Origin of the sequence: Nocardioides humilatus (assembly GCF_008373755.1) — a bacterium.
Lineage (GTDB): Bacteria > Actinomycetota > Actinomycetes > Propionibacteriales > Nocardioidaceae > Nocardioides > Nocardioides humilatus.
Genome location: NZ_VUJV01000003.1, coordinates 55998 through 286683, shown reverse-complemented (window position 1 = coordinate 286683; position 230686 = coordinate 55998). Strand labels below are relative to the sequence as shown.

205 protein-coding genes, 2 tRNA genes and 2 pseudogenes (2 of these 209 only partly in view) are annotated in these 230686 nt (G+C 70.6%); 140 read left to right on the top strand and 69 right to left on the bottom strand.

The genetic code is table 11. The features are described 5' to 3' along the window. The 3 genes from F0U44_RS09215 to F0U44_RS09205 all read right to left on the bottom strand — a co-directional run. Positions 1-1407: the 5' portion of an MFS transporter gene (locus tag F0U44_RS09215; RefSeq protein WP_149728007.1), read on the bottom strand. It extends 273 nt beyond the left edge of the window; only the first 1407 of its 1680 coding nucleotides appear in the window; the start codon lies at positions 1405-1407; its stop codon lies beyond the left edge, outside the window. A gap of 31 nt (positions 1408-1438) precedes the next feature. Continuing rightward, the gene (locus tag F0U44_RS09210; protein WP_149728006.1) at positions 1439-2044 is read right to left on the bottom strand and encodes a TetR/AcrR family transcriptional regulator; all 606 of its coding nucleotides are present in this window, start codon (positions 2042-2044) and stop codon (positions 1439-1441) included. A 79-nt stretch (positions 2045-2123) separates the two neighbouring features. Beyond that, a complete protein-coding gene (locus tag F0U44_RS09205) occupies positions 2124-2747 on the bottom strand; it encodes an alpha/beta hydrolase (RefSeq protein WP_188113403.1) in 624 nt (207 codons plus the stop codon). An 83-nt stretch (positions 2748-2830) separates the two neighbouring features. Here F0U44_RS09205 and ligA point away from each other — a divergent pair, with 83 nt between their 5' ends. The 3 genes from ligA (at position 2831) to F0U44_RS09190 (ending at position 7597) form a co-directional block, all read left to right on the top strand. Next, positions 2831-4951, top strand: coding sequence for an NAD-dependent DNA ligase LigA (ligA, locus tag F0U44_RS09200; RefSeq protein ID WP_438616484.1), 2121 nt, complete (start codon positions 2831-2833; stop codon positions 4949-4951). A gap of 94 nt (positions 4952-5045) precedes the next feature. After that, complete coding sequence (locus F0U44_RS09195; protein WP_149728003.1) at positions 5046-6098, top strand: right-handed parallel beta-helix repeat-containing protein; 1053 nt, start codon at positions 5046-5048, stop codon at positions 6096-6098. Positions 6099-6109: 11 nt separating this feature from the next. Continuing rightward, positions 6110-7597: an Ig-like domain-containing protein gene (locus F0U44_RS09190; RefSeq protein WP_149728002.1), complete on the top strand. Its 1488-nt coding sequence runs from the start codon at positions 6110-6112 to the stop codon at positions 7595-7597. Positions 7598-7616: 19 nt separating this feature from the next. On the opposite strand, the gene F0U44_RS09185 is transcribed toward F0U44_RS09190, so the two are convergent. From F0U44_RS09185 to F0U44_RS09170, 4 genes are all read right to left on the bottom strand, one after another. Then, a complete protein-coding gene (locus F0U44_RS09185) occupies positions 7617-8810 on the bottom strand; it encodes a PASTA domain-containing protein (protein WP_149728001.1) in 1194 nt (397 codons plus the stop codon). A 1-nt stretch (position 8811) separates the two neighbouring features. Beyond that, positions 8812-9312, bottom strand: coding sequence for a SigE family RNA polymerase sigma factor (locus F0U44_RS09180; RefSeq protein WP_149728000.1), 501 nt, complete (start codon positions 9310-9312; stop codon positions 8812-8814). A 67-nt stretch (positions 9313-9379) separates the two neighbouring features. Continuing rightward, the gene (locus F0U44_RS09175; RefSeq protein WP_149727999.1) at positions 9380-10630 is read right to left on the bottom strand and encodes an RNA polymerase sigma factor; all 1251 of its coding nucleotides are present in this window, start codon (positions 10628-10630) and stop codon (positions 9380-9382) included. An 18-nt stretch (positions 10631-10648) separates the two neighbouring features. Next, complete coding sequence (locus tag F0U44_RS09170) at positions 10649-11005, bottom strand: YciI family protein (RefSeq protein WP_149727998.1); 357 nt, start codon at positions 11003-11005, stop codon at positions 10649-10651. Positions 11006-11109: 104 nt separating this feature from the next. Between F0U44_RS09170 and F0U44_RS09165 the strand changes: the two genes are divergently transcribed. Then, complete coding sequence (locus F0U44_RS09165) at positions 11110-12138, top strand: prolyl oligopeptidase family serine peptidase (RefSeq protein WP_223163633.1); 1029 nt, start codon at positions 11110-11112, stop codon at positions 12136-12138. A gap of 58 nt (positions 12139-12196) precedes the next feature. Further along, a complete protein-coding gene (locus F0U44_RS09160) occupies positions 12197-12874 on the top strand; it encodes a hypothetical protein (protein ID WP_149727997.1) in 678 nt (225 codons plus the stop codon). Between the two features lie 25 nt (positions 12875-12899). Here the strand turns inward: F0U44_RS09160 and F0U44_RS09155 are convergent, their stop codons facing one another. The 3 genes from F0U44_RS09155 to F0U44_RS09145 all read right to left on the bottom strand — a co-directional run bounded on the left by F0U44_RS09155 (position 12900) and on the right by F0U44_RS09145 (position 15723). Further along, positions 12900-13868, bottom strand: coding sequence for an esterase/lipase family protein (locus F0U44_RS09155; RefSeq protein WP_149727996.1), 969 nt, complete (start codon positions 13866-13868; stop codon positions 12900-12902). A 132-nt stretch (positions 13869-14000) separates the two neighbouring features. Further along, positions 14001-15218: a YncE family protein gene (locus F0U44_RS09150; RefSeq protein ID WP_149727995.1), complete on the bottom strand. Its 1218-nt coding sequence runs from the start codon at positions 15216-15218 to the stop codon at positions 14001-14003. Continuing rightward, positions 15211-15723 (bottom strand): SigE family RNA polymerase sigma factor, encoded by a 513-nt coding sequence (locus F0U44_RS09145; RefSeq protein WP_149727994.1) that lies wholly within the window; start codon positions 15721-15723, stop codon positions 15211-15213. Before F0U44_RS09145 ends, F0U44_RS09150 begins: the two co-directional genes overlap by 8 nt. Before the next feature lie 80 nt (positions 15724-15803). Between F0U44_RS09145 and F0U44_RS09140 the strand changes: the two genes are divergently transcribed. The 10 genes from F0U44_RS09140 to F0U44_RS09095 all read left to right on the top strand — a co-directional run bounded on the left by F0U44_RS09140 (position 15804) and on the right by F0U44_RS09095 (position 26689). After that, positions 15804-16367 (top strand): VOC family protein, encoded by a 564-nt coding sequence (locus F0U44_RS09140; RefSeq protein WP_149727993.1) that lies wholly within the window; start codon positions 15804-15806, stop codon positions 16365-16367. A 55-nt stretch (positions 16368-16422) separates the two neighbouring features. Then, a complete protein-coding gene (gatC, locus tag F0U44_RS09135) occupies positions 16423-16722 on the top strand; it encodes an Asp-tRNA(Asn)/Glu-tRNA(Gln) amidotransferase subunit GatC (protein ID WP_149727992.1) in 300 nt (99 codons plus the stop codon). Further along, positions 16719-18251, top strand: coding sequence for an Asp-tRNA(Asn)/Glu-tRNA(Gln) amidotransferase subunit GatA (gene gatA / locus F0U44_RS09130; protein ID WP_149727991.1), 1533 nt, complete (start codon positions 16719-16721; stop codon positions 18249-18251). Before gatC ends, gatA begins: the two co-directional genes overlap by 4 nt. Continuing rightward, entirely contained in the window at positions 18248-19741 is a 1494-nt protein-coding gene (gene gatB / locus F0U44_RS09125; RefSeq protein ID WP_149727990.1) for an Asp-tRNA(Asn)/Glu-tRNA(Gln) amidotransferase subunit GatB, read from the top strand. Before gatA ends, gatB begins: the two co-directional genes overlap by 4 nt. Positions 19742-19956: 215 nt before the next feature. After that, positions 19957-21309, top strand: a complete 1353-nt coding sequence (locus tag F0U44_RS09120; RefSeq protein WP_149727989.1) for a prenyltransferase/squalene oxidase repeat-containing protein — start codon at positions 19957-19959, stop codon at positions 21307-21309. 9 nt (positions 21310-21318) lie between these two features. Next, the gene (locus F0U44_RS09115) at positions 21319-22203 is read left to right on the top strand and encodes a hypothetical protein (protein ID WP_149727988.1); all 885 of its coding nucleotides are present in this window, start codon (positions 21319-21321) and stop codon (positions 22201-22203) included. Then, positions 22200-23309: an energy-coupling factor transporter transmembrane component T gene (locus tag F0U44_RS09110; protein ID WP_149727987.1), complete on the top strand. Its 1110-nt coding sequence runs from the start codon at positions 22200-22202 to the stop codon at positions 23307-23309. Before F0U44_RS09115 ends, F0U44_RS09110 begins: the two co-directional genes overlap by 4 nt. Next, positions 23309-24961: an ABC transporter ATP-binding protein gene (locus F0U44_RS09105; RefSeq protein WP_149727986.1), complete on the top strand. Its 1653-nt coding sequence runs from the start codon at positions 23309-23311 to the stop codon at positions 24959-24961. The genes F0U44_RS09110 and F0U44_RS09105 overlap by 1 nt, the downstream gene beginning before the upstream one ends. Then, positions 24958-25770 carry an ECF transporter S component gene (locus F0U44_RS09100; protein ID WP_438616483.1) on the top strand — a complete coding sequence of 271 codons (813 nt, stop codon included), beginning with the start codon at positions 24958-24960 and terminating at the stop codon, positions 25768-25770. The genes F0U44_RS09105 and F0U44_RS09100 overlap by 4 nt, the downstream gene beginning before the upstream one ends. Before the next feature lie 10 nt (positions 25771-25780). Further along, entirely contained in the window at positions 25781-26689 is a 909-nt protein-coding gene (locus tag F0U44_RS09095; RefSeq protein WP_149727985.1) for a metallophosphoesterase, read from the top strand. Here the strand turns inward: F0U44_RS09095 and F0U44_RS09090 are convergent. From F0U44_RS09090 to F0U44_RS09075, 4 genes are all read right to left on the bottom strand, one after another. Continuing rightward, positions 26686-27807 (bottom strand): PQQ-dependent sugar dehydrogenase, encoded by a 1122-nt coding sequence (locus F0U44_RS09090; RefSeq protein WP_149727984.1) that lies wholly within the window; start codon positions 27805-27807, stop codon positions 26686-26688. The two genes, F0U44_RS09095 and F0U44_RS09090, sit on opposite strands and share 4 nt — an antisense overlap. A gap of 41 nt (positions 27808-27848) precedes the next feature. Continuing rightward, positions 27849-28778 carry an alpha/beta fold hydrolase gene (locus F0U44_RS09085; RefSeq protein WP_149727983.1) on the bottom strand — a complete coding sequence of 310 codons (930 nt, stop codon included), beginning with the start codon at positions 28776-28778 and terminating at the stop codon, positions 27849-27851. Positions 28779-28803: 25 nt separating this feature from the next. Continuing rightward, entirely contained in the window at positions 28804-29019 is a 216-nt protein-coding gene (locus tag F0U44_RS09080) for a hypothetical protein (protein WP_149727982.1), read from the bottom strand. Between the two features lie 150 nt (positions 29020-29169). Further along, a complete protein-coding gene (locus F0U44_RS09075) occupies positions 29170-30027 on the bottom strand; it encodes an EamA family transporter (protein ID WP_223163632.1) in 858 nt (285 codons plus the stop codon). A gap of 111 nt (positions 30028-30138) precedes the next feature. On the opposite strand from F0U44_RS09075, the gene F0U44_RS09070 reads away from it, so the two are divergent. Together F0U44_RS09070 and F0U44_RS09065 are read left to right on the top strand one after the other, a co-directional pair. Next, on the top strand, positions 30139-31230 hold the full coding sequence (locus F0U44_RS09070; protein ID WP_149727980.1) for a WD40/YVTN/BNR-like repeat-containing protein: 1092 nt from the start codon (positions 30139-30141) through the stop codon (positions 31228-31230). A gap of 1 nt (position 31231) precedes the next feature. Further along, on the top strand, positions 31232-31690 hold the full coding sequence (locus F0U44_RS09065; RefSeq protein ID WP_149727979.1) for an SRPBCC family protein: 459 nt from the start codon (positions 31232-31234) through the stop codon (positions 31688-31690). A gap of 9 nt (positions 31691-31699) precedes the next feature. On the opposite strand, the gene F0U44_RS09060 is transcribed toward F0U44_RS09065, so the two are convergent. Further along, positions 31700-32797, bottom strand: a complete 1098-nt coding sequence (locus F0U44_RS09060; RefSeq protein WP_149727978.1) for a calcium-binding protein — start codon at positions 32795-32797, stop codon at positions 31700-31702. Between the two features lie 220 nt (positions 32798-33017). Next, positions 33018-34943, bottom strand: a complete 1926-nt coding sequence (locus F0U44_RS09055) for a hypothetical protein (RefSeq protein ID WP_149727977.1) — start codon at positions 34941-34943, stop codon at positions 33018-33020. A gap of 169 nt (positions 34944-35112) precedes the next feature. Here F0U44_RS09055 and F0U44_RS09050 point away from each other — a divergent pair, with 169 nt between their 5' ends. Continuing rightward, on the top strand, positions 35113-37959 hold the full coding sequence (locus F0U44_RS09050; RefSeq protein WP_149727976.1) for an ATP-binding protein: 2847 nt from the start codon (positions 35113-35115) through the stop codon (positions 37957-37959). Here F0U44_RS09050 and F0U44_RS09045 read toward each other — a convergent pair. Beyond that, positions 37942-38253 carry a hypothetical protein gene (locus F0U44_RS09045; RefSeq protein WP_149727975.1) on the bottom strand — a complete coding sequence of 104 codons (312 nt, stop codon included), beginning with the start codon at positions 38251-38253 and terminating at the stop codon, positions 37942-37944. The two genes, F0U44_RS09050 and F0U44_RS09045, sit on opposite strands and share 18 nt — an antisense overlap. Positions 38254-38399: 146 nt before the next feature. On the opposite strand from F0U44_RS09045, the gene ilvD reads away from it, so the two are divergent. After that, positions 38400-40082, top strand: coding sequence for a dihydroxy-acid dehydratase (ilvD, locus tag F0U44_RS09040; protein WP_149727974.1), 1683 nt, complete (start codon positions 38400-38402; stop codon positions 40080-40082). Positions 40083-40088: 6 nt separating this feature from the next. On the opposite strand, the gene F0U44_RS09035 is transcribed toward ilvD, so the two are convergent. From F0U44_RS09035 to F0U44_RS09025, 3 genes and pseudogenes are all read right to left on the bottom strand, one after another. Then, positions 40089-40742: a hypothetical protein gene (locus tag F0U44_RS09035; protein ID WP_149727973.1), complete on the bottom strand. Its 654-nt coding sequence runs from the start codon at positions 40740-40742 to the stop codon at positions 40089-40091. Between the two features lie 38 nt (positions 40743-40780). Continuing rightward, the gene (locus F0U44_RS09030) at positions 40781-41497 is read right to left on the bottom strand and encodes a hypothetical protein (protein WP_149727972.1); all 717 of its coding nucleotides are present in this window, start codon (positions 41495-41497) and stop codon (positions 40781-40783) included. Beyond that, a pseudogene (locus tag F0U44_RS09025) lies at positions 41484-41972 on the bottom strand (RNA polymerase sigma factor); the annotation flags it as partial. The pseudogene F0U44_RS09025 and the gene F0U44_RS09030, both read right to left, overlap by 14 nt. A 148-nt stretch (positions 41973-42120) precedes the next feature. Between F0U44_RS09025 and F0U44_RS23535 the strand changes: the two are divergent. Further along, positions 42121-43095 (top strand): pyridoxamine 5'-phosphate oxidase family protein, encoded by a 975-nt coding sequence (locus F0U44_RS23535; RefSeq protein WP_246160400.1) that lies wholly within the window; start codon positions 42121-42123, stop codon positions 43093-43095. A 9-nt stretch (positions 43096-43104) separates the two neighbouring features. Here the strand turns inward: F0U44_RS23535 and F0U44_RS09015 are convergent, their stop codons facing one another. After that, positions 43105-44166, bottom strand: a complete 1062-nt coding sequence (locus tag F0U44_RS09015; RefSeq protein WP_149727970.1) for a 5'/3'-nucleotidase SurE — start codon at positions 44164-44166, stop codon at positions 43105-43107. Between the two features lie 95 nt (positions 44167-44261). Between F0U44_RS09015 and F0U44_RS09010 the strand changes: the two genes are divergently transcribed. Next, a complete protein-coding gene (locus tag F0U44_RS09010; protein WP_149727969.1) occupies positions 44262-45152 on the top strand; it encodes a LysR family transcriptional regulator in 891 nt (296 codons plus the stop codon). After that, positions 45140-45847, top strand: a complete 708-nt coding sequence (locus F0U44_RS09005) for a GNAT family N-acetyltransferase (RefSeq protein ID WP_149727968.1) — start codon at positions 45140-45142, stop codon at positions 45845-45847. The genes F0U44_RS09010 and F0U44_RS09005 overlap by 13 nt, the downstream gene beginning before the upstream one ends. On the opposite strand, the gene F0U44_RS09000 is transcribed toward F0U44_RS09005, so the two are convergent. Beyond that, positions 45831-47855, bottom strand: a complete 2025-nt coding sequence (locus F0U44_RS09000; RefSeq protein WP_149727967.1) for an amino acid adenylation domain-containing protein — start codon at positions 47853-47855, stop codon at positions 45831-45833. The two genes, F0U44_RS09005 and F0U44_RS09000, sit on opposite strands and share 17 nt — an antisense overlap. Positions 47856-47913: 58 nt before the next feature. Here F0U44_RS09000 and F0U44_RS08995 point away from each other — a divergent pair, with 58 nt between their 5' ends. From F0U44_RS08995 to F0U44_RS08960, 8 genes are all read left to right on the top strand, one after another. Then, the gene (locus tag F0U44_RS08995) at positions 47914-48813 is read left to right on the top strand and encodes a CHAD domain-containing protein (RefSeq protein ID WP_149727966.1); all 900 of its coding nucleotides are present in this window, start codon (positions 47914-47916) and stop codon (positions 48811-48813) included. Beyond that, a complete protein-coding gene (locus F0U44_RS08990; protein WP_149727965.1) occupies positions 48789-49214 on the top strand; it encodes a VOC family protein in 426 nt (141 codons plus the stop codon). Before F0U44_RS08995 ends, F0U44_RS08990 begins: the two co-directional genes overlap by 25 nt. A 25-nt stretch (positions 49215-49239) precedes the next feature. Then, positions 49240-50193 carry a helix-turn-helix transcriptional regulator gene (locus F0U44_RS08985; protein WP_149727964.1) on the top strand — a complete coding sequence of 318 codons (954 nt, stop codon included), beginning with the start codon at positions 49240-49242 and terminating at the stop codon, positions 50191-50193. 171 nt (positions 50194-50364) lie between these two features. After that, positions 50365-52590 (top strand): M4 family metallopeptidase, encoded by a 2226-nt coding sequence (locus F0U44_RS08980; protein WP_149727963.1) that lies wholly within the window; start codon positions 50365-50367, stop codon positions 52588-52590. Between the two features lie 297 nt (positions 52591-52887). Beyond that, on the top strand, positions 52888-54654 hold the full coding sequence (locus F0U44_RS08975) for an acetolactate synthase large subunit (RefSeq protein WP_149727962.1): 1767 nt from the start codon (positions 52888-52890) through the stop codon (positions 54652-54654). After that, positions 54654-55193: an acetolactate synthase small subunit gene (gene ilvN, locus F0U44_RS08970; protein ID WP_149727961.1), complete on the top strand. Its 540-nt coding sequence runs from the start codon at positions 54654-54656 to the stop codon at positions 55191-55193. Before F0U44_RS08975 ends, ilvN begins: the two co-directional genes overlap by 1 nt. A 78-nt stretch (positions 55194-55271) precedes the next feature. Beyond that, positions 55272-56297 (top strand): ketol-acid reductoisomerase, encoded by a 1026-nt coding sequence (gene ilvC, locus F0U44_RS08965; RefSeq protein ID WP_149727960.1) that lies wholly within the window; start codon positions 55272-55274, stop codon positions 56295-56297. Positions 56298-56397: 100 nt separating this feature from the next. Beyond that, positions 56398-56880 carry a nuclear transport factor 2 family protein gene (locus F0U44_RS08960; protein ID WP_149727959.1) on the top strand — a complete coding sequence of 161 codons (483 nt, stop codon included), beginning with the start codon at positions 56398-56400 and terminating at the stop codon, positions 56878-56880. 325 nt (positions 56881-57205) lie between these two features. On the opposite strand, the gene F0U44_RS08955 is transcribed toward F0U44_RS08960, so the two are convergent. Both F0U44_RS08955 and F0U44_RS08950 read right to left on the bottom strand, forming a co-directional pair. Beyond that, positions 57206-58024, bottom strand: coding sequence for an ABC-2 transporter permease (locus tag F0U44_RS08955; RefSeq protein ID WP_149727958.1), 819 nt, complete (start codon positions 58022-58024; stop codon positions 57206-57208). After that, positions 58021-58935, bottom strand: a complete 915-nt coding sequence (locus F0U44_RS08950; RefSeq protein ID WP_188113402.1) for an ABC transporter ATP-binding protein — start codon at positions 58933-58935, stop codon at positions 58021-58023. Before F0U44_RS08950 ends, F0U44_RS08955 begins: the two co-directional genes overlap by 4 nt. Before the next feature lie 193 nt (positions 58936-59128). Between F0U44_RS08950 and F0U44_RS08945 the strand changes: the two genes are divergently transcribed. From F0U44_RS08945 to F0U44_RS08925, 5 genes are all read left to right on the top strand, one after another. Further along, positions 59129-63610, top strand: a complete 4482-nt coding sequence (locus F0U44_RS08945; protein WP_149727956.1) for an nSTAND1 domain-containing NTPase — start codon at positions 59129-59131, stop codon at positions 63608-63610. Between the two features lie 77 nt (positions 63611-63687). Further along, positions 63688-64437: a hypothetical protein gene (locus F0U44_RS08940; protein ID WP_149727955.1), complete on the top strand. Its 750-nt coding sequence runs from the start codon at positions 63688-63690 to the stop codon at positions 64435-64437. A 77-nt stretch (positions 64438-64514) separates the two neighbouring features. Then, the gene (locus tag F0U44_RS08935; protein WP_149727954.1) at positions 64515-65231 is read left to right on the top strand and encodes a DsbA family oxidoreductase; all 717 of its coding nucleotides are present in this window, start codon (positions 64515-64517) and stop codon (positions 65229-65231) included. Positions 65232-65336: 105 nt separating this feature from the next. Then, entirely contained in the window at positions 65337-65771 is a 435-nt protein-coding gene (locus F0U44_RS08930; RefSeq protein ID WP_149727953.1) for a hypothetical protein, read from the top strand. A gap of 93 nt (positions 65772-65864) precedes the next feature. Beyond that, positions 65865-67583, top strand: a complete 1719-nt coding sequence (locus F0U44_RS08925) for a hypothetical protein (protein WP_149727952.1) — start codon at positions 65865-65867, stop codon at positions 67581-67583. Here F0U44_RS08925 and F0U44_RS08920 read toward each other — a convergent pair. The 5 genes from F0U44_RS08920 to F0U44_RS08900 are packed head-to-tail and all read right to left on the bottom strand — an operon-like array spanning position 67549 to position 71478. Continuing rightward, positions 67549-68130 carry a hypothetical protein gene (locus F0U44_RS08920; protein ID WP_149727951.1) on the bottom strand — a complete coding sequence of 194 codons (582 nt, stop codon included), beginning with the start codon at positions 68128-68130 and terminating at the stop codon, positions 67549-67551. The genes F0U44_RS08925 and F0U44_RS08920 overlap by 35 nt on opposite strands. Continuing rightward, positions 68127-69410 (bottom strand): DUF58 domain-containing protein, encoded by a 1284-nt coding sequence (locus F0U44_RS08915; RefSeq protein ID WP_149727950.1) that lies wholly within the window; start codon positions 69408-69410, stop codon positions 68127-68129. The genes F0U44_RS08920 and F0U44_RS08915 overlap by 4 nt, the downstream gene beginning before the upstream one ends. Before the next feature lie 3 nt (positions 69411-69413). Then, the gene (locus F0U44_RS08910) at positions 69414-70385 is read right to left on the bottom strand and encodes an AAA family ATPase (RefSeq protein WP_149727949.1); all 972 of its coding nucleotides are present in this window, start codon (positions 70383-70385) and stop codon (positions 69414-69416) included. Continuing rightward, complete coding sequence (locus tag F0U44_RS08905; protein WP_149727948.1) at positions 70382-70741, bottom strand: hypothetical protein; 360 nt, start codon at positions 70739-70741, stop codon at positions 70382-70384. Before F0U44_RS08905 ends, F0U44_RS08910 begins: the two co-directional genes overlap by 4 nt. After that, positions 70738-71478: a DUF4129 domain-containing protein gene (locus F0U44_RS08900; RefSeq protein ID WP_149727947.1), complete on the bottom strand. Its 741-nt coding sequence runs from the start codon at positions 71476-71478 to the stop codon at positions 70738-70740. The genes F0U44_RS08905 and F0U44_RS08900 overlap by 4 nt, the downstream gene beginning before the upstream one ends. A 76-nt stretch (positions 71479-71554) precedes the next feature. Here F0U44_RS08900 and efeO point away from each other — a divergent pair, with 76 nt between their 5' ends. The 3 genes from efeO to serA all read left to right on the top strand — a co-directional run bounded on the left by efeO (position 71555) and on the right by serA (position 75498). Then, complete coding sequence (efeO, locus tag F0U44_RS08895; RefSeq protein WP_223163631.1) at positions 71555-72481, top strand: iron uptake system protein EfeO; 927 nt, start codon at positions 71555-71557, stop codon at positions 72479-72481. After that, complete coding sequence (gene efeB, locus F0U44_RS08890) at positions 72478-73776, top strand: iron uptake transporter deferrochelatase/peroxidase subunit (protein WP_149727945.1); 1299 nt, start codon at positions 72478-72480, stop codon at positions 73774-73776. The genes efeO and efeB overlap by 4 nt, the downstream gene beginning before the upstream one ends. Before the next feature lie 132 nt (positions 73777-73908). Next, the gene (gene serA, locus F0U44_RS08885) at positions 73909-75498 is read left to right on the top strand and encodes a phosphoglycerate dehydrogenase (RefSeq protein WP_149727944.1); all 1590 of its coding nucleotides are present in this window, start codon (positions 73909-73911) and stop codon (positions 75496-75498) included. A 17-nt stretch (positions 75499-75515) separates the two neighbouring features. Here serA and F0U44_RS08880 read toward each other — a convergent pair whose 3' ends face one another. After that, the gene (locus tag F0U44_RS08880; protein WP_149727943.1) at positions 75516-77954 is read right to left on the bottom strand and encodes a hypothetical protein; all 2439 of its coding nucleotides are present in this window, start codon (positions 77952-77954) and stop codon (positions 75516-75518) included. Between the two features lie 108 nt (positions 77955-78062). Continuing rightward, entirely contained in the window at positions 78063-79508 is a 1446-nt protein-coding gene (gene yczR / locus F0U44_RS08875; protein ID WP_149727942.1) for a MocR-like transcription factor YczR, read from the bottom strand. Between the two features lie 70 nt (positions 79509-79578). On the opposite strand from yczR, the gene yczE reads away from it, so the two are divergent. Together yczE and F0U44_RS22980 are read left to right on the top strand one after the other, a co-directional pair. Continuing rightward, positions 79579-80280 (top strand): membrane protein YczE, encoded by a 702-nt coding sequence (yczE, locus tag F0U44_RS08870; RefSeq protein WP_149727941.1) that lies wholly within the window; start codon positions 79579-79581, stop codon positions 80278-80280. After that, entirely contained in the window at positions 80277-80426 is a 150-nt protein-coding gene (locus F0U44_RS22980; protein WP_188113401.1) for a hypothetical protein, read from the top strand. Before yczE ends, F0U44_RS22980 begins: the two co-directional genes overlap by 4 nt. Here the strand turns inward: F0U44_RS22980 and F0U44_RS08865 are convergent. Next, positions 80423-84370, bottom strand: a complete 3948-nt coding sequence (locus tag F0U44_RS08865; protein ID WP_149727940.1) for a right-handed parallel beta-helix repeat-containing protein — start codon at positions 84368-84370, stop codon at positions 80423-80425. The genes F0U44_RS22980 and F0U44_RS08865 overlap by 4 nt on opposite strands. A 105-nt stretch (positions 84371-84475) precedes the next feature. Here F0U44_RS08865 and F0U44_RS08860 point away from each other — a divergent pair, with 105 nt between their 5' ends. From F0U44_RS08860 to F0U44_RS08815, 10 genes are read left to right on the top strand one after another with little or no spacing between them, the layout of a single operon-like run. Next, positions 84476-85708: a toxic anion resistance protein gene (locus F0U44_RS08860; protein ID WP_149727939.1), complete on the top strand. Its 1233-nt coding sequence runs from the start codon at positions 84476-84478 to the stop codon at positions 85706-85708. 15 nt (positions 85709-85723) lie between these two features. Continuing rightward, on the top strand, positions 85724-86245 hold the full coding sequence (locus tag F0U44_RS08855) for a hypothetical protein (protein WP_149727938.1): 522 nt from the start codon (positions 85724-85726) through the stop codon (positions 86243-86245). After that, entirely contained in the window at positions 86242-87954 is a 1713-nt protein-coding gene (locus tag F0U44_RS08850; protein WP_246160398.1) for an AAA family ATPase, read from the top strand. Before F0U44_RS08855 ends, F0U44_RS08850 begins: the two co-directional genes overlap by 4 nt. Continuing rightward, a complete protein-coding gene (locus F0U44_RS08845; protein WP_149727937.1) occupies positions 87951-89252 on the top strand; it encodes a GlnX family signal transduction membrane protein in 1302 nt (433 codons plus the stop codon). Before F0U44_RS08850 ends, F0U44_RS08845 begins: the two co-directional genes overlap by 4 nt. Continuing rightward, positions 89249-90277 (top strand): glutamate ABC transporter substrate-binding protein, encoded by a 1029-nt coding sequence (locus F0U44_RS08840; RefSeq protein WP_149727936.1) that lies wholly within the window; start codon positions 89249-89251, stop codon positions 90275-90277. The genes F0U44_RS08845 and F0U44_RS08840 overlap by 4 nt, the downstream gene beginning before the upstream one ends. Further along, positions 90277-91386 carry a hypothetical protein gene (locus F0U44_RS08835; protein ID WP_149727935.1) on the top strand — a complete coding sequence of 370 codons (1110 nt, stop codon included), beginning with the start codon at positions 90277-90279 and terminating at the stop codon, positions 91384-91386. Before F0U44_RS08840 ends, F0U44_RS08835 begins: the two co-directional genes overlap by 1 nt. Next, on the top strand, positions 91383-93773 hold the full coding sequence (locus F0U44_RS08830) for a serine/threonine-protein kinase (RefSeq protein ID WP_149727934.1): 2391 nt from the start codon (positions 91383-91385) through the stop codon (positions 93771-93773). Before F0U44_RS08835 ends, F0U44_RS08830 begins: the two co-directional genes overlap by 4 nt. Then, on the top strand, positions 93770-95029 hold the full coding sequence (locus tag F0U44_RS08825) for a PP2C family protein-serine/threonine phosphatase (protein WP_149727933.1): 1260 nt from the start codon (positions 93770-93772) through the stop codon (positions 95027-95029). The genes F0U44_RS08830 and F0U44_RS08825 overlap by 4 nt, the downstream gene beginning before the upstream one ends. Beyond that, positions 95029-96315, top strand: coding sequence for a vWA domain-containing protein (locus F0U44_RS08820; protein WP_149727932.1), 1287 nt, complete (start codon positions 95029-95031; stop codon positions 96313-96315). Before F0U44_RS08825 ends, F0U44_RS08820 begins: the two co-directional genes overlap by 1 nt. Positions 96316-96317: 2 nt before the next feature. After that, positions 96318-97091, top strand: a complete 774-nt coding sequence (locus F0U44_RS08815; protein WP_246160396.1) for an FHA domain-containing protein — start codon at positions 96318-96320, stop codon at positions 97089-97091. On the opposite strand, the gene F0U44_RS08810 is transcribed toward F0U44_RS08815, so the two are convergent. From F0U44_RS08810 to F0U44_RS08800, 3 genes are read right to left on the bottom strand one after another with little or no spacing between them, the layout of a single operon-like run. After that, positions 97088-97828, bottom strand: a complete 741-nt coding sequence (locus F0U44_RS08810) for a sialate O-acetylesterase (RefSeq protein WP_149727930.1) — start codon at positions 97826-97828, stop codon at positions 97088-97090. The two genes, F0U44_RS08815 and F0U44_RS08810, sit on opposite strands and share 4 nt — an antisense overlap. Then, positions 97821-98657, bottom strand: coding sequence for a class I SAM-dependent methyltransferase (locus F0U44_RS08805; protein WP_149727929.1), 837 nt, complete (start codon positions 98655-98657; stop codon positions 97821-97823). The genes F0U44_RS08810 and F0U44_RS08805 overlap by 8 nt, the downstream gene beginning before the upstream one ends. Positions 98658-98679: 22 nt before the next feature. Further along, entirely contained in the window at positions 98680-99249 is a 570-nt protein-coding gene (locus F0U44_RS08800) for an O-methyltransferase (RefSeq protein ID WP_149727928.1), read from the bottom strand. Positions 99250-99489: 240 nt separating this feature from the next. On the opposite strand from F0U44_RS08800, the gene F0U44_RS22975 reads away from it, so the two are divergent. From F0U44_RS22975 to F0U44_RS08785, 4 genes are read left to right on the top strand one after another with little or no spacing between them, the layout of a single operon-like run. After that, positions 99490-99660, top strand: coding sequence for a hypothetical protein (locus tag F0U44_RS22975; RefSeq protein ID WP_188113400.1), 171 nt, complete (start codon positions 99490-99492; stop codon positions 99658-99660). A gap of 11 nt (positions 99661-99671) precedes the next feature. Next, complete coding sequence (locus tag F0U44_RS08795) at positions 99672-100778, top strand: 3-isopropylmalate dehydrogenase (RefSeq protein WP_149727927.1); 1107 nt, start codon at positions 99672-99674, stop codon at positions 100776-100778. 46 nt (positions 100779-100824) lie between these two features. Further along, positions 100825-101904, top strand: coding sequence for a branched-chain amino acid aminotransferase (locus F0U44_RS08790; RefSeq protein ID WP_149727926.1), 1080 nt, complete (start codon positions 100825-100827; stop codon positions 101902-101904). 58 nt (positions 101905-101962) lie between these two features. Then, the gene (locus F0U44_RS08785; RefSeq protein WP_149727925.1) at positions 101963-102997 is read left to right on the top strand and encodes a calcium-binding protein; all 1035 of its coding nucleotides are present in this window, start codon (positions 101963-101965) and stop codon (positions 102995-102997) included. Here F0U44_RS08785 and F0U44_RS08780 read toward each other — a convergent pair. Next, positions 102994-103782 (bottom strand): FkbM family methyltransferase, encoded by a 789-nt coding sequence (locus tag F0U44_RS08780; RefSeq protein ID WP_188113399.1) that lies wholly within the window; start codon positions 103780-103782, stop codon positions 102994-102996. The two genes, F0U44_RS08785 and F0U44_RS08780, sit on opposite strands and share 4 nt — an antisense overlap. 119 nt (positions 103783-103901) lie before the next feature. On the opposite strand from F0U44_RS08780, the gene F0U44_RS08775 reads away from it, so the two are divergent. Continuing rightward, positions 103902-105536 carry a serine/threonine-protein kinase gene (locus F0U44_RS08775; protein ID WP_149727923.1) on the top strand — a complete coding sequence of 545 codons (1635 nt, stop codon included), beginning with the start codon at positions 103902-103904 and terminating at the stop codon, positions 105534-105536. On the opposite strand, the gene F0U44_RS08770 is transcribed toward F0U44_RS08775, so the two are convergent. Next, positions 105496-105837, bottom strand: coding sequence for a hypothetical protein (locus F0U44_RS08770; protein WP_188113398.1), 342 nt, complete (start codon positions 105835-105837; stop codon positions 105496-105498). The two genes, F0U44_RS08775 and F0U44_RS08770, sit on opposite strands and share 41 nt — an antisense overlap. 171 nt (positions 105838-106008) lie before the next feature. On the opposite strand from F0U44_RS08770, the gene cimA reads away from it, so the two are divergent. Beyond that, positions 106009-107625, top strand: coding sequence for a citramalate synthase (gene cimA, locus F0U44_RS08765; protein WP_149727922.1), 1617 nt, complete (start codon positions 106009-106011; stop codon positions 107623-107625). Positions 107626-107652: 27 nt separating this feature from the next. Here the strand turns inward: cimA and F0U44_RS08760 are convergent, their stop codons facing one another. Then, positions 107653-108243, bottom strand: a complete 591-nt coding sequence (locus tag F0U44_RS08760; RefSeq protein WP_149727921.1) for a TetR/AcrR family transcriptional regulator — start codon at positions 108241-108243, stop codon at positions 107653-107655. 95 nt (positions 108244-108338) lie between these two features. Between F0U44_RS08760 and F0U44_RS08755 the strand changes: the two genes are divergently transcribed. The 3 genes from F0U44_RS08755 to F0U44_RS08745 are packed head-to-tail and all read left to right on the top strand — an operon-like array spanning position 108339 to position 111020. Then, a complete protein-coding gene (locus F0U44_RS08755; protein ID WP_149727920.1) occupies positions 108339-108890 on the top strand; it encodes an NADPH-dependent FMN reductase in 552 nt (183 codons plus the stop codon). 17 nt (positions 108891-108907) lie between these two features. Then, complete coding sequence (locus tag F0U44_RS08750) at positions 108908-110341, top strand: amidase (RefSeq protein WP_149727919.1); 1434 nt, start codon at positions 108908-108910, stop codon at positions 110339-110341. Between the two features lie 31 nt (positions 110342-110372). Next, positions 110373-111020 carry a LuxR C-terminal-related transcriptional regulator gene (locus F0U44_RS08745; RefSeq protein WP_149727918.1) on the top strand — a complete coding sequence of 216 codons (648 nt, stop codon included), beginning with the start codon at positions 110373-110375 and terminating at the stop codon, positions 111018-111020. 142 nt (positions 111021-111162) lie between these two features. On the opposite strand, the gene bioD is transcribed toward F0U44_RS08745, so the two are convergent. Genes bioD through bioB form a run of 4 tightly spaced genes read right to left on the bottom strand, consistent with a single transcriptional unit; the run spans position 111163 to position 115454 of the window. Further along, on the bottom strand, positions 111163-111843 hold the full coding sequence (bioD, locus tag F0U44_RS08740) for a dethiobiotin synthase (protein ID WP_149727917.1): 681 nt from the start codon (positions 111841-111843) through the stop codon (positions 111163-111165). Then, positions 111840-112964 carry an 8-amino-7-oxononanoate synthase gene (locus F0U44_RS08735; protein WP_149727916.1) on the bottom strand — a complete coding sequence of 375 codons (1125 nt, stop codon included), beginning with the start codon at positions 112962-112964 and terminating at the stop codon, positions 111840-111842. The genes bioD and F0U44_RS08735 overlap by 4 nt, the downstream gene beginning before the upstream one ends. Further along, the gene (locus F0U44_RS08730; protein ID WP_149727915.1) at positions 112961-114253 is read right to left on the bottom strand and encodes an adenosylmethionine--8-amino-7-oxononanoate transaminase; all 1293 of its coding nucleotides are present in this window, start codon (positions 114251-114253) and stop codon (positions 112961-112963) included. The genes F0U44_RS08735 and F0U44_RS08730 overlap by 4 nt, the downstream gene beginning before the upstream one ends. Before the next feature lies 1 nt (position 114254). After that, positions 114255-115454: a biotin synthase BioB gene (bioB, locus tag F0U44_RS08725; protein WP_149727914.1), complete on the bottom strand. Its 1200-nt coding sequence runs from the start codon at positions 115452-115454 to the stop codon at positions 114255-114257. Between the two features lie 57 nt (positions 115455-115511). Between bioB and F0U44_RS08720 the strand changes: the two genes are divergently transcribed. Further along, on the top strand, positions 115512-116069 hold the full coding sequence (locus F0U44_RS08720; RefSeq protein ID WP_246160392.1) for a TetR family transcriptional regulator: 558 nt from the start codon (positions 115512-115514) through the stop codon (positions 116067-116069). Between the two features lie 13 nt (positions 116070-116082). Next, complete coding sequence (gene zwf / locus F0U44_RS08715; protein WP_149728978.1) at positions 116083-117522, top strand: glucose-6-phosphate dehydrogenase; 1440 nt, start codon at positions 116083-116085, stop codon at positions 117520-117522. On the opposite strand, the gene F0U44_RS08710 is transcribed toward zwf, so the two are convergent. Next, positions 117519-119018, bottom strand: coding sequence for a flavin-containing monooxygenase (locus tag F0U44_RS08710; protein ID WP_149727913.1), 1500 nt, complete (start codon positions 119016-119018; stop codon positions 117519-117521). The two genes, zwf and F0U44_RS08710, sit on opposite strands and share 4 nt — an antisense overlap. 206 nt (positions 119019-119224) lie before the next feature. Here F0U44_RS08710 and F0U44_RS08705 point away from each other — a divergent pair, with 206 nt between their 5' ends. From F0U44_RS08705 to F0U44_RS08680, 6 genes are all read left to right on the top strand, one after another. After that, positions 119225-120220 (top strand): methionine ABC transporter ATP-binding protein, encoded by a 996-nt coding sequence (locus F0U44_RS08705; protein WP_149727912.1) that lies wholly within the window; start codon positions 119225-119227, stop codon positions 120218-120220. Beyond that, positions 120217-120888: a methionine ABC transporter permease gene (locus F0U44_RS08700; RefSeq protein ID WP_223163630.1), complete on the top strand. Its 672-nt coding sequence runs from the start codon at positions 120217-120219 to the stop codon at positions 120886-120888. Before F0U44_RS08705 ends, F0U44_RS08700 begins: the two co-directional genes overlap by 4 nt. 21 nt (positions 120889-120909) lie before the next feature. Next, positions 120910-121860 (top strand): MetQ/NlpA family ABC transporter substrate-binding protein, encoded by a 951-nt coding sequence (locus F0U44_RS08695; RefSeq protein ID WP_149727911.1) that lies wholly within the window; start codon positions 120910-120912, stop codon positions 121858-121860. A 14-nt stretch (positions 121861-121874) separates the two neighbouring features. Further along, entirely contained in the window at positions 121875-123095 is a 1221-nt protein-coding gene (locus F0U44_RS08690; RefSeq protein ID WP_149727910.1) for an acyl-CoA dehydrogenase family protein, read from the top strand. An 11-nt stretch (positions 123096-123106) separates the two neighbouring features. Beyond that, the gene (locus tag F0U44_RS08685) at positions 123107-123745 is read left to right on the top strand and encodes an AmiS/UreI family transporter (RefSeq protein WP_149727909.1); all 639 of its coding nucleotides are present in this window, start codon (positions 123107-123109) and stop codon (positions 123743-123745) included. 92 nt (positions 123746-123837) lie between these two features. Then, a complete protein-coding gene (locus F0U44_RS08680) occupies positions 123838-127020 on the top strand; it encodes an ATP-binding protein (protein ID WP_149727908.1) in 3183 nt (1060 codons plus the stop codon). Between the two features lie 140 nt (positions 127021-127160). Here the strand turns inward: F0U44_RS08680 and F0U44_RS08675 are convergent, their stop codons facing one another. Next, positions 127161-128039, bottom strand: coding sequence for a 3-methyladenine DNA glycosylase (locus F0U44_RS08675; protein WP_149727907.1), 879 nt, complete (start codon positions 128037-128039; stop codon positions 127161-127163). 104 nt (positions 128040-128143) lie between these two features. Between F0U44_RS08675 and F0U44_RS08670 the strand changes: the two genes are divergently transcribed. The 7 genes from F0U44_RS08670 (at position 128144) to F0U44_RS08640 (ending at position 135879) form a co-directional block, all read left to right on the top strand. Further along, positions 128144-130498, top strand: coding sequence for a CARDB domain-containing protein (locus tag F0U44_RS08670; RefSeq protein WP_149727906.1), 2355 nt, complete (start codon positions 128144-128146; stop codon positions 130496-130498). A gap of 61 nt (positions 130499-130559) precedes the next feature. After that, complete coding sequence (locus F0U44_RS08665) at positions 130560-131369, top strand: fumarylacetoacetate hydrolase family protein (RefSeq protein WP_149727905.1); 810 nt, start codon at positions 130560-130562, stop codon at positions 131367-131369. Positions 131370-131461: 92 nt separating this feature from the next. Then, the gene (gltX, locus tag F0U44_RS08660; RefSeq protein ID WP_149728976.1) at positions 131462-132904 is read left to right on the top strand and encodes a glutamate--tRNA ligase; all 1443 of its coding nucleotides are present in this window, start codon (positions 131462-131464) and stop codon (positions 132902-132904) included. Continuing rightward, positions 132891-133805: a CPBP family intramembrane glutamic endopeptidase gene (locus F0U44_RS08655; RefSeq protein WP_149727904.1), complete on the top strand. Its 915-nt coding sequence runs from the start codon at positions 132891-132893 to the stop codon at positions 133803-133805. The genes gltX and F0U44_RS08655 overlap by 14 nt, the downstream gene beginning before the upstream one ends. A 56-nt stretch (positions 133806-133861) precedes the next feature. After that, positions 133862-133933: transfer RNA gene (locus F0U44_RS08650), tRNA-Gln, on the top strand. 105 nt (positions 133934-134038) lie between these two features. Beyond that, positions 134039-134111 (top strand) — tRNA-Glu (locus F0U44_RS08645). Positions 134112-134199: 88 nt separating this feature from the next. After that, positions 134200-135879, top strand: a complete 1680-nt coding sequence (locus tag F0U44_RS08640; RefSeq protein ID WP_149727903.1) for an alpha/beta fold hydrolase — start codon at positions 134200-134202, stop codon at positions 135877-135879. On the opposite strand, the gene F0U44_RS08635 is transcribed toward F0U44_RS08640, so the two are convergent. Next, on the bottom strand, positions 135803-137038 hold the full coding sequence (locus F0U44_RS08635; RefSeq protein WP_149727902.1) for an alpha/beta fold hydrolase: 1236 nt from the start codon (positions 137036-137038) through the stop codon (positions 135803-135805). The genes F0U44_RS08640 and F0U44_RS08635 overlap by 77 nt on opposite strands. A 101-nt stretch (positions 137039-137139) precedes the next feature. Here F0U44_RS08635 and F0U44_RS08630 point away from each other — a divergent pair, with 101 nt between their 5' ends. After that, entirely contained in the window at positions 137140-139392 is a 2253-nt protein-coding gene (locus F0U44_RS08630; protein ID WP_223163629.1) for an ATP-binding cassette domain-containing protein, read from the top strand. Between the two features lies 1 nt (position 139393). On the opposite strand, the gene F0U44_RS08625 is transcribed toward F0U44_RS08630, so the two are convergent. After that, positions 139394-139933: a hypothetical protein gene (locus F0U44_RS08625; RefSeq protein WP_149727901.1), complete on the bottom strand. Its 540-nt coding sequence runs from the start codon at positions 139931-139933 to the stop codon at positions 139394-139396. Positions 139934-140072: 139 nt separating this feature from the next. On the opposite strand from F0U44_RS08625, the gene F0U44_RS08620 reads away from it, so the two are divergent. Together F0U44_RS08620 and F0U44_RS08615 are read left to right on the top strand one after the other, a co-directional pair. Continuing rightward, positions 140073-141566, top strand: a complete 1494-nt coding sequence (locus tag F0U44_RS08620; RefSeq protein WP_281292627.1) for an AlkA N-terminal domain-containing protein — start codon at positions 140073-140075, stop codon at positions 141564-141566. Next, the gene (locus F0U44_RS08615) at positions 141563-142048 is read left to right on the top strand and encodes a methylated-DNA--[protein]-cysteine S-methyltransferase (RefSeq protein WP_149727900.1); all 486 of its coding nucleotides are present in this window, start codon (positions 141563-141565) and stop codon (positions 142046-142048) included. Before F0U44_RS08620 ends, F0U44_RS08615 begins: the two co-directional genes overlap by 4 nt. 77 nt (positions 142049-142125) lie before the next feature. On the opposite strand, the gene F0U44_RS08610 is transcribed toward F0U44_RS08615, so the two are convergent. Next, positions 142126-142617, bottom strand: coding sequence for a hypothetical protein (locus F0U44_RS08610; protein ID WP_149727899.1), 492 nt, complete (start codon positions 142615-142617; stop codon positions 142126-142128). Between the two features lie 113 nt (positions 142618-142730). Then, positions 142731-143453, bottom strand: coding sequence for an IclR family transcriptional regulator (locus F0U44_RS08605; RefSeq protein ID WP_109696101.1), 723 nt, complete (start codon positions 143451-143453; stop codon positions 142731-142733). Positions 143454-143585: 132 nt separating this feature from the next. On the opposite strand from F0U44_RS08605, the gene leuC reads away from it, so the two are divergent. After that, entirely contained in the window at positions 143586-144998 is a 1413-nt protein-coding gene (leuC, locus tag F0U44_RS08600; RefSeq protein ID WP_149727898.1) for a 3-isopropylmalate dehydratase large subunit, read from the top strand. A gap of 3 nt (positions 144999-145001) precedes the next feature. Next, on the top strand, positions 145002-145595 hold the full coding sequence (gene leuD, locus F0U44_RS08595; RefSeq protein WP_149727897.1) for a 3-isopropylmalate dehydratase small subunit: 594 nt from the start codon (positions 145002-145004) through the stop codon (positions 145593-145595). Between the two features lie 8 nt (positions 145596-145603). On the opposite strand, the gene F0U44_RS08590 is transcribed toward leuD, so the two are convergent. From F0U44_RS08590 to sfnG, 5 genes are read right to left on the bottom strand one after another with little or no spacing between them, the layout of a single operon-like run. Next, complete coding sequence (locus tag F0U44_RS08590; protein ID WP_149727896.1) at positions 145604-146122, bottom strand: flavin reductase family protein; 519 nt, start codon at positions 146120-146122, stop codon at positions 145604-145606. Further along, positions 146119-146646, bottom strand: coding sequence for an NADPH-dependent FMN reductase (locus tag F0U44_RS08585; RefSeq protein WP_149727895.1), 528 nt, complete (start codon positions 146644-146646; stop codon positions 146119-146121). Before F0U44_RS08585 ends, F0U44_RS08590 begins: the two co-directional genes overlap by 4 nt. Then, entirely contained in the window at positions 146643-147809 is a 1167-nt protein-coding gene (locus F0U44_RS08580) for an LLM class flavin-dependent oxidoreductase (protein ID WP_149727894.1), read from the bottom strand. The genes F0U44_RS08585 and F0U44_RS08580 overlap by 4 nt, the downstream gene beginning before the upstream one ends. Before the next feature lie 8 nt (positions 147810-147817). Further along, a complete protein-coding gene (locus F0U44_RS08575) occupies positions 147818-149086 on the bottom strand; it encodes an SfnB family sulfur acquisition oxidoreductase (RefSeq protein WP_149727893.1) in 1269 nt (422 codons plus the stop codon). Beyond that, on the bottom strand, positions 149083-150210 hold the full coding sequence (sfnG, locus tag F0U44_RS08570; protein ID WP_149727892.1) for a dimethylsulfone monooxygenase SfnG: 1128 nt from the start codon (positions 150208-150210) through the stop codon (positions 149083-149085). The genes F0U44_RS08575 and sfnG overlap by 4 nt, the downstream gene beginning before the upstream one ends. Positions 150211-150359: 149 nt before the next feature. On the opposite strand from sfnG, the gene F0U44_RS08565 reads away from it, so the two are divergent. After that, a complete protein-coding gene (locus F0U44_RS08565) occupies positions 150360-151274 on the top strand; it encodes a LysR family transcriptional regulator (protein ID WP_149727891.1) in 915 nt (304 codons plus the stop codon). Positions 151275-151304: 30 nt separating this feature from the next. Here the strand turns inward: F0U44_RS08565 and F0U44_RS08560 are convergent, their stop codons facing one another. Next, complete coding sequence (locus F0U44_RS08560) at positions 151305-152954, bottom strand: TolB-like translocation protein (protein ID WP_149727890.1); 1650 nt, start codon at positions 152952-152954, stop codon at positions 151305-151307. A gap of 80 nt (positions 152955-153034) precedes the next feature. Between F0U44_RS08560 and F0U44_RS08555 the strand changes: the two genes are divergently transcribed. Next, positions 153035-154960 carry an LTA synthase family protein gene (locus F0U44_RS08555; protein ID WP_188113397.1) on the top strand — a complete coding sequence of 642 codons (1926 nt, stop codon included), beginning with the start codon at positions 153035-153037 and terminating at the stop codon, positions 154958-154960. A 217-nt stretch (positions 154961-155177) separates the two neighbouring features. Further along, a complete protein-coding gene (locus F0U44_RS08550) occupies positions 155178-155804 on the top strand; it encodes an HU family DNA-binding protein (RefSeq protein ID WP_149727888.1) in 627 nt (208 codons plus the stop codon). Between the two features lie 28 nt (positions 155805-155832). Here the strand turns inward: F0U44_RS08550 and cofC are convergent, their stop codons facing one another. Further along, positions 155833-156483, bottom strand: coding sequence for a 2-phospho-L-lactate guanylyltransferase (cofC, locus tag F0U44_RS08545; protein WP_149727887.1), 651 nt, complete (start codon positions 156481-156483; stop codon positions 155833-155835). Between the two features lie 63 nt (positions 156484-156546). On the opposite strand from cofC, the gene F0U44_RS08540 reads away from it, so the two are divergent. The 3 genes from F0U44_RS08540 to F0U44_RS08530 are packed head-to-tail and all read left to right on the top strand — an operon-like array spanning position 156547 to position 159672. Beyond that, the gene (locus tag F0U44_RS08540; RefSeq protein WP_149727886.1) at positions 156547-157299 is read left to right on the top strand and encodes a lysophospholipid acyltransferase family protein; all 753 of its coding nucleotides are present in this window, start codon (positions 156547-156549) and stop codon (positions 157297-157299) included. Further along, positions 157296-158297, top strand: coding sequence for an NAD(P)H-dependent glycerol-3-phosphate dehydrogenase (locus F0U44_RS08535; RefSeq protein WP_149727885.1), 1002 nt, complete (start codon positions 157296-157298; stop codon positions 158295-158297). Before F0U44_RS08540 ends, F0U44_RS08535 begins: the two co-directional genes overlap by 4 nt. Positions 158298-158340: 43 nt before the next feature. After that, on the top strand, positions 158341-159672 hold the full coding sequence (locus F0U44_RS08530) for an adenylate/guanylate cyclase domain-containing protein (protein WP_149727884.1): 1332 nt from the start codon (positions 158341-158343) through the stop codon (positions 159670-159672). Positions 159673-159681: 9 nt separating this feature from the next. Here the strand turns inward: F0U44_RS08530 and F0U44_RS08525 are convergent, their stop codons facing one another. Beyond that, positions 159682-160785: a trans-sulfuration enzyme family protein gene (locus F0U44_RS08525; RefSeq protein WP_149727883.1), complete on the bottom strand. Its 1104-nt coding sequence runs from the start codon at positions 160783-160785 to the stop codon at positions 159682-159684. A gap of 24 nt (positions 160786-160809) precedes the next feature. On the opposite strand from F0U44_RS08525, the gene F0U44_RS08520 reads away from it, so the two are divergent. Beyond that, positions 160810-161934, top strand: coding sequence for a D-alanine--D-alanine ligase family protein (locus F0U44_RS08520; protein WP_149727882.1), 1125 nt, complete (start codon positions 160810-160812; stop codon positions 161932-161934). A gap of 10 nt (positions 161935-161944) precedes the next feature. On the opposite strand, the gene F0U44_RS08515 is transcribed toward F0U44_RS08520, so the two are convergent. Both F0U44_RS08515 and F0U44_RS08510 read right to left on the bottom strand, forming a co-directional pair. Next, positions 161945-162412 carry a DUF3515 family protein gene (locus F0U44_RS08515; RefSeq protein WP_188113396.1) on the bottom strand — a complete coding sequence of 156 codons (468 nt, stop codon included), beginning with the start codon at positions 162410-162412 and terminating at the stop codon, positions 161945-161947. A gap of 2 nt (positions 162413-162414) precedes the next feature. Then, positions 162415-162651 carry an Lrp/AsnC family transcriptional regulator gene (locus F0U44_RS08510; protein WP_118923769.1) on the bottom strand — a complete coding sequence of 79 codons (237 nt, stop codon included), beginning with the start codon at positions 162649-162651 and terminating at the stop codon, positions 162415-162417. Positions 162652-162780: 129 nt separating this feature from the next. Between F0U44_RS08510 and F0U44_RS08505 the strand changes: the two genes are divergently transcribed. Next, positions 162781-163761: a thiamine-phosphate kinase gene (locus F0U44_RS08505; RefSeq protein WP_149727881.1), complete on the top strand. Its 981-nt coding sequence runs from the start codon at positions 162781-162783 to the stop codon at positions 163759-163761. A gap of 62 nt (positions 163762-163823) precedes the next feature. On the opposite strand, the gene rpmB is transcribed toward F0U44_RS08505, so the two are convergent. After that, entirely contained in the window at positions 163824-164009 is a 186-nt protein-coding gene (gene rpmB, locus F0U44_RS08500; RefSeq protein WP_149727880.1) for a 50S ribosomal protein L28, read from the bottom strand. Between the two features lie 124 nt (positions 164010-164133). Here rpmB and F0U44_RS08495 point away from each other — a divergent pair, with 124 nt between their 5' ends. The 14 genes from F0U44_RS08495 (at position 164134) to F0U44_RS08430 (ending at position 182290) form a co-directional block, all read left to right on the top strand. Further along, entirely contained in the window at positions 164134-165786 is a 1653-nt protein-coding gene (locus tag F0U44_RS08495) for a DAK2 domain-containing protein (RefSeq protein ID WP_149727879.1), read from the top strand. 22 nt (positions 165787-165808) lie between these two features. After that, positions 165809-168040, top strand: a complete 2232-nt coding sequence (locus tag F0U44_RS08490) for an ATP-dependent DNA helicase RecG (RefSeq protein ID WP_149727878.1) — start codon at positions 165809-165811, stop codon at positions 168038-168040. Then, positions 168037-168633 carry a 16S rRNA (guanine(966)-N(2))-methyltransferase RsmD gene (gene rsmD / locus F0U44_RS08485; protein ID WP_149727877.1) on the top strand — a complete coding sequence of 199 codons (597 nt, stop codon included), beginning with the start codon at positions 168037-168039 and terminating at the stop codon, positions 168631-168633. Before F0U44_RS08490 ends, rsmD begins: the two co-directional genes overlap by 4 nt. A gap of 4 nt (positions 168634-168637) precedes the next feature. Beyond that, the gene (coaD, locus tag F0U44_RS08480; RefSeq protein WP_149727876.1) at positions 168638-169141 is read left to right on the top strand and encodes a pantetheine-phosphate adenylyltransferase; all 504 of its coding nucleotides are present in this window, start codon (positions 168638-168640) and stop codon (positions 169139-169141) included. Between the two features lie 100 nt (positions 169142-169241). Further along, complete coding sequence (locus F0U44_RS08475; protein ID WP_149727875.1) at positions 169242-169802, top strand: YceD family protein; 561 nt, start codon at positions 169242-169244, stop codon at positions 169800-169802. A 16-nt stretch (positions 169803-169818) separates the two neighbouring features. Further along, complete coding sequence (gene rpmF / locus F0U44_RS08470) at positions 169819-170004, top strand: 50S ribosomal protein L32 (protein ID WP_149727874.1); 186 nt, start codon at positions 169819-169821, stop codon at positions 170002-170004. Next, entirely contained in the window at positions 169946-170737 is a 792-nt protein-coding gene (gene rnc, locus F0U44_RS08465; RefSeq protein WP_438616482.1) for a ribonuclease III, read from the top strand. Before rpmF ends, rnc begins: the two co-directional genes overlap by 59 nt. A 22-nt stretch (positions 170738-170759) precedes the next feature. Beyond that, positions 170760-171608 (top strand): bifunctional DNA-formamidopyrimidine glycosylase/DNA-(apurinic or apyrimidinic site) lyase, encoded by an 849-nt coding sequence (mutM, locus tag F0U44_RS08460; RefSeq protein WP_149727873.1) that lies wholly within the window; start codon positions 170760-170762, stop codon positions 171606-171608. Between the two features lie 86 nt (positions 171609-171694). Next, the gene (locus F0U44_RS08455) at positions 171695-175414 is read left to right on the top strand and encodes a S8 family peptidase (RefSeq protein WP_149727872.1); all 3720 of its coding nucleotides are present in this window, start codon (positions 171695-171697) and stop codon (positions 175412-175414) included. A 92-nt stretch (positions 175415-175506) separates the two neighbouring features. Then, the gene (locus F0U44_RS08450) at positions 175507-176484 is read left to right on the top strand and encodes a response regulator transcription factor (RefSeq protein WP_149727871.1); all 978 of its coding nucleotides are present in this window, start codon (positions 175507-175509) and stop codon (positions 176482-176484) included. Positions 176485-176577: 93 nt separating this feature from the next. Continuing rightward, positions 176578-176772 carry a hypothetical protein gene (locus tag F0U44_RS08445; RefSeq protein WP_149727870.1) on the top strand — a complete coding sequence of 65 codons (195 nt, stop codon included), beginning with the start codon at positions 176578-176580 and terminating at the stop codon, positions 176770-176772. Positions 176773-176850: 78 nt separating this feature from the next. Further along, positions 176851-178110: an MFS transporter gene (locus F0U44_RS08440; RefSeq protein ID WP_149727869.1), complete on the top strand. Its 1260-nt coding sequence runs from the start codon at positions 176851-176853 to the stop codon at positions 178108-178110. Positions 178111-178247: 137 nt separating this feature from the next. Further along, positions 178248-181838 carry a chromosome segregation protein SMC gene (gene smc / locus F0U44_RS08435; RefSeq protein ID WP_149727868.1) on the top strand — a complete coding sequence of 1197 codons (3591 nt, stop codon included), beginning with the start codon at positions 178248-178250 and terminating at the stop codon, positions 181836-181838. Beyond that, a complete protein-coding gene (locus F0U44_RS08430) occupies positions 181838-182290 on the top strand; it encodes an acyl-CoA thioesterase (protein ID WP_149727867.1) in 453 nt (150 codons plus the stop codon). Before smc ends, F0U44_RS08430 begins: the two co-directional genes overlap by 1 nt. Here the strand turns inward: F0U44_RS08430 and F0U44_RS08425 are convergent. Genes F0U44_RS08425 through F0U44_RS08405 form a run of 5 tightly spaced genes read right to left on the bottom strand, consistent with a single transcriptional unit; the run spans position 182284 to position 187341 of the window. Further along, complete coding sequence (locus tag F0U44_RS08425) at positions 182284-182997, bottom strand: sulfotransferase family protein (protein WP_149727866.1); 714 nt, start codon at positions 182995-182997, stop codon at positions 182284-182286. The two genes, F0U44_RS08430 and F0U44_RS08425, sit on opposite strands and share 7 nt — an antisense overlap. Beyond that, positions 182990-184117: a hypothetical protein gene (locus F0U44_RS08420; protein ID WP_149727865.1), complete on the bottom strand. Its 1128-nt coding sequence runs from the start codon at positions 184115-184117 to the stop codon at positions 182990-182992. Before F0U44_RS08420 ends, F0U44_RS08425 begins: the two co-directional genes overlap by 8 nt. Continuing rightward, positions 184114-185175, bottom strand: coding sequence for a hypothetical protein (locus F0U44_RS08415; protein ID WP_149727864.1), 1062 nt, complete (start codon positions 185173-185175; stop codon positions 184114-184116). Before F0U44_RS08415 ends, F0U44_RS08420 begins: the two co-directional genes overlap by 4 nt. A 26-nt stretch (positions 185176-185201) precedes the next feature. After that, positions 185202-186266, bottom strand: coding sequence for a hypothetical protein (locus tag F0U44_RS08410; protein WP_149727863.1), 1065 nt, complete (start codon positions 186264-186266; stop codon positions 185202-185204). Further along, the gene (locus tag F0U44_RS08405; protein WP_149727862.1) at positions 186259-187341 is read right to left on the bottom strand and encodes a hypothetical protein; all 1083 of its coding nucleotides are present in this window, start codon (positions 187339-187341) and stop codon (positions 186259-186261) included. The genes F0U44_RS08410 and F0U44_RS08405 overlap by 8 nt, the downstream gene beginning before the upstream one ends. 154 nt (positions 187342-187495) lie before the next feature. Here F0U44_RS08405 and F0U44_RS08400 point away from each other — a divergent pair, with 154 nt between their 5' ends. The 8 genes from F0U44_RS08400 (at position 187496) to F0U44_RS22965 (ending at position 196701) form a co-directional block, all read left to right on the top strand. Then, positions 187496-189127 (top strand): hypothetical protein, encoded by a 1632-nt coding sequence (locus F0U44_RS08400; RefSeq protein WP_149727861.1) that lies wholly within the window; start codon positions 187496-187498, stop codon positions 189125-189127. Positions 189128-189189: 62 nt separating this feature from the next. Continuing rightward, on the top strand, positions 189190-190260 hold the full coding sequence (locus F0U44_RS08395) for a hypothetical protein (RefSeq protein WP_149727860.1): 1071 nt from the start codon (positions 189190-189192) through the stop codon (positions 190258-190260). Beyond that, positions 190248-191006 (top strand): Stf0 family sulfotransferase, encoded by a 759-nt coding sequence (locus F0U44_RS08390; protein ID WP_149727859.1) that lies wholly within the window; start codon positions 190248-190250, stop codon positions 191004-191006. Before F0U44_RS08395 ends, F0U44_RS08390 begins: the two co-directional genes overlap by 13 nt. 135 nt (positions 191007-191141) lie before the next feature. Further along, positions 191142-192080 (top strand): NAD-dependent epimerase/dehydratase family protein, encoded by a 939-nt coding sequence (locus tag F0U44_RS08385; RefSeq protein ID WP_149727858.1) that lies wholly within the window; start codon positions 191142-191144, stop codon positions 192078-192080. Beyond that, positions 192077-193363, top strand: coding sequence for a hypothetical protein (locus F0U44_RS22970; protein WP_188113395.1), 1287 nt, complete (start codon positions 192077-192079; stop codon positions 193361-193363). The genes F0U44_RS08385 and F0U44_RS22970 overlap by 4 nt, the downstream gene beginning before the upstream one ends. Beyond that, positions 193356-194132, top strand: a complete 777-nt coding sequence (locus F0U44_RS08380) for a glycosyltransferase family 2 protein (protein WP_188113394.1) — start codon at positions 193356-193358, stop codon at positions 194130-194132. The genes F0U44_RS22970 and F0U44_RS08380 overlap by 8 nt, the downstream gene beginning before the upstream one ends. Continuing rightward, complete coding sequence (locus F0U44_RS08375) at positions 194129-196051, top strand: glycosyltransferase family 4 protein (RefSeq protein WP_149727856.1); 1923 nt, start codon at positions 194129-194131, stop codon at positions 196049-196051. Before F0U44_RS08380 ends, F0U44_RS08375 begins: the two co-directional genes overlap by 4 nt. Next, on the top strand, positions 196048-196701 hold the full coding sequence (locus F0U44_RS22965) for a glycosyltransferase family A protein (protein WP_188113393.1): 654 nt from the start codon (positions 196048-196050) through the stop codon (positions 196699-196701). Before F0U44_RS08375 ends, F0U44_RS22965 begins: the two co-directional genes overlap by 4 nt. 7 nt (positions 196702-196708) lie before the next feature. Here F0U44_RS22965 and F0U44_RS08370 read toward each other — a convergent pair whose 3' ends face one another. Then, on the bottom strand, positions 196709-198730 hold the full coding sequence (locus tag F0U44_RS08370) for a phosphoadenylyl-sulfate reductase (RefSeq protein ID WP_149727855.1): 2022 nt from the start codon (positions 198728-198730) through the stop codon (positions 196709-196711). A gap of 138 nt (positions 198731-198868) precedes the next feature. Between F0U44_RS08370 and F0U44_RS08365 the strand changes: the two genes are divergently transcribed. The 7 genes from F0U44_RS08365 to F0U44_RS08335 all read left to right on the top strand — a co-directional run bounded on the left by F0U44_RS08365 (position 198869) and on the right by F0U44_RS08335 (position 206560). Beyond that, positions 198869-200284: a hypothetical protein gene (locus F0U44_RS08365; RefSeq protein ID WP_149727854.1), complete on the top strand. Its 1416-nt coding sequence runs from the start codon at positions 198869-198871 to the stop codon at positions 200282-200284. Beyond that, on the top strand, positions 200277-201023 hold the full coding sequence (locus F0U44_RS08360; protein WP_149727853.1) for a glycosyltransferase family A protein: 747 nt from the start codon (positions 200277-200279) through the stop codon (positions 201021-201023). Before F0U44_RS08365 ends, F0U44_RS08360 begins: the two co-directional genes overlap by 8 nt. Positions 201024-201075: 52 nt before the next feature. Next, positions 201076-201264: a hypothetical protein gene (locus F0U44_RS08355; protein ID WP_149727852.1), complete on the top strand. Its 189-nt coding sequence runs from the start codon at positions 201076-201078 to the stop codon at positions 201262-201264. Positions 201265-201289: 25 nt separating this feature from the next. Continuing rightward, positions 201290-202402, top strand: coding sequence for a signal recognition particle-docking protein FtsY (gene ftsY, locus F0U44_RS08350; RefSeq protein ID WP_149727851.1), 1113 nt, complete (start codon positions 201290-201292; stop codon positions 202400-202402). A gap of 158 nt (positions 202403-202560) precedes the next feature. After that, positions 202561-203874, top strand: coding sequence for an ammonium transporter (locus F0U44_RS08345; protein ID WP_246160390.1), 1314 nt, complete (start codon positions 202561-202563; stop codon positions 203872-203874). Further along, the gene (locus F0U44_RS08340; protein WP_118923683.1) at positions 203871-204209 is read left to right on the top strand and encodes a P-II family nitrogen regulator; all 339 of its coding nucleotides are present in this window, start codon (positions 203871-203873) and stop codon (positions 204207-204209) included. Before F0U44_RS08345 ends, F0U44_RS08340 begins: the two co-directional genes overlap by 4 nt. A 113-nt stretch (positions 204210-204322) precedes the next feature. After that, complete coding sequence (locus F0U44_RS08335) at positions 204323-206560, top strand: [protein-PII] uridylyltransferase (RefSeq protein ID WP_149727850.1); 2238 nt, start codon at positions 204323-204325, stop codon at positions 206558-206560. Here F0U44_RS08335 and F0U44_RS08330 read toward each other — a convergent pair. Continuing rightward, positions 206532-206822 (bottom strand): hypothetical protein, encoded by a 291-nt coding sequence (locus tag F0U44_RS08330; protein WP_149727849.1) that lies wholly within the window; start codon positions 206820-206822, stop codon positions 206532-206534. The two genes, F0U44_RS08335 and F0U44_RS08330, sit on opposite strands and share 29 nt — an antisense overlap. Positions 206823-206921: 99 nt before the next feature. On the opposite strand from F0U44_RS08330, the gene ffh reads away from it, so the two are divergent. The 5 genes from ffh to F0U44_RS08305 all read left to right on the top strand — a co-directional run bounded on the left by ffh (position 206922) and on the right by F0U44_RS08305 (position 212449). Further along, positions 206922-208517: a signal recognition particle protein gene (gene ffh / locus F0U44_RS08325; RefSeq protein WP_149727848.1), complete on the top strand. Its 1596-nt coding sequence runs from the start codon at positions 206922-206924 to the stop codon at positions 208515-208517. Between the two features lie 80 nt (positions 208518-208597). Then, positions 208598-209932, top strand: a complete 1335-nt coding sequence (locus F0U44_RS08320) for a calcium-binding protein (protein ID WP_149727847.1) — start codon at positions 208598-208600, stop codon at positions 209930-209932. Positions 209933-209941: 9 nt separating this feature from the next. Next, positions 209942-210310, top strand: coding sequence for an NYN domain-containing protein (locus tag F0U44_RS08315; RefSeq protein ID WP_149727846.1), 369 nt, complete (start codon positions 209942-209944; stop codon positions 210308-210310). A 5-nt stretch (positions 210311-210315) separates the two neighbouring features. Beyond that, positions 210316-211368: a serine hydrolase domain-containing protein gene (locus F0U44_RS08310; protein WP_149727845.1), complete on the top strand. Its 1053-nt coding sequence runs from the start codon at positions 210316-210318 to the stop codon at positions 211366-211368. Between the two features lies 1 nt (position 211369). After that, entirely contained in the window at positions 211370-212449 is a 1080-nt protein-coding gene (locus F0U44_RS08305; protein WP_149727844.1) for an amidohydrolase family protein, read from the top strand. A 13-nt stretch (positions 212450-212462) separates the two neighbouring features. Here the strand turns inward: F0U44_RS08305 and F0U44_RS08300 are convergent, their stop codons facing one another. Then, the gene (locus tag F0U44_RS08300) at positions 212463-212747 is read right to left on the bottom strand and encodes a hypothetical protein (protein ID WP_149727843.1); all 285 of its coding nucleotides are present in this window, start codon (positions 212745-212747) and stop codon (positions 212463-212465) included. Between the two features lie 106 nt (positions 212748-212853). Continuing rightward, positions 212854-213786 carry a VanW family protein gene (locus F0U44_RS08295; protein WP_246160388.1) on the bottom strand — a complete coding sequence of 311 codons (933 nt, stop codon included), beginning with the start codon at positions 213784-213786 and terminating at the stop codon, positions 212854-212856. A 183-nt stretch (positions 213787-213969) separates the two neighbouring features. Here F0U44_RS08295 and rpsP point away from each other — a divergent pair, with 183 nt between their 5' ends. The 8 genes and pseudogenes from rpsP to F0U44_RS08260 all read left to right on the top strand — a co-directional run bounded on the left by rpsP (position 213970) and on the right by F0U44_RS08260 (position 219476). Beyond that, complete coding sequence (gene rpsP / locus F0U44_RS08290) at positions 213970-214509, top strand: 30S ribosomal protein S16 (protein ID WP_149727842.1); 540 nt, start codon at positions 213970-213972, stop codon at positions 214507-214509. Between the two features lie 4 nt (positions 214510-214513). Then, positions 214514-214762: an RNA-binding protein gene (locus F0U44_RS08285; RefSeq protein ID WP_149727841.1), complete on the top strand. Its 249-nt coding sequence runs from the start codon at positions 214514-214516 to the stop codon at positions 214760-214762. 4 nt (positions 214763-214766) lie between these two features. Beyond that, on the top strand, positions 214767-215309 hold the full coding sequence (rimM, locus tag F0U44_RS08280; protein WP_223163626.1) for a ribosome maturation factor RimM: 543 nt from the start codon (positions 214767-214769) through the stop codon (positions 215307-215309). An 11-nt stretch (positions 215310-215320) separates the two neighbouring features. Next, positions 215321-216001, top strand: a pseudogene (trmD, locus tag F0U44_RS23530) (tRNA (guanosine(37)-N1)-methyltransferase TrmD); the annotation flags it as partial. 69 nt (positions 216002-216070) lie between these two features. Beyond that, the gene (locus F0U44_RS23525) at positions 216071-216496 is read left to right on the top strand and encodes a GNAT family N-acetyltransferase (protein ID WP_246160471.1); all 426 of its coding nucleotides are present in this window, start codon (positions 216071-216073) and stop codon (positions 216494-216496) included. Between the two features lie 158 nt (positions 216497-216654). Beyond that, on the top strand, positions 216655-217914 hold the full coding sequence (locus F0U44_RS08270) for an ammonium transporter (protein WP_149727840.1): 1260 nt from the start codon (positions 216655-216657) through the stop codon (positions 217912-217914). Positions 217915-218043: 129 nt separating this feature from the next. Next, the gene (locus F0U44_RS08265) at positions 218044-219048 is read left to right on the top strand and encodes a TolB family protein (RefSeq protein ID WP_149727839.1); all 1005 of its coding nucleotides are present in this window, start codon (positions 218044-218046) and stop codon (positions 219046-219048) included. Between the two features lie 92 nt (positions 219049-219140). Continuing rightward, the gene (locus F0U44_RS08260) at positions 219141-219476 is read left to right on the top strand and encodes a YciI family protein (protein ID WP_149727838.1); all 336 of its coding nucleotides are present in this window, start codon (positions 219141-219143) and stop codon (positions 219474-219476) included. A gap of 15 nt (positions 219477-219491) precedes the next feature. Here F0U44_RS08260 and F0U44_RS08255 read toward each other — a convergent pair whose 3' ends face one another. Then, positions 219492-220706 (bottom strand): Fic family protein, encoded by a 1215-nt coding sequence (locus tag F0U44_RS08255; protein ID WP_149727837.1) that lies wholly within the window; start codon positions 220704-220706, stop codon positions 219492-219494. A gap of 112 nt (positions 220707-220818) precedes the next feature. Here F0U44_RS08255 and F0U44_RS08250 point away from each other — a divergent pair, with 112 nt between their 5' ends. The 11 genes from F0U44_RS08250 to dprA all read left to right on the top strand — a co-directional run. After that, positions 220819-221775, top strand: coding sequence for a hypothetical protein (locus tag F0U44_RS08250; protein ID WP_149727836.1), 957 nt, complete (start codon positions 220819-220821; stop codon positions 221773-221775). A 177-nt stretch (positions 221776-221952) separates the two neighbouring features. Next, positions 221953-222315, top strand: coding sequence for a 50S ribosomal protein L19 (rplS, locus tag F0U44_RS08245; protein ID WP_149727835.1), 363 nt, complete (start codon positions 221953-221955; stop codon positions 222313-222315). Between the two features lie 99 nt (positions 222316-222414). After that, positions 222415-223158 (top strand): signal peptidase I, encoded by a 744-nt coding sequence (gene lepB, locus F0U44_RS08240; protein WP_246160386.1) that lies wholly within the window; start codon positions 222415-222417, stop codon positions 223156-223158. Between the two features lie 13 nt (positions 223159-223171). After that, a complete protein-coding gene (locus F0U44_RS08235; protein WP_149727834.1) occupies positions 223172-223852 on the top strand; it encodes a ribonuclease HII in 681 nt (226 codons plus the stop codon). Next, complete coding sequence (locus F0U44_RS08230) at positions 223849-224157, top strand: DUF2469 domain-containing protein (protein WP_149727833.1); 309 nt, start codon at positions 223849-223851, stop codon at positions 224155-224157. The genes F0U44_RS08235 and F0U44_RS08230 overlap by 4 nt, the downstream gene beginning before the upstream one ends. A 247-nt stretch (positions 224158-224404) precedes the next feature. Then, on the top strand, positions 224405-226105 hold the full coding sequence (locus F0U44_RS08225) for a Tad domain-containing protein (RefSeq protein WP_188113392.1): 1701 nt from the start codon (positions 224405-224407) through the stop codon (positions 226103-226105). A gap of 184 nt (positions 226106-226289) precedes the next feature. Continuing rightward, positions 226290-226787 carry a TadE family protein gene (locus F0U44_RS08220; RefSeq protein ID WP_149727831.1) on the top strand — a complete coding sequence of 166 codons (498 nt, stop codon included), beginning with the start codon at positions 226290-226292 and terminating at the stop codon, positions 226785-226787. Next, positions 226784-228580, top strand: coding sequence for a Tad domain-containing protein (locus F0U44_RS08215; RefSeq protein ID WP_149727830.1), 1797 nt, complete (start codon positions 226784-226786; stop codon positions 228578-228580). The genes F0U44_RS08220 and F0U44_RS08215 overlap by 4 nt, the downstream gene beginning before the upstream one ends. Positions 228581-228689: 109 nt before the next feature. Then, a complete protein-coding gene (locus F0U44_RS08210; RefSeq protein WP_149727829.1) occupies positions 228690-229064 on the top strand; it encodes a YraN family protein in 375 nt (124 codons plus the stop codon). Then, positions 229064-230671 carry a YifB family Mg chelatase-like AAA ATPase gene (locus tag F0U44_RS08205; protein ID WP_149727828.1) on the top strand — a complete coding sequence of 536 codons (1608 nt, stop codon included), beginning with the start codon at positions 229064-229066 and terminating at the stop codon, positions 230669-230671. Before F0U44_RS08210 ends, F0U44_RS08205 begins: the two co-directional genes overlap by 1 nt. Continuing rightward, positions 230668-230686, top strand: partial view of a DNA-processing protein DprA gene (dprA, locus tag F0U44_RS08200; protein ID WP_149727827.1) — the 5' portion only. The gene runs 1121 nt beyond the window's last position; only the first 19 of its 1140 coding nucleotides appear in the window; it begins with the start codon at positions 230668-230670; the stop codon falls past the right edge of the window. The genes F0U44_RS08205 and dprA overlap by 4 nt, the downstream gene beginning before the upstream one ends.

The window sequence follows — 230686 nt, the reverse complement described above, 5'->3', positions numbered from 1 at the left end:
CAGAGCGAACGTGCTGAGCGTCGCGACGCCGAGGGCGCCACCGACCTGCTGCATCGTGTTGAGCACGCCCGAGCCGATGCCGGAGTCCTCAGCAGCGATGTGGTGCATCGCGGTCTGCATCATCGGGACGAAGACCAGGCCCATGCCGATCGACATCAGGACCACGAACGGGAAGATGTGGGCCCAGTAGTTGATGTCGGCGCCGATCGGGTTGCCGGTCGCCACTGCGTTGAGCACGTCGGACGCCGAGTTGTTGACGTGGATCCGCGAGAACATGAACAGCGAGATCGCGGCGAACAGGGTGCCGGTGCCGGCGAGGAAGCGCGGGTCGATGCGGCCCACCAGGTTGGACGACACGGCGGCGCCGATCACGATGCCGAAGGAGAACGGCAGGAACGCGAAGCCCGCGTGGAGCGCGCTGTAGCCCATGATCTGCTGGATGAACTGGCTGAGGTAGAAGAACATCGCCATCATCGCGGCCGGGGCGATCGCCATCGCGATGAAGCTGGTGGCCCGGGTGCGGTTCTGGAAGATCCGCAGCGGAAGCAGCGGGTGCTCGACTCGCGACTCGATGGTGATGAACGCAGCGACCAGTGCGACGCCGACCGCCAGCGAGGTGAGCGTCTGCCAGTTGCCCCAGCCGTAGGCCTCCTCGCCGGCACGGGAGAGGCCGAAGACGAGCGCCAGCAGGCCGAGCGTGCCGGTGATCGCACCGGGGACGTCGAGCTCACCGCGGTGGGTCTCCGACTCCTTGAGCACCCGCGGTGCCATGGCGGCGCCGAACAGCCCGATGGGGGTGTTGATCAAGAAGGTGAGCCGCCAGCCGTCGATGTCGAGGCCGAAGACGGAGTTGAGGTCGGTGAGGTAGCCACCGAGGATCAGGCCGATCGCGGCGCCGACGCCGGACATGGTGGCGTAGGCAGCCATCGCGCGGCTGCGCTGCGGGCCCGCCGGGAAGGTCGTGGTGATCAGCGCCAGCGCGGCAGGTGCGGCGAGCGCGGCGCCGACTCCCTGGAGCGCCCGGGAGCCGAGCAGCATCGCCTCATTGGTCGCGAAACCGCCGAGCAGGGACGCGACGGCGAAGGTCACCAGACCCATCGTGAAGAGGCGGCGGCGGCCGTAGAGGTCACCCAGACGGCCGCCGAGCAGCAACAGGCCGCCGAACGCCAGGGCGTAGCCGGTGACGATCCAGGTCAGGTTGGCCTGGGAGATCGCCAGGTCGGTGCCGATGTAGGGCAGCGCGATGTTGGCGATGGTGCTGTCGAGCACCACCATCAACTGGGCGGTGAGGATGAGGGCGAGGGCGAGACCGGCGCGCGGCACGGCCTTGTTGGCAGCGCTCGGCTGCTCCGTCGACGGGTCCGGGGAGATCGTCCCCGCGGCGTCGAGGGATTCGGTGTTGGTCATCTCTTGGGTTCCTTGATGGGTGGGGTCGGGATCAGCCGAGGGTGACGGCCGGAAGGATCAGCTGGTCGACCACCTTGGCGATCAGCTCGGGGGTGGGCGGGTCGCCCAGGAGGAAGGCGCGGTGCAGGACGATGCCCGGGAGGGCCGCCGCGATCAGGTCGAGGTCGAGGTCGCCACGGATCTCGCCGCGCTCCTGTGCGCGCCGGAACATCGCAGCCGACATCGCCTTCTTGGGGCCGATGAAGTCCTGGCGGAACCGCTCGGCGAACTCCTCGTCACGGCCGATCGCGGTGATGACGCTGCCCAGGATCGCGAGCTGACGCCCGTCGGTCAGGCCGCCCATGCCGCAGAAGGCGCCGAGCAGGTCGTCGCGCAGGTTGCCGGTGTCGGGGAAGTCGTGGTGCTCCTTCTGCGAGGTCAGCGCGTCGATGACGAGCTGGGCCTTGCTGTTCCACCGGCGGTAGAGCGTCGCCTTCGACGCCTTGGCTCGCGTCGCGACCGCGTCCATCGTGAGCCGGTCGTAGCCGACCTCGGCCAAGATGTCGATCGTCGAGTCGAGGATCTCCTGCTCCCGCTCGCCCTCGACGCGGGGGCGCGTCGGCGCCTCTTCGGTCTGAGCTGAGGGGGTGGGGGACATCGAGCACCTCGCAAATGGAACGGAACGGTTTCGTTTCAACAGAGAGTACGGAACGGTTTCGTTTCATGCAAGTCTTTTGTTAGTCGAGTTCCAGCATCTGCAGCGCGCGCGAGGCCGCCAGGTCGTTCCAGGCGGTCACATCGCGCAGCAGGTAGTGGCCGACCGGGCCCCGGTCGACGAACTCCGTCGTCCGCGCGACCTGCTCGCAGCGGCGTACGAACTCCTGGGAGGCGGCGTAGGAGGTGATCCGGTCCCGTCGACCGTGAGCGACGACGAGGTCCTTCTCCTTCAGCCCGCTCACCGGCTCGCCGGGCGGAAACCACGGCGCCAGGGCGACCAGGCCGCGCACCAAGGAGTCATCGGCGATCCGCGCTCCCGTGCGGGCGCCCATCGAGTGGCCGACGAGGGCGATCGGCACGTCGGCGTACTGCTTCATCTGGGTGAGCGCCCACCGGGCGTCGGGGACGGGCGCGGGGTCATCGAGGTTGTTCCAGCCGCGCTGGCCGTAGCGGAGCAGCCAGACGTCAATGCCCTCTGAGCCGATGCGCGCGGCCAGTGCGCGCTGCAGTGCCGCGGCGCGCCGCCACGAGAGGTTGCCGCGGTGCACGGGAGAGGCCGACCTCTGCGTGCCTCCGTGCAGCACGAGTACGGCGGCCCGGGTCGGCCCGCCGTTGTCGATCCTGTCGATGCTGGGTCGTCCCACTTCCCACCTGCCTTCCTCGTGTCGTTCGTAGCGCAACGCCGGTCGGATGGGTCGTCGCGGAGCTGTCGGTGGGGGACGGCAAGATGTCCTCCATGAGCGACTCGGTGACCCCGCCCGACCCGAGCGTGGCCAGCCCCACCGACACAGCCCGCGACGAGCACCGGCGACTGGCCGAGGAGATCGAGGACGCGCGCTGGCGCTACTACGTGCTCGACGACCCGACGCTGTCCGACGCCGACTTCGATGTCCGACTGCGACGGCTCGAGGCGATCGAGGAGGAGTTCCCCGAGCTCCGTACGCCGGACAGCCCGACCCAGAAAGTCGGGGGAGCGGTCTCGACCGACTTCACCGCGGTCGACCACCTCCAGCGGATGGAGAGCCTCGACAACGCCTTCTCCTTCGACGAGCTCGAGGCGTGGCACGCGCGCATCGCGCGCGACGGTGCCGGTGACGCGGCGATGCTCTGCGAGCTGAAGGTCGACGGTCTCGCGATCAACCTGCTCTACGAGAAGGGTCGACTGGTCCGCGCGCTGACCCGCGGAGACGGTCGCACGGGCGAGGACGTCACCCCCAACGTCCGCACGATCACGTCGATCCCCGATCAGCTGACCGGCACCGACGGCTACCCCGTGCCCGACCTGATCGAGGTGCGCGGCGAGGTGTTCCTCTCGGTCGCCGCGTTCGACCGGCTCAACGCCTCCCTGGTCGAGGCGGGCAAGCCGATGTTCGCCAACCCGCGCAACTCCGCCGCGGGCTCGCTGCGGCAGAAGGACCCGCGGGTCACCGCGAGCCGTGACCTCGGCATGGTCTGCCACGGCATCGGTGCCCGCGAGGGTTTCGAGCCGGTCGCCCAGTCCGATGCCTACCAGGCCCTGCGCGCGTGGGGGCTGCCGACGAGCGAGCGGGTGCGAGTGCTGGCGACGTTGGCCGAGGTCAAGGAGTTCGTGGCCCGCTACGGCGAGCACCGCCACGACGTCACTGAGCACGACATCGACGGCGTGGTCATCAAGGTCGACGACGTCGCGCTGCAGCGCCGTCTCGGCTCCACGAGCCGGGCGCCGCGGTGGGCGATCGCCTACAAGTACCCACCTGAAGAGGTCAACACCAAGCTCCTCGAGATCCGGGTCAACACCGGCCGCACCGGGCGCGTGACGCCGTACGGCGTCATGGAGCCCACCAAGGTCGCCGGGTCGACCGTGGAGCGCGCCACCCTGCACAACGGCTACGAGGTCAAGCGCAAGGACGTCCGTCCGGGCGACACGATCATCTTGCGCAAGGCGGGTGACGTGATCCCCGAGATCCTCGGTCCGGTGCTCGCGCTGCGACCCGAGGGCCTGCCCGAGTGGGAGATGCCCACTGAGTGCCCCAGTTGCGGCACCACGCTGGTCGAGCAGAAGGAGGGCGACAAGGACCTCCGCTGCCCCAACCACCGCTCGTGCCGCGCGCAGGTGCTCGAGCGGGTCTACCACGTCGCCAGCCGGGGTGCCTTCGACATCGAGGGGCTCGGCTCGGAGGCCGCCTACGCGTTGGTCGAAGGCGGCGTCGTCGACAACGAGGGCGATGTCTTCGACCTCGACGAGGCCAAGCTCCTGCGCACCGCGCTCTTCACCCGCGCGCCCAAGAAGGGCGAGGAGGGGCTCCAACTGAGCGCCAACGGCATCGGCTTGTTGGCCAACCTCCAGACGCGCAAGGCGGTCCCGCTCTGGCGGGTGCTCGTGGCGCTCTCGATCCGCCACGTCGGACCCACCGCCGCCCGCGCGCTGGCGACCGAGTTCGGCTCCATGAAGGCGATCCGCGCGGCGACCGAGGAGCAGCTCGCCGCGGCCGAGGGCGTCGGGCCGACCATCGCCGAGGCGGTCATCGAGTGGTTCACCGAGGACTGGCACGTCGAGATCGTCGACAAGTGGACGGCCGCCGGGGTGCAGATGGCCGACGAGCGCGACGAGTCCGTCGCCCGCACCCTCGAGGGCCTCACTATCGTCGTCACCGGCTCGCTCGACGGCTTCAGCCGCGACTCGGCCAAGGAGGCGATCATCAGTCGCGGCGGGAAGGCCGCCGGCTCGGTCTCCAAGAACACCGACTACGTGGTCATCGGCGCCAACGCCGGCTCCAAGGCCGACAAGGCCGAGCAGCTCGGGCTCCCGATCCTCGATGAGGACGGCTTCACGGCGTTGCTGGCGGGCGGGCCCGCCGCGGTCAGCTGACCTAAAGAAAACTTTTCGGCGTTCTGCTGCGGCGGCCCGTTGTCCCCGACTTACAGTGCCTGCACTGGGGGTTCTCGGCCAACAGGAGTTCCCGATGCGCAGTTCGATCATGGGGCGGCTGTCCGTCGCCATAGTCATCGCGACCGCCGTTCTCGTAGGTCCGCTCGCTCCCACGCCGCCCGCGAAGGCCGCGGTCACCGTGGTCTACGTGGTGCCCGGTGGTGCGGGCACCCAGGACGGGTCGAGCTGGGCGAACGCCAAGGACCTGTTGCCCGCGGCATTTTATGCGGTCGCCGGCCAGCAGCTGTGGGTGAAGGCCGGCACCTACAAGCCGTACATCCTCGCTGGAGGGATCCGCTACTTCAACCTGTGGGGCGGTGTCGAGATCTACGGGGGCTTCGACGGCACGGAGACCGATCTGTCGCAGCGCAACTGGCTGGCCAACCCGACCATCCTCGACGGGAACATCGGGGACCCAGGAGTCGACACCGATAACGCGAGCCATGTCGTGGAGACCTACAACGCCAACGGCAGCGTCCTCGACGGGTTCACCATCAAGAACGGTTACGCCAACTCAGGAGGCCTGTCCTACAACTACGGCGCTGGGATGTACCTCGACGGCGGGAACCCGCAGCTCTCCCACCTCGTGATCACACAGAACACGGCTCACTACGGCGGCGGCATGTACGTGCTGAACGGCACCCCGACCCTCACCGACGTCACCATCTCCAACAACTTCGCCGCCGAGCAGGGTGGTGGGATGTGGGCCCACCACGCCGTCCTCGACGGCGTAGAGGTCACCGATAACGTCGCAAGCTGGCAAGGCGGCGGGATCTACTCCCTGTCGACCCTGGCCATTGACAGCTCCACCATCACCGGCAACGAGGCCGATGGGGCCGGGCCGATTGACTTCGGTGAGGGTGGCGGCGGCGGGCTGTACGTCCTCGGCGACCTCGACCTGCGGAACAGCGGAGTCTCCGGCAACACCGCCGGAGGCTACGGGGGCGGTATCTACCTCAGAGACGGTTCCAACACCCATCAGATGAACATCGCCAACGTGTTCGTCACCGGCAACGTCGCCCAGAACGGCCCCCACTGGTCGGTATCGGTGGCGGGATTGTCGCCAGGATCGGTAGTCCGCATCTGACCGACGTCGTCGTGTCCGGCAACACAGCCTCCAGCCAGGCCGGCGGGGTGTTCAACAGCTCCATCGCGACGCTCGTCAACCTGACCGTGTCCGGCAACTCCGCACCGGACACGGGTGGCCTCAAGAGCGTGGGGCTCCATCCGACCATCCGCAACAGCATCCTGTGGGCCAACGGGGTGTCCTACTCGGGGCCTGCAGGCGCGTCGGACACGCAGCACAGCATCGTGCAGGGTGGGTTGCCGGGCGTGGGGAACCTGGATGTGGATCCGAAGTTCGTGACGCCAGTGCCGCCGGCTCCGTCGCAGGGCGGAGAACTATCGCTTGATTCGGGTTCGCCGGCGATCAACGCGGGTGACAACGCGAGCGTGCCGGCGGGTGTGACGACGGACGCCAGGGGGTTCCCTCGGATCAACGGGGGCACCGTGGACATGGGGGCGCTGGAGCGGGCCGGAGACGTGGTGGCGCCGACGGTGGTGGCGATGACGCCGAGCGCTGGTGCGGCGATCACCACGACGTTCACGGCGACGTTCTCCGAGCCGGTGGTCGGGGTGTCGGCGAGCACGTTCACAGTGAGCGCGGGTGCGACGCTGGTGGCGGGCACGGTGACCAAGACCGCGACGACGGCGACGTTCACCCCGAAGGTGCCGCTGGTTCCCGGCGAGCGGTACACCGCTCGGCTGTTGGCCGGGATCACCGATCCTGCGGGCAACCCGGTCGCGCCGACCTCCTGGGTGCGGCGGACCTCGACGGTGGTGGATGACAAGTCGCCGGCTCTGATCGATACCTGGGACCGTGACGCCAACGCGGCGGCGTCGGGTGGCTTCTACTCGGCGGCGAACAAGGCCGGCTACAAGCTGGTGCTGCCGTTCACCGGCACCAGCGTGGTCGTGAAGGGCACGCGGATGCCGAACGGTGGCTACGCGACCGTGTTCGTCGACGGGGTCAGCGCGGGGACGGCGAACTTCTACGCGGCCACGACGCAGTGGCAGGTGTCGGTCTTCACCAAGACCGGCCTGGCAGGCGGTGCGCACACTCTCGAGGTTCGGGTCACTGGCACGAAACCGGCCGCCTCGACGGGGACCTGGGTCAACGTCGATGCGTTCCAGGCCGGTGCCATGACGTTCGAGGAGAACAGCGTGAAGGTGCGCGGCTACTTCGCCCGGGTCGCCACGGCCGGTACCTATGGTGGGTCGCTGGACATCGGGTGGCACGCCACCACTGGTGACACGAGTACCCGGCCGTCGTACAAGGTGATCTGCCGCGGCACCGATCTGAGGATCTACGGCACGAAGACGCCGACCTCGGGCAAGGTGACGGTCTACGTCGACGGTGTCGCGAAGGCGACCGTCGACCTGCATGGCGCCGCGATCGTCCACAAGCAGCTGCTCTTCGATTCGGCGCCTCTGCCCGATGCTCAACACTCCGTCCGGATCGACGTCCTCGGCACACCGACCGGCGCCAGCTCCGACGTCGGGTTCGACTACCTCATCTGCCCATGACCTGAAGCGCTGGCCTTGGTCAGCAGGTCTCGGTCCCTGTCATCGCCCAGGCGCCCTCGACCAACTCCTCCACGCGCATGATGAGGACCGTACGGCCATCGGCGTCCTGTGCCGAGACACTGGCCAGGCCGTCGTCCCATGCGTCGAGGAGGGTGAGGTCCGCGATCCCGAGGTGCCGCCACAGCGGCGCGTCGGGCACGCCTTCGACCGCGGCCATGGGGTCGGACGGCCAGTCCTGCTCGCGGGCCTCCTTCGGCGACCGGGGAGCGATGACGTCGATCGTGCCGCTCGAACGCTGGTAGGGGTTGTCGCACGTCAGCTGGTCGAGTGGGTAGGGATCTGGACCGTCGCCCCAACCGACGACGAAGATCGTGACGGGCGTGCCCGCTGCGACCACCCGTCCCGCCGGAGGATCGGTCCACACGGCCAGATCGCACAGGCCGGCGTCGTGACACCCGTCCTCGACGGTGGGCTCCAGACCGAGCGCCTGCATCGCCGCGACGGCGTCCTCGACGTCGCTGCGGTGCCAGCTCTTGACCAAGGGGACCGCCGCCTGGCTATCGGGCAGCACGGTGAGGGACTGCCGGACGGCGACCAGATCCTGTTGCTCTGCCTCGGTGCCGTGGATCGTGATCCGGAAGTAGGCGCCGAGGTCCGGGACGGAGATGTCGAGTGAGCAGGTCATCACCCTCGGCTGGGCGCAGAGCTCGCTGTCGACCACCACGTCGTAGCCGTCGACCTGTCCGTCCACCGCCTCGTGGTCGCTGGGGATTGCCAGTGGGTGGTCACTGATCAGAAGTGACGACGCGGGCAGCGCAAGGCTGCAGTGACGGCCCTCGGTGCTCAGGAAGTAGACCGCGGGGACAGCCGGTCGGCACGGTTCGGCCTGGAGGTCCTTCCAGCCGGACGGCACCGCGACGACCACACGCCCGGTCCCCGCCCACCGCATCCCCGGCGGCGGTTCCAACGTGCTGTCGGCCGGCGGTGGCACCGGGTCGTCCGCTCGGTCGCCGTCGCTGCTCAAGACCTGGTGACCCACAGCAACGCCCCCGACGATCAGGGCGACGGCGAGAGCGGTGCCGGAGAGCATGCGCCGCCTCCGACGTCGTACGGCGACCGCGCCAGCGGCGCGCAGTTCGGCAAGGGCCGGGGTGGCGACAGGCGTGTCGAGGAAACGCTCGATGACGTCGGGCAGGACGCGGGGCTCGGTCATGTCAGGCTCCTTCGACCGGGTCGGACAACTGGGGGTGGGTGGCGAGACGGGCGAGGGCCCGGGAGAGGCGGCTCTTGACCGTGCCGGGGGCGATGCCGAGCACGGCGGCCGTCTGGGCCTCGCTGAGATGCGCGAAGTAGCGCAGCACCACGACCGCCCGCTGGCCGTCGTCGAGATCGGCGAGGGCGCGCCGTACGGCGTCGGCGAGGTCCGCATCCACCGTCGCGTCGCCGGCGGCAGGGCGATCCGGCAGGGCGTCGGTCGGCACCTCGCCCCACCACTGCCGACGGCGGCTGTCGCGGAAGCAGTTGAGGAGGATCCGGTAGACGTACGCGTCCCGATCACGTGCTTTGCGTACCTTCCGCCAAGCGAGGTAGCAGCGCAGCAAGGTGGTCTGGGCGAGGTCGCGTGCCTCCTCCGGATCGCAACCCAACCCGACTGCTGAGCGGACGAGGGCAGGCCACCGCGCGAGCACGTAGTCGTCGTACTCCGCGTCGTCCAATGCACACCTCCGAAGGGCCCCTCATCCTGACCGACGAGATGGCGGGGCGGTCGGGTTCCCGAGGCTTCTACGAGCCGTCGGTGAGTGGGTGCTTGCGGAGCCGGGTCTGGATGAGGCGGCGCTCGGCGTCGTTGGTGGTGAGCTCGAGCGCCCGCGTGTCGGCGGCCGCGGCGTCGTCGTCGCGGCCGAGCATCCGGAGCAGCTCGGCCCGCGTCGCGTGCCAGAGGTGGTAGCCGGCCAGCTCGTCGGCCAGCCGATCGATGTCGCGCAGCGCGATCTCGGTCTGCTCCGGGCCGAACTGGGCGAGGGCGATCGCGCCGTTGAGACGTACGACGGGCGAGGCGTCCTCGCGGATCAGGAAGCCGTAGAGCGTGACGATCTGGAGCCAGTCGGTGTCGGCCCACGACGCCGCCTCGGCATGACACATCGCGATCGCCGCCTGGAGCTGGAGCCGGCCGGGGGAGTGCAGTGAGGCGGCCCGGGCGAGGTGCTCCCCGGCCTGCTTGAAAGCACTCGCGTCCCACAGCGACCGGTCCTGGTCGCGGAGCAGCACGAGGTCGCCGGTCGGGGTGAAGCGCGCGGCGGCGCGCCCGTGCTGGATGCGGAGCAGAGCGGCCAGCCCCCACGCCTCCGCCTGGTCGGGGAGGCTGCGCGCGACGACCTCGGCCAGCCAGACGGCGTCGGCACCGAGGTCGCGGTCGTGGGTGCTGCCGGTCGAGGCGACGAAGGCCTCGTTGTAAGCGAGGTAGATGACAGCCAGCACATCGGTCAGCCTCGCGTCGAGGTCGTGGATCTCCTCGGGCACCTTGAGCTCGATGCCGGTGGCGACGATCTTCCGCTTGGCCCGCACGATCCGTTGCGCGAGCGTCTGCTCGTTGACTAGGAAGGCGCGGGCGATCTGCGGCGTGGTGAGACCGATGACGGCGCGGAGAGTCAGGGCGAGGCGGGCTTCGGGCGCGAGGGCAGGGTGGCAGCAGGCGAAGAGCAGGGGGAGCCGGTCGTCGGGATCGATGGCGGCGACTTCGTCAGCCCCGGGAGCGACATCGTCACTGCCGGCGGCGAGGCGTTCCGCCGTACGAGCGCGGCGTCCGGAGGACCTGAGCAGGTCCAGCGCGTTGCGTTGGGCAGCGGTCGTGAGCCAGGCGGCCGGATTGCGCGGCTCCCCGTCGCGCCGCCAGGCCACCAGCGCCTCGGCGACCGCGCCCTGCACCGCCTCCTCGGCGACGTCGAAGTCGCCGAAGCGGCGGTACAGGGCGGTGACCAGCCGGCCCGACTCCTCGCGGATCGTCGCGGCCAGCAGACCGTCGCTGGTGGTCATGGGGCGGTCATCGAGTGGTCACTCGAACTGGCTGTAGTCCTCGACCATCGGCCGGATCTCGACCGCGACGCCGGGGAACTCCAGGTGCGGCCAGGTCTTGGCGAGCGCGATCGCGGCGTCCATGTCAGGCACGTCGATCACGCTGAAGCCGCCGACGACCTCCTTGGCCTCGTTGAACGGTCCGTCGACGACCACGCCGCCGTGCTTGACCGTCGTCGCGGTGTCGATCGGCTGGAGCTCGGCGCCGGAGTCGGTGATGACGGCGCCGTTCTCCTGGAAACAGGCGTAGATCTTTCCGTAGACGGCCTGGGCGTCCTCCTCGCTCACGCTGGCGAGCTGGGCGGGGTCGCTGGTGAACATCAGCACGTACTTCATCTCGAGTCCTTTCGGTGGGGTGGATCCTTCACCCCTCCGTCGCCGCTCGACCAGTGAAATCGACAGCCTCCGGGAAAATTCTTTGCGACCTGCAGACTGGGGGCGTGAAGCGGTTCGTCTCGGCGGTGGTGGCTGCCTGCATCCTGAGCGGCTGCACGCAGCCCGGGTCCGAGCCGTCGGAGGCCAGTCCCAACCCGTCGCCGGCGCCGACCGAGGCGACGTCGGGGACGCCGTCCGGCTCGTCGGTGGCGCCCGTCGAGGAACCCGACGCGGTCTCCCTGCCCGCCCTCTTCGACAAGGACTACGACGGCAGCCGGCTGCGCATCGGCAAGCTCGTCGAGCGCACGCCGACCCAGCGCCAGTACGACGTCACCTACCGCGGCGACGGACTCACCATCTCCGGGCGGATCGCGATACCGGAGGGGGAGGGGCCGTTCCCCGCGGTCGTGCTCGCGCACGGCTACATCGATCCCGACGACTACGTGATCGGTCAGGGGATGACCCGCGAGCGCACGTGGTTCGCCGACCACGGCTATGTCGCCCTGCACGTCGACTACCGCAACTACGGGAGCTCTGACAGCGAGGGCATCCCCGGCGCCGACCTGAGCATCGGCTACACGACCGACGTGATCAACGCGGTGCTCGCTCTGCGTGCCTGGGACGGACCGGTCGACGACGACCGGGTCGCGCTCGCCGGGCGGTCGCTGGGCGGGGGCGTGGTGCTCAACGCCCTCGTCGCGGTCCCCGGCCTCACGGACGCGGCTGTGGTCTGGGCGCCGGTCAGCTCCGACGTCTCCGACATCTACCGGCACTTCCTGTCCGGGCCGGAACGCGCGGACCTGCGTGCCGGGATCGACATGATCTACGGCTCCCCCCGCGACAACCCGGAATTCTGGAGGGGCGTCAGCTCGCGCACCTACGTCGACCGGATCACCGAGCCGCTGCTGATCAACCACGGCACCGCCGACGAGACCTGCCCGATCGCCTGGAGCCGCGAGACCGTCCGCGCGCTGCGCGCTGCCGGGAAGGACGTCACCCTCGCCGTCTATCCCGGCGAGGGTCACGACTTCATCGACTCCTTCGAGGAGTCGATGAAGCGGAGCGGAAGATTCGTGGAGGACCAATTGCGCTGAACGCCTTTACTTTCCGTCCCGCCGTGTGATGGTGGCGAGCAACCAAGGGAGTAGGCGCATGCTCATCAACACGATCGGTCGGCATCTGGCCGGCAACGCGATTGGTTACCTGGCGCTGGTGGTGGCCACCAGCGGCACCGCCTATGCCGCCGCGACGATCGGCAGCGCGGAGGTGATCGACAACTCGCTGCGCAGCATCGACATCAGCGACGAGACGACCCTGAACGGCGGGCTGAGTGGGATCGACATCCGCACCAACACGCTGACGGGCGCCGACATCCAGGAGGGCACCCTCGCGAAGGTGCCGAACGCCGACCTGCTCGACGGACTCGACAGCAGCGGCTTCGTCGCAGGTCCGGGCGCTTTCGACATGGGCGCGTTGGCGCTGCCGTCACCCAGCACCTACTGGTACCCGGTCCTCGAGACGGCCGACCCTGCCGTGACCGTCGGTTACGAATGCCCGGGGGACCTTGCGCAGAACGGCCGCATCGTCTTCGAGAACAACATGGACCAGGCGATCAACGTCTTCGTCGACAACGGATCGGAGAACGCCGGCTATCAGCAGATGTCCGCCAACGGGGAAGTGTGGAACCACCTCGCGGCGCCCGCTGGCGAACACCTCGTCTTCCACGTGCAGGTCGGGGGCCCCAAGTTTGTGGCGATCGAGGTCTTCTCCGTTCACCGCGTGGCGACGAACGACTGCCACATCCAGGTCACGGCCACCGTCCACCGCTGAGCCTCGTCGGTAGGGCCGCTCGGGGTCAGCTCGTCGCGCGGCGCATCCAGCGCCGGAGCGGAGGTTCGCTGGTGACGGGATCTCCGCTGCGCAGCGCGATCTGAGGTGCTTCCAGGAGGAACCCCGGCACGTCGACTCCGCGGAAGAAGAGCCGCGAGCAGGTCGCGGGATCGACCCGGCGGACCCTTGCCGGACCGCGGTGGTCGAGCGCGTCGAGGACCAAGGCGTGCATGACGGCGTCGCCGGCCATCAAGACGTGGTCCATCGGCACGGGCATGTGGCGGCCCGGGCACACATCCTGGATCTGCACGCTGTGCGCCCCGGGCTGCTGGTTGGCCGCCGGCTGAGGAGTGACGGTCGCGTCGGCGTCCGTGCCGATCGTGGAGTACGACGGTCCGACGGGCAGCTCCCGCCGGGCGAGATGCTCGAGGAGGTTCGAGCCGCTGGCCATCTGCTGGAACGACGGCACGCAGCCGACGCCCGACGCGCACTCAGCCGTGATCGCGTCGGAGCCGGAGTCGTAGACGCCGGCGATGCCGACGAAGTCCTCGATCCCGGCGGCCAGACGCGGCCACACCCGCAGCGCGAACAGCGGCAGGAAGGCGCCCTGGCTGTGGCCAACCACCGAGATCTTCCGTCCGGCACGGTGCTCGACGCGACGGATCGCGAAGGCGACGTACTGCACGTTGGTCTGCACGTCGCCGTAGGCGTAGTCGGGGACGTCGACGGTGCACACCGCGTGGCCGCGAGCGAGCAACGACTGGCGGTAGCCGACGCCCCAGTTCTCCTCAGCGGTGACTCCCGTGCCGTGGACGAGGAGCACCGGGATCCGTTGCGACGTCCTGACGTGTCCGTCGCACTGCACGGCGGCGGCGAGGTCATCGGCCGGGACGTCATACGGCGGCCTGACCTCAGCCGACGCGGAAGGGACTGCCAGGGCGACCGCGGCGGTCGCGAGGGCGAGGAGGCGGGGGAGCGCGCCGGGGTGGTGCATGGAGGACCTCTCGGAGGGAGCCCTCGCAAGGTAGAGGTCGACCGAAGTGTAGGTCAATAGACCGGGTCAATTGTCCTGATACGTGGGCCCCGCCCGAGAAGGCGGGGCCCACGTATCAGCGGTACGGCTGGGTCAGGACTCGTAGGCGCGTCCGGCCAGTCGCAGCTCGGGCGAGTTGTCGGTGACTGATGTCGAGCTCACCCACTCGCACTGGTCGGGGTGGTCGTAGCAGTTGTCGTAGTAGTCCGGGCCGCAGTTGAGGTCGGCGCACGCCGGCTCGCTGAAGGTCTCGGTGACCGGGCCCGGGTCCGGCAGGGTCGGCTTCGCGTACGGCGCCGTCGTGCACGCGCCGGTGGCAGGGTTGCAGGTCGTCACGTCGGACTTCCCAACCTTGAACACCTGGCCGTCGGCCGTCCAACCCCAGTCGTAAGGCTGGCCCTCGAGCGCGGTCGATGATCCGCTCGCGACGTCGTAGACCTTGGACTTCCCGGACTCCTCGTCGACGAGCTGGGCATAGCGGCCGTCGGGGGAGAGGTCGAAGTAGCCAGCGCCATCGACGCTGAGCAGCTCCTCGCCGCTCGCCGTGTCGATCACGGTCGGCGCGCCGTCGACCGTGACGGCAGCATGGCCGCCCGCGATCTCCCAGACGCTGCTCTGGTCCCACGGCTCGACCGAGCCGTCGCGCCAGTCGACCGCGAAGGCACCGCCGTCGTAGCCGTTCTGGATGTAGACCGTGTCGCCGTCGATCGAAAGCGGGAACCAGTTGTCCTTGGTCGGGCCGACGGTGATGCGCGCAGCTTCCTGATCGGCCACAGCGTCGTAGACCACGACCTGGAGCTGGCCGTCGACCGCCTCGCCGTAGGCGACGTAAGGCTGGCCCGGGTCGCTCGCGTGCACGGTCTCCTCGGTGACCAGCCCGAGCCGGTTCACCGCGCCGCCGGGGGTGATCAGCGAGAACCGCTGCTCGCCGCCGCCGTCGCTCCAGGCGTTGTCGCCGGCCCGCACGACGACGCCTGCGGAGGTGAAGAAGAGCGACTTCACGGCCTTGTCCTCGACGGAAGCGCTGTGGCCTGGCCCGTCGTAGAAGACCTGGTTGCCGTAGGCGAACACCGCGTTGGTGCTCGGAGGGGTGGAGGCCGGGTCAGGTGCGGCGGTCGAGCCGTCGCTGCCGGACAGGGCGGCGACGCCGCCGCCGATGACCAGGACGGCCGCGACACTGCACGCGCCGATCACCATCCGGTTGCGACGGCGAAGGCCACGGCCTTGGCGGAGCACAGCGGCCGGGGCGGGAGGAGGTACGTCGAGCCCGTCGGCCTCGCCGGCAAGCAGTTGGGAGAGTCGCTCAGTCATGGTTGGCTCCTGTGGGGATCACGCTGTCGCCGAGCAGGGCGCGGAGCTTGGACAGCGCTTCGGAAGTCTGGGATTTCACGGTGCCCTCGGTGATGCCGAGGGCGTGGGCCACCTGCGCGACGCTGAGGTCCTCGTAGTAACGAAGCACGACCACCGCGCGCTGTCGCGGCGGCAACGTGCCGAGCGCGTCGATCACGGTCCGGCGATCGCTGAGGTCGGTCTCGTGCATGCCCTCGGGGAGCACCTCGGTCGGGCGCTCGTTGCGCCAGCCCTTCTTGCGGAACCACGACGCCGCGGTGTTGACGAGCGTCGTCCGCGCGTAGCCGGGGGCGGCATCGACGTTCTGCACCTTGCGCCAGTTGGCGTAGGTCTTCGCCAGGGCCGTCTGCACGAGGTCCTCCGCGTCGGCGCGGTCGCCGAGCATCAAGTAGGCCGTGCGATAGAGGCTCGCCCAGCAGGCGTGCACCAGCTCGGCGAACTCCTCGTCGGTCGGTGGTCGACTCATCCACTCACCCTTCCTTGTTGGTCACCATGACAGATGTCGTGAGCGGGCCGATCGGTTGGGCGTGTGCCTACGCTGGCGGCGTGTATCTGGAGAACATCGTGTTCGACGCGGTCGACCCGCAGACGTTCGGCCGCTCGTGGGAGGCCACTCTCGGCACGGAGACGCTCACTGACCAGTACGAGGGCTACGAGACCCGGCTGGCGATCCCGGACGGTCCGGTCCTCGATCTGTGCTTCCAACGTGTGCCCGAGGAGCCGGTCGAGCCGGAACGCCTGCACCTTGAGGTCCGAGGACCCGACCTCGTGGCGATTCGCCTCGCCGCCGCCGACCCCGACCGCGACCGAGCCTTCTGGCAGTGGCTGACGGGCTGGGTGGCGACCGAAGACTCGCAGATCCGGGGTCTCCAGCACCCGTCCGGCAACGGTCCCGTGCTCGAGCTGGTCCCCGAAGACCAGCCGAAGGGGGCGGCCAAGAACCGGATCCACCTCGACCTGCGGCTCGAGGCAGGGGACGACGCAGACGAGGTCGCACGCGGGATCGCCGACCACGGCGGCCAGGAGCTCCACTTCGACTGGGGCGACCTGCCGTGGCGCCACTTCGCCGATCCGTCGGGCAACGAGTTCTGCGTGTTGAGGGCGCCCTGATCACGCGGGCCGTCCGATTCGGGTGCGGCCTCGTGCGCTCCCTAGACTGACCCCCATGCCCGAGATCTCCCGCGACGAGGTGGCCCACCTGGCCGATCTCGCCCGGATCGACCTCGATGACGCCGAGCTGGACCATCTGGCCCCCCAGCTCAACGTGATCCTCGAGTCGGTCGCCTCCATCCGTGGGGTTGCCGGTGACGACGTCCCTCCGACGTCCCACCCGATTCCCCTCACCAACGTCTTCCGCGACGACGTCCCGGCGCCGTGCCTGACGGCCGAGCAGGCCCTGTCGGGCGCTCCGGCGAGCGAGGACCAGCGCTTCAGCGTGCCGCGGATCCTGGGGGACGAGCAGTGAGCTGGATCAAGAAGACGGCCGCCGAGCTGGCCGACGCCCTCGCCGCTGGCGAGGTGACCTCCGTCGAGCTCACCCAGGCGCACCTCGACCGCATCGCTGCGGTCGACGGCGATGCGACCGCGGGAGTCCACGCGTTCCTGCACGTCGACGCTGAGGGCGCGCTCGCCGCAGCCGAGGCGTCCGACAAGCGCCGCGCCGCCGGCGCGCCGCTGCACCACCTCGACGGCGTGCCGATCGCCGTCAAGGACGTGCTGGCCACCCAGGGTCTGCCCACGACCTGTGGCTCGAAGATCCTCGAGGGCTGGATCCCGCCCTACGACGCCACCGTCGTGCGCAAGATCAAGGCTGCCGGTCTGCCGATCCTCGGCAAGACCAACATGGACGAGTTCGCGATGGGCTCCTCCACCGAGCACAGCGCCTACGGCCCGACCCGCAACCCGTGGGACCAGACCCGGATCCCGGGTGGTTCCGGTGGTGGGTCGGCTGCGGCCGTCGCCGCGTTCGAGGCGCCGCTCGCGATCGGCACCGACACCGGTGGCTCGATCCGCCAGCCCGGCGCGGTGACCGGCACGGTCGGCGTCAAGCCGACCTATGGCGCGGTATCGCGCTACGGCCTGGTCGCGCTGGCCAACAGCCTCGACCAGGCGGGCCCCGTCACGCGCACCGTCCTGGACTCCGCGCTCCTGCAGGAGCTGATCGGCGGCCACGACCCGCTCGACTCGACCTCGGTCGACCAGCCGCTGCCGTCGCTCGTCGACGCCGCTCGCGCCGGTGCGACCGGCGACCTGACCGGCGTCCGGATCGGTGTCATCTCCGAGCTCTCGGGAGACGGCTGGCAGCCCGGCGTCATGGCGCGCTTCCAGGAGTCGGTCGACGTGCTGGTCAAGGCCGGCGCCGAGGTCGTCGAGGTCTCGTGCCCCAACTTCGTGCACGCGCTCGCGGCCTACTACCTGATCCTGCCGGCGGAGTGCTCCTCCAACCTCGCCAAGTTCGACGCCATGCGTTACGGCCTGCGAGTGACGCCTGAGGGCAACCCCAGTTCCGAAGAGGTCATGAAGGCCAGCCGCGACGCCGGCTTCGGCGACGAGGTCAAGCGCCGCATCATCATCGGCACCTACGCCCTGTCGAGCGGCTACTACGACGCCTACTACGGCCAGGCCCAGAAGGTGCGCACGCTGATCAGTCGCGACTTCGAGGCAGCGTTCGAGAGCGTCGACGTACTCGTCTCGCCGACTGCTCCGACCACGGCGTTCGCGCTGGGGGAGAAGCTCGACGACCCGATCGCGATGTACCTCAACGACCTCGCGACCATCCCCGCCAACCTCGCGGGCGTGCCGGGCATCTCGGTGCCGGCTGGTCTCGCCGACGAGGACGGGCTGCCGGTCGGCTTCCAGATCCTCGCCCCGGCCCTGGCCGACGACCGCTGCTACCGCGTCGGTGCGGCGCTCGAGGCGCTGCTCACCGCCGAGTGGGGCGGGCCCCTGCTCGACAAGGCTCCGGCCGTGCCCGAGAACGGAACGATCCGATGAGCGAAACCTTGATCCCGTTCGACGACGTGCTGGCGTCCTACGACCCGGCGCTGGGCCTCGAGGTCCACGTCGAGCTCAACACCGTCACGAAGATGTTCTGCGGCTGCCCGACGGAGTTCGGCGCCGCGCCCAACACCCAGGTGTGCCCGACTTGCCTGGGCCTGCCCGGCGCGATGCCGGTCGTCAATGGCAAGGCCGTCGAGTCGGCCATCCGGATCGGGCTGGCGCTCAACTGCGAGATCGCCGAGTGGTGCCGCTTCGCGCGGAAGAACTACTTCTACCCGGACATGCCGAAGAACTTCCAGACGTCGCAGTACGACGAGCCCATCTGCTTCGAGGGCTACATGGACGTCGAGGTCGATGGCGAGACGTTCCGGGTCGAGATCGAGCGCGCCCACATGGAGGAGGACACCGGCAAGTCCACCCACATCGGTGGCGCGACCGGCCGGATCCACGGTGCCGACTACTCGCTGGTCGACTACAACCGCGCCGGCATCCCCCTGATCGAGATCGTCACCAAGCCGATCGTCGGTGCCGGTGCGAAGGCTCCGGACGTCGCGCGGGCCTACGTCGGCCAGTTGCGCGACCTGATCCTGGCCCTCGGCGTCTCCGACGCGCGGATGGAGCAGGGCTCGATCCGCGCCGACGTCAACCTGTCGCTCTCACCGAAGGGCTCCGGGGTGCTCGGCACCCGCACGGAGACCAAGAACGTCAACTCGCTGCGCTCGGTCGAGCGGGCGGTGCGTTACGAGATGTCGCGGCACGCCGCGGTGCTCGGCGCGGGGGAGTCGATCCTCCAGGAGACGCGGCACTGGCACGAGGACACCGGCGTCACCACGTCGGGCCGCGAGAAGTCCGACGCGGAGGACTACCGCTATTTCCCCGAGCCCGACCTCGTCCCGGTGGCGCCGTCGCGGGAGTGGGTCGAGGAGTTGCGCGCGACGCTGCCCGAGAACCCGACCGCCAAGAAGACGCGACTGCAGGCTGAATACGGCTTCTCCGACCTGGAGATGCGTGACGTGTGGGCCGCCGGTGCGCTGCCGCTGATCGAGGCCACCGTTGCCGAGGGCACCGCGCCCCAGTCGGCCCGTAAGTGGTGGCTCGCCGAGCTGTTGCGCCGCGCCAACGACGCCGGTGTCGAGCTGGCTGATGTCGGTGTCACGCCGGCCCAGGTCGCGGCGGTGCAGGCGCTGGTCGACGCGAAGACGATCAACGACAAGCTCGCGCGCCAGGTCTTCGACGGCCTGCTCGCGGGTGAGGGCACCCCCGAGGAGATCATCGCGGCCCGCGGGCTGGCCATGGTCTCCGACGACGGCCCGCTGATCGCGGCGATCGACGAGGCGCTGGCCGCCCAGCCCGACATCGCCGACAAGATCCGCGGCGGCAACCAGGCCGCGGCCGGCGCGATCATCGGTGCGGTCATGAAGGCCACCCGCGGTCAGGCCGACGCGGGTCGGGTGCGTGAGCTGATCCTGGAGAAGCTCAGCTAGGCTGCGGGAGATCAATCCAATACGCCCGAGGCGGGGGAAGCCGGTCAGATTCCGGCGCTGACCCGCAACCGTGGGCCGCACTCCTGCGTTCGGACAGGAGTACGGCGAGCCGGAGCACCTGTCGCGGAGCGTCCTGACGTGCACGCTGTCGCGGAGAGCAGTGGGTCGGGCCGTCTGACGGTTCCCACCCCCTTGCTGCAGCGGGAAGGAACACGATGTTCAGCTCCACGCTTCGCCGGATCGGCGCAGCCGCGCTCGGCGGCTCGCTGCTCGCGGCAGGTCTGGCCGCCCCGGCCCAGGCCCACGACGAGACCGACAAGACGGCCCAGGCGGTCGGCGCCGGATGGCTCAACGGCCGGCTCGACGACGGCCTGCTGCACGCGGCCTACGCGGACTTCACGACCGGCGACCCGGTTCCCTACGTCGACTACGGCGGCACTGTCGAGGCGGCCTACGCGCTCGACGCCGTCGGTCGCACCCGGCTGCTCTCGCGCATCGCCGACGCACTCGAGGGCTCGGCCAACTCCTACATCACCGGCGCCGACTTCGGTGGGCCCGGCGACTACTACGCCGGACCGACCGGCAAGCTGCTCGCCTTCGCCAGCGACCTCGCCGGCGACGCCGACCCGACCACGTTCGGCGGCATCGACCTGGTCGACCGGATGGAGTCAATGGTCACCGAGAGCGGTCGGATCTCCGACGTCGACGCGGTTCCGCAGTACTGCGGCCCGCTCGAGGCGCCGGTTGCCTGCGACTACGCCAACGTGTTCGGCCAGATCTGGGCGGCGCGAGGCCTCCTCGCCGTCGACTCTCCGAAGGCAGCGGCCGCCGTCGACTTCCTGGTCTCGCAGCAGTGCAGCGACGGCCACTTCCCGACGTACTTCGACGCGTGCAACCCGGCCGGACCCGACGCCACCGCGTTCGTCGTGATCCTGCTTCACGACTTCGCCGCGGGCGACCCCGCCCTCAACACGGCGATCAACAAGGCGACCGGCTGGCTCGCCGACTGGCAGACCGATGGCGGCGGCCTCGCCGACGACAACGGCATCGTCAACGCCAACAGCACCGGTCTCGGCGGCTGGGCCTTCGGGATCGAGGGTCGCGAGCGCGCTGCTCGCAAGGCGGCTGTCTGGCTGCGCAAGCTGCAGGTGCCCGGCCGCTCCTGCGACCACGGCCTCGCCCACGAGCGCGGCGCGGTCGCCTACGACAAGGCCGCCTTCAAGGCCGGTCGCGCTGACGGCATCGGCGCGCTCGTCGCCGGGCAGTGGCAGACCGTCGAGGCGCAGGCGCTGCCGGCGCTGTCGCACGCGCCTGCAACCCATGTCGCGCTGGCGGTCGACGCCCCCGAGCACGTCTCCGTCGGGTCGAAGGTCCGGGTGAAGGTCGACGGCCTGGCGCCGGGCGAGCGTGCCTGTGTCGGCATCGGCCGCAAGACGGTCGCAGCCGTCGGTGGCGCCGAGGGCGACCCCGTCTACGTCCGCATCACCGTGCGCAAGCCCAAGGGCGAGCGCGAGGTCAAGGTGCTGACGGCCAACGACACGGCCTCCGACACGATCGTCGCGGGCTGACGCGTGGGGGTGCGCAGGATCCTCGATCCGGTGGCGGCGACCATGCTGGTCGCGGCCGCCGGGTTCCTCGCCACCCCCGCGGCCCCGGCCGCTGCGGCCCCAGCGGCCGCGATCGCTGCCTGTCCGGGCGACAACGGGGTCACCGTGATCGTCGACTACAACGAGATCGGTGGCCCGACCCGCGCCGGCTGTGACCCCAACGGCGGCGGCGAGTCCGCGGCCGCGGTGTTTCCCGCTGCGGGCTTCGCGCTGGAATACGAACCCCGTCAGCCGGGCTACGTCTGCCGCGTGACCGGCCTGCCGACCGACCGGCCGTGCCTGGCCAACGACTCCTTCTGGAGCCTGTGGTGGTCCGACGGCGAGAGCGGCCGGTGGGTCTTCTCCAACCAGGGCGTCGGCGGCCTGGAGGTGCCCGACGGCGGCTACCTCGCGTTCTCCTGGCACGAGGGCTCGGGGCGTGCACAGGCGCCCGACGTGATCCCGACGCCGCACGAGGCGACCGAGTCGCCGTCCCAGCAGCCGTCGCACACCAACAGCGGTAGCCCGGGCGGGCACAGCAGCAGCGGCAACGGCGGCACGTCGAGCTCGACGACCACGACGGCACCGACCTCCGAGGCCACCTCGTCCGCGGCCACGACGCCGACCTCCGACCCGACCAAGTCGGACAGGGAGAAGACCGAGTCGTCGAAGGCGACCCCGACCGGCAGCAGCACGGTCCCCGGCGCTGCGGAAATCACGGCCGGCCCACCCGGAGAGCGGCCGACCGAGTCAGCGGCCAACGACGGGGGATCGCTCCCGACGTGGATCGGTCTGGGCCTCGCGGCCGTCGCGCTCGGCGCCGCAGGCCTGGTCGTCCTCCTCCGTCGACGCGAGCGGAGCGGTCCGCCGGCATGAGGCTGGCGCGGGACCTCCACCCCGTCGCCTGGTGGTGCTGGGCGGTCGGCCTCGCCGTCGGCGCTTCGTGCACGACCAACCCGCTCCTCCTCGGTCTCCTTCTTGCCATCGCGACGCTCACGGTCTTCGCGTGCCGGGGCGACCAGCCTTGGTCGCGGTCCTTCCGGCTCTACCTGTGGCTCGGCCTGATCGTGCTGGTGGTCCGCGTCGCCTTCCGCATCCTGGTCGGCGGCAACGATGCCGGCGACGTACTGCTGTCGCTCCCCGAGATCCCGCTGCCCGACTGGGCGGCTGGCATCAGCCTGATCGGTCCCTTCAGCCGGCAAGAGCTCCTCGCCGCGCTCTACGAAGGGCTGCGGCTCGCGACCCTGCTCATCGCCGTCGGCGCGGCCAATGCGTTGGCCAACCCCAAGCGCCTGATGCGGTCGTTGCCGCCCGCGCTCTACGAGATCGGTACGGCGATGGTCGTGGCGATCACCGTCATCCCGCAGTTGGCCGACAGCGCCCGCCGGGTGCGCGCGGCCCAGCAGCTGCGCGGCGGCGAGCGCGGCCGGGTCCGCGGGCTGCGCCGTCTCCTGGTCCCGATCCTCGAGGACGCCTTCGAACGGTCGCTCGCGTTGGCCGCGGGGATGGACGCTCGCGGCTACGGCCGCAGCGGCGCCGCGACTGCATCGCAGCGCCGCAGCACCGGCGGCCTGATGATCCTGGGCCTGGCCGGCATCTGCGTCGGCGTCTACGCCTTCCTCGACTCCTCCGCCCCGCGACTGCTGGCGTGGCCGATGCTCGCCGTCGGCGTCGCTGCGGCGCTCGGTGGTTTCGTGCTCGCCGGCCGCCGGGTCGAGCGCACGCGGTACCGACCCGAGCGCTGGCGCCTCCCCGAGGTGGTGATCGCGCTCTCGGGCGTCGCGGTCGGCGCGGGGCTGTGGGCGGTGCAGCGCTGGGAGCCGCTCGTCGCCTACCCGAGCGTGAACGTCTCCCCGACCATCAGCATCGGTGCGCTCGCCGCGATCCTCGTCGGCCTGGTGCCCGTCTTCGTCGCGCCGCCGCCGCTCACCGTGCTGAACCGGTTGGCTCCGGGTGCCGCACCGGATCAGGTGGCTGCCTGATGTTCGAGCTGCGCGACGTCACGTTCACCTATGGCACCTCCAGGGTCGGACCTGTCCTCGACCATGTCGACCTCGCCGTCGACCACGGCGAGCTGGTGCTGCTGGCGGGTCCTACGGGCGTCGGGAAGTCCACCCTGCTCGGTGTGATGGCGGGCCTGGTGCCGGCGTTCACGGGCGGCACGTTGACCGGCGACCTGGTCATCGACGGGGCGAGCGTGCTCGAGCTCCCCGCGCGGGAGCGCGCGCACGTCGTCGGCTACGTCGGCCAGAACCCGCCGGCGTGGTTCGTCACCGACACGGTCGAGGAGGAGCTCGCCTTCGGCATGGAACAGCTCGGGCTCGCCGCCCCGACGATGCGTCGCCGGGTCGAGGAGACCCTCGACCTGCTCGGCATCGCCGACCTGCGTCACCGCGACCTCCGCACCCTCTCGGGCGGCCAGCAACAACGGGTCGCGATCGGCTCGGTGCTCTCGACCCATCCCCGACTGCTCGTACTCGATGAACCGACCTCCGCGCTCGACCCGACCGCGGCCGAGGACGTGCTCGCCACGCTCACCCGCCTGGTCCACGACCTCGGCGTCTCCGTCCTCGTCGCCGAGCACCGGCTCGAGCGGGTCGTGCCGTTCGCCGACCGTCTCTGCCTGCTCGGCCCTGGTGGCCAGGTCACCGTCGGGGATCCGGCCGAGCTGCTCATCGAAGCGCCCATCGCGCCCCCGATCGTCGAGCTCGGTCGGCTCGCCGGCTGGTCGCCGCTCCCGCTGACCGTGCGGGACGCGCGCCGGCGGTCGGGAGCCTTGGTTTCGAGGCTCGCTGCGCTCGCACCTCAACCAGCGGAACCGGTGGTTGAGGTGCGAGGAGCGCTAGCGACGAGCCTCGAAACCCCGGTCGACGTACGACGGCTGACGGTCGCGCACGGATCGACCCCGGCCCTCCGCGACGTCGACCTGACACTCGAGCGCGGCACGGTGACGGCGCTGATGGGGCGCAACGGAGCGGGGAAGTCGACGCTGCTGTGGGCGCTCCAGGGTCGCCATGCGGCCATGCGCGGCACGGTGCGGGTGGCGGGCGACGACCCGCACCAGCTCAAGCCGGACGCCCGGCGCCGCCGGACGGGGCTGGTGCCGCAGAGCCCGGCCGACCTCCTCTACCTCGAGACCGTGGCGCAGGAGTGCTCCGCGGCGGACGTGACCGCCAACGCCCCCGCCGGCACCTGCAAGGGACTTCTCGAACGGCTGACCCCCGGCATCAGCGATGGCGGCCACCCACGCGACCTCTCCGAGGGGCAGCGGCTCGCGCTCGCGGTCGCGATCGTCCTGACGGCCGGTCCTCCGGTGCTGCTGCTCGACGAGCCGACGCGGGGCCTCGACTACCCGGGCAAGCACGCGCTGGCCGAGGTGCTGCGTGACCTCGCTGCCGAGGGGCGCGCGATCCTCGTCGCGACCCACGACGTGGAGTTCGTGGCCCAGGTGGCCGACGCGATCGTGGTGCTGGCCGAGGGCGAGGTGGTGTCGCTCGGACCGGTGCGCGAGGTGATCGCTGAGTCCCCGGCCTTCGCGCCGCAGGTGACCAAGATCCTCGGACCCGACTGGCTGCGCGTCGACGAGGTCGCTGCGGCTCTCGCGGCAGCGGGGACGGCAGAGGTGACCCCGTGAGCTCGGTGGAGGTGGGCGGGCAGGTCGCCGTACCCCTGCGACTGCGGTCGGCGGTCGTCTTGGCCCTCGCCTCGCTGATCGGCCTGATGATGCTGGCCTGGCCGCTGATCCTCGACGCCAACCCGGACCAGCGGGTCGACCCGCCGTTCGTCTTCATCGGCCTGCTGCCGGTGATCTTGGCCGTGGTGCTGGCCGAGATCAGCGAGGGCGGCATGGACGCGCGCGTGCTCGCGATCCTCGGGGTGCTGAGCGCGGTCAACGCGGTACTACGCGGTGTGAGCGCCGGTACGGCGGGCCTCGAGCTGGTCTTCTTCCTGCTCATCCTCGGCGGCCGGGTCTTCGGGCCGGGCTTCGGCTTCGTGTTGGGCTGCACCTCGCTCTTCGCGTCAGCGCTGATGACCGCTGGCGTCGGTCCCTGGCTGCCCTTCCAGATGCTCGTGGCCGGCTGGGTCGGGATGTTCGCCGGCCTGCTGCCGCGCCGCGTCACCGGTCGCCGCGAGATCGCGATGCTCATCGGCTACGGCATCCTCGCCGCCTACGCCTACGGGCTGCTCATGAACCTGTGGGGCTGGCCGTTCATCCTCGGCGTCGAGGTGCCCGGCCAGGACTCCACCGAGCTGTCCTACGCGCCGGGGGCGCCGCTGCTCGAGAACCTGCACCGGTTCGTCCTCTACACGCTGCTGACGTCCACCGGCGGCTGGGACACCGGTCGCGCCATCACCAACGCGCTCGCGATCGGGCTCCTGGGCCCGGCCGTCCTCACGACCCTGCGGCGCGCGGCGCGGCGAGCGAGGGTGGAGCGGCGCTAGCGTCTGGCGTGTGCAGTACGGCCAGTACCCCGCCCCCCGATTCACTGTCGCCCACCTCAGCGACGTCCACCTGCTCGCCCGTGGCGCCAAGCAGTACGGCGTCGTGGAGCCGGAGAGCGGTCTCGTCCTCGCTCTCGACCGGTTGAGGCGGCTCGACCCGGTCCCGCAGGCGCTGGTCTTCACCGGCGACCTCGCCGACAAGGGCGAGCCCGAGGCCTACGCCCGCCTCCGCGCCCTGGTCGAGCCGGCTGCCGCGGCGCTGGGCGCGCAGGTCGTGTGGGTGATGGGCAACCACGACGAGCGGGCGCCCTACGCCCGCGGCCTCTTCGACTCCGACGACGACGGACCGCAGGACCGGGTCTACGACCTCGGTGGACTCCGGATCGTGGCGCTCGACACCACCGTCCCGAACTATCACCACGGCGAGCTCGCCGACGATCAGCTCGACTGGTTGCGCGACGTGCTCAGCACGCCGGCAGAGCACGGCACGATCCTCGCGATGCACCACCCACCGATCCCGTTGCCGACCATCGAGGTGGGCGCGATCCTCGAGCTGCTCGAGCAGGACCGGCTCGCAGCGGTGGTCGAGGGCAGCGACGTACGCCAGATCCTCGGCGGCCATTTCCACTACACGTCCTACTCGACCTTCGCCGGCGTCCCGGTCTCGGTCGCGTCAGCGAGCTGCTACACCACCGACCCGGCGCCGGTCGACCGGCTGATCTCCGGTGTCGACGGCCACCAGGCGTTCAACACCGTGCACGTCTACGACGACCGCATCGTGCATACGGTGGTGCCGCTCGCCGAGGCTCCCGAGATCAGCGGTCAGCCCGAAGAGATGCGCGCCGCGGTGGACGCGCTCTCGCCGGAAGAGCGACGCGACATCCTCAGCCGCAAGGACTCCGACTTCAACCGGCCCTAGGGCTCGACGATGAGGATCCGGTCGTCCCCGTCGACCGGCTCGCCCCGACCGTCGAGATTGCTGGTCGTGAGCCACAACCGGCCGTCGGGCGCGACCGCGACGGTGCGGAGTCGGCCGAAGTCACCCTCGAAGTACGCCGTCGGCTCACTCGCACTCGCCCCGTCCACCGGGATCCGCCACAGCCGCTCCCCGCGCAGGGCGGCCATCCAGAGCTCGCCGTCAAGGTAGGCCAGCCCTGACGGGGACGCCTGGTCGGTCGGCCACGTGAGCTGCGGATCGTGGTAGCTCGGGTCGCCGCCGACCCCTTCGATCACCGGCCAGCCGTAGTCGTCGCCGGCCTCGATCAGGTTGAGCTCGTCGAAGGTGTCGGAGCCGAACTCGCTGGCCCACAGCCGTCCGTCGCCGTCGAAGGCGAGGCCCTGCACGTTGCGGTGGCCCCACGACCACACCTCGTCGTCGAACGGGTTGCCCGGTGCCGGGTCGCCGTCGGGGGTGATCCGCAGGATCTTGCCGGCGTAGCCGTCGCGGTCGCGGGCGAGCTGGTCCTCGCCGGTCTCGCCGGTCGTCACGTAGAGGTAGCCGTCGGGGCCGAACTCGAGGCGGCCGCCGTCGTGGATGTAGCCGTTGGGGATCCCGGTGAGGATCGGCTCGGTCGGACCGAGCTCGTCGCCCTCCAGGGTCGCTCGCACGACCTGGTTGTCGTCGGAGGTGCAGACGTAGAAGTAGAGGAGGTGGTCGGTCTCGAAGTCGGGGGAGACGGCGACGCCGAGCAGCCCTGCTTCGCCCTGGGCCGCGGTCTCGGGCACGCGGCCGACCTCGACGACCTCGCCGCCCTCGCCGCTGTCGGCGGGCGGGGTGATCGCGAGGACACGGGCGGTGTCCCGCTCGGTGACGATCGCCCGGCCGTCGGGCAGGAAGTCGAGTCCCCACGGCACCGCCAGGCCCGTCGCGACCGTGTCCACGACCGCGGGCTCGGCGCCCGGCGTCGAGCTGGAGGTCGCGGTCGGCATCGCGGCGGACCCCGACGGCATGCTGGTCGACGAGGGGGCGTCGTCACCGCAGCCGGAAAGCAGCGCGGTCGTGGCGAGGAGGGCGGCGGTCGCGCTGTGGGCGATCATGCCGCCCAAACTACCCAAGCGAACTGCTCAGCCAGGACCACTCAGGCGGCGGCCCGGACCCCGACCTTCTCGAGGAACTCCAGCAGCAGTTCGTGCACGACCTCCGGCTGCTCGAGCGGGAGGAAGTGCGAGGCCCGCAGCTCGACGTAGTCGGCTTCCTGCATCCGGGCGGCCGCAGAGAACATGTCGCGCGCACCCGCGAGGACGTCCCACTTCGCTGCGACGAAGCGGGCCGGCACCTCGATCCCGCTCAACGAGACCCGGGCGTGCTTGGAGGTGCCGAGCGCGATGTGGGCGTACCACTCGACCGGGGTGCTGATGAACTCCTCGATGGCGAACGCCGTGAGCTCAGGGTCGGCGACGGGGAGCATGAAGCCGCTGTGGGAGAGGAGGGCGACGGCCTTCGGGCCGATCGGGAGCCGGGTCGTGATCGGACTGACGGCCCAGCCGGTCAGCTTGGCGACGCGGCACGCGTTGATGGTGATCAACCGCGCGACCTGGTGGGGCAGCCGCAGCGGCGCGAGCATCGTCCGGAACGTGTCGCCCGGCACGCCCGCGACGGCGAAGAGGCCGGCGACGCGCTCGGGGTGGCGCACGGCGAGCTCGAACATCGTGTTGACGCCCATCGACCAGCCCATGAGGACCGCCCGGTCGATGCCGAAGTGGTCCATGACCGAGAGCCCGTCCTCGACGAAGTGCTCGATCTCGACGTGGCTGCGGTCGGCCGGTCGCTCCGAGCCGCTCACCCCGCGGTGGTTCCAGGAGACGACGCGGACGCCGCAACCCGGGTCGAGCAGGGCCGGCCACATGTAGGCGTTGGTGCCGAGGCCGTTGCAGAGCACGACGGTCGGCCCGTCGATCAGTCCCTCGGGGTCGTTGGTCCACGCGCGGACGTGGGTCCCGTCGTCGGACATGATGTCGTGGAACGACACCAGTTCGGTCTCGGCGGCGGCGTGGGCGGAGATGGGCATGCTGGGATTGTGCCCGAGCCGCGGGTCAGGCGTGCAGAGACACCCCTGGTTCGGTGGCGGGCGTCACGTCCGGCTCGGCGTGACGGGATGCTCTTTCGGCGAGGTACGACGCCACGTCCTCGCGCTCGGCACGTCTGCGTGCGCAGTCAGTCAGGGCGACCATCGCGTTGCGACGGGCCTGCTGCTGGGACGAGACGGGCCACTCCGAGATGGTCTGTCCGATGCGGACGAGCTGGCTCATGGGGGTCATGGCATTGCTCCGGGGGTGTTGGGGGGGTAAGGCCCAAAGTAGTCCCGATGGACTACCGAAGCATCAGCGGAGCGTGACACTTCGGTTAAAACATGCTGAGTGGAAGGTGCCGGTTCGAGGGGCACCACCCCGCCGCGCGCCTCAACCAGCGGCCGGCGGCAGGTCGGCGGCGGTGCTCGACCGGGTAGCGCCCCCGCTCGCGACCACCACGCACGCGATGGCGAGCCATTGGATCGCGCTGAGGTGCTCGCCGACCACGAGGAGGCCGGCGAGTGCGGCCGCGGCCGGTTCGAGGCTCATCAGCATCCCGAAAAGCGCCGGACGCAGCTGCCGCAGCGCGACAAGCTCGCAGCTGTAGGGGATCACGGAGCAGAGCAGCCCGACGGCTGCGCCGAGCAGCAGGATCCGGGTCTCGGTGAGAGGCGCCCGGTCGGTGAGCGCCAGTCCCGGCGTGAGCAGAAGAGCGCCGATGACGCTCGCGACGGCCAGGCCGTCGAGGCCCTCCCAGCGTCGGCCCGTGTGGGCGCTGAGGAGGATGTAGCCGGCCCAGCAGGCGCCGGCGAGGAGGGCGAAGAGCACGCCCACCAGGTCGAGGTCGACGCGCTCCACGCCGAGCAGCAGCACGCCGACGGCGGTCAGCCCGACCCACGCCAGGTCGCGGGCTCGGCGGGAGCCGAGCACCGCGACCATGAGCGGTCCCGTGAACTCGATCGTGACGGCGATGCCGATCGGGATCCGGCTGAACGACTGGTAGAACGCCCAGTTCATCAGGCCGAGCGACAGACCGAAGCCGAGCACGACCAGCCAGTCGTCCCGGCTCCGGCCGCGCAGGCGCGGCCGGGCGATCGCGAGGAGCAGGAGAGCGCTGGACGTCAGGCGGAGCCACACGAGTCCGGTCGGCGTGACGTCGTCGAAGAGGTTCTTGGCGAACCCGGCGCCGAACTGCACCGATGCGATGCCGATCAGGACGAGTCCGATCGCCGTGGTCCTCGTCGACATCCTCGGTGACATTGGTGTGTCGGAGGCCGATGACATCGTGGGCGTCACCGGGTCAATCTAGGAGACAGCCGCGCGCAGGCGCCGCAGCAGGCAACGGGATCGGAGACGTACATGGGCACCATCTTGATGGTCGGCACCCGCAAGGGGCTCTGGGTCGGTCGGTCCGACGACCGCCGCGAGGACTGGTCGTGGAGCGGCCCGCACCACGACATGGAGGAGGTCTACTCCTGCCTCGTCGACACCCGGGGCGCCACCCCGCGGCTGTTCGCCGGTGCCTCGTCGAGCTGGCTCGGCCCCCAGATCCGATGGTCGGACGACCTGGGGGAGACCTGGCACGAGACACCGGGAGGGGGCATCAAGTTCCCCGAGGGCGCTGGGGCGACCGTCGAGCGGATCTGGCAGATCGTCCCGGGGGCCGGTGAGGGCGTGCTCCACGCCGGCACCGAGCCCGGCGCCGTGTGGACGTCCCGCGACGGAGGGCTGACGTTCGCCCTCGAAGAAGGGCTGTGGAACCACCCGCAGCGACCGGAGTGGGGCGAGGGTTTCGGCGGCCAGGCGTTCCACACGGTCCTCCCACACCCCACCGACCCCGACTCGATCACCGCGGCGATCTCGACCGGCGGGGTCTACCAGACCACCGACGGCGGCGGCTCGTGGACCGCACGCAACCAGGGCATCCGAGCCGACTTCCTCCCCGAGGACCAGCGCTACCCCGAGTTCGGGCAGTGCGTGCACAAGGTCACCCGCCACCCCGATCGCCCCGAACGGCTCTACCTGCAGAACCACGGCGGGGTCTACCGCTCCGATGACGAGGGCGGCTCGTGGACCTCGATCGGTGACGACCTGCCGAGCGACTTCGGCTTCCCGATCGTCGTGCACCCGCACCGGCCCGACACGATCTACGTCTTCCCGCTGGCCGGTGGCGCCGAGGGCCGCTACCCACCGGCGGGCCAGGCCCGGGTGTGGCGCTCCGACGATGCCGGTGAGTCCTGGACGGCCAACGGTGAGGGACTCCCTGAGGCGTTCTACGTCGGCGTGATGCGCGACGCCATGTGTGCCGACGGGCGCGATCCCGCTGGCATCTACTTCGGCGCGCGCAACGGCTCGGTGTGGGCGTCTACCGATGACGGCACGACCTGGCGCGAGGTGGTCAGCAACCTGCCCGACGTGATGTCGGTCAAGGCCGGCAGTTGGGAGGGCTGAGGTGGGTGCCTACGAGGTCGCCAAGTCGGTCTACGTCGACGCGCCACCGGCCCAGGTGCGCGCCCACCTCGTCGACTTCCGGCAGTGGCGCGACTGGTCGCCGTGGGAGGACCTCGACCCCGATCTGAAGCGCGATTACTCCGGTCCGACCTCGGGGGTCGGCGCGTCCTACGCGTGGTCCGGCAACAAGAAGGCCGGCGTGGGGTCGATGGAGATCACCCACGCCGAGGACCAGCGCGTCGACCTGATGCTGCACTTCGAGAAGCCCTTCCCCGCGGAGAACGAGGTGTCCTTCGAGCTGCTCCCCGTCGACGGCGGCACCCAGGTGACCTGGTCCATGCGGGGCGTGACCAAGGGCCTCTTCGCCGTGATCACCAAGGTCGTGCCGATGGACAAGTTCGTCGGAAAGGACTTCGAGAAGGGCCTCGCGTCCCTGAAGTCGGTGGCCGAGGCGGGCTGACCGACCAGTTCAACGTGCCGTGGCCGGCGTACTCGACTCCGGCGTTTCCTCGCAGCCGACGATCTCGTTCACGCCACCGCCCCCGTCGCAGGTGTCCACGCCGCCCCGTCCATCGAGCAGGTCGGGGCCTCGACCGCCGGCGAGGGCGTTGGGTCCGTCGTCGCCGAGCAGGACGTCACCCTCGTCGGTCCCGATCAGTCCTTCGATGCCGACCAAGTGGTCGATCCCCGCAGCGCGCGTGTCCTGAGGACCACGGAGCGCCAGGTCCACGGTGGCTCCCAGGCCGGTCCACGAGGTGTACCGCACCTCGTCGAACCCATCGCCACCCACCAGCACCTCGTCACCCTCAGCCGACCGCAAGAGGTCGTTGCCAGCCCCGCCATAGACCTGGTCGCCCGGGTGTCCGAGCCAGTCGCACGAGGAGAGGACGTCGTTCCCAGGCCCGCCCCCGGCCACATCGACACCAGTCCCACCGCAGAGGACGTCGTCGCCGGGCCCGCCGAACACCCGGTCCGTCCCTCCACCCGCATGCACGTTGTCGTCTCCGCGGCCACCCCACAACTCGTTGGCCCCGCCTCGCCCGACATCTCCACCGGCGAAGATGCTGTCGTCACCGCCACGACCTTGAAGATCGTTGTCTTCGGAGTTGAACACGTGGAGGTAGTTGTCCGAGGCATCGCCGACAAGGCGGTTGGCGAAGTTGTCCGAACCGATGATTCCTTCGACCTCATGGAGGGTATCCGCCCCCCAACCGGTGTCCTGTGGACCCCGGAGACGCAGGTCTACCTCGACCGGGGCGACCGCGAACTCGAAGCTCGCGACATCCTTCCCAGGCCCTCCGAGATACAGGTCGTCTCCGGCCCCGGCCGACAGGAAGTCATCGCCGGGCCCGCCGATGAGGACGTCGTCGCCAAGTCCACCGTTGATCCCGTCGCCACCGAGGCCCCCGCACACCACATCGTCGCCCGGGCCGGTGGCGATCGAGTCGTTGGCCACGGTTCCGAGCACGACGTCGGACTCGGAACGGAGCGGGTCGGGTGCGTCAGGGTCGTTGAGATCGACCGTGACGACCTGCCCGCCGCACTTCTTCGGCTCGCTCGATCTCACCGGTGAGGATGTGGCTGCCACTGGGCACGCTGCGAGGAGTAGTCCGGCAGCGAGAGAGGCGGTCGCGACGCGGGAGCGCATGCGGTCAGCGTCTCTCAGATACTCCTCAATCGCAGGCGAACAAGCACGACGCTACGCCTCGCCGCCCGGGTGCTCGACGTACGACGCAGCCGTGCGACCGGCCCCCACAGGGCCGGCCGCACGGGTCCCGAGCTGCGCCCTACTTGGCGACCACCAGGCCGTCGATGCTGACGAGCTTGCCGTCGGCGCTGGTGACCTGGATCTTGAGGGTGCCGGTCTTGACCGTGCCGTAGGAGGCGAGGTCGATGACCTTCTTCTTGCCGGCGCCCTTGAGGCTGAAGGTGCCGAGCACCTCGCCGCCGAAGGTCACCTTCACCGAGCCGCTGTTCTCGCTCTTGCGGACGACCAGGGCCAGTCGCTTGGCCTTGACGCCGGTCCGGGTGAGGGTCCGGCCGTGCTTGGTCGTGGTCAGCAGGGTGTTGCGGAAGTTGCCGGTCTGCACGGTCTCGTTCCAGCCGTCACCGACCAGGGCGCGGTCGTCGAGCGGGATGGTCGTGCACTGCTTGTCGGTGGTGGTGGAGTTGCCGGCGCTGTCGGTCGGGCGGACCTGCAGGCAGTACGTCGTACCGAGCATCCACGGCACAGCGGCCTCGGATCCGTTGACGTCGTTGACGATCACGTAGGGGTTGCCGTGGCTGGCCTCGTTCCACTTAGCCGTGGTCGTGTAGACGTCGCTGCTGGGGATGCCCGAGAGGCTGTCCGACATGTCCCAGCTGATCCCGAACGTCGTCATCGGCAGCGGCGGGTTGACCAGCATGTTGATGGGCAGGGCGTCCATCGTGATGACGGGGCCGACGGCGTCGAGGAACCGTCCGGTGGCGTTGCTGGGCTTGAAGGCGACCGACACGGCGTTGCCTGCCGCATCGACATCGACACTGTGCCCGGGGGAGAAGCCGCTGGCGGTCGACGAGGAGACCCACGGCTGCACGCTGCCGGTGCGGTACTGCGTGGTGACGTAGCCGGCGGTGTAGTACTGGATGACCTTCAGGCCGCTGTCCGCGATGCGCGCGGTCGGCGTCGTGAAGTCGACGTTGGCGCCGAGGAGCAGCTGCGACGGGGCCGGGTCGGCCTGGTCGGCCGCGGTCGCGTAGCGGATCCGGGCGAGGCCATTCTGCTTCGCGACCCAGGTGAAGAGCGCGGAGCCGGTGGCGTTGATGTCGACGCTCACCTCGTAGACGTACTCGTCCAGGGGCGAGATGGAGTCGGCGTTCTCGACCGTGCCGTTGGGCAGGATCCGGCTGGACTCGGCGACGTAGAAGCCGTTCTTGACGACGGCGAAGACGACCTGGCCCTGGCCGTTGTCGCTGAGCGCCACGTCGGGGTAGGCGGCGACGTCACCGGAGTTGTGGGTGCTGTTGCCGAGGTTCCACACGCCGGCGGCGCTGCGTCGAGCCACGCTCACCACGTCGGTCACCAGCCCGGTGTAGGTGTAGGCCAGCAGCGCCTCACCCTTCTGGTTCACGTCGAGGGAGGGGTTCCACGAGTCAGAGGCGGAGATCATCTTCGGCGTGCCCGGGTTGGCACCCTCGGCGGCCTCGGTCACGACGAGCTGGTTGTCGATGTCGTCGTCGACGTCGTCGATCGTGGCGGCGACGATGACCTTGCGGCCGCCGGTGATGCCGAGCTCGGGGTTGCCGACGACGTCGGCGCCGTTGCCGGGGGTGAGGTACTGGAGGCCACCGAAGGTGGTCGGGCCGGTCTGGCGGCTGGTGACGAAGCGGGTGTCACCTGAGATCTCCTCCTTCCAGCCGACGACCACGTCGCCGCTGTTGTTGGCGGCGATCGCGAGCCCGCTGGCGTTGACGGGCACGCGGACCTGCGCATAGCCGCTCCAGACCCCGTCGACCGCGGTGGTGGCGAGCACCCCGCCGTTGACGATCGCGGCGGCGACGGCGTCGCCGTCACCGGTCGAGATGACCTCGACCTCGCTCACCGTGCCGGCGGGGAAGGGGAGTGCGGTGGAGGCCTTCCAGGCGACGCCGTGGGTGGGGGCTGCCGGAAGTCCGATCGAGAAGGCGCTCGCGCCGAGGATGGCGGCGGTGGCACCGAGGATCTGCTTGCGCATGGGACTGCCTTTCGTGGTGGACCGAGCTGGGGGGTGTGGCCCGTTGGTGGAGTGCCTCAACAGTCGTCGGTGACGGGGGTGCCCCACATCCGCATGCACTACGCAACCAACTCCGCCGACTACGTAGTCATCGCGAGCCAGCTCGGTGGTCGCCCTCTACGATCAGCGCGTGCGTTGTCCGGTCTTGGTGTCCCGGGCCGCCGAGATGGCGCAGCTCCGGGATGCCCTCCTCCAGCCAGCAGCCGGTCACGGCGGCGTCTGGGTGCTGCGCGGAGAGGCCGGCGTGGGCAAGTCCCGGCTGGCTGCGACGGTGGTCGCCGAGGCGGAGCAGGCCGGTATGGCCGTGCTCGCCGGTCGAGCGGTCCGCTCGTCCGCGCCGATGCCGATGCGCCCGCTCGGCGAGGCGCTGCTGGCCTGGCTGCGGACCGGCTCGGTGCCGGACGACAGGCGTTTGGCGCCGTACCTCCCCGCCCTGGGGCGGCTCGCCCCGCAGTTCGGCACCGCACCTGACGACGGCGGCTCCTCGGTCATGCTGGTCGGGGAGGCGCTCCTGCGCCTGGCCGCCGCGATCGGTGGCCCCGGCGTGCTGCTGCTGATCGAGGACCTGCACTGGGCCGACCCGGAGACGCTCGGAGTCCTCGAGTACGTCGCCGACAACGTCCGCGACGTACCGCTGGACGTCGTCGCGACCACCCGCCCCCACGACGCGCCGACGGTGGCCGAGCTGCTCGACGCGCTGCACACCCGTGGCGCGGCCCGGGTGCTCGCGCTCGAACCGCTCGACACCGGCGAGGTCGGCGAGATGCTCGGCGCCTGCCTCGACCAGGCCGCCCCTGATGAGCTGACGGACTGGGTGTTGCGCTTCTCGGCGGGGTTCCCGCTCCTGGTCGAGGAGGTGCTGGCCGACCTGCAGTCCTCGGGCGCGCTCGTCAACGAGGACGGGAGCTGGCGCCTTGGGGCCGAGCTGTCGGCGACCGTGCCGCCGTCGTTCGCACGGTCGGTGGAGTCCCGCCTCAGCGCCGTGACCCCCGTGGCGCGAGAGGTCATGGAGGCGGCAGCCCTGCTCGGGACCGAGTTCGACTGGCAGGTCGTGGGCACCGCCCTCGCGCTCGACGACCGCGCCGTCGCCTCCGCGATCCGCGACCTGCGCGAGCAGCGCCTGGTCGTGCCCGCGGGCGACGGCTTCGCCATCCGGCACGCCCTGACGCGCGAGGCCGTCCTCTCCACGGTCTTGCCGCCCGACCGCCGGCGGTTGGCCGGCGCGCTCGCGGCGGCGGTCGATGCGGGCGGCGGGGACGGCGAGGGAGACGCGCAGGCCCTGGCCGAGCTGTTCGAGACCGCGGGCGACGACCAGCGAGCAGCAGAGCACTGGCTCGCGGCAGCGCGCAGCGCGACCGTCCGCGGCGCGCTCACCAGCGCCCAGGAGGCGCTGGCGAAGGGCGCTGCTCTCGCAGAGCGCGGTGGTGACCTCGACATCGAGATCCGCGAGGCCGAGCTCGAGGTGCACGCGCTCGCGGGCGACATCCCTCGCGCGATCGCCACGGCCGACGCCCTGATCGAGGACCTCCAGGACCGGACCGACGCGGAGGAGCGGCTCGGGCGGCTCCGGCTCCGGCTGGCGCGCGCCCTGCTCGCGGGTGGACGCTGGGACGAGGCCGAGGAGGCCCTCGCTCTGGCGGCGGGCGACCCCGCGCTGCACCACGTCCTCTCCGCGCGACTCGCGCTGGGCCGCGAGGACGAGCGAGCAGCCGAGGAGCGGGCGCGGGCGGCGCTCGCTGAGGTCGGCTCCGACCGGCCCGAGGTCGCGTGCGAGGCGTGGGAGATCATCGGCCGCGCCGCGCGCGGCGTCGACGTGATCGAGTCCGAGGAGGCCTTCGAGGAGGGCTTCCGCCTCGCCGACCGGAGCGGCCTCGTGCTGTGGCGGTGCCGGCTGCTCGCGCTCCTCGGGTCCCTCGACATCATCCGGCGGCGGCCGACCGGCGACCGGCTCGTGGCGGCCCGCACGGCTGCCCTGTCAGCGGGCGCGATCGCGACCGCGGCCCGCGTCGAGCTCGACCTCAACATGCTGCGGACCCGCTACTTCGAGCTCGACGACGCGATGGCCGCGATCGAGAACGCCGTCGAGATGATGGGCCGGCTCCGGCTCCCCGACCTCTCGGTCGCCTACATGGTCCGCGCGCTGACGCACGGCCTCCAGGGCGACGACGACGCGATGGCCGCCGATCTCGCGCGCGCCCACGAGGTGCCCCACGACCCCGCGATGCTGGCGGTCGGCATCCCCGGCCACGTGCTCGGACCGGTCGCGCTCACGCGCGGTCGCTACGACGAGGCCCTCGACCACTGGGCGTCGGCCGTCGCCGCTGCGGAGCACTTCCGCTCGCTCCCGTTCTCCACCCGCGGGCTCTGGGCGCTGCTCGACACCGTCCTGGACCGCTCGGGCGACGGGGGAGCGGCCGCACGGGAAGCGATCCGCAACGGACCGCAGGCCAACGCTCCCTACAACCACTTCGTGCTGCGCTGCGCCGACGCGATCGTGCTCGGGCGCACGGGGGAGAAGGAACAGGCCGCGCAGGTCTTCGCCGACGCCGAGTGGCCCTTCGGAGGTCGCGAGCCGTGGATGGAGCTCCACGCCCGAGCGCTGGTCGCCCGAGCGGCTGCCGCCGACGGCTGGGGTGCGCCGGACCAGTGGTTCCGGCAGGCGCTGGACGGGTTCGTCGACTACGGCCAGACCGAGGCCGCCTCCGCGTGCCGGGTCGCCATGCGCGAGGCGGGCATCGCCGTACCCCGGCGTGCCGTCGGGAGCGACCGGGTCCCTGCGCACCTGCAGGCCCTCGGCGTCACCGCCCGTGAGTACGACGTCATGGAGCTCGTCGTCGAAGGACTCGCCAACAAGGCCATCGCCGACCGGCTGTTCCTGTCGGTCCGCACGGTCGAGACCCACGTCGCCCGGCTGCTCCAGCGCACCGGTGCCAACGACCGCGGGGAGCTCGGGGCCCACCTATCCCTCGAGGCGTAACCCGGGCCGCGGGGCGAGGCCGAGGTCGTCGACGATCTCGACCCGGCCGACGTTCCAGCTGCGGTCGGTGTTGGAGGGCAGGGCGAGGGTCGCCTGGGCGACGTCGGAGGCCTGGGGGCGGTCCTCGAACTCGACCGTGATCGTGCAGTGCTGCCGGTCGTCGGCCAGGAACCAGTGGCTGGTGAGGTAGCCGGTCTGCTGGCGCATCCAGGGCGCCATCTCGCCTCTCAGCAGCCTGACCACCTCGTCCGCGCGCACGGGGTCGAGATCGAGGCTGATGAGAAGTGTGGTCACGGTCGCGTCCCCCCGCTGTCTTGGAAAGTGTTCTGGTGGTGCACTCAAAGACTGGTTGCCAGGGGAGCGCCGTACATCCGTGGTCGCTACGTATCTAAGTGCGGGACCGGGCAGGGTGGCTCGGAGGCGGCCATTACGCTCGAGCCATGACCGAAGCCCCCGACATCAAGCCCCGCTCGCGCGACGTCACGGACGGCCTCGAGAGGGCCGCCGCCCGAGGCATGCTCCGCGCGGTAGGCATGGGTGACGACGACTTCGCCAAGTCCCAGATCGGCGTCGCGTCGAGCTGGAACGAGATCACGCCCTGCAACCTGTCGCTCGACCGGCTCGCGAAGGCCGTCAAGAACGGCGTGCACGCCGCCGGTGGCTACCCCCTCGAGTTCGGCACCATCTCCGTCTCCGACGGCATCTCGATGGGCCACGAGGGCATGCACTTCTCGCTCGTGTCGCGCGAGGTCATCGCCGACTCCGTCGAGGTCGTGATGATGGCCGAGCGGCTCGACGGCTCGGTGCTGCTCGCGGGCTGCGACAAGTCGCTGCCCGGCATGTTGATGGCGGCCGCGCGGCTCGACCTGGCCTCGGTCTTCCTCTACGCCGGCTCGATCATGCCCGGCAACGTCGACGGCAAGGACGTGACGATCATCGACGCGTTCGAGGCGGTCGGCGCCTGCCTGGCGGGCAAGATCACCCGCGAGGAGGTCGACAAGATCGAGCGGGCCATCTGCCCCGGCGAGGGCGCCTGCGGCGGCATGTACACCGCCAACACGATGGCCTCCATCGGCGAGGCCCTCGGCATGTCTCTGCCCGGTTCGGCCGCCCCGCCGGCCGTCGACCGCCGCCGCGACGGCTTCGCACACAAGTCGGGCGAGGCCGTCGTCGAACTGCTGCGCCGCGGCATCACCGCGCGCCAGATCATGACCAAGGAGGCGTTCGAGAACGCCATCGCCGTCACGATGGCCCTCGGCGGCTCGACCAACGCCGTGCTCCACCTGCTCGCCATCGCGCGCGAGGCCGAGGTCGACCTCACCCTCGACGACTTCAACCGGGTCGGCGACAAGGTCCCGCACCTCGGCGACCTCAAGCCCTTCGGCCGCTTCGTCATGAACGACGTCGACAAGATCGGCGGCATTCCCGTCGTCATGAAGGCGCTCCTCGACGCCGGCCTCCTGCACGGGGACTGCCTCACCGTGACCGGCAAGACGATGGCGGAAAACCTCGCCGACATCGCCCCGCCCGACGTCGACGGCGAGATCATCCGCGCGCTCGACAAGCCGATCCACAAGACCGGTGGCCTGACCATCCTGCGCGGCACGCTCGCCCCGGAGGGTGCGGTCGTGAAGAGCGCCGGCTTCGACGAGTCCGTCTTCACCGGCACCGCCCGGGTGTTCGACGGCGAGCGGGCTGCGCTCGACGCCCTCGCCGAGGGTGCGATCAAGCCCCGCGACGTCGTCGTCATCCGCTACGAGGGCCCCAAGGGCGGTCCCGGCATGCGCGAGATGCTGGCCATCACCGGCGCGATCAAGGGCGCGGGCCTGGGCAAGGACGTCCTGCTCGTGACCGACGGTCGTTTCTCCGGTGGCACGACCGGCCTCTGCGTCGGCCACATCGCCCCCGAGGCGGTCGACGCCGGCCCGATCGCGTTCGTCCGTGACGGTGACCCGATCACCCTCGACGTCGCCAACCGCACCCTCGAGCTCGGTGTCGAGCCCGAGGAGCTGGAGCGCCGCCAGGTGGGCTGGGAGCCCAACCCGCCGAAGTACACCCGCGGGGTCCTCGGCAAGTACGCCAAGACGGTGCAGTCGGCCGCGGTCGGCGCCGTCACCGGCTGACCCACCTCAGGCCTGGCGCCGCCTCCACAGCACGACGCCGCCCACGCCCAGCACGGCCAGCAGTCCGAGGCCGGCGGGCAGGGCGACGTCGTACGACGACCCGTCGTCGGCCTCCGCCGCCTCGGCGGCGACCGGGGTGGGCTCGGGCGCGACCGTCGCGAGCGCCGGCTCCTGGGCCGTTTCCTGGGCCGATTCCTGGGCCGGAGCGAGGTCGACGGGCTCCGCTGCCGCGCCGAGCGCGACGAACTGGTCGGTGAGGCCGGGCGCCGAGGACCAGCCGTCGGCGACCGGGTGGCCGAAGAGCTCCTGGTCAGGGAGGAAGTGGACCCACGCGCCGCCCTCGGCGAACGGGTAGGCGTGCTGGACGATCGGGCCCTCACCCATGTCCCACGTCAGCACGTACTGGGCGCCGAGATCCTCCTCGGCAACGTCCGGCGCCGACGCGGGTCGGTTGGTTCCGTAGAGGTCGTAGACGCGGGACGCCTCACCCAGCGTCTGGAGGTCCACCTGGCCGGCGGACCGGGTGAACGACAAGGTCGTGTGGACGCCTGGCCCCGCCACGGCGACCTCGACGGGACCTTTGGCGGTGGCGGGCGGAGCCGGCACAGCGAGCAGGATCAGGAGTACGGCGACGCAGGCCGATCGCACGAGGGTCTTCATGCACCGACTACCCCGCTCGGCCCCGGTCGGTTCCCGCGTCACCGCACGGAGCGTGCGATCCGAAGCGCTCCGGCGACGTCGAGCCGCTCGCCCTCGAGCCGGAACGTCACCCCGGCGCCGGCGTCCCACACCAGGGTGCGGCCGGCCAGCCGAGCGGTCGCCGTGAGCTCTCGGCCGTCGGCGTCCACGTAGGTGAGGTCGTGCGGGCCGCCGAACCACCAGCCGGGCGCACCACCGACCCGGACCTGTTCGACCTCGAGCACGCCGACCTGCTTCTCGAAGACCGGGCCGAGGTGACCCGCGAACTGGTCGAGCAGGATCCGGCCCTCCTGCCAGGACATGGTGACGACGCGGCCGCCGTCGACGACGAGCACCTGGTCGGGCGGGCCGAGGCGATCGGGGACGCCGAGCCGGAAGCCGACCTTTCGCTGCGCTTCGGCGAGCGTGGTCTCGCGGGGGTCGGGCAGGGGAGCGAGGGGTTCCTCGGGCGCGTCCGGCGTCTCCGAGGACACCTCGACGCCGGGCACGCCCAAGACGTCGAGGAGGTCGGCGGCGAAGGCCCGCACCTGCGGGGAGAGGAACGACGCCGCGAGGAGAGCAGCCAGTCCGGTGGCGACGAGTGCGCGCACGCGCTGCGGGCTTGGGCGGGAGGTGGCGCGCTGCTCGTCGATCCGGGCGAGTACCTGCTCGGTCAGGTCTTCGGCGACATCGGGCGCGATGCGCTCGGCGAGGGACGCCAGGTCATGCTCGATCATGGGTCTCCTCCAGGTCGGTCAGCACCGTGCGAAGGCGGGCGAGGGCCCGGGACGCCCGGGACTTGGCGGTGCCGGCCGGGATGCCGAGCGCGGTCGCCGTCTCGGACTCGCTCAGTCCCAGCAGCCACCGGCAGACGACGACGTCGCGCTCCGGTCGCCGGAGGGTGGCGAGCGCGTCGGCCAGCCGCCGCTGGCGCTCCGCGGCGACGACGTCGAGGAGCGGGTCGGGGCCGTCGCGCAGATCGAGCGCTCGCAGGGCAAGAGCGTCGCGACGACCGCGACCGCGCACCGTGTTGCGGGTCTGGTTGGCTACGATGCGCACGAGCCAGGGTCGGAAGGGAGCGCCGTCGCGGAAGCGGTCGAGCGCCTGCCAGGCCTTCACGAACGCCTCCTGCACCACGTCGTCAGCGTCGGGACCGGCCCCGAACCACGCCGCCGCCCGGGTCGCGGCAGCACCGTGCCGGGCGACCAGGTGCGCGAAGGCGTCCCGGTCACCTGCCCTTGCTCGTCGTACGGCCTCGTCGTCGTCCGTCGCTGGCTCCGGTCTCGCGGTGTGTGGTCATTACACCGCGGACGGCGGATCGGTTCCCGGTGCGACGACCGCGTCGCACTACCCTTCGGGCATGGGCAAGGTGCATGCGGCGATCGAGGGTCGGCTGCGCGAGTTCATCGAGGCGCAGCACGTGTTCTTCATCGCGACCGCGCCGCTCGCGGGCGACGGCCACGTCAACCTGTCGCCGCGCGGCATCCCGGGCACGTTCGCGGTCCTCGACGAGCGGACCTTCGCCTGGCTCGACGGCACGGGCAGCGGCAGCGAGACGATCGCCCACCTGCGGGAGAACGGCCGGATCACGGTGATGTTCTGCGCCTTCGACGGCGCGCCCAACATCGTCCGGCTGCACGGCACCGGCCGCGTGGTCACGGTCTACGACGACGACTACGCCGCGCTGGCCGACCGCTTCACTGAGCTGCCCGGTGCCCGGGCCGTCGTGGTGGTCGACGTCGATCGGATCTCCGACTCGTGCGGCTGGGGTGTGCCGCTGATGGCCTACGAGGGCGACCGCGACCTGCTCCAGCCCTACTTCGAGCGCAAGGGCGTCGAGGGCTCGGCCGACTATCGGCGCCGCAAGAACCGCTCCAGCCTCGACGGCCTGCCCGCCTTCGACGACGACCCGCTCGACGAGTGGTCGACGCTCGAGGGGCTCGGCGCGATCCGTGAACGGCTCGCCGCCCAGATCGATGGCTGGGAATTCCCGGCCGGCTACTGCCTGGCACTCGATGGTGAGTTCACCCAGGCCAACGCTCCCGGTGGCGTCCACAAGCTGCCGGCCGTCGTACTCGGCACGGTGCTCAAGCACGACGGCACCACGGCGACCCTCGAGGTCAGCCGCCAGCAGCTCGACGAGGCGATCACCACGCTCGCGCCCGCCGAGGCCTGCACCACGATCGACCACCCCAACCTCGCGGCGTGGCGGTCGATCGCGGCACAGCTCGACGCACCGGGCGGCGCCGACGGTGTCGTCACTGCCGTCTTCGTACGGTCGATCGACGATCCGGTCAGCTCCGACGTCGACGCCGCCCTGCGTGCGGCCTGGTGACCTGACTGGTCAGCGCAGGCGGTAGAGCACCTGGTTGACCTTGATGCCGGCCTGCTTCAGCGACCAGTCGCCGTCGAGTCGGCTGACCGAGATCTTGTCCGCAGCGAGTGCCGTGGTGTCTGCCTTGTCGCGGGTCTCGGTCGCGGGGGCACCGGCGCTGAGCTGGTAGGTGCCACCCGTCGCCGGCACGTCGCCGGCGTAGGTCAGGCCGAGGTCGCTGGACGTGCCCGCGACGGTCGCCACGGGTCCGCCGACGGCGCCACCATCAGCGACGAACGGGTGGTTGACGTTGAGCACAAGTCCGTCCTCCAGGGCGTTGGAGGCGACCAGCTGCCCGAGCAGGCGTACGGCGAACGCGGCGGTGTCGGCGAAGGGCGTCAGCGGGATCTGGGACAGCGACCGCGGCACCTCCGCGCTGAAGGCGAGGGCGGGGACGCCGTACTCGTGCGCGGTGACGACCGCGCCGACCGTGCCGGAGTGGTTGAGCGTGCTGCCGACGTTCTGGCCGAAGTTGGTGCCCGACAGGACGACGTCGGGACCGCCGCTCCAGTAGTTGGCGGCGAAGCGGCTCAGCGCCACGTGGACAGCGTCGGACGGCGAGGCCGACGGCGACGTCGACGTGCACGGGGCCGCGCCTTGGCAGACGCCGAAGACGGCACCGGCGCTGGGGGCGCTGGAGCAGTCTCCGACGTAGGCCGCCGGGGCGGTCACCGCCTGCACGGTCAGCGGCACCGGGGCGAAGCCGGGCGTCGTCATCCGGGCGCCGGCGCCGCTCTGCTGCGACCACGGCGCGACGGTGAGCACGTCGGCGCCGGCCGCGCAGAGGGCCTTGCGGAGCTCGTAGAGGCCCTTGCCGTCGGTGCCGAACGAGCTGTCGAGGCCGCGGGCACTGTCGTCGTTGGTGAGCAGGACCTTCAGGCCGCTGATCGAGGGCTGGGGAGCGGCCGCGGCGACGTCGGCCACGGGACCGGCGAGCGCCGTCGGGGCGGCGGCCGCGAAGGCTGCGGTGAGCAGGCCGGCGGCCAGGAGGCCGCGGGCAAGACGCGGACGGGGAGCGCGGTTCGGTGTCATGGTTCTCCTCGGGAGGGGGTGTGTCGCGTCCCACACTCGGGCTCCGGGGCGAGGCAGATCCAAGACCTGTTCGGCATGACCAACCATCGAGGCGCATGAACATCCAGCAGCTGACCTACCTGGTCGAGACCGCGGAGACGGGCAGCATGACGGCTGCGGCCGCGCAGCTCTACGTCGCTCAACCCGCCCTCAGCCGGGCCGTCCGCGCACTCGAGCGGGAGCTCGGCGTGACCGTCTTCGCACGGTCGGCGCGAGGCGTCAGGGTCACGTCGGAGGGCGAGGTCGTCGTGGCGAAGGCGCGGCGCGTGCTGCGCAGCCTCGCCGTACTGCAGCAGGCCGGGGACGGGACGACGCCGGCGGCGCCGTTCACCATCGCCGCGTCGCCGACGCTCCAGGCCGCGGTCGCGATCCCGATCCTGCGCGCGCTCGACGACCACGGACTCTCCACCTCCTCGCGGCTGCTCGGCACGGGTGGTGCGGCCACGGTCCACGAGCTGGTCCGCAGCGGCCGCGCCGACCTCGGGATCTGCGACCAGACCATCGAGACCGACCTCGCCGTCATCCCGGTCGGCCGGGTCGAGGTCCGCTTCGTGTCGCCGGCCGCGGTCGACCTGCCCGACCCGGTCCCGCTCGCCGACCTGGCCGGGGTACCGCTCGTGCTCCCGACCCTGGGCAGTGACCGGCGCGCAGCGCTCGACGCGTTCTTCGCGGCGCTCGGCATCGAACCCGTCGTGGCCGTCGAGAGCGACGAGCGCAGCGTCTGGATGGAGGCCGTGCTCCACGGGCTCGCGTCGTGCCTGTGGCACAGCCTCGACGGTCGTTGGTTGCCGCCGGGTGCGGTCACGGTCCGAAGCCTCGAACCGGCGCTCTGGCAGGAGGTCTCGGTCGTCCACCGTCCCGGCACCGCCGCGGACGACCCGCGGCTCGAGGTGGTGCGGAGGTTCGCCGAGCTCGTCGCCGTACGCTCGTCGTCGTGCCCGAGCTGAACGCCTTCGACCAGCAGGTCGGCGACCTCGTCCCCGGGTGGGAGTCGCGTCCGGCGCCGGAGCCGGTGGCCCTCGAGGGGAGCTACGTCCGGGTGGTGCCGCTCTCCTCCGCCCACTACTCCGACCTCTTCGCCGCCCTCTGCGGCGCCGAGGACGACCCGCTGTGGACCTACCGGCCGATCGCGAAGCCGACGTCGCTCGCGACGCTGTGGATGCATCTCGCCGAGCTGGTCGACTCACCCGTCGACCTGACGTTCGCCCTGGTCCCGACCGAGGGGGAGCGGGCCGGGAAGGCGAGCGGCATTGCGTCGTACATGCGGATCGAGCCGCGCACCGGGCAGGTCGAGGTCGCCGGGGTGCTCTTCGCGCGGGTGCTCCAGCAGACCCGCGCGGCCACCGAAGCCATCCACCTGCTGATGCGGCATGCGTTCGACGACCTCGGCTACCGCCGGTTCGAGTGGAAGTGCGACAGCCTCAACGAGCCGTCCCGTCGGGCCGCCGCGCGCCTCGGCTTCGTCTACGAGGGCCGCTTCCGCAATCACATGGTCACCCAGGGACGCAGCCGCGACACCGACTGGTTCTCCGTCACCGACAGCGAGTGGCCCGAGGTCGCCGCCGCGCACGCGGCATGGCTGGATCCGGCCAACTTCGACGCCGACGGGCGGCAGCTCACTTCGCTCAGACGGGTGCGCTGACCCGGTCCGCCGCGGCGGCGACCAGCTCGCGCGCGGTGCGGATCCGGCGGAAGTAGGTCGCGCGGCTCAGGAACGTCGTGCGCATGACCTGGTCGTGGGTGGCCGCGGGCTCGAGGTAGCGCTGCTCCAGCAGACGGGCGAGATCGGGCTGGTCGTGGAGGGCCGCCAGCATCGCGCGCCGCACCCAGGTGCGGACCCGGTCGGCCGCGTGCCCGATGTCGTGGCCGAGGGGCGCGCAGGGGAGTCCGGCGAGGCACGCGTCGTCGTGGAAGTCGTCGAGCGCGGCGAGCACCAGGTCGCCCTGGGTGCGCGGCTCGGGCAGGTCGATCCCGTGCTCGGCGGCGATGCTGCGGAAGACCAGGCCCACCAGGCCGCACGGTCCGACGTCGGCGAACCAGGTGCGGACCTCCTCGCCGCCCACGGTGCGCCGCAGCTCGGGCACCTCGACGTAGCCGCAGTCGGTCATGATCGCGCGGTCGCCGTCGGACCACCCGAACTCGTTGACCAGGTCGAAGCGGGGGTTCGGCACCCGGCAGCGGCGCAGCGCGAGGCCGTTGCGGAGCGGGACGACGTTGGGGTCCTCCTCGGCAGCCCCGGGCGCGAGCAGCTGGAACGGGCTGAGCACCACGCGGTCGGCGATGCCCTGCTCCTCGGCCCAGGCGAGGAGCGGTGCGATCAGCTCGGCGCGCGCGTCGTCGGTGCGCACCAGTGCGGCCGCCTCGCTCAGCGGCATCGCGAGCGCCACCGCCAGCAGCCGGCCGTCGGTGTGGCGGACCACCTGGGCGGGGGAGCGCCAGGACTCGGCGGTGGGTGGCTGCAACCAGGGGCGTACGGCGTCGGCAAGGCCGCTGGGCAGCCAGCGCCCGATCTGGTCGGCCTCGTTGGGGCGCACGTCGTCGCCGTACAGGGTCGCCGTCGGCGCCGGGGCCATGCCGGCCCGCAGGCGGGGGTCCTCGCTCAGCCCGGCGAGCTGGTGGAGCGCCCGGGTGTCGCCCGCGCGAGCGCGGTCGCGCAGGTGTGACGCGATCCGCAGCACCAGACCCGGCACCTGCATGCCGTCGTGGCGCACCCGCTCGGCGACCGCATGAGCGACCAGCGGGTGGAGGGTGAGGCCGGAGCCGCTCCGCTCCACGAACGAGTACGACGCCAGTGTGGCCAGGAGGCTCTGCCCATCGCGCTCGGGGAGGACGTCGGTGAGCAGGGCCTCGTCGACCCAGCCGGCGACGGCCGCCACCTCGAGGAGCTCGCCGTCGAGCTGGTCGAGCGCGAGGCCGGACACCTGGCCCACCAGGTCGCCCGCGGTCGCCGCGAGGACCGCGCCACCGGGCTCGATCGCAGCGGCTCCGTGCTCCACCCACGCGGCTGCGCCGAGCACCAGCGCGAGCGGGAGCCCGCAGGCCCAGGCGGTGATGACCGCGCAGGCCTCGGGGTCGGTCACGCCGTGCCGGCGCAGGACCTCCTCGGACACCTCGGTGTCGAGCGCGGGCATCCGGAGCGACGCGACGAGCGGGGTCAGCTCGGTCGGCACCCAGCCCTCGGGGTGGGTCGGAGCAGCGGTGACGACCCGGGTCGAGCCGGGCAGGGATGCCAGCACCCGGCCGAGCGCCTGGGCGCGCGCGCCGAGGTGGCCCAGCTCGTCGATGAGGATCAACAGCTCGCGGTCGGGCAGGTCTCCCAGCAGGTCGGTGAGCCGCACCCCGGCAGCGGTCATGTGCCGGCCGTCGAGCGCGACGACGTGGTAGCCGAGCCGCTCTCCGCGGCGCGCGGCCTCGCGCAGCGCGGCGCTCTTGCCCGAACCGCCGGACCCGCTCAGCAGGAGCAGTCGGGAGTCGCCCACGTCGTCGAGGAGCTGGTCGAGGCGCCGGTCGAGCGCATCCGGACACACGTAGCGCCGCTCGTCGACGGTGCCGGCAAGGGTCGCCAGGTCCGCGGCCTGGTCCGAGGAACCGGCCGTGCGACGGTGCGCGAGGTGCTGCAAGGAGCCCACGGGGCCCAGCGTGGCGGACACGTCTTTGAGTTTTCTTCGAGTCGGCCGATTCGAAACCATCCCGTGGGAGGGTTTAACTATGAGCCGGCCGGAGTCGACCGCTGGCGAGATGCTCGCCGAGGTCGTCCGCGACCTCGTCGCGCGGCTGGATGCGAAGGTCCCCGCTGCGCTCGCGGACGAGCCGGACGGGGTCCATCAGCTGCGCACCGCGGTCCGTCGGTTGCGCAACGTGCTGGCCGCTTTCGCGCCCCATCTCGAGCCCCGGTCGGTCGGTCCGCTCCGCGCCGGGCTGGCCGACTACGGCGAGCGCCTGGGGCGGGCGCGAGACCTGGAGGTGCGCGCGGACTGGTGCGCGAAGGTGGCCGAGGAGGTAGGTCTCGGCGATGCGCTGACCGCGGCGATGGTGACCCCGCTGCGTGCCGACCACGACGTCGCCCACGCGGACCTGGTGGCGTGGGCGCGGTCGCCCGAGGCCGGCGCGCTGCACGCGTCGCTCCTCGGCTGGGCCAACGATCCGACCCTCGCCGCGCGCGGCAGCGCTCAGCCAGCCTCGGTCGTGGCTCGGGAGGTGCTCGCCGCGCAGGTGGAGCGGGTGCTCGCCCACGCCGACGGCTACGAGTCCGACGAGGAAGCCGCGCACTCGCTGCGCAGGGCCGGCCGCCGGCTGCGGCACACCTCCGACGCCCTGACCACCCCGCCGGCCGCGGTGCTGGGGGAGGACGCGGTCACGGCGGGCGAGCTCGGCGCGCGCATCCAGGCGCTGCTGGGCGATCATCGCGACGCGCTGCTGCTGGCCGACCACGTGCGCCGGTCGGTCGGCGACGCCCAGGCTCGGTCGTCGTACGCCCCGCTCGTCGAGGCGGCCGAGCGCATCGCCGCCGAGGCGATCGACGCGGTGCCGGCCGTGCTCGCCGAGCTCGCGGCGCTGTCGGAAGGCCGTGGCAAGGTGGCGGGATGGACCAGCGGATCAGCTTCGTGACGCTCGCCGTGGCCGACATCGACGCCACGCGGAGGTTCTACGTCGACGGGTTGGGCTGGCGTCCCGAGCTCGACGTGCCGGGCGAGGTGATCATGTTCAAGGCCGGCGAGCACCTGGTGCTGTCGCTGTGGGACCGCGCGCACTTCGCCGAGGAGGTCGGTGAGCCGACGATGCCGTCGCCGAGTGCCATAGCGCCGATCACGATCGCCCACAACCTCGCCACCAAGGAAGCCGTCGACGCCGTGCTGTCCACCGCGCGGAGAGCCGGCGCCGACCCCGTCCACGACGCGGTCGAGCGCGACTGGGGCGGCTACACCGGCTACTTCGGCGACCCCGACGGCTATCGCTGGGAGATCGCCTACAACCCGGGTGACATCGGACAGCTGGTCCTACCCGACTGAGGCCCCGCGGGTGCACAATCCCGGTGTGACGATCTCGGGTCCGTGCATCCCACCGACCGCAGAAGTGGTCTACCGCCTCTTGGTCCGCAACGGACCGATGACGCCGGAGGAGCTCGGCGCCGCGGGCGCCGAGGGCGACGTCAAGGCGTCGGTCCAGGCGCTCGAGGAGGTCGCGCTCGTCGACTGGCTCGACGGCAAGGCCGTGCCGCGCCCGCCGTTCCCCGCCCTGGAGGCGATCGCCGCGCGGCGAGCCCGAGAAGCGGCCGAGGCGCGTGACCTCGCTGAGTCGCTGTCCGACCTGTGGAGCGAGCACGCGCGCAGGGAGTCCTACCTGGAGTTCCTCGAGACCGAGGACGCCTGCCAGGAGGCGCAGAAGGTGTTGCTCGATGGTGCGGTCGACGAAGTCTGCGCGCTGAGCATCGGCCCGGTCGGCGATGCGGCTTCGCGGCCGACGCCGACCGTCGTGCCGGGCTTCTTCGAGTCGATCGGACGCGGGGTCCGCTACCGGGTCGTCTACGGCGTCTCGGTGCTGCGGGAGCCGCTGGCCCTCGCCGCGGCCCGCACCTGCATGGAGGCGGGGGAGCAGGCGAGGGTCTGTCCCGACGTACCGGTCAACCTGACGATCGCGGACCGCAAGCTCGCGCTCGTGTCGGTGCCCGGCGGGTCGCAGCGGCGGCGCGACGTGATCGTCGTACGTCCCTCGGGCCTGCTCGACGTCCTCGTGTCGATCTTCGAGTCCCACTGGCGGATCGGGACGCCCCTCAGGACCGATCCCGGCTCGCTCGCGGGGGAGCCGGACGAGGGCTGGCGCGACCTGCTGAGCCTTCTGGCAGCGGGGCTGACCGACGACGCGATCGCCCGCGAGCTCGGGGTGAGCGAGCGCACCGTCGGGCGTCGGGTCGCCCGGCTCGAGGAGATCCTCGGCGCGGCGAGCCGCTTCCAGCTCGGCCTCCAGGCCGCTCGCCACGGCTGGCTCTGACCCCGGGCGAGGGTTCCCGCCCGGCGCGGCCAGTTCTGGACAGTGTCCGGATCCGGCCAGCGCAGCTGATTGACCCGCTTCCTCCGGCGCGACCAGCATCGCTGTTGCTCTCCGATCTCGGGAGCCGATGGCGGCAACGGTGCCGTCATCCACAAATAGGGAGCCCCACACATGAGCCGTCCTGTCCTTGGTGGCCTGGTCGCCGCCGTACTAGCCGCATCAGCAACAGTCGGAGGCCTGCAACCCAGTGCCGACGCTGTTGCTGACAGCGCACCCTCGGTCTTCAGCGCGAAGCCGCACCGCAACCCCGCCCAGGAGCGAGCGCACCAGCTCGACCAGGCGCGGGCGCAGGCCGACGCGGTCCGCACCTCGCTCGGTCTGTCCTCGGAGCAGACGCTGGTCGTCAAGGACGTCGTGCGCGACCCGAGCGGCGCCACGCACGTGCGCTACGACCGCACCTTCCGCGGGCTGCCCGTCATCGGCGGCGACCTGGTCGTCCACTTCAGCCCGGCGGGCAAGCGGGTGGGTGCGACCTGGAACGCCGACAAGTCCATCTCCGTCCGGTCGCTGCAGCCGTCGGTCTCGCGCTCGACGGCCGGCAAGAAGGCCGCGACGGACTTCCGCCAGCAAGAGGCCACGAAGTCCGACCAGAGCAGCCGTCTCGTCGTCTTCTCCGACGGCTCGCGTCAGGTGCTCGCCTACGACGTGCTGACCGAGGGCGTCCGCGACGACAAGGTGCCGTCGCGGCTGCACACGATCATCGACGCGCGCAGCGGCAAGGTGCTCTCCTCCTTCGACGAGATCCAAACCGGCGACGGCCACGGCATCTACGTCGGCGACGTCACGATCGGCACCCAGGCGCACACCGGCGGTGGCTACGAGATCCGCGACAGCCACGGCAACTACGCCACCGACGTGCACAACCAGGGTGACCCCAACACGGGGCAGGGCCCGGCGGGCGACATCTTCGTCGACTCCGACAACGTGTGGGGCAACGGCAGCTACACCGACCGGGCGTCGGCCGCGGTCGACGCGCAGTACGGCGCCGAGAAGACCTACGACTACTACAACACCGTGCTCGGCCGCGCCGGCATCTGGAACAACGGCACCGGCGCCCGCTCGCGCGTCCATTTCGCCAACGCGATGCAGAACGCGTTCTGGGACGGCACCCAGATGTCCTACGGCGACGGGGCGGGCAACGCCGCGCCGTTGACCGAGCTCGACGTGGCCGGTCACGAGATGTCGCACGGCGTCACGGAGAACACCGCCGGACTGGTCTACAGCGGTGACGCCGGCGGTCTCAACGAGGCGACCTCCGACATCTTCGGCACGGCCGTGGAGTTCTACGCCAACAACTCCGCCGACGTGCCCGACTACCTGATCGGCGAAGAGATCGACCTCCGCGGCAACGGCACGCCGCTGCGCTACATGGACAAGCCGTCGAAGGACGGCGCGTCACGCGACTGCTGGTCCTCGACCCTCGGCAACCTCGACCCGCACTACTCCTCGGGCCCGCTGAACCACTGGTTCTACCTGGCCTCGGAGGGTTCGGGCGCCAAGACGATCAACGGTGTCTCCTACAACAGCCCGACCTGCAACAGCTCGACGGTCACGGGCGTCGGTCGCGCCAAGGTCGAGAAGATCTGGTACCGCGCCCTGTCGGTCTACCTGACCTCCAACAGCAACTACGCGGCGGCGCGCAACGCTGCGATCAAGGCGGCCAACGACCTCTACGCGAGCGACCCGACGGTCTGCCAGGGCATCGCTGCTGCCTTCAGCGCGATCTCGGTCGCGGCCGGCACGGCGACGTGCTCGGGTGGTCAGACGGGCAGCCCGACGGTCACCAACCCCGGCAACAAGACGGCGACTGTCGGGACTGCCATCTCCAACGTGACGCTGAGCGCCACGGGTGGCACCTCGCCCTACACCTGGACCGCCACGGGCCTGCCCGCCGGCCTCACGGTGAGCAGCGGCGGGGTCATCTCCGGTACGCCGACCACGGCCGGGACCTCCTCGGTCACGGTGACCGCCAAGGACGCTGCCAACAAGACCGGTAGCGCGACCTTCACCTGGACGGTCAACCCGGCCGGTGGCGGGGGCGGCTGCTCGGGCGTCCTCAACTACAGCGGCACGCTGGCCTCGGGCGCCTCCACCACGTTGTCGACCTTCTCCGACTCCGACGGGGGCGTCCTCAAGGTCTGCCTCGACGGGCCGACCGGTGCCGACTTCGACGTCTACCTGCAGAAGCAGGGGGTGTTCGGCTGGTCGACCGTCGCGCAGGGCATCAGCTCGTCGCCGGACGAGTCCTTCACCTACAACAACACGGCCGGCACCTTCCGGCTCAAGGTGACGGCCTACTCGGGATCGGGCAGCTTCACCGCCTCGGTCTCGGAGTGATCTGACGCAGTGATCTAGAGACGTGCGGGGTGGTCGGCGCTCGGGCCGACCACCCCGCACGGGCGTTCCGGCGGACCCGCCAAACGTGAGACGCCGATCCCGCCATTTGGGACGGGTGGCAGGCTGGGTGCGCGGCACTCGGTGTGACGGCGTACTCTGTGCGCATGCGCAAGGACCTCATTCTCGTACGCACCGGGCGCGCCGGCTGATTCAGCGCTGCGCGTCCACCCCTCGTTGCCTCGCAACAGAGGGGTTTTTTGTTGAGTACGGGATCAAGAGAGCTAAGGAACGAGTCGGATGAGCGAGCAGCAGCAGGGCGGGGCCACCGTCACCGGAGCAGAGAGCCTGGTGAAGTCCCTGGAAGCAGCGGGTGTCACTGACATCTTCGGCATCCCCGGCGGCGCGATCCTGCCCGCCTACGACCCACTGATGGACAGCCCCATCCGCCACATCCTGGTGCGCCACGAGCAGGGTGCCGGCCACGCGGCGCAGGGCTACGCCGCGGCGTCGGGCCGGGTCGGCGTCTGCATGGCGACGTCCGGGCCGGGAGCGACCAACCTGGTGACGCCGATCGCCGACGCCCACATGGACTCGGTGCCGATGGTGGCCGTGACCGGGCAGGTGCCCGCCGCGGCGATCGGCAGCGACGCTTTCCAAGAGGCCGACATCCGCGGCATCACGATGCCGATCACCAAGCACAACTTCCTGGTCACCGACCCCGCCGAGATCCCGCGCACCATCGCCGAGGCGTTCCACCTGGCCTCGACCGGTCGTCCCGGTCCGGTGCTCGTCGACGTCGCCAAGTCGGCGCTGCAGGCGATGACGACCTTCACCTGGCCGACCGAGATCCACCTGCCCGGCTACCGCCCGGTGACCCGCCCGCACGCCAAGCAGATCCGCGAGGCGGCCCGGCTGATCCTCGACGCCCGCCGGCCGGTCCTCTACGTCGGCGGCGGCACCATCCGCTCCGGCGCGTCCAAGGAGCTGCTGACCATCGCGGAGCTGACCGGAATGCCGGTCGTCACCACGCTCATGGCCCGCGGCGCGTTCCCCGACAGCCACCCGCAGCACCTCGGCATGCCCGGCATGCACGGCACGGTGGCCGCGGTCGCCGGCCTGCAGAAGAGCGACCTGATCATCAGCCTCGGCGCGCGTTTCGACGACCGGGTGACCGGCCTGCTCGACTCGTTCGCTCCCGGCGCCAAGGTGATCCACGCCGACATCGACCCGGCCGAGATCGGCAAGAACCGCCACGCCGACGTCCCGATCGTGGGCGACGTCCGTGAGGTCCTGATCGACCTCATCACGACGCTGCGCACCGAGGCCGACGCCGGCAACACCGGTGACTACGAGGCCTGGGTGCAGTTCCTCGCCGGGGTCAAGGCGAAGTACCCGGTCGGCTACGACAAGCCGGCCGACGGTGGCCTCGCTCCGCAGTATGTCCTCGAGCGGCTGGGTGCGATGGCTCCCGACGCCATCTACACCGCGGGCGTCGGCCAGCACCAGATGTGGGCCGCGCACTACGTGAAGTACGAGCGCCCCAACACCTGGATCAACTCCGGCGGTCTCGGCACCATGGGCTTCGCCGTGCCGGCCGCGATGGGCGCGAAGGTCGCCATGCCCGACTCGGTCGTGTGGGCGGTCGACGGAGACGGCTGTTTCCAGATGACCAACCAGGAGCTGGCCACCTGCGCGATCAACAACATCCCGATCAAGGTCGCGATCATCAACAACGAGTCGCTCGGCATGGTGCGGCAGTGGCAGACGCTGTTCTACAACTCGCGCTATTCGAATACGGACCTGCACACGGGCCCTGAGGTGCGGATCCCGGACTTCGTGAAGCTCGCCGACGCCTACGGCTGCGTGGGTCTGGCGTGCGAGAGCCCCGACGACGTCGACGCGACGATCGCCAAGGCGATGGAGATCAACGACGTCCCGGTCGTGGTCGACTTCCGGGTCCACCGTGACGCGATGGTGTGGCCGATGGTCGCCGCCGGCACGAGCAACGACGACATCAAGTACGCGCGGGACCTGGCTCCCCAGTTCGACGAGGACGAGCTCTGATGGCCCACCACACCCTGTCGGTTCTCGTCGAGAACAAGCCCGGCGTCCTCGCGCGCATCGCGGCGCTCTTCAGCCGCCGCGGCTTCAACATCGAGTCGCTCGCGGTCGGACCGACCGAGCACGACGAGATCTCGCGGATGACCATCGTCGTCAACGTCGACGACAGCCCGCTCGAGCAGGTGACCAAGCAGCTCAACAAGCTGGTCGAGGTCATCAAGATCGTCGAGCTCGACTCGACCGCGGCCGTCCAGCGTGAGCTGGTCCTGGTCAAGGTCGGCGCCACCCCCGAGACCCGCGGCCAGGTCCTCGACGCCGTCGAGCTCTTCCGCGCCAAGGTCGTCGACGTCACCACCGATGCCGTGACCATCCAGGCGATCGGCAACGCCGGCAAGATCGCCGACTTCCTGCGGGTCGTGGAGCCTTTCGGCATCCGCGAGCTCGTGCAGTCCGGTGTCATCGCCATCGGCCGCGGACCGCGGTCGATCTCCGAGCGCGGCAAGCCTGTCGCCGTACCTGTGCCGCCTGCGGCCAACGCCTGAACAACGTCAACAGCAACAGAGGTTTCGAGGCTCGCTTCGCTCGCACCTCAACCACCGATAACTAAGGAGAAGCCCCCAGTGGCTGAGATCTACTACGACGACGACGCCGACCTCTCGCTCATCCAGGGCAAGAACGTGGCCGTCATCGGCTACGGCAGCCAGGGCCACGCCCACGCGCTGAACCTCCGCGACTCCGGTGTCGACGTCCGCGTCGGCCTGCGCCCCGGCTCGGCGAGCATCGCCAAGGCCGAGGACCAGGGCCTCAAGGTGCTGCCGGTCGCCGAGGCGGTCGAGGAGGCCGACGTCATCGTCATCCTCGCGCCCGACCAGTACCAGCGCACCATCTACGCCGAGGAGATCGCGCCGCACATCGCCGCGGGCGACACCCTCGTCTTCGGCCACGGCTTCAACATCCGCTTCGGCTACATCAAGGCGCCCGAGGGCGTCGACGTGATCATGGTCGCCCCGAAGGCGCCGGGCCACACGGTGCGTCGTGAGTACGTCGCCGGTCGCGGCATCCCGGACATCATCGCGGTCGAGCAGGACGCCTCCGGCTCCGCGTGGGACCTCGCCAAGTCCTACGCCAAGGCCATCGGTGGCACGCGTGCGGGCGTCATCAAGACGACCTTCACCGAGGAGACCGAGACCGACCTGTTCGGCGAGCAGGCCGTCCTCTGCGGCGGTGTCTCCCACCTGGTCCAGGCGGGCTTCGAGGTCCTCTCCGAGGCCGGCTACCAGCCGGAGATCGCCTACTTCGAGGTGCTCCACGAGCTCAAGCTCATCGTCGACCTGATGTGGGAGGGCGGCATCGCCAAGCAGCGCTGGTCGGTCTCCGACACCGCTGAGTACGGCGACTACGTCTCCGGCCCGCGGGTCATCGACGCCAACGTGAAGGCCTCGATGCAGGCCGTCCTGGCCGACATCCAGAGCGGTGCGTTCGCCGAGCGCTTCATCGCCGACCAGGACAACGGTGGCGCCGAGTTCCTCAAGCTCCGCGAGGAGGAGGCGGCTCACTCGATCGAGGCGACCGGCAAGGCGCTGCGCTCGCACTTCGCGTGGAAGCAGCAGGACGCCGACTACACCGAGGGCTCTGCCGCGCGCTGACCCCTCGCCCCGCTAACGTCATACGGCTCGCACCTTCCGAGGTGCGAGCCGTATGACGTTGTCGCCCGATTGGCCTAGAACCTGTTCTAGTATTCGGGTCATGGACCTTGTGGCGATCGAAGAGATCAAGCGGCTCAAGCACCGTTACTTCCGCACCCTCGACCTGAAGATGTGGGACGAGTTCGGTGACTGCCTCGCCGAGGACATCGACGCGAAGTACGGCACCCAGGCGATGAAGGAGCCGCTGCACTTCGACTCCCGTGCAGCGGTGGTCGACTACATGTCGGCGAACCTGGGGCCGGGCATCATCACGACCCACATCGCCAACCACCCGGAGATCGACGTCGACGGCGAGGCCGCGACGGGCTCGTGGGCCTTCGAGGACACCGTGATCGTTCCGGACTTCAAGGTCGTCGTGCGGGGGAGTGGCTACTACGAGGAGCGCTATCGCCGTGATGGCGACGGTCGCTGGCGGATCGCCGCGACGCACTACCAGCGCATCTACGAGGCGGTGACCTCGCTCGACGACACGCCGAGCTTCAAGCTCATCGCCAACCGCTGGGATCCCAGCCTGGCGCACTGACGCGCCAGGCGGTGGCGGCGATCAGCCGGCCAGTTGCCCCCACAGAGCAGCCGCCCCGACGCCGATGCCGGACCAGAACGCGAGGAGCAGCACGAAGATCGTGGCCCAGGCGGTGACGACGTCCGCCTGCCAACCAAGCGACGTGGGTCGGCTAGGCGCAAAGGGAGCGGTCGCGATCACTGGTTTCCTCGATTCGTGTCGACTCTTCAGCTGAGTTACCCCCAATCTGCCCGGGGATAACCCTTCTGCACATCAAGCGGTGATCCACACCGCCTAGTCCTTTCGGACCAGACGGTGTGGAACCTGAGGGATTACTTGACAGGGATTACTTGACCTCGGATCGCATGACCAGACGCAAGCCCACCAGCAGGGGCAGCAGGATCCAGATCACGGCCGTCACACCGAGCTGCGTCCACTCCTGGCCGGTCAGCGTCGAGTCGAACAGCAGGAAGCGGGTTCCGTTGACGTCGAACCATGCGTTGTTGTCGAGCCACCACTGCTGGGCCGACGCGAGCGCCTCGGAGATCCCCGGCAGGACGAGCGCCCAGACGAAGTAGCCGACGATCCCGGCGGGGGAACTGCGGAACAGGAGGCCGAGGGCGAAACCGAACAGCATGCCCATCTCGTTGGCGAGCACGATCTGGCTGAACTGCCAGACAGGGATGTCCCAGACCGCGGCGTTGCCGGTGATCGCGGAGGTGACCAGGTTGCCGAGTGCGCCGACGCCGAGGGCGATGACCATCGAGACCGCGCCGATCGCGAGCGTGTTCACGAGCTTGGCGCCGATGACGCGCCCACGGCTCGGTACGAGGGTGAACGTCGTCAGCGCGGTGCGCTGGCTCCACTCACTGGTCACCGCCAGCACGCCGACGATGGGCAGGATGATCGACATCGGGCTGCCGACCGCAGCGGCGAACGAGTCGAACGTCAGGTCCTCGCGGTCGCTGAGCAGCACGGTGAGCACGGTCGCGACGGCCGACGTGATCACGATGCTCGCCATCAGCCAGAACCCTGACCGGGTGTCGAACATCTTGCGCAGCTCGACGCCCAGGATCCGGGTGAACGGGATCGGCGCGGGGATCGCGCGAGCGGGACGCTGGGTCGCGGGAGCGACGGGGGCAGGGGTGATGGTCGCGGTGCTCATGCTGCTGTTCCTTCGGTGTGGACGTGGGCGTCGCGCTGACTCTCGGCGGTGAGCTCGAGGAACATCTCCTCCAGGCCCGCGCCGTCGGCGGTCCGGAGCTCGGTGAGGGCGATACCGGCCGCGAAGGCGGTCCGGCCGACGGTCGGGAGGTCGGCGTCGGCGAAGACGGCGCCGTCAGCGACCGAGGTGACGATGCCGGCGACTTCGAGGGCGCGGGCGAGGGTGGCGGCGTCAGCCGCGCGGGCCAGCGTGCCGGTCGACGCGAGCAGCTCCTGCTTGGTGCCGCCGGCCACGATCCGGCCGTTGCCGATGACGATGATGTCGTCGGCGATGACCTCTATCTCGTGGAGCAGATGGCTCGAGAGCAGCACGGTGCCGCCCTGGTCGGCGAACTCGCGGAGCAGGTCGCGCATCCAGCGGATGCCGGCCGGGTCGAGACCGTTGGCCGGCTCGTCGAGGATCAGCACCTCGGGGTCGCCGAGGAGCGCGGTCGCGATGCCGAGCCGCTGGCGCATGCCGAGGGAGTAGTTGCGGACCCGGCGGCCCGACTCCTCCTCGGTCAGGCTGACACGCTGGAGCATGTCCGCGACGCGGCCCTTCGGCAGGCCCATCGTGCGCGCGGCGATGGTCAGGATCTCTCGACCGGTGCGGCCGGCGTGCTGCGCGGAGGCGTCGAGCAGGACACCCACCTCGCGGCCCGGGTTGGGGAGCGCGGCGAACGGGCGACCCAGCACGTGCACGTGGCCCGAGGTCGGCTCGGTGAGCCCGACCATGACCCGCATGGTGGTGGACTTGCCGGCGCCGTTGGGGCCCAGGAAGCCGGTGACCCGGCCCGGCTGCGCGGTGAACGACACCTCGTCGACGGCGGTGAAGGCGCCGTACCTCTTGGTCAGGGAATCGATCGTGATCATGGCCGTCAGCCTTCCGTCTCACCCCGTGCGTGCGCGTCGGGCAGACCCCCGGAAGCACCCCTGACCCGACCCTGAGCCGGCTCGGGGGAGGCCTGAGCGCCGGGTCAGGGTCGGTGCGACCGGGTAGCGACCGTCTCGCGACCACGCCGCGCCAACGTGGTGATCCCGAATCAGCGCGAAACAGGAGTCATCGATGGTCGTCCAGCCCTATGTTGACCGCGTGGAGTTCCAGGTGCTGGGGCCTCTCCGCGTGCTCACCCCGGAAGGCCCGGTCGAGATCCGTGGTGCCAAGGAGCGCCTGCTCCTCGGTCACCTGATCGCTCGCGCGGGCAAGGTCGTCGCGTCGTCCGAGCTCGTCGATGGCCTGTGGGGAGACGATCCGCCGCGGACGGCGGCCAAGTCCCTCCAGACCTACGTGCTGCGATTGCGCAACGCCTTGGAGCCGGACCGGGCCGGCGAGCCATCCCTCCTCGTCACGGAGGGACAGGGCTATCGGTTGGCGATCCATTCCGTCCAGGTCGACGCCGACCGCTTCACGCGGTTGCTCGCTGCGGCCCGTGACGGCAGTGCGCACGAGCGGCTGGAGCGGCTGGGCGAGGCGCTCGGGCTGTGGCGCGGGACCGCCTACGCCGACCTCGCTGCTGACCCGGTGCTGGCCGGGGAGAGCACGCGTCTCGAGGCGCTGCGATGGAGCGCGGTCGAGGACAAGCTCGACCTGGAGCTGCGGGCCGGCTTGATCGGTACGGCGGTCGCCGACCTGGAGCGGTGGGTGCTCGAGGCTCCTGAGCGGGAGCGGCTGTGGGCGCTGCTCATGCACGGCCTGTTCCTCCAGGGACGCCAAGCCGACGCGCTGGCGGCCTACGAGCGGGCGCGCCAGTGGCTCGCCGAGGAGATCGGGGTCGACCCGAGCGCCGAGCTGCGTCAGATGCACGCGCGGGTGCTCGCGCAGGACCCCGCGCTGGCCCCGCGGGATCGGGCTGCGGCGACGGCGGCGGTGAGCGCTGCCGTCGACGAGGCTGACCGGTCGCGCACGGATCTTCGCGACGCCCAGACGCGGATCGCCACCGGCATCCTCGACCTGCGCCAAGCAGCCTCCGCGGTGCCGCCGCCGGCGGACCGGTCGCCGTGGCCTGGTCTCAACGCCTACGACGTGGACGACGGGCCGTGGTTCGCCGGCCGAGAACGACTGGTCGCGGAGCTGCTCGCCCGCACGGCGGGGACGCGCTGTCTCGCGGTCGTCGGCGCCTCGGGTAGCGGCAAGTCCTCGGCGGTCCGCGCCGGGCTGGTGGCCGGTCTGGCGGACGGCCAACTGCCGGGAAGCGCGGCCTGGGAGACGGTGGTGCTGCGACCCGGGCAGCACCCGATGCGCGAGCTGACCCGGCACTTCCTCAGTCGCCAGCGCGCCGAGCTGGGCGCCGTCCTCGAGCGCCTCGTCCGCGCACCCGAAGGCACGTCGGACCGCACGATCCTCGTCATCGACCAGTGTGAGGAGGTCTGGACGGCGTGCACCGATGAGGGTGAGCGCGGGACCTTCCTCGACACGCTCGGTGCGCTGGCGGTGGACCCTGACAACGGCATCACGCTCGTGCTCGTGATCCGCGCCGACTACCTCGCCGACCTTGCCGATGCCCGGCCGCTCGCCGCGCTCGTCGAGAACGACACGGTGCTGGTCGGAGCGCCCTCGGTCGACGACGTACGCCGTGCCGTCACGTTGCCCGCGGCTCGGGCAGGCATGACCTTCGACGACGGCCTGGTCGACGCGATCGTTGCCGACGCGGGCGCCGAGCCGGGGCTCCTGCCCTTGCTGTCGACCGCCCTCGCGCAGCTCTGGGAAGAGCGACAGGGCCACCACCTCACGCTCGAGTCCTACGTCCGGTTGGGCGGGCTCGACAGCGCGATCCGGCACCTCGCCGAGACTGCGTACGGCGACCTGGAGCCCACGGCTCAGGAGACCATGCGCGCCGTGCTGCTGCGGCTGGCCGGCCCCGGGGACGCGGACGTGGCGACCCGGCGTCGGGCGTCGGTCGCCGAGCTCGTGAGCCTGCCGCACGCGGAGGTCCCTGCGGTCCTGGATCGGCTCACCGGAGCTCGGCTCGTCACCCGGGACGGTGACGTTGTCGAGGTCGCCCACGAGGCGCTGTTCCGGGAGTGGCCGCGGCTGCGCGACTGGCTCCGTGAGGACGCGGACGGGCGCGCGCTGCGCGTGCGGCTCGCAACGGCTGCGGCTGAGTGGGAGTCGGAGGGTCGGGAGGTGGCGCTGCTGTGGACCGGCAGCCGCCTGGCGGCCGCGGCGGAGATTGCCGATGACGACCTCGAGAGCCTCACTGGTTTGGAGCGCGAGTTCCTCGCCGCGGGCCGGGCCGAGGCGGATGCGGCGCGGATCGCTGCTGAGGAGCGCGCCCGGTCGAAGGCGCGCCAGAATCGTCGCCTCCGCGTGCTGCTGGTCGGCGTCCTGGTGCTTCTCGTGCTCGCCGTCGCGGCGGGTGCAATCGCTCTGAACGCCCGGGATCGCGCCGAGGAGTCGGCGCGCGAGGCCAGCGACGCGGCGGTCGCGGCCGACGCGAAGCGGCTCGCGGCGAGTGCACTGAGCATCGAGTATCCCGATCTCGCGCTGCTGGCCGCCGTCGAGGCGACATCCCTCGAGCAGAGCCCCGAGACCTACGGCGCGTTGCTCACTTTGCTGTCGCGTCAGCCCGAAGTGATCACGCGCTACCGGATCGAGGACCGGTTCCTGCGCAACGCCGCAACCCCGAACGGCCGCGTGGTCGTGCTCAGCGACAACGTCGGCGTCCTGCGCGGACTCGACGGCTCGACCGGCAAGCTGCTCTGGGAGCGCGAAGACCTTGCCGCCGACATCGGGCACGTGGCGATGAGCCCGGACGGGTCCGTGCTCGCTGCGACCTTGTGGGCCGAGCATTCACGTGTCGAGGGCTTCGACCCGGTCACCGGTGACACGCTCTGGCAGCTCCCGTTGGCGCGGGCGCAACGACTCGCGGGTCGGGGCGCGGCGCCGTACCTGTGGAGCTATCTCAGCTGGACCGCCGACCGCCGGCTGGTCTTCGCTTCCGACACCCACCTGTTCGTCGCCGACGTCGACGGCCGTCTGCTCCACGCGGTGCCGTGGGGGCGTCCGATGCGCGAGGTCCCGACGATGTACGTCTGGCCCGACGGCAAGGTCAGCGTGGGCACCGACGACTTCCGCAGCGGGTTCGTCATCGGCCCGGTCACGGGCGGCACCCACGGCAGGACCACCCGGATCGACGGCATCGTCGCCTCGGTCTCACCCGATGGTCGTCGCGCCGTGCTCGGGACGGACACGCCAGAAGGACCGCAGGTCGAGCTGGTTTCAGCCCGCGACTTCACCCCGCTCTCGGGCACCATCGCGCTTGATGCGGGTGTCCTCCTCGATGTCGACTTCTCGCCGGACGGGCGCCGCGTGGCCGTGGCGACCGATGACGAGGACGTGGTGATCCTGGACGGCCGCACCGGTGGCCGGTCCGGGGTGCTGAGCGGCCACAGCGGGAGCGTCCTCAACCTCGCTTGGGCCGGTCCTGGTCACTCCATGCTGTGGACGGCGGGGCGCGATGGAACTGCCGTCGAGTTCGACGTGACCGGTCAGGGCCGCGTGATCCGGACGCAGCCCTCGCCCGATGCCCCGGTCGCCGGCGAGTCCGCAGGGGGTGTGTCGGTGTGGTCGAACTTCGATCCCTACGCCGTCAACCGGGCGTTCCTGAAGACGGCGATCGGTCGGAGCAGGGCGCTCCCGCTCGACGGCCTGGAGGCCTGCCCCTGCCAGGTGACGAGCACCGAGCTGACCCCTGACGGACGGATGGCGCTCGGGGGATACGCATCCTTCCCGCCCGGGGAGCCGCCGCGGGCGGACCTCGGACAGGTCGTCGTCTGGGACACCTCGACCTCGGATGTCGTCGAGGTCGTCCGCACCCCAGCGCCGGTCACCGCGCTCGCGGTCCGACGTGACGGGACGAGCGCTGTCGTCGTGACGGTCGACGGCTGGACGGTCCTGGACCTGACCTCGTTCGAGCTGGGCGATTGGACGGCCTTGGCGCCGATCGACCCGTTCGCGGTCACCGAGGCGACCGCCCGGGCAGAGATTGCTCCTGACGGCACCCGAGCCGCGCTCCTGCGCGACAACGAGGTCCTCCTGGTCGATCTCGCGACGGGGGACGAGCTCGCGTCCCGGTCGCTCGGGGAGGGGGACGACCTGGCGCTCTCCGCAGCCTGGGCCGCCGACTCCTCGACGCTGATCAGCGGATCGCTCTCAGGACGTGTCCATGTGCTCGACGGTTCGTCACTCGAGCCGGTCCGGCCCACTCGCCTCGTCACCGGCGGCTTCGTGATCGACATCGAGGTCAGTGACGACGGCTCGGTGGCTGCGACGATGGGCACCGACGGCGACGTGCTCCTCTGGGACGCCCATGAGTGGGCGCCGTACGGCCTGCCGGTCCTCGACCACGGCGAGTGGGGTTACCTCAGCTTCGAGGGAGACCGCCTCCGCGTCGACCACCAGGAGGGCACCCGCTCCTCAGTGTCGATCGACCCCGCGGAGTGGGTCGAGGCGGCGTGCCAGGCCGCCAACCGCGACCTGACCGAGGAGGAATTCGCGATCCTTCTCGCCGGGGTGGATTACCACCCCACCTGCAGCGCGCGCGACTGAGCGCGACCGGCTCGCGACCAGGTCGCGACCGGTGTGTCGGAGCGTTGGCGGCATCCCATCCCGCCTAAGGAGCTCCCATGAAGAAGAAGCAGCTCACCAAGAGCCGGTCCAGCCTGATCGGTGCAGCCCTGCTCGGTCTGGCCTCGATGCCCGGGACAGCCACCGCCATCGTCCCGGCCGGCACGCAGGAGGCGTCCGGTGCCATTTCGGTCCCTGCCTGCTCCGCACCGCTGATCGACGACTTCTCGGTGGGTACCTACCGTTCGCCCGACCTGGTCGTCGGCACCGACGCGGCGTCCCAGGCCGCCCCCGTGCTGGGAGGACGTCGGACGACGGACTTCACCTCGGGCTTGCGCAACCCCTACGCGATGCCTGCCACCTTGGTGATCCCGGGCGACGGCAAGGCGCCGTTGGTCGCCTCGACCGGCTACCAGGGCAACTCCCGACTTCGGCTTTGGTACGGGTTCGACAAGAATCGTCAACTGGTCCCGCTCAACGCCAACCTGTCCTGCTTCGACCGGTTCCGCGTGCGGATCGCCGGGAGTGACCAGTCCCTGAACATCGTGGTGCAGGTCAAGTCGGGCAGTGCGGTCTCGGTCTACCAGTCGGGCACCAACACCGTGGGCGCGATGCCGGCCGGAGGCACGATCGACTTCAAGCTCTCGACGTTCACCAACGACGACCTGGGTGCTCCGCCGGTCGACTGGAAGGACATCGACCGGATCCTGTTGCAGGTCCAGCCCACGGTGCAGGTGGGCATCGCCCCCTTCGGGTCGATCGACTACGCCATCGCGCGCTTCGACCTCGCTCGCCCGGCCGCCTCGTGACGGCCGCCTCATGACAGCCGCCTCCTGAGCCGCGACGGGTGGGGAACAGATGAGGTTCCCCGCCCGTTGCGCTTCTCGTGCGTATCGACATCTGGTCCGACGTGGTCTGCCCGTGGTGCTCCGTCGGTAAGAAGCGTCTGGAGCGAGCCCTGGCCGACTTCCCCCACCGCGACGAGGTCGAGGTGGTCTACCACTCGTTCCTCCTCGACCCGAGCGCGCCGACCGAGCCGTTCGAGACCGCGCAGCAGATGCTCGCGCGGAAATACGGGCTGTCGCTCGAGGAGGCGGCCGAGAAGCAGAGTGGCGTGATCGCCGTCGCTGCGGAGCTGGGCATGGACTGGAGCCGCCACCACGACTCGCCCCACGTCGACACCGTCGACGCCCACCGGCTGCTGCACCTGGCGCTCGAGGAGGGCAGCCAGGGACAGCAGGGGGTCCTCAAGGACGCATTGCTCCACGCCTACTTCGGCGAGGCGGCCAACCTCGCCTCGCACGACGTCCTGCGGGCCGTCGCCGTCGGCGCTGGCCTGGACGTTGGCCGGGTCGACGAGGTGCTCGCGAGCGAGGACTACGCCGACGCCGTACTCGCAGACATCGCGCAGGCACGCGCGTTCGGCGCCACCGGTGTGCCGTTCTTCGTCGTCGACAACCGCTACGGCGTCTCGGGCGCCCAGCCCTCCGAGGTCTTCGGCCAGCTGCTCGACCAGGTGTGGACCGAGACGCATCCGGTGCTCGCGACGGTCCCCGGCGCCACCGAAGCGGAGGCCTGCGGACCGGACGGCTGCCCGATCTGAGGCAGGCAACTGGCGGGGTTGCGGTGTTCACCCACGGACCGAGGACGCGCCACGTACTGTCGCCGTAGCCGGCCACCAGGGCCGGCCTTCTCGGAAGCGGTGCACGTGAACAAGCTCACCCGTACGGCGGTGGGCGCTCTCGCGGTCGCCGCCGTGATCGCCCCTGTCAGTGCTTCGGCAACGTCTGCCCGCCCGGCAGGTGCCGCCAAGCATTGGACCACCATCGAGACCGCGCTCATGGCCAAGCAGCAGGCCTGCAAGGTCTCGGCCAACGACGGCACGGCCTGGAAGATCTTCAACCGATTGGACGCCCGCCGGGTCGACCGCGGTCGGGTCGCGTCGTACCTGACGGCGGTTCGCAACGGTGAAGAGGTGCCCTCGCGCAGCTGGAGCAGCGGCTGGGTCCAGCACGGCCATCTGTCCGACGTGGGCACCTTCCGGGTGCCGAAGAACGGGCCCTGGACGCTCACCATGGCGCTCTACGGCGACGACGCCGGGACCGGCGGGGAGCTCACGGCCGCGGACATCGGCCGCTGCTGAACTCTTCTCGGCTCGCGTGCGACCGCTCTGCGACCCGACTGCGACCGCGCTCCTCGATGGTGGGGATGACCCCCCACCATCGAGGAGCAAGCCATGAACGAACAGGACACCGACAACCGATCCGTTTGCTGGAGGAGCGCTCGCCACGCGAGGCTCGGCCTGGCCTGTGCAGCACTGCTGGCGACCCTCGTCCCGACGACGAGCTCGCCGCCCGCAGTGGCGGCCGACGCCGCATCCCTGACAGCGACTGAGCGCTGCTCCGCCGGCGAGACGCCGGATGTGACCCAGACAGTCTTCGTGAGTGGCACGTCCGGACAGGCTTTCTACCCGCGGGCAGTGAATCCCGACAACGCGATCTTCCCCGGTGACGTGGTCAGCATCGAGGTCTCCGGCCAGCTGCGCTACAACTCCAAGAGCTGGACGGGCCCGGAGGGGACCGGGATGCCCGACGCCAACGGCGTCCGGCCCTATGCCGCGACCGCGACCTGGGACCGGCTACCCGGAGGCCCGGTCGGACCGCCGTTGGCGGCGGTCGACCTCGGCGGGTGCACTTCAGGCCCCACGAAGGTGGGCGTGCGGCTGCGTTACGGCATCAACGAGAAGCTCCTCAGCGACAACGCCGGCGGCTACACCGTCACGACGCGGGTCTGGCGGGCACCGGGTCGGTTGATCATCGACCGCACGGAGGTGACCCAGGGCGTGCAGGACCGGTTGGCCCACGTCGCGTTGGTGGCGGGCAAGCGCACCTTCGTGCGCGTCTTCCTCCGCCACCAGTACGACGGCTCGACCTCCATGGCGGGTGTCACCGGCACGCTGCGGGTGACCGGAGTCGCCGACGTCGCGCGCCCGCTCGTGAACTCTCAGATCACCAGCCTCACCAACGGCGGCGACCCCCGGCGACTGTCCAACAGCCTGCTGTTCGCGGTGCCGACGGCGGCGCTCGCGGAGGGCACACGAGAGGCGGTCGTCACCGTCACCCCGCCCGCGGGCAGGGGCGGCGGCTGGTCGGTCGCCCAGCACTTCTCCGTGACATTCGGGCCGACGACGAGCCTGCCCGTCATCGGTCTGCGCTACAGCTATCACAACGTGCCGGCTGAGCTGACGGCTGCACGCTCGGCGTCCGAGCCCGGGCTGCGCGTGCAGCCGGGTCGTTGGCAGGCTGCGAACGTCGCGCTGTGGGGCCCGATGGGAGCCTTCGCCGAGAACGTGCTCCCGTTCGCCCGGCTCTCGGTCACCGACGACGCGCCCAGCAGCGCGTGGGGCACCCGGTCCTTCGACTGCGAAGCCGCGCAGCGTCCCGATGACGGGCTCCGTTATTGCGACGGCTACCAGGACGCGATCGCCTGGGCGAAGCGAGTCGCTGACCAGGAATGTCCCGACGGTGGTTGTCTGGTGGTGCTCATGCAGCCGGAGGTGAGCGACGGCGGGACCGGCTACTGCCACTGCACCTCCTACCGTCAAGGCACGCCGCGCGGCAACAGCGTGATCAACCTCCAGTGGGAGCGGATGCTCGCCAACCAGGGCCGGACGCTCGCCCACGAGATCGGCCACTACTACGGCGTCGTGCACACCTGGGACGACCCGCACTTCCACTTCAGCAAGTTCGCCACGATCGGGGACATCGTCGGCCTGCGTTACGCCAACCTCCAGGGCGGAATTGAGCTCCAGCCCGAGCGGCGGCTGGACGGCACGTCGACGTACGACCTGATGACCTATCAGCCCCAGCAGTGGCTGTCGGTCTACAACTACTGCCGGATCATGCACGAGGTGAAGGGTCTCAACCCGGTGTGCGCTCCGGGCTGGGAGCAGTAGGCGGAGAGGTCGACCGGGATCGGACGGCGAGCCAGGGGAGTGCGCCGACGATCGCCAGGGTGCCGCCGACGATGAGCGTCGGCGGCTCCCCCCACTCCTCGGCGACCTCGACGACGAGCGCGATCGCAGCCGTCACCAGGAGTACGACGGCGCAGCGGACTGCCAGGCGCGCGACGACCGCGGTCGTCGGGGCGCACCCCGGCGGTCCGGCAGCGGCGTGAGCCAGGGCGACGTGGAAGACCAGGCCGCACGCCGCGACGAGCAGGGCCCACCCGGTGCCGGCCTGGTCGGTGGCGAGCAGCCACCACGCCACCAGCCCGCCGAGGGTGACCAGCCCTGCGCCGGAGTCGGGCACCTCGGCCGAGACCGCGGCCATCGCGGCCAGGATCGCTGAGGGCCACCACGCTGCGCCCGGCGCGATCCTGTGGAGAGCAGCGAGCGCGACCAGCACCGGCAGGACCGTGAGCAGCCGCACCACGATCCCGGGCACGGTGAGGGTGAGGAGCCGGGTGCCGTCGCGGTCCTCGACGAGGAAGGCCGTCGTCATCGCGCCACCAGCCGCGGTGTAGCCCGCCGTCGGGCGAGGTCGCGCAGCACCTGGTCGAGGCTGTGCGCGCCCGACCACGGCACGACCGGGATGCCGAGGGAGGCGAGCTGGGTCGTCTCGACGCGACGCTGCAGCATCCGGATCCGCCACGCGAGAGCCTCGGGCGTCTCGCCGCTCTCGTCCTCCATGCCTGGCGGCAGCGTGTCGATCACGACGACGTCGATGCCTGCCCGGTTGAGGATGGCCACCTGCTGTGTCGCTGCCGGGTCGATGAGCGGCGACAGCATCAGCGCCAGCGTGCCGGAGCCGAGTCCCTGGCGCGCGGCCAGCGCGTCCTCGCCGCGCGCGGTGCCGGGCTCGATGAGGCAGAGCGTGTCGAGGATGCGCCGCAGCTGGAGCTGTCCGGTCGATGCGGGCGCCATCGTCACGCCCCAGGCACCGAAGACCCGCAGGCCGACCCGGTCACCGCGATGAAGGAAGTGCTCGGCGAGGACGGCAGCGGCGCGCACGGCGAGGTCCATGCTCGACGGCTCGCCGTCGATGCCGGTGCTCTCGCCTACGTCGTTGACGGCGTCGATCAGCACGACGACGTGGGCGTCCTCGTCGGCGTAGGTGGCCGTCACGTGGAGGCGCCCGGTGCGCGCCGAGACCGGCCAGTGGATCCGTCGCAGGCGATCGCCGAGACCGAACGGGCGCACCTTCGCGAACTCCGCGCCTTCGCCCGGGCGCGATGCGCGCTCCATCCCGACCAGGCCGCGCGGGTGCGGCGCCGGTCCGCTCGCGTCGAGCGGCGCGGTCACGGGCAGCACGGTCATCCGCATGCCGGGGAGGGAGAGCGGTCCGAAGCGCCAGGAGTACCAGCCGTCGTACACGGCGACTGCGGGGTCGCCCAGCTTGCGCCGTCCCCAGCGCAGCGGTCGCAGCGCGATCAGCGCCTCGGCGCCGCCGGCGCCGTCGTCGGCGACGAGCAACCCCTCGGCGGGCTCGACCTCGAGGAGCCGCTGGCCGGGGTGGACGACGGCTACGACGCCACCGGGCGGTAGGCCAGAAACGGTCGCCTCCCAGGCCACCTCCTCACCCTCGTTGACGGTGAGAGCGGTGGCCGGGGTTGTGGCTTCCGGCGTGGTCTGCGGCCGCTGCGCCGACCACAACGCCACCAGCACCAGCGGGGCAGCGATGATCACCGCGTCGGGCCGCCCGGCGACGACACCGGCGACCAGCGTGGCCAGCCCGACGATCGCCACCCGGAGGTGGGCGTACGTCGGCCGCCACTCCTGCATCGGTCAGACCCGGTCGCGGGCGGTCGGTGCGGGCACCTGGCCGAGGACCGTCTCGACCACGGTCCGGCCCGAGATGTCGGTCATCCAGAGCTCGGGGCGGATGGTGATCCGGTGGGCCAGGGCAGGCACGGCGACGGCCTTGACGTCCTCGGGCACGACGTAGTCACGACCGTCGATGACGGCGTAGCCGCGCGCGACGAGCATCAGCGCCAGACCGCCGCGCGGGGAGGAGCCGACGAGCGTGTGCTGGTGGCGACGGGTGGCGGCGGCCAGCGCCACGCAGTAGCGACCGATGTCGGGATCGACCGTCACGCTCTCCACCGCAGCCTGGATCGCGAGCAGCTCCTCGCGGCTCACGACCTGGGCGAGCGTCTGCTCCTCGCGCTGCCGCTCGAGCCGGCGCCGGAGCACCTCCCACTCCTCGGCGGCGTCGGGGTAGCCGAAGCCGACCCGCAGCAGGAACCGGTCGAGCTGGGCCTCGGGGAGCGGGTAGGTGCCCTCGTACTCGACCGGGTTGGCCGTCGCCAGCACGAGGAACGGCGGGTCGAGGACGAACGTCTCGCCCTCGACGGTCACCTGGCGCTCCTGCATGGCCTCGAGGAGTGCGGCCTGGGTCTTCGGGGGCGTTCGGTTGATCTCGTCGGCGAGGAGGAGGCCCGTGAAGAGCGGGCCCGGGCGGAACTCGAACTTCGCCTGGCCCTGGTCGTAGATGAAGGAGCCGGTCAGGTCGGCCGGCAGCAGGTCGGGGGTGAACTGCGCGCGCCGGAAGTCCAACCCCAGGGTCTGCGCGAAGGACCGGGCAGCCAGGGTCTTGCCGAGTCCGGGGAAGTCCTCGAGCAGGACGTGTCCGCCGGCCAGCACGGCGGCCAGCACCAAGGTGAGTGCGTCGCGCTTGCCGACCACGGCCCGCTCGATCTCGTCGAGGACGGCGCGCGCCTTCCTCGAGGCGTCGGCCACTCCCAGCTCTTGTGTCACAGGTCCTCGATCCTCCTCAGTGCGGTGGCCAGGTCGCGTCGGTAGCGCTCGGCGGAGCCCAACGGGGGATCCACGACGAAAGCGGCAGCGGCGGGGTCGAGCCGGGTCTCGGCCAGGACCGGCATCGCGAGCAGGTGCGCGGTGACCTCACGGACGACCGCGTGCGCCGCTGTCGGGTCGTCGGCGGCCAGCAGCCGTTCGAGGTGGTTGATCTGCTGGTCGTGGGCCCGGTTCTCCCGCAGGTGGAGCGGCGCCTCCTCGGGCCAGGTCGCGCTCACGACCGTGCGGCTGACGTAGGCCGCGTAGAGCGAGACCGCCACCGCGGCGAGCACCACCGCCGCCCAGACCGCGGTCATCGGGCGCCCGTCCGCAGACTTGCCAGGAGTCGGCGCAGGCAGTCGGCGGCCTCCGCGCGGTGGTCTTCGGTGACCGGGTGCGTCGAGAAGCGTGCCTCGCGGTAGAGGGCGGCCAGACGCCGGATGGCCCCCTCCTCGGCCGCGCCGTCGAGCCGGTACGACGCCACGACCCGTGCCACCAGCTCGGTCGGTGTCTCCTCGGGCCGGTGCGCGAAGTGCTCGCCCTCGACGGCCTGCTCGAGGCGCACCCAGGCCGCGACGATCGCATTGCGCGGGGATCCCTCACCGAGCATGCGTGCGCTCTCGTCGAGCGCCTCGGACAGCCCTGCTTCCTCGTCCTCCGGCGGCGGCTCGGCTTCGGGGAGGGGCGTACGGCGTGATCCGATCCGGCGGGAGAGCTGGCGTCGCCGCCGTACGAGGCGGAGCCGGGCGAAGACCAGGAGCGCCACCGCGAAGATCACGGCGGCCGGCACGAGGAGCAGTGCGCTGATCGGCGGTGCCCAGGGCAGCCAGCGGTCGTCCCCGCCGTCGTCGCTCCGGGGCTGTTCCTGCTGCTGTGTCTCGTCGGCCCGGTCGGCGTCGTCCTGCTCCGCCGCGGCCGACGGGTCGACCCGGTCCTCGCTCGCGGTCCAGCGGGCCCCGTCGAAGGTCGTGGCGACGAGCGCGCAGAGAACGAGCACCAGCGCACCCATCGTGAGCGCGCCGTGCGAGGCGGGACGGGGGGAGGGAGGCCCCATGGGCAAACGGTAGTCCTGTGTGCCCACGCTGCGACCCGACTTAGGTAAGGCTAAGCATACGTGCAACGATGCCGCGGTGTTCGTCGAAGAAGGGACCACCCACGTGTTGCGCCTCTCGTTGTCCGTCGCCGCCGTCGCCCTGGCAGCCCTCGCCCTGACCGCCTGCGGTGACGACGGCACGTCGTCCGGCGACGACAAGTCGTCCGATGGCGGCACCTCCGCCCCGGTCAGCGCTGCCGACGCGAAGCTGATCGAGAAGGCGCAGGACGCCTACGCGTCCTACGTCTCCGACGAGTCCACGCTGCTGCTCGAGCAGACCGGCGAGTTCGTCGAGCTCTACAAGGACGGCAAGGACGACGCGGCGCGCGCCCTCTATCCCGTCGCCCGCTCGCACTGGGAGCGCATCGAGCCCGTGGCCGAGAGCTTCGGCGACCTCGACCCGCTGATGGACGCCCGCGAGGCCGACGTCGACTTCGCCGCCGGCGAGGAGTGGACCGGCTGGCACGTCATCGAGAAGGACCTGTGGCCCGCGCGGGCCGAGAAGTACAAGTCCCTCACCACTGAGGAGCGCGGGTTCTACGGCGACGACCTGCTCGCCAACACCGAGGAGCTCGACGCCCAGATCCAGGCCGGTCTCGACTTCCCGATCTCGCTGATCGCCGACGGCTCCCGTGGTCTGCTCGAGGAGGTCGCCACGGGCAAGGTGACCGGCGAGGAGGAGTACTGGTCGCGCACCGACCTCTGGGACTTCCAAGCCAACGTCGACGGCGCCAAGGTTGCCTTCGACGGCGTCAAGCCGCTGCTCGAGGCCGATGACCCGGAGCTCGCCGCCGAGCTCGAGGAGCGGTTCGCCGACCTCCAGGCGCTGCTCGACCTGCACCGCTCGGGCGACGGCTTTGTCACCTACGACCAGCTCTCGGCCGACGACGTGCGCGACCTGGCTGCTGCCGTGGACGCGCTGTCCGAGCCGCTGTCGCAGCTGACCGCCGCTGTCACCTCATGACCTCGGGCACGACCCCGAGCGCCACCCCGAGCAGGGCCAAGGTCTCCCGTCGCGGGCTGATCGGGGGCGGCGCGGCGGCGGCGGGCGTCGCGGGCGCCTTCGCCGCGGGCAGGTGGGCCACTCCTGAGGAGCACGCGGTCACGGCGGTGCACGCGTCGTCGTACCCCTTCTGCGGCGAGCAGCAGGCCGGCATCGTGACGCCGGTCCAGGACCGGCTGCACTTCGTCGCCCTCGACGTCACCACCGACGACCGCGACGAGCTGATCGACCTGTTGCGTCGCTGGACCGACGCCGCCGCGCGGATGACGCGCGGCGCGTCCGCCGGTCCGGTCGGGCCGGTCGAGGGATCGGCGCTGCTGCCGCCGGACGACACCGGTGAGGCGATCGGGCTGTCGGCCAGCGGGCTGACGATCACCTTCGGCTTCGGACCCGGCGTCTTCCTCGACGCCGACGGCAACGATCGCTTCGGCCTCGCCGATCGGCGCCCGGCAGCGCTCGAGCCGCTGCCGCACTTCGCGGCCGACGCCCTCGACCCCCGCCGGACCGGGGGAGACCTCTGCATCCAGGCGTGCGCCGACGACCCCCAGGTGGCGGTCCACGCGATCCGCAACCTGGTCCGCATCGGCTTCGGCACGACGGCGGTGCGCTGGTCGCAGCTCGGCTTCGGCCGCACGTCCACCACCTCCAACGCGCAGACGACGCCGCGCAACCTCTTCGGCTTCAAGGACGGCACGCACAACGTCAAGCTCGAGGAGACCGCCGACCTGGCCGACCACGTGTGGGTGGGCGCCGGCGACGACGCGGCCGCCGACTGGTTGGTCGGCGGCTCCTACCTGGTGACCCGCCGGATCAACATGACGATCGAGGTCTGGGACCGCCAGCCGCTGGGCGACCAGGAGCTGTTCGTCGGCCGGACGAAGGACTCGGGTGCGCCGCTGACCGGTGGCGGCGAGTTCACCAAGCCCGACTTCGCGCAGCAGGTGGGCGACCAGCCCGTCATCCCTGTCGATGCCCACGTGCGGGTGGTCCACCCCGACCAGCACGGCGGCATCCGGATGCTGCGTCGCGGCTACAACTTCGTCGACGGCAGCAACGACATCGGCGGGCTCGAGGCGGGGCTGTTCTTCATCGGCTACGTGCGCGACCCGCGCACCCACTTCATCCCCATCCAGCGGGCGATGGCGGCCCAGGACGCGCTCATGGAATACCTCAAGTTCACCGGTCAGGCGCTCTTCGCGGTGCCCCCGGGAGTGCGCGAGGGGGAGTACGTCGGACAGGCCCTCTTCGCCTCCTGAATTGCCCCGTATCACGTGGTGATCGGGGCCTGACACAAGTTCGTAACAGGTGCTGGCGTCGGGTACCGTGAACGTCGGCACAGTGTCGTGCACCCCTCTTTTCTGCACGATCCTCAGCGAAGGACATCTGCTGTGACTGACCGCCCCGTCGTTCTCATCGCCGAAGAGCTCAGCCCCGCCACCGTCGAGGCTCTGGGCCCGGACTTCGAGATCCGCAACTGCGACGGTGCCGACCGCGCCGAGCTGCTGGCAGCGATCGTCGATGTCGACGCGATCCTGGTGCGCTCCGCGACCAAGGTCGACGCTGAGGCGCTCGCCGCCGCCAAGCGGCTGAAGGTCGTCGCGCGGGCCGGGGTCGGCCTCGACAACGTCGACGTGAAGGCGGCCACGCAGGCCGGCGTGATGGTCGTCAACGCCCCGACCTCCAACATCACCTCGGCTGCTGAGCTCGCGGTCGCGCTCATGCTCGCTGCCGCTCGCAACGTCTCGCCCGCTCACGCGGCGCTGAAGAACGGCGAGTGGAAGCGGTCGAAGTTCGGCGGCATCGAGCTCTTCGAGAAGACCGTCGGCATCGTCGGTCTCGGCCGGATCGGTGTGCTCGTCGCGCAGCGGCTCGCTGCCTTCGGCATGACCGTCATCGCCTACGACCCCTACGTGCAGGCCGGCAAGGCCGCGCAGATGGGCGTGCGGCTCGTCGACCTCGACACCCTGCTGGCCGAGTCCGACTTCATGTCGGTCCACCTGCCGAAGACCCCCGAGACCGCGGGCCTCATCGGCGCCGACCAGCTCGCGAAGGCCAAGTCCTCGCTCGTGCTCGTCAACGCCGCGCGCGGTGGCATCGTCGATGAGGACGCCCTCTACGACGCACTGAAGACCGGCCGCATCGCTGCGGCCGGCCTCGACGTGTTCGCCAAGGAGCCGTGCACCGACAGCCCGCTCTTCGAGCTCGAGAACGTCGTCGCGACGCCCCACCTGGGCGCCTCGACCGAGGAGGCCCAGGAGAAGGCCGGCATCGCCGTCGCGAAGTCGGTGCGCCTGGCCCTCGCCGGTGAGCTCGTCCCCGACGCGGTCAACGTCCAGGGCGGCGTGATCGCCGAGGACGTGCGTCCCGGCATCCCGCTCACCGAGAAGCTCGGTCAGGTCTTCACCGGCGTCGCCGGTGAGCTCGCCCAGCAGCTCGATGTTGAGGTCCGCGGCGAGATCGCCGACCACGACGTGAAGGTGCTCGAGCTCGCCGCCCTCAAGGGCGTCTTCAGCACCGTCGTCGAGGACCAGGTGTCCTACGTCAACGCGCCGCTCCTCGCGGCCGAGCGGGGCGTCGCCGTACGCCTCCTCACCGACCCGGAGAGCGCCGACCACCGCAACCTGATCACGATCCGCGGCACCCTCGCCGACGGTTCGCAGGTCTCGGTCAGCGGCACCCTGGTGGGCATTCACCAGCGCGAGCGCCTGGTGGAGGTCAACGGCTACGACATCGACATCGAGCCGACCAACCACATCGCGTTCTTCACCTACGACGACCGCCCCGGCATGGTCGGCACCGTCGGCCAGATCCTCGGCGCGGCCAACGTCAACATCGCCGGCATGCAGGTCAGCCGTGACGCCAAGGGCGGTCAGGCGCTGGTCGCCCTGTCGGTCGACTCCGCGATCCCGGCCGAGACCCTCAGCGAGATCGAGAGCGCCATCTCGGCCACCTCGATCCGCGCCGTCGACATCGTCTGACCCCGGCTGGGGCCCTGCTAGGGCACCGAGATCAGGATGTCACCGGGGTCGAAGACCGCGGTGTCGGTGGCGGTGCCGCCGTTGATGGTGTCGTTGCCCTTGACGCCGTCTCGGGAGTCGAGGTGGTCGGTTCCGTTGCTGCCGAAGAGCATGTCGGCCCCGGTGCCACCGGTGATCTGGTCAGCGCCGCCACCGCCGTTGATGGTGTCGGCGCCGGCCATGCCCCAGAAGATCTCTGCGTAGGGTCCGCCGACCAGCTGGTCGTCGGCGGAGCCGCCGAAGGCTTCCTCCACGCCGACGATCCGGTCGAACTCACCGGGGGCCCCTGAGGTGGGGTCGCCGTTGAGCCGGATGGCGACCGACGTCGTCCGCGAGCTGTAGCGGATGGTGTCGTGACCGGCGTTGCCGTTGACGGCGTCGGCGCCGCTGGTGGTCGGTTCTTCGGTGATGGTGTCGTTGTCAGCGCCGCCGAGGACGTTGTCGTTGTCTGCGCCGCCGCGCAGCGCGTCGTCGCCTGGACCGCCATCGACGGTGTCGTTGCCGGGGCCGCCGTTGAGGCTGTCGACTCCGGCGTCGCCGCGCAGCGCGTCGTTGCCGCCGCCTCCGTTGAGGGTGTCGTTGCCGCCGCGGCCGACGAATCGATTGTTCCCGGCGTTGCCATTGATGGTGTCGTCAGCGTTGGTGCCAGTGACCTCTTCGACGGTGGCGGTGACCTTGTCGCCTTCACCGGGTGCGCCGTCGTCGGCCAGTGCATCAAGGGTGACCGTGACACCGACGGGCCGCGCGGCGTAGGAGAGGTTGTCTTGGCCGTTGCCACCGTCGAGCACGTCCCCGGGATCGGCGCTGGCCCCCTGGACGAAGGCGTCGTTGCCCCTGCTGCCGAGGACGGTGTCGGCTCCGGCGCCGTCGTAGATCAGGTCGTCACCACCGAGGCCGCAGATGACGTCATTGCCGCCAGCGCCCTTGATCTCGTCGTCACCCGCGGAACCGACGATCACGTCGGCGCCGGAGGTGCCGTCGATACGGCCGCGTCCGGTGATCGTGGCGGGCTGACCGTCGCAGCTGGGCGGAGTGCCGATCTCGGCGGCGAAGGTGAGCTTCACGGTGTCGAGCGACGCCACGTAGGCGTCGATCTCGGGCTGCGTCAGACCCTCACCGGCCAGCGCCTCCGCTACTTGTTCCCGCGCGGTCGAGAGGTCGACGTCGAGGTGATAGGTGTCCAACGTCATCGTGGCGGTTCCCAGAGAGACGCCCCACCACACGGAACCGGGGTTGCCGTCGCCGATCTTCACCAACACGTGGGCTGACCCCTCCGGGAAGTACCGCGGCTCGGGGTCGGACCGAGCGGGGGTCACCTCGAGCGCGACCGGCTCGGCCGAGGTGAGCGCCTCCTCACTCTCCAGCACCAGGTCGGTGATCTCCTGTGCGTGGATCGCTGCGTCGTAGGTCAGCGACCCGAACGGCCCGGCGAGGGTGGGATCGGCCAGTCCCGACGAGGTGGCGCCGTCGATCGTCACCGACACCTGGGCCTGGGGAGTGTCGTCCACTCCGTCCGCGTGGATCCGGATCTTGCGGGCGATCTGATCGGAGGTGAGGGCAAGACTGGTTCGGCCGAAGATCGTCCCGTCGGGGGCGACGAAGAGGTACGTCGGGAAGCCCCCCCCGGCGCCGACCGCGAACAGCGCGGCGCGGTAGAGGCTGCCCGTACGCGAACCGTTCGAGTGAAGAACGGGGTCGTCGGTGCGGGCGACGTTGGTCCGCCAGTTCGAGGCATCCACGGCGGTGGTGGCGCGGCCGGACAGGTCTTGGCTCAGCACGCGCACGACCCGGGCGGGGATGCCCTCCTCGGCGAGCTGGTCCTCGGCGTCGTCCTCGTCCTGAGCGACCGCCCGGCAGGGCGCACAGTCGACCGCACACACGTTGAGCACGAGGTAGCCGGAACCGTCCAGGTAGTCGTCGACCGCCACCGGCGCCCCGGTCTGGTCATGGCCACTGATGGAGGCGAGGTGCTCGCCGACCCGGAAGCCCGGAGGACGGTTGATGACCCCGAAGAACGCTGTGTCCGGGGTGCCGACCGACGCCTTGACCGACCAGAACCCCGGGGTGCTGCCGGCGGTCACGTTGAAGCTGGCCTTCCCTGCGGCGTTGGTCGTCACCGTCGGGCTCGACACCGTGCCCGTCGCACCGTTGAACTCTGACGGGATCACGGTGAGCGAGACCTCGACGCCCGGTGCCGGCTGGTGCGCCTCGTCCAGCACGCGCAGGCTGAGCGCCGTCGCTATCGGTTGGCCGAGGGCCGCCTCGACGCCTGCCGGTCCGATGGGGTCGACCTCCGTCGGCACGGTGGCAACGGAGACCACAGGTCCCTCGGCGCGCGCGGGATCGGCCGGGACCGCAATGACGAGGACGCTCGCCAGCGCCATCGGGGCAACGCGAAGGGCAAGCCGACGGAGCATGGTGAACCTCGTTGGTCGGAGGCGGGTCCCGATCGCGCCGAGCCGGTGCACCCTGCCCCGACGGTAGAGGCGGGTTTCGAGGAGGCGCAACCGTCATTCGGGTGATCTTCAGGCGACCAGCACGCCGCCTGGGCGCTCGCGTCCGGGCGGGGTGCTCGTTCCGGCACGGACCGTTGCCCACGCGGCGGCCACCCGGCGGACCGCCTCCTCCAACTGTGGGGCGGGCACGGTGAAGGGGAAGCGGAGGTAGCGGTCGAGGCCGCCCTCGGGAGCGAAGGACGGGCCGGGCGCCATCAGGACGCCCCGGCCCTCGACCTCGTCGACGAGCGCCGTCGCGCCCACCGCGGGGAGCCGGCACCACAGCGCCATGCCACCGCTGGGGGTGCGGAAGGTCCAGTCGGGCAGCTCGGCGCGCATCGCGGCGACCAGGGCGTCGCGCTGGAGGCGCAGCCGGTCGCGGTGCGCGGTGAGGACCGCGTCGAAGTCACCGGTCAGCAGCTTGGTGAGCACCAGTTGCTCGAAGACGGGGGCGCCGAGGTCCAGACCGATCCGGGCGCGGGTCAGCTGGTCGACCAGGCCGCGGGGAGCGCGGATCCAGCCGAGCCGCAGGCCGCCCCAGACGCTCTTGCTGGCGCTGCCGACGGTGATCGTGTCGGGGGAGAAGGACGCGAACGGCCGCTGCGCTGGACCACCGTCGAGGCGCAGCGTGTGGTGCGCCTCGTCGACGACTGCGGTCGCGCCGTGCCGCTTGAGCATTGCCGCGTAGGTAGCGCGGTCGGCGTCGGACATCACCAGGCCGGTCGGGTTGTGGTGGTCGGGCATGACATGGACCAGGCGCGGCTTGCGCTTGGCCAGCACGCCGTCGACCGACTCGAGGTCCCAGCCCTCCGGGTCGAGGGGGATCGTCACCAGTCGGCCGCCGCCGACGCACAGCGCCTGCACGGCGTTGGGGTAGGTCGGCGACTCCATCAGCACTCGCTCGCGGGGGCCCGCCAGCGCGCTGCCCACGACGGCGGTCGCGGCGAGGGCGCCGGCGGTGACGATGATCTGGTCGGATGAGGTCGGGAGGCCGCGGTCGTCGTACGACGCCGCGATCGCCTCCTGCAGGTCGGGCATCCCGGCCGGGTAGTAGCCGTGGCCGCCGAGGTGGGCCGGTAGGTCGGCGGCGGCCTCCGCGTAGGCCGCGGCGATGCCGGGGGGAGCGGTCGCGGCCGCGCACACCAGGTCGATGACGCCGGGCGTCACGTCGGTGGGCCACAGGGCGCGGTCGTAGGCGCGCGTCGGTCCGCCGGGCAGGCGGGTGAAGGTGCCCGAGCCGTGCCGGGCCTCGGCGAACCCGCTCTCCCGCAGTACGGCGTAGGCGCGGGTCACCGTGGTGCGCGACACCTCGAGCGCCGTGGTCAGGTCGCGCTCGCTCGGCAGCCGGGTGCCATAGCCGATGCGTCCGTCGCCGATCAGCTCGCGTAGCGCGTCGGCCAGGCCGACGTAGGCGGGGGACCGGTGGAAGTCGCCGGCGAGGGTGGCCACGCGACTGGCGGAAATGGACTGCGGCATGCAGTCCAGTAGATCACAAGTGGCTATTTCATTCCAGGCCACTAGTAAGGATCATTGAGGCATGACGGCAATGACTGCATCCACCGGTGCTCCGGCCCCCGCGCTCGTCGACCTGGGCCCGCTCGCCCAGCTCCGCGCCGGCCGGCTCGGCCGACGGCTCCCGCAGCTGGTCGTCGGCCTGGTGCTCTACGGCGTCAGCCTCGCGTTGATGGTGCGCGGCGCCATCGGCCTCGCCCCGTGGGACGTGCTGCACTCGGGCCTGATCCGCCACGTGCCGATCACGCTGGGCCAGGCCGTCGTGCTGATGAGCTTCGTGGTGCTCCTGCTCTGGATCCCGCTCCGCGAGCAGCCCGGCATCGGCACCATCGCCAACGCGCTCCTCGTCGGCTTCTCCGCCGACGCGACCCTCGCCCTCCTCGACGCACCCGATGTCCTCGCGGCACGGGTGGCACTGATGGTCGGCGGCGTCGTGCTCTGCGGCCTCGCCTCGGGCCTCTACATAGGCGCTCAGCTCGGCCGCGGTCCTCGTGACGGCCTCATGACCGGGCTGGCTCGACGTACGGGCCTCTCGATCCGCCTGGTCCGTACGGCGCTCGAGGTCGTCGTCGTGCTCGTCGGCCTCACGCTCGGCGGCGTGCTCGGCCTCGGCACCGTCGTCTACGCACTCGCCATCGGCCCGCTCACCCAGGTCTTCCTGCCCCTGTTCCTCGTCCCCATCAAGGTCGACAATGGAGTCGACACCACTGCCCCCGTAGGAGGTGGCTCGTCATGATCGGACTGCTCACCCTGCTCCTGGTCGTCGGCGTCATCGGCGTGGTCAGCACCGTGCGCGAACTCCGCCTGGACCGGCCGCGCGAGATACCGCAGTCCCACGCGGTCGACCGCGATTCGCGGCGACCTGCCGATCTGCTCGGCTAGCTGCGGACGCGGACGAAGGTCTCGACCCGACTGGCTCGGTAGCGGTCGTCGCCACCGAAGCGGACGACGACCTCCCACCGGCCGCGGGACAGACGCGGCAACCGCATCGTCGCGGTCCCGTCAACCAGCGCCGCCTCCACGGTCCGCACCCGGTCGCCCCGCGTCAGACGCACGGTGGCCGCCCCCTCGGGTGTCGCCAGTCCGGCGGCGACGTCGACGGTGACCGACACGCGTCCCCGCCGGTCGACGAGCGGAGGACGGAGGACCGTGAGCGATACCCGGTCGACGACCCCGCGGCCCACGATGGCCACGCGGTCGAGCTGGCCGGCCGCCACGGTGGGGCTGCCGCCGTACTCAACGACGAGCGCGGCCGCACCGGGCTGGAGCTCGCCTGGAGCAACGTCGAACGTCGCGGATCCGTCGCCGTCGAGGGTCGCGGTGTCGAGGGTCCGCGCTCCCTCGTGGAGGCTGACCTGGCCGCTCGCGGCGGCGCCGTCCCCGGTCACGACCACCTCGATCGAGGCCGACCGGTCGTAGCGGAGTCGGGGGACGGTCAGCGCGAAGGTGGGGTCGGCCAGGTCCGGCCCAAGGTCGTCGATCGGGGTGGCGGGGCCGTTCTCATAGGCGCCCGCATCGACCGACGTGCCGTTGACGGGGCGCCCGAGGGCGAGCTGGTGCGGGACGTACTGGTAGGCCAGCGCGTGCCGCGACGGCACCACCCTCGGAGCGGTGGCGCCGACGTCGACCAGCGGTGAGCCGTCCACGGGGCGGAAGTCGGAGCCGGCGAGGTCGGTGAACCCGAGGTTCGAGGCCGTGATGCGGCTCGACCAGCCGGTGATCGATCCTGTGTGCGTGTCGCTGCGCCACTGCACCATCGCCGGACCCATCACGTTGGCGCCGAGGTGGTGGACCCCGCTGCCACGCTCGAGCGAGAGCTCCAACGGAGTGGCCCCGGGCGTCGCTGGGCCGGCGGAGAAGACGTTGCCCCAGATCTCTGCAGTCTCGTCCGGCGTGGTGATGTCGAAGACCGACGCGTTGTACTGCTCGCTCTGGTCGAAGCGGTAGACGACGGTGTTGTTGAAGAAGTAGAGCGTGCCTTTGCGGTAGGTGTCCTCCAGGCCGGAGTCACCGCCGTAGTGGATGGCGTAGGCCGCGTCGCCATGGGTCAGGTCGACCACGTTGCCGTAGACCCAGGTCTCTCGATAGGCGGGCAGGTCCCCGAAGATCGGGAAGCTGTCCTGGGCCTCGACCAGGTCCATCGCGCGGAAGCCGCCCTCGATCGTGTTGAACCGCACGACAGTGCCGGTCGACCGGTCCTTGAGCGCCCCGCCGAGCGCGCCCGCCCTCGTGTCGCCGTAGTGGTTGAACTGGTAGACCACGTCCTCGGCCTCGATGTAGGAGTGGTGCTCGCGGTCGCGCCCGACGACGCTGTTGCCGAGGAACGCATTGCCGTCGACGAGCACGTGCCGCGAGACGCTGGCCTCCTCGTCACCGGACGCGACGAACAGCCCGTTGGCGTTGCCGCGGATGACGGTGTCGCGGACCGTGACCCACTCGCCGCGCTCGACGAAGATCCCGGCAACGTTGTCGGGATAGGTGCGCGTCACCCCGGCCCAGTCGGTGAACGTGTTGCCGGGATAGCCGCCCGTCACCTCCAGCCCGTCGATGACGACGTACTTCGGCTTGGTGCCCCACGGGGTGTTGTCCGGGGCGGCCAGGGTGATCACCCCGCGCAGCTGGGTGCCCTCGAAGTCCGAACGCATGCCCGGCCGGGTCGTGGCGCTCTTGCCGTCGATGACCGGCCGGTTGCCCTCACCGTCGCGGACGCCGCAGACCGTGATCGGCTCGGACGCGGTGCCCTGCCCGACGACCAGGATCTTCTCCTTGTACGGCGCCGGCCGGGCGTGGATCCGCACCCGGTCGCCGGGCCCGAGGTCGAGCCAGGGCACCGCGCCGATGGTCGTCCACGCGCGGCCCGGGCCGACGTCGTACGTCGTGCCGGTGGCCGGGGTGTCGCAGCTGCCGTCCCACACGTCGGCGGCCGGGGGTGGCAGGCCGGGGATCGGGTCGTCGGCCCGCACGCGCATCCGGGCGCTCGCGCGCACCCGGAACCGGACGACGGGCGCGCTCGTCGCCAGGTAGGCGCTGTCCCCGAGGTAGCGGGAGGCCGCGCGCCAGCGTCCGACCGACAGGCGCGGGAGGGTCACGGTGACGGCGCCACCGTCGAGGGTGCCGACCACCTGCCTGCGGGTGCCGTCGCGCTTGATGAGGCGGACCCGGACGTCGCCGGTCGCCGCGGGCAGCCCGTCGGCGACCTCGACCACGACGGTCGCGCGGCCGGTGCGGCTCGGCTTCGGCACCCTTCCGATCGAGGTCGTGACCGACTCCGGAGCGATGGGGACGGGCGGTTCGTCGTCGCTGGTGGTCGCCTCGTCGGTGCCGCCATAGGCGCCGGCGTTGCGCCGTCCGCCGTTCGGCACCGGCTCGGCCGCGACCGTGGAGGCCGGGTCGGCGGCGTCGATCGCCGGGCTCGACGACATCAGGTGGAAGTCGCCGCCGGCCGGGGCGACGAATCCGGGTGCTCCCGTGATGACGCCGACGCCACGGGTGACCGCGCCGGTGCTCGGCCCGACCAGGCTGTAGGTGATGGTCGTGTTGGACGCCGGCGGCGTGGTCTGGCAGTTGTTGCACTGCCACACCTGGGTGGCGCCGCCGTTGCCGGTCACGATGCTGTTGCGCAGGTCGAGGCGCGACCCTCCCTCAGCGAGGATCCCGGCGCCGTTCGCGCCGTCGGGGCAGCCATTGGCGCTGATGGTGACGTTCTCGACGAGAGCCGTCGAGCCGAAGTCCGAGCCGCCGTCGAGGTAGAGCACCCCGTCGTTGTTGCAGACGTTGCCGTGGAAGAGGTCGCCGACGATCTCGGCGTGGGCGGCCTCGTCGACGAAGAAGGCGCTGCCGTGGCTCGGAGACTCGTTGCCGACCCACCGGTTCGCCTCGAGCAGCACCGTGGGTTTCGTCGCCGTGTCGTTGCCGGTGAAGATGCCGCCGCCGCCCCAGCCGTAGCCGGCCTGGTCGCCCACGGTGTTGCCGCGGACCAGGTTCTGCCGGAGCACGCTGTCATCGCCGGAGAGGAACAGCGCACCGCCGTGGTCGCCGCCGGCCGCGTTGTCCTCGATCAGGTTGTGCTCGAGCAGCACCGGCACTGACGCGAAGAGGGCCGCCGCCATCACGGCGCGGTTGTCGCGGATGATGTTGTCAGCGATCGTCGCGCTGCTGTCGCCGCCCCAGCTCCCGACCGCGATCGCGCCGCCGAAGACGCAGCGGTCGCAGTCGTTGAAGTCCTGGCCGTCGTCGTTGCCCTCGAACAGGTTGTGGGTGATCGTCACGTCGCCCGTGCTGTCCTGGTGGTCGACGTAGAGCCCGGACCCGTAGCCGCGGCCGAACTCGTCGAGCGGTGCCTCGCCACCGGTGATCCGGAACCCGTCGATCACGGAGTCCCCGGGGCGGATCCAGGTCAGGGTGGTGCCCGCGAGACCGCCGTTGATCGTGGTCACCCGGGTCGCCGGGTCCCGGCTGCCGAAGCCCGGTGCGAACCCGCCGAGCAGGACGAGCTCCTTGGAGTCGACGACGACCCGCTCGGCGTAGGTCCCTCCTTGGACCTGGATCGTGTCGCCGTCGACCGCCACGTTGACGGCGGCCTGGATCGTGGCGAAGGAGCCGGTCGGGCCGACGCATCGCACGGTCGCGCCACAAGCCTTGCGGGCCGGGCCGCCGGTGAGGGTCGGTCGCCAGTCGAGATCCGGCGGCACCAGGACCGTGGTCGCGGCCTCGGCCGCCGGGGCGAACGCCGTCGCCAGGGCGACGGTCGAGCCGGGGAGGAGCAGCAGCAGGGCGAGCGCAAACATCCTGCGTGACGGGCGGCGGCCCACGGTCGTGGAAGGCATGGACTGACGCTACGGATCCGGCCCCGCTTGCGGGCCGGGTTGGTCATCTTTGCCCCAGGGGAATCCCTGAGTGTGGAGCGTGGAATTGGTGGATAGTCTCCACTCATGACCACCGATGGTTCCCAGGCTCCCGCCCCCGAGCCGAGCCCACTCGCCCCGCCGGAGCCCGTCCTCACCCTGACCGCGCCCGAGGCGCCTGCACCGGTCACCGAGACGGCGGCGCCGAAGATGGCCCCGCAGGTCTCCGCCGAGATGGTGCCCGAGCTCGACTCCAAGGTCGACACCTTCCTGACCGCGCTCACCAGCGAGAAGGTCGGCAGCCCCGGCTTCGCCGCCCAGGCGGAGAACGTCCGGACGATGGGCGACGCCGACATCAGGCGCGCGGCCGAGACGTCCAACCGGATGCTCGACAAGCCGGTCAACGCGTTGAAGGAGGGGGGCATCTCGCAGGGTTCCAACGTCGGCAAGACGCTCCTCGAGCTGCGGCGGACCATCGAGGACCTGGACCCTGGCCAGGCGGCGGGTGCCAAGAAGTGGTGGGACAAGCTGCCCTTCAACGACAAGATCGAGGACTACTTCCGCAAGTACCAGTCCTCGCAGAGCCAGCTCAACGGGATCCTGCACCACCTCCGCAGCGGTCAGGACGAGCTGACGAAGGACAACGTCGCGCTCAACCTCGAGAAGACCAACCTCTGGTCGGTCATGGGGCGGCTCAACCAATACATCTACGTCTCCGAGAAGCTCGACGCCAAGCTGTCGGCGAAGATCGCGGAGATGGAGCTGACCGACCCCGAGGGCGCGAAGACGCTGAGCCAGGACGTGCTGTTCTACGTGCGGCAGAAGCACCAGGACCTGCTCACGCAGCTCGCGGTATCGATCCAGGCCTACCTCGCGATCGACATCATCATCAAGAACAACATCGAGCTCATCAAGGGCGTCGACCGGGCCACCACGACCACCATCTCCGCGCTGCGGACCGCGGTCATCGTCGCCCAGGCGCTGAGCAACCAGAAGCTGGTGCTCGACCAGATCACCGCGCTCAACACCACGACGTCCAACCTGATCCAGAAGACCTCGGAGATGTTGAAGGACAACTCCGCCAAGATCCAGGAGCAGGCCGCGTCGTCGACGATCGGCATCGAGCAGCTGCAGGCGGCTTTCGCCAACATCTACGCGACGATGGACTCGATCGACGAGTTCAAGTCGAAGGCGCTCGACACCATGTCGACCACCATCGGCGTGCTCGAGACCGAGGTCCAGAAGTCGAAGTCCTACCTCGACCGGGTGCAGCAGCACGACCAGCGCAACGCCGCCGGCACACTCGACATCACGGGCTGACGGGTCGGGAGACGAGTGGGACTCGGGTCGTGGTTCCGCAAGGCCCGCGGCAAGGAGGGTGACGGCGGAGAGACGTACGTCGCCCCGCCGCCGCCGACCGACAAGGACATCCTCGTTGCGCTCAACCGCGTCAACGCGATGCTCCAGGAGGGCAACGCGCCGCCGGTCGTCATCTCGCGGGTCGTGCGGATCGCGCGCACTATCGCGCAGACGCTGCCGCGCCTGGCGGACCTCGGGATCGGCAGCTACGACGGCTACTCGTTGATGGCGACTGCGACCGAGTACCTCCCCGAGGCGGTCGGTGGCTACCTCCGTCTCCCGCGCGAGTGGGCCGACACCCGACCCGTCGACGGCAACAAGACCTCGTTGATGGTGCTCATCGAGCAGCTCGAGCTGCTCGGGGTCACGATGGACAAGATCTTCGACGCCGCCAACCGCGCCGACGCCCAGGCGTTGATCGCGCATGGCAAGTTCCTCGAAGCCAAGTTCGGCCACTCCTCGACCGGTGGCCCCGACCTCAACCTGGGGACGCCATGACCGACTCCCTGTCGTCCGCGCTCGACGCACTGGTGGCCGCTGCCCGCGGCGCCGGCGTGGACGAGGCCAGTGCCCGCGCCGAGGGCGAGGCGCTCGCCGCGACCGTCGCCGAGCGATCCAAGGGCGCGTTCCTCGACTGGGGCAAGGAGACCGGTCGGGCTGGGGGAGCCGAGGAGTTCTTCCTCGCCGCCAAGCAGGGCAACCGTTTCCGCGGTGGCCCTACGCCGCTGCTCCACCAGCTGCTGCTGGAGAAGTCCGAGCAGGCGGCCGACTACGCCGGTGCCCTGAGCGACGTGGCGATGGCCGCGCAGGGGCTGGGGGAGTCCGGACCCGATGCACGCGGTGCCGCCGCGACCATCCTGGCTGCCCAGTCCGGCAGCCCCTCGCCCGCGATGCGACCCGGCGGAGGCAGCTCCTTCGACCTGCCGCCCGTGCGTCAGCCGGTGCCCGGTGTGGGTGACGAGCTGCTCGACCAGGTGAAGCGGATGGGCGAGCAGGTGAAGAGCCAGCTCGAAGCCATGGGGGGCGTGGTGCCGACCCTGCCGGGTCTCGATACGCCCGGAGGCGACGGCGATGACCCTTCCGCTGGTGGAGGCGGCGACCCTTCGGATGGTCGAGTAGGCGAGCGAGGAACGAGCGAGCCGTATCGAGACCCCGCAACGGGCGCGCAGACGGCGACCCAGGAGCCCGAGAAGCCGGCCGTCGAGGAGCCCAAGCCCGAGGAACCGACCAAGTCGGTCGAGGAGCTGCTCGCCGAGCTCGACGCCCTCATCGGCCTGAAGAACGTCAAGGACGAGATCCACCGCCAGGCCGCCGTACTGCGGGTGGAGGGGCTGCGCAAGAAGGCCGGCCTCGACAGCCCGACGATCACCCGGCACCTGGTCTTCAACGGCAACCCGGGCACCGGCAAGACGACGGTTGCCCGCCTGGTGGCGGGCATCTACCGCGCGCTCGGTCTGCTCTCGAAGGGGCAGCTCGTCGAGTGCGACCGCTCCGAGCTGGTGGCCGGTTACCTCGGCCAGACCGCGCAGAAGACCGCCGACGTCGTGAAGTCGGCCGAGGGCGGAGTCCTCTTCATCGACGAGGCCTACTCGCTGTCGGGCGACCAGTACGGCAAGGAAGCCATCGACACCCTCGTCAAGGAGATGGAGGACAAGCGCAACGACCTCGTCGTGATCGTCGCGGGCTACCCGCTGCCGATGGCCGTCTTCATCTCGGAGAACCCGGGCCTCGAGAGCCGCTTCCGCACGGTGATCGACTTCGCCGACTACAGCGACGACGAGCTGGTCGCGATCTTCAGCCAGCAGGCTGCCGCGGCCGACTACGACGCCGGCGACGCAGTCGTCGAGCGGCTGCGGGCGATCCTGGGCGACGTGCCGCGCGGGCCGTCCTTCGGCAACGGCCGCTACGTCCGCAACGTCCTCGAGGCCGCGATCGGCCAGCACGCGTGGCGGTTGCGCGACATCGCGGAGCCGACCCTCGAGCAGCTGCGGTCCTTGGAGCCCGACGACCTGGTTGCACCCGATGACGCCGACCCCGAGCCTGCGGTCGCCGAGGACGGCACCTTGGTGCCACCGGCCGGTGCGGAACCACCGCAGGTGGTTGACGCGTTGGAGCCAGAGGCACCCGCGGCGCCCGAGGCCCCCGAGGCATCGCCGCTCGAGACCGACGACGCCACCGCTGAGGCGAAGCACGAGGAGACCCCATGACGCAGTCCGCCGCCGCGCCCCCGCCGCCGGCCGCCCAGCAGGCGCCCGCGCCTGCGGACGCGCAGAAGTCCCAGCGGTTCTGGCCCGCGCCGACCGGCAAGCCCGTGCGGGCGGGGATCCAGGACACCCCCAGCCTGCTCAACCGACTCCAGATCATCGGCATGGCCGCCGTGCTGCTCTTCGGTCTCGCCAGCGGGCTCGTGCAGTTCTTGTCCTACCAGTCCGACGGGCGGGCTGCCGACGACACCGAGCAGCTGGTGCGGGTCCAAGACATCCAGTCCTCCCTTCTCAGCGCCGACGCGCTGGCGACCAACGTGTTCCTGGTCGGCGGAGGCGGCGATCCCGATCGTGAGGCCGCCTTCAGGGCTGCGATCGAGGACGTCTTGAAGCAGATCGCCGCAGCGGCCGATGCCCAGCCGGCCGACAAGAACGCACTCGAGGCCCTCGTGGTCGAGATCAACGACTACACGACCTCGGTAGCAGCGGCGCAGGTCTACAACCGCCAGCAGTTCCCGGTCGGTGCCGAATACCTGAGTGGGGCCAGCGCGTCGTTGCGGTTGGATGCACTCCCCATCCTGAATAACCTGGTCGATGCCAACACGGACCGCGCCCAGGACTCGCTCGCGGGTCAGCACCCGTTCTACCTGCTTCTCATCGGCCTGCTGGCTCTCGGCGTCCTGGTCTGGATGAGCATGGTGCTCGCTCGACGGTTCCGTCGCTACGTCAACGTGGGAGTGGCCGTCGCAGCCGCGATCGTCCTCGTCACGACGTTGGTCGCATCGATCGCCGCCTGGCGCGGCGACAACCAGAACGACGACCTGCACGACCACGAACTCCAGGCGGCCGTCGACCAAGCAGCGGCGCGCACGGCCGGCAACGACGCCAAGGCGTTGGAGAGCCTGCGCCTGATCAAGCGCGGTTCTGGCTCGACCGTCGAACCACAGTGGGAGGCTGACGCCAAGGTCGTTGAGGACAACGCGACCGGCAGCGCTCTCGACTCATGGAACGCCTACGCCGACGGCCACCGGCAGATCGTCGCCTACGACGACAAGGACCTGTGGTTCAAGGCGCGAGGGATCGCCATCGACCGTGCGGACAACAAGCCGACCGCGTTCTTCGACGCTTTCGACGCCACGACCCAGAAGCTGGCTGAGAAGAACGGGAAGACGACGAGCGACGAGCTCCGGGCAGGACGGACGGTCGCTCTCCTCGGGAGCTTGTTGACGCTGTTGCTTGGCCTCGTCTCGTCGGTCGCCGTCGCCCGAGGTATCAGCGCTCGACGGAAGGAATACGCATGACCAGCCGAAAGCTCGGTGCGGTCGTTGCCGTGGTCGCGTTGCTCCTCGCTGGTTGCGGGGGTTACGACGACACGCCTCTCCCGAAGCCGGACGCCGCGACATCCTCGTCGTCCACGCCCGTGGAGTGCTCCTCGGATCTTTCGCCGCTGATCTCCTACGACCCGGGCACCGGTGAGCCGACTGGACCGAAGGTCGAGGAGATCCGCGCTGCCCAGGTGCTCAAGGTCGGGGTGTCGGCCGACACCTACCTCATGGCGTCGCGCAACCCCGCGAGCAACAAGATCGAGGGCTTCGACATCGAGTTCGTCCGTGCCATCGGGGCAGCGCTGTTCGACAACGACGGCAACGGCCAGCCGTTCGAGGTCGGCAAGAACATCCAGTTCGTCGTTATCAACGCCGCGGAGCGGATCCCTGCCCTCCAGGACGGGCGCGTCGACCTGGTCGTCCGCAACTTCACGATCAACTGCGAGCGCTGGGACCAGATCGCGTTCTCGGCCGAGTACTACCACGCGTCCCAGAAGGTGCTGGTGCGTTCCGAGTTGGCCCCGACCTACACGGGCGTCGACGCCCTGGCGGGCAAGAAGGTCTGCGCGCCGACCGGCTCGACCAGCATCGGCAACCTGCAGGACGTGCAGCCCGACGCGATCATCGTGCCGGCGGCCAACCACACCGGTTGCCTGATCAAGCTGCAACGAGGCGAGGTCGACGCGATCACCGGCGACGACACCGTCTTGGCGGGTCTGGCCGCGCAGGATCCCTACGCCGTCGTGCCGCCGCCGTGCGACGAGGTGCCGGTCGCGCCCTGCCAGGACCCGCTGACCGACGAGCCCTACGGCATCGGTGCCAACTCGGGCGACAAGGACCTGGTCCGCTTCGTCAACTACGTCGTCAAGCAGATGGAGGACGACGGCGACTGGGACCGCGCCTACAGCAGGTGGTTGAAGGGTCCGCTCGGCAAGTGCGAGTCGGACTGTGAGCCCGGCGACCAAGGCATCCCGCCTGCCCAGATCTTCGGTCGGGTCTGATGACCCCAGCCCCTGACGCCCCCGGCAAGCTCGGCGAGGCCATCGACCCGGCGCAGATCCAGCGCTACGTGGTCGACCTCGACGGGTGGATCCGTGCGCGCCAGGACGAGCTCGGCGACCTCGACCACGCCGCGATCGCGGCGGGTCGGGGGCAGGAGCTCGCGGGTGACATGTCGCTCCTGATGGCGCTGTGGAAGGCGATCCACGACCGCTACCAGCTGGTCTTCGCGACGTGGGACGGCGGTCGGGTGCTCCAGCAGGAGCGCGAGCGGATCTCGGCGTTGATCTGGGGTCGGCTCGACGGTGCCACCGACATGCCGGGCGGCCTGGCGGTGTCGCTGCCCGAGGCGTGCCGGCTCAACGACGCCATGACGGGGCAGCTCCGGACCAAGCTCGCCCTCGCGCCCGACGCGAGCGCCCAGGCGGCGCGGGTGCGTGACCTGCGCGCGCAGCTGGAGCGGATCCGCGACCAGGTCGGGCTCGAGCCGAGCAACACCCAGGAGGCGGCGGCCCGCACGCTGGCCGGGCTGATGCTGCGTCTCGACTCGGTCACCGAACGGTTGGAGCGTGGCGCCGACGTCGGCGGGCTGCTCGGTCCGATCGAGATGGAGGCGACCACCTTCGAGCGCGACCTGATCGTCGGCAACGCACGACGCCGCGACGCTCGGTCCAAGGTACTCTCCGCGCGCGAGCTCCGCGCTGACCTGGAAGCACGCGAGCAGGCGCTGCAGAAGCTCGCCGACACGTGTGTGGCGACGGTTGACACGGCACCGCGCTTCGCCGTACCGGATGTGGACGCGCTCGGTCCGGTGCCGGTGACGCCCGACGAGATCGAGGGTTACCTCGCCAAGCTCGACCGGGTGTCGCAGGCGCTGGAGTTCGCCCAGCACAAGTACGCCGACGCGCTCGCCGAGCACGCTGACCTCGTCGCGCTGCTCGACGCCTATGTCGCCAAGGCGCAGGCCGAGGGCGTCGCCGGAAGCGCGGATCTCGTCGAGAGCGAGAAGCAGGCGCGCGCCGTACTGGCCCGGCGCCCGGCACCCATCTCCGTCGCCCAGCAGCTCGTGGCGACCTACCAGACCTGGCTTCAGAAGGAGATCGCCCGATGACCACAGGTACTGCGTGCACCCAGCCCGGCTGCGGCGGCACGATCACCGACGGCTACTGCGACGTCTGCGGCATGGCCGGCGACGCCGCGGCGGCCTCGGTGCCGAGCGGCATCCCTACCGCCACGGTCGACGCGCCGGCTACCGGCATCGCACCGCCGCCGCCGGTCGCCAACGGCACCGCGTGCACCCAGCCGGGCTGCGGAGGCAAGATCCTCGACGGCTACTGCGACGTGTGCGGCTCGGCCGCCGATGCCCCGGCCGCGAGCGCGCCCGACGCGTCGCCGATGTCGTCGCACCACGAGGGCTCGGTCGCGACCTCCTCGAGCCGGGTCGGGTCGGCAGCGATCGGCTCGAAGCGAGCCGGCTCGGGCTCGGGTGCCACTCGTCGCACGCGCGCGGGGTCGCAGCGCATGCGCGCAGCTCGTCTCGGTGCGGGTCTGACGGTCGTCCCGCCTGCGCCTCCGGTCGATGCGGCGAAGGCGATCATGGCCAACCCGCAGGTGCCCGAGGAGAAGCGGTCCTGCTCCAAGTGCGGCAACAAGGTCGGGCGGAGCATCGACGGGAAGCCCGGTCGTAGCGAGGGCTTCTGCCCCAACTGCGGCCAGGAGTTCTCCTTCACCCCCAAGCTGCACCAGGGCGACCTGGTGGCCGGGCAGTACGAGGTCGCGGGCGCGCTCGCCCACGGTGGCCTCGGGTGGATCTACCTGGCTCGCGACCGCAACGTCTCCAACCGGTGGGTCGTGCTCAAGGGCCTGCTCAACTCCGGTGACCCCGACGCGCTCGCGGCCGCGATCGCCGAGCAGCAGTTCCTCGCGCAGGTCGAGCACCCGGCGATCGTCGAGATCTACAACTTCGTCACCCACGAGGGTGCCGGCTACATCGTCATGGAGTACGTCGGCGGCAAGTCGCTCAAGGAGATCCTCAAGGATCGGATGCGCGCCAACGGCGGCGCCTACAACCCGATGCCGGTCGACCAGGCGCTGGCCTACATCCTCGAGCTTCTGCCGGCCTTCCAGTACCTCCACGACCTCGGCCTGGTCTACTGCGACTTCAAGCCCGACAACATGATCCAGGTCGGCGACGCGATGAAGCTGATCGACATGGGCGGTGTCCGCCGCATCGACGACCAGGAGTCGGCGATCTACGGCACGGTCGGCTATCAGGCGCCCGAGGTGGCCCAGGTGGGGCCGTCGGTGGCATCGGACATCTACACGATCGGACGCACGCTCGTCGTGCTGACGATGGAGTTCCGGGGTTACCAGGGGACCTACCTGCACAGCCTGCCGCCGGTCGACTCGACCCCGCTCTTCCAGCAGTACGACTCGCTCTACCACCTGATCAACAAGTGCTGCGCGCCCGACGCGGCCGACCGGTTCGCATCCGTCGACGAGCTGCGCACGCAGATGCTCGGCGTGCTGCGCGAGATCGTCGCGCGCACCCGGCAGGGCACCGCCCAGACCTCGGCCGCCTCGGTGCTCTTCGAGGCCCCCGCGACGGCGCGCCCGATCACCGAGTGGAGCCAGCTGCCCAAGCTGCGCGAGGACACGACCGACCCGCAGTACGGCTGGCTGTCGACGATCGGCGCCGAGGACCCGCGCCGGCGGATCAAGGACCTCGACGCGGCGCCCGAGGACACCGCCGAGGTCTGGCTGGCCCGGTGCAAGGCGGCGCTGGAGATGAAGGAGTCGGCGGCCACCAAGAGCTATGCCGGCAACCTGCTCGCCGCGGACCCCTGGGAGTGGCGCGCGCTGTGGATGGAGGGGCTCGCCGCCGTACAGCAGGAGGACTGGGAGACGGCGAAGGCGTCGTTCAACGCGGTCTACCAGCAGGTCCCCGGCGAGCTGGCGCCCAAGCTGGCGCTGGCCTTCGCGTGCGAGGAGGGAGGTCAGCCCGAGGTCGCCGAGGGGCTCTACCAGACCTGCGCGAGCACCGACGCGAGCTACGTCTCGCCGGCTGCCTTCGGCATGGCGCGGGTACGTCGCGATCGGCAGGACACCGCAGGCGCGGTGGCGGCCCTCGACCTGGTGCCGACCACCAGCCGCGGCTACACCGAGAGCCGCCAGCAGCGGGCCGAGGTCCTGCTCGCCGGGAGCGCGCAGGACCTGACGGTGCTCGACCAGGCGTTGCGCACGATCGAGGGCTCCTCGGTCGACCCGCAGACCCGGCAGCTCTACACGGTGCGGATCCTCAAGGAGGCGCTGCCGGTCGTCGCGAAGAACCCGCCGCGCAAGGGCGTCAGCATCGGGTCGGTGCAGGCGTCGGAGATCGACGTACGCCGGGGCCTGGAGTCTGCGCTGCGCATGCTCGCCCGCGAGACCAATGACCTCGACGAGCGCGTCGACCTGGTCAACCAAGCCAACGCCGTGCGCAACTGGAGCCTGACATGACCGAGCAGACGAGCCCCGCGACCACGCCCTGTCCTTCCTGTGGCGCGGCGCTGGCGGCGGGAGCCCGCTTCTGCGAGTCCTGCGGCGCGCAGATCGGCGACGCATCGGCGCCGACCCCACCGACGATGGTGCCGTCCGACGACGCCTCCGACCCGCTGGGCGATGCACCGATCAGCGCCCCGACGCGGCGGCCGGCCGATGCGCTTCCCGACCCGCTGCCCGACCCGGGGCGCCGGCCGTGCGGCAACTGCGGGGGAGAGGTCGGCCCGGACCTCTACTGCCTGCAGTGCGGCACGAAGGCGCCGAGCGAGCGCGACCACTTCCGCGAGGCGCCGTCGAGCTGGGTCGCAGGCGTGTGCGACAAAGGTCCCAAGAAGAGCCGCAACGAGGACGCGATGGCGCTGCTGTCGAGCGAGCAGCCGGGGCAACGCGCGGTCCTCGTCGTCCTGGACGGCGTCTCCAACCTGGTCGACTCAGACGTCGCCTCGCTCGCGGGGGCACGTGCGGCCCGCGAGGTGCTGCGAACCCCCCTGCCCGCAGGGATGGGAACCCCTCAGAGCAGAGACGCCGCGGTGACGAAGGTGATGACCGCTGCGGCTGCTGCGGCCAACGCCGCGATCGTCGCGATCACCGACCCCGACGAACCGAACCCCGCGTCGGCGACCTTCACCGTCGCCGTGCTCGAGGGCACCCGGGTGAGTACCGCCCAGCTCGGCGACTCCCGCGCCTACTGGTTCCCGGACGGCGGCCCCGGTGTCCAGCTCACGGTCGACGACTCCGTCGCTCAGCAGCAGATCGCCGCCGGCGTCGCCAAGGAGGTCGCCGAGACCGGGGAGTTCGCGCACGCCATCACGAAGTGGCTCGGACGCGACGCCCAGGACATCGTCCCGTCCGTCGCATTCCTCGACATCGCCGGCCCGGGCTGGCTGCTGGCGTGCTCCGACGGCCTGTGGAACTACGCGTCCGAGCCGGCAGCCCTGGCGGCCCAGATCGCGGCTGCCCAGGCGGCGGGCGGGCCGGTCGGCCCGGAGGAGATGGCCGTCCACCTGGTTGGCTTCGCCTCCGCCGCCGGCGGCCACGACAACATCACGGCGTCCTTGGCGCGGGTGGGTCCGTTGCCCGCCGTACCGCCGCCGCCTCCGCCGGCACCGTCCGCCGAGGCACCCCTCACCCCACCGCCTCCGCCGCCGGTGCAGAATGCCGGAGAGCCCACCGCACCGACTGAGTCACCAGCAGGAGAGGGAGCGCCCAACTGATGGCCGAGTTCACCACCGGGGTCTACCAGAACGAGTTCCTGCCCGACGGCGGGACCGACGTCAACGCGATCGTCACGATCACCTGCCAGGGCGCCGGTATGGCCGGCCAGTCCGGGTCCGGCGCTGCTGGCGAGATCATCATCGTCGACACCTCCGGCTCGATGGGACCGGCGACGATGGCGGCCGCCAAGGACGCAGCCAAGGCGGCGCTCGCCGAGATCGTCGACGGCACCTGGTTCGCCGTCATCGCCGGTGCCGACCGGGCGATGCTCGCCTTCCCGCCGGTGACGAGCGGACCCGCCCTCGTGGAGATGAGCGAGGAGACGCGGGCGCAGGCGGTCGCGGCGGTCGACCGGTTCGTCGGAAGCGGTGGCACCGCGATCTCGACGTGGCTCGACCTCGCTGGCCAGATCTTCGCCTCGGTCCCGCAGATCACCCAGCGGCACGCGCTGCTCCTCACCGACGGCGAGAACCGCGAGCGCCCCGGTCGACTCGACGAGGCGATCAACCGCGCGACCGGCTACTTCCAGTGCGACTGCCGCGGTGTCGGCACCGACTGGCAGGTCGCGGAGATCCGCCGCATCGCGCAGGCCCTGCTCGGGACGGTCGACATCATCCCGGGGCCCGACCAGATGCGTGCCCAGTTCGAGGAGATCATGCGCGCCTCGATGGCGCGCGGTGTCGCCGACGCCAAGCTGCGGATCTGGACGCCGCAGGGGGCCCAGGTCCTCTTCGTCCGCCAGGTCGCGCCGACGCTGGAGGACCTCACCGACCGCGGTGTCCAGGTCAACCCGCTCACCCGCGACTTCCCGACCGGGGCGTGGGCCGACGAGTCGCGCGACTACCACGTGGGAGTCCGGGTCGCTGCCAAGGCGATCGGCCAGGAGCAGCTCGCCGCGCGCGTGCAGCTCGCGCTCGGTGACGACGTCGTGACCCAGGGTCTGGTGAAGGCCACGTGGTCCAACGACTCCGAGCTGACCGCCAAGATCGACAAGCAGGTCGCCCACTACACCGGCCAGACCGAGCTCGCCGCGGCGATCCAGGAGGGTCTCGCTGCCAAGGCCGCCGGCGACGACGCCACCGCGACGACCAAGCTCGGCCGTGCCGTCCAGCTCGCCGCCGAGACCGGCAACGAGGAGGCGACGGCCAAGCTGAAGAAGGTCGTCGACGTCGACAACGAGGCCGAGGGCACCGTGCGGCTCAAGCGCGCGGTCGAGAAGGCTGATGAGATGGCTCTCGACACCGCGTCCACCAAGACCACCCGGGTCCGCCCGGCCGGGAGCTGACGTTGCCTACCTGCCCCTCGGGTCACACCTCGACCTCCGCCGACTACTGCGACGTCTGCGGGCTGCCGATCAGCGACTCCGGTCCGGCCCCGACGCCCGCGGGTGATGCGCCGGGTCCCTCCGAGGTGCCCCCGGCGGCGCCGGCGCCGTCCGGCTCGACGTGCCCCAACTGCAGCGCGGTCAACCCCGACAACGCCTTGTTCTGCGAGGCCTGCGGCTACGACTTCACCACCGGGCAGGCGCCGCGGGCAGCCTCGTCGCTGGACCTCGGCACGCCGGCGTCGACGCCGGCGGAGGCATCGACCTCGCTCGACCCGCCCACCGCCCAGACTCCGACGGCGACCCTGACGTCGGTCGCGCCGCCGCTGGCCGACCCGTGGGTGGCCGAGGTCTGGATCGATCCCGACTGGTACGCCGACCAGGACTCGACCGATCCGCTTCCCTCGGCAGGACTGCCGGTCGTCGTACCTCTCAAGACGACGTCGGTCCTCGTCGGCCGCGCGTCGAAGAGCCGCAACATCCACCCCGACATCGACCTGTCGACCGACAGCGGCATCAGCCGCCGCCACTGCCAGCTCACCACCGACGGCACCCGCTGGTGGGTCGAGGACCTCGGCTCGTCCAACGGCACCTACGTCGGCAGCAGCGTCGGCCCGCTGCCGAGCCAGCCGGTCACGCCGGGGGAGAAGCGCGAGATCGGCGCCGACGAGCGTGTCTACCTCGGCGCCTGGAGCCGCCTCGTGATCCGCAAGGCGTCCCCGGGCGAGCTCACCTAGAGCAGGCCGACCCGCGCGTCGTACATGCGGCGGCCGAGGGTCTGCAGCGCCTGGCCGTCGAGGTGGGCGTGGTCGCCGGTGTGTCCGAGGCCCTCGGAGGAGGCGACCGCATCGCGGGGACCGTTGAGGGCCCCCGCGGAGTAGAAGTCGTTGCGCGCTGAGAGCCAGCCGTCGCGGACCAGCTCGCCCGCGATGAAGCAGGTGGCATCGGTCCACCAAGGCTGGCGAGCCAGCGCGGCGCGCATCCGCTGGAAGGCGGCCCGGTAGTCCGCGAGCGTCGTCAGCTTCGCCGGCACCATCCATGCCTCGGGGTCGTCGGACTCGCCCTGGTGCCACAACACGGTGTCGACGCGATCGATCCCGGCCGCGACGAGCTCGGCGCTGTGCAGTGCATGGTTGGTCTCGGTGATCAGCCGGGACAGGTTCTCTGCGGCCTCGGCCTCCCAGGTGAGGATGCTGCTTCCGTTGACCGCGTGTCCGACCAGGTAGACGTCCTCGTCGAGTCGCTCGGCGAGCCGGACGGCGAAGTGCAGCGCGGCGTTGTTGGCCTTGTCGCCGAGCGGGTTGAAGTGCGGGAGCCCGAGTTCCGCGCGGCGCCACGAGCCCTCAGCGCCCCCGTTGTCCCACGCCCACACGCGGGCCGACACGGGCTTGTCGCCGCCGGTCGCGAGTCGGTGGCCGAGCATGTTGGACTGGCCGCCGAAGAGGACCAGCCGGGCCCGCGGTGTATCAGTCAACGGGCTTGTCGTACCAGTTGCGCTGCTCGGGTGGGAGCAGCTGGAAGATGTCGATCGGTGGCCGCCAGTCGCCGCGGCCGACCCACTGCAGCGGGCGCATCTTCGTGTAGACGGTGCCGTCGTAGCCGTGGAAGATCCGGCCGGTGACGTTCTCGCGCATCGCGTCGACAGAGTTGTCCTCGATGCCGAAGAGGGGGAAGAGCGACTCCTCGACGAAGAAGCCGTTGCCGTTGGTCGTCGCGACCAGCTCGTAGCCCTTGCGCTTGCCGAGCTCGACCATGGCGGCGAGGGAGGCGCCCTGGTGGATCGACATGTCCTGGTGCTGGATGAAGACCACGTCGTTGGGGATGCTCGGGTTGAACTCGATCACGACCACCCGCGGCTTGTAGCGCTTGAGCGTCTGCCACACGTAGTAGTCAGCGCCGTCGATGTCGATGCTGACCAGGTCGAGGTCGCGCGGGCACGGCGTGGTCGCGAGGTGGTCGTCGAGCGCGTCCTTGCCGCGCTCGAAGCCGACCACGCCGAGGATCGGGTGCACCTTGTCGTTGCCTGCGAAGTTGGCCTTGAGCTCCTCGAACTTCGACGGGCTGCCCTCGATCAGGACCCCGCTCCAGCCCAGGTCGCGGATCAGGTGGCAGGTGTTGCTGAGGTAGACGCCATCCCAGGCGCCGAACTCGACGCACCACTGGTTGGTCGAGCCGATGACCTCGAAGATCTTCTCGATGACACCGTCCTCGCCGAACTGCGAGTAGACGTTGTGCCGGGCCGCCTGGACGTAGCAGCTCTCGGGCTTGCGCCGGTCGAGGTTGATGACGCGCAGCACCGGCATGGGAGGAAACCTAGACGAAGCCTCAGCGGCGGGTGGCGAGCACGACCGACGAGTCGGAGGCGACCATGATCTCGACGGCGGTGAAGCGCTCGTCGGTCAGCCACTGCTCGCGCAGGGTGTCGACCCGGCCGGCGGTGATCGGCGGCCACTGCTCGCACGGCCAGAAGCCGTCGAGCACGACGATGCCGCCGGGCTCGACCAGGTCGGCGATCGCGTCGACGCCGACCTCGCTCGGCTCCTCGGAGTCGAGGAAGAGCAGCGAGTAGGGGCCCTTGTCCCTGAGCGTCGACCAGTCGGCCGTCAGTACGTCGACCAGCGGGTCGTCCACGAAGATCTCGGCTGCCGCGCGAGCCAGCTTGGGGTCGAGCTCGGCGGTCAGGATCCGGGCATGGCGGTCGCGCACGCCGGAGCGCAGCCACGCCGTGCCGACGCCGCAGCCGGTGCCGAACTCGGCCATGATCCCGCTCCGGGTGGCCGCGAGCGCGGCCAGGAGCCGCCCGGTCTCGTTGCGGCAGAACGACACGTAGCCGGCCCGCCGAGACACGTCGAACGCACGGCTGACCACGTCAGGCAGTTCGGGGTTCGCGCTCATGTAATGAGTCTTTCACCCGATAACCCGTGTCTCGCCATCCGAACAAGGCGTGGAATTGATGAGACAGGCAGTCGCGGACGTCGTACTCTCGTTTCACCATGCGGCACTTCTACGTACTTATCGTGCGCCGCGGCGGGGCCTGAGAGAGGCCACCTCGCCGCGGTGTACTGCGGCGTGCATCCCATCGCCTGCATGGCTTCTCACTCACACTGTCGAGAAGCCCTTGCACAGAAGGCGAGCATGACCATGTACGAGATGTATCCCGACTGGGGTCCGGCCAAGCACGACCCCGACCACCCGCTCAACCATCGCAACTCCGAGGCGCTGCAGGCCGCGTTCAACGGTCCTGCTGCCTCCAACGTGGGGACTGCCCTGCGAGACGAGGACGATCTTCGTCCTGACGACAACTAACGTCTTCGCCCGTGACTTCTCCTAGCAACTCGTCTGTCCCGGCCACTCCCGTCGAAGGGAGCGTGGCCCTGGCCGTCGTGCCCGGTGACGGCATCGGCCCCGAGGTGACCGCCGAGGCGCTGAAGGTGCTGGAAGTTGCCGCACCGGCAGGCGTGAAGTTCGAACAGACCCGCTACGACCTGGGCGCGGAGCGGTACCTCGCCACCCAAGAGGTGCTGCCCGACTCCGTCCTCGCCGAGATCCGGCAGAGCGACGCGATCCTTCTCGGAGCGGTGGGCGGCAAGCCCAACGACCCCAACCTGCCCCCGGGCATCCTCGAGCGCGGGCTGCTGCTGCGGCTGCGCTTCGAGCTCGACCACTACGTCAACCTGCGTCCGTCGCGCATCTACCCGGGCGCGGTCTCGCCGCTCTCCACCGAGGTGCTGAGCAAGGGCGAGGTCGACTTCGTGGTCGTCCGTGAGGGCACCGAGGGTCCCTACACCGGCAACGGTGGCGCACTTCGGGTCGGCACCCCGGCCGAGGTCGCGACCGAGGTCTCGGTCAACACGGCCTACGGCGTCGAGCGGGTCATCCGCGACGCGTTCGCCCGTGCGCAGCGTCGTCCCCGCAAGAAGCTCACCCTGGTCCACAAGACCAACGTGCTCGTCAACGCGGGGTCGCTGTGGTGGCGCCTCTTCGAGGAGGTGGCGACCGAGTTCCCCGACGTCACCACCGACTACTGCCACATCGACGCGGTGATGATCTACCTCGCGACGGACCCGCAGCGGTTCGACGTGATCGTTACCGACAACCTCTTCGGTGACATCGTCACCGACCTCGCCGCCGCGATCACCGGCGGCATCGGCCTGGCGGCCTCGGGCAACGTCAACCCCGACCGCACCGCGCCCTCGATGTTCGAGCCGGTCCACGGTTCCGCGCCCGACATCGCCGGCCAGCTGATCGCCGACCCGACGGCCGCCATCCTCAGTGGCGCGCTGCTCCTGGACCACCTCGGCCACCCCGACGCGGCGGCCCGCATCGAGGCCGCGGTCATCGCCGACCTCGCCGCGCGCACGCCTGGTTCGACCCGTTCGACGCCGGAGGTGGGCGACGCGATCGCCGCCCGAGTAGCTGGGTAGTCGTCCCGACTCCCAACTACTAGGAAGTACGACTAAATTGTCCAGCATGCAGATCACCACCACCCTCACGTCGAACCCGACCGACGACGCGCGGCTGGCCGAGATCCTCGCCAACCCCGGTTTCGGCACCAACTTCACCGACCACATGTTCACGGTGGAGTGGACCCCGGCTGAGGGCTGGCACAACGCTCGGATCACGCCCTACGGCCCGATCACGCTCGATCCCGCTGCCGCGGTCCTGCACTACGCGCAGGAGATCTTCGAGGGCATGAAGGCCTACCGGCACGACGACGGCTCGGTGTGGCTGTTCCGTCCCGAGGCCAACGCCGAGCGCATGGTGCGTTCCACCGAGCGGCTCGCGCTGCCGGCCCTCCCGGTCGAGGACTTCGTCCAGGCGGTCGACGCGCTCGTGGAGGTCGACCAGCGGTGGGTGCCCGCCAACGACGAGGGTGGCGAGAAGAGCCTCTACATCCGGCCGTTCATGTTCGCCTCCGAGAAGTTCCTCGGCGTGCGGCCGGCCGAGCACGTCACCTTCATGGTGATCGCCAGCCCGGCCGGTGCCTACTTCAAGGGCGGCGCGAAGCCGGTCAACCTCTGGCTGACCGAGGAATACACCCGCGCGGGTCGCGGCGGCATGGGTGCGGCCAAGACCGGCGGCAACTACGCCAGCTCGCTCGTCGCGCAGCGCGAGGCCTACGCCAAGGGCTGCGACCAGGTCGTCTTCCTCGACGCCGAGGAGGGCAAGTACGTCGAAGAGCTCGGCGGCATGAACATGTACTTCGTCTACGACGACGGCAGCATCGTGACCCCCGAGACCGGCACCATCCTCGAGGGCATCACCCGGGCCAGCATCATCGAGATCCTCGGCAAGATGGGCTACCAGGTGACCGAGCGGAAGTTCGGCATCGACGAGTGGCGCGCCGACGTCACGAGTGGTCGGATCACGGAGATCTTCGCGTGCGGCACCGCCGCGGTCGTCACCCCGGTCGGGTCCCTCAAGACCGCCGACGGCGACTCGCCCGCACCCGCCAGCACCGAGCTCACGATGAAGGTGCGTGCCGCCCTGGTCGACACCCAGTTCGGGCGGGCCGAGGACACCTTCGGCTGGATGCACAAGAGCGTCTGAGGCGCTACCGTCACGGGTAGAACCAACGCCCTCGGGGGCTCGACCCCGGGAGGCTCCCGTGCCCAGTCACTCGCGTTCACGCGTCCGGATCATCGCAGCCAGTCTGCTGACCGCAGCCGCCCTCTACGGCCCAGGACTGCCCACCGCGTCAGCCGCTGGCACCCTCACGGTCACGATCGACGGATCGACGGTGACCGTTGCGGGGTCCACGGGCGCCGACGTCACGTCGATCTCGCTGGACAACACCTCGATCAGGATCACCAACGTCCTGAGCGGACCGCCCGGATGTTCGTTCCCCAGCGACGACGTCATGGAATGCGCGGGATCGTTCACTGAGGTTCACGTGAGCACCGGCAAGGGTGATGACGACATCCTCGCGTTCTTCGGCGCCGGCGACCGGCTCGTCGCCGACGGTGGAGCCGGCAAGGACGACATCTTGTTGTACGACGGCTACGGGCTGCTTCGCGGAGGAGTGGGCAACGACTACCTCGGCGTCACCTCCAACAACGCGGGGCCGGTCAGCTTGCAGGGCGGGGCCGGCAACGACCTGGTCGACCTCAGTTCCGCGGGCGACAGCGACGAACCGGCCTTCGGCGACGGCGGTTCCGGCAACGACATCGTGTACGGGTCCGGGTGGACCGACCGACTGCACGGTGGCGGGGGCAACGACGAGGTCTACGCGGACCCGAACTTCACCTCTAGCGCCGCGGACATCGTCAACGGAGGCGACGGGAAAGATGTCCTCATCGGCGCCCTCGGCGGCGATGCGATCCTCGGTGGGGCGGGAGTGGACGTGATCGAGGGCGGCGAGGGTGCCGACCTGATCTGGGCCGGATCGGGCAACGACGTGGTGCGGGCGGAACCGCAGGCGGAGTTCTCGCCCTCGATCCGCGAGGAGATCTACGGCGAGGAGGGCAACGACACCATCACCTTGAGCATCCGGCGCACCCTGGTGTCGGGCGGCGAGGGCAACGACGTCATCACCTCGACCAACTACACCGACGACGAGGTCGAATGCGCCGAGGGCAAGGACAAGTACCGGTCGGATCCGACCGATGTGCTGTCGGACTGCGAGACGCCCCTCGAGGACTAGCGGTAGACCTCGTCACGGAGGCGCGTGATCATCGGGTGGTCGGCGAGGTCGGCCGCGGCGAAGACGACGTTGTACTGGTGCCTGCGCTGGACGTCGCGCAGCACCGGGACCAGGCCGCACTCGCCGAGGAAGCGCGCGACGTCGATGTCGAGCCACTGGCCGTCCCAGACCTGCTCGTTCTCCACCTCGATGTAGACCACCGACGCGCGCGAGAGCACCTCGGTGCCGGACACCAGTACCGATCTGGAGGCGCCCTCGACGTCGATCCACGCCACGACCACGTCGTCGTCGGTCACACGCACGAAGTCGTCGAGCTGCACAGATCGGACCGGCACGGTCTCGGTCAAGGTCGCGTAGCGGTGCGTGGAGAGGCTCGCCATCCGGCTGGTGCGCAGCTTGCGGAAGCGTCGGCCACGACGGGTGTTGTGGAGCTGGCGCGGGATCCCGAGCTCGACCGTGCCGTCGACATCGGACACGGCCAGTTGGTGGTATTCGACCCCCGTCCCGGCGAGCGCGGAGTCGTACTTCTCGTGCACGTAGGGGTTGGCCTCGAAGGCCACGCACCGAGCGTCGGTCACCTCTTGCTTGAGCCAACGGCTGAAGCCGGCCTCGTGCGCGCCGACCTCGAGGCTCAGGGTCGGCTGGAGCGCGCGGCACAGGTCGCGGAATGCCTCCTCGACGCGCTGGGTCACGACGTCACGAGGCAGCCTGCGGGCGCGCCGGGCCTGCGCGCGAGCGAAAGCGCGGTATCGCGTCGCATCGGTGTGGAGACGAGTGATCGTCATCGGTGCCGTACCTCCCGAGTGGTCGTGCATCTTCTTCGAAGGTACCCCGGACGGGGACAGCGATCCGCATCACGACGTGCCTGAGCTTCAGAGGCCTCGCCGCTGGGTAGCCTCAGGGCGTGACGACGCAACCGGCCGGTGAGTCGCCCACGCGCGTGGGCGACTACACGCTGATGACGCGCCTCGGCGAGGGTGGCATGGGCATCGTCCACCTGGCTCGGGCCGATGACGGCCGTCGTGTTGCGCTGAAGGTGCTGCGCCCCCACGTCGTCGGTGACGAGGAGGCGCGGCAGCGGCTGGCCCGCGAGGTCGACACGCTCACCCTGGTGCGGAGCCCCTGGATCGCCGAGTTCCTCGACGCCGACCCGTGGGCCGACGTGCCTTACGTCGTCACGCGCTACGTCCCCGGCCTCTCGCTCCACGACTACGTCGTCCACGAGGGTCCGGTCGACGGGCGCGACCTGCTCTGGCTGGCCGGGTGTCTCGCCGAGGGCATCGCCGCTGTCCATCACGCCGGTGTGCTGCACCGCGACATCAAGCCGTCCAACGTGCTGATGGAGGGGCGCACCCCGATCCTCATCGACTTCGGGCTCGCTCGCGTCACCGACGACCCGCGGCTCACCCAGACCGGATGGCTGCTCGGCACGCCCGGTTACCTCGCGCCCGAGATCCTCTACGGCGACGACCCCACGGCGGCTGCCGACATCTACGCCTGGGCGGCGACCGTCGCCTACGCCGCCACCGGGCGCCCGCCCTTCGGCCGCGGACCGTCGATGGCGATCATGGACCGCGCTCGCCGGGGCGAGCACGACCTCGAGGGCATCGAGGGGCCGCTCGCGGCGGTGCTCGACGCCGCGCTCGACCCCGATGCCCTGGCCAGGCCGTCCCTGGGCGAGCTGCTCGCCTGGTTGCGGCCGCTGACCACCCAGCCGTCCGCGCCGTCGGCACCGCCGCCGGTCAACACCCGGGTCGACGACGACTTCACGCTGCCCGTGGCCCTCGCCAACGATGTGGCGCTCCCGGGGCCGGCCGCGCCGACGCTGCCGCCCCCCGCTGCCGCCACCCGCGTCTTCACCTCTGACCTCCCGCCGTCACAAGGCTACGCACCTCCGCAGCTCGTCGCGCAGTGGGACCAGCAGCCCTGGGAGCAGCAGCCGTGGGATCTCGGCGTGCCGCTGACTGCGCCTCCGAAGGTCTCGCTCGCCGAGCGCCTCCGTCGGGCGGTGGCCATCGGCTGTGGGGGACTGGTGCTGGGAGGAGCGACCGCCCTGGCGCCGTACGTCACGCTCGTCGCGGTCGTCGTCGGCGTCTGGCTGCTGCGCACCGGCTCGCTCGCCGCGACCGCGGGGGCCGACCGGCGGGTCCTCCGCGGCACGCGGTGGTACGACGGCCCGCAGGTCGCCTTCTCCACGCCCTGGCACTCGGTGCGGGCGATCACCGGGACGGTGGTCCTCGTGCTGTGGAGCCTCGGGCTGGCCCTCGCGGCCGCCCTGCTCTGCTACGCGGCCGCCCTCGACGGCGCGACCACGCTCTTCGCCGGCGGCACCGCTCTCGGCATCGCCCTGTGGTCGGGCCCGGGTGCGACCCGGCTCCGGTCACCGCTGTCGACGGTCGTCTACCCGCTCGCCGGCACCTGGCGGCGCTGGGTCCCGACGTGTGTGGTGCTCCTCTTCGTCGCCGGCGTCCTCGGGCTGACGGTCAGCACGACCGGGGTCAACTGGCTGCCCGGCGGCGGTCCGCCGTTCGGCATCTGATCCCGGCGATCGCCGCCGACCCCGCCAGCGCTGCGACGACCACGACCGCCGGGCGGAGCGCGCCCTGGGACTGCCACGCGCGGGAAGCGGCGTCGGACTGGCCCGAGAGCACCGACCAGCGCGACTGGTAGGAGCCGATCGAGAGGATCGACATCGCCGACCCGAGCGAGCCGAGCGACGCGAACGACCCTGCAGAGCCGATCGAACCGACCGAGCCGGTCGAGCCGATCGAGAGAACCGACTCCGTCGAGCAGATGCTCAGGACGCTGTTGCGCGAGCGGTAGGACCAGTGCGAGGGCATGGACAGATCATGAGGGTCGAGACGGCCGGTGTGGCAGACTGAACCCGTGCATCAGCACGTGATCATCATTAGATAGCGCGTCGAGCGGGGGCAGACCCCACCTGACGCGCCAGCCTCTCGTTGCCTCGAGAGGCTTTTGTTTTGCCTGTTGTGCCAGAAGAGATGAGACCGATGAACCAGCCCAGCGACGCGCTCGACCTGCACGGCGCGTTCCACGTCTACGACACCACCCTGCGCGACGGCATGCAGCAGGAGGGTCTCAACCCGACGGTGGCGGACAAGCTGAACATCGCGCGTCAGCTCGATGACCTGGGCGTCGGCTACATCGAGGGCGGGTGGCCGGGGGCCAACCCCAAGGACACCGAGTTCTTCCGTCGCGCGGCGACCGAGCTCGACCTGAAGCACGCGCGGCTCGCGGCGTTCGGTGCCACGCGTCGGGCGGGCATGCAGGCCGCCGACGACCCGCTGATCGCCGCGCTGCGCGACAGCGGCGCCGGTGTCGTCACCCTGGTCGCCAAGTCGCACACCGGCCACGTCGCCAAGGCCCTGCGGACCACGCTCGAGGAGAACCTCGCGATGGTGCGCGACACCGTCAGCCACCTCGCGGCCGAGGGACAGCAGGTGTTCCTCGACGCCGAGCACTTCTTCGACGGCTACCGGCTCGACCGCTCCTACGCGCTGGAGGTGCTGCGGACCGCCTACGAGGCGGGAGCCGACGTGATCGCCCTGTGCGACACCAACGGCGGCATGCTGCCGGGCTGGGTGGCCGACGTGGTCCACGACGTCGTCGAGTCGACCGGCGTGCGCGTCGGCATCCACTGCCACAACGACACCGGGCTCGCGGTCGCCAACACGCTCGCGGCCGTCGACGCCGGCGCGACCCACGTGCAGGGCTGCATCAACGGCTACGGCGAGCGCACGGGCAACGCCGATCTGGTCAACGTGGTCGCCAACCTCGAGCTCAAGCTCGACAAGCAGGTGCTGCCGCCGGGCCTGCTCCAGGAGGCCACCCGGATCGCGCACGCGATCGCCGAGGTCACCAACGTGCCCCCGTCGGCCCGCCAGCCGTATGTGGGCGTCTCCGCGTTCGCGCACAAGGCCGGCCTGCACGCCTCGGCGATCAAGGTCGACCCCGACCTCTACCAGCACATGGACCCCGCGGGCGTCGGCAACGACATGAGGCTCCTCGTCTCCGACATGGCCGGTCGCGCCTCGATCGAGCTCAAGGGCAAGGAGCTCGGCTTCGATCTCTCCGAGCACCCCGAAGTCGTCACCACCGTCACGGCCCGGGTCAAGGAGCAGGAGGCTCGCGGCTACACGTTCGAGGCGGCAGACGCGTCCTTCGAGCTGCTCCTCATCGAAGAGGTCGAGGGCAAGCGGCCCTCCTACTTCGACGTCGAGTCGTGGCGGGTCATCACCGAGACCCTCACCCACGCCCAGCCGGGCGAGGAGGCGGTCTCCGAGGCGACCGTGAAGCTCACCGCTGCCGGCGTGCGCTACGTGGTGACCGGGGAGGGCAACGGTCCGGTCAACGCGCTCGACCAGGCGCTCCGCTCGGCGATCGTGCAGGCCTACCCGACGATCGCGAAGTTCGAGCTGATCGACTTCAAGGTGCGGATCCTCGACCAGGGGCACGGCACCGACGCGATCACCCGCGTGCTCATCGAGACCAGCGACGGCGAGTCGTCGTGGGTCACCGTCGGTGTCGGGGCCAACGTCATCGAGGCCTCCTGGGAGGCGCTCGTCGACGGGTTCACCTACGGGCTGGTGCGCCACCACATCGAGTGAGGTTTCGAGGCTCGCTCCGCTCGCACCTCAACCACCAGCAACACGGCGGACCAGGTCGGTCCAACCAGCGGTGATGCGGTCCATCGGGATCTGCTCGCGATCGACCTGCTCGCGCAGCACAATCATCTCCAGCGGGGCGACCAGCGCGGTCGCGAGGTAGGCGAGGTCGCCCTCGACGCCGAGCTGTCCGAGCAGGTAGCGCACGTGCATCGTGGTGAAGGACAGCGCCGCAAAGCTCCGCGCGCCGGGGTTGCCGGCCGCTTCGATGAGCTCGGCATGCTTGATGTTGAGGACCATGCGCGACTCGCCGAACGCCAGGAGGCGCTCCAGCGGCGGCGCTCCGGGACCGAGCGGGGGAGGGCCGCCCATCACCGCGGCCTGCCACTCGGTCTCGGAGTGGTTGAGGAGCGCCCCCATCAGGCCCTCGCGGCTGCCGAACCGCCGGAAGACGGTGCCCTTGCCGACGCCCGCCCGTGCCGCGAGCGCGTCCATCGTCACGCCGCGGACGCCGTGCAGCTCGACGAGGCAGACGGCCGCCTCCATCAGGGCCTCGCGGTTGCGGGCCGCGTCGCGGCGCTCGGGCGGCGGCGACGTGAGGAGAGGGAGCGGCTTGGACATCGCCGGTCACTCTAGGGCGGGGCATCGATGCGAGGCGCCGAAATTTCTTGACCGGTTGTCGGAATAGAAGCGGACTGTAGTCCGTTTCGATCTACATGACCAACACCCGCGTACTCGTTCTCGTCGGCTCCCTCCGCGCCGACTCGCACAACCGCAAGATCGCCGAGGCGATCCGTGACCAGGCTCCCGCCGGTGTGACCGTGGAGATCGCCGACTACCTCGGCGAGCTGCCCTTCTACAACGAGGACATCGACGGCGACGCGGCCCCCGCGGCCGTGGTGAAGCTGCGCGAGCAGGTCGGCGCCGCCGACCGCGTCCTCGTGATCACCCCCGAGTACAACGGCACCATGCCCGCCGTGCTCAACAACGCCATCGACTGGGCGTCGCGCCCCTTCGGCGTCGGCGCCATCAAGGACAAGCCGCTCGCCGTCGTCGGCACCGCCGTCGGTCAGTACGGCGGCCAGTGGGCCCACGACGACACTCGCAAGTCCGCCCGCGTGGCCGGTGCCACCGTGGTCGAGGAGATCGCCCTCTCCCACGCCTACGCGTGGGGCAGCGACCCGGCCGCCGAGGCCGACACGGTGGCGAAGTTCGTCGCAGCCGTGGCCGACCTGGCGTCGTACGACGTGGAGACCGCCGCTGCCTGAGCGGATAGGTTGCTGGGGTGGCCGAACTGCACGAGCTCAGCGCACTCGAGCAAGGGGAGCTGCTGCGCTCCGGAGAGATCGACGCCGTCGAGCTGACCGAGCACTACCTGAACAGAATTGAACGCGCCGGCCGTGAATCTGGGGATTTCGTGGCCGGCGCGTTCGCCTTCCTCGACCCCGACCTCGCCCGCGTGCGGGCACGCGAGGTGGCCGCGGTTGGGCCGGTCGGTGAGGGCGCGTCGCCGCTCGCTGGAGTGCCGACGGCGATCAAGGACCTCAACCTGACCGCCGGGGTGCCGACCGAGTTCGGGTCGCCGGTGTTCGCCGGCTACGTCCCCGAGGTCTCCGACGCGGTCACGCTCGCCATGGAGGCGGCGGGGATGGTCAGTCTCGGCAAGACCAGCACCCCGGAGTTCGGGTCACCCTGCTACACCGAGCCCGAGGGCCGGCCACCGGCCGTGACGCCGTGGGACACCACCCGGATGGCGGGCGGGTCGTCGGGCGGCGCGGCCGCTGCGGTCGCCGCGGGCCTGGTGTCGGTTGCGCAAGGCTCCGACGGAGGCGGCTCGATCCGGATCCCGGCCTCGTGCTGCGGCCTGGTCGGGCTCAAGCCCACCCGAGGTCGGATCAGCGGCTTCCCGATGTACGGCGACCCGGTCGGCCTCGCGACGAGCGGCTCGCTCGCGCGCACGGTCGCCGACGCAGCGGCCCTGCTCGATGTGCAGGCCGGGCGTCGTGCGAGCGACCCGGCCTGGGCTCCGGAGCCCACGGGCACGTTCCTGGACGCGACCCGGCGCGAGCCCGGGCGCCTGCGGATCGCGCGGTTCGTGCAGCCGGTCATCGCCGAGGTCGAGGTTGACCCGGCGTGCCGGCAGGCCTACGACGACGCGTCCCGGCTCCTGGCCGACCTCGGCCATTTCATCGAGGACGTGTCGGTGCCGCTGCCGCCCGAGGCCGTCGACACCTTCGAGATCTGCTGGGCAGTGCTGACAGCTTTGTCGGTCACGCCACTGCCGGAGGACAAGCGTGCCCTGTTGCGCCCGCTGACCCGGTGGCTCGGCGAGCGCGGCGAAGCAGTCAGCGGTCCCGAGTTCGGACTCGCGATCGGCGCCCTGCGACGCTACGCCGCCGACGCCCTCATCGGCCTGGCACCCTACGACGCGGTGCTCACCCCGACCCTCGCTGCTCCGCCGCTGCCGGTCGGCGCGATCCGCGACGACACCGACCCGGCCGCTGACTTCGAGGCCCAGAAGCGCTTCACGCCGTGGACCTCGGCCTGGAACGTCACGGGCATGCCGGCGATCTCGTTGCCGCTCCACTGGACGACCGACGGGCTTCCAGTCGGCGTCATGCTCGCGGCCCGGCCCGGCGACGAGGAGACCCTCCTGTCGCTGGCGGCGCAGGTCGAGGCCGCAAAGCCGTGGCGCGACAGGCGGCCACCCTTGTGGTGATCCCGCGATCCTTCGTGGTTCGATGTCCGGCGTGAGTGAGCAGGTCCGCGTGCTCGTGGCTGAGGCCGATGAGGCTGCGCGCGCCGCCATCGTCGTCGCCCTCGAGGGCAACGGCTGCGTGGTGTGCGGCGTGGCCGGCTCCGCCGACGACGCGGTCGAGATCGCGGTGGCCCAGCGCCCCGACGTCGTGCTCATCGACGTCGACCTGCCGGGTCGCGGCATCTCGGTGGCCCGCGAGCTCGCCCGTCGGCTGCCCAACGCAGCGCTGGTGATGTGGGCGGAGGACCTCGACGACGACGTGCTCTTCGACTCGCTGCGCGCCGGAGCCTCGGGCTACCTGCTCAAGGAGACCGACCTCGCCCGCCTCGGCGATGCCCTCCGCGGCGTGATCAACGGCGAGGCGGCGATCCCACGCCGGCTGGTGCGTCGGATGGCCGAGGAGTTCCGGTCGCCGTCGCTGCCGCGCTATGTCCAGTCCTCGCCGGCGGCGTCCAAGCTGACCGCGCGCGAGTGGCAGGTCATGGAGCTGCTGGGCGCCGGCCTCACGACCGACCAGGTCGCCCGACGGCTGTTCTTGTCGCGCTCCACGGTGCGCGTCCACGTGTCCTCGGCCCTGAAGAAGCTCCGCGTCACTGACCGTGACGCCGCGATCGCCCTCTTGAAGGGGCAGTCGGAGTAAAAACACGTCTGGCGTGGTGCTCACCCCCCACCAGATGAGCACCACGCAGAGCGTTGAGGGTTTTGTCCGGGAGGACTGGTAAAAGGCTAGGAACTCTCGCGGGCCGAGGGAAGAGCCGCGGGCCGACTGCCCGTTCAAACGCCTAAGCGCTCCTGAACCACCTAGGTGCAGCGGCGCGAAACTCAGCGCGGTCCAGCGCCCCGGCACCGGCCGGGAGCGACGCCAGCAACGGCACCCCTGTCACCCGCGGCAGGTCCTCGAGGTTGCAGGTCTCGGCGAGCCCCGGAGCCGCGGGCCACGCGCCGATCACGAGGCCGTGCGCGTCCAGTCCCCGGGCGCGCAGCGCGCCGACGGTGAGCTCGGTGTGGTTGAGGGTGCCGAGGCCCGCCGAGCACACGAGGACGATCTCCAGGCGGACGTCGACAGGAAGTGCGCCGGCGAGCAGGTCCGCGAGGTCGAGCAACGTCCCACCCTCGGCGTCGAGCCGCACCAGCAGTCCGCCCGCGCCCTCGACGATCACCGTCGCGTGCTGGGAGGTGAGCGGGACCAGCCGGTCGACGTACTCCTGCACGCGCGGGATGGTCGCGCCCTGGCGGCGCGCAGCGGTGTCGGGAGCGAGCGGCTCGTCGAGTGAGGTCCACTCCTGGGTCGCGACGCCGGCGAGCCGTCGGACGGTGTCGGTGTCGCGGGTGTCGGTGAGGATCCCGGTCTGCACCGGCTTCACGACGAGCACGTCGTCGTGGGTGGCCGCGAGCGCCGCGGTTGCGACGGTCTTGCCGACGTCGGTGTTGGTGCCGGTGACCACGATGAGCCGTCGGGTCACTGGTGGTCCTTCACCACAGTGACGAGTACGTCGACCGCGCGCTCCCAGTCCGCGGCGTTGATGCCGGCGCTGGCCGTCGCGCGCAGCCGCGAGATGCCGTCGGGGACCGACGGTGGCCGGAAGCAGCCGACCCGGATGCCCTCGGCCAGCACGGCCGCTTGGGCTGCGACCGCTGCTTGCGGCGACGGCATCGGGATCGACAGCACGGCGCCGTCGGGCGGGACGACTCCGAGCGCGTCGGCCAGCGTGCACACCCGGTCGTGCACCATGCCCGAGAGCTCCGGGCGGGCGCGCAGCACCCGCAGTGCCGCCAGCGCCGCGGCCGTCGGGGCCGGGGCGAGTGCCGTGTCGAAGATGAACGGCCGAGCCCGGTTGACGAGGTGCTCGCGCAGGATGCGCGGACCGAGGACCGCGCCGCCCTGGCTGCCCAGCGACTTGGACAGGGTCGCGGTGACGACGACGTTGGGGTGGCCGGCCAGACCGTAGGTCGCGACCAGTCCAGGGCCGTGGACGCCGATGCCGTGGGCCTCGTCGACCACGAGCAGTGCTCCGGTCTCGGCGCAGGCCTCGGCCAGCTCGACCAGGGGAGCGGCGTCGCCCAGGACGGAGTAGACGGACTCGGCCAGGACGAGCGTTCGGGCGCCGGCGCTCGATGCCAGCGCCTCGCGGACTGCATCGATGTCGCTGTGGGGGACCACGGTCACCCGGGCCTTGGACAGCCGGGCCGCGTCGACGAGCGACGCGTGGATGTGGGCGTCGGAGATCACGTGGGCCGTGCGGTCGGCCAGGGCCGTGACGATCGCGAGGTTCGCGGCGTAGCCCGAGGAGAAGACCAACGCCGACTCCTGGTCGAGGTAGTCGGCGAGCTCGCGCTCGAGCTCGGCGTGCACCTCGAGCGTGCCCGTCACGAGCCGTGACGCGCCCGCGCCACCACCCCAGGTCAGCGCGGCATCGGCGGCGGCTCGTCGTACGTCCGGATCACGGGAGAGCCCGAGGTAGTCGTTGCCGGCGAGGTCGATCGTGGCGTCGTCGGCGCTGCGTGCGCGCAGCCGTCGGGTGAGCCCGGCGTCCTCGCGCTCGGCGGCCTGCTCGGCGAGCCAGTCGGTCCAGCTGTGGGTCATCCGGCCTTCACCGCTTCCGTGATGCCGACGATCAGCCGGTCGAGCTCGTCGTCGCTGATGACGAAGGGGGGCATCGTGTAGATCAGGTCGCGGAACGGACGCAGCCACACGCCGGCCGCGACGGCGGCGTCGGTCGCGGCGACCACGTCGACCGGGTGGTCGAGCTGGACGACGCCCACCGCACCGATCGTGCGGGAGTCGGCAACGCCCGGGACCTCGCGCAGCGGAGCGAGTCCGGTCGCGAGCCGGTCGCCGATGTGGCTCACGCGTGCCTTCCAGTCGGTGCCCAACAGCAGGTCGATGCTCGCCGACGCGATCGCGCAGGCGAGCGGGTTGCCCATGAAGGTCGGCCCGTGCATGACCACGCCGGAGTCGGAGCCGGAGATGCCGCGGGCGACGGCGTCGGTGGTGACGACCGCGGCGAGGGAGACGTAGCCGCCGGTCAGGGCCTTGCCGAGGCAGAGGATGTCGGGAGTGACGATCTCGGAGACGAACAGGTGGCCGGTGCGGCCGAATCCGGTCGCGATCTCGTCGAACACGAGGAGCAGTCCGTGCTCGTCGGCGATCTCCCGCAGGACCGCGAGGCACTCGGGCGGGTAGGGGTGCATGCCGCCCGCGCCCTGCAGGAGCGGCTCGACGATGATCCCGGCGAGCTCGTGGTGGTGCTGGTCGGCGATGTGGCGCAGCGTGGTCGCCCACGCCGCCACCGTGGCGGCGTCGGCCCCGGCGGCTGGCGGTTGCGGCGCGAAGACCTGTTGCGGCAGCAGCCCCGCCCACATCGCGTGCATGCCGCCGACCGGGTCGGTGACCGACATGCAGTCGAACGTGTCGCCGTGGTAGCCGCCGCGCACCGTGAGCATCCGGATCCGGTCGGGATGTCCGGTGCCGCGCTGGTACTGCAGCACCATCTTCATGGCGACCTCGACCGAGACCGAGCCGGAGTCGGCGAGGAACACACGCTCCAGCCCGTCGGGGGTGATGTCGACGAGGCGCCGGCCGAGCTCGATGGCCGGCTCGTGCGTCAGGCCGCCGAACATGACGTGGCTGAAGCGCCCCGCCTGGTCGGTGACCGCCTGGTCGAGGACGGGGTGGCGGTAGCCGTGGATCGCCGCCCACCACGACGACATCCCGTCGACGACCCACGCGCCGTCGACGCGGAGCTGCGCGCCCCGGGCGTCGTCGACCAGCCGCACCGGGGTCGGCGCGGTCATCGAGGTGTAGGGGTGCCAGAGGTGCTCGCGGTCGTAGGCGAGCAGCTCCTCCGGCCCCGTTTGCACCGTCGTGGTCATCTCACGCGTTCGCCGGGACCTCGGTGCCGGCACCGCGGCGGCGGATCGAGGGGTTGTGCTCGGATCCCTCGACGGCCTCGGTCGACTGGTCGGTGGCGTCGGTCGCGCAGCCACCGCAGCCGTCGCCACAACCGCCGCCGGAGCCGCACGGGGTGACCGCGCCGACGCGGTGCGCCTTGGCGTCCTGGTGGGCGGCGATGATCTCCTCGAACGCCGCCTGCTCCATGCCGAGGATGACGAAGCCGTTGTCGCGGAGCATCTCCAGGTCGGTGAGAGCGTCCTGGCCCTCGGAGGTCAGGTAGTCGCCGAGGAAGATGGAGTTGGCGACGTGGAGCGCGGTGGCCTGCATCGAGCGCAGGTGCATCTCGCGGCCGCCGGCGATGCGGATCTCCTTGTCGGGGCACACGATGCGCGCGGTCGCCAGGATCTTGACGCAGCGGATCGGCGAGAGCTCCCACGTGTTCTCGTAGGGCGTGCCGTCGAAGGGCATGAGGAAGTTGACCGGGATCGAGTCGCTCTCGAGCGCCTTGAGCGCGAAGAGCGCCTCGACCAGCTGCTCGTCGGTCTCGCCGAGACCCGCGATCAGACCCGAGCAAGGGGAGAGGCCCGCGGACTTCGCCTTGCCGATGGTGTCGACGCGGTCGTCGTAGGTGTGCGTCTGGACGATGTTGTCGTGGTTGGACTCGGCGGTGTTGATGTTGTGGTTGTAGGCATCAACACCGGCGGCCTTCAGGCGCTCGGCCTGACCGTCCTTGAGGAGGCCGAGGCAGGCGCAGACCTCCACGCCGTCGTACTCGTCCTTGAGCGCCTCGGTCATCTCCACGACCTTGTCGATGTCGCGGTCGGACGGACCGCGGCCCGAGGACACCATGCAGACGCGGGTCGCGCCGCCGCGGAGGCCGGCGCCGGCCTGCGCGAGCGTGTCCTCCTTGGAGAGCCAGGAGTACTTGAGGATCGGGGCCTGGGAGCCGAGGGCCTGGCTGCAGTAGTTGCAGTTCTCGGGGCACAGGCCCGACTTGAGGTTGACCAGGTAGTTGACCTTGACGGTGTTGCCGAAGTGCTCGCGACGCAGCCGGCCGGCCGCGGCGACGACCGCCATGAGGTCGTTGTCGGGGGACTGGAGCACGGCGAGGGCGTCCTCCGGCGTCGCGGCGCCGCCGTCGAGGATGCGGGTCGCCAGGTCGTCGTACGCGGTGCTCATGGGTCTCCTCAGCGATGACACGTCTAGGTGAACAGTGTTCAGGTTAGGCTGAGCGGCATGGGAGCGTCAAAGTCGACCGCGTCACAGCAGGCGTCACCTCAGGCGGCGCCCACCGTGCGCCACCGGCGCACCGACGTGATCGACCGCGCGATCGTCGTGCTCGACGAGCAGGGCCTCGACGAGTGGTCGATGCGCCGCCTGGCCGCCGACCTCGGAGTCCAGCCGAGCGCGCTCTACCACCACTTCAGCGGCAAGGACGAGCTGATGGCGGCCGTCGCCGACGAGCTGCTGCGTCGCGGGCGGCGCCCGGCCGAGATCGTCACCTGGGAGTCGGAGCTGCGCCTCGTGAGCGTCGAGCTGCGCGACGCGATGCGATCGCACCGTGACGCGGCCGAGCTCATCGCCGCGGTCCACACCAGAGGAGTGGGCGCGCAGGAGCCGCTGCGGCGGATGGCCGGCGCGCTGCAGCGGGCCGGCGCCGACGACGAGCTCGCCCGGGTCGGCGCGAGCACCCTCCTGCACTTCGTCTTCGCCCACGTCTCCGACGACGACCGCGACTTCGCTCTGGGGCTGGACATCGTCCTCGACGGGCTCACCGCGCGGCTCGTACGTTAGGCACGTGGACGACATGGCGAACAAGCCGGTCACCGTCGTGCTCTTCGGGGCCACGGGCGACCTGTCACGGCGCAAGCTCCTGCCCGGGATGCTGCACCTCTTCGAGAGCGGGCTGCTCAAGGACATCCAGGTCATCGGCACCTCGCTCGAAGAGCACACCACCGAGTCGTTCGTGGCGTTCGCACACGAGGCGGTCAAGGAATTCTCCGGTGACGACGGCGACCTCGCGGCCTGGCCGGAGTTCTCCCAGCGGCTGCACTGGGCGCCCGGGGCTGAAGGGGCGGCCGGCCTGCGCGCCGCCGTCGAGAAGGCCGAGGCCGACTGGGACGGCGACAACGTGCGCCTCCACTACCTCAGCGTGCCGCCGAAGGCGGCGCTGTCGGTCGTGAAGACCCTGGAGGAGGCAGACCTCGCCCGGGGCAGCCGGATCATCATGGAGAAGCCGTTCGGTGTCGACCTGGCGAGCGCGAAGGTGCTCAACGGCGAGCTGCACAAGGTCTTCGACGAGTCGCAGATCTACCGGATCGACCACTTCCTCGGGAAGGAGGCGGCGCAGAACATCCTCGCCTTCCGGTTCGGCAACGGCCTCTTCGAGCCGATCTGGCACCGCAATCACGTCGACCACGTCCAGATCGACGTACCCGAGGAGCTCGGTCTCGAGCAGCGCGCCGACTTCTACGAGTCGACCGGTGCCTACAGGGACATGGTGGTCACCCACCTCTTCCAGGTCTTGGCGTTCATCGCGCTCGAACCCCCGACCTCGCTCTCGCCCGACGCGATCCGCGAGGAGAAGGACAAGGTCTTCCGGTCGATGCTGCCGATCGACCCGGCCGACGTGGTCCGCGGTCAGTACGACGGCTACCGCGCCATCCCGGGAGTCGCCCAGCAGTCGGAGACCGAGACGTTCATCGCGCTCAAGTGCTTCATCGACAACTGGCGCTGGGCCGGGGTGCCGTTCTACCTCCGCACCGGCAAGCGGCTGGCCGAAGGTGCGCGGATCATCTCGATCGCCTTCAAGGAGCCGCCGCGGTCGATGTTCCCCGAGCACTCCGGAGTCGGTGACCACGGCCCCGACCACCTGACGTTCGACCTCGCCGACAAGGCACGGATGTCGCTGTCCTTCTACGGCAAGCGGCCCGGCCCCGGCATGCGGCTCGACAAGCTCTCGATGCAGTTCGCCATGCAGGACACCACCTGGGCGGGATCAGTGCTCGAGGCCTACGAGCGGCTCATCTACGACGCCGCCCGCGGCGACCAGACGCTCTTCACCTCGGCCGAGGGCATCGAGCGGTTGTGGGAGGTCTCGGCTCCGCTGCTGGCCAACCCGCCCGTCGTACGGCCCTATCGGCAGGGGAGCTGGGGCCCCAACCAGATCCACCAACTCGTTGCGCCCTATGCCTGGCGGCTGCCCTTCGAGCGGGGCTGGCGCGACCCCAATGTCGAAGGTGCCTAAGCGGTGACCCGCGCGCGGCGGTAGTCGTAGTCGTCGATGGGAAAGCGCACCGCCTCACGGTGGGCGCTGATCGTCGACGTCGGGCGCAGCAGCACCGCTTCGCCGTGCTGGTTGAAGTAGTAGCTGCGCGCGGTGGCGCAGCTGCCGGCGTTGAAGACCGAGTTGCCGAGCAGCTCGGTCATCCGGTCCAGGAAGGCGTCGTTGGCCTCGTCCTTGACCTCGAAGACGTCGGCGCCCTTCTCCTCCATCGCCCCCAGGAGCCGCTCCATGTGGGCCATCTGGGTCTCGATGGTCGTGAAGTAGGACAGGCCCGAGTAGGAGTAGGGGCTGTTGAGCGAGATGAAGTTGGGGAACCTCGGCACGGAGATGCCCTCGTAGGCGCAGAACCGGTTGTCACGCCACCACTGGCCGAGGTCGCGGCCCTCGCGCCCCACGATCTTGATGGCCGGGAAGTTGGCGTCCCAGAGGTTGAAGCCGGTGGCGAGGACCAGCACATCGAGGTCGGCGCGTCGGCCGTCGGTGGTCACGATGCCGGTCGCGTCGACGTGGTCGATCGAGGTCGTCTCGAGGTCGACGTGCGACTGGGTCAGCGTCGGGTAATAGGTGTTGGAGAACGTCGGCCGCTTGCATCCGAAGTCGTAGTCGGGCGTGAGCTTCCTGCGCAGCTCCGGGTCCTTGACCTGGCGCTTGAGGTGCTGCTGGCAGGCCCGCTTGCCGATCGCGTTGGCCCACGGCGCGTTGCGGTAGTGCAGGACGCCCGCGACCATCATCACCTCGAGGATCGACGACCCCACGAGGCGTGTCGCCTTCTGTGAGATCGGCGCCTTCGCGAACACCGCGCGCACCGGCGCGGGCACCTTGCCGTCGACCTTGGGGCTCACGTAGATCGGCGTGCGCTGGTAGACGGTGAGGTGGCGGGCGAGCTTGCCGAGCTTCGGGATGAGCTGGACGGCGGTCGCGCCCGTGCCGATGATGCCGATCCGCTTGCCCTCGAGCTCGACCTCGTCGCGCCACGCGGTGGTGTGGATGACCTCGCCCTCGAAGCTGTCGACGCCGGCGATGTCGGGCATCTTCGGCTGGGAGAGGAAACCGGTCGCGGTGAGTAGGAAGCGGCCGGCGATCTCGGCGCCGTCCTCGAGCGTCACGACCCAGTGGGAGGCGTCCTCGTCCCAGTGCGCTCCGGCCACAGGGGTGTCGAAACGCATGTGCCGCCGGAGGTCGTACTTGTCGGCGACGTGGCCCGCGTAGGCCTTCAACTCCGGCCCGGGCGCGAAGAGTCGCGACCAGTGCGGGTTGGGCTCGAAGGAGTAGGAGTACGTCGACGAGGGGATGTCGACGGCGAGACCGGGGTAGCGGTTGACGTGCCAGGTGCCGCCCAGGTCGTCCTCGCGCTCGAGGATCACGAGGTCGTCGTAGCCCATCCTGCGCAGCTGGATCGCTGCCCCCATGCCGCCGAAGCCGGCTCCGACGATCACCGCGTCGTGGACGTGAGTCATGGGAGCGAGCGTAGAGCGCCACGAGACCGGCCGGATCCGACCAGGGTCGGAAGTCGGGGCCTATCCGGGCATCGGCCGAACCGATCGTCGGATGTGACGTGGCTCTCTGTTCTCGGGGTTGAATGTCTATAACGTCAGTCGAGTTAAGAGGTTTTGAGGTTTGTTTCGTTTCGCACCTCAACCACCGAGCACAACCGAGGGACACGATGATCGAGATCTCCGGCCTGACCAAGGCCTACGGCGACACCCGCGTGCTCGACGGTATCGACCTGACCGTCGCTGACGGGCAGATCGCGGCCGTCGTCGGTCCGAGCGGAGCGGGGAAGAGCACGCTTGCGCGCTGCATCAACCTGCTCGAGCGGCCGACGAGCGGCAGCATCACCGTCAGTGGCCAGGACCTCGCGGCACTCTCGGGCAAGCAGCTGCGGCTGGCCCGCCGCGAGATCGGCACCGTCTTCCAGTCCGCCAACCTGCTGCGCCGGCTGACCGCCGCGCAGAACATCGCGTTGCCGATGCGGCACCAGGGAGTCCCCGAGGCCGAGATCCGGCGCCGGGTCGGCGACCTGCTGGAGCGGGTGGGGATGCTCCAGCGGGCCAACCACTACCCGTCGCAGCTGTCCGGAGGGCAGCGGCAGCGCGTGGGGATCGCGCGCGGCCTGGCGCTGCAGCCGTCCGTGCTGCTCTCGGACGAGGCCACCTCCGGCCTCGATCCGGACGCCACCCGGGCAATCCTCGACCTCCTGACCGAGCTCCGCGACGACCTCGGCGTCACGATCTTGGTGATCACCCACGAGATGGACGTGGTGCGCAGCATCGCGGACCACGTCGCGCAGCTCGACCACGGACGGATCGTGGAGCAGGGCGCGGTCGCCGACGTCGTACGACGGTCCGACTCGCCGCTCTCGCGGGCGCTCCTGCCGATGCCGACCGTGCCTGCCGCGGACGGCCGGCGGTTGTGGACCTTGCGCTACCGCGGCGCCGTGTCGCCCGTGTGGCTCAGTCACGCCGGTCGCGACCTCGGCGACATCGCGGTCCTCGCTGCGCTGGTCGAGGAGTCGGGTGACACCTCGGTCGGCAGGCTCACCGTCGGGCTCGACCCCCGATTGGACGAGCGGCGGGTGGTCGACGTCCTCGCCGACCTCGGCCTCGCCGCGGAGCCGGTCACGTCCTTGCGGGCCGTGCGAGCGGAGTCTGCCGCGTGATCAGTCTGCTCTCGACGCCCTGGCCCGACGTCGACGACCTGTTGCTGCCAGCCCTGGGCGAGACGGTCCGCACGGTCGTGCTCGTGATGTCGATCGTCGTGCTCCTGGGCGGGCCGCTGGGTCTGCTGATCTTCAACACCTCGCCCCTCGGCCTGAGGCCGCACCGTGCGGTGAACGTGTCGATCAGCTGGATCGCCAACCTCGGCCGGTCGCTCCCGTTCCTCGTGCTGATGGCTGCGGTCATCCCGGTGACCAAGCTGGTCTTCGGCACCACGATCGGCTTCAAGGCTGCGCTCATCCCGATGTCGATCGCCGGCGTCGCGTTCTTCGCGCGGCTGACGGAGAACGCCGTCCGTGAGGTCCCGCGCGAGGTCCTCGACGTCGGCCTCGCGAGCGGGTCGAACCGCTGGCAGATCGTGCGCGGCATCCAGCTGCGCGAGGCCCTTCCGGGTCTCGTCGCAGGGCTCACCCTCAACGTCATCGCGATGATCGAGTACTCGGCCATCGCGGGCGCCATCGGCGCCGGTGGCATCGGCTACCTGGCCGTCAACAACGGCTACAGGCGGTTCGACGACCACGTGATGATCGCCTGCATCGTGGTCCTGATCGCGATGGTGCAGGCGATCCAGTTCAGCGGCGACCGACTCGTGCGCGCCCTCACCCACTGACCCCCCGAGAAAGGGACCTGCATGTCCACCACGCACCAACCCGACCAGCAGACAGGCGGGCACCACCGCGCGCCGGACGACCGCGAGAGCATCGACCTCGGCGGTGGTCCGGGACGCTGGCTGATCCCGATCGGGGTCGTCGTCATCGTGCTCTCGGTCGGCGTCGGCCTCTGGCTCAAGTACGGCGGCGGCGCCGACGAGAAGGCCGTCGAGGGCAGCCACTTCAGCAACAACTTCAAGATCGCCTACCAGGCGTCGAGCGCCAGCGAGCAAGCCTTCCTCGAATACCTCGACCAGGAGATCGCGCCCGACCACGGCATCACGATCGAGCCGGTCGGCATCGAGGACGGCAACCAGCTCGACCAGGCGACGGCCGACGGCGACTACATCGCCAACATCTACCAGCACAACCAGCGGCTCAAGCAGGTCATCGAGTCCACGGGGATGAAGCTCACCGCGCTGGGCCCGGTCTTCCAGTGGTCCTACTCGATCTACTCGACCAAGTACGACTCGATCGACGACCTGCCCGATGGCGCCGAGATCGCCCTGCTCAACGACCCTGCCAACACCGCGCAGGCGCTGTGGATCCTGGAGCGGGCGGGCAAGCTCACCTTCAAGGACGGCGTCGACCCGTGGGCGGCCACCGAGGCCGACATCGCCGACAACATCGGCGGCTACACGTTCACCTACATGGAGTACGGCGCCGGCCCGCGCACGCTGGATTCCGTCGACGCGGTCATCGACTACAACATGTCCTTCGTCGACGCCGGCACTCCTGAGGAGTACCGCATCTACGAACCGGCGGCCCCTCTGGCGTTTGCCGGCCAGCTCGTCGTCGGCACCGAGTACGTCGACGACCCCCAGGTCCAGAAGCTCGAGGAGATCTTCTTCGACCCCCGCGTCCAGGACTACCTGGCCGACAACGACGACCCCAACCTCGCCGGCCAGCTCGCGCCGGTGTCGGACGAGTGAGTAGGAGACCCCCCATGACTGTGCAGACCAACATCGCGACCGACGTCGTACGTCCTGGCACCCGTGCCTGGATCGAGCTGCTCGACCGGATCCACGCCGGTGTCGAGGAACGTGAGCGCGAGCAGATCGCGCCTCACGAGGTGATCGAGTGGATCAAGAAGGCCGGGCTCGGTCGGCTGCGGATCCCGGTGGAGAGCGGCGGGGCCGGACTCACCGTCCCGGAGTTCTTCGCGGCGCTGATCGACCTGGCCGAGGCTGACTCCAACGCTGCTCACATCCTCCGCACGCACTACTGGTTCGTCGAGCAGCACCTCCAGAGCATCGACGACCCGGCGTTCCGCGCCCGGCTCGCGCTGGCCGTCGACAACAAGCTGGTCGGCAACGGGTTCAGCGAGCAGAGCAGGAAGCCGGTCGGGCTGTACTTCGACACGGCGTTCATCCCCGAGTCCGACGGCGGCTACCGCCTCAACGGCACGAAGTTCTACTCGACCGGGAGCATCTACTCGAACTACACGCAGATCTGGGCTGCGGCCCCGCACGGCCGGATCGCCGGCGCGGTGATCCCCGTTGATCGCGAGGGGGTGACGATCCTCGACGACTGGGACGGCTTCGGTCAGCGGCTCACCGGCACGGGCACCACCCAGCTCGACAACGTCCGCGTGGAGGCCGAGGAGTTCTTCGACCTCGGTGAGCCCGACGGGGAGCCGGTCCCCGGCTACCAAGGTGCGTTCCTGCAGCTCTACCTCCAGGCCGTCACGGCGGGGATCCTGCGCAGCGTCCGCAACGACGCCGCCGAGCTCGTCAAGAAGCGGGCCCGCAACTACAGCCACGCCAATGCGCCCCAGAGCCCTGCGGAGGACCCGCAGGTGCTGCAGGTGATCGGGGAGATCTCCGCGGACGCGTTCGCCGCGGAGGCGATCGTCCTGAAGGCGGCCGAGGCGCTCCAGGCCGCCGTCGACTCGGTCGTCGACGGAGTGCCGACCGAAGCAGCGGCCGAAGCGGCCCAGCTGGCTGCGGCGCACGCGAAGGTCGCTGTGGACCGGTTCTCCTACGCGACGGCCGCGAAGCTGTTCGACGTCGGCGGGACCTCGGCCACGCAGGCGATCCACAACCTCGACCGGCACTGGCGCAACGTGCGCACGATCTCGACGCACAACCCGACCTTCCTCAAGGCGACCGCGGTCGGCGCCAACGTCGTCCACGGCACCGCGTTCCCCGCGAACGCCTACTTCTGAGGAGTGAGCCCATGTCTGCAGTCGGTCTGCTCTTCGTCGGTGCCGTGCTCTTCGTCAACGGCCTGCTCTTCCTGGGCAAGGTCGACGCCAAGAGCGCCGGCGTCTTCAACCTCTTCGTGGGCGGTCTCCAGACGGCGATCCCGTTCTGGCTGATCAGCCACGCGACGACGCCGGACGAGATCCTCGGCGCCGCCGGGATCTTCCTCTTCGGATTCACCTACCTCTACGTCGGCATCGGCAACCTCAAGGGCTACGACGCCAGCGGTCTGGGGTGGTACTCCCTCTGGGTCGCCGTCGTCGCGGCCGGGTTCGGCGTCGTCAACGTCGTACGGTTCGACGACACCCCGTCCGGCCTGCTCTGGTTCCAGTGGTCGGTCTTGTGGACCGTCTTCTGGCTGGTGCTCGCCCTCGGCGTGACCCGGCTGACCGCGGCCGCCGGCTGGCTGACGCTCATCCAGGCGTTCACCACCTGCACCGTGCCCGGCTTCGTGATCCTGCTGGGGGAGTGGGACCAGGTCACCACCGGCCAGATCGCGGCGAGCATCTTCTTGTCCGGGGTGGTCTTCGTTGCGGTCGCCCTCCGGAAGCCCCTGCCCGCACCCGCCGCAGCGCCCACTCCGGCGGAGGTGCGGATCCCCGTGTCGGCCTGACGTCACCGCGGCCGGCACAGTGCGGTGCTCAGCTCCCAGGATCTGGGAGCTGAGCACCGCACATCGGCGTTGTCGACGCGTATCGTCCGGTTATGGCCGCATGCATGCGCTGTGGCTCCGACAGCCCGCCCGAGGCACGCTTCTGCATGGCGTGCGGGTTCGAGCTCGCGCGACAGGCGCCGCGCCGCACGCTGCGCAAGACGGTCACGGTCGTCTTCACCGATCTCGTCGGGTCGACCGACGTGGGCGAACGGCTGGATCCCGAGGCGCTGCGGGAGGTGCTCGCGGACTACTTCGCCCGGATGCGGGCGGTGATCGAGCACCACGGCGGTCTCGTCGAGCGCCTCCTCGGCGACGCGGTCCTCGCGGTCTTCGGACTGCCGACCGCGCACGAGGACGACGCGTTGCGGGCCGTGCGGGCGGCGGTCGACATGCGCGCCGCCCTCGCGGAGGTCAACGAGGGTCTGCCGGCCGGCCTCGACCTCCGGATTCGAGCCCGCACCGGGATCAACACCGGCGAGGTGCTCGTCGCGGACGACGCCCTGACCGGCGTGATGACCGGCGACGTCGTCGGCGACGTGGTCAACGTCGCGGCCCGCCTCGAGGCAGCTGCAGACACCGACGGGATCCTGATCGGTGAGCTGACCCACCGGCTCGTGCGCGACTACGTCGAGAGCGAGCCGCTCACTCTCCGGCTGAAAGGCAAGCGCGACGACGTCCGCGCCCATCGGGTGCTGAGCGTCTCGGACACGCGCGCGCTCGGCCGACGGCTCTCGGCGCCGCTCATCGGCCGTCAGCAGGAGTACGACGCCCTCCTGGCCGCCTTCGCGACCGCTCGCGGTGACGGGGTCGGTCAGCTGGTCACGGTGCTGGGAGCCGCTGGCAGCGGCAAGTCGCGCCTGGTGCGCGACGTCACCGCGGCGCTCGCGGTCGAGGCGAAGGTCGTTTCCGGTCGGTGCCTGCCCTACGGCGAGATCGCCATGCTCCCGGTTGCCGAGGTGGTCACCCAGCTCGTGGGGCTGGGCCTGGACACGACCGGAGCAGCGGTGCAGCACGCGGTTGCCCGAGCGCTGGAGGACGAGCCTGACGACGCGACCCTGATCCGGGCGGCGCGCATCGCGGGAGCTGCCGGTCTCGGGCCGTTGGCCGGAGCGGTCGAGGATGCTGCGCTGGACCTCGCCGCACTGCTCGTGGCGAGCGCTCGCGACCAACCGGTGGTCGTGGTGATCGAGGACCTGCACTGGGCGAGCGAGTCGCTGCTCGACCTGCTCGAAGCCGTTGCCCGCGGCACGACTGCCGCCGTACTGCTGCTGTGCACGTCTCGACCCGACGTCCTCGAGACGCACCCCACGTGGTCGGCGACAATCGCGGACGCGGCGGTGGTGGACGTGCCGCTGCTCGACAGCGACCACTCGCGGCTCCTCATCAGCGAGCTGCTCGGCGCGGGCGACGCTGCGCGGGACGTCACGCCGAGCGTCGTCGCCGTGGCCGAGGGCAATCCGCTGGTCGTCGAGGAAGCCCTCGCGATGCTCATCGACGATGGGCTGCTGGTGCGACGTGATGGCGCGTGGCGCCTCGAGACGGACATCGGGGACCTGAGGATCCCGCCCACGGTCGACGCCATCCTGGCCGCGCGTCTCGACCTGCTGCCGCCCGATGAACGGCGGGCTGCTGAGTTGGCTGCGGTCGTCGGCAAAGAGTTCTCCAGGGCGGAACTAGGTGCCCTCAACGCAGGGGAGGTGCCGGACCTCGACGCGACGCTCGATGCACTGTGGGCCAAGCAGCTGATTGATCTGGAGGACCAGCAGCCCGATGGACTCCGTTTCCACCACATCCTGGTGCGCGACGCGGTCTACGCGGCGACGCCGAAGCGCCGACGGGCAGACCTGCACGGGACCTATGCCGACATCGTGGGCGCGATGGTCGGCGGCGAACTGGGCGGGCAGTTCAGCGAGATCGTGGGGGAGCACCTCGAACGATCGTTCTTCCTGCGACGCGAGCTCGGCGCTGGAAAGGATGCCCTTCGCCCGCTCGGATCGAGGGCGGCGCAGCGGCTCGTGGACGCAGGGGAGCGCGCCACCGGGTCCTCGGACCACGGCGCGGCCGAACGGCTGCTCACGCGGGCGCTCGCCCTGCTCGACGAGGCCCATCCGCTCCGCGCCAGCCTGCTCATGGACCTTTCCGAGGTGCTCCACGACATGGCCCAGCAGGCGGCCGCGCGTGACACGCTCGAACGCGCGATCGCCGCTACCGGGTCCGGTGCAGCGGAGGACGTGCAGCTGCGCGCCGAGCTGGCCCGGATCCGGTCCGACGTGCTCTACAGCGACCGGGAGGCAACATCCGCGGTCAGCCTGATGCGCGACCTGGCCGAGCGGCTCGAGGAGATCGCTGACGGACGGGTCGTCGTACGCGCGTGGACGACAGCCGCACACGTCGCCTACTCCGCCGACAAGCACGACATCGGTGTCGACATGATGCGGCGAGCGGTGGAGCACGCCCGCCGGACGGGTGGAGCAGAGCTGCCGTACTGCCTGGTGGGCTTGTGCGAGGTGGCTCTGTGGGGCTCGCTCCCTGCGCTGGCGCTTAGGGACATGTGCTCCGCGGCGATCTCGGAGGCGCAGGCCGGAACCCTCCACGCCGCTGCGCTCGAGATGAAGCTGGGGATGGTGGACGGCCTGCTCGGTGACTTCGAGCTGGCCGGTGCCCGCTTGACCAACGCGCTCAACTTCGCCGAGTCGCACCGGGCGCAGGTGTGGGTCTCCGACGCGCACTGGAAGCTCGGCGGGTGTGCCGTGCTCGCAGGCGATTTTGAAGCCGCCGCTGCCCACCTCGGTCGCACGCGTGCGCTGTTCCACGATTTCGGTGAGCCGTCGGAGGCGGCCGTGGCGGCTCAGCAGGCCGTGTGCTTCCTCCGACTGGGCGACGTCGAGCAGGCCAGGGCAGGCACTGATTTCGCCATGGCCCACCAGGTCGACTCGGAGACGAGGATCGCGGCACGCGTCGCGTCGGCCGAGCTGGAGATCCTCGTCGGCGATCCCGTCGTCGGCGTGGCCCGGGCGCGCGACGCGGTCGAGGTCGCCGAGGTGGGCGACGACATCCTCGCTCTCGGGGACTCCTTGTCGGTGCTCGGGCGCGCTCTGCTGGCAACGGGTGGTCGGCATGAAGCCGTCAGCACCTTCGAGCGCGCCCTCGCTGTCTACGAGGCGAAGGGAGTGGTCCCGGCGGTCGCCGCGACCCGTGAGCTCCTCGCGCAAATGTCGGCGTTTCCTGCCTGAGCTGACTGTCGCGTGTCGGCTGTTGGGATCGGGCGCGCTTGAGTGGGCGATCCCAGTCACCAGGTGACTGCATTCCACCGCTATGTCGATTTCGCGCTGCCGTCTGGGGGCGCGCTACTCGCCAACAGCGGGCGTATCGATCAAGCGAGGGTGGCCACGCCTGCAGCCGTGAGACGCTCACACTCCTCGATCAGTCGCTGGCGCAGTGGGGCACCCCGATCGGCGAACTCGCGCTGGGCGGCGACGTACTCGGCCTTGCCCTCGGCCGTCTCGATCCGGATCGGCTCGAAGCCGAGGTCGGCGAGGTCGTACGGCGCCGCGCGCATGTCCATGACCCGGATGTCCCAGGCGAGCTCGAAGCAGTCGGCGACGAGGTCGGAGCCGATCATCGGCGAGAGTCGGAAGGCGTGCTTGTAGAGGTCCATGCCGGCGTGCAGGCACGCCGGTTGCTCGTACGCCGGCCGGTCCTCCCTGCCGGGCGAGAGCGTGTTGAGCGGAAGCGCGGGTGGGGTGAAGAAGCGGTAGGCGTCGAAGTGGGAGCAGGCGATGCGGTGCTGCTCGACGACCTCGTCGGTCCCCGAGGGCCCGAGGCGAAGAGGCCAGTCCGGGTGGCGGGTCTCGTCCTCGTGGAGGCGGTAGACCATCGCCCACTCGTGCAGTCCGAAGCAGCCGAAGTTGCCGGCCCTACCTGCGGTGGCCTTGAGCAGTCGGTGGAGGGCCTCAATGAGGGGGCGCTGGGAAGTGACGAACTCGTCGGTGACCGCGCCGTCGGCATAGCCCTTGAGTCCGGCGTACTCCGACGCATCGTCCAGCCGGACGCCGTGGCCGGGGTGCCAGCGGCGCAGCTGCGCGGGCCGGTAGGAGTAGTAGGTGAAGAGGAAGTCGAAGACCGGGTGCTTGACCTGGGCGTCGCGTCGAGCGAGGTGCGGGGCGGCGTAGCGGTCGATTCGGGCAGCGTGGGCCGTCGCTGCTGCCGTCCACGCCTCCCGCGACAGCACCTCACCGACCAACGTCTCCACGGTGGTCAAGCCTAGGCAATGCCTCGGTTGCAGCCGGCCCCAAGTCGTTCCCAAGTGGTCCGGGGGAGCGTGTGCGCACCGACCCCGATCGAAAGGTTCCCCCCGTGAACACCCGAGCCCTGCGTGCCGCCGCACTCACCACCGTGCCGGCGACCCTCGTTGCAGCGCTGCTCGTCTCCATGCCCGCGACCGCCCAGGCGGCGGGCGCGAAGGCCGACCTCAAGGTCACCAAGGCGACCGTCGACAAGACCACGGTCGTCGAGGGCGACGAGCTCACCGTCACGCACACCGTCCAGAACCGCGGCCGTCGCAAGGCCGGCGCGACCACGACCCGTGTCTACGTCACGACCGACGTCGCGGCGAGCATCGCGGAGCGCAAGCAGAGCCGGACCAACCCGCGCTCGTCCCTGACCGACCTGCGTCTGGTCGGGCAGGCGAACGTGAAGGCGATCGAGCCCGGAGCGAAGAAGACGGTCCGCTCGATCAAGTTCACCGTCCCCGCCGGTCTCCCCGCCGGGAACTACAAGGTCCTCGTCTGCGCCGACGACTACGGCAAGGTGAAGGAGTCCGACGAGGCCAACAACTGCACCGCCGCGAGCACGACGGTCGCCGTCACCGAGGCGCCGGGCAGCGACGACCTCTCGCTCCAGACCTTCGCCGACACCTATACGTGGCCCGACGACGAGAGCTCGGCACTGCAGTTCGTGAAGATCTTCTGCAAGTCCACCTACCCGGTGAAGCAGCTCAGCCTCAACGCTGCCATCGCGAGCGCACAGGCGTTCTTGGAGGACAAGGCGCCGGGCGGGCTCGACCGGCTGCGCTCCTCGGGCCTGGTCGCCACCCCCGACCTCGCCCAGAAGACCGCTGCGGCGGGTGTCTCCGGCGGCAGCCCGGGCCTTGCCCTCGCTGCCCTCCTCGAGGCCTACCGGCTCCAGCCCAGCCGAGGCACGCACCTGGTCAACGCCGCGGCGATCGCGACGTCGGTCGGCCTGCCCAACGAGGCGATCGCTTTCCTCGACGCCTCGATCGGCAAGGACTTCCTGCGCACGCCGCTCGGCATCCCGCACGAGGCGACCGCTGCCGTGATCCGTGGCCAGGCCCTGGTCATGACCGGACGCCTCGACCCGGCCGAGAAGCTCTTCAACGCCGCCAAGCAGCTGGCTCCGATCCTCTCGGAGGCCGATGCCGGCCTCGCAACCGTCGCCGCCTGCAAGGGCAAGGACGCGCTCGCTGCCCGCTACATCCGCCGCAGCCGGCAGCGCTCCGACGAGCAGGTCCCGAAGACCCCGCCGACCGAGGACCCGGAGCGTCCGGCTCCCGACATCGACATCACCCGGGGCGAGGAGGTCCCGCTCCGGCAGCTGCCGATCGCCGAGACCCCGACCCAGGCCGCGGACATGAAGGAGATCTACAAGGGCATCGAGATGGGCTTCCAGGCCGAGATCCAGGCCAACATCGACGAGGCCAACCGGCTCCAGCAGCACCTCCGCGACACCGACGAGGCCCGAACCCGGGCCGAGATCGACCGGCGTGACTCGCTGTTCGTGCTGCTCTACCGCACCCACCTCGACGGCGACGTCGAGGCGGCGCAGGACGCGCTGTGGGCCAAGATCGACAAGCTGACCGAGATCGACGAGGAGTTCTGGGGCGGCGGCACCGGCGAGGTCCCGCACACCTACGGCACTCTTCAGGAGCAGGCGTTCGCGGCCTGCCGTGGCTCGCACGATCCCGACTGCTTCGACAAGGAGATCCACCGGACCTGTGTGCCGGCCCTGGTCTCGGCGCACGACCGGTGGCGGGTGACGATCGCCCAGGCGCAGAACCTGGCCAACACCTACTTCCGCATCTGGTCGAAGAAGATGACGGGCATCGCGGCCAACCTGATCGACGAGGAGGCGCACGCCTACGCCCTCAACCACATCGACGGGCTCGAGCGCGACGTCTACGCCCTCCTCGTGCAGCAGGCCGCCTTCTGGTCACACAACGTGAACCTCTTCCGCGACCACTGCGTCGACGAGCTGCCCGAGGAGATCCTCAACCCGCCGGCCAACGAGCCGGTCGAGTCCCCGGGGGCGTGCGAAGCCGGCCTGAAGGCGCTGTCGCTCAAGGCCACGCTCGGCCCGACGTCGCTCAAGATCAACTGCGAGCGGATCGAGCAGTCGTTCTCGAAGGAGGTGCTCCCGTTCCTTCACGTGTTCGTCGACGTGAAGTTCGACTTCCGTACGGGCAACGTGTCGGTCTGGGCGGGCTCGAAGGGTGGCGGCAAGCTGCCCGGCGAGATCGTCGACGCCGGCTTCAAGTCGGGCGTCTACATCAAGGTCAACCAGCAGGGCGAGCTCGTCGACACCGGCTGGCGGGTCGGCCCGAACGTCAAGGTGGTCGGTGGCAACGCCGAGTTCACCGCCTTCAAGGACGAGATCGACCTGTCGTTCACGTCCAGCCTCACCCCCGGCTACTGACCGGGAGCGGAGCACACAACCGGGCACACGCCCCCGGCGAGCCGACGGCTAGGCTCGCCGGGTGCGTATTGCTCGCTTCACGACCGGCGAAGACCCGGCTTACGGCATCGTCACCGGCGATCTCGACCAGTTCGGCCAGCCCACGGACGACGCGGTCGTGGTGGAGTTGGCCGGCGACCCGATGTACGTCGGCCTCAAAGTCCTGGAGCGCGAGCACAAGCTCGCCGACGTCAAGCTCCTCGCGCCGGTGCTGCCCCGCAGCAAGGTGGTGGGCGTCGGCAAGAACTACGCCGCGCACGCGGCGGAGATGGGCGGCGACCAGCCCAAGGAGCCGCTCCTCTTCCTCAAGCCCAACACCAGCGTGATCGGGCCCGGCGACGCGATCCTCTACCCGTCCCAGACCTCGCACCTCAGCTATGAGGGCGAGGTCGCGGTCGTGATCGGGCGGATCTGCCGCGACGTGCCGCCCGAGCTCGCCACCGACGTGATCTACGGCTACACGATCGCCAACGACGTCACGGCGCGCGACCTGCAGAAGACCGACAACCAGTGGGCACGGGCCAAGGGCATGGACACGTTCTGCCCGCTCGGCCCCTGGATCGAGAACGACCTCGACCCGCAGTCCTTCATCGACGGTCGCCGGGTCCAGACCTTCCTCAACGGTGACGTCGTCCAGGACGGCACCACCGCCGACATGACGTGGAACATCCCCGACCTGATCGCCTACATCTCCTCGGCCATGACCCTGCTACCCGGCGACGTGATCCTCACGGGCACGCCCGAGGGGGTCGGTCCGATGGAGGTCGGCGACGAGGTCGAGGTCTTCGTCGAGGGCCTCGGCGCGCTCACCAACACCGTGGCCCGGCGCTGACCGGCCTCCCCTTCATCACGCAGCAACCGCAACGAACTGAGAGTGACACCGTGACCGACGCCCCTGTCGACAGCCGCCCCGTCCGGGTCCGGATGGCCCCTTCGCCGACCGGGAGCCCGCACGTCGGTCTGGTTCGCACCGCGCTCTACAACTGGGCGTTCGCGCGGCACCACGGTGGCACCTTCGTCTTCCGCATCGAGGACACCGACACCGCGCGCAACACCGAGGAGTCCTACGACTCGATCATCGAGCTGATGCGGTGGCTGGGGCTCGACTGGGACGAGGGCCCGGAGGTCGGGGGACCGCACGCGCCGTACCGGCAGAGCGAGCGCGGTGACCTCTACGCCGACGCTCTCGACAAGCTGCGCGCCTCCTCCTTCACCTACGACTGCTACTGCAACAACGACGAGGTCGACGCCCGCCGCAAGGCTTCGGGCTCGAAGGTCATGGGCTACGACGGCTTCTGCCGCGAGCTCAGCGACGCGCAGGTCGCGGCGTTCGTCGGCGAGGGCCGCAAGCCCATCGTGCGCTTCCGGATGCCCGACGGCTCCGTCTCGTGGGACGACCTCGTGCGCGGGGAGATCACCTTCGAGACCGAGTTCGTGCCCGACTACGCGCTGTGCCGGGCCAACGGGGATCCGCTCTACACGCTCGTCAACCCGATCGACGACGCCCTGATGGAGATCACCCATGTGCTCCGCGGCGAGGACCTGCTGTCCTCGACCCCGCGTCAGGTCGCCCTCTACGACGCGCTCATCGAGCTCGGCATCACCGACTTCACCCCCCGCTTCGGGCACCTGCCCTACGTGATGGGGGAGGGCAACAAGAAGCTCTCGAAGCGCGACCCGCAGGCACACGCCCTGGCCTACCGGGACAACGGCTTCCTGCCCGAGGGGCTGCTCAACTACCTCGCTCTGCTCGGGTGGGCGATCGCCGCCGACCGCGACGTGTTCTCGCTGTCGGAGATGGTCGACGCCTTCGAGATCGGTGACGTCAACGCCAACCCCGCCCGCTTCGACCTGAAGAAGTGCGAGGCCATCAACGCCTCCCAGATGCGGCTGCTGTCGGTCGAGGACATGACCCACCGGGCCCTGCCCTTCCTCAAGGCCGCCGGCGTCGTCGGTGACCCGGTGCACGACGCGGACGCCCAGCTGCTCGAGCTGGCGATGCCGCTGATCGCCGAGCGCATCAACAAGCTGACCGAGGCTCCCGACATGCTCGGTTTCCTCTTCGCCGACGAGGACGGCTTCGAGGTGGATCCGACGGATGCCGAGAAGCTCCTCGACGACGCAGGGAAAGAGGTCGTCCGGGCCGCGCTCGACGCGCTCGCCGACCTGCACCCCTGGTCGACCGACGCGATCCAGACCGCCCTGCAGACGGCACTCATCGACGGCCTCGGCCTCAAGCCCCGCACCGCCTTCGGTGCCGTGCGGGTCGCCGTGACCGGCCGCCGCATCTCGCCGCCGCTCTTCGAGTCGATGGAGCTGCTCGGCCACGACCGCAGCATCGGGCGACTCCGACGTGCCCTCGGCTGAGCCCACGCCTGCGGGGCCCGCGCTGCGCTACCACCAGCTGCACCTGCTCGGGCGGGCCAGCTGGGGGTGGACGATCCTGGGCGTCCTGGGGCTCACGGTCGCGCTGTTCCTCCTCCAGACCTTGCTCGTCCTCCCGTTCTGGTCGCCGAGCGACCCGCTGACGCCGATCGGCCTGGCGATGACGTGCGTCGCCCTGGCCGCGATGACGCCGACCGCCGCCGGGTTGACGGAGCTGGCGCACCGAGTGCCGGCGCGGGCCCTGGCGTCGGTCGTGGGTCGCCTGCGGTGGCGGTGGATGCTCACCTGCGCCGGGCTGGCGGTGCTCGCCATTGGTGCTTCGCTGCTGCTGTCGCAGTTCCTCCCGGAGAGCGGCGGGGCACAGTTCGGCAGCTCGGCCAACGACGCGACGAGCCGCACCCTGGCCTTCGCGCTGGTCATTGTGCTGCTCGTCCCGCTCCAGGCCGCGGGGGAGGAGTTCGCCTTCCGCGGCTACCTCACGCAGGCGTTCGGCGGTGCGGTCACCGGGTGCCTCAGTACGGCGGTCGCGGTCGCCGTACCTGCAGTGCTCTTCGCCCTCGCGCACGGCGTCCAGGACGCGCCGGTCTTCATCGACCGGCTCGCCTTCGGGCTGGTCGCCGGCCTGCTCGTGATCCGTACCGGAGGACTCGAAGCCGGCATCGCGCTGCACGTCCTCAACAACGGGGTGTTCTTCGGGTTGTCGCTCGCCTTCGGCGACATCGGTGAGGCGCTGGCACCGGTCGCCGGCACGTGGTGGCTGCTTCCCGGGACCCTCGTGCAGTCGCTCGGCTACCTCGCGCTGGTGGAGTGGGCGGCGCGACGACGCGGTGTCGCGACGTCCGCGGCACAGGGCGTTTTGGAGCGCCCGCGACCCCGCGTGTAAGGTTTCTCGTCGGCCCCCGGACCCCCTGGGGAAGGGCGCCGAAACAGCACGAACAGTGGTCTATGGTGTAATTGGCAGCACGACTGGTTCTGGTCCAGTTAGTCTAGGTTCGAGTCCTAGTAGACCAGCGAGTACTCGCGTGAGGAGCCTCAGAACGGCCGAGATTTGGCCGGTCTGGGAGCGAATCGCTAGAGTTCTCTCTCGTTGAAAGGCCGCAAGGCCGGACAGCAGTTGCCCCCGTCGTCTAGCGGCCTAGGACGTCGCCCTCTCACGGCGGTAACGCCGGTTCAAATCCGGTCGGGGGTACAGATCGAGGCCCGGATCCCATGGGATCCGGGCCTCCTTCCGTTTTCGGTGTGTCCTTCCTGCGCCCGAGCGCGGATACTCGAGTTTCATGAAGCGAGTCGTCGCGGCTCTCGTCGTGCTCGCAGCGGCAGCGGTGCCGACCGCACTGCCGCGCAGCGAGGCGGCCGATGTCGCTCAGAGGTTGCCGGCCTTCCACCCGATGGACTGCCCGGGGCCGATCGCCCCACCGGATCGGCCCGTCGACTGCGGCTACGTGGTGGTCCCGGAGAACCGGCGGCATCCGGAGGGCCGCACGATCCGGGTAGCAGCGGCGGTCGTCCACTCCGCCGATCCGACGCCGCGGCCGGACCCGATCGTCTTCATGAACGGCGGTCCGAGCGTGATGACGATCCAGGGCTTCGCCATGTTCGCCTACTTCGCGGGTGCGTCCTTCGCCGAGCACCGCGACATCGTCCTCATCGACACCCGCGGCGTCGGCATCTCCCGTCCGCGACTGGGCTGCCCGGAGCTGGACCGAGCCGATCCCGTCGCTGCGTATTCGGGGCGGTTCGTCTACGACCGCGCTCCCTCGATCACCGGTCGGGCCCTCGACCACTGCTGGGACCGGTTGACGGCGAAGGGCATCGACCTCGCGTCGTACGACAGTCGTGAGGGTGCCGCCGACGTCGAGGCGATCCGGGAGGCGCTCGGCTACGACCAGTGGAACCTGGTGGCGTTGTCGGCCGACGGCACGATCGGCATGAACTACCTGCGTCGCTATCCCGACAGCATCCGCAGCGCCGTGTTCGACGCGCCGGTCACCGCCAACGCCGAGCACGGGCTCGACTTCTTCCGCGGACAAGTGGCCCTGGTGCGCCACCTCTTCGCCGAGTGCCGGGCGCGAGCCATGTGCCGGGAGGCCTATCCCGGGTTCGAGCGTGCCTTCTTCCGGACCGTCGACCGGCTCAACCAGCACCCCGCGCTGGTCACCCTCCCGGCCTTCCAGCCCCACCCGGTGACGCTCCTGATCGACGGCACCGGTCTCATCAACGACCTCAACTGGAGCACCTGGCCGGGGGGCCCGGGCAGTGCGTCGACCATCCCGGTGCAGCTCAAGGACTTCTGGGCAATCACACACGGCCGCCTCGCAGGCGTCTACCGGCGCTACCTCGGCACCGGGCCGTTCGAGAATCCGCACAACGACGACTACAGCGCCGACGGCAAGACGATGTCGGTCGCCTGCCACGACTTCCTCCCGTTCGTGACCGAGGACGATCGGCGCGAGTTCGCGCAGGAGGTGCCGGAGTTCGCCCAGCGGGTCCTGGGGCGGCAGTTCGACCTCGGGCTGGGCTGGAACAACTGGGCGTCACCGGAGGGTTGCGAGCACTGGCCCGTCGGGAAGGCCCCGCGGCGCCAGCAGTGGGTGGTCAACAGCAACGTGCCGACGCTGGTGCTCTCCGGCACCTACGACGCCGCCGTGGCACCGGTCGTGGTGGAGCGGATGCTGCCGGGGCTCACCAACGCGACATACGTCGAGATGCCGACGAGCGGCCACGTCATCCTGGGTGCCTTCACCAGGGCGCACTGGTGCTCCCGGGAGATCACGCGACACTTCCTCGCGTCTCCGCAGGACGCACCCGACACGAGTTGCATCGGCGACATCAAGCCGCTCTACTTCGGCCCGCCGCGGGGCCACCAGCAGCGCGCGAGCGTCAGCTGTCCTCCGTCAAGGTGGACAGGTAGCGCGCCGTATTCGCGCGCATGGGCTTGCCGGCAAAGCGGCCGTTGAGGAACGCGAAGGCCGCCGAGTAGGACGTCAGCGCTGCGGCGGCGTGGGTCGGGGCGACTCCGGGGGAGAAGCGCACCCGGGCGCCCTGCCGCACCCACCGCTCCGCGAGCGCCCGACCGGCTTCGAACGGCACCACGTCGTCGAACCGGGAGTGGATGAGCATGGTGTCCGTCCGGGGCCACGCGTCCACGCCGAGGCGCTGGTCGCTGACCAGCGCGCCCAGCGGTCCCTCCGCGATCAGCTTGCCCAGCGGACGGCCATCAGCGGTGAGCGTCGAGGACTTGGTGAAGGCGAAGGCGCGCAGTGACTCGAAGAGGCATTGCTCGGTGATCCTCGCGATGACCGCGCGCCCCTTCTCATTGAGGAACTCGTCGAGGTCGAGACCGTAGTCGCTGGCGAGACCGGCGATGGCGTAGCCGAGGAAGCCGAAGTAGGGCCCGCCGTCGAGCAGCCAGGCGGTCAGCTCGAGATCAGCAGGTACGGCGCCCGCCACCGCGCCCTTCACGTCGAGCTCCGGCGCGTAGTCGTGCCACATCTCCGCCGCGCTCGCCGCAGCGGCGCCGCCCTGGGAGTAGCCGGTGATCGCGACCGGGCCGGAACGGGGGATGTCGGCGTGGTCGAACTGCTGGGCAGCGCGGAGCGAGTCGAGGACGACCTGGCCCTGGACCTTGCGGCTCATGTAGGTGTGGACGCCGGGCATGCCGAGTCCCTGGTAGTCCGGCACGACGACGTTGTAGCCACGTGCCAGCAGGCCGCTGATGAAGACGCTCTCGTATTCGCGCCCGACCGCCATCTGCAAGGAGGGAGCGCACTGGCTGCCCATGCCCTGGGTGCCGACAGCGAAGGCGACCAGCCCCCGGTCAGCGCGCTTGGACCGCGGGCGCGTGGGCGTCAGCACGGTGCCCGTCACGGCGATCGGCTCGCCGGTGCGGTCGCGGCTGACGAACATGATCCGCTCGACCCTCGCCGGCGCCTGGACCAGTCGGAAGGGGTCGATGAAGAACTTGGCGCGCTCGCTGCGCAGGATCGTCCCGGGCTCGTCGGGGATGGTGCCGGGGTCGGTGTAGAAGTCGCTCGTCGTCTTGGGCTCGAGCGGGCGAGCGCCGACCGCGGAGAGCGCCAGCCGTACCGTCTGGCCGATCACGCCGGTCTGGGTCATGGGCGGAGTGTTGCGGGTGCCGGGTGAGGTTGTCGAGGGCTGGGCGGGGCGCGGCGTGGCACCACCTGGGCGGCGCTGGCACGCCCTAGGTTCGATGGATCATGGGGACCCTGCAGGACCTCGCGCAGGCCGGCTCGTCGCCGCGCCTGCGCGTGACGAGCGAGAGCGACGAAGGGGCCACCGTCGACTACGAGGAGGCGGAGGCCGAGGTCGGCGCGCTCCGGATGGTGCGCGGTGACGCCGGCTGGACGCTGGTCGACACCGGAGTCGAGGGCGGGGTGTTCCAGGACGGCTGCCGGATCGGTCAGGTCGCACTCGCGACCGGGCGGTCGGTGCGGCTGACCGCGGGGGCGCCCGACGGCCCAGGGTTGCTCTTCGAGGCGCTGCCGCCGCTCGCCGTCGTACCGGAGTCGCGGCCGCAGGTGCCCCCGGCGCGACCGCGGACAGCAACACTCACGCTCGGTCGGGGTGGCGACAACGACGTGGTCCTGGACGACCCGCTGGTGTCGCGGCACCACGCCGTGGTCGAGACCGGCGCGACGCCGGTGCTCCGCGACCTCGACTCCTTCAACGGCACCTTCGTCAACGGCGACCGGATCACCTCCGCGGTCCTCAGCGACGGCGACCAGGTGGTCGTGGGCGCGCAGACGCTCGTGTGGGACGGGCGACGGCTGGCGCCGCCACGTCGTACGGCGCGGCGCATGCTCGTCGCCGACGGACTCAGCACCGTCACCCCGGACTATGCCCGCCTGCTCGACGGCGTCTCTCTCGAGCTGGCCTCCGGCACGCTGACGGCGATCATCGGGCCCTCTGGTTCGGGCAAGTCCACCTTGCTCAACGCGCTCACCGGACTCGTACCGGCCGGTCGAGGACGGGTGATCTGGGACGGCACCGACCTCTACCGCCACTACGAGGAGCTGCGCTTCCAGATCGGCCTGGTGCCGCAGGAGGAGATCCTCCATCCGCAGCTGACGGTCCGCGACGGACTTCGCTACGCGGCCCGGCTCCGCCTTCCCCCCGACACCAGTCGCGCCGAGCAGGACCGCCGTGTCGACCAGGTGATCGACCGGCTCGGGCTCACCGGCCAGCGCGACCTCCGCATCGGTCGGCAGCTGTCCGGCGGCCAGCGCAAGCGAGTGTCGATCGCGACCGAGCTGCTCACCGCGCCGCCGCTGCTCTTCCTCGACGAGCCGACCTCCGGGCTCGATCCGGGACTCGACCGGTCCGTGATGGAGCAGCTGCGCGACCTCGCCGACGACGACCGGGTGGTGGTCGTCGTGACCCACTCGGTGCTCACGCTCGACCAGTGCGACCAGGTGGTCGTGCTCGGCAAGGGCGGCAGGGCGGCCTTCGTCGGCCACCCCGCAGACGTGCTCGATCACTTCGGCTGTACCGACTACCCGGAGCTCTTCCAGGAGCTCGACAAGGTCGTGCCCCGGCAGCGCCCCGCCGGCATCGCCGACAGCGGCACGATCCCCGCGGTGCCCCGAGCGGTGGTGCCGCCGCAGCGCCCTTCCCGTTGGCGGCAGCTCGGGACGCTCGTGGCCCGCGACGTCGCCGTCGCCCGCGCCGACCGCACCTTGATGGCCATGTTCGTCCTGCTCCCGTTGGCGCTGGCCGGCCTGAGCAGGATCGTGCAGGGTGGTGCCGGTTTCTCGCTCCGCGCCGCCCGCGACGGTCGGCTCTTCGACGGCACCGAGGTCGGGCAGCGGCTGACGATCCTGGTGGTCGCCGCGGCCCTGATGGGTGCGGCGATGACGATCCGCGAGGTGATCAAGGAGCGCGCGATCCTTCGCCGCGAATATGCCGTCGGTCTGTCCCCGGGCCCCTACCTGATCAGCAAGATCGTGGTGCTGGGCGGTGCGTGCTTCGCCCAGGGTGTGGCGCTCACCTGGCTGGCGACGGTCGGGCTGCCCGGACCTGACCAGGGAGGCGTGCACGGCTGGGGGTGGTGGGAGATCGCGACTCCCGTCGCCACGCTCGCGGCCACGATGGCGGTCGTGGGGCTGCTGGCGTCAGCGACGATCCGCAGTGCCGACCACGCGATGCCGGTGCTGGTCGCTCTCGTGATGGTGCAACTGGTCTTGTCGAGCGCGATCGTCGGTGTCGCCGGTCGTCCGGTGCTGGAGCAGCTCGCCTGGCTCGCGCCGTCGCGCTGGGCCTACGCCGCCTCAGGGGCGAGCGTCCACATCGGGCGCACGCACCGAGGGGTCAAGGACGCCGTACGCGATCCGCTGCAGGCCTACGACGGCACGCAGTGGAACATCGACCTGCTCATGATCGTGGCGATCGCGGTGGTGGCGGCGCTGGCAGCGATCGTCGCCGTACGGCGCAGCGCACGCGGGCTGCGCTGAACTACTTGGTCGGCTTCTTCGCCGGCGCCTTCTTCGCCGGCGGCTTGGCCGGCGTCGACTTCTTGGCGCGCGACGGCGCCGGTTTCTCGAGGTCGGTCTTCGACGCGGCGGTCGCGACCTCGCTCTGCCGGACGCGCGCGGCGCGCGACTTCGGGGGAGTGGGGTCGGTGCCGACAAGGGTGAAGATCGGCGCGGTGACCTTCTCGAGGGCCGTGACTGCTTCGGCGTGCCGCTCTGCGAGCTTGGCGACGACGCCGGCCAGGTCGGCCTGCGCGTCGGCGAGCGTCGCCACGGTGTCGGCGAGCTCGCGCTGGCGCACGATGAAGTCCTGGAGGGGCTGGGCCGTCGCGCCGGCGATGCCGGTGATCGCGCCGGCCATGCTGGCGACCGCGCCAGCCAGATCGCCGACCTGACGCACCAGCTCGTCGGGCTGGGTGACGGCGGTGACGCCAGCGTTGGTGACGGTGCGCAGCGTGTCCGTCGCGAGCTTGACGGCGATCTGCTGCGACTTGATCAGCAGGTCGATCGGGTTGTCCACCATGGGCACAGGGTGGCAGACCCGGGTCGGGTTACGCGGGACATTGCGTCACGAATTCTTCCGGGCGCGTCTGCAGGGACCGCTGGATGGCCGTGTCCGATTCCCGCGAGAAGTTGTCGGCGGCGGGGTGCAGGATGAGGTCATGGCGACGATGAAGGCGGGGACGGTGGGACCGACACCGGTGATCCCGGGACTCGACACGGAGTCCTGCTACGCGGCGCTGAAGTCGCGCGACCGCAGGTTCGACGGCGTCTTCTACATCGCGGTCCGCACGACCGGCATCTACTGCCGGCCCTCGTGCCCGGCGCGCACCCCGGCCTTCCACAATGTGTCGTTGCACCGCAGTGCCGCATCGGCCCAGGCGGCTGGCTACCGCGCCTGCAAGCGCTGCCTCCCCGACGCGACGCCGGGCAGCCCTGACTGGGACGTCGCCGCGACCGTCGCCGGACGCGCCATGCGGCTGATCGCCGACGGCGTCGTCGACCGCGAGGGGGTCGACGGGCTCGCGCGTCGCGTGGGCTACACGTCGCGCCACCTGTCGCGCGTGCTGACCGCCGAGCTCGGCGCGGGGCCGTTGGCCCTGGCCCGCGCGCAACGCGCGCAGACCGCGCGGGTCCTCGTCGAGACCACCGACCTCTCCTTCGCCGACGTCGCCTTCGCCTCGGGTTTTGCGAGCGTCCGCCAGTTCAACGACACGGTGCGTGAGGTCTACGCCTCGACGCCGACCGCACTCCGCGGCCGCCGCGGTGGCGCCCGCACACCGGGGGCGATCGAGCTGCGGCTCGCCGTACGCACGCCGTTCGCCGGGGCGGCGCTGCTCCACTTCTTGGCAACGCGTGCGGTCGAGGGGGTCGAGGTCGCGGGCCCGGGCTGGTATGCCCGTACCCTCGACCTCCCGCACGGCCCGGGCACGGTCCGGGTCGAGCTCGCCGACGTCATCGACGCCGGGCAGACCGCGTTGGTGCCAGCCCGGTTCGTGCTGCACGACCTCCGGGACACGGCGGCCGCGGTGGCCCGGGTCCGACGACTGCTCGACGGCGACTGCGACCCGATCGCCGTGGCCGACCACTTCGCCGGTGACCGCGTCATCGGCCCGCTCGTCCGGCGCCGGCCCGGGCTGCGGGTCCCTGGCCACGTTGCGGGCCACGAGCTGGCGACCCGAGCCGTGCTCGGGCAGCAGGTGAGTGTCGCCGGTGCGCGCACGGTGGCGGGACGTCTCGTGGCCGAGCACGGCCGGCCGGTGACGACGGACATCCCTGGGCTCACCCACCTGTTCCCCGATGCAGCGACCGTCGCGGGTCTCGCGCCTGAGCAGCTCCCCATGCCACGGTCCCGCGGCCGAGCGCTCACCGCGCTCGCCGGGGCGCTCGCCGATGGCACGGTCGCGCTCGATCGCGGGCCGGAGCGGGCCGCCGTACGACAAGCGCTCCTGGCGCTGCCCGGCATCGGTCCGTGGACCGCGGACTACATCGCGCTCCGGGTGCTCGGTGACCCCGACATCCATCTGCCGACCGACGTCGGGGTGCGCAACGCGCTCACCGCGCTCGGTGCCACCGACGCCGATCCGATGACCTGGGCGCCGTGGCGCTCCTACGCCCTGCTACACCTGTGGACCTCACTGGAGGAGAAGTCATGACCTGGACCGTGATCGACTCACCGATCGGCGAGCTGCGGCTCGTGGAGCGCGACGGCGCGCTGACGCAGATCGAGTTCACGCCATTCCGTGACTCCGACGGTCGCCCGCGCGGCGCCCGCGCCGACGACCACCCGCTCCTCGCCGAGGCCGCGCGTCAGCTGCGGGCCTACTTCGCGGGCGACCTCACCGACTTCGACCTCCCGCTCGCGCCCACCGGGAGCGCCTTCCAGCACTCGGTCTGGGAGCAGCTCACCAAGATCGCCTACGGCGACACCGCGTCCTACGGCGAGATCGCCGCCCGCCTCGGCAAGACCAACGCGGCCTCGCGTGCGGTCGGCCTCGCCAACGGCTCCAACCCGATCCCGATCGTCATCCCGTGCCACCGCGTCATCGGCGCCAACGGCACTCTCACCGGCTACGCCGGCGGCCTCGACCGCAAGCAGACCCTGCTCTCCCTCGAGCAGAAGGATGCCCTGTTCTGACCCACGAAGTCGCACTCCTGGTTGCGCGAAGTGTCAGGGTTGCGCGCACGAAGTGTCGATCTTGGTGGGCCGAGGTGTCAGTGCTGCAGGGGCGGTACGACGTACGCCTGGAGCTTGCGACGCAAGTGGCCGTTGAGCGCGGCTCCGAAGAACTTCGATCCCGTGAAGGCGTGAACGACGCCGGTGCTCAGGTCGACGACGGCCGGCCGCACCTCGGTGGCGAACTCGATCTTCGGTTTCGCCGTCGCCGCAGCGATCGCCTCGGGCGCGACCTGGTCGCTGACGAGTACGGCGAACGCGCCGACCCCGCTCTGCAGGCCGCGCAGGGCGCCCGTCCGCTGCTTGGCGTAGGCGGACACGTCGCTGGTGAAGCCGTGGACCTCGGTGTAGGTCACCTGGGGGAACGCGGCGACGGCCGTCACCAGGTGGATGCGCGACAGGGCGATCGCCAAGAAGTCCTTGCGGATCCCCACCAGTGCGGGCATCCGCCCGACCTGGTCGGGGCCGACCTCGCACCCGTCGGCGGCCATCCGCTGGCCAGTCGCGGCGACGTACTCCTCAGGCGTCATGCGCGCAGGCTAGTGCGGCACGGCAACCAGGAGTGACACTTCGAGGCGCCAAGATCGACACTTCGGACAACCAACTCTGACACTTCGCGCAACCAGGAGTGCGACTTCGTGGGCTACTCGGCAGCAGCCCGGCGGAGGGACTCGGAGAGCCGCTCCGCGGCGGCGAGTACGGCGGGCGCGTGCATGCGGCCGGGCTGACGCGAGAGGCGCTCGAGGGGGCCGGAGACGGAGACGGCGGCGATGACCTTGCCGCCGGGGGAGCGGACCGGTGCGGAGACCGAGGCGACGCCCTGCTCGCGCTCGCCGACCGACTGGGCCCAACCGCGGCGGCGGATGGCGGAGAGCTCGGCGGCGGAGAAGGCGGCGTTCTGGAGGCCGCGGTGGATGCGGTCCGGGTCGTCCCACGCCAGCAGCACCTGAGCGGCCGAGCCGGCGCGCATCGTGAGCTGCGAGCCGACAGGAATCGTGTCGCGCAGGCCGGAGGGGCGCTCAGCGGCGGCCACGCAGACGCGGTGGTCACCCTGGCGACGCCAGAGCTGGGCGGACTCACCGGTGATGTCGCGCAGGCGGGCGAGCACGGGACCGGCGGTGGCGAGGAGACGGTCCTCGCCGGCTGCGGCGGACAGTTCGGCGAGCCGCGGCCCGAGCACGAACCGGCCCTGCATGTCGCGGGCGACGAGGCGGTGGTGCTCCAGGGCGACCGCCAGTCGGTGCGCGGTCGGGCGTGCCAGTCCGGTGCCGGCGACCAGGCCGGCCAGGGTGGCGGGCCCGGACTCCAGGGCCGTGAGAACCAGGGCGGCCTTGTCCAGCACGCCCACACCGCTCGAGTTGTCCATATGCCGATACTCTCATCTCAGATCATGGGATGCAAGCGTAGGCTTCATCTCAGCGCGCCGAATAGGCGACGAGACCCGTCACCTGCAGGCCGTCGAACGACTCGTAGATCAGACAGAGACAGGAGCGAGGTCATGGGCAAGACCCTGGCGGAGAAGGTGTGGGACGAGCATGTCGTCCGTTCAGTCGCAGGGGAGCCTGACCTCCTCTACATCGACCTCCACCTGATTCACGAGGTGACCAGCCCGCAGGCCTTCGACGGTCTCCGTCTCGCCGGCCGCAAGGTTCGCCGCCCCGACCTCACCCTCGCCACCGAGGACCACAACGTCCCGACGCTCGACTGGGACCAGCCGATCGCCGACCCGGTGAGCAAGACCCAGGTCGACACCCTGCGCAAGAACGCCGCTGAGTTCGGCGTCCGTCTCCACCCGCTCGGCGACGTCGAGCAGGGCATCGTCCACGTGGTCGGTCCGCAGCTGGGCCTGACCCAGCCGGGCATGACGATCGTGTGCGGCGACAGCCACACGAGCACCCACGGTGCGTTCGGCGCGATCGCGTTCGGCATCGGCACCTCCGAGGTCGAGCACGTGCTCGCCACCCAGACCCTGATGCAGGCCAAGCCGAAGACCATGGCGGTCACCGTCAACGGCACCCTGCCGCCAGGCGTCACCTCCAAGGACCTGATCCTCTTCCTGATCGCGCAGACCGGCACCGGCGGCGGCCAGGGCTACATCGTGGAATACCGCGGCCAGGCCATCGAGGAGCTCTCGATGGAGGGCCGCATGACGGTCTGCAACATGTCGATCGAGTGGGGCGCGAAGGCCGGCCTCATCGCCCCCGACCAGACCACCTTCGACTACATCGAGGGCAAGCCCGAGGCGCCGAAGGGCGCCGAGTGGGACGCGGCCGTCGCGCACTGGAAGACCCTGGTCACCGACGCCGACGCGACCTTCGACAAGGAGATCGTGATCGACGCGGCCGACGTGACGCCGTTCGTCACCTGGGGCACCAACCCGGGGCAGGGCGTGCCGCTCGGCGCCAACGTCCCCAGCCCTGAGGACTTCGCCGACCCGAGCGACAAGCTCGCGACCGAGAAGGCCCTGGAATACATGGGTCTGACCGCCGGCACCCCGATGCGCGAGGTCAAGGTCGACACCGTGTTCGTCGGCTCCTGCACCAACGGCCGGATCGAGGACCTGCGCCTCGCCGCCGAGATCATCAAGGGCCACAAGGTCGCCGACGGCACCCGCCTGCTGGTCGTGCCGGGCTCGGTCCGCGTGCGCCTCCAGGCGATGGAGGAGGGCCTCGACAAGGTCTTCATCGAGGCTGGCGCCGAGTGGCGCGGCGCGGGCTGCTCGATGTGCCTGGGCATGAACCCCGACACCCTCGCTCCCCAGGAGCGCAGCGCCAGCACGTCCAACCGCAACTTCGAGGGCCGGCAGGGCAAGGGTGGTCGCACCCACCTGGTGTCCGTCCCGGTCGCGGCGGCCACCGCCGTCCGCGGCACGCTCTCGTCCCCTGCTGACCTCGAGACCGTGGAGGCCTGAGTCATGGAGAAGTTCACCTCCCACACCGGCACCGCTCTGCCCCTGCGCCGCAGCAACGTCGACACCGACCAGATCATCCCGGCGGTCTACCTCAAGCGGGTCACCCGCACCGGCTTCGAGGACGGCCTGTTCGCCGCGTGGCGGGGCGACCCGGAGTTCGTCGCCAACAAGCCGGAGTACCAGGGCGTCAGCGTCCTGGTCGCCGGCCCCGACTTCGGCACCGGGTCCTCGCGTGAGCACGCCGTTTGGGCGCTGATGGACTACGGCTTCAAGGTCGTGCTCTCCAGCCGCTTCGCCGACATCTTCCGCGGCAACTCCGGCAAGGCCGGCCTGCTCTCCGTCCCGGTCGACCAGGACGTCATCGAGCAGCTCTGGGCGCTCATCGAGGCCGACCCGACCACCCAGGTGACGGTCGACCTCGAGTCGCGCACCGTCACCGCGGGTGACCTCACCGCCGAGTTCCAGATCGACGACTACACGCGCTACCGGCTGCTCAACGGTCTCGACGACATCGGCATCACGCTGGGCAACGAGGCCGACATCGCGGCCTACGAGGGCAAGCGGCCCACGTGGAAGCCCGTCACGCAGCACGCGTGACAGCAGGCTCAGACGACTGCTGACAGTCGTCCGAAGGCGCTCCGGTGGAACACCAGCGGGGCGCCTTCGTCATGTCCGGACCGGCGCTCGACGCCGTGGAGCAGCAGCAGCACGATCGTGTGGTCGCCTGCCTCGACCTCCCGGTAGACCGAGCACTCGAAGCGGGTCAGGCCCTCGTCGAGGGTGACCGCGCCGTCCTCCGAGATGGTGATCGGCACCGCGTCGAAACGGTGCTCGACCGGTCCGGCGAGCTGGCGGCAGGCCTCGCCGTGGTGCTCGGCCAGCACCGTCAGGCCGAGCCGACCGGCACGACGCAGGTCGGGCCAGGTCTTGGAGGTGTTGGCCAGCGACACCGACACGAGCGGAGGCTCGAGGCTGACGGAGGTGAACGAGCTCGCAGCGAGCCCGATCAGCTCCCCGTCGACCTCGGCCGCCACGGCGACCACCCCGCTGGGGAAGCTGCCGAACGCCTCGCGGAGCCGGGCCGGGTCGAGGTCCTGGTTGGTGATCACACCGGTGAGGGTCATGCGGTCGCTCCTCGCGGTCGGCTGAGTAGTGCGGTGACGGCGGGCCCGGCGCCCGCGAGCCATTCGGCGTAGGCGGCCGGGGCGTCGTACTGCTCCTCGAGCACGTAGAGCCCCGGCGTCGGCACCAGCGCGCCGAGGTGGGTGAGCAGCGGCCGCAGGCCGAGCTCGGGCGCCAATGCGTGGGCCGGCCCCGCGCCGAGCATGAGGGGTACGGCGACCCCGCTCAGCTGCCCGACCGAGAACCGGTCGAGGAAGAGCTTGAGCAGTCCGGTGTAGGTCGCCTTGTAGGTCGGGCACGCGACCACCACCAGGTCCGCCCGCCCGACCTGCGCGACCAGGTCGTTGACCGCGGAGGCCCGCCAGTCGACCAACTCGGGACCGATCGTGGCGAGGTCGACGACCAGGTCCGGATCGGCGCCCGTGAGCTCCCGGGCGACGTAGGTGGCTGCGGTCAGGGTCCGGCTCCCCGCCTTCGGGTTGCCGACCACGACCGCGGTCGTGGGTGCGGGGCGCGCGGTGCTCACGACGCCACCCGCCCGGTGTTGGCGAAAGGTACGGCGGCGTTGTGGTGCCGCTGCGGCCGCGGGTCCTTCCACAGCCCCCGCTCGGCGAGGATCGGGAGGACGCCCTCGCCGAACCAGTAGGCCCCCTCGAGGTGCGGGTAGGCGGACAGCACGAACTCCTCGATGCCGAGCGCGGCATATTCCTCGATCCGGTCGGCGACCTCCTCGTGGCTGCCGACCAAGGCGGTGCCGGCGCCACCGCGCACCAGGCCGATGCCGGCCCAGACGTTGGGGTAGACCTCGAGGTTGTCGGCGCTGCCGCCGTGGAGGGCGAGCATCCGTCGCTGGCCCTCCGACTCGCTGAGCCGCAGCCCCTCCTGGACCCGATGGATCGCGTCCTCGGGGATCTGCGCGAGGAGGCGGTCGGCCTCGGTCCACGCTGCCGTCGACGTGTCGCGCGTGATCGTGTGGATGCGCAGACCGAAGCGGATCGGTCGGTCCGGGTCGCGGCCCTCCTCGATCGCGAGACGCCGGATCCAGCCGATCTTCTCCGCGACCGCGTCGGGGGGCTCGCCCCAGGTCAGGTAGACGTCGGCGTGACGCGCCGCGACGCGTCCGGCGGCGGGGGAGGAGCCGCCGAAGTAGATCGCCGGCACTGGGCTGGGGATCTGGTCGAGCGCCGCTCCGCGGAGAGCGATGTGCTCACCCTCGAAGTCGACCGTCTCGCCAGCCCAGAGCCGGCGCACGACCTCGAGGAACTCGTCGCACCGCGCATAGCGGGCGTCCTTGTCCAAGAAGTCGCCGTACATCTGCTGCTCGTGGGTCTCGCCACCCGTCACGACGTTGAGCAGCAGGCGTCCGTCGGTGAGGTTCTGGAACGTGCCGGCCATCTGGGCGGCCAGGAAGGGAGCGACGAGCCCGGGGCGGAAGGCGACCAGGAACTTCAGCCGGTCGGAGGTCCGCGACAACATGGCGGTCGACAGCCACGCGTCCTCGCACCAGGCTCCCGTTGGGGTCAGCGCCGCCTCGAAGCCGTTGTCCTCGGCAGCGCGCGCGACCTGGGTGAGATAGGCGATGTCGCCGGGGCGGCCGGACTTCCCGGGCGTGAGCCCGTGTCCGCCACCGACGACGTGCCGGCCGTCCCCGCCGTTGGTGGGGAGGAACCAGTGGAACCTGAGGGTCATCGATGCTCCTAGAGCTGTCCGTGGCGTGGGGGCAGGGTGCCGTCGATGGCGTAGTGGCCGAGGTGCTGGATCTTCCAGGCAGCCGGGTCGTGCAGGGTGTGGGTCCGCGCGTTGCGCCAGTGGCGGTCGAGCACGAGCGAGGCCAGTGCCGACCGCGTCCCACAGACCTCGAAGAGCCTGCTGCCGGCTTCGACCGACGCTGCTGTGGTCGCGGCTCGGGCGGCCGCGACCGCCAGGCTCGCACGCGCCGCGGTGGAGTCGTCGAGGTCGACATCGGCCTCGTCGATCGCCCGCGCGGCCTCGGCCAGCAGTGCTTCCGCTGCGCGCACCTGGACCTCGAGCTCACCGAAGGCGTGCACGACCAGCGGATCCTGCGCCGCTCGGTCCACGCCGGCGTCGGGATAGGGCCGGCTCTTGGTCGTCACGAACTCGGCGGCATCGGCCAGGGCCGCTCGCGCGATGCCCGCATCGATCGCCGCGTGGAGGACCTGGGCGAACGCGCCGAACGTCTGCGGCCGGTCGAAGGTGAGGTGGTACGGCGTGATCAGCTCGCCCGGCACCCGGACCCCGTCGAGGCGGACCGTGCCGCTCGCCGTGGTGCGCTGTCCGACGCCGTCCCAGTCGTCTACGACAGAGACGCCCGGTGCGTTGCGCTCGACCCAGGCGACGTGGAGCGGCCCTTCCTCGTCGAGGTGGGCGAGCACCGGGATCCAGTGGGCGAAAAGCGCGCCGGTGCAGTAGCCCTTGGTGCCGTCGAGCACCCACTCGGAGGCTCGGGCCGCGCCGACACCGCGGCGCGGGCCGACCGGGCGCAGGGTGGTCGCGTGGTCGCGCACGTGCTTGCTGCCGATCTCCGACTGCGCGTTGCCGAACCGGGCGCCGCGCAGCACGTCACCGAACAGCCGCTCCTTCTGCTCGGCGGTGCCCTGCTCACGCAGCACGTTGACGTAGACGAAGTGGCTGTGCGGGATCTGGGCCACGTTGGGGTCGCCGGCTGCGACCAGCCGCACGATCTCGGCCAGCGTCTCGACGGCGAGGTCGGCGCCGCCGTACTCCTTGGGGACGGTGACGGCGAGCAGCCCCGACGCTGAGAGCTGGTCGACCTGCTCGGTCGGCAGGATCCGGTGACGATCGCGCTCGGCCGCGCCCGCGGCGAACCGCGCGCCGAGCTCGCGAGCGACCTCGACCGCTCGGCGCGGGCCGAGGACGGGCACCGGCGGCGGGTCGCTCACGACCTGCTGCGCCAGCTCGTCGATAGGGGTGCGGAGGGCCGTCATCCGACGCGCTCCAGCTCCGCCGCCTCGAGCTCCCGGACGATGGGGAGGACCTCGCGGCCGAAGTACTCGACGTCCTCGAGGTAGTGGAGGAAGCCGAGGAGGAAGAGGCTCACGCCGCGCCGCTTGTAGTCGAGCATCCGGGTGGCAATCTGCTCAGGCGTGCCGATCAGGCCGGTGCGGAAACCGTCGTTGTACTGCACCAGGTCGGCGAACTCGGAGTCCTGCCACATGCCCTTGCCGTCACCGGTGCTCTGGCCGGCCTGCTTCACGGCGCTGCCGAAGCCCTCGACCGCCTCGCGGTCGGCCTTGTCGACGATCTCGCGCAGCACGTCGTGAGCCTCGCGCTCGGTGTCGCGGCCGATGAGGAAACCGTTGACGCCGAACTTCACCGCTCGGCCGTGCACGGTGGCGACGTCGCTGACGTCGCGGATCTGCTCGCTGATGCCCTCGGGGGTGTTGCCGTTGGCGAAGTACCAGTCGGCGACCCGTCCCCCCATCCCGCGGGCGTCGGTGGAGTTGCCGCCCATGAAGATCTCGGGGTGGGGACGGTCCGGGGTGATGACGGGCTTCGGCTTCAGGTCGAAGTCGTGCAGCCGGTAGAAGTCACCGCTGAGCTCGGCGTGGTCGGAGGTCCACAGCTCACGGACGTAGCGGATGAACTCCTCGGAGCGGCGGTAGCGCTCGCCGTGCTCGAGCCACGGCTCGCCCAGCTTGGTGAACTCGTCCTTGAACCAACCGCTCACGACGTTGATGGCCGCGCGGCCCTCGGAGATCTGGTCCGCGGTGGCGATCCACTTGGCGAGGACGCCGGGGTGCCACAAGCCCGGGTGGATCGCCGCGATGACCTTGAGCCGCTCGGTCGCGAGCAGGAGCGCCAGGCTGAACGCCGTCGACTCGTGTTGGTAGGCGGCTCCGTAGGACGCGATGTAGCGGACCTGGGAGAGGGCGTAGTCGAAGCCGTTGTCCTCGGCCAGGCGCGCCAGCCGCTTGTTGTAGTCGTAGCTCCAGTCGGTGCGCTGCTCGATCTTGCTGACGACCAGGCCCCCGCTCACGTTGGGCACCCAGTAGGCGAACTGGAGGGGCTGGGTGAGGGTCGTCGGATCGACAGGTGGGCGGTGGCTCATCGGGGCTCCTCGGGGATGTTCCGGCGCGTTGTTTGCTTCTTTGTCTATCAAGTTACTAGTCTTAGGCTCCGACACAAGGAACTGATGGCAGGCGTCGCGGAGTGCGCGATCGGGGTGGCCTCTCACCAGACAGACAAAGGCGGACGGCTATGCGGATCGAACAGCTCGAGTACCTCGCGGCAGTGACCAGGCACGGGTCGCTACGCCGGGCCAGCGAAAGACTCCATCTCTCCCAGCCCGCGCTGAGCGAGTCGGTCACCAAGCTCGAGCGCGAGCTCAAGGTGACGCTCCTCGACCGCCGGCGCACGGGCGCGCGGATCAGCAGGGAGGGGCGCGAGCTCCTGCCCTACATGGAGGAGGTCCTCGCCGCGGTCGACCGGTTGCGTGCTGCCGCCGGCGACCAGCGCACCGACGGTCGTCTCATCCGCCTCGGCACCGTGCACGCCGGTACGGCGGCCCTGCTGGTGCCGGCCGTGCAGGCCTTCCAGTCGTCACGACCCAACGCGACGGTCGAGGTCCTGACGATGCAGCAGGCCCAGATCGACGAAGGTCTGGCAGAGGGCAGCCTCGACCTCGGGCTCGTCAACGTCCTCGACGGCGACGACGCGCCCGTCGGTCTGATGGGCACCGAGCTGGTGCGCGGTCGTCCGGTGGCGGTGATGCCGGCCGGGCACGCTTTGGCGGCCCGGGCCCAGGTCACCGTCGACGACCTGCGCGAGGAACGCTTCGTGATGATGCGCTCGGGCTACCTCATGCACCGCTACGCGCACCGGATCTTCGGCACCGACCTGCCGCGGGTGTGCCACAGCACCGACGGTGCAGAGATGGGCAAGGCGCTGGTCGCCGAAGGCCTCGGGATCACCGTCCTGCCCGACTACAGCGTGGTCGACGACGCCCTCCACCGCGCCGGTCTGCTCGTCGTACGGCCGATCGCGGCCGACCGCACCACGGTCACGCTCGTCGTGCGCCACCGCGCCAACCTGCCGGTCTCGCTTCAGGTGCGGGAGCTGCACGCGGCGCTGGTGGCGCGAGCAGGGGAGTACCGCACAGCGCGCGCGTCCTGAGGGCCAGGCCGAGCCCTGGCACATTCGGACTCAGCCCGGGTCAGCGACCCACGCGAACACGTCCCGTACCTCGTTCACGTCGTGCGGCACGTAGGCCTCGCGAGCATCGAGCCCGAACATCACCGTGGAGCCATCGGCGGTGATCACGGGGTCGCCCCAGTTCGGCGTGTACCCGTGGGAGCCCGGCCGGTAGGTCACGAGCTCCTCGGCCGTACCGGCGGCGGTGTCGACCCGGTAGAGGTAGGTGTCGTAGCCGGCGCTGATGCGCAGGGCGACGTAGCGGGTGTCCGCCGACAGCGACGGTCGTAGCAAGCGTCCCGTCTCGCCCGAGCCGTTGAAGAAAGTGCCGGGCATCATCTCGGCCTCGCCGGTCGAGCTGTGCCAGAGGTAGACGGCCGTGTCGTTGGTGGCGTAGGAGTCACCGTCGGCGACCGGCGCAGAGTAGGCGACGACGCCGCCGTCGGCGGACATCCAGGTCGCGCGGACATCGAGGTCGTCGTTCGCCCCGCGGATGCCGGCGGGATCCATCGGTATCGATCGGGTGGTCCCCAGGGTGCGGTCGACGAACACCAGCTCGCGGTTGTCCACGTAGTCCCACGGGTCGCGTTCATCGACGTCGACGGCGTAGGCGACGTAGCGGCCGTCGTCGCTCATCGAGACGGCGAACATCTCGTCGATCCCCAACCCCGGATCGGTCGGTGGTGTCGGCATCTGCTCGGCGATGCCCGACTGTCGGTCGAGGACGTAGAGGTCCATGGAACCGTCCTTGGGTGCGGGCGCCAGGTCGGGGCGGTTGGAGGCGAACGCGAGGAAGCGACCGTCAGCGGACAGGGCGAGTGGGCGCACACCTCGGTTCTTCGTATCGGCCGGCAGACCCTTGACCATCGTGATCCGGCCCGTCTCACGGTTCCACCAGAACATGTCGCCGCGACCGTTGCTGTCGTTCTTGACCAGGCCCGCGGCCTCCGACCAGAAGACGACCCACGTGCCGTCAGCGCTGATGAACGGCACGAAGGAATGTCCTCGGGGCTGGCGGCCGTCGAGCGCACGCGACACGAGCGTCGTGGTGCCCGCCACCCGATCGCGCAGGAAGACCTGGAGGAACAGGCGCTTCCGCGTCGGATCCGTCCAGCTGGCGTTGGAGTCGAAGACGACGTAGCGCCCGTCGCCGCTCGTCGTGTAGCCGTTCTCGCCGGAGGTCCCGTCACCGAGACGCTCGTCGGAGCCGACGGAAACCAGCGAGAGCGGCCCGAGGGTGCCCGGTCGCGGGTTGACCACGCGGACTCGCTTGACCACGGTGGTGTCCGCCGGTCGGTCGCCGGCGGATGGCGCGTAGACGCGCACATCCATCGGCTTGGGCAGCGGGTTGGCCGGTGCGTGCCGGAAGACGTGGCTTGCAAAGACGAACGCGCCCTGCGCGTTGGTACTGGTGCGGCCAACCGTGTTCCAGGTCCTCGTGCCGTCTGGTCGGATCTGGAGCTGGACACCGCGCTTGCCCCTGCCGATGGTGCCGGTGATCGTGACCTTCTGATCGACCTCGACGGTCCCTGGCACCTGCAGCTGGTTGACGCGGCCGGTGACTGCGGAAGCGGGCGCGGAGGTCACGTCGGTGACCGCCGGGACGAGGACGAGGACAGTGGAGGCGGCGACCGCTGCGACGGCGGATCTGGTCCGAGACATGCGGAGAAGTCTCTCTCAGCGCCTCTCAGCGCAAGCGGCAATTCCCAAGATGAACAGTTCGGCAACCTACGATGAACCCTGTGTCCACCTCGCTCGTCGCTGAGGACGCGACGACCGAGGAACAGGCTGTCGCGCCCCATCGCCTCCCGGTCGTCCTTCGACGTGGGGCCGCGCTGTCGCTCCTCGTCGCTGCGCTCCTGACCTTTGCGCTGGAGCTGTCGACCCTGTGGCGTGGCGACCCGCGTTGGTTCGGCGACCAGTTCGTGACCGGCGTCGGCTACTACGCCGACACCCTGGTGATGTGGCTCGCGCTGCTCTTCCTGTGGGCGTTGATCGGCCGACTGTGGTGGGCGATCGGCCTGTTGTCGGCGATCGCGCTGCCCCTGGCGGCGGCCAACCGGATCAAGATCTCGCTGCGCGAGGAGCCGATCTACCCCAGCGACGTGGACTTCTTGAGCGAGCCCGGCTTCCTGGGTTCGATGGTCTCGCCGTGGAAGGTCGTGCTCCTCGTGGTGGCGCTGGTGGCGCTGGTTGCCGCGTGCGTGCTGGTAGGCCGACGGCTCGCCCGCCGCTACCCGCACCCGTCGGTGCTGCGACTCCCGCGCCGTGAGGCCGTCGTCGTGGGCGGGTTGCGTGCCGTCGTCCTCCTGGTGTCGGCGTTGCTCCTCTTCCAGACCACGAAGTTCAACGAGCCCGGCAACTTCTGGCGCGGCGTCTACGAGTCGCGCGGCGACCACTGGCGCTACTGGAACCAGAAGACCAACTACCGCAGCAACGGGTTCTTCGGCGGGCTCTTCTACAACATGCCGATCTCCGCGATGGGTGAGCCGTTCGCCTACAACGAGCCGGCGATGGACGAGATCAGCGCGCGCTACGCCGAGGTCGCCGACCGCATCAACCAGCACCGCACCGGCACTCTCGACGACGTCAACGTCGTGCTGGTGCTGAGCGAGTCGTTCACCGACCCGACGCAGCTCGACGGCTTCGACCTTGAGACCGACCCCATCCCGCGCACTCGTGCGCTGATGCGGCAGACGACGTCGGGCACGATGCTGGCCCAGCTCTACGGCGGCGGCACGGCCAACATGGAGTTCGAGACGCTGACCGGGCAGTCGCTCGCGCTCTTCCGTCCGCAGATGATCTCGCCCTACCAGATGCTGGTCGCGGGCTACGAACGCTTCCCTTCGGCGGTGGGCTGGTTCAAGGCCCAGGGGCACCGCCCGATCGCGATCCACCCCTACATGGTGGGGATGTACAAGCGCGAGCAGGTCTACCGGACGTTCGGTTTCGAGGAGTTCATCCACGACACCTCGATGGGGTCGCAGGAGAAGATCGAGGACAACCCCTACATCGACGACCATGCTGCTTTCGACGAGGTTCTCGACCAGATCGACGGCAGCGCAGGCCCGTTGATGGTCAATCTCGTGACGATGCAGAACCACATCCCCGTCGACAACCACTACGACGACCCGATCGGCGTCACTGGCATCGGGGGAGACGAAGCCGACCGGATCGGCCAGTACGCACGCGGATTGGCGCACACCGACGAGGCTCTCGCCGAATTCCTCACTGATCTGAAGAAGCGCGACGAGAAGACGATCGTGCTCTTCTACGGCGATCACCTTCCTGGGATCTACGACTCCGACGTCAAGGACGCCAACAGCGCCGGCACAGCTCTCAACCAGACGCCGTTCTTCGTGTGGAGCACCGAGGGCAACGCGCCCCGGCCGATGCCGCTCACGAGTCCCGCCTTCTTCCTGCCGCTCGTCTATCGCGTCGCGGACGCGCCGGTGCCGCCCTACCTCGCACTTCTCGACAAGCTCCACGACCGGATCAGTGCTCTGCACCAGGGCCGGATCATCGGCAGCGACGGCAACGAGATCGATGCTGCAGACCTCGATCCGACGTCGCGGCAATTGCTCAACGACCTGCGGTTGGTGCAGTACGACTTCTCGATCGGACGCCGATATTCGGTCGACTCGATGTGGCCCGGCGCTGATCGATAACCGAGCCTTCAAAGACGCCTTTCGAATGCTCATGTGACGAAAGTGGCGAAAAACCGCCCAATTCTGGGCTTTTGGGCGAAAAAACAGGCTTCATTCTCGGCGTGGTGATTGTGAGGTCGGCCACGAATGCCTAGCGTGCCGAGGAAGGAAGCCGGGCGGGGGCCCGGCACTACACGGCCCAGGGCGGCTTCGGCTGGTCCCGGCGGAAGGACAAGCAGTGAACAAGTCTCAGCTCATCGACGAGCTCGCAAAGCGTTATGACGGCAACCGGAAGGCTGCGGCCCAGGCGCTCGACGCAGTGCTCGACACGATCACCCGCCAGGTCGCGAAGGGCGAGAAGGTCGCCATCACCGGCTTCGGGTCGTTCGAGAAGGCAGTGCGCAACGCGCGCTGGGTGCGCAACCCGCAGACCGGCGACCGGGTGAAGACCAAGAAGAAGGCGGTGCCGAAGTTCACCGCCGGTGCGGACCTGAAGAACGTCATCTCCGGCGCGAAGAAGCTCCCGGCCCTGCCGAAGCCGCTCGCGAAGGCTGCTGCTCCGGCGAAGAAGGCTGCTGCTCCGGCGAAGAAGGCCGCCACCAAGGCTGCTGCTCCGGCGAAGAAGGCCGCCAGCAAGGCCGCTGCTCCGGCGAAGAAGGCCGCGGCACCGGTGAAGGCCGCGGCCAAGAAGGCTGCTCCGGCCAAGAAGGCCCCGGCTGCCAAGAAGGCCGCTCCGGCCAAGAAGGCCGCTCCGGCCAAGAAGGCCCCGGCCGCGAAGAAGGCTGCTCCGGCCAAGAAGGCGGCTCCGGCCAAGAAGGCCCCGGCCAAGAAGGCGCCGGCCAAGAAGGCTGCTGCCAAGAAGTAGCCCTCGCGTCACTCACGACGGGCCGTTCTCAGTGCGAGAGCGGCCCGTCGAGATTTTTCAGGGCTGCCGCGGCTGCCCGGGTCGCTGCCCCGACGCCGAGCGCCACCGCGGCGCGCAAGCTGTCGAGGTCGTCGACGTCGTGGCGCAGGCCCGGCAGGTCTCCGGCGATCGCTCGCGCGCCGGACGCTGAGTGAGCTGCTGCCGAGTCGATGCCGAAGTGCGGGTCGAAGTCGTCGTACGCGGCCGTGTAGAGCGTGGTCCCGGTGCCTCCGGCATCGGCGACGTACGACGGCGGGCCGCTCGCGGACGCGAGTGCTGTCGCGAGGTCGACCGGGCGCAGTGCCGGCAGGTCGGCGCAGAGCGCGACCGGTCGCAGCTCGGGCCATCGGCGCGCGGCCTCTGCTGCGGCCTGGACCAGTGCGGGGTTGAGGCCACTGCCCCCGTCCGGGCAGGCATCCGCGCCCAGGGCCGTGAGGGAGTGGGCGAAGTCGGCGTCGTCGGTGGTGACGAGCACCCGGGCGACGCCGGGTGTCGCCAGGCATGCGGTCACGGTGTCGATCGCGAACGCCGTGGCCAGGCCGGTGCGTTGCTCGGGCGGCACGCCGACGAGTCGCGTCTTGCCGACCCCCGGCGGCTTCACGGGGATCAGGACGACGTGCTGTGTCCCGACCGATTCCACGGGGTCGATCCTGTCAGGTGTCCTTCCCGGTCGTGGAGGTCACCTGCCGGTAATCTGCCCCCCGTGAGGGTGCGGAAGGTGCAGGAGAAGCGCAATTGGGCCATCGGCCTGGCTGTCGTGATCATCAAGCCGACGCTGCTGGCAACGACGAAGCGTGAGTGGATCGGCGGAGAGGAGAACCTCCCCGCCGACCAGGGCTGCGTGATCGCGCTCAACCACCTGTCCCACATCGATCCGCTCACCGCCGCGCTGCTCGTCTACGACCACGGCCGGATCCCGCGTTACCTGGCGAAGGACGGCCTCTTCCACAACAAGGCACTGGGTTTCTTCCTGCGGCAGGCAGGTCAGATCCCCGTCCACCGCGAGACGCCGGGCGCTGCGGGCGCCTACGAGTCCGCGGTCGCCGCCGTCCGCCGCGGTGAGGCCGTGATCATCTATCCCGAGGCGACGATCACCCGCGATCCGGAGTTGTGGCCGATGCGCGGCAAGTCCGGCGCGGCCCGGATCGCCCTGGAGACGGGCTGTCCGGTGATCCCCGTCGGGCAGTGGGGCGCGCAGGAGATCCTGCCGCCCTACACGAAGAAGCCTTACCTCCTGCCCCGCAAGGAGATCAGGGCCCGGATCGGCCGTCCGGTCGATCTGTCCGACCTGGCCGCACAGCCCCGGACCCCCGCGGTCATCAACGAGGCGACGGACCGGATCATGGCCGCCATCACCCACGAGCTCGAGATCGTGCGTGGCGAGACTGCGCCAGCTGAGCGCTACGACATGCGCGTCCAGGGTGACCGCTTCAAGAATCGGAAGAAGGCCTCATGAGCAAAGTTGCGGTGCTGGGTGCGGGTTCGTGGGGCACCGCGTTCTCGATGGTGCTCGCCGACGGCGGTAACGACGTGTCCATCTGGGCCCGTCGTGAGGAGGTCGCTGCCGGGATCAACGAGCGCCGCGAGAACTCCGACTACCTCCCCGGTCTCGAGCTCCCGCGATCGGTGACTGCGAGCCACGATCCGGAGCAGGCACTTGCCGGCGCGGATGTCGTCGTACTCGCGGTGCCGTCGCAGTCGTTGCGCACCAACCTCGCGCCGTTCGTGCCGTTCCTCGAGCCCAACGCGGTGCTGGTCTCGCTGATGAAGGGCATCGAGCTCGGCTCGCTGGAGCGGATGAGCGAGGTGATCCAGGAGGTGGCCGACGTCGACCCCGGCCGGATCGCCGTCGTGAGCGGGCCCAACCTGGCCAAGGAGATCGCGCGTCGTGAGCCGGCCGCTTCAGTGGTCGCGTGCGCCGACGAGGACGTCGCGACGATGCTGCAGAAGCGTTGCCACTCGCCGGCCTTCCGGCCCTACACGAGCGTCGACGTGCTCGGCTGCGAGCTCGGCGGCGCCTACAAGAATGTCGTCGCGCTCTGTGTGGGCATGGCGGTCGGTCTCGGGTTCGGCGACAACACCACCGCCTCGCTCATCACCCGCGGCCTCGCCGAGACCGCCCGGCTCGCCATGCGCCTGGGCGCCAACCCCCTCACGCTGATGGGTCTGGCCGGCCTCGGCGACCTGGTCGCGACCTGCTCCTCGCCGCTCTCGCGCAACCGCACCTTCGGCGAGAAGCTCGGCCAGGGCATGACGGTCGACGAGGTCTACGCCTCGACCCGTCAGGTGGCCGAGGGCGCCAAGTCCTGCTCCTCCATCCGTGCCCTCGCCGAGCGGGCCGGGGTCGAGGCCCCGATCGCCGAGAACGTCGACGAGGTCGTCGCCGGGAGGATGACCACCTCGGAGCTGATGTCGGCCTTCATCAACCGCGACACCAAGGCCGAGATCGGCTGAATCGTCCCCGTCTAGGGGATCGGCTGACCCCTAGACTCGGGCCATGTCGACCGCGCGCGACGTCCGGTACGCCGATAGTGGCGGGCTGCAGGTCGCCTACGAGGTCATCGGTAACGGCCCGCTCGACATCGTCATCGTGACCGACCTGGCCAGCAACGTCGACGTCTTGCACGACCACGTCTTCATCCTTCACTTCATCGAGCAGATGTGCGAGATCGGCCGGGTGATCTACCTCGATCCCCGGGGCGTCGGGTTGTCGGACCCGCTGGACCGGCTGCCGCCGTTGGAGGAATGGGTCGACGACATCCGCGTCGTCCTCGATGACCTCGGAGTGGAGCAGGCCGCTGTCGTCGGCCACGGCTACGGCGCCCAGCTGGGCCTCCTCTTCGCGGCCGTTCATCCCGGTCGCACGAAGGCTGTGGTGAGCATCAACGGCTATGCCCGGCTGCGGGCCGCTCCCGACTATCCGGCAGGACTCACCCCCGACCTCGAGGCATGGGTGGTGCGGCAGGTCGAAACGCTCTGGGGCAGCGGACAGGTGCTGGCCTGGGCCAACACGGAGCCGTCCGGCGCGCCCGTCGGTACTCCTGAGCTCTGGGCCCGCGTGGAACGTGCGTCGGCGACCCCGCGTCGCGCAGCACGTCGGCAGGCGCTCTCCTTCGACATCGACATCCGAAGCGTCCTCCCGACCATCGCCGTGCCGACCCTCGTGGTGCAGTCGGTCGCCGATCGCTACATCCGGCGCGAGCACGCGGACCACCTGGTTTCCAACATCCCTGGTGCGCGCCTGGTCGAGCTGCCGGGGGGACATGCGCCGATGATGACGGGGGTGGTGGACGAGCTCGCCGACGCGATCGCTGGGTTCCTTGCCGGCGCGAGCTATCGGCGCGTGACCGACCGCGCACTCATGACGGTGGCCTTCACCGACATCGTCGACTCCACGCGACGCGCCGCGGAGGCGGGCGATCGCAGCTGGCGCAGTCTGTTGGAGCTGCACGACGCGATCACCCGCCACGAGGTGGAGGTGGCGCGGGGACGTGTCGTGAAGTTCACCGGGGACGGAGTGATGGCGTCGTTCGACGGTCCCGCTCGGGCTGTCGAATGTGTGCGGACGATCGGTGAACGTCTCGAGTCCGCTGGTCTCTCGATCCGGGCCGGCGTGCACACCGGTGAGGTCGAGATCCGCGACGGCGACATCGGGGGGATCGCGGTGCACATCGCGTCCCGGATCTCTGCCCTTGCGGCGGCGGGGGAGACGCTCACCTCCTCCACGGTCCGCGACCTGGTCGCGGGTTCGGGCCTGGTGTTCGCCGACCGGGGAGAACATGTGCTCAAGGGCGTGCCCGACGCGTGGCACCTCTACGTCGTCGCGTGACCCATCACGTCAGGCCCTGACGGGAGCGATCCCCGCCAACGCCTGGTCGAGGTCGTCCCACAGGTCCTCGACGTCCTCGATGCCGACCGACAGGCGCACCAGTCCTTCGGGGATGGTGGCGGCCTCGGCCTTCCAGCGCCGCCGCCGCTCCAGGGTCGACTCGACGCCGCCGAGCGACGTGGCGTGCACCCAGAGGCGTACGTCGTGGGCCAGCAGATCGGCGGCCGGACCGCCACCCTTGAGGACTGGGGCGACGATCGCGCCGAAGCCGGGGTAGCGGACCTCCTCGATTGCGGGGTGGTCGGCGAGGCGCCGGGCGAGCTCCGCGGCGTTGGCCTCTGCCCGGTCCAGGCGCACGTGCAGTGTGCGGAGACCGCGGAGCGCGAGCCAGGTCTCGAAGGGTCCCGGGATCGCGCCGACGAGGTCACGGCGCCCCTTGAGCGCGGAGAGCACCTCCTCGTCATCGACGACGATCGCGCCGAGCTGCACGTCGCTGTGACCCGCGATGTATTTCGTCGCCGAGTGCACCACGATGTCCGCGCCGAGCGAGAGCGGCTGCTGGCGCAGGGGAGTGGCGAAGGTGTTGTCGACCACCACGCGGATGCCGAGCTCGTGCGCGGCAGCGGCGAGTGCCGGGATGTCGGCGAGCTCGAGCGCAGGATTGGTCGGCGACTCGATCCAGAGGAGCGCGCAGTCCTCGTCGGCCTGCATCGCTGCGATCACCGCGTCGGTGTCGGCGATGTCGACCAGCGTGGCGTGCAGGCGCTCGCGCATCTCCAGGTCGGCCAGGGCCATCACCGTGCCGCTGTAGGCGTGCCGCGGCGCGACGACGCCGCCGCCGAGGCCCACGAGGTCGAGCACCGTGGTCGCGGCCGCCATTCCTGACGCGAACGCGAGAGCCCGACCGCCCTCCAGCGCACCGAGGGCCTCCTCGAAGGCCGCCCACGTCGGGTTGCCGTAGCGGCCGTACTCGAGGTCGCCGGTGGCGACGTAGGTCGAGGCCATCGTGATCGGCGCGTTGAGCGGCTGGTCCGGCTCGTGGGCGGGACGCCCGGCCGTCACCGCGATGGTCGCCGGTCGCCGGTGGGTGCGGTCGGGGGCAGGTTCGGACATGGCACAACGGTAGGGTCGTTGCCGATGAACGCTCCCACCGGTCGCCGTATCCGACTCGCTGTCGTCTTCGGCGGCCGCTCTTCCGAACACGCGATCTCCTGCGTCACCGCGGGCAGCGTGCTGAAGGCGCTCGACCGTGAGAGGTACGACGTCATCCCGATCGGCATCGCCCCGGACGGCCGCTGGGTGCTCGAGGCCGACGATCCCGACCGGCACCGGATCACCGGACCCGACCAGTTGCCCGCCGTCGACGCCGACCGGGCCTCGGTCACCCTGTCCCGCACCAGCACGGGTGCCGGCGTGGTGGTCAGCGAGCCCTCGTCGCCGCCGCGTGAGCTCGGTGACGTCGACGTCGTCTTCCCGCTCCTGCACGGCCCCTGGGGCGAGGACGGCACCATCCAGGGGATGCTCGAGATGGCCGGCGTGCGTTACGTGGGCGCCGGCGTGCTCGCCTCCGCCGTCAGCATGGACAAGGCCTACATGAAGGTCGTGCTGGTCGCGGCCGGTCTCCCGGTGCTGCCGTGGACCACGGTCACCGCTCGCGAGTGGGAGACGGACCCGGCGGCGGCCCGCGCCAGGGTCGCTGAGCTCGGCTACCCGGCGTTCGTGAAGCCCGCCCGCGGTGGTTCGAGCATCGGCATCTCGAAGGCGCACACCGCCGACGAGCTCGACGAGTGCATCGAGGCCGCCCTCCTGCACGACCCGAAGGTGCTCATCGAGGTCTCGGCCGAGGGAGCGCGCGAGGTCGAGTGCGGCGTGCTCGAGTCGCTCGACGGTGGCGTCGACACGACGGTGCCGGCGGAGATCCGGATCACGGGCGATCACGAGTTCTACGACTTCGAGGCCAAGTACCTCCCCGACGAGGCCACTGCGCTCGACGTGCCGGCTGACGTGCCCGACGAGGTGGCGACCGAGCTGCGCTCGCTCGCGGCTCAGGCGTTCCTCGCCGTCGGCTGCGAGGGCCTGGCGCGCGTCGACTTCTTCTTGATGCCCGACGGCTCGCTCGTCGTCAACGAGCTCAACACGATGCCGGGCTTCACCCCGCTGTCGATGTTCCCCCAGATGTGGGCAGCGACCGGGCTGGACTACCCGGCGCTCGTCGACCGCCTGATCGCGCTCGCCCTGCAGCGCGGCACCGGCCTGCGCTGATCGCTGCGGTCTAGAGGCACCTGCCGCCGACCGTGCGCAGCTCGCGCACGAGCGGTGCGAGCTGGGCCATCACGGCCGCGGTGGCGTTGGGCCAGTAGTCGGCCGGGATGACCACCTCCACCCGGGGGCGGCTCCACGCGGCAGTGAGCGTGAGCTCGCGGGGCTCGTCGCCGTACTGCTCGCTCGGGATGTACCACCGCGACTTGTCGGCGATCTCGCACGACGAACCGGGGCCGAAGCCCTCGGGCCCGTCCACACCACAGGTCACGACGATCGCCGGGTCGCCGTAGGCGGCAGCGGGCGCGTCGGCCGGATCGATCTCCACCTGGTCCTCGTCGGCGAGCGTCGAGGGCAGGGCGTCGACGAATGCCGCGCAGGCATCAGCATCGGCGCCGTCGAGGTCGGGGGAATCGACCTCGACCGGACCGCCGCAGGCGGTCAACAACAGCAGGCCGATCAGCAGGCCTGCCCGTCGCACGGTCAGATGTGGACGACCGGGCAGGTCAGGGTGCGGGTGATGCCGTCGAGGTTCTGGACCTTCGAGACGACCAGCTTGCCCAGCTCGTCGACGTTGCGCGCCTCGGCGCGGACGATCACGTCGTAAGGACCCGTGACGTCCTCGGCCAGCGTGACGCCCTTGACCTCGGCGATCGCCTTGGCCACCTCGGCAGCCTTGCCGACGTCGGTCTGGATCAGGATGTAGGCCTGCACCACCATTGGTTGCCCTCCTGGGGTTCGCGGTCAAAGACGCCTCAACCTATCGTGCCCGGGCCGCTACCGCCTCTTCGGCGCCCACCAGGCTCCCACCAGGCGCCAACCAGGGGAGGTCGCTGGTTGGATAGGCAGGTGTCCGACGCCCTCCCTGCCCCCGACACCACGCTCGCCGATCTCGGCGAGTTCGCCCTGATCGACCAGGTCGCCCGCATCGTCGGGCAGGTCGCTCCCGGGGAGGACGTCCTGGTCGGCCCCGGTGACGACGCCGCGGTGCTGCGCGTCCGGAAGGGCCACGTGGTCGTGTCGACGGACCTGGTGGTGGAGGGGCGGCACTTCCGCAAGGACTGGGCCGATGCTGCCGACGTAGGGCACCGCGCGGCCGCGCAGAACCTCTCCGACATCAACGCGATGGGCGGCCGAGCGCAGTGGCTGACGGTCGGCTTCGCCGCGCCGCCGACGCTCGAGGCACGCTGGGCGCTGGACTTCGTCCGCGGTTTCGCCGAGGAGTGCGCCCTGGTCGGGGCCGGTGTGGTCGGCGGCGACGTCACCAGCGCCGACAAGATCACCGTCGCCGTCACCGTGATCGGCGCATGCACGGTCTCGCCCGTGCTCCGGTCGGGTGCGCAGGCGGGCGACGTCGTCGCGCTGTGCGGACGCCAGGGCTGGTCGGCCGGCGGCCTGGCGGTGCTCGGGAGGGGCTTCCGGTCGCCGCGCGTGCTGGTCGACGCCTACCGCCGACCGGAGCCGCCGTACGGCGCCGGAGCGCTGGCCGCGGAGGCTGGCGCGACAGCGATGATCGACATCTCCGACGGGCTGCTCGCCGACGTCGCACACGTCGCGCGGGCCAGCGGCGTGGGGATCGACATCGAGTCGGCGACCCTGGAGGTGCCCGAGCCGCTCCTCGCGGTCGCCAGCGCCACCGGTGCCGACCCGCTGACCTTCGTCCTCGGCGGCGGCGAGGACCACTCGTTGGTGGCGACCTTCCCTGCCGGAGCGGCGCTGCCTGAGGGGTGGCTCCGGATCGGCACGGTCACGACACCCGGGGACGCCGGCCCCGCGGTGACGGTCGACGGGGCGTCGTACGACGGACCCACCGGCTGGACCCACTTCTGAGCGCTCGCGCAGAAAAAAGCAGAACAGCCGCCCGAAGGCGGCTGTTCTGGAAGTGCGTCAGGTCAGCGCGAGACCTTGCCGGCCTTGATGCAGCCGGTGCAGACGTTCATGCGCTTCGGGGTGCCGTTGACCACAGCGCGCACGCGCTGGATGTTCGGGTTGAAGCGGCGCTTGGTGATCTTGCGCGACCACGGCCGGTTGTTGCCGAAGCCCGGCTTCTTGGCGCAGATGTCGCAGACGGCAGCCACGGTGACTCCTACAGATCGGGATCTTGACTCAAATTCATGGGGTCGCCCTTGCGTGGGCAACCGGAACAGATTAGCCGACCGGCGCCTCCAGCCAGAAATCGTCGGAACCCTCTAACCTGACCCCATGGTTGGCGGCATCGAGCTCGGCAGCGTGCTCCGGTTCGTCGACATCGCCGTCGATGCCCTGGCCGAGGCGCGCGAGGAGATCGACGCGCTCAACGTCTACCCGGTGCCCGACGGCGACACCGGGACCAACATGTACCTCACGATCGCCGCTGCGCGTGACGCCATCCGCGAGGTCCCGGGCGCCCCGAGACGAGCCGCGCTGGCTGCGTTCTCGCGCGGCGCGCTGCTGGGGGCACGCGGCAACTCAGGGGTGATCCTCAGCGAGATGATGGGCGCCATCGCCCGCCGGATCGCGTCGGCCACCGACGACGACCGCAACGCCGAGGTGATGGCCGAGGCGCTGCGCCACGCCACCGAGGCCAGCTATGCGGCGGTGGGGGAGCCCGTGGAGGGCACCATGCTGACCGTCGCCCGCGCGGCGTCCGACGCGGCGGCCGAGGCGGTCAAGGATCCCGCGACGCGCACCGCCGACGTGCTCCGCCAGGCGGCGGCTGCCGCACGCGAGGCGCTCGGCCACACGCCCGAGCAGCTCGAGGTGCTCGCGAGGGCGGGCGTTGTCGACGCCGGCGGACGCGGCATCTGCGTGATCCTCGACGCCGCCGAGACGGTGCTCACCGGCAAGCGGCCGATGGCCGTGACCCAGCCGCTGGGCACCCACGCGATCCCGGTGCCGCAGGTCGTGCAGCCCGGCGCGGGGGACCTCAGCAGCGAGGGGCCGGCCTACGAGGTGATGTACCTCCTCGACGCCGAGGACGGCGCCGTCCCGCCGCTGCGCGCCACGCTCGGCGAGCTCGGCGACTCGGTCGTGGTCGTCGGAGGTGACGGGCTCTGGAACGTCCACGTCCACGTCGACGACGTGGGCGCCGCGATCGAGGCGGGCCTGGCCATCGGCCGACCGCACCGGATCCGGGTGACCCACTTCGCCGAGCAGATCTCCGCGGCGAGCGAGTCGGGTCGGGCGGCTGGACAGGCAGGGCCGACCGGGCGCTCGGTCATCGCGGTGTCGGCAGGACCGGGGCTGTCCGCGCTCTTCTCCGAGGCCGGCGCGATCGTGGTCGACGGCGGACCGGGGCGACGACCGTCCACGGGCCAGCTGCTCGAGGCGATCACGCAGAGCGGCGCCGAGGAGGTCGTGATCCTGCCCAACGACCCCGATTCGGTGCGGGCCGCCCGCGTCGCCGCGAGCACCGCCGAGTCCGACGGCGTCGGCCACGCGCTCCGCATCTCGGTCATCCCCACCGAGGCGCAGGTCCAGGGTCTCGCGGCGATCGCGGTCCACGAGCCCGGCCGCACCTTCGACCAGGACGTCACGGAGATGACCGCGACCGCACGCCACGTGAAGCACGGTGCGGTCACGATCGCAGCCAAGGAGGCGATGACGACGGCCGGTCCGTGTGCGCCGGGAGACGTCCTCGGCGTCATCGCCGGCGACTTCGCCGTGATCGGCGACGATCTCGGAACGGTCGCGGTCGCCGTACTCGAGCGGCTCCTGGCCGCGGGCGGCGAGCTCGTCACGCTGGTGCGAGGCGAGGGGGCCGGTGACATCGCCGATCGGGCGGAGGCGTGGGTGGAGGAGCAGCACGCCCATGTCGACGTCGTGGTGTACGACGGTGGTCAGGCGCGTTACCCGCTCCTGATGTCCGTCGAGTGATCCCCCTGACGATGGGAGGCGTGTGACCACCCTCGAGTCCCCGCTGGCAGCAGTGCTGGGCAAGGCGACACCCGCGCAGCGGAAGAAGTTCGAGGACGGCCTCGGCCTGCGCACCGTCGGCGACCTGCTCCACCACTTCCCGCGCCGCTACCTCGAAACCGGAAAACTGACGAAGGTCGCCGACCTCAAGGTCGGCCAGTTCCTCTGCGTGATCGGCGAGATCGTCGCGTGCAAGCAGTTGACCTACAACGACCGCCGCACCGGCCGGCCGGCCTACCGCGTCGAGGCCGTGCTCAGCACCGACGGCCCGAAGCTGAAGATGACGTTCTTTGCGAAGAACAAACACATGGCCGACTGGCACGGGCGTCGCGTGGCCGTCGGCAACCGCGGGGTCTTCCTCGGCCAGGCGGGGCGGTTCCGTGACGACTGGCAGCTCACCAATCCGGCGATGACGCTGTTCGGCATCGCCGATGAGGACGAGACCATCATCGACGAGATCGGCGACCTCTACCCGATCTACCCGCTCACCAAGGGCCTGCAGACCTGGGACGTCGCCCGCGCCGTCCGGGCCGCGCGGGGACAGGTCGCCGGCATCCAGGAGCTCCTGCCCGACGGGATCCGGAGCGACTACGACGTGATCGACATCCACACGGCCTACGACTGGATCCACGCTCCCGACACCCGCGAGCAGGTCGCCAAGGCCCAGCACCGCTTCCGCTTCGAGGAGGCCCTGGTCACCCAGCTGGTGCTGGCGCGTCGCCGGCGGGCCCACCGCGAGCTCGGCGCGACCGCACGCACCGGTGGCGACGGCGCCCTGCAGGTGGCCTTCGACGAGCGGCTGCCGTTCACGTTGACCAACGGCCAGCGTCAGATCGGCGAGGAGATCGCCGACGACCTCGCACGCACCCACCCGATGAACCGGCTCCTCCAGGGGGAGGTCGGTTCCGGCAAGACGCTGATCGCGCTGCGGGCGATGCTGCGGGTCGTCGACTCGGGCGGCCAGGCAGCGCTGCTCGCGCCGACCGAGGTGCTCGCGCAGCAGCACCACCGCTCGATCGTGACGATGCTCGGCGAGCTCGCCGAGGGCGGCACCATCTTCGGCACGGGGGAGGGCACCCGGGTCGACCTGCTGACCGGATCGATGACCAAGTCCCAACGCACTGAGCCGCTGCTCCGTGCCGCGAGCGGCGAGGCCGGCATCGTCATCGGCACCCACGCGCTGCTCCAGGAGCAGGTGCAGTTCGCCGACCTCGGCCTGGTGGTCGTCGACGAGCAGCACCGGTTCGGTGTCGAGCAGCGCGCTGCGCTCAACGACAAGGCCCAGGTGCCGCCGCACGTGCTCGTGATGACCGCGACCCCCATCCCGCGGACGGTCGCCATGACCGTCTTCGGCGACCTCGAGGTGTCCACGCTGCGCGAGCTCCCCGCCGGCCGGGCCGAGATCCAGACCAACGTCGTCCCCCTGGCCGAGCAGCCCACCTGGATCGCGCGGGTCTGGTCGCGGGTGCGGGAGGAGGTCGAGAAGGGGCACCAGGTCTACGTCGTGTGCCCGCGCATCGCCGGCGACGACGCTGAGGCCGACCAGCCCGAGGTGGTCGACCTCGACGAGGACGGCAACCCCGTCGCGACGCCTGCGCGCTCGCTCGCCGCCGTCGACGAGGTCGTGCAGGACCTGGCCAGCGGCCCGCTCGCCGGGCTCCGGATCGCCTCGCTGCACGGCAAGATGCCCGCCGAGGAGAAGGACGCGACGATGCGCGCGTTCGCCCGGCACGACATCGACGTGCTCGTGTCGACGACGGTCATCGAGGTCGGTGTCGACGTCGGCAACGCCACGACGATGGTGATCCTCGACGCCGATCGGTTCGGGGTCTCCCAGCTCCACCAGCTGCGCGGCCGGGTCGGTCGAGGCGGGTTCCCCGGCCTGTGCCTCCTGGTGACCCATGCGGACGACCCGGCATCCGACGCCCGCGCCCGTCTCGACGCCGTGGCCAGCACCACCGACGGCTTCGTGCTGAGCCGGGTCGACCTCGAGCAGCGGCGCGAGGGCGACGTGCTCGGCGCGTCACAGGCCGGCCGCCGCTCGAGCCTCGAGAACCTCCGGGTGCTCCGCGACGAGGACACCATCGTCGCTGCGCGGCACGCGGCCGAGGAGCTGCTGGAGCGCGATTCCCAGCTCCTCGACGCCCCGGAGCTGGCCTTCGCGGTCGCCGACCTCGAGCGGTCCCAGCACGGCGACTTCATGGACAAATCGTGACGAGGATCATCGCCGGCAACGCCGGGGGCCGCCGCCTCGAAACCCCGAAGGGCGACCGCACCCGGCCGACGAGCGACCGGGTCCGCGAGGCGCTCTTCTCGGCCATCGAGGCACGGGCCGGCTCCCTCCACGGGCTCCGGTTCCTCGACCTCTACGCCGGCTCCGGAGCCATCGGCCTGGAGGCCTGGTCGCGCGGCGCCGAGGCGGTCACCCTGGTCGAGTCCGATCGCCCGACGGCGGCGCTCATCACCCGCAACGCCCGCTCGATCGGCTTCCCGGCCGCTGACGTGCGCGCGGCCGCGGTGGCCAGCGTGCTCGGCGGCGGCGCGTCGGCGCCGTACGACCTCGTCTTCAGCGACCCGCCCTACCCGCTCACCGACGACGAGCTGGCCCAGGACCTGGCGCTGTTGGCCGAGCACGGCTGGCTCGCCGAGGAGGCGCTGGTCGTCGTGGAGCGAGGCTCGCGCAGCCCCGAGCCCCGCTGGCCGGCAGCCCTCACCCCGCTGCCCGGCAAGCGGCGCCTGAAGAAGTACGGCGAGACGACGCTCTGGTACGCCGCCCGCGACGACGAGGAGTCCCAGCCACTACGGTGACGCCATGCGTCGTTGCGTCTGCCCGGGGTCGTTCGACCCCGTGACGAATGGTCACCTGGACATCTTCGGCCGGGCCGCCTCGCTGTTCGACGAGGTGGTCGTGGCCGTGGGGGTCAACAAGTCGAAGTCGACCTCGTCGGGCCGCCTCTTCAGCTCCGACGAGCGCATGGAGATGCTGGCCGACGCCGTGAGCCCGTGGGCCAACGTCCGGGTGCAGGGCTTCACCGGCCTGGTGACCGACTTCTGCCGCGAGATCGGCGCCCAGGCGATCGTGAAAGGCCTGCGCGGCTCGGGCGACTACGACTACGAGCTGCAGATGGCTCAGATGAACTCGCACCTCACCGAGGTCGAGACGGTCTTCTTGATGACCGACCCGAGCATGTCCTTCGTCTCCTCGAGCCTGGTCAAGGAGGTCGCCTCCTTCGGGGGAGACGTCTCGGGCCTGGTGCCTCCGGCCGTGCTGGAGCGCCTGACCGCCCGGATCGAGGAGCGGCGCGCCGGCGCCTGAGACCGGCCCCCGGCCGTACGGGTGTCAGATTTGGTGGGCCAACCCGCCGACCGTTACTCTTCTCGCTGATCTGTTGTGTGTCCGGACCGGGAGTGATCACATGTCCAGCCTGGACCCGAGGGCGCCGCTCGTGCTTGATACACGCGAGCTCGGCCGCCGCCCGGGGTCCCAGCGGGAAGTGAGCCTCACGGCCCCGGCTCCAGCAGATCTGGGTATCGAAGTCCTCACGGTCACCGAGGGTTCGCAGATCGATTTCGACCTGCGGCTCGAGGCGGTCATGGAGGGAGTTCTGGTCACCGGCACGGCGCAAGCCGTGGTCGACGGCGAGTGCGCGCGGTGCCTGGAGCCGATCCACGAGGACATCGAGGTGACGTTCCAGGAGCTGTTCGTCTACGAAGACCGTCGACACGATGAGCAGGATGACTCCGAGGACGACGAGACCAGCAGGCTGGAGGACGACCTGGTCGACCTCGAGCCGCTCCTGCGGGATGCGGTGGTGCTCGCACTGCCGTTCCAGCCGTTGTGCCAGCCGGATTGTCCCGGGTTGTGCCCCGAGTGTGGGGTGCGCCTGATCGACGAGCCCGGTCACACACACGAGGCGGCGGTGGATCCCCGGTGGGCCGCGCTGGGCAAGCTCAGCACAGACGAAGACCAGACCTAAGCACGAGGAGAAGACAGTGGCTGTTCCGAAGCGGAAGATGTCGCGCAGCAACACGCGGCACCGTCGCTCGCAGTGGAAGGCTGTCGCCCCCACGCTGGTGACCTGCGCCAACCCGGCCTGCGGTGCCCAGCACCTGCCCCACCGTGCCTGCGGCACCTGCGGTCAGTACGGCGCCAAGGGCGACCGTCGCCAGGTCCTCTGATCAAGCCTGCCTGACGGCACCGGCCATCAGCGCCTACGACAACCTGCGGCGGGCGCTCGGGGATCCTGAGCTCGACCCCGAGCTGCTCGACCGCGCCCTGACGCACCGGTCCTACGCCTACGAAAACGGCGGACTGCCGACCAACGAGCGCCTCGAGTTCCTCGGCGACTCGGTGCTCGGCGTCGTGGTGACCGAGACGCTCTACCTGCTCCACCCCGACCTCTCCGAAGGTCGCCTCGCCAAGCTGCGCGCCGCGGTCGTCAACGCCCGCGCGCTGGCCGAGGTCGCCCGGGTCATCGGACTCGGGCAATACATCAAGCTCGGCCGCGGCGAGGAGTCGACGGGCGGTCGCGACAAGGCCTCGATCCTGTCCGACACCGTCGAGGCCGTGATCGGAGCCGTGCACCTCAGCGCCGGCATCGAGACGTCGGCCGACGTGGTCCACCTGCTCTTCGACCCGCTCATCGAGGCCGCCTCGGCCATGGGCGCCGGCCTCGACTGGAAGACCTCGCTCCAGGAGCTCGCCGCCGAGCACAGCCTCGGTGTGCCCGAATACGTCATCCAGGACGAGGGCCCCGACCACGCCAAGACCTTCACGGCCCAGGTGCGCGTCGCCGAGACCCTCTACGGCAACGGCACCGGCCGCTCCAAGAAGGAAGCCGAGCAGGGCGCCGCTGAGACCGCCTACGGCGAGATCGTCGCGTCGATGGCCGCCGCGACCGCCGACGACTGAGCCTGCGCGAGAACAGCCAGCCGTGCCCGAACTCCCCGAGGTCGAGGTCGTCCGCGCCGGCCTCGAGCGCCATGTCGTGGGCGCCACGCTGGCGTCGGTGGAGGTGCTCCACCCGCGCCCGGTCCGCCGCGACCCGCGGGGTCCGTCCGGCTTCGCCAGCGTCCTGACCGGTCGTCGGGTCGAGGCAGCGCGCCGCCGCGGGAAGTACTTCTGGCTGCCGCTGGACAGCGGGGATGCCCTGTTGGGCCACCTGGGCATGAGTGGCCAGATGCTCGTCCAGCCGGTCGGCACAGCCGACGAAAGGCACCTGCGGGTGCGCTTCGGGCTGACCACCGGGGGCGAGCTGCGGTTCGTCGACCAGCGGATGTTCGGCGGGCTGTCGGTCTCGACCGGGGGAGCGGACCTGCCCCCCGAGATCGAGCACATCGCGCGGGACCCGATCGACCCCGAGTTCGACGACGACCTCTTCGTCGCGCGGGTGCGCAAGCGCACCTCCGGCATCAAGCGGCTCCTGCTCGACCAGGGCCTCATCTCCGGGGTGGGCAACATCTACGCCGACGAGGCGTTGTGGCGCGCCAGGCTGCACGGAGAGCGGTCGGGGGACCGGCTCAAGCGGGCGCAGGTCGTCGAGCTGCTCAGCCACGTGCGCGCGGTGATGGGCGAGGCCCTGGCCCAGGGCGGCACGTCCTTCGACGCGCTCTACGTCAACGTCAACGGGGAGTCGGGCTACTTCGACAGGTCCCTGTCGGCCTACGGCCAGGAGGGCGAGCCCTGCGGGAGGTGCGCGACGCCGATCCGGCGCATCACCTTCATGAACCGGTCGTCGTACTTCTGCCCCCGCTGCCAGCCGAAGCCCCGCGCCTCGACCTGACGGTCGGTTGGCGGAGTCGCGCCATGGCGCGATTCCGTCACAAGAACCCCTTCCGGGTGGTGGATCGCGGCAGGTAGACAGCCGCTATGCACCCCCTTTCGCGCGCTGCTACCGCGCTCTCGGCACTGGCGGTCACCCTCGTCGCCGTCCACGTCCCAGCCCAGGCCGACCCCACCGGCTCCGCCGGGTCCAGCGACGCCCTCACGGCACCACACGTCGCCCGCTCCGTAGCTCCGTCGAAGGTGACCGTCACCCTGGTCACCGGCGACGTCGTCACCGTGCGGACCCAGGCTGAGGGCGACCAGATGGTCGAGGTCGAGCGCCCCGCGGGAGCCGTCGGCAGCTATCGCATGCAGCAGTACGGCGGCGACCTCTACGTCATCCCCGACGAGGTGGTGCCGCTCCTCGGGGCCGACCTGGTCGACCGGCGCCTGTTCGACGTCACCGACCTCATCGCGATGGGCTACGACGACGCGCACCGCGCCACTGTGCCGACCATCGTGACCTACCGTTCCGCCACGACCAGCCGAGCGCAGCACGCGACTCCTCGCGGCAGCACGTTGGTGCGCCGGCTGCGCTCGATCGACGGCGCCGCGCTCGCGACCGACAAGGACCGCGCCCGCACGTTCTGGGAGGCGATCGCGCCGGAGGTCGACCTGACCGACTCGACGCCGACCCTCGAGTCCGGGGTCGAGAAGCTCTGGCTCGACGGTCAGGTGACCGTGCAGGGCGACGGCGTCGCCCAGATCGGTGCTCCTGACGCGTGGGCCGCCGGTTACGACGGCACCGGCGTGACGGTGGCGGTGCTCGACACCGGCATCGACGCCGACCACCCCGACTTCGAGGGTCAGATCGCCGACACCCAGAGCTTCGTCCCCGACGAGGCCGTCGCTGACGTCAACGGCCACGGCACCCACGTCGCGGGCACCATCGCCGGCACCGGGGCGGCCGCGGATGGGAAGCACAAGGGCGTCGCTCCCGGTGCCGACCTGATCGTCGGCAAGGTCCTCGCTGGGCCGGCCGGCCAGGGCCAGGACTCCTGGGTGCTCGCCGGCATGGAGTGGGCCGCGCAGTCGGGTGCCGACGTGGTCAACATGAGCCTCGGTGACTCCATGGCCTCCGACGGCAAGGACCCGATGTCGCAGGCCGTCAACGCCCTCTCCGAGCAGTACGGCACGCTCTTCGTCATCGCTGCCGGCAACGCCGGTCCGGAGTCGATCTCGACCCCGGGTGCGGCGGCCGACGCGCTCACCGTCGGCGCCGTCGACGACGCCGACCGGCTGGCCGGCTTCTCGAGCACCGGTCCGATCTTCCACACCAGCGCGTTGAAGCCCGATCTCACCGCACCGGGTGTCGACATCACGGCTCCGCGCTCGCAGGACATCCCCGGAGGCTCGGGCATGTACCAGACCATGAGCGGCACCTCGATGGCCACGCCGCACGTGGCCGGTGCAGCAGCGATCCTCAAGCAGGAGCACCCCGGCTGGAGCGGGCAGCAGCTCAAGGAGCACCTGATGAGCAGCTCGCTCGGGCTGGACCCGGGCTACTCGCCGTACGACGTCGGCACTGGGCGGGTCGACGTCGCCGCCGCGATCACGACCGACGTGCGCAGCACCGGTTCGGTCCTGCTCGGCAACTTCGACTGGCCGCACGAGCCCACCGACTCCGCGGTCACGAAGAAGATCCGCTTCACCAACGCGGGCGACACCGCGGTGACGCTTGACCTGGCGATGACCCAGAACGCCGACGCCTTCACGCTCGGCGCGTCCACCGTGACGGTCCGGGCGGGTGGGGTGCGGGGCGTTCCGATCACCGGTGACCCGGCCGCGGTCGACTTCGGTCGCTACGTCGGCTACGTCGTCGGCACGGACTCCACCACCGGCGACCCGGTCACCCGTACGTCCCTCGGCCTGGTCAAGGAGGAGGAGCGCTACGACCTCAAGATCAAGCTCGTGGGCCGCGACGGCGCACCGGCGGCCGGCTGGGTCGGGATCGCCAAGGCGGGCGACCCCTGGCCCTGGGCGGCCTACGTCGACGGCGAGACCACCCTGCGGACGATGCCGGGCAGCTACGTGGTGTCGACCTACCTCGACGTCCAGGGCGAGACCCCGGACCGCGCCGGCCTGGCCGTCCTGGTCGACCCCGAGACGGTGCTCGACCAGGACCGCACGGTCACCCTCGACGCCCGGGACGCACGACTGCTGACCACGACGGCGCCCGAGCTGACCGAGGACCGGCAGCGCAAGGTGGACTTCCAGCTCATCGACAGCACCGGGCTCGAGGTGCGCAGCGCCTACCCGGTCGACCCGCGGACCGACGACGTCTACGTGCTGCCCACTGAGCCGGTCAGTGAGGGCTCGTTCATCCTCACCACGCGGTGGCGCAAGGGCGAGCCGCTGCTCGGCCTGACGACCGCTGACGGCAGCACCCGCTTCGACACCCTCGTGCAGGCGGGCAGCGCGCTCGCGACGTCGCGACGCACGCTGGCCACGGTCTTCGCCGGCGACGGGGCCGCAGCGGACTTCGCTGGTCTCGACGCCGCCGGCAAGGTCGCGGTGGTGCGACGGTCCGACGCGGTCGGCTCCCAGGAGCGCGCCAGTGCTGCAGCAGACGCCGGTGCGACGGCGCTGATCGTGGTCAACGATGGCCCGGGCGGTCTCCTGGAGTACGTCGGGTCGGCGTCGATCCCCGTCGCCACGGTGCACCGTGACCAGGGACGTCAGCTGGTCAGGATGGCGAAGGCGGGTCGGCGCGTGGTCGTCGACCAGGACGCCTACACCGATTACGTCTACGACCTCACCCGCGACTACCCCGACGCGGTGCCGGACCGGCCGCTCACCTACACACCGACCCAGGGTCAGCTCGCCCGCATCGACGCGCGCTACTACGGGGTGAAGGCGGGGGAGGCGTCCGGTTACCGCGGTGACCTGACGCTCACGCCGACCCTCGGCTCCCACGAGCGCGAGTGGCACCCGGGCAAGCGCACCGAGTGGGTCACGCCCGGCCAGGTCTGGGTCGAGTCGCACGCGCAGAACGTCCAGGGGGCGCTGCCGTGGGAGGTCGTCTCCCACACCAACACCTTCGCTACGCGCACGACGACCCGGCTCGACTGGTTCCGTCCCGTCGTCCGACCGGCCTTCAGTGACGCGTTCGCCGTCCGGCCGTCGCGAGCCCGCGACTTCATGACCTGGAACCTCGAGCCGTGGAGCTCGTCCAGCACCGTGCTCGACCTCGGTGGCTACCTGCCGTGGGGTGAGTCCCCGGAGCACACCCGGGTCTTCCAGGGCGACACGTTGATCCACGACAACGTCTACAGCTCCGACATGCAGTGGAAGGAGGTCCCGGCCGGGAACCTGCCCTACCGGGTCGTCCACGACGCGTCGCGGTCCGCGAAGATCTTCCGGCTCTCGACCAGCACCCACACGGAGTGGACCTTCCTGTCCGACACCGTCGACTCCGACTACTTCGAGGACTTCTCGGTGCTCCAGCTCGACTACGACCTGGAGAGCGACCTGCGCGGCGACGTCCTGGGTGGGAAGCGGCACCCGATCGCGGTCCGAGCGACGCCGTCGCACAGCGGGACGCCGCTCCCGGCTGCGGTCAGCAAGGTCACCCTCGAGGTGTCGTACGACGACGCGCACACCTGGCGCACCGTCACCCTGACCCGCGGCGGCGGCGACGGCTGGTGGCGGGGCTCCATCAGGCCGCCGGCGGGACACGGGTTCGTCTCCGTCCGCGCCTCGGCTCGGACGCCGGGCGGCTACAGCATCGAGCAGCGGATCACCCGGGCCTACGGCGTGCGGTGACCGCGCTGGTCGAGACCGGACCACCTTCCCTCGGCTCCGCGGCGGGGCGCATACTCTGCGGGCCGCGGATGCCGAGAGGACGGGGGTTGCCGATGCTGGAGTCGCTGGGCATCGCGCCCGACGTGGAGGCGGTCTACCGCGCCGTGATCGCTGCGCCGGCCACGACCGTCGCGCTGCTCGGGGAGTCGCTCGGCATCACGGCGTCCGAGGTCGAGGCCGCCCTGGCGACCCTCGGCGAGGTCGGCCTGGTCCTGGCTGCTGACGACGGGTCGATCCACGGGGCGCCTCCGGCGGTGGCGCTGGGAGCCCTGATCACCGAGCAGCACCAGGGACTTCGGCTCGCGGAGCAGGCCCTGGCGACGCTCGCCGAGCAGCACCGATCGGCGATCGCCGGGCAGGGCATCAGCGACCTCATCGAGGTGGTCACCGGTCCCGACGGCATCCGGCACCGGTTCCAGCAGGTGCAGCACGCGGCGGCTGAGCAGCTGCGCATGTTCGTGACGGCGCCGTTCATCGTCGTACGTCCGGGGGAAAACGCTGCGGAGACGGCTGCCGTCGACCGCGGCGTGCGGGTCCGGGTCGTCATCGAGCAGGCCGTCCTCGCTGAGCCGGGCGCGACCGCCGAGGCGATCCTCTCGATCGAGCGCGGGCTCGAGGTCCGCGTCGTCGACCGGCTCCCGATGAAGCTCGTCCTCGCCGATGACGACCTCGCCCTGGTGCCGCTCGAGGTGGCGCCCGGGGGAGAGCCCGGTGCGGTGCTGCTGCAGCGCAGCGGCCTGCTCTCCGCGCTCGACGCCTTGTTCGAAGCGGTCTGGCAGCGGGGCTACCCGCTCGCGCTCCCGGGTCTGGCCGACGATGGCGGTCCTGATCCCGAAGGGGAGGACCTGAGCCCGGTCGACCGGCAGGTCCTCGCCCTGCTGCTCGCCGGGCTGACGGACCAGGCCGCTGCCAACCAGCTGGGGATCTCGCTCCGCAGCCTCCAGCGACGTCTGCGGCACCTCCAGGACCTGGCCGGCGTCGACAGCCGGATGCAGCTCGGGTGGTACGCCGCTCGCCACGACTGGGCCTGACACCCCCTGGGGCATTTGACCCCCGCGCCTGATAGTGGGACTCTTGGAGACGGCCCATCCGGGCCCGCGTTTCCCCATCGGAAGGCTCTCTTCATGGCCAAGGCGCTGATCGGGCACCTGAACAGCGACCTCCGCGACCCCCGCCTCGCCGTCGAGAATGCTCGACTGCGTAACCGGGTCGCCGAGCTGGAGTCCCTCGTCCTCCGTCTCAGCGAGGAGAACGACAAGTTGATGTCGGCCCGTGCAGCCGAGATCCTCACCGCCGAGCAGGAGATGCAGCCGGCCTGAGGCCCGCTCGTCCCTGTCCCGCCGGCGGCGGGAAATCGGTAGCGCCCGCGTGGCGTTGCTGAGTAGCGTCGCGTCCTTGTGAGCCTGATCCTCGACGCTGTGGCGCCGCCCCGTCTGGGGCGTGGGTTCCGGTGGCTCCTGGCGTCCTCGTGGACGTCCAACCTCGGTGACGGCATCGCGCTGGCCGCGGGCCCGCTGCTGATCGCGTCGGAGACCCGCTCACCGATCCTCGTGTCGATGGCCGTTCTGCTCCAGCAGCTGCCCTGGCTGCTCTTCGGTCTGTACGCCGGCGCCATCGCCGACCGCGTCGACCGGATCCGGCTCGTGGTCGTCGCCGACCTGCTGCGGGCGGTCGTCCTGGTGGTGCTCGTCGGGTCGATCGCGACCGGCGTCGTCAACATCGCCGTGGTGCTCACCGCGATGTTCCTCGTCGGCACCGCCGAGGTGTTCGCCGACACCGCCACGGGCACGCTGATGCCGATGCTCGTGCAGAAGCGCGACCTCGGCGTGGCCCAGGCCCGCCTGCAGACCGGCTTCGTCACCCTCAACCAGCTCGCCGGCGCACCCATCGGGGCGGCACTGTTCGCGACCGGGCGGGCGATCCCCTTCGGCGTCCAGGTCGTGTCGGTGCTGCTCGCCACGGTGTTGGTCCTGCGGATCGCCCTACCGCCGGGGCCGGTTCGGGCCGACGTCGACACGCACGTCCGGCGCGACATCGCCGACGGCGTTCGCTGGCTGCTCTCCCACCCGCCCGTGCGCACGCTGACCCTGGTGATCCTGACCTTCAACATCACCTGGGCGGCCGGCTGGTCGGTGCTCGTCCTCTACTCGCTCGAGGTCGTCGACCTGGGCTCGGTCGGCTACGGGCTGCTGACCAGCGCCGCCGCCGTCGGGGGACTGGTGGCGACGGTCTGCTTCGGCTGGCTCGAGCGCCACGTCCCGCTCGCCACGCTGATGCGGGTCTGTCTCCTGCTCGAGGTGGCGATGCACCTCGCCCTCGCCCTCACCCGCCAGGGCTGGGTCGCGCTGCTCATCCTCTTCGGTTTCGGCATCTACGCCTTCGTCTGGGGTGCGCTGTCAGCGGCGATCCGGCAGCGCGCCGTACCGACGGAATTCCAGGGGCGGGTGGGCTCGGTCTACGGCGTGGGCGTCTACGCCGGGATCGTGGTCGGCAGCGCCCTGGGCGGCGTCATCGCGGAGCACTGGGGCCTCACCGCGCCGTTCTGGTTCGCCTTCGTCGGCTCGGGGATCACCCTTGCTCTGGTCTGGCGCCAGCTCGGTCACATCGCCCACGCCGACGCGGCGGTCGTCGACGCTCCTGCGGAGACCGCCCGTTAGAGGCGTGCCTGCGCTGGACGCCCGAGGCGGCCGGGTAAGGTGAGGCGCGCCGCGCTTCCCCCGCGCCGTCGCGTCTGCACCATTCGTCGCGCCGCCGCGCCGCACGACTCATCGCCGTCTGACCATAGGGAGCCCGGGTGTACCTGAAGAGCCTGACCCTCAAGGGGTTCAAGTCCTTCGCATCGGCGACCACGCTGCAGCTGGAGCCGGGCATCACGTGCATCGTCGGGCCCAACGGCTCCGGCAAGTCCAACGTGGTCGATGCGCTCGCGTGGGTCATGGGTGAGGCCAGCGCCAAGAGCCTGCGCGGCGGCAAGATGGACGACGTCATCTTCGCCGGCACGTCGGGTCGGCCGCCGCTCGGCCGGGCCGAGGTCGTCCTCACGATCGACAACTCCGACGGCGCGCTCCCGATCGACTACTCCGAGGTCACGATCGGCCGGACGATGTTTCGGACCGGTGGGTCCGAATACGCCATCAACGGCACCCCGTGCCGGCTGCTCGACGTCCAGGAGCTGCTCAGCGACTCCGGCATCGGGCGCGAGATGCACGTCATCGTCGGCCAGGGTCAGCTCGACACGATCCTCCACGCGACCCCGGAGGACCGCCGCGGCTTCATCGAGGAGGCGGCCGGCGTCCTCAAGCACCGCAAGCGCAAGGAGAAGGCGCTCCGCAAGCTCGACTCCACCGAGGGCAACCTCACCCGCCTCAACGACCTGCTGAGCGAGATCCGCCGGCAGCTCAAGCCGCTGGGCCGGCAGGCCGAGGTCGCACGTCGGGCGGCGACGGTGCAGGCCGACGTCCGCGACGCGAAGGCGCGCATCCTCGCCGACGACCTCGTCAAGGCACGCACCTCCCTGGAGCAGGAGCTGGCCGACGAGAGCCTGTTGGTCGCCCGCCGCGAGCAGGTCGACCAGGAGATCGCCGCGGCCCGCGAGGCCGAGGCCACGCTGGAGGCCGCGCTGCGCGAGGACCTGCCGGCACTGGCGGCCGCGCAGGAGAACCTCTCCAACCTCGGCGCGCTGCGCGAGCGGCTGCGCGGCACCCAGAGCCTGGCGGCCGAGCGCGTCCGCAACGCCGCGGGCGTGCAGGAGGCTGACGTCGAGCAGGGGCGCGACCCCGACGAGCTCGAGGCCGAGGCCGACCGGCTGGCCGAGCAGGAGGCCGAGATCCTCGCGCTGGTCGCCGAGCAGCAGAGCTCGCTCGAGGAGGCCGTCACCGCGCGCAAGGCCGCCGAGGACGCTGCCGCCCAGGAGGAGCGGCGCGTCGCCGGCATGCTGCGTGCTGCTGCCGACCGACGTGAGGGACTCGCCCGGCTGCACGGCCAGGTCAACGCGCTGCGCACCCGGGCCACCGCCGCCGGCGAGGAGCTGGGGCGCCTGGAGGCCGCTCGGGCCGACGCCATCGCGCGCAGCGAGCGTGCCCACCACGACTTCACCGCGCTGGAGACCAGGGTCGCTGGCCTCGACGCGGGCGAGGAGGGTCTCGACGCCGAGCACGAAGCCGCTGCGGGTCTGCTCGAGGACATCGAGGAGCGGCTCGCGAAGACCCGCGAGGAGGCCCAGCAGGCCGACCGCGACAAGTCCGCCCTCGGGGCGCGCAAGGAGGCGCTCGAGCTCGGTCTGGCCCGCAAAGACGGTGCCGGTGCGCTGCTCGCCGCCTCCGACCAGCTGTCCGGCCTGCTCGGCTCGGTCGCCGCACTGGTCAACGTCCGGTCCGGCTACGAGGCCGCTGTCGCCAGCGCGCTCGGGTCCGCGGCCGACGCCGTTGCCGTCACCGGCGCCGACGCCGCCGTCGCCGCGATCCACCACCTCAAGGCCGACGACCTCGGTCGCGCCGGGCTCCTGCTCGGCGGGGGGGACGCCGACCGGAGCGGCTGGCCGGCGCTGCCGAACGGCACCTCCTACGCCGCCGACGTCGTCGACTGCCCAACCGAGGTCCGCCCCGCGCTGACCCGACTGCTCCACAAGACTGCGGTCGTCGACGACCTGCCGGCCGCGCGGGCGCTCGTCGCCGACCTGCCCGACGTCGTCGCGGTCACCCGTGACGGCGATGTGCTCGGTGCGCACTTTGCCGCCGGCGGCTCCCACGACAAGCAGAGCCTGATCGAGATCCAGGCCGCCGTCGACGAGGCAGCGGCGTCCCTCGTCGACGCGATCGCGTCGAGCGAGCGGCTCGGTTTCGACCTGGCCCGGCTCGAGGCCGAGCGTGAGGACGCCAAGCGACGCGTCGACGTGGCGCTCGCCAAGCTGCACGAGTCCGACGCGACCCTCGCGGCCGTGGCCGAGGAGCTCGGCCAGCACGGCTCGCTGGCTCGGTCCGCCCGCGCCGAGGCAGAGCGTCTGACCACCGCCATCAGCCAGGCCGAGACCGCTCGCGACCAGGCCGCTGCCGGCATCGCCGAGCTCGAGGAGCGGCTCGCCTCGGCCGAGGAGGCCCCCGACGAGGAGCCCGACACCGGCGAGCAGGAGCGCCTGGTCCAAGACGCCCGCTCGTGCCGCCAGACCGAGATGGAGGCGCGGCTCGCACTGCGCACCTCTGAGGAGCGAGGCCGCGCCCTGCACGGTCGCGTCGACCAGATCCGCAAGGCGGCCGAGGGCGAGCGCCAGGCGCGGGCCCGGGCTGCCGAGCGCCGTGCGCGGTTGCTGCGCGAAGGACGTGCCGGCCGTGCGGTGGCGACCGCGACGTCGTACGTCCTGGGACGCCTGGAGGTCTCCATCGACCGCGCCCTGCGTGCGCGCACTGAGGTCGAGGAGTCCCGTCGGGGTCGTGAGCAGGACCTGATGGTGGTCCGCAACCAGCTCCGCGAGCTCGGGCGCGAGCACAACGAGCTCGTCAACTCGGTCCACCGCGACGAGATGGCGCGCACCCAGCAGAAGATGCGGATCGAGCAGATCGAGGGCAAGGCGCTCGACGAGCTCGGCATCGAGGCCGACGTGCTGGTGGCCGAATACGGACCGGACCAGCCGGTCCCCGTCTGGGAGCTCCCCACCGACGACGTGGTGCCCTCGAGCCCGGAGGCTTCGACCGAGCCGGCTGAAGAGGTCGAGCCGCAGACCGTGCCCTACGTCCGCGACGAGCAGGTCAAGCGGCTCCGATCCGCCGAGCGCGCCCTGTCGATGCTGGGCAAGGTCAACCCGCTGGCGCTCGAGGAGTTCACCGCGATGGAGGAACGCCACAAGTTCCTCACCGAGCAGCTCGAGGACCTCCGCGCCACCCGCAAGGACCTCCTCGACATCGTCAAGGACGTCGACGCCCGCGTGGAGCAGGTGTTCACCGAGGCCTACGCCGATGTCACGAAGGCCTTCGACCAGACCTTCGCACGGCTGTTCCCCGGCGGTGAGGGTCGCCTGGTCCTCACCGACCCGTCCAACATGCTGACCACCGGCATCGAGGTCGAGGCCCGCCCGCCGGGCAAGAAGGTCAAGCGCCTGTCGCTGCTCTCCGGTGGTGAGCGGTCCCTGGTCGCCGTGGCCTTCCTGGTCGCGCTCTTCAAGGCGCGTCCCTCGCCGTTCTACATCCTCGACGAGGTCGAGGCGGCCCTCGACGACGTCAACCTCGGTCGGCTGCTGGAGATCTACGAGGAGCTGCGGGAAAACTCCCAGCTGCTGGTCATCACCCACCAGAAGCGCACCATGGAGGTCGGCGACGCCCTCTACGGCGTCACGATGCGCGGCGACGGCGTCTCGACGGTGATCAGCCAGCGGCTCCGCCAGGAAAGCGCCTGATGCCCGCTGAGAGGCCGCCCCGGTCGGCCTACGTCGCCTGGGACCGCGCGACCCTGCGCTGGGCCGACATCGACGTCTACGGGCACATGAACAACGCCCGCTACTTCGAGCTGATCGACACGGTCGTCAACGACCAGCTCGCTCGCGAGGTCGGCACCGACATCCGGGCGCTGCCCGCGATCGGTGTCGTGGCCGAGGTGTCGTGCCGCTACTTCGCCGAGGTGACCTACCCCGGCGAGCTCGAGCTCGGCATCTACGTCGAGAGGCTCGGCACCTCCTCGATCGTCTACCGGGTCGGCATCTTCCAAGGCGACCCCGAAGGCGACGGCGCGACCGCCGCTGCAGAGGGCCGGTTCGTCCACGTCTACGTCGACAACACCGACCCCGCCCGGCCGACCACGCCGTTGCCGGCCGAGGTCCGCGCGGCCGTCGAGCCGCTCGTGCGTCAGTAGCCGAAGATCTCGAGGTCCTTCGCGTAGATCGCGCGCACCCGCTCCGCGAGGTCGGGGCGGTCGGCGAGCAGGTCGACGCGCTTCGTCGACCTGACGTTGCGAGCCGTGGCAGGTACGGCGGGCAGATCCGCCGCCGCACGGATGACCTCGAGGTCGTCGGCGAACGTCTCGATGCGACCGATGTGGTCGTAGCGGATCAACGACGCCATCACGTTGATGTGCTGCGGGCGCCAATGCGGGTTCATGACGAGCGGGTCCTGGCGCTCGAGCGCGGTGACGAAGTCGTCGATCGAGACCGCGCGGTCCTCGTCGGGCTCCTGGCCGAGAGCGGTCTGGATCTCGGCCCGCCAGCCCGACGAGCCCACGATCTTGTCCTGGTAGGCCGACTGGAAGCGTCGCAGCGGGTCGCGGACGAAGGTGAAGGTGTAGGCCTCGCCCGACACCATGCGAGCGACCTTGTGGCGGCCGATCTCGCGGACCTTCGGCAGCCGGTGCTCCTTGTGCACGTTGCCCGGGGCGAAGTCGAGATCGCCCGTGTGCAGCCGGTCCAGCCAGAGCAGGACGGTCGAGCACGCCGCCTTGGGGTTCTTCACGTAGACGATCCCGAGGTCGGGCAGCGCGTGGAGGTGGTAGGCCAGCGGGCGGTGCGGGAAGAACGCCCGCATCTGCGCCCAGGTGACCGCCGGCTTCTCGATGTCGCTATCCACGGCTGCTCCTGTAGCGGCGTTCGAAGTGCTTGCGGGCGGCGCGCGCGCTGACCGCCCGCTTCCGCCTCGCCTCCTTCTCCGCGATCCTCCGCACGGCGGGGTGCTGGCCCACCGGGATCTCGAGGAGGTCGAGGTAGTGGTCGAGCCGGGCCGGGTCGAGCCGCTGCTCGGTCGTCGTGCCGCTGGCCTTGCGCGTCGTCTCGAAGAGCTCGCCAGTCGGGTCGTCGAGGAACTCGCGGGCGACGCGCTCGTTGGCCGCCGCCCACGTCGCCATGAACCGGTCGAGCTCGACCTCGGGCAACGTCAGCACCGGGCCGGTGTCGACCTCGCGCAGGCGCACCACGTGGGGGTGATTGCCGAACAGGCCGGGGCGCGCGCCCTCGTGCTTGACCCGGTAGATGTTGAGGATGCGCAGCAGTTCGATCGCCTCGGCACCGAGGCTCTCGTTGCGGGACTCGGTGTGGGAGAGCGTCGAGGTGTCGATCCGCAGGCCGGCGGCGTCGAGGAAGTCGGCGACCAGGGAGCCGTCGACCATCCGGTCCCGCTCGAAGCGCCGTACGACGAATGTGTCGGGCTGCAGCGCCTGCCACGACCTCAGCCGCAGGTGGTAGTCGTAGGTCCCGGTCCAGTCCTGCTGCGCCCAGGTGCTGAGCGGGGTGATCTCGCCCATCTTCACGACCTGCTGGTAGCGGCTGACGAGGTGGTCGTCCTGGCGGCGCAGATAGACGACCAGGCGCACCGTGCCGTCGGGGCCGCCGAGGCGGTCCATCAGACGCCGGGTGCGGGCGATGGCGGGGTCGCTCGCGGCGAAGAGGCCCTCGTCGGAGAGGACCAGTCCCGTCGCCGTGGTCGTGGCGATCTCGCGGTCGAGTCGGCGGCGGAACTCCTTGCGGAAGGCCGTCGGGTCGTCGTAGCCCCCGGTGAGCCAGTCGCCGTGCGTCACCACCTCCTCGTCGGGGCGGACGTAGAGCCCGAGCCTGGTGTGGCGGGGGAGCCCGGGAGTCCGCGGATAGAGGTGGCCGGTCGCGAGCAGCTGCTCGGGGTTGCGCCGCAGCACCCGCTGGATCGTGCTCGTGCCGGTCTTGCCCGAGCCGATGTGGAGGACCACGTCGACGCTCACGAGCCGGCCTCCCGCTCCGCGACGGCACGGATGCCGGGCCGGTCGTCGGCGGGGATCTCCAGCAGGTCGAGGTAGTGGTCGAGCCGCTCCGGTGCGAGGACCTGTTCGGTCGTCATGCCCTCGCGCCGCCGTGGAGATCCGAAGAGCTCGCCGTCGGCGCGGTCGAGGAACTCGCGAGCGATCGCCTGGTTGCTCGCCTCCCACCGGCTCTGGAAACGGTCGAGGTCGGCCTCGGGCATCGTCAGCACGGGTCCGGCGACCTGGTGCAGCCGGCGGACGTGGTCGCTGTTGATGATGAGGCCGGCACGGGCGCCGCGTTGCTCCACCCCGTGCACGTTGAGCAGTCGGAGGACCTCCACCGCTTCCGCGCACAGGCTCTCGTTGCGGCGCTCCTGGGGGACGAGCGTGGACTCGTCGACGTCCACCCCGGCGGCGTCGAGGAAGTCGGCGACGATCGAGCCGCCGACGAAGCGCTCGGGCTCGAAGGTCCGGACGACGAACGTCGCCGGCCCGAGGTTGTCGCGCCAGCGCGCGAGGTGGCTGTGGAAGTCGTAGACGTAGTCGAGCTCGGAGTTGGCCCAGTCGCCGATCCGGCGGATCTCGCCGCCCTTCACGACCTGCTGGTAGTTGCTGACCAGGTGGTCGTCTTGGCGGCGCAGGTAGATCACGACCCGCGTCGCGCCGCCGCGCGCCTCGGTGAACTTACGGACCCGGGCGACCGTCGATGCGTTGCGGCGGTAGAGACCTTCGTCGGAGATGAGCAGCCGCCGTACGTCGGGCGTGAGCTCGCGCCGCAGCCGACGGCGCACCTTGCGCCGGAACTCGTCGGGGTCGACGTCGGCGTTGCCTGCCCGGAGCCACTCCGGCGATCGCACCAGCTGAGGGTCGGGAAGCACGAAGAACCCGAAGCCGAGGTGGCGTTGGCGCCCGAAGGCGCGGGGGTAGAGCGTGCCGCCCTCGGCGAGGACCTCCCGGCTGCGCGCGAGAACTCGCTGGATCGTCGTCGTGCCCGTCTTGCCGGTGCCGATGTGGAGCACGGTGTCGACACGAGGAGGCACGGGGCGATTCAAGCACCTGCCTGCGGTCAGCTGCGGGCGGCCTCGCGGACGGCGATGCGGTGCAGGTCGTCTCGCGCCCCGGCGGGGAGCTCTGCGAGCTCGCAGTAGTGGTCGATGCGATCGGGGTCCAGCATCTGCTCGTCCGTGGTGCGCGCGGACCGCCGGTCGTCGCTGAAGAGGAGGTCGTCGCCGAAGTGCTCCCGCGCGACGGTCCGGTTGGTCGCCTCCCACGTCTCCATGAAGGTGTCGAGCAGCGCGGGCGGCAACGTCAGCGCGGGACCGGCGGGGTGCTCACCGAGCCGGTCGACGAGCCGGTTGACGAGCGCGTGCCTTTCGACGGACTGCCCGGTCTGGCCTTGGTGCTCGGCGAGGTAGAGGTTGTAGACGCGGAGGAACTCGACCGCCTCGGCATCGAGGCTCTCGTTGCGCCGTTCGACCGGCGTGGCCGGGACGCCCTCGATGCCCGCAGCCGCCAGGAAGTCGGCCTCGAGCGAGCCGTCCAGGAAGGCCCGCGGTTCGAAGCGGCGGACCACGAGAGCGGCGTGGTTCATCTCCGTCCGCCAGTGCGCCAGCCGTCGCGCGTAGTCGTAGGTCGAGGAGCGGTCGCGCGTCGACCAGTCGGCCAGTCGGCTGGTCTCGCCGACCTTGACCTGCTGCTGGTAGTAGCTGATCAGGTGGTCGTCCTGGCGCCGGAGGTAGACCACGATCCGCACCTGGCCACCGAGGCCGTCGGTGAAGTCGCGCAGCCGCTCGAGCGGCACGCCGGAGAAGCCGTAGAGCGCCTCGTCGGAGAACAGCACGCGGGGGAGGGCGGCCTCGGCGATCTCGGCGAGGAGACGACGCTGCACTCGCCGGCGGAACTTCTCCGGCGACTGTGCCTTCATCCGACGCCAGGCGGGCATCTTCTCCAGGTCGTCGTCGGTGCGGAACGACAGGCCGAACTTGGTGTGCCTGACGGGACCGGGGCTCGTGGGGTAGAGCACGCCGACCTCGGCGAGCGCCGCTCGGCTCAGGCGCATCAGGTGCTGGATGGTCGTGGTCCCGGTCTTGCCGGTGCCGATGTGCAAGATGACGTCGGTCGGGTCAGGCAACGGGATGCCCCTTCGCAGCCTCGCGCTCGGCGATCTCCCGCAGCGGGTCGCGGATGTCGGCGAGCCCGGCGATGTCGGCCAGGTGGTCGAGCCGGTCGGGGTCGAGCCGCTGCTCGGTGGTCGTGGCCTGGCTCGCGCGTCGGGGCTCGCGGAAGAGCACCCCTTCGGCGTCTCCGATGAACTCCGTCGCGGTCGCGCGGTTGGAGGCCTCCCAGCGCTCCATCTCGCGGTCCAGGACGTCGTCGGGCAGGGTCAGCATCGGTCCTGGCGGCCGTTGGCGCAGCAGGTCGACGACCGCACTGTTGTCGATGTAGCGCGGCTCGGCCCCTTCGTGCTCGACGCGGTAGAGGTTCAGGAGCCGCAGGAGCTCGACGCCCTCCGCGTCGAGGCTCTCGTTGCGGAGCTCGGGCACCGTCAGTCGCTCGGACGACAGTCCGGCGCCGACGGCGTCGAGGAAGTCGTCGTAGAGGTTGCCGCCGAGGAACGAGCTGGGCTCGAAGCGCCGTACGACCATCGCCGTCGGCTCCAGAGCGGTGCGCCAGGTCGTGAGCAGGCGGTGGTAGTCGTGGATCCGGGTGCCGTAGCCGGGTGCCCACTCTGCGAGGGTCGTCGTGCGCCCGGTCTTCACCTCTTGCTGATAGCGGCTCACCAGCCGCTCGTCTTGGCGTCGCAGGTAGACGACGACCCGGACGTCGTCGCCGACGGCACGGACCAGGTCGCGCAGGCGTCCGATGGCGTCCTCGTCGATACCGAGGAGGGCCTCGTCGGAGAAGAGCACCCTGCGAGCGCCCGCGTGGCTCACCTCCTCCAGCAGGCGCCGGCGGAATCGGCGGCGGAACCGCTGCGGCTCGGGGCTGCCCATCCGGCGCCACGCGGCGGTGCGGACCAGATCCTCGTCGGACTTGGCGTAGAGCCCCAGACGGGTGTGGCGTGCCTTGCCCGGGGTCTGCGGATAGAGCGTCCCGTGCTTGGCGAGGACATCGCGATGGGCGGCCATGAGGTATTGCAGTGACGACGTGCCCGTCTTCCCTGCGCCGAGGTGCAGGACGACCTCGTCGGCTGATGGGTCCGGCACGCCGTCATGAAACCACAGCCCCGCGAAAGAGATCGCGCCAGTCGTGTGGTTTCGGTTCGGCGTGCTGAAGGAGGTGATCTAGACTGCTGCTGGGTTTGGGGGCACCAGGACTGGTGCCCCGAGGGAGGAAAAGAAGTCGATGCTGCCGCATGCCATGAACACCGTCCCTCGCCGCTCGCGTTGGAAGCTCGGGATCGCCGCCGTTGTCGCGGCGACGCTCTCGGCGACCCTGCTGCAGCCCGAGGCCGGAGAAGCGGTTGTGGCGACCGTCGCGCCCACGGACGCGGTGGCCCGGGCTGACGCCCTGGACTTCGCCGTCCAGCTCGGCCCCGAGCAGCGGTTGATCGGCCCCACCGGGCAGGGAGACAACCCGTACTTCTCCGAGACGCGCCGGGGCAAGCTCTACGGCTACTTCGGCACCAGCCGGACGATCGAGTGGAAGGCCAACGGCAACAAGCGCCTGACCAGCTCGCGGATCATCTTGGACCGCGGACTGCCGGGCAGGTTCGACGACTGCGGCGCGTGGATGGTCGGCTCCTTCCAGAAGATCACCCGACGCCACTGGATCGCCTTCTACCACGCCGAGGGCACGGGTCCGGGCGAGGACGACTGCGACCACTACGCCAACACGACGGTGTGGCGGATGGCGATGGCGGAGACGACCAACGGCGGCCTGACCTGGCGTCGGCCCAGCTACCCCAACAACGTGGTGCTCACCGGCGTCAACGCGACGTCCACCAGCGGCCGGACCAACGCCGGCAACGGTCGCGTCGTGAAGGTCGGCAGCTTCTACTACATGTTCTTCGAGACCAACCACGGCACCCAGCCCGGGCCGGCCGGTGTGCACATCGCCCGCGCCGCGGTCACCAGCGACGGCATGCCGGGCGCGTGGAAGAAGTGGTACTGCCACCCGGCGTCCATCGGTCACCCGGCCTACTGCGCCTTCGACGAGGCGGGCATCGGCGGCCACTCGACGCCGATCGGCGGCATCAGCGAGAAGGCTCGCCACATCGTCTGGAACAGCTCGCTCAACCGATGGCTCGGGTTCGATGCCTCGGGGCGGCAGGGATTCCGGCTGTTCGCGTCGCCGATCGGCGCGGGCGCGACCGCTGACGAACGGATGCAGGACGCGCTCATCGACAGCGACGGCCAGGTGCGCCGCTGGGACGGCTGGGTCGACACCTATCCGCTCGTGTCGACCTCCACGGACAAGTACGTCGACCAGTGGGGCGGCAACATCCGCAACAAGAAGTCCCGCCAGCTCTACGCCTACCCGTCGATCGCCGGTGCCGAGGGGCAGAGCTGCTGCACGGGCAGCACGTTCTACGTCTACTACGTGAAGCTTTTCCCTGGCGACAAGTTCACCGACCGGTTCCTCTTCCGGCGCAAGGTCACGATCGTTCCCGGCAGCGGTGCGTTCAACCGTGTCGAGCTGACGACCTACCGCAACGGAAAGGGTCAGCGCTGGTCCTCGACCGAGGCGCCCGAACCCAAGTCGTTCAAGCGCAAGGGTGGGACCGGCTACCTGCTCGCGCACCCGGTCGACGGGTGGAAGCAGGTCCTGGACTGCACGCGACGCGGCGACCACGCGCTCTACGCCAAGAAGTGCAAGCGCGGGTGGCAGCCCTACCGTCGTGTCGGCTACATCCACCCGACCGCGACCTTCACGGCGAGCGTGCCGGTCTATCGCTGCCTGGCCAACAAGCGCCACTACGCCTCGACCAGCATCGGCTGCGACGGCGGGCGCAAAGAGGCACGGCTCGGCTATGCGATGACGAGCCTCTAGCTGATCGTCCTAGCCCGACACTCGCGTCCTTCGCTGGCGGGCGGCGTGGTTGGATGACCGCCATGCCGCCCCCCAGCGACAAGCCTGCCGTCGTCCTCCATGTCGGCTCAGGCAAGACCGGCACGACGTCGATCCAGAGCTTCTTCCGGCTCAACCGGGGCGCCCTTGCCGATCGCGGCGTCCTCTACCCGCGCTCGCCGGGCCGGGCGCGGCACCTCAAGCTCGCGCTGTCCTTCCGCTCCGACGACGAATACGACGCGATGCCCGCCTGGCACCAGATGCGGGCGAGCACGCCTCCCCGGTTCCGTCGCCGGTTCCACCGGCGCCTCCTCGACGAGGTCGCCGAAGCCCACCCGCACACGGTCGTCTTCTCCGACGAGGCGATCTACACGCTCCCCGATGCGGGGCTGGAGCGGATGCGGGACTTCCTGGCAGCGCACTTCGGGCCGGTCCATCTCATCGCCTACGTGCGGCGCCAGGACGACCACCTGGTCAGCTACTACCAGCAGCAGGTCAAGGTAGGGGAGACCCGACGGCTTGCCGACTTCGCCGAGGAACCGGGCTATCCCTACGACTACCAGCGTCGGCTCGACGAGCTGCGCTCGGCGCTGCAGCCGGACTCCATGACGGTGCGCCGCTTCGAGAGCCCCCGGTTCGTCGACGGAGAGCTCGAAGCCGACTTCCTGCACGCTGCGGGGATCGACCCGACGGGTCTGCAGCACGGGAGGCTGCGCAACCAGAGCCTCGACGCCACGAGCGTCGAGTTCCTGCGCCTCTACAACCTCCACCTGGTCGCTCAGGGTGCTGCTGTCGGGGTGGTCGACCACCGTGACCTGGTGGTCCAGCTCGAAGGTCGCTCGACGGGCGACCAGCTCACGCTCTCGGAGGCTCAGCTCGATCGCTTTATGGCGCAGTGGGACGCGCCCAACGCAGCGGTGGCCCGGGCGTGGTTCGACGACACCGAACTCTTCACGGCCGCCCGTCGCCGCAGCCGCGTCACCGAGGACCAACACATCGACGGGGCACACCTGGAGGAGCTGATGACGGTCGCGGACCTCTCCGCCGAGGTGCGCACAGCCGTGCGCACGATCGCCGAGCGTGAGTCGGACGGCGGTCGCGCGTGGACGCGCTGACGCTGGTGATCTCCGCGCCGCGTACCGGCTCCACGTTGCTGTGCCGCGACATCGCCAGCCTGGGCGGGCTCGGCTCGCCGCGGGAGTACCTCCGCGGTTTCGAGGGCGTCGCCCGGTCGGCGCCGACGCCTGAGGCCGCCGAGGCGGCCGTCCTGGAGCGCCTCGCCGAGAGTGTCCAGGAGTCCGCCCCCGGGGTCGGCGCGGTCAAGCTCATGGTGCAGCAGGCCCGTCCCGTCGCGGAGGCGCTCACGGGCGTGCGGCCGCAGTCGAGCGCCGACGCGGTGTCGTCCGTCGTGACCTGGGCGAGCGGCCACTTCGACCACCTCTGCGTGGTCGTCCTCGTCCGCAACGCCCTCGACGTGGCGATCTCGCGCGCCGTCGCCGAGGCGACCGGTGTCTACCACTCCACCAGCAAGGCGTTCCGCGCCGACGGGGAGCGCCCGCTGGACGACGTCGACATCAACGAGGCGATCATGGGGGAGCTGCTGGCCGCCTGCCGCGACCGGAGGACGCTGCAGGCCGTCGTCGCAGCTCATGGTGACCTCGCGCTCACGCTGACCTACGAGGAGCTCACCGAGCGGGCCGGGTCGACCACCGCGCGCCTCCTCGCCCACGCCCGGTCCCAGGGGCTCGATCCGCAGGGCGACCAGCCGCGCCGCAGGCTCACCAAGGTCATGAGTGCGGAGCGTTCGGACGACCTCCGACGCTCCTTCCTCACCCATCTCGGCTCCGAGCCGGGCATCTGACCGGTTCATCCGAGCGGATGATCCTGTCCTGAACTTTGCCGAATCCTCGCGTTCCGCCCTGTCTGGTCGTTAGCGTGTGGTCCTGCACCGGTTGTTAAGGTGTCCCGCTGCCTGTTGACAGAAGGGGTTCGGACAATGAAGCGCGTGCTCATCACCGGGGGCGCCGGCTTCATTGGTGTCCACCTGGCTGATCGCCTCACGCGTGATGGCGTCTACGACGTCACGGTGCTCGACAACGAGTCCCTCGGCGATCGCAGTCACCTCGACCTCGACCGGGTCCGTTTCGTGGAGGGGGACCTGCGCGATCGCGACGCTGTGCGCCGCGCGCTCGAAGGTCAGGACGCTGTCGTCCATCTGGCGGCCCACACCCGGGTGATCGACAGCATCGTCAACCCGGCCCACAACTTCGACAACAACGTGATCGGCACGTTCAACGTGCTCGAGGGCTGCCGCGAGCTGGGCGTCGGCCGGGTCGTGGCCGCCTCGACCGGTGGCGCGATCGTCGGCGACGTGCCGCCGCCGGTCCATGAGCGGATGGCCGCACAGCCGACATCGCCCTACGGCGCCTCGAAGCTGATGATGGAGGGCTACCTCAGCGCCTACGCCGGTGCCTACGGCATCTCGACCTGCTCGCTGCGGTTCTCCAACGTCTACGGGCCGCGGAGCTATCACAAGGGCTCGGTGGTCGCTCACTTCTTCAAGCAGATCATCGCCGGCGAGGAGCTGGTGGTCTACGGCGACGGCAGCCAGGCGCGCGACTTCCTCTACGTCGGAGACCTCGTCGAGGGCATCCGGGTGGCGGTCGACAGCGACGCGGTCGGCGCCTTCCAGCTCGGCAGCGGCAAGCCGACCACCGTCAATGAGCTGCTCGAGCTGATGCGTGACGCGACGGGCCTTGACCTCGACGTACGCTACGAGGACTTCCGCACTGGAGAGGTGCGGTACACGTGGTGCGACATCGACAAGGCCCGGGAGGGCATGGGGTTCGACCCCGTGACCCCCCTCGATGTCGGCATCCGCCAGACCTGGGAGTGGTTCGTGAATCACAGGGCCCAGCACACGGCACGCCCATGACAGAAGCTGCGTACGGTCGCATCCGACGCCGCTTGCGGCGCCGCAACGATCGCCTCGGGACGTACGACGACGGCGCCGCTCGCGCGACGTCCGACGACCCGCAGCCCACGCTGATCCCCACCAACCTGGGGAAAGACTTCGACGAGCGCGTCGCTGCGGCCGTCGGTCGTCAGCCACCCCGCGGCCAGGACCCTGACTACGACCTGGTCCGCGACAACTTCGACATCGCGCACTACCTGCTCCAGGCGCCCGGGGTGATGGACAACCCGGAGATCGACCCGGTGCGGCACTTCCTGCGCCTCGGCGCGGGCGTGAAGCTCACGCCCGATCCCAACTTCTCCACCGACTCCTACCTCAAGCGTCACCCCGAGCGTCGGGACTCCGAGGTCAACCCCTACACCGCGTGGCTCCGTGACGGTCGTGCCGCCGGGGAGATCGCCGAGCCCGTGATGGGCATCGAGAAGCTCGCCGACGTGCTGGGCATCTCCACCGAGGAGGTCGTCGAGCACCTGGCCGAGCGGCGCAGCGACGTCCACCGACGCCTGCACCACGGCAAGCTGGGGGAGATGTTCGCGAAGGCGACCGAGGTCGAGCCGCTGATCGGCGAGCTGTGGCCCGAGGTCGCGCGACCGCGGATGATGCCAGTCCCGTGGCTCGTCGTCGCCGACCAGCTCGGCGCGCTCCACAGCAGCCAGAAGGCGCTCGGCTTCGCGCGGGCTCGCGTCGTCCTCGTCGTCGGTCACGCCGACAACGGACTCGTCGTCCGGGTGATCGAGGCGCTCCGCGCCGAGGTCGACCCGAGCGAGATCGTGGTCGTGACCACGGCGGCCGAGGCACCCGAGGGCGAAGCGCCGGCGGGCGTACGACGCGTCGACTTCGCGGTCACCGCTGCCGGGCTAGGCCCGCTGATGGCCCAGCAGGTGCTCGTCGAGCTGCTGCGCTCGCTGTGCGCCGACGCGATCGTCGGGATCGGGTCCCGGCTGTTCCTCGATGCGCTGACGCCGTACGGCAAGGCGCTGCGCGCCTCGGAGCGGATCTACCTCGGGTTCGGCGCGCTCCGCCCCGGCCCTCTCGGTCACGAGGTCGGCACCTCGACGCGCTACTTCTACCGCCACGTCGAGCACGTCGATGGCGTCTTCGTCGACACCGACGAGACCGAGGACCGCCTCATCGAGGACTACGGGCTCCCGAAGGTCGTCGCCGAGCGCATCCGGTCGGTCGCCGACGACGCCGTGCTCGCGGACCTCGCGCGTCGACTGCTGCAGGGCGACGCCGATGACTGAGTCGGTCACGCCCGACGTCTCGGTCATCGTCACCGCCCACAGCGAGACGGTGGTCTGCGGCCCCACGATGCGCTCCGCCGACCTCGCCATCGAGGCGGCTCGTGCGCACGGCTACGTCGTGGAGACGGTGATCGCGCTCGACGGGGCCACCGACGAGACGCGTGAATACTTCGACCAGCAGCGCTACGACCACTGGGACCGCTGGGACTTCCAGGAGGCCGACCTCGGCCGCGTCCGCAACGCTGCCGTCACCCGGTCGACCGGGCGCTACATCGCCTTCCTCGACGCCGACGACCTCTTCAGCGAGAACTGGCTGGTCGAGGGCATCGCCGTCCTCGACGCCGCCGCCCGCGACGGCAGGCGCGTGATCGCGCACCCCGAGCTCAACGTGATGTTCGACGGCGGCAACTCGGTCCTGGTGCACATCGACCAGTCCTCGCCGCTCTTCACCCCGTGGTTCGCCTACCTCCGCAACTACCACGACTCGCTGTGCCTGACGCCCCGCGAGGCCCACGTGGCGATCCCCTACGTCTCCCGCGACATCCCCAACGGGCTGTCCTTCCAGGACTGGCAGTTCTCCATCGAGTCGATGGCCGCCGGGTGGGAGCACGTGCTGGTGCGCGACACGATCATCTTCAAGCGGCGGCGGGACGCCTCGCTCGGCCAGGAGAGCAGCAACCGCCGCTCGATCGTGCGCAAGCTGCCGGCCATGGCCATCGACCGGGTGCACGACCTCGCGCGTGTCGGGAAGGCGTCGGAGACGGCGTGAGTCGAGTGCGGCACGTGGCGGCGCGAGTCCGTCGGACCTCTCGCGCGACCGGTGCGTCGCAGCGGGGACTGGGCCCCGAGGTCGCCGAGCGGCTGCGCTGGTGCGTTCACCCGCGCCTCTACCTCGCCCAGCTGACGGCCGAGGAGCGAGCAGCGCTGGGCCCGGCGCCCGACATCGATGCGATCGCGGACCACTACCTCACCGTCGGTGCCGCGAAGGGCCTGCGGGTCTGCGCCTTCTTCCACCCGCAGACCTACGCCGACCGACTGGCCGCGGACGGCCTGACCGTGCCCGACGGCGAGGTGCCGTTCCTGCACTGGTTGCAGGTCGGCTGGGACAAGCAGGTCGTGCCGACCCCGCTCTTCGACGACGCCTGGTACCTCGAGCACCACCCGGCGCTGCGCACCCACCCGCGCTGGATCTTCCACCACTTCCTGACCCGGGGTTGCTACCAGCCGCAGTGGGTCCCGAGTCCCGCCGGGCGTCACCACGGCGGAGGTCCCGACGACGACGCCGTGCACCGCCAGGACCCGCTGCTCCTGCCGGAGCTGCTGCACCGCGCCGACGAGCACGACCTGCGGCAGTCGAGCTGGCTCGAGGCCGGGGTGATCGCCGTACTGGCGAAGCGCGAGCGGGTGCAGAGCGCGGCGATGCAGGAGCAGATCGCGAAGGCTGCCGAGCTCGAGCCCGGCGTGCACGCACCGCTCCGCGTCGAGCTGCCGTCGATCGCGCCACCGCACGCCCACCTCGGCACCCGGATGGCCGGAGAGCTCGCGGCCGCGCGCCGCGACCGTAGCCTCGATGTCGTCGACACCGTCGTGCTGGTGCCGCACTGCCGGATGAGCGGCGCGGCCCGCGTCGCGGGTGAGCTCACCGCCGCCCTCAGCGCCATCAACGGCGAGGGCAGCGTCGCGGTCGTCGCGACCGACCTCCCCGTCTTCGAGCGCCCCGGGCTCTTCCCCGACGGGGTCCCCGTGGTCGACCTCGCCCACCGGATGGTGGGGCTGGCCCAGCCCGCGCGCCGTGACCTGCTCGACGGGTTCCTCCGCCGGTTGCGTCCGCGACGGATCATCGTGGTCAACAGCCTCCTCGGCTGGCAGCTCTTCGCCGAGGCCGGCCGTGAGCTGGCCAAGGTCGCTGATCTCGGGGCCTACCTGTTCACGTGGGAGGTCGACGAGCACGGTCACCGCTACGGCTTCCCGGTCGGACCCCTCCAGCAGAGCCTCGAGCACCTGTCGTGGGTCCTCTTCGACAGCCAGCGGCTGCGCACCGAGCTCGTCGAGCGCTACCTGATGCCGCCCGCCACGCGCGACCGCCTCCACTTCCTGCGGACGCCGCTGGCGACGGTCGAGGCCGACGCGACAGGGGTCCTCGAGCGACGTCGGGCAGCGGGGGAGCCCGTCCGCGTGCTGTGGGCCGGGCGGTTCGACCGGCAGAAGCGTTTCGACCTCGTGGTCGAGATCGCGCGGCTGATGCCCGAGGTCGAGATCCAGGCGTGGGGCAAGCCGGTGCTCGCCGACGTCGATCTCGACCCCGCCGACCTCCCCGCCAACACCCGGCTGATGGGCGTCTACGACGGTTTCGCGCAGCTCCCGCTCGACGACGTCGACCTGCTGCTCTACACCTCGGCGTGGGACGGCATCCCCAACGTCGTCCTGGAGGGCGCCCAGAGCGGGCTCCCGATCGTCGCGAGCGCCGTCGGCGGCGTGCCGGAGGTGATCAAGCCGGCGACCGGTTATCTCGTCGCCGCCGTCGATGACCCGGCGGCCTACGTGGCCGAGATCCGGGCGCTGCTCGCCGACCCTGCGGGGGCCGCCCGCAAGGCCGCGGTGCTGCGCGACCAGGTGCACCGTGACTTCACGATGGACCACTACCGCGCCGCGCTGCGTCGGATCCTGGGCGAGGGGGCACAGGCGTGACCATCGACATCTCGGCCGTGCTCGTGGTCAGCGAGGAGGGGCCGCGGGCCGGCATCGCGCTGCACAGCGCGATCGACGCGGCCGGTGCCGCGCGCCAGCAGGGCCTCGACGTCGAGGTCGTCGTGGTCCTCGCCCACGCCACGCCGGCGACCCGGTTGGCGGTCGGAGCGGCCGAGGAGCACGGCGCACGGGTCGAGCACATCGGGGGCGTCGATCCCGGCACCGCGCTCAACTACGCAGTGTCGGTGGCGAAGGGCACCTACGTCGCGATGCTCGACGGCGGCGCTCTCTGGTCGGAGAACTGGCTCGTCGAGGCCCATGCGGTCGCCCAGGCCTCGCCGGCGCACACGATCGTGCACCCGGAGGTCCACTGGTTCTACGAGCAGGGTCGCGAACTCTACTTCCCGCCCGACCAGACCGAGCCCGGCTTCGACCCGGCTGCGGTGCGCCTCGGCAACTGCTGGGACGCGTTGGCCTTCGCGGCCGCGTCGATCTACCGCGCCGTACCGTTCGCCGCGCTCGGTGCCGACGCGCAGCCAGGTGACCTCGACTGGGCGTGGAGCATCGCGACGCTCGACGCCGGTCTGCAGCACCGGGTGGCGCCGCAGACCCTCAACTTCCGCAGGCGTCGCCCGCGGACCCTGCGCTAGCCCGCGCTCAGCTGACCGGAGAGGCTGCGGCAGCCTTCGCGGCGGCCGCCTCTGCACTCCAGACCGAGACGCAGGGGATCTTCTCCTTGTCGCAGCGGTCGGCGAACTTCTTCGTGATCTCGGAGACCTCCTCCATCAGGCCCTCGCTGAGGGTGATGGGGGTGAGGCCGAGGTGGAGGAAGCGGTCGTTGGCGACGTGGAGGTCGTTCTCGTCGGCCTCGTTGCGCGGGTTGGGCAGCAGCGCGATCTCGACACCGGTGCGGTCGGAGATCATCTTCGCCAGGTCGCGGACCCGGTGGGTCTCGGTCATCTGGTTGAAGACCGACACCCGGTCGCCCTTGGCCGGTGGGTTCTCGATCGCCAGCTGGATGCACTGGACCGTGTCCTGGATGTGGATGAACGCGCGGGTCTGGCCGCCCGTGCCGTGCACGGTCAGCGGGTAGCCGATCGCTGCCTGCATCAGGAACCGGTTGAGCACGGTGCCGTAGTCACCGTCGTAGTCGAACCGGTTGATGAGCCGCTCGTCGCGCCGCGTCTCCTTGGTCTGGGTGCCCCAGACGATGCCCTGGTGGAGGTCGGTGGCCCGGACGTGGTCGTTCTTCGCGTAGTAGGCGAAGAGGAGCTGGTCCTGGGTCTTCGTCATGTGGTAGATCGAGCCAGGGTTGGCCGGGTAGAGGATCTCCTGCGACACCAGGCCGTTCTCGCCGGCGTCGACCTGGACCTCGAGGTAGCCCTCGGGGATCTTCATGCCGGCCGTGCCGTAGCCGTAGACGCCCATCGTGCCGAGGTGCACGACGTGGATGTCGAGCCCCGACTCCACGACGGCCGCCAGCACGTTGTTGGTCGCGTTGAGGTTGTTGCTGACCGTGTAGCGCTTGTGGCGGCTCGACTTCATGGAGTACGGCGCTGCCCGCTGCTCGGCGAAGTGCACGAGAGCGTCGGGCTGCCAGTCCTCGAGGAGATCGAGAAGGCGCTGGTAGTTGACCGCGACGTCGATGTCGTGGAAAGCGATGTCGTTGCCCGACACCTCCTTCCACGCGCGCAGGCGCTCGCCCATCGGGCGGATCGGCGTGAGCGACTCACACTCGAGCTCGATGTCGATCTTGCGGCGCGACAGGTTGTCGACGATGGCGACCTCGTAGCCCTGGGCCGAGAGGTGAAGTGCCGTCGGCCAGCCGCAGAACCCGTCCCCACCGAGGATCAGTACCCGCATTGCATCTCCTTCGTCACTGTTTGCCATTACGGCATCAATCTCACTGTCTCTCAGCCCCGAGGCGCGACCATTGTGCGTCACGGTGCTGTCGTTGTCTGTCAACGGGGCCGCCCCTGCCCGCTCGAAACGGCCTGTCAGGGGGTTGAGGTGGATGCCGCACTCCTTGATGGAGTCGACCTCCCACCACCAGCGCCCGGCTCGCTGGTCCTCGCCCGCGGAGATCGCCCGCGTGCACGGAGCGCAGCCGATGCTGGTGTAGCCACGGTCGTAGAGCTCGTTGTAGGGGACCGCGTGGTCGTGGATGTAGGCCCACACCTGCTCGGTCGTCCAGTCGAGCATCGGGTGGAACTTCTGCATCCGGTTGGTGTCGTCCCAGGTCGACACCTCGAGGTCGCGCCGCGTCTCGCTGTGCTCGCGACGCAGGCCGGCGAGCCAGGCCCGCTTGCCCTGCAGCGCGCGCTGCAGCGGGGCGACCTTGCGGACGGCGCAGCACCCCTCACGCAGGTCGACGCTCTCGTAGAAGCCGTTCTGCCCGTGCTCCGAGGTCCAGGAGAGCACCTCGCCCGGGTCGGGGGAGAGCATCTGCACCACCGGGCCGTAGCGCCGGTGGACGTTGTGGGCGAGGGCGTGGGTCTCCTCGGGCAGCCGGCCGGTGTCGACGCTCACGATCTCGATCTCGAGGCCGTGCCGCGCGATGAGGTCGGTCATGACCATCGCCTCGGGGCCGAAGGCGTTGGCGAGCACCGCCGGTGCCCAGTCCCGCTCGATCACCCGGAGGAGGGCGAGCGTCTCGTCGAGCGCGTCGCTGTAGTCCAAGATGGGTGTGCCTTCAGGCTGAGACTGGGGTGAGCTGCTTGAGGAGCGCCGGAGAAAGAGCCGGCTGGGCCCTGAGCGGATCCGATCCGCGATGCTAGCATCGCGGCGCCGTCGACCACCGTTGAGGAGGCCCTGCCGATGAGGTCGATCCGGCGACTTCGACGCCCGGATCTCGGATCCGGCGCGGCAGCATCCGATCTTCTCGACGACGGCGACTCCGCCGCGTGGACGGCCACCGCCGACAGCATCCCGCGCGACCTGCTGCCTGCCGACCACCGACACCGGGCCGAGCGGCCGGCCCTGGCCCGTCGGCTGCGGCAGATGGCCCACCCGCGCTTCTACGCCGCTCAGGTAGGTGACCCGGCGCTCGCCGGCGACGTCGACGCGACGACCGCGCACTTCCTGGGCACGGGCATCCGTGACGGTGCTCGGGTCAGCGGGCTCTTCAACCCCGACGTCTACTGCGAGCGCTTGGCGGCCCGGGGGCTGGGCGTCGCGTCCGGTGTCGATCCGTTCCTGCACTGGCTCACGGTGGGCTGGGACGAGCGGATCGTGCCGACCGTCTTGTTCGACGAGGAGTTCTACGTCGCTCGCCACCCCGATCTCGCCAACGGACAGGAGTGGGCCTTCGCCCAGTACGTCCGCGCCGGCTCCTACGCGCCCGGTCGCTCGCCGACCCACTTCGGGCCCAACTACGCGGGGGTGCCGGCCCCTGACGCCCGCGAACGGCAGGACCCGCCGCTCGTCAACGGGCTGCTGCACCGGGCTGAGGACTACGACATCAAGCGCTCGAGCTGGATCGAGGAGGGCGTCGTCGCCGGTGCGGCGAAGCTCGCCGTGCTCGACTCCCCGCGGATGCGCGACCTCGTCGCGAAGGCGGCAGCGATCGAGCCGATGATCACCGAGCCGCCGCGCGAGCGCTGGGTGAGCTGGCCCCCGCACACCCACCCGATGCTGCTCCCGACCGCTCGTGCCGAGGGCGTACGACGCCAACTCGGCCTGGTGCGCGCCGACACGGTCGTCGTGGTCCCTGGCGGTGGGGGCGCGGGCGCCGGCCTCGCCGCGGTCGCCTCCGCGCTCCACGAGGCCGAGCCGGGCGCGACGGTGCTCGTCGCGACGACCGACCACCCCGCGCATCCCGACCTCGGGATCAAGGTCGAGACGGTCGACCTGCGCGAGCCGTGGGCCGGTGCGACCGAGCAGCGACGCTTGCTCGGACTCCTCGACCTGGTCCGCGGGGTCCAGCCCCGGCGGCTCGTCGTCGCGGAGTCGGCCCTCGGGTGGCGCTTGCTGTCGTCGTACGGCACGACGCTGCGCAACGAGATGTCGCTCGCGGTGGTCCTGACGGCACCCGACGGCTCCGGGGTGCCGATCGACGACTTCCAGGGCTGCTTCGACCGGCTCGACTGGGTGGTGACCGACACCGACGCGCAGCGTGACGAGCTGGCCGGGCGCTACCTGCTGAGCGGCCCTGCGCGGGATCGCCTCATCAGTGCGGCCGACTGTGCCGACGCACTCGCGGACCTCGCCACCCGGGGAGCGGACCATGGCTGACGTCGCCGCGATCATCACGGGCCACGCCGAGGGCGTCATGGCGGGCCTGTCCTTCAAGAGCCTGCTCGACGCGGCGACCGTCGCGCGGGCGGCCGGCCTCGACGTCGAGGTGCTCGTCGTGTTGGACAACCCGACCGAGGCGACGCGGGCCGCTTTCGCCGCGGCCGAGCGCCTCGGCGCCACCGTGGCCGAGGTCTCCTACGCCGACCAGGGCAAGGTCCGCAACAGCGCGGTCGAGCTGGTGAGCGCCGACCACGTCGCCTTCCTCGACGGCGACGACCTCTGGAGCGACAACTGGCTCGTCGATGCGCACCGGGTCTGCGCCGCCGACGCCGACGCGATCGCGCACCCCGAGCTCAACTGGTTCTTCGGTGGCCAGCAGAACCTCTACTTCCTGCCCGACCAGACCGACCCGGCGTTCGACCCCGCCCTGCTGCGGATCGCCAACCCCTGGGACGCCCTGTGCCTGGCGCCGCGGCGGGCCTACCTCGAGCACCCGTTCTCCGGCCGGGCGGTCGCCGACGGCTACGCCTACGAGGACTGGCACTGGAACCTCGAGACCTTCCAGGCCGGCTACGTGCACCGCGTGGTGCCCGAGACGATCCACTTCAAGCGTCGGCGGGAGGGGTCGCAATACGTCCAGGCCCGGGCGCGCAGCGTGCTCACGCGGCCCAGCGACCTGCTCGACTACGCCTGGTGGGCCGAGCGCGACCACGCGATGCAGGGAGAACTGGGCTAGACCGGTAGGTTGGGGGTCTCGCGCCGTCCCCTACTCGGAGGAGCCGTACGACGTGCTGTTCGTGCTGATCGCCCTGCTGCTCAGTCTCCTGGTCTCCGGCCTCGTCGCCGCCTATGTCGCCTACCCGCACCGCGGTGAGGCGATGCCCGCCGTGCCGTGGCTCGGCGACGCCATGGGGAGGGCCGTCGAGGCCGCCCCGACCATCGGCGAGGACGAGGTCGACCTCCTGAAGATGCGCTGATGCGCGTGCTGCGAGGATGAGCGCCATGGAGTGGGTCGTCCTTGCCGCAGTAGTCGCCTTCGCGCTCGTCCTGCTGGTCGTCGTCGTCCTCGGCCTCGGCCGTCTGGGACGTAGCGCGACCACGGTCGCGCCGCCGCGCACCGTCCCGGGCGACGTGCTGGCGCCCCCGGACGCCGATGTCGATGCGACGCCCGAGCCGGCTGTCGTCGTACCGACGCTGGAGCGGCCGGAGAAGCCCGCCTCGCGGCTCATCCGCCTCCGTCAGCGGCTGGCCGGCTCCGGCGCGCTCGGCAAGGGGCTGTTGGGCCTGCTCAGCCGCGACCATCTCGACGAGGACACCTGGGAGGCCATCGAGGACCTCCTCCTCGGCGCCGACATCGGCGTCGCGCCCACCCAGGAGCTCGTCGAGCAGCTCCGCACGCGGCTGCGGGTCGAGGGCAGCGCCGACGCCCGCACGGTGCTCCGCGAGGAGCTCGTCAACCTGATCGACCCCACGATGGACCGCGCGCTCCATGTCAGCGGCGCCGACGGCCAGCCCGGCATCGTCCTCGTCGTGGGTGTCAACGGCACCGGCAAGACCACGACTGTCGGCAAGCTCGCCCGGATCCTCGTCGCCGAGGACCGCTCCGTCGTGCTCGCCGCGGCCGACACCTTCCGCGCCGCCGCCGCCGACCAGCTCGGCACCTGGGGTGAGCGCGTCGGCGTCGAGGTCATCCGCGGCCCCGAGGGCGGCGACCCGGCCAGCGTCGCGTTCGACGCCGTCAAGGAGGGCGTCGACCGCGGTGTCGACACCGTCGTCGTCGACACCGCCGGCCGCCTGCAGAACAAGGCCGGCCTGATGGACGAGCTCGGCAAGGTCAAGCGCGTCATCGAGAAGCTGGCGCCGGTCACCGAGGTTCTCCTGGTGCTCGACGCGACGACCGGCCAGAACGGCCTGATCCAGGCCAAGGTGTTCTCCGAGGTCGTCGACGTCACCGGCATCGCGCTGACCAAGCTCGACGGCTCGGCCAAGGGCGGCATCGTCGTCGCTGTCCAGCGCCAGCTGGGCGTGCCGGTCAAGTTGGTCGGTCTCGGCGAGGGTCCCGACGACCTGGCGCCGTTCGACGCCGGCGCCTTCGTCGACGCCCTGCTGAGTTGACCTCGCCGGGGAGCGCGATCCCCGAAACATTTCTGTAACGCCACTCCAGAACTCGTTACACGCCCGACACGTCGCTCACTGCACCCGGAAACCTCGTCCGACGAAGGTTCTCCGGACGGCAGCCGAGGGGATCGGCCGCCCGGACGCTGGAGGATTACGTGTACCTGGACGGCTATCTCGCCTTCATGCTGGTGGCGACAGCACTGGTCTTAATGATGACCGTGCCCGCACTGGCACTCTTCTACGGCGGCATGACCCGCTCGAAGTCCGTGCTCAACATGATGATGATGTCGTTCGTCGGCTTCTGCGTCGCGGGCATCGTCTTCGTCCTCTGGGGCTGGTCGATGGGCTGGGGCGGTGACGGGGTCCCCAACCTCGACGGCAACTTCATCAACAGCCCGTTCGACATGTTCGGTCTGGACGGGGTCTCGCCCGCCAGTTACATCTTCGTCGCCTTCCAGATGACGTTCGCGGCCATCACGGTCGCCCTGATCAGCGGTGCGATCGCCGACCGCGTGAAGCTCTCGTCCTGGATCGTCTTCACCGTCGTCTGGATCACGCTCTGCTACGTCGTCGTCGCCCACAACGTGTGGGGTGGCGGCTGGTGGGCCACCAAGTTCCCGGCCCTCGACTACGCAGGCGGCACGGTCGTCCACATCAACGCCGGTATCGCGGGCCTCGTGCTCGCCGTCATCGTCGGCAAGCGCAAGGGCTTCATGAAGGAGCCCATGAAGCCGCACAACCTGACGATGACCATGCTCGGCGCCGGCCTCCTCTGGTTCGGTTGGTACGGCTTCAACGTCGGCTCGATCGTCGACTGCGCCTGGGCGACCACGTGCGACCCCAACGGTGAGTGGTACGCCACCCAGTACATCTCCGAGATGAGCACCACCTTCCTCACCACGACCCTGGCCACCATGGCGGCCTGCCTCGCCTGGCTGCTCGTGGAGCGGATCGTGCACGGCAAGGCCAGCGCCCTCGGCGCCGCGTCGGGCATCGTCGCCGGTCTGGTCGCGATCACCCCCGCCTGTGGTTCCGTCGACGTCTACGGTGCCCTCGCTGTCGGCGTCGTGGCCGGCGCCCTCTGCGCGCTGGCGGTCAGCCTCAAGTTCAAGCTCAAGCTCGACGACTCGCTCGACGTCGTCGGCGTCCACCTCGTCGGCGGTATCACCGGCGCCCTGATGATCGGCCTCGTCGGCACCCTCGACTCGCCGCAGGGCCTCGACGGGTTCTTCCCCGAGGGGGGTGGCGGCCTCTTCTACGGCGGCGACCTGACCCTGCTCGGGCATCAGTTCATGGCGGTGCTCTTCACCCTCGTCTGGACGGGTGTGTTGACCACGGTCATCGGTCTCGCCATCAAGTACACGCTAGGCTGGCGTATCCCTGAAGAGGCCGAGGTCGACGGCATTGACGCCGACCAGCACGGTGAGACCGCATACGACATCGCGACCGGATCGGGAGTCCTGGCATGAAGCTCGTCACCGCAGTCATCAAGCCTCACAAGTGGGAAGACGTCCGGGAGGCTCTCGAGACCTTCGGCGTCACCGGCATGACCGTGAGCGAGGTCAGCGGCTACGGCCGCCAGAAGGGTCACACCGAGGTCTACCGCGGTGCTGAATACGACATCGCGCTGGTGCCCAAGATCCGCATCGAGATCGTCGTCGACGACGGCGACACCGAGGACATCGTCGGCATCATCACCAAGACCGCCCAGACCGGTCGGATCGGTGACGGCAAGGTGTGGGTGAGCCCGATCGAGACGGTCATCCGGGTCCGCACCGGCGACAAGGACTCGGCTGCCCTGTAGCTGACGAAGTGTCGGGCTTGAGCCTCCGAAGTGTCACCCTTGCACGCTCGAGGTGTGACACCTGGTGAGACCAAGCCCGACACTTCGCACGTGCAACAGCGACACTTCGCGGGATGACAGCAGCTGAGAGAGCCGAGCGTACGGATGCGGCCGACGCCCTCTGCATGAGTGCGTACGACGCCGCGGGCGGTCCTGACTCGGGGGTCGCCCTCGTGGCGGTCGGTGGCTACGGCAGGGGCGAGCTGGCGCCGTACTCCGACCTCGACGTGGTGCTCGTCGCTGACGAGGGCGTCGACATCGGGGAGCTGGGCCAGCAGGTCTGGTACCCGATCTGGGACTCCGGGGCGAAGCTCGACCACTCGGTGCGTTCCCTGGGGGAGATGCTCGAGGCGGCGGCCGCCGACGTGCGGGTGGCGTCGGGGCTGCTCGACGTCCGCCACGTCGCGGGCGACCCGAGCCTGACCATCCGACTGCGGACCGAGGTGCTCGCACAGTGGCGCCGAGACGCCCGGCTGCGCCTGCCCGAGCTGCACGAGATCGTCCTGAGCCGGCACAAGATCGTCGGGGAGCTCGCGCACCTGTCGGTGCCGGACCTGAAGGAGGCCGAGGGCGGTCTGCGCGACGCGACCGTCATCAAGAGCCTCACAGCGACCTGGCTCGTCGACATCCCGGCCGCCGACCTCGAGCGGTCCCGGCTCCAGCTGCTCGACATCCGCGACCTGCTGCACGCCGCCGCCGGCCGCGGGACCGACCGGATCGCCCCCGAGCACTGGGCGCCGCTCGCCGAGGCGATGGGGCTGCCCGACGACCGGGCCGCCCAGCGCCAGATCCGCGAGCTCGGCCGTCGGCTGACCCACCTTTCGCGCCTCGTGTGGCGACGGGCCGACGACGCCGTCCGACGTACGCCGGCGGGCAAGCCGCGTCGCCCCGAGCTCGAACGCGTGGCTCCGGGAGTGGCGCTGTCGAAGGGCGAGGTCGTCCTCGAGCGTGGGGCCGACCCGGCGCGCGACCCCGGCCTGTTGCTGCGGGCTGCCGCTGAGGCCGCGCGGCGCAACGCCGTACTCGCTCCGCCGACCGCGGCCCGGCTGGTGCGGGAATGCCCACCGCTGCCCGATCCCTGGCCCGACGAGGCCCGACAACAGCTCGTACGGCTGCTCGCCGCGGGCCCCGGCCTGCTGGCGGTGTGGGAGACCCTCGAGGAGACCGGCGCCCTGGCGCGGATCCTGCCCGAGTGGGAGCGGATCCGGCTGCTGCCGCACGCCTCGGTGATCCACCGCTTCACCGTCGACCGGCACGTCGTCGAGACCTGCATCGAGGCCGCGAGCCTGATCCGCGAGGTGGCGCGGCCCGACGTGCTCCTGGTCGCCGCGCTGCTTCACGACATCGGCAAGGGCGGCACCGTCGAGCACAGTGCGGCGGGGGAGCCGCTGGCCCGGGCGATCGCGACCCGGATGGGGTTCGATGCCGACGCCGTGGACCTCATCGCCCAGCTCGTGCGCTGGCACCTGCTCCTCGCCAACACGGCGACCACGCGCGACCCCGAGGACCCCGCCACGATCGAGGTCCTCACCGAGCACATCCGCAGCGCTGAGGCCCTCGCGCTCCTGACAGCGCTCACCGAGGCCGACGCCAAGGCGACCTCGGGCAAGGCGTGGACGACCTGGCGTGCGGGGTTGATCCGCGACCTGTCCCGCCGCGCTCGGGTCGCGCTCGAGCGAGGCAGCGTGTCGGCTGCCGTCGCGGTCGACGAGATCGCCATCCCGAAGGCGGTGCGCAAGGGCGCCATGTCGATCGAGGTCGAGCTGACCGACGACGGCTCGCGGGTGACCACGGTGTCGCGCGACCGGGTGGGTCTGCTGGCCGACTGCGCGGCGATGTTCGCGTTGCAGCGGATCGAGGTGCGCGCTGCGCGCATCTGGTCGCAGGGCGACTACGGCGTCTCGGTCTGGGACCTGGCCGACGACCACGTCGACGCGGGCCGCCTCCGCAACGCGTTCGACGGGATCGCCTCACGCCGGGTCGATCCGGCCGCGCGCCTCGCGCCGGGTCGCAACGGTGCGACCGGCGACCTCGCGCCCACCGTCGTCTCGCGCCCTGAGGCCAGCGACCAGGCGACCGTGATCGAGGTGCGGGCCTCCGACCGCCTCGGCATCGTCTACCTGGTGAGCGCGGTGCTCGCCGAGCTCAAGGTGTCGGTGCGGTCGGCCCACATCTCGACGCTGGGTCCGCAGGCGGTCGACGTCTTCTACGTCCAGGAGGGCAGCGGCGAGGTGCTGAGCGAGGTCCGCGCGACGGTCGCCGTGGCGGCGATCCGGGAAGCGCTCAGTCCTGAGGAGGCTTCGGGCGCCTGATCGTCGCCCGCATCGCGGCCTGGTCGATCCGGACCGCCTGGTCGTCACCGTCAGCGGACGGCACCACGGTGACCTCGTGATCCTTGGACTTCAGGTCCTGGTCGGCGCGTGCCCGGCCCGGGTCGAAGGCATCGACGAAGACACCCATGCCGTCGGCGATCCCGGCGCCGTTACCGGTCGGGTTGCGCAGCATCCGGTTACCCGACCAGATGGCCAGCAGCAGGAGCACCACCCCTGCCACACCGAACACGACATAGATCACCTCGTCACTGTATGCCTGAGGCCGACTGTCTCCCGCTTCGCCGTTACAGTTGCCAGTCGAAGACCGCCCTGACTGCACCACTGCCCAGAGGAACCACTCTTGTTCGCCACCCTGTCCGACCGCCTTGCCGACACGTTCAAGAACCTCCGCGGCAAGGGCCGGCTCTCCGAGGCCGACATCGATGCGACCGCGCGCGAGATCCGGATCGCCCTGCTCGAGGCCGACGTCGCTCTGCCGGTGGTCAAGGACTTCGTGGCGGCGGTCAAGGAGCGCGCGCGCGGCGAGGAGGTCAGCCAGGCGCTGAACCCCGCCCAGCAGGTCATCAAGATCGTCAACGACGAGCTCGTCGAGATCCTCGGTGGCGAGACCCGGCGGCTGCGCTACGCGAAGACCGGTCCCACGGTCATCATGCTCGCTGGTCTCCAGGGCGCCGGTAAGACGACCCTCGCGGCCAAGCTCGCGCTGTGGCTCAAGGAGCAGGGCAAGTCCCCGCTGCTGGTGGCGTGCGACCTGCAGCGGCCCAACGCCGTGCAGCAGCTTCAGGTCAACGGTGACAAGGTCGGCGTCCCGGTGTTCGCACCGGAGGCTGGCAACACGGGTGGGAACGAGGATGGCGGCGACCCGGTCGGCGTCGCGCGCGCCTCGATCGAGGAGGCCAAGCGGCGGCTCTTCGACGTGGTCATCGTCGACACGGCGGGCCGTCTCGGTGTCGACGCCGAGATGATGGGCCAGGCCGCCTCCATCCGTGACGCGGTCCAGCCCGACGAGGTCCTCTTCGTCGTGGACGCGATGATCGGTCAGGACGCCCTGACGACCGCGCAGGCCTTCCTCGACGGGGTCGGCTTCGACGGCGTCGTGCTGACCAAGCTCGACGGCGACGCCCGCGGTGGTGCGGCCCTGTCCATCCGTCAGGTCACCGGCCGACCGGTCATGTTCGCCTCCTCGGGCGAGAAGATGACCGACTTCGACGTCTTCCACCCCGACCGGATGGCCTCGCGCATCCTCGACATGGGCGACGTCATGACCCTGATCGAGCAGGCCGAGAAGGCGTTCGACCAGGAGCAGGCCCTCAAAGCCGCGCAGAAGCTGAGCGGTGGCGACTTCACCCTCGACGACTTCCTCGAGCAGATGCAGCAGATCAAGAAGCTCGGCTCGATGACCAAGATCTTGAAGATGCTGCCGGGCGCCGGCCAGATCCGCGAGCAGCTCGAGAACTTCGACGAACGCGAGATCGACCGCGTCGAGGCGATCATCCGCTCGATGACGCCGGCCGAGCGCGACAACCCCAAGATCATCGACGGCTCGCGCCGCGCCCGCATCGCGAAGGGTGCGGGCCGCACCGTCGCTGACGTCAACGGCCTCGTCGACCGCTTCTTCGAGGCGCGCAAGATGATGATGCAGATGGCCCGCGGTGGCGGATTCGCTGGGGTGCCGGGCATGCCCGGCATGCCGGGCATGGGCGGACCCGGTGGCGGCAAGCGCGCCAAGGCGAAGCAGGCCCAGAAGGCCAAGGCCAAGGGCGGCCAGCGCAAGTCCGGCAATCCCGCCAAGGCTGCGCAGGAAGCCGCTGCGGCGAAGGAGAAGGCCGCCGCACAGGCCGCCAACCCCTTCGGTCTGCCGGGACCGGACATCGACTACGAGGCCGCAGCCGAGAACCTCGACCTGCCCAAGGACTTCTCCAAGTTCCTGAAGTAGCGGCGCCGCTGCGGCCGCTCGGTCGCGCGAGTGTGTAGGAGTACGTGGAGGCGGCGGCAACCCGCGCCTACGGTCCGAGCATGCTCACGAGTCGCGTCACCCGTCCTCGCCAACTCCTCGCGGTCGGCGTCCTTTCGGCAGTCGGGTTCGTAGCGCCCGCGGCGCCGGCCGGCGCTGCCGGCGAGACCTGTCTCGGCGCCCCGGCAACGATCGTCGGGTCGGGCACGATCAACGGCACTAGCGGTCCTGACGTGATCGTCGGTTCCGCGGTGGCCGACACCATTGACGGCGGTGGTGGCCACGACTACATCTGCGCAGGGGCGGGGAACGACCACATCCTCGGCGGCGCCGGGGACGACCAGGTGAACGACGGGGCGGGGGCCGACGTGGTCGACCTCGGCGCCGGCGCCGACCACCTGACGACGTACTCCGTCAAGGACCAGCACGACGTCTTCCAGGGCGGACCCGACCTCGACAGCATCCACTACGACCGGACGGCGACCGTCAAGGTCAACCTCCGCACGACGTTTGCCGACGACGGCGAGGCCGGCGAGGCCGACAAGATCTCGGGCATCGAGGTGGTCTCCGGTGGCAGCGGCAACGACACGCTCACGGGATCGGACGGTCCTGACCTCCTGTTCGGCGGCAACGGCAACGACACGCTCACGGGCGGTCTCGGATCCGACTTCGTCAACGGCCAGGAGGGCGACGACCTCCTCGTGGAGTCCGTCGCCGATCAGGTCGCCGACGTGATCTACGGCGGCAACGGCACCGACGAGGTGAGCTATGCGAACCGCACCGTCTCGATCTACATCTTCCTCACCGGGGTTCCTTTCAGCGGTGAGTACGACGAGGGCGACGTGATCCACGAGGTGGAGAACGCGCGCGGAGGCAAGAAGCACGACTTCATCGAGGGCACCGCCGGTGGCAACATCCTGATCGGCGGCGACGGCAGCGACCACATCGTCGACGGGCTCGGCAGCGACCGCGCCGATGGAGGCAACGGCTGCGACTTCTTCGAGCAGCCGGCGGGAGTCGACTTCGACGACGTCCTCATCGGCGGCGCCGGCGCGTGCGACGAGATCAGCTACGGCGCCCGCTCCAGCTCCTACCACCTCAACATCAATCTCGCCGCGCCGAGCTCCTCCCAGGGGTGGGTGTTCGAAGGGGATCTCATCGAGGGGGTCGAGGGCGCCTACGGCGGTGCCGGCAACGACACCATCTCCGGCACGCGAACCGCCAACCGTCTGGGCGGCGGCCCCGGGTCTGACGTGCTCAACGGCGTCGGCGGCGCCGACGAGCTGTACGCGAACGACGGTGTCGGTGGCAACGACACCGTGAACGGGGGCTCTGGCAGGGACCGCGCCTACATCGACGGCGGAGACTCCATCACCAACGTCGAGAGCACCCTGTAGCGTCCCTGCGTGTCCACCGTCCTGATCGTCGACGGCGCCAACGTCGTCGGTGCCCGCCCCGACGGCTGGTGGAAGGACCGTGCCGGCGCCGCCCGACGGCTGCACGAGCAGCTCCTCGTCGCTGATGTGCCGCAGGACGTGGTCGTCCTCGTGCTCGAGGGTGGCGCGAAGGCCGGCGTGCGTCCGGGTCGTGACGCCCACGTGCGCACGGTCCACGCACCGAAGGACGGCGACAGCACGATCCTGGCCGAGGCGCGGACGGCGGGCGAGCGGGGTGACCGGGTCACCGTGGTCACGGCCGACCGGGCGCTCGACGCGCGGCTCGCCGGCGTCGGCGCGACGACGGTCGGACCCACCTGGTTGCTCGACCTACTCTGAGCCGCATGCACCCGCTCGAGAACCTCCTCGACGACCTCGCCGACAGCGGCGCGGAGCCCGGCGCGGCGGTCTGCGTGCTGCGCAACGGCGAGGTGGTCGTCGAGCACCACGTCGGCACTCGTGACGGCGCCGTCCCCTGGGATGTCGCGACGCTCGTGATGACCTACTCGGTGGCCAAGCCGTTCGCCGCGCTGACCGTGCTGAGCGCGGTCGCCGAGGGTGCCCTCGGGCTCGACCAGCGCGTGGCGGACGTGTGGCCGGACTACGCAGCCGCGGGCAAGGCGGCCACCACCGTGCGCCACGTGCTCTCCCACAGCGCCGGGCTCGCCTGCTTCCCCGAGGCCGCCGCCGGATTCCCGTACGACGACCGCGACGCTCTCGTCGCGCTGCTGGCCGCAACCGCACCCGATCACGAGCCGGGCGCCGCGGTCGCCGAGCACGCGCTGACCTACGGCCACCTCTGCGACGAGATCGTGCGACGCGCGACGGGGGAGGACCTCGCAGCACGGTTCGCACGGATCGCCGTCGCGCACGGCTGGGACCTCCACCTCCGGGTGGGCGCCTCCGACCTCGACCGCGTCGCCGACGTCGTCGCCGTCGACCCGACGTGGCCGACCGGCTACCTCGACGACCCTCGATGGGGACCGGCGCTGGGACGCCCGACGGGGTTGCTCGACGTCGACGTCCTCAACTCCGAGCGCTTCCGCACGACCAGCTTTCCCGCTGTCGCGCTGCACGCCTCGGCGCGCGGCCTCGCCCGTTTCTACGCCGACCTCGTCGCCGAGGACGGCGCGGTCGCGACCCTGCTCGGTCCCGACCTGCACGCCGCCTACATCAGCGCGGCCGCGACCGGTCACGACCGGGTGCTCGACCGAGAGGTCGCCTGGACCCTGGGATTCCAGGTCGACGCCGAGGACATCGGCATGGGCGGGGCAGGGGGAAGCAGCGCCTGGTGGTCCTTCGGGGGCCGCTACGCCGCCGCTTACGTCACGCGCGGGCTCGGCACGCACGAGCGCAGCGGGGCGGTCTGGGACGCCCTGGAGTCGGTAGGTTCGTAGCGTGACCTCGACTGCCCTGCGCTTCTCCGGTCCCGTCCTGCCCGACGGGGAGGTGCGTGAGCTCTTCGTCGTCGACGGCCACGTCACCTACGAGCGCCAGCCGGGGGCCGACACGGCTGCCGAGGGCTGGATCGTGCCCGGCCTGGTCGACGCCCACAACCACCTCGGGCTCGAGGACGGGGGAGCGGTCGACGACGCCACGATCGAGGCGCAGGCGATCGCCGACCGCGACACGGGCGTGCTGCTCCTCCGCGACTGCGGCTCGCCCGCCGACACCCGATGGGTGCACGAGCGGGAGGACCTGCCGCGGCTGATCCGCGCCGGCAAGCACGTCGCGCGCACGCGTCGCTACCTCAAGGACTACGGCGTGGAGGTCGAGCCCGACGGCCTGGTCGACGTCGTGGCCGAGCAGGCGGCTGCGGGTGATGGTTGGGTCAAGCTGGTGGGGGACTGGATCTCGAGAGAGACCGGCGACCTGGCACCGTCGTTCCCCGACGACGCCGTCGCCGCCGCGATCGGCACCGCGCATGCCCTCGGCGCGCGGGTGACCGCCCACTGCTTCGGATCCGACTCGATCGGCCCGCTCCTCGACGCCGGCATCGACTGCATCGAGCACGGCACCGGGCTGCGTGAGGAGCACATCGAGCAGATGGTGGCCGGTGGGGTCGCGCTCGTGCCCACCGTGCAGCAGACCGACAAGTTCACGCACTACGTCGAAGCCGGTCGCGACAAGTTCCCGGCCTACGCCACCACCATGGAGGGCCTGCACCGCGGTCGTCGCGACGTGCTCATGGCCGCCTACGAGGCGGGCGTGCACCTGTTCGTCGGCAGCGACGGGGGCGGCAGCGCCCGGCACGGGTGCCTGCACGAGGAGATCCACGCGATGGTCGCGATGGGTCTACCGGCCGACCACGTCCTCGGCGCCGCCTCGTGGCGTGGGCGGGCCTGGCTCGGCCACAACCCCGGCCTCGACGAGGGCGACCCCGCCGACTTCGTGGTCTACCCCACCAACCCGGTCGAGGACCTCACGGTGCTGGCCAGGCCGTCGTACGTCGTGCTGCGCGGCCGCGTGGTCGGCTGACGCCGACCGGGGCTCAGCGCACCTGGTAGCCCGCGCGGTCGAGCTCGTCGTGCGCGGCGTCCAGGAAGTCCCGGGCGGCGCGTACCTCGGCCCACGTGCTGCTGGCCGTGATGTCGAGGGCCGCGGCGAACGCGGCCTCGACCAGGCCGAGCGCCACGGGGAACCCCTCGGCGTGCGGCAGCAGGGTCTCGGCGCGGTGCACGATCCGGGTCGCCAGGACGTAGTTGTCCAGGGCCTGGGTCTCCTCGTGACGCGGCGCCGGCTGGGCGACTGCGATGTGGTGCTGAAGTGAGGTCATCGGTCTTTCCCTTCCGGTTTGCCCCCGATGCGAGTGACCCGATCCTCCTCGCGCACCCCTCGTCCTGGGACCCTCCCTGCGGGCAGGCCTCGATGGTCAGTCGTGACTAGGTGACCGACACGATCTCCACGCCGTCGGGCAGGTATTTCACCAGCGCACAATTGCGCTTCACGAGCTCCTCGCCGACGGCTGCCCCTGTGCGACGGTCGATGACGGTGCGCCAGATCTCGTTGCGGCGAAAGACCCGGTCCTCGTGGCGGAGGAACTGCTCGTCGCGGGCGAAGACCGAGTAGCTGTGCGGCACCTCGCGGTCGGCGCGGAGCTCGCCCTTGAGGTGGCGCTCTCCGACGTGGACGAGCAGCTGGAACGTCGTGTCGGTGTCGTTGCGGACGACCAGGTCGACGTAGTTGTAGACGATCGAGCAGCCCACGCCCCACGGGAGCACCCGCCCGTTGTCGGGGAAGGGGTCGAAACTGTGCTCGGAGCGCTCGACCACGGTCAGCGGCGAGTGCAGGAACATCCAGTGGAGCAGGTTGGCAAGCTGGCAGATGCCGCCGCCGACACCGGACTCCGCGTCGCCGTTGGAGAGCTTCATGCCGGCGACGTAACCCTTGCGCCGGGTGCAGTTGCCGACCACCTTGTTGAACGAGAAGGTCTCTCCGGGGCGGATCAGGACCCCGTCGACCTGGCTGCTGGCGAGGCGCAGGTTGGTGACCTTGTTGTGCTGCAGCCACATCTCGCTCTCGCCGAGCTGACGCAGCAGGAGCGACTTGTGCTTCTTCACCCTCGTCGGGAGCGGCTCGACCTCGCGCGTGGACGTCCACTGCTCCTCACCGGTCAGCCAGTGCCAGCGGCGCCGCGCGCGGTGCACCCGTACGGCGACGGGGAACAGCGCGGGATAGCGCTCCGTGAGTCGGGGCGCCGCCAGGGCGCGCGCCGGAGGGACGAAGTCGGCGGCGGCCGGCGCCGTGGGCAGGGGCTGTTCCGAGAGGACGCTCATGCCCGGTTGACGCCCGAGCGGGCCATCTGGTTGCGTCACCCGCCCGATTCTTCGCCGAGATTCGGATGCGGGGCGTGGTTCTGGCAGAATCCGACGCTGAGTTCTGTGTCGTCCGGTCCCTCTCTACCGGTCGGCCCAGCGCCATCGATTCGCCCCGCCGGTGTTCCCCACCTGGTCGGTGCGGTTCAACCACACACCAGTTTCAGAGGAGACACCACAAACGTGGCCGTCAAGATCCGTTTGAAGCGCCTGGGCAAGGTCCGGGTGCCGCAGTACCGCATCGTCATCGTCGACTCGCGCAAGAAGCGTGACGGCAAGGTGATCGAGGAGATCGGCAAGTACCACCCCAAGGAGGACCCGTCCTACATCGACGTCGTCTCCGACCGGGCGCAGTACTGGCTGGGTGTCGGCGCGCAGCCGACCGAGGCCGTCGAGGCCATCCTCAAGGTCACCGGCGACTGGCAGAAGTTCAAGGGCATCGACGGCGCTGAGGGCACCCTCAAGGTCAAGGAGCCCAAGCGCGACAAGCTCGAGATCTTCAACGAGGCCCTCAAGGAGGCCGCCAACGAGCCCAAGGGCGCCGCGGTGACCGCCAAGAAGAAGGCCGAGAAGAAGGTCGAGGAGAAGGTCGAGGAGGCTCCCGCCGAGGAGACCCCCGCCGCTGAGGCGCCTGCCGCCGAGGAGGCGCCTGCCGCTGAGGAGGCTCCCGCCGAGGAGACCCCCGCTGCCGAGGCCGAGTCGGCCGAGAGCACCGAGGCCTGAGCGCATGCTCGCCGACGCGCTGGAGCACCTCGTCCGTGGAGTGGTCGACCACCCCGACGACGTCGTGGTCCGCGACAAGCAGCTGCGCCGCGGTTCGGTGCTCGAGGTCCGGGTGCACCCCGATGACCTCGGCAAGGTGATCGGACGGGGTGGCCGCACGGCCACCGCGTTCCGCACCGTGATCTCGGCGCTCGCCGGCGACGGCGGCACCCGGATCGACTTCGTCGACGTCGACCGCACCGGACGACGCTGAGTCGTTGGCGTCGATCGAGGTCGTGGTCGGCCGCATCGGGAAGCCGCATGGCATCCGCGGTGAGGTCACGATCGACGTTCGCACCGACGAGCCGGAGAAGCGTTACATCCCCGGGGTCCGGCTGCTCGCGCAGCCGCCCCGGGGTTCGGCTTTTTCCCACGCGACGCTGCAGGTGCGCCGCATCCGGTGGCACCAGTCGGTCCTGCTGGTCGCCTTCGACGAGCTGTCCGACCGCAACGAGGCCGAGGCGGCGAGAGGCGTGGTGCTGCGGGCCGTCGTCCAAGACGACGAGGTCCCGGACGACCCGGACGAGTACTACGACCACCAGCTGATCGGTCTTGCCGCCCATGACGTCGACGGGACGCTCCTCGGCGAGGTCAGCGGCCTGGTCCACGGAGCCCAGGACCTGCTCCAGATCAAGACGCCCGACGGTCGCGACGCGCTCGTGCCCTTCGTCGAGGCACTCGTGCCCGAGGTCGACATCGCCGGCGGGCGCGTCGTGATCGCCGACCGCCCGGGGCTGGTCACCCCGTTCGAGGACGAGTGAGCGAGGCCCGGATGCGGCTCGACTACCTCACGATCTTCCCCGACTACCTCGCACCGCTGCGCCTGTCCCTGCCGGGCAAGGCCGTCGACAGCGGCCTGCTCGAGATCCACGTCCACGACCTCCGCTCGTGGGCCCACGACAAGCACCGCACCGTCGACGACACGCCTTATGGCGGTGGCGCCGGCATGGTCATGAAGCCCGAGCCCTGGGGCGAGGCGTTCGACGCGCTCGCCGTCGAGCCGGGCGACACCATCATCTTCACGACGCCGTCGGGGGAGCGCTTCGACCAGCGTCTCGCCGAGGATCTCGCGACCCGCGGCCGGCTCGTCTTCGCGTGCGGCCGTTATGAGGGCATCGACCAACGGGTCATCGACCACGCCCGGTCGATCGCCGAGGTCCGCGAGATCAGCCTGGGCGACTACGTGCTCAACGGCGGCGAGGTCGCGGCCCTTGCCGTGACCGAGGCCGTGGTCCGGCTGCTGCCCGGCTTCATGGGCAACGCCGAGAGCCTCGTGGAGGAGTCCCACGCCGCATCGACGGGCGGTCTCCTCGAATACCCCGTCTACACCAAGCCGCCCGTCTGGCAGGGCCACGAGGTACCCGCCGTGCTGCGGTCCGGTGACCACGGAGCGGTGGCGCGCTGGCGGCACGACCAGGCCCGTCGTCGTACGGCGCAGCGTCGGCCGGACCTCCTCGCCCCCTCCTCGATCGACGACGGCAGCACGATCGAGCGGGCGGTGCCCGGCGACGCCGCCGAGCTGATGACGTTGCAGCGTGCCTGCTGGGTGCAGGAGGCGCTCGCCAACCCCGGCGCACCGATCCCCGCCTTCCACGAGTCCGTCGACGACGTGCGCGCGTGGCTGGGGGAGTGGGACACCTACGTCGTGCGCCGTGCCGGCCGCCTCGTCGGCGCGGTCCGCGGACGGTTGGAAGGTCCTGACGGCACGGCCTGGGACATCGGGCGCATCATGGTCGCGCCCGACCTTCAGGGCGAGGGGCTCGGGCGGGCGCTCCTCGAGCACATCCAGGCGGTCGCGCCGGCGGCGGCGACGTCGTACGTCCTCTTCACCGGCGCCGGCAGCGAGCGCAACCACAAGATGTACAAGAAGGCCGGCTTCCGCCTCCGCAACGACCTGCCTGCACCGCCGGGAGCGGTGATCTTCGTGAAGCGGCGTTCGCGCGGCTGAAACACGTCGGGCGAACCTGTAACGCCGTCGAAACAAAGCGGGTCGTGGCGCGAAACGACCGCTGGGAAGTATGCGACGCAACGTGTGGTCAGCAACGACGTTGACCCCCTGCGTACCGGGTGCCGAAGCGGGCCCGTACCTCCCGAGGAGTTCTGTTCATGGACCTTGCAGTTGTCTGGCTGCTGCTCACAGCAGCCTTCGTCCTCTTCATGACGCCCGGACTGGCGTTCTTCTACGGCGGGCTGGTGAAGTCGAAGAGCGTCATCTCGATGATGATGCTCAGCTTCGGCAGCATCGGCGTCGTCGGCGTGCTGTGGATCCTCTACGGCTTCAACCAGTCCTACGTGGACGGCTCCGACGCCGACTGGATCCCGCGGGTCCTGGGCAACCCGTTCTCCGACTTCGGCCTCCAGGACGCCGCCAAGGCTGCCTTCGCCGGTGAGGACGGCTCGGGCCTCGTGATGGCCAGCGCGATCTTCGGTTCGACGTTCGCCATCATCACTGTCGCGCTGATCTCCGGCGCCATCGCCGACCGCGCCCGCTTCTGGCCCTGGATGCTGTTCACCGGTCTCTTCGCGACGCTCGTCTACTTCCCGGTCGCCTCGTGGGTCTTCGCGTTCGACGCCACCGGTGACTTCACCGGCTGGGTCAACAAGCTCGACGAGCACTTCGGCTACTCGACCGGCACGATCGACTTCGCGGGCGGTACGGCGGTCCACATCAACGCTGGTGCGGCCGCTCTCGCCCTCGCGCTGGTCCTCGGCAAGCGCAAGCTCGGCTTCTCCAAGGAGGAGGCGCAGCCGCACAACGTGCCGTTGGTGCTCATCGGTGCCGCCATCCTCTGGTTCGGCTGGTTCGGCTTCAACGGCGGCGCCGCGATCTCGAGCGGCCAGGCTGGTCTGATCTTCGTCAACACCATGGTCTGCCCGGCCGCCGCGCTCATCGGCTGGATCGTCGTGGAGCACTTCAAGGAGGGCAAGCCGACCGCGGTCGGTGCCGCCTCGGGCATCGTGGCCGGTCTGGTCGCCATCACCCCGTCGTGCGCCAACCTGACGCCGATGTGGGCGATCGTCCTCGGTCTCGTCGCCGGAGCGGTCTGCGCCGTCGCGATCGAGCTGAAGTACAAGATCGGCGTCGATGACACCCTGGACGTGGTGGGCATCCACCTCGTCGCCGGCGTCATCGGCACGCTCTACCTGGGCTTCTTCGCCATCGACACCGGTCTCTTCACCGGTGGCAACTTCGAGCAGCTCGTGGTCCAGGCGATCCCCGCCTTCACGATCATGGCCTACTCGTTCATCGTGGCGTTCGTCCTCGGCACCGTGATCGACAAGACGATCGGGTTCCGTGCCAAGGAGGAGGACGAGGTCGCAGGTATCGACCTCGCCCTGCACGGCACGGGCTACGCCATCGACTGATCCACCGCTTCATCCGCAGGCCCGTCCCGGCACGCCCGGGGCGGGCCTGCGGCGTTCAAGATCCTCCTGTCGACCGATCGACAGGCACCCGCGCGCGTCTTAACTTTGAAGGCACCAAGGAGGTGCGCGATGGCTCGTCGCCGGACTGCGACCGTGATCGTCCTGTTTCTCACGGCGGTGCTCGCCGCCGTGCTGCTGCCGGGCGGACTGTCGCCCTCGGCCGACGCCGCCCGGACGCCGCACGCCGCTGCCACCTTTCCGGGGGCCAACGACCGAATCGCCTACGTGAAGGTCGCCTCCGGCGGGTCCGACATCTTCTCCGTGCGCCCCAACGGCACCGGCAACAAGCGGCTGACACAGTCGCTCGACGCGTGGCACCCGCTGTGGTCGGCGTCCGGGAAGCGGATCGCCTACGAGCGGCCGGGCGAGGTCTGGGTGATGGGGGCCAACGGCGGCGACCAGAAGAAGGTCGCCGACGGCGATCTCGTCGGCTGGATGCCGACCGGTGGCAGGGTGCTCGTCGTCGAGGGCCTGGGCGTGACCGGCATCGATCCGACCTGGTCGCTCGTGACGGTCTCGACCGGGGCCGTCGAGGACCTGCCGATCGACCTTCCCCTGGTCGCTGGGCTGGGGAAGCCGCCCTACCCCGACTACAGCGAGTGGAGCTATGCCGCCAACCCGACCCTCTCGTCCGACGGCGAGCTGATCGCCCTCACGCTGCGGCGCGAGGACTACGGCGACGACGGCTACTCGTGGGACTTCGGTTCGTTCTTCACCGTGCGGCTGGACGGGACCGACCTCACCCGGGTCGGGAAGTACACCTACAGCTTCGGTGGCCTGGCCTGGTCGCCCGACAACGACGAGATCGCCTACTGGGCCTCGGAGCCACGGGCCTACTGCGCGACTGGCCTGCGCTCGCTCGAGCTCACCGGCTATAGCGGCTCGGTCAGCGTCAACAGGCCGTGCTCGGTCATCGACCCGGCGTGGTCGCCCAACGGCAGGAAGATCGTCTATGGCGACGACGGCGGCGGCAAGCTGCGCACCTCCAACCCCGACGGGACCCATGTCACGACCGTCCTGGACCACAAGTACGGCGTGACCCGCTTCGACCCGGACTGGCGACGGGCACCGTAGAAGGCTCCAGCACTTGTTGTCGTATTGCCGTCCGGCCGTTCGTGGGGAAGGTTGAGAGCGGTCAACGGGGCCGCGCGCGACAGGAGGCAGCCATGCCGAAGTACCTCGTCCTCTTCAACCAGGAGTGGGTCCCCGAGCTCACCGACGACGACGTGGAAGCGGCGCGACAGCGGACGGGCCCGCTGATCGCGGAGATGGAGGCGGCGGGCGTCCTGATCTGCGCCGGTGGTCTTGACGACTCGCCGGCCGTCAGTGTCGATGCCACCACCGGCACCCCGGTCTTCACCGACGGCCCCTATGCGGAGACCAAGGAGCACCTCGGTGGTTTCACCGCGATCGACGTGCCCGACCTGGACGCGGCGCGTTATTGGGGAGGCAGGATCGCCGTGGCGTGCGGGTGGCCCCAGGAGGTGCGCCGGTTCCAGTGAGCGTCGCGCCGCGGGTCACATCCGTCGGCTGGACTCCTGGATCCGCGTGCTGAGGTCCTCGACCTCCCGGAGCACCGCACGAGCCAGCCACACGGGTGCCCGCCGCGATCGCGGCGCCTTCGCCAGGACGCCCGCGGTCTCGAGGGCGTCGATCACGCCCTGGGCGACCGCGCCGTCGACGTCGATCTGCTTCATCACGAGATCGACGTTGACGATCGGCTCCTCGGTCAGCAGGTCGAGGAGCCGGTGCAGGGGAGTGCCGGGCCGGGAACCACCCACGGCGTCGTGCCACTGCGTGCGGAGGTCGCGGAGGTTGGTTGCCGTACGCCACGACTCAGCGGTCGCGATGCTGGTCGCCTGCGCCATCAGCGCGATGACCGGGGCGGCGGATCCGGCGCGGTAGTGCTCGAGTGCACCGAAGTAGCGCTCGCGGTGAGCGACCAGGGCCGAAGCGATGGGCACGGTGAGGTGGCGGGTCGAGCGGCGGCGTCGGAGCACCGCGTGGATCAGCGCCCGGCCGATGCGCCCGTTGCCGTCGATGAACGGGTGGATCGACTCGAACTGGGCGTGGACGATGGCGGCCTGCACGAGCGGCGGTACGTCGTCGCGGTTGGCGTAGGCGAAGAGGTCCTCGAGGTAGCCGGGGACGGTCTCCGGCGGCGGCGGCACATGCAGCGCGCCGAGGGGGGAGTAGTCGCTCCCGCCGACCCAGTTCTGCCGCGTGCGGAACACCCCGGCCCGATGGGCCTCGTCCGGGTTGCGCCGGAAGAGCTCCTCGTGGGCCTGGAGGAGCGCTTCGGGACGGACCGTGCGGCGCTGCTCGGCGTCGCGGATCATCCGCGCCATCGCCGTGGTCGCCGACGCCATCGAAACAGCCGAGGCGTTGGCGCCGACCCCGAGGAGCGCGCGTCCGTAGTCGGCGATGCTGGCGTCGACGTTCTCGATCTTGGAGGAGTCGACCGCCTCGGTGCGGAGCTGGAGGTGGTTGAGGGCCATCATCGTGCGCCCGTGAACGAGGTCGAGGTGGCCGAGGTCGCCGGCGCTGGCCGCGGTCATCGCCGCCAGTGACCGTTGGATCGGGAAGTCCCGGTCGCGGATGTAGGGCGGCAGCGACACCGTGATCTCGCGGAGCTGACGATCCGCGCGCGGTCCACGGGGGATGCGCTGCTGGTAGGGGCGCAGCTCCGCGGTGTGGGGCGCCCAGTCGAGCTCGGGGCCGGCGAGGGTCACGCCCGCATTCTCGCCCAGTCCTCGGCCGGTCCACGGCCAGTCCGGTCATCGACCGCGCAAAGGTCCGGGGATTCGCCCACCGTGGAGGGGTGATCTGCGAGAGGATCGGGCCATGGGCTCCCCTGGGGGTCGGCGGCTCCGCCCGCTGGCAGTCCTCTGCGCGCTGCTGCTGGTGGCGTGGGGAGCCGCGTCCGCGGGAGCGCTCATCGGCCAGGTCCAGGACTGGAACGACCTCGTCGATGCCCTTGACGCCAGCGGGGACAGCCTGGACGACCTCGACGGGCAGTACCTCACCACGCTGTGGCTCTTCACCCTGGCAGCGGCGAGCGGGTGCTGGGTCACCCTGTGGGGGCTCCTCGGCCTCGGCTGGCGACCGCCGCTGCACCTCGGGATCCTGGCGCTCGTCGTGGCGGTGGCTCTGGAGATCACGGGCAACGCGGTGCAGGCCAGCTACATCCGGGACTTCGACTCGTCGTGGTCGTTCGGCGACCAGCTGCAGGCCTACGGGGACGCCATCACTTTCTCGGCCGACGGGGTCCCGGCGGATCTGGAGACCCGGCGCTTCTTCGAGGCCCTGCCCCTGGTGACGGCGATCTTCCCCTTCGTGTGCTGGATGATCGTGCTGGTCTCCGGCGCCGGCACGAAGGTTCGCTTCGCGCCTGGCTACGGCGCTCCGGCCCCGGTGTACTACCCGCCGCAGCCGGTCTATCAGCAGCCGCCGCCGGCCTACTACCCGCCGCAGCAGCAGTACTACCCGCCGCAGCCTGGCCAGTACTACCCGCCCGTTCAGCAGCCTCCCGTCCAGCAGCCCCCACCGGCGACGCCGGCCCAGGCGTGGCAGCAGCCGCCGCCGCCGTACGTCCCGCCTCCGACCCGACCCGAACGGGTGCCGTGGCAAGGGGTGCCGCCCGTGGTGCGGGACCGACGGCCTCCGACACCTGCTGGGCCGCCCCCGACGCCCGCGTCACCGCCTCCGGCGCCTGCCTCACCGCCTCCTGGGCCCCCGCCGGCACAGCCGCCGGACCAGCAGGAGACGCTGCCCTACCGGGCCCCCGGACCGGGCTCCTGAGCGCCCGATCGGCGATTACCGACGCCACCGGCTCCTGTGCGATGATCGTTCGTCGGCGCCACGGACGCTCTGCACGGTATTGCCTGCCACAGGGGGAAACCGTCGGACGTAGCGCCACCGAAGGATCACGACCCACCTACATCCGCGGTTGACCTGTGGCACTCGCGAGGAGCAACCATGAGCAACATCTCCCCGTCCATCGTCGCCGAGCTCGGCAACGCCGCGAAGCGCGACGACATCCCCGCCTTCCGCGCGGGTGACACGGTCAAGGTCCACGTGAAGGTCGTCGAGGGCAACCGGTCCCGCGTGCAGGTCTTCCAGGGCGTCGTGATCCGCATCCACGGCAGCGGCGTCGGCCGCACGTTCACCGTGCGCAAGGTGTCCTTCGGCGTCGGTGTCGAGCGGACCTTCCCGCTCCACTCGCCGATCTTCGAGCAGATCGAGATCGTCACCCGTGGTGACGTCCGCCGCGCGAAGCTCTACTACCTGCGCAACCTTCGCGGCAAGGCCGCGAAGATCAAGGAGCGCCGCGAGTTCTGATCCAGGTACTGGCTAGAGTCAGTAACTGTGACGACCGACGCCCCCGGGGACCGCGACGCAATCGATGGCACCCCCGGGGCCGCTCAGGATCGTGGACCGGTGAGCGACAAGCTCAAGAAGTCTGACGACCGCAAGCACCTGCCCGTGTGGCAGGAGAGCTTCTTGCTCCTCGGCATCGCGCTGGTGCTGGCGATCGTCATCAAGACGTTCTTCGTCCAGGCGTTCTACATCCCGTCGGAGTCGATGGAGCCGGGCCTGATCCGCAACGACCGGATCCTGGTCCAGAAGGTCTCCTACTGGTTCGGGGGCAGCCCCGCGCGCGGCGATGTCATCGTCTTCGAGGACCCGGGCGGCTGGCTCACGGGCGAGGAGCCCAAGCCGACCGGCCTGGCCAACCTGCTCTCGAAGGTCGGGCTCTACCCGACCGGCGGGCACCTGGTGAAGCGCGTCATCGGGACCGAGGGCGACGTCATCACCTGCTGCGACGACGAGGGGCACCTCCTCGTCAACGGCGAGCCGATCGACGAGACCTCCTACATCGCCGACCGCAAGACCTGCGCCGGAGCCGGCACCGGCTTCGGGTGCAGCTGGACCGTCGGTCCGGTGCCCGAGGGCAAGGTCTTCGTCCTGGGCGACAACCGCGGCGCCTCTGCGGACTCGCGGGCCCACATGTGCCAGCCCAGCGAGGATCCGTGCGCGAAGAGCCCCTGGGTCGACACCGACCTGGTGGTTGGCAAGGTGTTCGCCCTGGTCTGGCCGCGCGACCGCTGGCACTGGATCAGCAACCCGGGTGTGTTCGACGACGTGCCGGACGACCCGCCCGCCGACCCCGACAAGGGCTGATCGGTCCGAGCCGATGTCGACGCTGCCCCGAGGACTGACGGTACGACGTGACGCCGGCCTCTATGGCTACGAGCGCGCGCTGCGCCGGCACGGGATCGAGCTGATCGCCGGTGTCGACGAAGCCGGTCGGGGCGCCTGCGCGGGCCCGCTCGTCGCCGGGGCCGCGATCCTGCCTGCGGGCAAGGCCGGCATCGTCCCGGGCCTGGCGGACTCGAAGCTGCTGAGGGCCAAGGCGCGGGAGCGCTGTTACGAGCAGATCGTGAAGCGCGCGATCGCCTGGTCGGTCGTGGTGATGTCGCACGAGGAGTGCGACCGACTCGGCATGCACGTCGTCAACATCGAGGCGCTTCGGCGAGCGGTCGCGAAGCTCGACGTGGCGCCGTCGTACGTCCTGACCGACGGGTTCCCGGTCGACGGGCTCGGCGCTCCCGGGCTCGCGGTGTGGAAGGGCGACCGGGTCGCCGCTTGCGTCGCGGCCGCCTCCGTGCTGGCGAAGGTCACCCGTGACCGGCTGATGGACGAGCTCGACGGCGAGTGGCCGGCCTACGACTTCAAGACCCACAAGGGCTACATCACCCCGACCCACACGGCGGCCCTCGACGAGCACGGACCATCGCCTGTCCACAGGATGCGGTTCGTCAACGTGCGTCGCGCCGCCGGGCTCGAGGACGGACCTATAGAGTCGGCGTCGTGAGTGCCGAGGAGCTCGAGAAGTACGAGACCGAGCAGGAGCTGAGGCTCTACCGCGAGTACCGCGACGTCGTGAAGATCTTCAAGTACGTCGTCGAGACCGACCGCCGGTTCTACCTCTGCAACTCCGTCGACGTGAAGGCGCGGACCGAGGCCGGCGAGGTGTTCTTCGAGGTCACCATCAGCGACGCCTGGGTGTGGGACATGTACCGCCCGGCGCGGTTCGCGAAGAACGTCAAGGTGCTGACCTTCAAGGACGTCAACGTCGAGGAGCTCGCGACCTCCGACATCGAACCCCCCAAGGTCTGACCATCCGGCCCGGGACTCGGGCTGACGTCACTGGGACCCGGGCTGCCTTCGCTGGGACCTACGTCCCGCACCGGGTCGCGAGTTTGCGTCCGCAGGGGCCCGTTCTGCTTGCCGACCCTCTCTCATCGCGTGGTAAAGCGCCGATGATGAAGGAGTAGCGGAGCCAGGGAGGGCGACGCGCAGGGCTTGGGAGGGCCGAGGTATGTGGCGTTCACTCTGCCGTGCGAAGAGGGATGAGCGCGGCGCGGTGGCGGTCTTCACGGCCGCCATGATGGTCATCCTGCTGCCGGTGTCGGCGTTGGCCATCGACCTCGGCATGGAGCGCGTCACGCGAGCCGACCTGCAGGCGCTCGCCGACGTCGTTGCTCTCGATCTGGCCCGCGAGCTGACCGGGAAGACCCAGGCCCAGCTCGCCGCCGAGGGAAATTTCGCGAGCTCGTCGAGCGCGGTCCGCAAGAGCGCGGCGCGCAACGGGAACGACCTGCTCGGCAACGACCTCTCGATGAACGTCGACTGGGGCTCCTACGTCAGCGGGGTGTGGAACACCGCCACCGACCCGCCGACGGGCGTCAAGGTCACCGCGACCGCCGACACCGACTACTCGTTCAAGGGTGGTGAGGGCGCGGTGACGCGGACGGCGTACGCCGTCGCGTCGAGCTCGGCCTGCTACCGGATGGGCACCTTCGTCGCTGCGGTCAACTCAGGCGACAGCACGGTCCTGAGTCCGTTGAACGGGCTGTTCGGTGCCAACCTGACCCTGGTCAGCTACCAGGCGCTCGCTGCCGCCAAGATCAAGCTCGGTGACATCGCGGCGGTGTCGAGCATCGGCAGCCCGACGGCTCTGCTGACCGGCACGGTCAACTACACGACGCTGCTCAACGCGATGGTGACGGTGCTGTCCAACCAGGGCGGAAACTCCGTCGCGGTCGGCGCGCTCAACCAGATCGTGGGTGGTTCCGGAACGGTCGGGGCCATCAACCTCGGCAACGTGCTGCACGTCGCGCCGACCGACACCGCGGCGCTCGCGATGGACCTCGACGTCCTCGACATCGTCGGCTCGGCGCGGCTCGCCAACGGCAACTACTTCCTCGAGGTCCCCAACATCCAGGGGCAGGTGCCCGGCATCGGCAACCAGTTCAGTGGCGGGCTCACCCTCATCTCTGCGGCCCAGTTGGCCTGCGGCCGGCCGAACCTGCCGGAGAGCCAGGCGAAGAACTCGCAGCTGAGCGGCAACCTCGCGGTCGACTTCATCAACCTGCCCAGCCTGAGCATCCCGCAGTTCGCGACGCTGCTGACGGAGAAGGGCACCGGCACGATCGCGGTGAACCTCGCCGACGGCACCGGCCAGCTGGTGTCGCCCCCCGACGTGCACTGCGGCGCCGCCACCGTGGCCGATCCCCACAGCATGTCGGTCCGGGTGCAGACCCTGCCGGCGTCGTACTCGCTGAGCGCCGACCTGGTCGTCAACGGCGACGTGAAGATCCTCGACCTGGTCGGGATCGGGCTCACCAGCCTGCTGCTCTCGCTCGGGCTACCGATCCTGGGCAACGGAAAGCTCGCGATCCATGTCGAGGTGAACCTGACGGTCTCGACCGCGGCCGCGGCGACGACGTCGACGGCCAACCTGCGGTTGCCGCCCAACGACACGACACCGGTGCAGACGGGCACCTCGGTGCTGCTCCCGACGAGCATCGTGCCCCGGATCGACAAGGTCACCATCGGTGGCGGCCTCGCGCCGATCCTCAGCTCGACGTCGCTGACCAACAAGATCATCAACGAGCTGATCAACGCCAACAACGGGTTCGTGCAGAAGACGCTCTACCCGTTCATCGACAACATCAACAACCAGTTCATCGGTCCGGTCGCCCGGATGGTCGGGCTGCGGTTCGGTGGCGCCGATGTCTACGCCGTCGGAGCGACCTGTGCGCAACCGGCGCTGTGGGGATGAAGGTGGGGATGACCCGTTGGGAGGGGCCCTAGTCCCAACGGACTAGGACCTTACGTGTCGAGCGGCCCGAAAAGTCCCGTAGGTGGTGACGGGGTCGACGGGCCGCATTACTGTCGAAAGTCAGGGCAAGGGAGATGCCCGACCGTGCTTGAGGGAGCACGCGGGGGAGCAAAGGTGGAGGGACATGCGTCCAGCGCTGCAATGGGGAGTGCGCGGCCGCCGTACAGGGCGTCGTGAGGAGCGCGGTGCTGCCGCGCTCGAGTTCGCGTTGATCCTGCCGATCCTCGTGATGCTGGTCTTCGGCGTCATCTCGTTCGGTTACATGCTGAGCTTCCGTCAGGCACTGAGCCAGGCGGCCGCCGAGGGCGGGCGCGCTGCGGCCGTCCAGCCGAGCGGCACCGCCAGCGCCACGCGCATCACGGCCGCGCGTTCAGCGATCAACGACGCGCTCGGCAGCTATGGCGTGACCTGCACCAGCGGGGGCGGCCTCACCCACTCCGGCGGATCCAGCGGCACGTGCACGATCACCATCGGAGCGTGCACCTCCGGTCCGACGGGTGCGCAGTGCGCGAAGGTCGTCCTGCACTACCCCTACAAGAACAACTCGCTGATCCCCGGTCTCGGCATCAACACGATCCTTCCGAGCGACCTGGAGTACACGACCGAGGTGCGGGTCTCTTGAACGGGCGCGCACGTCTGCTCCGGGCAGTACGGCGGCCCGCCCGTGACGAGCGCGGTGCGACCGCGGTCGTCATCGCCATCTTGATGAGCCTGGTGCTTCTCGCGGTCTCGGCCTTCGCGATCGACCTCGGCATGCAGCGCGCCGGCCGGCGCGACATGCAGGCCGTCGCCGACATGGTCGCCCTCGACATGGGCCGGCTGATCGACGGCCGCACCCGCGCGCAGATCGAGGCGGGAGGCAGCGGGATCTCCGCAGCGTCCCAGCAGCTGACCTGGAGCGTCGCGCGCAACACCAAGGACACGATCGGCAGCGCACCCACGGTGAACGCCTACTGGGTGCAGGTCGCCGCCAACGGGACCTACCCGTCCGCAGGCGGTATCCCGGTCCAGGTGGCGTCGACCGCCGTGCCCAACGGAGTCGTCGTCACGTCGGGCACGACCATGGCCTTCGCCTTCGGCGGGGTCACCGGCACCGGCAGTGGCGACGTCGCGCGATCCGCGGTCGCCACGTCGGACAAGAGCGCCTGCTTCAGCATCGGGTCCTACGCCGCACGGCTCAACACGACCAACTCCGCGCTGCTCAACACGATCCTCGGCGGCTTCCTCGGCGGCAGCGTCAACCTGACCGCCGTCGGCTACACCGGCATCGCCGACGCCAACATCAGCCTGCTCTCGCTCGCGGCACAGCTCGGCTTCGGCACGGTCGACCAACTGCTGGCCGCCAACGTCAACGCCGGCACGCTGCTGATCGCTGCCGCCAACATCTTGACGTCGCAGGGCATCGCCAACGCCAACGTGCTCAACCTGATCGGGGCCAGCCTCGGCGGCGCCACCATCAGCCTCGGCAGCCTCATCAGCGCGGCAGCCGGCACCGGCGCGGCCACCACGGCCACGATCAACGCGGTCGACCTGCTGGCCGGCACGGTCTTCCTCGCCGACGGCTCGTCGGCGATCAGCATCCCGGGCCTCGCGCTCAACCTGCCGATCTCGGGCACCGGTCTCACGACCAGCCTGAGGGTGATCCAGAAGCCCAACCAGCGCTGCGGCTTCAAGGGCACGACGGCGAGCACGTCGCAGGTCGACCTCTCGATCGGCGGCACGCTGGTGTCGCCGGGCACGGTGCTCGGTCTGCCGGTCAACGGCACGACGGCGATCACGGCCAACGTCGCCTCAGCCACCGGCACGTTGACCGACATCATCTGCGGCAATGAGACGGCTTCCAGTCCGAGCGGCGAGGACGTGGCGGTGACGAGCGGACTGGTCGGTGCCTCGGCGCAGGCCAACCTCAACATCAACGCGAGCACCGCGGACTCCGGCAACGTCGGCGGGCTGCTGTCCGGCATCGTGTCGCTGCTCAACCTGCTCGGGCTCAACAAGGTCGCGTCGATCCAGATCAGCGGCACCCTCGGTCTGCGGGTCTCGACCGCCGACCCGTCGACGGTCAAGACCGCCCAGATCCGGGTGCCCAACAACCCCGCGACCTGGGACGACCCGGTCTCGCTCGGCTCGGGGGACCTCGGGCTCAACACGCTCAGCGTGACGACAGTGACCAACACCCTGACCGTGACGGCCAAGAACTTCCTCGGCCTGAACATCTCGCTCAACGTGGGCCAGATCAGCTCGATCGTCACCAACCTGATCTCGTCGATCACGAGCGTGGTGCTCAATCCCTTGGTGACCGCGCTCAACAACAACGTGCTGAAGCCGCTCTTCAACCTCCTCGGGATCAGCATCGGCGGCGCCGACGTGTTCGGTCAGAAGCCCTACTGCAGCAACCCGTCGCTGGTCGGCTGACCTCCTGACGCACCACTAATCGTCCACAGCACGGCCCGGGTCGGCGTCACTCCACAGCGCTGGCCCGGGTCGCTGGGCGTTGTCGAGGCCGCCCACGACGCTGGCGGGCATGACAGAGACGACGACGGCCGCAGCGCGTCAGGCGCTCGGTGCCTACGGCGAGGACGTGGCCGCGCGCCACCTGGTGGAGCAGGGCCTGGTGCTGCTCGAGCGCAACTGGCGTTGCGACGAGGGCGAGATCGACCTGGTCCTGCGAGACGGCCAGACGTTGGTCGTCTGCGAGGTCAAGACCCGGTCGAGCTACCAGGCCGGCACGCCCCACGAGGCCATCACCGATGCCAAGCTCGACCGTCTCAAGCGCCTGGCCGAACGGTGGGCGGTCGAGCGGGGCTTGCGGCCGAGCGACACCCGGGTCGACCTGGTGGCGGTGCTGCGGCCGCGCCGGGGCCCAGCGATCGTCGATCACGTGGCGGGGCTCTGCTGATGGCCTTCGCAACGGCTCACACCATCGCCCTCAACGGCGCGCTGGGCCATCTGATCGACGTCCAGGTCGACGTCTCGCCGGGACAGGTCGGCGTCACGATGGTCGGTCGAGGTGACGCCGCGCTGCGGGAGGGCCAGGACCGCGTGCGCATGGCGGTCCTCAACAGCGGGCTCCACTGGCCCGCGACCAAGCGCACGACGATCCTGCTCTCGCCGGCCGACCTTCCCAAGGTCGGCACCCACTTCGACCTCGCTATCGCAGTCGCCCTGCTGGCCGCGGTCGAGGTCGTGGCCGAGCGGGACATCGTCGGTGCGGCCTTCGTCGGCGAGCTCACCCTCGCCGGTGGGTTGCGCCCCGCGATGGGAGTGCTGCCGATGGTGCTGGCTGCGGCGGAGCGCGGTCTGCGGCGGGTCTACGTCCCCGAACCGCAGGTCGCCGAAGCCCAGCTCGTGCCGCAGATGGAGGTCTTCGGTGTCCGGTCGCTGGCTCAGGTCGTGGCGATGCTGCGCCACGAGGACATCCCGGAAGCGCCGCCGGTCGCGGCGACCTCGGGCGCGCAGCTCCTCACCTGGCGGGGGGACGAGCGCCTCGACGAGATCGACCTGGCCGACCTGGATGGTCTCGCCGACGTGAAATACGCGGTCGAGGTCGCGGCTGCCGGTGGTCACCCGATCCTGCTGACCGGCCCGAAAGGTGCGGGCAAGACCACCATCGCCGAGCGGATCCCGACGATCATGCCGGACCTGACGCCACCCGAGGCACTGGAGCTGACGGCGATCCACTCACTCGCCGGGACGCTCGACCCGGCCACGGGGATCATCGTCCGGCCGCCGTACTCGGCGCCGCACCACGACGCCAGCAAGGCCAGCATCGTCGGCGGGGGACAGGGGCGGGTCCGGCCGGGCGAGATCAGCCGGGCCCACTGCGGTGTGCTGTTCTTGGACGAGTTCCCGCTCTTCCGCACGGACGTGATCGAGGCCCTCCGTCAGCCGCTCGAGAGCGGCGAGATCACCGTGGCGCGCCGGGAGGAGTCGGTCACGATGCCGGCGCGCTGCCTCCTCGTGCTCGCTTCGAACCCGTGTCCCTGTGGCAACTACGCAGCGAAGGCGGGTGAGGATCGATGCAAGTGCCTGGATCCCGTGAGACGGGCCTACCAGTCGCGGATCTCCGGTCCGATCGTCGATCGGATCGACATCACCCGGCGCGTGGTCGCCGCGGGCCGCGCCCAGCGCGACCCCTGGGTCGCCACTGAGACCTCGGCCGAGGTCCGCGCGCGGGTGGCGGCGGCTCGTGATCGGCAGGCGCGTCGCTTCGTCGACCGCAGCTGGCGCCTCAACAGCCAGGTCCCGAGCCCGCGGCTGAAGGACACCTGGCCGCTCGGGACGCAGGCGCAACGCCTCATCGACCAGCAGTGCTTCGAAGGCCGGTTGAGCGCTCGTGGGGCGGTGCGGGTCGCCCGGCTGGCGTGGACGGTGGCTGATCTCGCCTCCGTGCGGCTGGGACGCGACGTCGCTCCGGGCGCCGACCAGGTCGACCTCGCCCTGGCGCTGCGCATGGCCGCACCGATCAACCTCCAGGTGGCCCACGCGGAGGATCGCGCCGGATGAGCCTCGACGAGGAAC

What these genes read in the sequence shown, in the direction of transcription:
- F0U44_RS09210 (WP_149728006.1), bottom strand. Translation starts at nt 2,044, where the DNA reads ATGTCCCCCACCCCCTCAGCTCAGACCGAAGAGGCGCCGACGCGCCCC.
- ligA (WP_438616484.1), top strand. Translation starts at nt 2,831, where the DNA reads ATGTCCTCCATGAGCGACTCGGTGACCCCGCCCGACCCGAGCGTGGCC.
- F0U44_RS09195 (WP_149728003.1), top strand. Translation starts at nt 5,046, where the DNA reads ATGCGCAGTTCGATCATGGGGCGGCTGTCCGTCGCCATAGTCATCGCG.
- F0U44_RS09185 (WP_149728001.1), bottom strand. Translation starts at nt 8,810, where the DNA reads ATGACCGAGCCCCGCGTCCTGCCCGACGTCATCGAGCGTTTCCTCGAC.
- F0U44_RS09175 (WP_149727999.1), bottom strand. Translation starts at nt 10,630, where the DNA reads ATGACCACCAGCGACGGTCTGCTGGCCGCGACGATCCGCGAGGAGTCG.
- F0U44_RS09170 (WP_149727998.1), bottom strand. Translation starts at nt 11,005, where the DNA reads ATGAAGTACGTGCTGATGTTCACCAGCGACCCCGCCCAGCTCGCCAGC.
- F0U44_RS09160 (WP_149727997.1), top strand. Translation starts at nt 12,197, where the DNA reads ATGCTCATCAACACGATCGGTCGGCATCTGGCCGGCAACGCGATTGGT.
- F0U44_RS09155 (WP_149727996.1), bottom strand. Translation starts at nt 13,868, where the DNA reads ATGCACCACCCCGGCGCGCTCCCCCGCCTCCTCGCCCTCGCGACCGCC.
- F0U44_RS09150 (WP_149727995.1), bottom strand. Translation starts at nt 15,218, where the DNA reads ATGACTGAGCGACTCTCCCAACTGCTTGCCGGCGAGGCCGACGGGCTC.
- F0U44_RS09145 (WP_149727994.1), bottom strand. Translation starts at nt 15,723, where the DNA reads ATGAGTCGACCACCGACCGACGAGGAGTTCGCCGAGCTGGTGCACGCC.
- gatC (WP_149727992.1), top strand. Translation starts at nt 16,423, where the DNA reads ATGCCCGAGATCTCCCGCGACGAGGTGGCCCACCTGGCCGATCTCGCC.
- gatB (WP_149727990.1), top strand. Translation starts at nt 18,248, where the DNA reads ATGAGCGAAACCTTGATCCCGTTCGACGACGTGCTGGCGTCCTACGAC.
- F0U44_RS09120 (WP_149727989.1), top strand. Translation starts at nt 19,957, where the DNA reads ATGTTCAGCTCCACGCTTCGCCGGATCGGCGCAGCCGCGCTCGGCGGC.
- F0U44_RS09110 (WP_149727987.1), top strand. Translation starts at nt 22,200, where the DNA reads ATGAGGCTGGCGCGGGACCTCCACCCCGTCGCCTGGTGGTGCTGGGCG.
- F0U44_RS09105 (WP_149727986.1), top strand. Translation starts at nt 23,309, where the DNA reads ATGTTCGAGCTGCGCGACGTCACGTTCACCTATGGCACCTCCAGGGTC.
- F0U44_RS09090 (WP_149727984.1), bottom strand. Translation starts at nt 27,807, where the DNA reads ATGATCGCCCACAGCGCGACCGCCGCCCTCCTCGCCACGACCGCGCTG.
- F0U44_RS09085 (WP_149727983.1), bottom strand. Translation starts at nt 28,778, where the DNA reads ATGCCCATCTCCGCCCACGCCGCCGCCGAGACCGAACTGGTGTCGTTC.
- F0U44_RS09080 (WP_149727982.1), bottom strand. Translation starts at nt 29,019, where the DNA reads ATGAGCCAGCTCGTCCGCATCGGACAGACCATCTCGGAGTGGCCCGTC.
- F0U44_RS09075 (WP_223163632.1), bottom strand. Translation starts at nt 30,027, where the DNA reads ATGTCGACGAGGACCACGGCGATCGGACTCGTCCTGATCGGCATCGCA.
- F0U44_RS09070 (WP_149727980.1), top strand. Translation starts at nt 30,139, where the DNA reads ATGGGCACCATCTTGATGGTCGGCACCCGCAAGGGGCTCTGGGTCGGT.
- F0U44_RS09055 (WP_149727977.1), bottom strand. Translation starts at nt 34,943, where the DNA reads ATGCGCAAGCAGATCCTCGGTGCCACCGCCGCCATCCTCGGCGCGAGC.
- ilvD (WP_149727974.1), top strand. Translation starts at nt 38,400, where the DNA reads ATGACCGAAGCCCCCGACATCAAGCCCCGCTCGCGCGACGTCACGGAC.
- F0U44_RS09035 (WP_149727973.1), bottom strand. Translation starts at nt 40,742, where the DNA reads ATGAAGACCCTCGTGCGATCGGCCTGCGTCGCCGTACTCCTGATCCTG.
- F0U44_RS09030 (WP_149727972.1), bottom strand. Translation starts at nt 41,497, where the DNA reads ATGATCGAGCATGACCTGGCGTCCCTCGCCGAGCGCATCGCGCCCGAT.
- F0U44_RS23535 (WP_246160400.1), top strand. Translation starts at nt 42,121, where the DNA reads ATGGGCAAGGTGCATGCGGCGATCGAGGGTCGGCTGCGCGAGTTCATC.
- F0U44_RS09015 (WP_149727970.1), bottom strand. Translation starts at nt 44,166, where the DNA reads ATGACACCGAACCGCGCTCCCCGTCCGCGTCTTGCCCGCGGCCTCCTG.
- F0U44_RS09010 (WP_149727969.1), top strand. Translation starts at nt 44,262, where the DNA reads ATGAACATCCAGCAGCTGACCTACCTGGTCGAGACCGCGGAGACGGGC.
- F0U44_RS08995 (WP_149727966.1), top strand. Translation starts at nt 47,914, where the DNA reads ATGAGCCGGCCGGAGTCGACCGCTGGCGAGATGCTCGCCGAGGTCGTC.
- F0U44_RS08990 (WP_149727965.1), top strand. Translation starts at nt 48,789, where the DNA reads ATGGACCAGCGGATCAGCTTCGTGACGCTCGCCGTGGCCGACATCGAC.
- F0U44_RS08980 (WP_149727963.1), top strand. Translation starts at nt 50,365, where the DNA reads ATGAGCCGTCCTGTCCTTGGTGGCCTGGTCGCCGCCGTACTAGCCGCA.
- F0U44_RS08975 (WP_149727962.1), top strand. Translation starts at nt 52,888, where the DNA reads ATGAGCGAGCAGCAGCAGGGCGGGGCCACCGTCACCGGAGCAGAGAGC.
- ilvN (WP_149727961.1), top strand. Translation starts at nt 54,654, where the DNA reads ATGGCCCACCACACCCTGTCGGTTCTCGTCGAGAACAAGCCCGGCGTC.
- F0U44_RS08960 (WP_149727959.1), top strand. Translation starts at nt 56,398, where the DNA reads ATGGACCTTGTGGCGATCGAAGAGATCAAGCGGCTCAAGCACCGTTAC.
- F0U44_RS08955 (WP_149727958.1), bottom strand. Translation starts at nt 58,024, where the DNA reads ATGAGCACCGCGACCATCACCCCTGCCCCCGTCGCTCCCGCGACCCAG.
- F0U44_RS08950 (WP_188113402.1), bottom strand. Translation starts at nt 58,935, where the DNA reads ATGATCACGATCGATTCCCTGACCAAGAGGTACGGCGCCTTCACCGCC.
- F0U44_RS08945 (WP_149727956.1), top strand. Translation starts at nt 59,129, where the DNA reads ATGGTCGTCCAGCCCTATGTTGACCGCGTGGAGTTCCAGGTGCTGGGG.
- F0U44_RS08940 (WP_149727955.1), top strand. Translation starts at nt 63,688, where the DNA reads ATGAAGAAGAAGCAGCTCACCAAGAGCCGGTCCAGCCTGATCGGTGCA.
- F0U44_RS08925 (WP_149727952.1), top strand. Translation starts at nt 65,865, where the DNA reads ATGAACGAACAGGACACCGACAACCGATCCGTTTGCTGGAGGAGCGCT.
- F0U44_RS08920 (WP_149727951.1), bottom strand. Translation starts at nt 68,130, where the DNA reads ATGACGACGGCCTTCCTCGTCGAGGACCGCGACGGCACCCGGCTCCTC.
- F0U44_RS08915 (WP_149727950.1), bottom strand. Translation starts at nt 69,410, where the DNA reads ATGCAGGAGTGGCGGCCGACGTACGCCCACCTCCGGGTGGCGATCGTC.
- F0U44_RS08905 (WP_149727948.1), bottom strand. Translation starts at nt 70,741, where the DNA reads ATGACCGCGGTCTGGGCGGCGGTGGTGCTCGCCGCGGTGGCGGTCTCG.
- F0U44_RS08900 (WP_149727947.1), bottom strand. Translation starts at nt 71,478, where the DNA reads ATGGGGCCTCCCTCCCCCCGTCCCGCCTCGCACGGCGCGCTCACGATG.
- efeB (WP_149727945.1), top strand. Translation starts at nt 72,478, where the DNA reads ATGACCTCGGGCACGACCCCGAGCGCCACCCCGAGCAGGGCCAAGGTC.
- F0U44_RS08880 (WP_149727943.1), bottom strand. Translation starts at nt 77,954, where the DNA reads ATGCTCCGTCGGCTTGCCCTTCGCGTTGCCCCGATGGCGCTGGCGAGC.
- yczR (WP_149727942.1), bottom strand. Translation starts at nt 79,508, where the DNA reads ATGCCGCAGTCCATTTCCGCCAGTCGCGTGGCCACCCTCGCCGGCGAC.
- yczE (WP_149727941.1), top strand. Translation starts at nt 79,579, where the DNA reads ATGACTGCATCCACCGGTGCTCCGGCCCCCGCGCTCGTCGACCTGGGC.
- F0U44_RS22980 (WP_188113401.1), top strand. Translation starts at nt 80,277, where the DNA reads ATGATCGGACTGCTCACCCTGCTCCTGGTCGTCGGCGTCATCGGCGTG.
- F0U44_RS08865 (WP_149727940.1), bottom strand. Translation starts at nt 84,370, where the DNA reads ATGCCTTCCACGACCGTGGGCCGCCGCCCGTCACGCAGGATGTTTGCG.
- F0U44_RS08860 (WP_149727939.1), top strand. Translation starts at nt 84,476, where the DNA reads ATGACCACCGATGGTTCCCAGGCTCCCGCCCCCGAGCCGAGCCCACTC.
- F0U44_RS08850 (WP_246160398.1), top strand. Translation starts at nt 86,242, where the DNA reads ATGACCGACTCCCTGTCGTCCGCGCTCGACGCACTGGTGGCCGCTGCC.
- F0U44_RS08845 (WP_149727937.1), top strand. Translation starts at nt 87,951, where the DNA reads ATGACGCAGTCCGCCGCCGCGCCCCCGCCGCCGGCCGCCCAGCAGGCG.
- F0U44_RS08840 (WP_149727936.1), top strand. Translation starts at nt 89,249, where the DNA reads ATGACCAGCCGAAAGCTCGGTGCGGTCGTTGCCGTGGTCGCGTTGCTC.
- F0U44_RS08835 (WP_149727935.1), top strand. Translation starts at nt 90,277, where the DNA reads ATGACCCCAGCCCCTGACGCCCCCGGCAAGCTCGGCGAGGCCATCGAC.
- F0U44_RS08830 (WP_149727934.1), top strand. Translation starts at nt 91,383, where the DNA reads ATGACCACAGGTACTGCGTGCACCCAGCCCGGCTGCGGCGGCACGATC.
- F0U44_RS08825 (WP_149727933.1), top strand. Translation starts at nt 93,770, where the DNA reads ATGACCGAGCAGACGAGCCCCGCGACCACGCCCTGTCCTTCCTGTGGC.
- F0U44_RS08820 (WP_149727932.1), top strand. Translation starts at nt 95,029, where the DNA reads ATGGCCGAGTTCACCACCGGGGTCTACCAGAACGAGTTCCTGCCCGAC.
- F0U44_RS08805 (WP_149727929.1), bottom strand. Translation starts at nt 98,657, where the DNA reads ATGCCGGTGCTGCGCGTCATCAACCTCGACCGGCGCAAGCCCGAGAGC.
- F0U44_RS08800 (WP_149727928.1), bottom strand. Translation starts at nt 99,249, where the DNA reads ATGAGCGCGAACCCCGAACTGCCTGACGTGGTCAGCCGTGCGTTCGAC.
- F0U44_RS22975 (WP_188113400.1), top strand. Translation starts at nt 99,490, where the DNA reads ATGACCATGTACGAGATGTATCCCGACTGGGGTCCGGCCAAGCACGAC.
- F0U44_RS08790 (WP_149727926.1), top strand. Translation starts at nt 100,825, where the DNA reads ATGCAGATCACCACCACCCTCACGTCGAACCCGACCGACGACGCGCGG.
- F0U44_RS08780 (WP_188113399.1), bottom strand. Translation starts at nt 103,782, where the DNA reads ATGACGATCACTCGTCTCCACACCGATGCGACGCGATACCGCGCTTTC.
- F0U44_RS08770 (WP_188113398.1), bottom strand. Translation starts at nt 105,837, where the DNA reads ATGCCCTCGCACTGGTCCTACCGCTCGCGCAACAGCGTCCTGAGCATC.
- cimA (WP_149727922.1), top strand. Translation starts at nt 106,009, where the DNA reads ATGAACCAGCCCAGCGACGCGCTCGACCTGCACGGCGCGTTCCACGTC.
- F0U44_RS08760 (WP_149727921.1), bottom strand. Translation starts at nt 108,243, where the DNA reads ATGTCCAAGCCGCTCCCTCTCCTCACGTCGCCGCCGCCCGAGCGCCGC.
- F0U44_RS08755 (WP_149727920.1), top strand. Translation starts at nt 108,339, where the DNA reads ATGACCAACACCCGCGTACTCGTTCTCGTCGGCTCCCTCCGCGCCGAC.
- F0U44_RS08735 (WP_149727916.1), bottom strand. Translation starts at nt 112,964, where the DNA reads ATGACCCACAGCTGGACCGACTGGCTCGCCGAGCAGGCCGCCGAGCGC.
- F0U44_RS08730 (WP_149727915.1), bottom strand. Translation starts at nt 114,253, where the DNA reads ATGACCACGACGGTGCAAACGGGGCCGGAGGAGCTGCTCGCCTACGAC.
- bioB (WP_149727914.1), bottom strand. Translation starts at nt 115,454, where the DNA reads ATGAGCACCGCGTACGACGACCTGGCGACCCGCATCCTCGACGGCGGC.
- F0U44_RS08720 (WP_246160392.1), top strand. Translation starts at nt 115,512, where the DNA reads ATGGGAGCGTCAAAGTCGACCGCGTCACAGCAGGCGTCACCTCAGGCG.
- zwf (WP_149728978.1), top strand. Translation starts at nt 116,083, where the DNA reads ATGGCGAACAAGCCGGTCACCGTCGTGCTCTTCGGGGCCACGGGCGAC.
- F0U44_RS08710 (WP_149727913.1), bottom strand. Translation starts at nt 119,018, where the DNA reads ATGACTCACGTCCACGACGCGGTGATCGTCGGAGCCGGCTTCGGCGGC.
- F0U44_RS08705 (WP_149727912.1), top strand. Translation starts at nt 119,225, where the DNA reads ATGATCGAGATCTCCGGCCTGACCAAGGCCTACGGCGACACCCGCGTG.
- F0U44_RS08695 (WP_149727911.1), top strand. Translation starts at nt 120,910, where the DNA reads ATGTCCACCACGCACCAACCCGACCAGCAGACAGGCGGGCACCACCGC.
- F0U44_RS08690 (WP_149727910.1), top strand. Translation starts at nt 121,875, where the DNA reads ATGACTGTGCAGACCAACATCGCGACCGACGTCGTACGTCCTGGCACC.
- F0U44_RS08685 (WP_149727909.1), top strand. Translation starts at nt 123,107, where the DNA reads ATGTCTGCAGTCGGTCTGCTCTTCGTCGGTGCCGTGCTCTTCGTCAAC.
- F0U44_RS08680 (WP_149727908.1), top strand. Translation starts at nt 123,838, where the DNA reads ATGGCCGCATGCATGCGCTGTGGCTCCGACAGCCCGCCCGAGGCACGC.
- gltX (WP_149728976.1), top strand. Translation starts at nt 131,462, where the DNA reads ATGGCCCCTTCGCCGACCGGGAGCCCGCACGTCGGTCTGGTTCGCACC.
- F0U44_RS08640 (WP_149727903.1), top strand. Translation starts at nt 134,200, where the DNA reads ATGAAGCGAGTCGTCGCGGCTCTCGTCGTGCTCGCAGCGGCAGCGGTG.
- F0U44_RS08635 (WP_149727902.1), bottom strand. Translation starts at nt 137,038, where the DNA reads ATGACCCAGACCGGCGTGATCGGCCAGACGGTACGGCTGGCGCTCTCC.
- F0U44_RS08630 (WP_223163629.1), top strand. Translation starts at nt 137,140, where the DNA reads ATGGGGACCCTGCAGGACCTCGCGCAGGCCGGCTCGTCGCCGCGCCTG.
- F0U44_RS08625 (WP_149727901.1), bottom strand. Translation starts at nt 139,933, where the DNA reads ATGGTGGACAACCCGATCGACCTGCTGATCAAGTCGCAGCAGATCGCC.
- F0U44_RS08620 (WP_281292627.1), top strand. Translation starts at nt 140,073, where the DNA reads ATGGCGACGATGAAGGCGGGGACGGTGGGACCGACACCGGTGATCCCG.
- F0U44_RS08615 (WP_149727900.1), top strand. Translation starts at nt 141,563, where the DNA reads ATGACCTGGACCGTGATCGACTCACCGATCGGCGAGCTGCGGCTCGTG.
- F0U44_RS08610 (WP_149727899.1), bottom strand. Translation starts at nt 142,617, where the DNA reads ATGACGCCTGAGGAGTACGTCGCCGCGACTGGCCAGCGGATGGCCGCC.
- F0U44_RS08605 (WP_109696101.1), bottom strand. Translation starts at nt 143,453, where the DNA reads ATGGACAACTCGAGCGGTGTGGGCGTGCTGGACAAGGCCGCCCTGGTT.
- leuC (WP_149727898.1), top strand. Translation starts at nt 143,586, where the DNA reads ATGGGCAAGACCCTGGCGGAGAAGGTGTGGGACGAGCATGTCGTCCGT.
- leuD (WP_149727897.1), top strand. Translation starts at nt 145,002, where the DNA reads ATGGAGAAGTTCACCTCCCACACCGGCACCGCTCTGCCCCTGCGCCGC.
- F0U44_RS08590 (WP_149727896.1), bottom strand. Translation starts at nt 146,122, where the DNA reads ATGACCCTCACCGGTGTGATCACCAACCAGGACCTCGACCCGGCCCGG.
- F0U44_RS08580 (WP_149727894.1), bottom strand. Translation starts at nt 147,809, where the DNA reads ATGACCCTCAGGTTCCACTGGTTCCTCCCCACCAACGGCGGGGACGGC.
- F0U44_RS08575 (WP_149727893.1), bottom strand. Translation starts at nt 149,086, where the DNA reads ATGACGGCCCTCCGCACCCCTATCGACGAGCTGGCGCAGCAGGTCGTG.
- sfnG (WP_149727892.1), bottom strand. Translation starts at nt 150,210, where the DNA reads ATGAGCCACCGCCCACCTGTCGATCCGACGACCCTCACCCAGCCCCTC.
- F0U44_RS08565 (WP_149727891.1), top strand. Translation starts at nt 150,360, where the DNA reads ATGCGGATCGAACAGCTCGAGTACCTCGCGGCAGTGACCAGGCACGGG.
- F0U44_RS08560 (WP_149727890.1), bottom strand. Translation starts at nt 152,954, where the DNA reads ATGTCTCGGACCAGATCCGCCGTCGCAGCGGTCGCCGCCTCCACTGTC.
- F0U44_RS08535 (WP_149727885.1), top strand. Translation starts at nt 157,296, where the DNA reads ATGAGCAAAGTTGCGGTGCTGGGTGCGGGTTCGTGGGGCACCGCGTTC.
- F0U44_RS08530 (WP_149727884.1), top strand. Translation starts at nt 158,341, where the DNA reads ATGTCGACCGCGCGCGACGTCCGGTACGCCGATAGTGGCGGGCTGCAG.
- F0U44_RS08525 (WP_149727883.1), bottom strand. Translation starts at nt 160,785, where the DNA reads ATGTCCGAACCTGCCCCCGACCGCACCCACCGGCGACCGGCGACCATC.
- F0U44_RS08520 (WP_149727882.1), top strand. Translation starts at nt 160,810, where the DNA reads ATGAACGCTCCCACCGGTCGCCGTATCCGACTCGCTGTCGTCTTCGGC.
- F0U44_RS08510 (WP_118923769.1), bottom strand. Translation starts at nt 162,651, where the DNA reads ATGGTGGTGCAGGCCTACATCCTGATCCAGACCGACGTCGGCAAGGCT.
- F0U44_RS08495 (WP_149727879.1), top strand. Translation starts at nt 164,134, where the DNA reads ATGGTTGGCGGCATCGAGCTCGGCAGCGTGCTCCGGTTCGTCGACATC.
- coaD (WP_149727876.1), top strand. Translation starts at nt 168,638, where the DNA reads ATGCGTCGTTGCGTCTGCCCGGGGTCGTTCGACCCCGTGACGAATGGT.
- F0U44_RS08475 (WP_149727875.1), top strand. Translation starts at nt 169,242, where the DNA reads ATGTCCAGCCTGGACCCGAGGGCGCCGCTCGTGCTTGATACACGCGAG.
- F0U44_RS08455 (WP_149727872.1), top strand. Translation starts at nt 171,695, where the DNA reads ATGCACCCCCTTTCGCGCGCTGCTACCGCGCTCTCGGCACTGGCGGTC.
- F0U44_RS08450 (WP_149727871.1), top strand. Translation starts at nt 175,507, where the DNA reads ATGCTGGAGTCGCTGGGCATCGCGCCCGACGTGGAGGCGGTCTACCGC.
- F0U44_RS08445 (WP_149727870.1), top strand. Translation starts at nt 176,578, where the DNA reads ATGGCCAAGGCGCTGATCGGGCACCTGAACAGCGACCTCCGCGACCCC.
- F0U44_RS08430 (WP_149727867.1), top strand. Translation starts at nt 181,838, where the DNA reads ATGCCCGCTGAGAGGCCGCCCCGGTCGGCCTACGTCGCCTGGGACCGC.
- F0U44_RS08400 (WP_149727861.1), top strand. Translation starts at nt 187,496, where the DNA reads ATGAACACCGTCCCTCGCCGCTCGCGTTGGAAGCTCGGGATCGCCGCC.
- F0U44_RS08395 (WP_149727860.1), top strand. Translation starts at nt 189,190, where the DNA reads ATGCCGCCCCCCAGCGACAAGCCTGCCGTCGTCCTCCATGTCGGCTCA.
- F0U44_RS08385 (WP_149727858.1), top strand. Translation starts at nt 191,142, where the DNA reads ATGAAGCGCGTGCTCATCACCGGGGGCGCCGGCTTCATTGGTGTCCAC.
- F0U44_RS22970 (WP_188113395.1), top strand. Translation starts at nt 192,077, where the DNA reads ATGACAGAAGCTGCGTACGGTCGCATCCGACGCCGCTTGCGGCGCCGC.
- F0U44_RS08380 (WP_188113394.1), top strand. Translation starts at nt 193,356, where the DNA reads ATGACTGAGTCGGTCACGCCCGACGTCTCGGTCATCGTCACCGCCCAC.
- F0U44_RS08365 (WP_149727854.1), top strand. Translation starts at nt 198,869, where the DNA reads ATGAGGTCGATCCGGCGACTTCGACGCCCGGATCTCGGATCCGGCGCG.
- F0U44_RS08360 (WP_149727853.1), top strand. Translation starts at nt 200,277, where the DNA reads ATGGCTGACGTCGCCGCGATCATCACGGGCCACGCCGAGGGCGTCATG.
- ftsY (WP_149727851.1), top strand. Translation starts at nt 201,290, where the DNA reads ATGGAGTGGGTCGTCCTTGCCGCAGTAGTCGCCTTCGCGCTCGTCCTG.
- F0U44_RS08340 (WP_118923683.1), top strand. Translation starts at nt 203,871, where the DNA reads ATGAAGCTCGTCACCGCAGTCATCAAGCCTCACAAGTGGGAAGACGTC.
- F0U44_RS08335 (WP_149727850.1), top strand. Translation starts at nt 204,323, where the DNA reads ATGACAGCAGCTGAGAGAGCCGAGCGTACGGATGCGGCCGACGCCCTC.
- F0U44_RS08320 (WP_149727847.1), top strand. Translation starts at nt 208,598, where the DNA reads ATGCTCACGAGTCGCGTCACCCGTCCTCGCCAACTCCTCGCGGTCGGC.
- F0U44_RS08310 (WP_149727845.1), top strand. Translation starts at nt 210,316, where the DNA reads ATGCACCCGCTCGAGAACCTCCTCGACGACCTCGCCGACAGCGGCGCG.
- F0U44_RS08300 (WP_149727843.1), bottom strand. Translation starts at nt 212,747, where the DNA reads ATGACCTCACTTCAGCACCACATCGCAGTCGCCCAGCCGGCGCCGCGT.
- F0U44_RS08285 (WP_149727841.1), top strand. Translation starts at nt 214,514, where the DNA reads ATGCTCGCCGACGCGCTGGAGCACCTCGTCCGTGGAGTGGTCGACCAC.
- F0U44_RS23525 (WP_246160471.1), top strand. Translation starts at nt 216,071, where the DNA reads ATGACGTTGCAGCGTGCCTGCTGGGTGCAGGAGGCGCTCGCCAACCCC.
- F0U44_RS08270 (WP_149727840.1), top strand. Translation starts at nt 216,655, where the DNA reads ATGGACCTTGCAGTTGTCTGGCTGCTGCTCACAGCAGCCTTCGTCCTC.
- F0U44_RS08265 (WP_149727839.1), top strand. Translation starts at nt 218,044, where the DNA reads ATGGCTCGTCGCCGGACTGCGACCGTGATCGTCCTGTTTCTCACGGCG.
- F0U44_RS08260 (WP_149727838.1), top strand. Translation starts at nt 219,141, where the DNA reads ATGCCGAAGTACCTCGTCCTCTTCAACCAGGAGTGGGTCCCCGAGCTC.
- F0U44_RS08250 (WP_149727836.1), top strand. Translation starts at nt 220,819, where the DNA reads ATGGGCTCCCCTGGGGGTCGGCGGCTCCGCCCGCTGGCAGTCCTCTGC.
- rplS (WP_149727835.1), top strand. Translation starts at nt 221,953, where the DNA reads ATGAGCAACATCTCCCCGTCCATCGTCGCCGAGCTCGGCAACGCCGCG.
- F0U44_RS08235 (WP_149727834.1), top strand. Translation starts at nt 223,172, where the DNA reads ATGTCGACGCTGCCCCGAGGACTGACGGTACGACGTGACGCCGGCCTC.
- F0U44_RS08220 (WP_149727831.1), top strand. Translation starts at nt 226,290, where the DNA reads ATGCGTCCAGCGCTGCAATGGGGAGTGCGCGGCCGCCGTACAGGGCGT.
- F0U44_RS08210 (WP_149727829.1), top strand. Translation starts at nt 228,690, where the DNA reads ATGACAGAGACGACGACGGCCGCAGCGCGTCAGGCGCTCGGTGCCTAC.
- F0U44_RS08205 (WP_149727828.1), top strand. Translation starts at nt 229,064, where the DNA reads ATGGCCTTCGCAACGGCTCACACCATCGCCCTCAACGGCGCGCTGGGC.